General features: G+C 73.1%; 210 protein-coding genes, 3 tRNA genes, 1 pseudogene and 1 riboswitch (1 of these 215 running past the window's edge). Of the genes and pseudogenes, 56 read left to right on the plus strand and 158 right to left on the minus strand.

What is annotated here, in order from left to right:
* Positions 1-435 precede the first annotated feature (435 nt).
* The 8 genes from tyrS to J2W20_RS07555 all read right to left on the minus strand — a co-directional run bounded on the left by tyrS (position 436) and on the right by J2W20_RS07555 (position 9,767).
* Positions 436-1,773, minus strand: coding sequence for a tyrosine--tRNA ligase (gene tyrS, locus J2W20_RS07520; RefSeq protein WP_373457973.1), 1,338 nt, complete (start codon positions 1,771-1,773; stop codon positions 436-438).
* The gene (locus tag J2W20_RS07525; protein ID WP_307005863.1) at positions 1,760-4,021 is read right to left on the minus strand and encodes a HelD family protein; all 2,262 of its coding nucleotides are present in this window, start codon (positions 4,019-4,021) and stop codon (positions 1,760-1,762) included. The genes tyrS and J2W20_RS07525 overlap by 14 nt, the downstream gene beginning before the upstream one ends.
* A gap of 92 nt (positions 4,022-4,113) precedes the next feature.
* Positions 4,114-4,626: an adenine phosphoribosyltransferase gene (locus tag J2W20_RS07530; RefSeq protein WP_373457982.1), complete on the minus strand. Its 513-nt coding sequence runs from the start codon at positions 4,624-4,626 to the stop codon at positions 4,114-4,116.
* A gap of 204 nt (positions 4,627-4,830) precedes the next feature.
* Positions 4,831-5,469, minus strand: coding sequence for a DNA-3-methyladenine glycosylase (locus J2W20_RS07535; protein ID WP_307005864.1), 639 nt, complete (start codon positions 5,467-5,469; stop codon positions 4,831-4,833).
* A gap of 5 nt (positions 5,470-5,474) precedes the next feature.
* Entirely contained in the window at positions 5,475-6,221 is a 747-nt protein-coding gene (locus tag J2W20_RS07540; protein WP_307005865.1) for a maleylpyruvate isomerase family mycothiol-dependent enzyme, read from the minus strand.
* Between the two features lie 36 nt (positions 6,222-6,257).
* The gene (locus J2W20_RS07545; RefSeq protein ID WP_307005866.1) at positions 6,258-7,049 is read right to left on the minus strand and encodes a PIG-L deacetylase family protein; all 792 of its coding nucleotides are present in this window, start codon (positions 7,047-7,049) and stop codon (positions 6,258-6,260) included.
* A 66-nt stretch (positions 7,050-7,115) separates the two neighbouring features.
* Positions 7,116-8,555, minus strand: coding sequence for an argininosuccinate lyase (gene argH, locus J2W20_RS07550; RefSeq protein WP_307005867.1), 1,440 nt, complete (start codon positions 8,553-8,555; stop codon positions 7,116-7,118).
* Between the two features lie 6 nt (positions 8,556-8,561).
* Positions 8,562-9,767: an argininosuccinate synthase gene (locus tag J2W20_RS07555; RefSeq protein WP_307005869.1), complete on the minus strand. Its 1,206-nt coding sequence runs from the start codon at positions 9,765-9,767 to the stop codon at positions 8,562-8,564.
* 182 nt (positions 9,768-9,949) lie between these two features.
* Between J2W20_RS07555 and J2W20_RS07560 the strand changes: the two genes are divergently transcribed.
* From J2W20_RS07560 to J2W20_RS07570, 3 genes are read left to right on the plus strand one after another with little or no spacing between them, the layout of a single operon-like run.
* Positions 9,950-11,335 carry a M20/M25/M40 family metallo-hydrolase gene (locus J2W20_RS07560; RefSeq protein WP_307005870.1) on the plus strand — a complete coding sequence of 462 codons (1,386 nt, stop codon included), beginning with the start codon at positions 9,950-9,952 and terminating at the stop codon, positions 11,333-11,335.
* Positions 11,332-11,898, plus strand: coding sequence for a GNAT family N-acetyltransferase (locus J2W20_RS07565; protein WP_307005871.1), 567 nt, complete (start codon positions 11,332-11,334; stop codon positions 11,896-11,898). Before J2W20_RS07560 ends, J2W20_RS07565 begins: the two co-directional genes overlap by 4 nt.
* Positions 11,899-11,930: 32 nt before the next feature.
* Entirely contained in the window at positions 11,931-12,473 is a 543-nt protein-coding gene (locus tag J2W20_RS07570; protein WP_307005872.1) for a DapH/DapD/GlmU-related protein, read from the plus strand.
* A gap of 48 nt (positions 12,474-12,521) precedes the next feature.
* Here J2W20_RS07570 and J2W20_RS07575 read toward each other — a convergent pair whose 3' ends face one another.
* Entirely contained in the window at positions 12,522-13,127 is a 606-nt protein-coding gene (locus J2W20_RS07575) for a GNAT family N-acetyltransferase (RefSeq protein WP_307005873.1), read from the minus strand.
* A gap of 80 nt (positions 13,128-13,207) precedes the next feature.
* Positions 13,208-13,672 (minus strand): phage tail protein, encoded by a 465-nt coding sequence (locus tag J2W20_RS07580; RefSeq protein WP_307005874.1) that lies wholly within the window; start codon positions 13,670-13,672, stop codon positions 13,208-13,210.
* Between the two features lie 106 nt (positions 13,673-13,778).
* On the opposite strand from J2W20_RS07580, the gene J2W20_RS07585 reads away from it, so the two are divergent.
* Complete coding sequence (locus J2W20_RS07585; protein ID WP_307005875.1) at positions 13,779-14,381, plus strand: DinB family protein; 603 nt, start codon at positions 13,779-13,781, stop codon at positions 14,379-14,381.
* On the opposite strand, the gene J2W20_RS07590 is transcribed toward J2W20_RS07585, so the two are convergent.
* From J2W20_RS07590 to argC, 7 genes are read right to left on the minus strand one after another with little or no spacing between them, the layout of a single operon-like run.
* Entirely contained in the window at positions 14,382-14,822 is a 441-nt protein-coding gene (locus J2W20_RS07590; RefSeq protein ID WP_307005876.1) for a VOC family protein, read from the minus strand.
* 3 nt (positions 14,823-14,825) lie between these two features.
* Entirely contained in the window at positions 14,826-15,344 is a 519-nt protein-coding gene (locus J2W20_RS07595) for an arginine repressor (protein WP_307005877.1), read from the minus strand.
* A gap of 13 nt (positions 15,345-15,357) precedes the next feature.
* Positions 15,358-16,329, minus strand: coding sequence for an ornithine carbamoyltransferase (gene argF / locus J2W20_RS07600; protein ID WP_307005878.1), 972 nt, complete (start codon positions 16,327-16,329; stop codon positions 15,358-15,360).
* Positions 16,326-17,636, minus strand: a complete 1,311-nt coding sequence (locus J2W20_RS07605; RefSeq protein ID WP_307005879.1) for an acetylornithine transaminase — start codon at positions 17,634-17,636, stop codon at positions 16,326-16,328. Before J2W20_RS07605 ends, argF begins: the two co-directional genes overlap by 4 nt.
* The gene (argB, locus tag J2W20_RS07610; RefSeq protein ID WP_307005880.1) at positions 17,633-18,595 is read right to left on the minus strand and encodes an acetylglutamate kinase; all 963 of its coding nucleotides are present in this window, start codon (positions 18,593-18,595) and stop codon (positions 17,633-17,635) included. Before argB ends, J2W20_RS07605 begins: the two co-directional genes overlap by 4 nt.
* A 5-nt stretch (positions 18,596-18,600) precedes the next feature.
* Positions 18,601-19,767 carry a bifunctional glutamate N-acetyltransferase/amino-acid acetyltransferase ArgJ gene (argJ, locus tag J2W20_RS07615; RefSeq protein ID WP_307005882.1) on the minus strand — a complete coding sequence of 389 codons (1,167 nt, stop codon included), beginning with the start codon at positions 19,765-19,767 and terminating at the stop codon, positions 18,601-18,603.
* Complete coding sequence (gene argC, locus J2W20_RS07620) at positions 19,764-20,828, minus strand: N-acetyl-gamma-glutamyl-phosphate reductase (RefSeq protein ID WP_307005883.1); 1,065 nt, start codon at positions 20,826-20,828, stop codon at positions 19,764-19,766. The genes argJ and argC overlap by 4 nt, the downstream gene beginning before the upstream one ends.
* Positions 20,829-20,953: 125 nt before the next feature.
* Here argC and J2W20_RS07625 point away from each other — a divergent pair, with 125 nt between their 5' ends.
* Genes J2W20_RS07625 through J2W20_RS07635 form a run of 3 tightly spaced genes read left to right on the plus strand, consistent with a single transcriptional unit; the run spans position 20,954 to position 27,236 of the window.
* Positions 20,954-21,919, plus strand: a complete 966-nt coding sequence (locus J2W20_RS07625) for a quinone oxidoreductase family protein (protein WP_307005884.1) — start codon at positions 20,954-20,956, stop codon at positions 21,917-21,919.
* A gap of 32 nt (positions 21,920-21,951) precedes the next feature.
* Positions 21,952-25,869: a Pls/PosA family non-ribosomal peptide synthetase gene (locus J2W20_RS07630; protein WP_373457974.1), complete on the plus strand. Its 3,918-nt coding sequence runs from the start codon at positions 21,952-21,954 to the stop codon at positions 25,867-25,869.
* A complete protein-coding gene (locus J2W20_RS07635) occupies positions 25,866-27,236 on the plus strand; it encodes a M1 family metallopeptidase (RefSeq protein ID WP_307005885.1) in 1,371 nt (456 codons plus the stop codon). The genes J2W20_RS07630 and J2W20_RS07635 overlap by 4 nt, the downstream gene beginning before the upstream one ends.
* Before the next feature lie 22 nt (positions 27,237-27,258).
* Here J2W20_RS07635 and J2W20_RS07640 read toward each other — a convergent pair whose 3' ends face one another.
* The 3 genes from J2W20_RS07640 to pheS are packed head-to-tail and all read right to left on the minus strand — an operon-like array spanning position 27,259 to position 31,589.
* Positions 27,259-27,966: a 4'-phosphopantetheinyl transferase family protein gene (locus J2W20_RS07640; RefSeq protein WP_307005886.1), complete on the minus strand. Its 708-nt coding sequence runs from the start codon at positions 27,964-27,966 to the stop codon at positions 27,259-27,261.
* A 19-nt stretch (positions 27,967-27,985) separates the two neighbouring features.
* Positions 27,986-30,535 carry a phenylalanine--tRNA ligase subunit beta gene (pheT, locus tag J2W20_RS07645; protein WP_307005887.1) on the minus strand — a complete coding sequence of 850 codons (2,550 nt, stop codon included), beginning with the start codon at positions 30,533-30,535 and terminating at the stop codon, positions 27,986-27,988.
* A gap of 4 nt (positions 30,536-30,539) precedes the next feature.
* Entirely contained in the window at positions 30,540-31,589 is a 1,050-nt protein-coding gene (gene pheS, locus J2W20_RS07650) for a phenylalanine--tRNA ligase subunit alpha (RefSeq protein ID WP_307005888.1), read from the minus strand.
* A 120-nt stretch (positions 31,590-31,709) separates the two neighbouring features.
* On the opposite strand from pheS, the gene J2W20_RS07655 reads away from it, so the two are divergent.
* Positions 31,710-32,366, plus strand: a complete 657-nt coding sequence (locus J2W20_RS07655) for an SIMPL domain-containing protein (protein WP_307005889.1) — start codon at positions 31,710-31,712, stop codon at positions 32,364-32,366.
* Between the two features lie 59 nt (positions 32,367-32,425).
* On the plus strand, positions 32,426-33,502 hold the full coding sequence (locus J2W20_RS07660) for an Rv2578c family radical SAM protein (protein WP_307005890.1): 1,077 nt from the start codon (positions 32,426-32,428) through the stop codon (positions 33,500-33,502).
* A 61-nt stretch (positions 33,503-33,563) separates the two neighbouring features.
* Here the strand turns inward: J2W20_RS07660 and J2W20_RS07665 are convergent, their stop codons facing one another.
* Positions 33,564-34,013 (minus strand): (deoxy)nucleoside triphosphate pyrophosphohydrolase, encoded by a 450-nt coding sequence (locus J2W20_RS07665; protein ID WP_307005891.1) that lies wholly within the window; start codon positions 34,011-34,013, stop codon positions 33,564-33,566.
* A gap of 273 nt (positions 34,014-34,286) precedes the next feature.
* Here J2W20_RS07665 and J2W20_RS07670 point away from each other — a divergent pair, with 273 nt between their 5' ends.
* Positions 34,287-35,426 carry an MFS transporter gene (locus J2W20_RS07670; protein ID WP_307006122.1) on the plus strand — a complete coding sequence of 380 codons (1,140 nt, stop codon included), beginning with the start codon at positions 34,287-34,289 and terminating at the stop codon, positions 35,424-35,426.
* A 30-nt stretch (positions 35,427-35,456) separates the two neighbouring features.
* Here J2W20_RS07670 and J2W20_RS07675 read toward each other — a convergent pair whose 3' ends face one another.
* The 5 genes from J2W20_RS07675 to infC all read right to left on the minus strand — a co-directional run bounded on the left by J2W20_RS07675 (position 35,457) and on the right by infC (position 39,515).
* Complete coding sequence (locus tag J2W20_RS07675; protein ID WP_307005893.1) at positions 35,457-36,410, minus strand: cation diffusion facilitator family transporter; 954 nt, start codon at positions 36,408-36,410, stop codon at positions 35,457-35,459.
* Positions 36,411-36,523: 113 nt separating this feature from the next.
* Positions 36,524-37,387 carry a TrmH family RNA methyltransferase gene (locus tag J2W20_RS07680; RefSeq protein ID WP_307005894.1) on the minus strand — a complete coding sequence of 288 codons (864 nt, stop codon included), beginning with the start codon at positions 37,385-37,387 and terminating at the stop codon, positions 36,524-36,526.
* Positions 37,388-37,530: 143 nt separating this feature from the next.
* On the minus strand, positions 37,531-37,914 hold the full coding sequence (gene rplT, locus J2W20_RS07685) for a 50S ribosomal protein L20 (protein ID WP_066497295.1): 384 nt from the start codon (positions 37,912-37,914) through the stop codon (positions 37,531-37,533).
* Positions 37,915-38,006: 92 nt separating this feature from the next.
* Positions 38,007-38,201: a 50S ribosomal protein L35 gene (gene rpmI, locus J2W20_RS07690; protein WP_066497294.1), complete on the minus strand. Its 195-nt coding sequence runs from the start codon at positions 38,199-38,201 to the stop codon at positions 38,007-38,009.
* Between the two features lie 171 nt (positions 38,202-38,372).
* Positions 38,373-39,515, minus strand: coding sequence for a translation initiation factor IF-3 (gene infC, locus J2W20_RS07695; protein WP_307005895.1), 1,143 nt, complete (start codon positions 39,513-39,515; stop codon positions 38,373-38,375).
* Positions 39,516-39,837: 322 nt separating this feature from the next.
* Here infC and J2W20_RS07700 point away from each other — a divergent pair, with 322 nt between their 5' ends.
* Positions 39,838-40,254 carry a DUF1844 domain-containing protein gene (locus J2W20_RS07700; RefSeq protein WP_373457975.1) on the plus strand — a complete coding sequence of 139 codons (417 nt, stop codon included), beginning with the start codon at positions 39,838-39,840 and terminating at the stop codon, positions 40,252-40,254.
* A gap of 24 nt (positions 40,255-40,278) precedes the next feature.
* Here the strand turns inward: J2W20_RS07700 and J2W20_RS07705 are convergent, their stop codons facing one another.
* The 8 genes from J2W20_RS07705 to J2W20_RS07740 all read right to left on the minus strand — a co-directional run bounded on the left by J2W20_RS07705 (position 40,279) and on the right by J2W20_RS07740 (position 46,475).
* Entirely contained in the window at positions 40,279-41,589 is a 1,311-nt protein-coding gene (locus J2W20_RS07705; RefSeq protein WP_307005896.1) for an MFS transporter, read from the minus strand.
* Between the two features lie 45 nt (positions 41,590-41,634).
* A complete protein-coding gene (locus J2W20_RS07710) occupies positions 41,635-42,525 on the minus strand; it encodes an SseB family protein (RefSeq protein ID WP_307005897.1) in 891 nt (296 codons plus the stop codon).
* Positions 42,526-43,266 (minus strand): bifunctional 1-(5-phosphoribosyl)-5-((5-phosphoribosylamino)methylideneamino)imidazole-4-carboxamide isomerase/phosphoribosylanthranilate isomerase PriA, encoded by a 741-nt coding sequence (gene priA, locus J2W20_RS07715; protein WP_307005898.1) that lies wholly within the window; start codon positions 43,264-43,266, stop codon positions 42,526-42,528.
* Positions 43,267-43,296: 30 nt separating this feature from the next.
* Positions 43,297-43,446 carry a hypothetical protein gene (locus J2W20_RS07720; RefSeq protein WP_307006137.1) on the minus strand — a complete coding sequence of 50 codons (150 nt, stop codon included), beginning with the start codon at positions 43,444-43,446 and terminating at the stop codon, positions 43,297-43,299.
* Between the two features lie 12 nt (positions 43,447-43,458).
* Positions 43,459-44,130, minus strand: a complete 672-nt coding sequence (hisH, locus tag J2W20_RS07725) for an imidazole glycerol phosphate synthase subunit HisH (protein ID WP_307006124.1) — start codon at positions 44,128-44,130, stop codon at positions 43,459-43,461.
* Positions 44,131-44,213: 83 nt separating this feature from the next.
* Positions 44,214-44,846 carry an imidazoleglycerol-phosphate dehydratase HisB gene (hisB, locus tag J2W20_RS07730; RefSeq protein ID WP_307005899.1) on the minus strand — a complete coding sequence of 211 codons (633 nt, stop codon included), beginning with the start codon at positions 44,844-44,846 and terminating at the stop codon, positions 44,214-44,216.
* Positions 44,847-44,892: 46 nt separating this feature from the next.
* A complete protein-coding gene (locus J2W20_RS07735) occupies positions 44,893-46,014 on the minus strand; it encodes a histidinol-phosphate transaminase (RefSeq protein WP_307005900.1) in 1,122 nt (373 codons plus the stop codon).
* 89 nt (positions 46,015-46,103) lie between these two features.
* Positions 46,104-46,475, minus strand: coding sequence for a LysM peptidoglycan-binding domain-containing protein (locus tag J2W20_RS07740; RefSeq protein WP_307005901.1), 372 nt, complete (start codon positions 46,473-46,475; stop codon positions 46,104-46,106).
* Between the two features lie 359 nt (positions 46,476-46,834).
* Between J2W20_RS07740 and lexA the strand changes: the two genes are divergently transcribed.
* Positions 46,835-47,542, plus strand: coding sequence for a transcriptional repressor LexA (gene lexA / locus J2W20_RS07745; RefSeq protein ID WP_307005902.1), 708 nt, complete (start codon positions 46,835-46,837; stop codon positions 47,540-47,542).
* Positions 47,543-47,550: 8 nt separating this feature from the next.
* Here the strand turns inward: lexA and J2W20_RS07750 are convergent, their stop codons facing one another.
* A complete protein-coding gene (locus tag J2W20_RS07750) occupies positions 47,551-49,635 on the minus strand; it encodes an ATP-dependent DNA helicase (protein WP_307005903.1) in 2,085 nt (694 codons plus the stop codon).
* Positions 49,628-51,229 carry a GTPase HflX gene (gene hflX / locus J2W20_RS07755; protein ID WP_307005904.1) on the minus strand — a complete coding sequence of 534 codons (1,602 nt, stop codon included), beginning with the start codon at positions 51,227-51,229 and terminating at the stop codon, positions 49,628-49,630. The genes J2W20_RS07750 and hflX overlap by 8 nt, the downstream gene beginning before the upstream one ends.
* Before the next feature lie 330 nt (positions 51,230-51,559).
* On the opposite strand from hflX, the gene J2W20_RS07760 reads away from it, so the two are divergent.
* Both J2W20_RS07760 and J2W20_RS07765 read left to right on the plus strand, forming a co-directional pair.
* A complete protein-coding gene (locus J2W20_RS07760; protein ID WP_307005905.1) occupies positions 51,560-52,171 on the plus strand; it encodes a class I SAM-dependent methyltransferase in 612 nt (203 codons plus the stop codon).
* Between the two features lie 7 nt (positions 52,172-52,178).
* Positions 52,179-52,721 (plus strand): DUF488 domain-containing protein, encoded by a 543-nt coding sequence (locus tag J2W20_RS07765; protein WP_307005906.1) that lies wholly within the window; start codon positions 52,179-52,181, stop codon positions 52,719-52,721.
* Between the two features lie 38 nt (positions 52,722-52,759).
* Here J2W20_RS07765 and dapF read toward each other — a convergent pair whose 3' ends face one another.
* From dapF to J2W20_RS07800, 7 genes are all read right to left on the minus strand, one after another.
* Positions 52,760-53,701: a diaminopimelate epimerase gene (gene dapF, locus J2W20_RS07770; RefSeq protein ID WP_307005907.1), complete on the minus strand. Its 942-nt coding sequence runs from the start codon at positions 53,699-53,701 to the stop codon at positions 52,760-52,762.
* Between the two features lie 10 nt (positions 53,702-53,711).
* A complete protein-coding gene (gene miaA / locus J2W20_RS07775) occupies positions 53,712-54,671 on the minus strand; it encodes a tRNA (adenosine(37)-N6)-dimethylallyltransferase MiaA (RefSeq protein WP_307005908.1) in 960 nt (319 codons plus the stop codon).
* A gap of 125 nt (positions 54,672-54,796) precedes the next feature.
* Complete coding sequence (gene miaB, locus J2W20_RS07780; protein ID WP_307005909.1) at positions 54,797-56,329, minus strand: tRNA (N6-isopentenyl adenosine(37)-C2)-methylthiotransferase MiaB; 1,533 nt, start codon at positions 56,327-56,329, stop codon at positions 54,797-54,799.
* A gap of 73 nt (positions 56,330-56,402) precedes the next feature.
* On the minus strand, positions 56,403-57,755 hold the full coding sequence (locus tag J2W20_RS07785; RefSeq protein WP_307005910.1) for a lytic transglycosylase domain-containing protein: 1,353 nt from the start codon (positions 57,753-57,755) through the stop codon (positions 56,403-56,405).
* Between the two features lie 137 nt (positions 57,756-57,892).
* On the minus strand, positions 57,893-58,435 hold the full coding sequence (locus J2W20_RS07790; protein ID WP_307005912.1) for a regulatory protein RecX: 543 nt from the start codon (positions 58,433-58,435) through the stop codon (positions 57,893-57,895).
* A 4-nt stretch (positions 58,436-58,439) separates the two neighbouring features.
* A complete protein-coding gene (gene recA / locus J2W20_RS07795; protein WP_066497272.1) occupies positions 58,440-59,492 on the minus strand; it encodes a recombinase RecA in 1,053 nt (350 codons plus the stop codon).
* 215 nt (positions 59,493-59,707) lie between these two features.
* Complete coding sequence (locus J2W20_RS07800) at positions 59,708-59,929, minus strand: DUF3046 domain-containing protein (protein WP_307005913.1); 222 nt, start codon at positions 59,927-59,929, stop codon at positions 59,708-59,710.
* Positions 59,930-59,998: 69 nt separating this feature from the next.
* Here J2W20_RS07800 and J2W20_RS07805 point away from each other — a divergent pair, with 69 nt between their 5' ends.
* Positions 59,999-60,463, plus strand: a complete 465-nt coding sequence (locus J2W20_RS07805; RefSeq protein WP_307005915.1) for a MarR family winged helix-turn-helix transcriptional regulator — start codon at positions 59,999-60,001, stop codon at positions 60,461-60,463.
* 93 nt (positions 60,464-60,556) lie between these two features.
* Here J2W20_RS07805 and J2W20_RS07810 read toward each other — a convergent pair whose 3' ends face one another.
* From J2W20_RS07810 to J2W20_RS07840, 7 genes are all read right to left on the minus strand, one after another.
* Positions 60,557-60,982, minus strand: coding sequence for a helix-turn-helix domain-containing protein (locus tag J2W20_RS07810; protein WP_307005916.1), 426 nt, complete (start codon positions 60,980-60,982; stop codon positions 60,557-60,559).
* A gap of 148 nt (positions 60,983-61,130) precedes the next feature.
* Positions 61,131-61,658: a CinA family protein gene (locus J2W20_RS07815; RefSeq protein ID WP_307005917.1), complete on the minus strand. Its 528-nt coding sequence runs from the start codon at positions 61,656-61,658 to the stop codon at positions 61,131-61,133.
* 4 nt (positions 61,659-61,662) lie between these two features.
* Positions 61,663-62,256: a CDP-diacylglycerol--glycerol-3-phosphate 3-phosphatidyltransferase gene (gene pgsA, locus J2W20_RS07820; RefSeq protein WP_307005918.1), complete on the minus strand. Its 594-nt coding sequence runs from the start codon at positions 62,254-62,256 to the stop codon at positions 61,663-61,665.
* A gap of 9 nt (positions 62,257-62,265) precedes the next feature.
* A complete protein-coding gene (locus J2W20_RS07825; RefSeq protein ID WP_307005919.1) occupies positions 62,266-65,157 on the minus strand; it encodes an FtsK/SpoIIIE family DNA translocase in 2,892 nt (963 codons plus the stop codon).
* An 83-nt stretch (positions 65,158-65,240) separates the two neighbouring features.
* Positions 65,241-66,932, minus strand: coding sequence for a ribonuclease J (locus J2W20_RS07830; protein WP_307005920.1), 1,692 nt, complete (start codon positions 66,930-66,932; stop codon positions 65,241-65,243).
* Positions 66,933-66,944: 12 nt separating this feature from the next.
* Positions 66,945-67,853: a 4-hydroxy-tetrahydrodipicolinate synthase gene (dapA, locus tag J2W20_RS07835; protein ID WP_307005922.1), complete on the minus strand. Its 909-nt coding sequence runs from the start codon at positions 67,851-67,853 to the stop codon at positions 66,945-66,947.
* A 42-nt stretch (positions 67,854-67,895) separates the two neighbouring features.
* On the minus strand, positions 67,896-68,651 hold the full coding sequence (locus J2W20_RS07840) for a carbon-nitrogen hydrolase family protein (protein WP_307005924.1): 756 nt from the start codon (positions 68,649-68,651) through the stop codon (positions 67,896-67,898).
* Between the two features lie 104 nt (positions 68,652-68,755).
* Between J2W20_RS07840 and J2W20_RS07845 the strand changes: the two genes are divergently transcribed.
* Positions 68,756-70,015, plus strand: coding sequence for a heparan-alpha-glucosaminide N-acetyltransferase domain-containing protein (locus tag J2W20_RS07845; protein WP_307005925.1), 1,260 nt, complete (start codon positions 68,756-68,758; stop codon positions 70,013-70,015).
* A gap of 34 nt (positions 70,016-70,049) precedes the next feature.
* Here the strand turns inward: J2W20_RS07845 and J2W20_RS07850 are convergent, their stop codons facing one another.
* The 7 genes from J2W20_RS07850 to J2W20_RS07880 form a co-directional block, all read right to left on the minus strand.
* Positions 70,050-70,496, minus strand: a complete 447-nt coding sequence (locus J2W20_RS07850; protein WP_307005926.1) for a hypothetical protein — start codon at positions 70,494-70,496, stop codon at positions 70,050-70,052.
* Between the two features lie 89 nt (positions 70,497-70,585).
* On the minus strand, positions 70,586-71,344 hold the full coding sequence (dapB, locus tag J2W20_RS07855) for a 4-hydroxy-tetrahydrodipicolinate reductase (RefSeq protein ID WP_307005928.1): 759 nt from the start codon (positions 71,342-71,344) through the stop codon (positions 70,586-70,588).
* A gap of 57 nt (positions 71,345-71,401) precedes the next feature.
* Positions 71,402-71,881: a molybdenum cofactor biosynthesis protein MoaE gene (locus J2W20_RS07860; RefSeq protein WP_307005929.1), complete on the minus strand. Its 480-nt coding sequence runs from the start codon at positions 71,879-71,881 to the stop codon at positions 71,402-71,404.
* Positions 71,868-72,392, minus strand: a complete 525-nt coding sequence (locus tag J2W20_RS07865) for a MogA/MoaB family molybdenum cofactor biosynthesis protein (protein ID WP_307005931.1) — start codon at positions 72,390-72,392, stop codon at positions 71,868-71,870. Before J2W20_RS07865 ends, J2W20_RS07860 begins: the two co-directional genes overlap by 14 nt.
* The gene (gene moaC, locus J2W20_RS07870; RefSeq protein WP_373457976.1) at positions 72,389-72,910 is read right to left on the minus strand and encodes a cyclic pyranopterin monophosphate synthase MoaC; all 522 of its coding nucleotides are present in this window, start codon (positions 72,908-72,910) and stop codon (positions 72,389-72,391) included. The genes J2W20_RS07865 and moaC overlap by 4 nt, the downstream gene beginning before the upstream one ends.
* Entirely contained in the window at positions 72,898-74,250 is a 1,353-nt protein-coding gene (locus J2W20_RS07875; protein ID WP_307005934.1) for a molybdopterin molybdotransferase MoeA, read from the minus strand. The genes moaC and J2W20_RS07875 overlap by 13 nt, the downstream gene beginning before the upstream one ends.
* Positions 74,247-75,830: a molybdopterin-dependent oxidoreductase gene (locus J2W20_RS07880; protein WP_307005936.1), complete on the minus strand. Its 1,584-nt coding sequence runs from the start codon at positions 75,828-75,830 to the stop codon at positions 74,247-74,249. The genes J2W20_RS07875 and J2W20_RS07880 overlap by 4 nt, the downstream gene beginning before the upstream one ends.
* A 66-nt stretch (positions 75,831-75,896) precedes the next feature.
* Between J2W20_RS07880 and moaA the strand changes: the two genes are divergently transcribed.
* The 5 genes from moaA (at position 75,897) to J2W20_RS07905 (ending at position 80,386) form a co-directional block, all read left to right on the plus strand.
* A complete protein-coding gene (gene moaA, locus J2W20_RS07885; RefSeq protein ID WP_373457977.1) occupies positions 75,897-77,000 on the plus strand; it encodes a GTP 3',8-cyclase MoaA in 1,104 nt (367 codons plus the stop codon).
* Positions 77,001-77,038: 38 nt separating this feature from the next.
* Entirely contained in the window at positions 77,039-77,311 is a 273-nt protein-coding gene (locus J2W20_RS07890; protein ID WP_307006126.1) for a MoaD/ThiS family protein, read from the plus strand.
* A 90-nt stretch (positions 77,312-77,401) separates the two neighbouring features.
* On the plus strand, positions 77,402-78,472 hold the full coding sequence (locus tag J2W20_RS07895) for a LolA family protein (protein WP_307005937.1): 1,071 nt from the start codon (positions 77,402-77,404) through the stop codon (positions 78,470-78,472).
* Complete coding sequence (locus tag J2W20_RS07900) at positions 78,469-79,536, plus strand: ABC transporter ATP-binding protein (protein ID WP_307005938.1); 1,068 nt, start codon at positions 78,469-78,471, stop codon at positions 79,534-79,536. The genes J2W20_RS07895 and J2W20_RS07900 overlap by 4 nt, the downstream gene beginning before the upstream one ends.
* Positions 79,523-80,386 (plus strand): ABC transporter permease, encoded by an 864-nt coding sequence (locus J2W20_RS07905; RefSeq protein WP_307005939.1) that lies wholly within the window; start codon positions 79,523-79,525, stop codon positions 80,384-80,386. The genes J2W20_RS07900 and J2W20_RS07905 overlap by 14 nt, the downstream gene beginning before the upstream one ends.
* Positions 80,387-80,515: 129 nt before the next feature.
* Here the strand turns inward: J2W20_RS07905 and J2W20_RS07910 are convergent, their stop codons facing one another.
* The 12 genes from J2W20_RS07910 to rimP all read right to left on the minus strand — a co-directional run bounded on the left by J2W20_RS07910 (position 80,516) and on the right by rimP (position 93,534).
* Positions 80,516-81,877, minus strand: coding sequence for a M16 family metallopeptidase (locus tag J2W20_RS07910; RefSeq protein WP_307005940.1), 1,362 nt, complete (start codon positions 81,875-81,877; stop codon positions 80,516-80,518).
* Between the two features lie 4 nt (positions 81,878-81,881).
* The gene (locus J2W20_RS07915) at positions 81,882-84,122 is read right to left on the minus strand and encodes a polyribonucleotide nucleotidyltransferase (RefSeq protein ID WP_307005941.1); all 2,241 of its coding nucleotides are present in this window, start codon (positions 84,120-84,122) and stop codon (positions 81,882-81,884) included.
* Between the two features lie 231 nt (positions 84,123-84,353).
* Positions 84,354-84,623, minus strand: a complete 270-nt coding sequence (gene rpsO, locus J2W20_RS07920; protein WP_066497233.1) for a 30S ribosomal protein S15 — start codon at positions 84,621-84,623, stop codon at positions 84,354-84,356.
* A gap of 171 nt (positions 84,624-84,794) precedes the next feature.
* On the minus strand, positions 84,795-85,832 hold the full coding sequence (locus tag J2W20_RS07925) for a bifunctional riboflavin kinase/FAD synthetase (RefSeq protein ID WP_307005944.1): 1,038 nt from the start codon (positions 85,830-85,832) through the stop codon (positions 84,795-84,797).
* A 37-nt stretch (positions 85,833-85,869) separates the two neighbouring features.
* A complete protein-coding gene (locus J2W20_RS07930) occupies positions 85,870-86,349 on the minus strand; it encodes a hypothetical protein (RefSeq protein ID WP_307005945.1) in 480 nt (159 codons plus the stop codon).
* Positions 86,346-86,714 carry a hypothetical protein gene (locus J2W20_RS07935; RefSeq protein WP_307005946.1) on the minus strand — a complete coding sequence of 123 codons (369 nt, stop codon included), beginning with the start codon at positions 86,712-86,714 and terminating at the stop codon, positions 86,346-86,348. The genes J2W20_RS07930 and J2W20_RS07935 overlap by 4 nt, the downstream gene beginning before the upstream one ends.
* A 1-nt stretch (position 86,715) precedes the next feature.
* Positions 86,716-87,603 (minus strand): tRNA pseudouridine(55) synthase TruB, encoded by an 888-nt coding sequence (gene truB, locus J2W20_RS07940; RefSeq protein WP_307005947.1) that lies wholly within the window; start codon positions 87,601-87,603, stop codon positions 86,716-86,718.
* Positions 87,604-87,866: 263 nt separating this feature from the next.
* Positions 87,867-88,343 carry a 30S ribosome-binding factor RbfA gene (rbfA, locus tag J2W20_RS07945; RefSeq protein WP_307005949.1) on the minus strand — a complete coding sequence of 159 codons (477 nt, stop codon included), beginning with the start codon at positions 88,341-88,343 and terminating at the stop codon, positions 87,867-87,869.
* A gap of 120 nt (positions 88,344-88,463) precedes the next feature.
* Positions 88,464-91,322, minus strand: a complete 2,859-nt coding sequence (gene infB / locus J2W20_RS07950; protein WP_307005950.1) for a translation initiation factor IF-2 — start codon at positions 91,320-91,322, stop codon at positions 88,464-88,466.
* Positions 91,323-91,478: 156 nt separating this feature from the next.
* Positions 91,479-91,799 carry a YlxR family protein gene (locus J2W20_RS07955; RefSeq protein ID WP_307005951.1) on the minus strand — a complete coding sequence of 107 codons (321 nt, stop codon included), beginning with the start codon at positions 91,797-91,799 and terminating at the stop codon, positions 91,479-91,481.
* A 137-nt stretch (positions 91,800-91,936) separates the two neighbouring features.
* Positions 91,937-92,905, minus strand: coding sequence for a transcription termination factor NusA (gene nusA / locus J2W20_RS07960; RefSeq protein WP_307005952.1), 969 nt, complete (start codon positions 92,903-92,905; stop codon positions 91,937-91,939).
* Positions 92,905-93,534 (minus strand): ribosome maturation factor RimP, encoded by a 630-nt coding sequence (rimP, locus tag J2W20_RS07965; RefSeq protein WP_307005954.1) that lies wholly within the window; start codon positions 93,532-93,534, stop codon positions 92,905-92,907. Before rimP ends, nusA begins: the two co-directional genes overlap by 1 nt.
* Before the next feature lie 95 nt (positions 93,535-93,629).
* On the opposite strand from rimP, the gene J2W20_RS07970 reads away from it, so the two are divergent.
* From J2W20_RS07970 to J2W20_RS07980, 3 genes are read left to right on the plus strand one after another with little or no spacing between them, the layout of a single operon-like run.
* A complete protein-coding gene (locus J2W20_RS07970) occupies positions 93,630-94,913 on the plus strand; it encodes a DUF4439 domain-containing protein (RefSeq protein ID WP_307005955.1) in 1,284 nt (427 codons plus the stop codon).
* A gap of 52 nt (positions 94,914-94,965) precedes the next feature.
* A complete protein-coding gene (locus J2W20_RS07975; protein ID WP_307005957.1) occupies positions 94,966-95,685 on the plus strand; it encodes a VIT1/CCC1 transporter family protein in 720 nt (239 codons plus the stop codon).
* Positions 95,682-96,689 (plus strand): aminoglycoside phosphotransferase family protein, encoded by a 1,008-nt coding sequence (locus J2W20_RS07980; RefSeq protein ID WP_307005959.1) that lies wholly within the window; start codon positions 95,682-95,684, stop codon positions 96,687-96,689. Before J2W20_RS07975 ends, J2W20_RS07980 begins: the two co-directional genes overlap by 4 nt.
* Before the next feature lies 1 nt (position 96,690).
* Here J2W20_RS07980 and J2W20_RS07985 read toward each other — a convergent pair whose 3' ends face one another.
* The 6 genes from J2W20_RS07985 to J2W20_RS08010 all read right to left on the minus strand — a co-directional run bounded on the left by J2W20_RS07985 (position 96,691) and on the right by J2W20_RS08010 (position 105,633).
* The gene (locus tag J2W20_RS07985) at positions 96,691-98,088 is read right to left on the minus strand and encodes a pyridoxal phosphate-dependent decarboxylase family protein (RefSeq protein WP_307005960.1); all 1,398 of its coding nucleotides are present in this window, start codon (positions 98,086-98,088) and stop codon (positions 96,691-96,693) included.
* Between the two features lie 52 nt (positions 98,089-98,140).
* Positions 98,141-98,935, minus strand: coding sequence for a sulfite exporter TauE/SafE family protein (locus J2W20_RS07990; RefSeq protein WP_307005962.1), 795 nt, complete (start codon positions 98,933-98,935; stop codon positions 98,141-98,143).
* Between the two features lie 10 nt (positions 98,936-98,945).
* Complete coding sequence (locus tag J2W20_RS07995) at positions 98,946-100,748, minus strand: proline--tRNA ligase (RefSeq protein ID WP_307005963.1); 1,803 nt, start codon at positions 100,746-100,748, stop codon at positions 98,946-98,948.
* A 207-nt stretch (positions 100,749-100,955) separates the two neighbouring features.
* Positions 100,956-103,664: a multicopper oxidase domain-containing protein gene (locus tag J2W20_RS08000; RefSeq protein WP_307005964.1), complete on the minus strand. Its 2,709-nt coding sequence runs from the start codon at positions 103,662-103,664 to the stop codon at positions 100,956-100,958.
* The gene (locus J2W20_RS08005; RefSeq protein WP_307005965.1) at positions 103,661-104,926 is read right to left on the minus strand and encodes a hypothetical protein; all 1,266 of its coding nucleotides are present in this window, start codon (positions 104,924-104,926) and stop codon (positions 103,661-103,663) included. Before J2W20_RS08005 ends, J2W20_RS08000 begins: the two co-directional genes overlap by 4 nt.
* A complete protein-coding gene (locus J2W20_RS08010) occupies positions 104,923-105,633 on the minus strand; it encodes a helix-turn-helix transcriptional regulator (RefSeq protein WP_307005966.1) in 711 nt (236 codons plus the stop codon). Before J2W20_RS08010 ends, J2W20_RS08005 begins: the two co-directional genes overlap by 4 nt.
* Positions 105,634-105,686: 53 nt before the next feature.
* On the opposite strand from J2W20_RS08010, the gene J2W20_RS08015 reads away from it, so the two are divergent.
* From J2W20_RS08015 to J2W20_RS08030, 4 genes are all read left to right on the plus strand, one after another.
* A complete protein-coding gene (locus J2W20_RS08015) occupies positions 105,687-105,992 on the plus strand; it encodes a DUF2249 domain-containing protein (protein ID WP_307005968.1) in 306 nt (101 codons plus the stop codon).
* A gap of 86 nt (positions 105,993-106,078) precedes the next feature.
* Positions 106,079-106,867, plus strand: coding sequence for an ABC transporter ATP-binding protein (locus J2W20_RS08020; protein ID WP_307005969.1), 789 nt, complete (start codon positions 106,079-106,081; stop codon positions 106,865-106,867).
* A gap of 8 nt (positions 106,868-106,875) precedes the next feature.
* Positions 106,876-107,619: an ABC transporter permease gene (locus J2W20_RS08025; RefSeq protein WP_307006127.1), complete on the plus strand. Its 744-nt coding sequence runs from the start codon at positions 106,876-106,878 to the stop codon at positions 107,617-107,619.
* On the plus strand, positions 107,616-108,236 hold the full coding sequence (locus J2W20_RS08030; protein WP_307005970.1) for a TetR/AcrR family transcriptional regulator: 621 nt from the start codon (positions 107,616-107,618) through the stop codon (positions 108,234-108,236). The genes J2W20_RS08025 and J2W20_RS08030 overlap by 4 nt, the downstream gene beginning before the upstream one ends.
* Here J2W20_RS08030 and J2W20_RS08035 read toward each other — a convergent pair.
* Genes J2W20_RS08035 through dxr form a run of 6 tightly spaced genes read right to left on the minus strand, consistent with a single transcriptional unit; the run spans position 108,233 to position 114,004 of the window.
* Positions 108,233-108,988: a hypothetical protein gene (locus J2W20_RS08035; RefSeq protein WP_307005971.1), complete on the minus strand. Its 756-nt coding sequence runs from the start codon at positions 108,986-108,988 to the stop codon at positions 108,233-108,235. The two genes, J2W20_RS08030 and J2W20_RS08035, sit on opposite strands and share 4 nt — an antisense overlap.
* A 32-nt stretch (positions 108,989-109,020) precedes the next feature.
* The gene (locus J2W20_RS08040; RefSeq protein ID WP_307006128.1) at positions 109,021-109,899 is read right to left on the minus strand and encodes a GNAT family N-acetyltransferase; all 879 of its coding nucleotides are present in this window, start codon (positions 109,897-109,899) and stop codon (positions 109,021-109,023) included.
* Positions 109,862-111,028: a flavodoxin-dependent (E)-4-hydroxy-3-methylbut-2-enyl-diphosphate synthase gene (ispG, locus tag J2W20_RS08045; RefSeq protein ID WP_066497205.1), complete on the minus strand. Its 1,167-nt coding sequence runs from the start codon at positions 111,026-111,028 to the stop codon at positions 109,862-109,864. Before ispG ends, J2W20_RS08040 begins: the two co-directional genes overlap by 38 nt.
* A 56-nt stretch (positions 111,029-111,084) precedes the next feature.
* A complete protein-coding gene (locus tag J2W20_RS08050; protein WP_307005972.1) occupies positions 111,085-111,387 on the minus strand; it encodes a YciI family protein in 303 nt (100 codons plus the stop codon).
* 40 nt (positions 111,388-111,427) lie between these two features.
* Positions 111,428-112,762: a M50 family metallopeptidase gene (locus J2W20_RS08055; RefSeq protein ID WP_307005973.1), complete on the minus strand. Its 1,335-nt coding sequence runs from the start codon at positions 112,760-112,762 to the stop codon at positions 111,428-111,430.
* Positions 112,763-112,774: 12 nt separating this feature from the next.
* A complete protein-coding gene (gene dxr / locus J2W20_RS08060) occupies positions 112,775-114,004 on the minus strand; it encodes a 1-deoxy-D-xylulose-5-phosphate reductoisomerase (RefSeq protein WP_307005974.1) in 1,230 nt (409 codons plus the stop codon).
* Between the two features lie 130 nt (positions 114,005-114,134).
* Between dxr and J2W20_RS08065 the strand changes: the two genes are divergently transcribed.
* Entirely contained in the window at positions 114,135-114,593 is a 459-nt protein-coding gene (locus tag J2W20_RS08065; protein WP_307005975.1) for a GyrI-like domain-containing protein, read from the plus strand.
* A gap of 14 nt (positions 114,594-114,607) precedes the next feature.
* Here J2W20_RS08065 and J2W20_RS08070 read toward each other — a convergent pair whose 3' ends face one another.
* The 7 genes from J2W20_RS08070 to J2W20_RS08100 form a co-directional block, all read right to left on the minus strand.
* On the minus strand, positions 114,608-115,447 hold the full coding sequence (locus J2W20_RS08070) for an HpcH/HpaI aldolase/citrate lyase family protein (RefSeq protein ID WP_307006129.1): 840 nt from the start codon (positions 115,445-115,447) through the stop codon (positions 114,608-114,610).
* 5 nt (positions 115,448-115,452) lie between these two features.
* Positions 115,453-115,956 carry a MaoC family dehydratase gene (locus J2W20_RS08075; protein ID WP_307005976.1) on the minus strand — a complete coding sequence of 168 codons (504 nt, stop codon included), beginning with the start codon at positions 115,954-115,956 and terminating at the stop codon, positions 115,453-115,455.
* Positions 115,940-116,626, minus strand: coding sequence for a CoA transferase subunit B (locus J2W20_RS08080; RefSeq protein WP_307005977.1), 687 nt, complete (start codon positions 116,624-116,626; stop codon positions 115,940-115,942). Before J2W20_RS08080 ends, J2W20_RS08075 begins: the two co-directional genes overlap by 17 nt.
* A gap of 2 nt (positions 116,627-116,628) precedes the next feature.
* Positions 116,629-117,402 carry a CoA transferase subunit A gene (locus tag J2W20_RS08085; protein WP_307005978.1) on the minus strand — a complete coding sequence of 258 codons (774 nt, stop codon included), beginning with the start codon at positions 117,400-117,402 and terminating at the stop codon, positions 116,629-116,631.
* 76 nt (positions 117,403-117,478) lie between these two features.
* The gene (locus J2W20_RS08090; RefSeq protein ID WP_307005979.1) at positions 117,479-118,651 is read right to left on the minus strand and encodes an acyl-CoA dehydrogenase family protein; all 1,173 of its coding nucleotides are present in this window, start codon (positions 118,649-118,651) and stop codon (positions 117,479-117,481) included.
* Positions 118,652-118,655: 4 nt separating this feature from the next.
* On the minus strand, positions 118,656-120,773 hold the full coding sequence (locus J2W20_RS08095; protein ID WP_307005980.1) for an acetyl/propionyl/methylcrotonyl-CoA carboxylase subunit alpha: 2,118 nt from the start codon (positions 120,771-120,773) through the stop codon (positions 118,656-118,658).
* 5 nt (positions 120,774-120,778) lie between these two features.
* Positions 120,779-122,386, minus strand: coding sequence for a carboxyl transferase domain-containing protein (locus tag J2W20_RS08100; protein WP_307005982.1), 1,608 nt, complete (start codon positions 122,384-122,386; stop codon positions 120,779-120,781).
* Between the two features lie 121 nt (positions 122,387-122,507).
* Between J2W20_RS08100 and J2W20_RS08105 the strand changes: the two genes are divergently transcribed.
* Entirely contained in the window at positions 122,508-123,122 is a 615-nt protein-coding gene (locus tag J2W20_RS08105; protein ID WP_307005983.1) for a TetR/AcrR family transcriptional regulator, read from the plus strand.
* Between the two features lie 57 nt (positions 123,123-123,179).
* Here J2W20_RS08105 and J2W20_RS08110 read toward each other — a convergent pair whose 3' ends face one another.
* The 4 genes from J2W20_RS08110 to pdhA form a co-directional block, all read right to left on the minus strand.
* On the minus strand, positions 123,180-126,740 hold the full coding sequence (locus J2W20_RS08110; RefSeq protein ID WP_307005984.1) for a choice-of-anchor D domain-containing protein: 3,561 nt from the start codon (positions 126,738-126,740) through the stop codon (positions 123,180-123,182).
* A 289-nt stretch (positions 126,741-127,029) separates the two neighbouring features.
* On the minus strand, positions 127,030-128,487 hold the full coding sequence (locus tag J2W20_RS08115; RefSeq protein WP_307005985.1) for a dihydrolipoamide acetyltransferase family protein: 1,458 nt from the start codon (positions 128,485-128,487) through the stop codon (positions 127,030-127,032).
* Positions 128,484-129,503 (minus strand): alpha-ketoacid dehydrogenase subunit beta, encoded by a 1,020-nt coding sequence (locus J2W20_RS08120; protein WP_307005987.1) that lies wholly within the window; start codon positions 129,501-129,503, stop codon positions 128,484-128,486. The genes J2W20_RS08115 and J2W20_RS08120 overlap by 4 nt, the downstream gene beginning before the upstream one ends.
* Positions 129,503-130,627, minus strand: a complete 1,125-nt coding sequence (gene pdhA / locus J2W20_RS08125; RefSeq protein WP_307006130.1) for a pyruvate dehydrogenase (acetyl-transferring) E1 component subunit alpha — start codon at positions 130,625-130,627, stop codon at positions 129,503-129,505. The genes J2W20_RS08120 and pdhA overlap by 1 nt, the downstream gene beginning before the upstream one ends.
* Positions 130,628-130,792: 165 nt before the next feature.
* On the opposite strand from pdhA, the gene J2W20_RS08130 reads away from it, so the two are divergent.
* Together J2W20_RS08130 and J2W20_RS08135 are read left to right on the plus strand one after the other, a co-directional pair.
* Positions 130,793-131,269, plus strand: coding sequence for an Lrp/AsnC family transcriptional regulator (locus J2W20_RS08130; RefSeq protein WP_307005988.1), 477 nt, complete (start codon positions 130,793-130,795; stop codon positions 131,267-131,269).
* Positions 131,270-131,290: 21 nt separating this feature from the next.
* On the plus strand, positions 131,291-131,815 hold the full coding sequence (locus tag J2W20_RS08135; RefSeq protein ID WP_307005989.1) for a hypothetical protein: 525 nt from the start codon (positions 131,291-131,293) through the stop codon (positions 131,813-131,815).
* 97 nt (positions 131,816-131,912) lie between these two features.
* On the opposite strand, the gene J2W20_RS08140 is transcribed toward J2W20_RS08135, so the two are convergent.
* Both J2W20_RS08140 and J2W20_RS08145 read right to left on the minus strand, forming a co-directional pair.
* On the minus strand, positions 131,913-133,517 hold the full coding sequence (locus J2W20_RS08140; RefSeq protein ID WP_307005990.1) for a solute symporter family protein: 1,605 nt from the start codon (positions 133,515-133,517) through the stop codon (positions 131,913-131,915).
* Entirely contained in the window at positions 133,514-133,927 is a 414-nt protein-coding gene (locus tag J2W20_RS08145; protein ID WP_307005991.1) for a DUF485 domain-containing protein, read from the minus strand. Before J2W20_RS08145 ends, J2W20_RS08140 begins: the two co-directional genes overlap by 4 nt.
* 181 nt (positions 133,928-134,108) lie before the next feature.
* Here J2W20_RS08145 and J2W20_RS08150 point away from each other — a divergent pair, with 181 nt between their 5' ends.
* From J2W20_RS08150 to J2W20_RS08165, 4 genes are read left to right on the plus strand one after another with little or no spacing between them, the layout of a single operon-like run.
* The gene (locus tag J2W20_RS08150; RefSeq protein WP_307005993.1) at positions 134,109-135,329 is read left to right on the plus strand and encodes a histidine kinase; all 1,221 of its coding nucleotides are present in this window, start codon (positions 134,109-134,111) and stop codon (positions 135,327-135,329) included.
* A gap of 5 nt (positions 135,330-135,334) precedes the next feature.
* The gene (locus J2W20_RS08155) at positions 135,335-136,066 is read left to right on the plus strand and encodes a LytR/AlgR family response regulator transcription factor (protein WP_307005994.1); all 732 of its coding nucleotides are present in this window, start codon (positions 135,335-135,337) and stop codon (positions 136,064-136,066) included.
* Complete coding sequence (locus tag J2W20_RS08160; RefSeq protein WP_307005995.1) at positions 136,063-136,461, plus strand: hypothetical protein; 399 nt, start codon at positions 136,063-136,065, stop codon at positions 136,459-136,461. The genes J2W20_RS08155 and J2W20_RS08160 overlap by 4 nt, the downstream gene beginning before the upstream one ends.
* The gene (locus J2W20_RS08165; RefSeq protein ID WP_307005996.1) at positions 136,458-137,939 is read left to right on the plus strand and encodes a sodium/solute symporter; all 1,482 of its coding nucleotides are present in this window, start codon (positions 136,458-136,460) and stop codon (positions 137,937-137,939) included. The genes J2W20_RS08160 and J2W20_RS08165 overlap by 4 nt, the downstream gene beginning before the upstream one ends.
* Positions 137,940-137,980: 41 nt before the next feature.
* Here the strand turns inward: J2W20_RS08165 and J2W20_RS08170 are convergent, their stop codons facing one another.
* The 6 genes from J2W20_RS08170 to rpsB all read right to left on the minus strand — a co-directional run bounded on the left by J2W20_RS08170 (position 137,981) and on the right by rpsB (position 143,020).
* Positions 137,981-138,556 carry a DivIVA domain-containing protein gene (locus tag J2W20_RS08170; RefSeq protein ID WP_307005997.1) on the minus strand — a complete coding sequence of 192 codons (576 nt, stop codon included), beginning with the start codon at positions 138,554-138,556 and terminating at the stop codon, positions 137,981-137,983.
* Positions 138,557-138,608: 52 nt separating this feature from the next.
* Positions 138,609-139,571 (minus strand): phosphatidate cytidylyltransferase, encoded by a 963-nt coding sequence (locus tag J2W20_RS08175; protein ID WP_373457978.1) that lies wholly within the window; start codon positions 139,569-139,571, stop codon positions 138,609-138,611.
* Positions 139,571-140,128: a ribosome recycling factor gene (frr, locus tag J2W20_RS08180; RefSeq protein WP_066497164.1), complete on the minus strand. Its 558-nt coding sequence runs from the start codon at positions 140,126-140,128 to the stop codon at positions 139,571-139,573. Before frr ends, J2W20_RS08175 begins: the two co-directional genes overlap by 1 nt.
* 108 nt (positions 140,129-140,236) lie before the next feature.
* On the minus strand, positions 140,237-141,037 hold the full coding sequence (pyrH, locus tag J2W20_RS08185) for a UMP kinase (RefSeq protein WP_307006000.1): 801 nt from the start codon (positions 141,035-141,037) through the stop codon (positions 140,237-140,239).
* A gap of 132 nt (positions 141,038-141,169) precedes the next feature.
* A complete protein-coding gene (gene tsf, locus J2W20_RS08190) occupies positions 141,170-142,006 on the minus strand; it encodes a translation elongation factor Ts (RefSeq protein ID WP_307006001.1) in 837 nt (278 codons plus the stop codon).
* A gap of 123 nt (positions 142,007-142,129) precedes the next feature.
* On the minus strand, positions 142,130-143,020 hold the full coding sequence (gene rpsB, locus J2W20_RS08195; RefSeq protein ID WP_307006002.1) for a 30S ribosomal protein S2: 891 nt from the start codon (positions 143,018-143,020) through the stop codon (positions 142,130-142,132).
* A gap of 465 nt (positions 143,021-143,485) precedes the next feature.
* Between rpsB and J2W20_RS08200 the strand changes: the two genes are divergently transcribed.
* Complete coding sequence (locus tag J2W20_RS08200) at positions 143,486-144,037, plus strand: M23 family metallopeptidase (RefSeq protein ID WP_307006003.1); 552 nt, start codon at positions 143,486-143,488, stop codon at positions 144,035-144,037.
* Positions 144,038-144,065: 28 nt separating this feature from the next.
* Here J2W20_RS08200 and J2W20_RS08205 read toward each other — a convergent pair whose 3' ends face one another.
* The 13 genes from J2W20_RS08205 to J2W20_RS08265 form a co-directional block, all read right to left on the minus strand.
* On the minus strand, positions 144,066-145,253 hold the full coding sequence (locus J2W20_RS08205) for an acyl-CoA dehydrogenase family protein (RefSeq protein WP_307006004.1): 1,188 nt from the start codon (positions 145,251-145,253) through the stop codon (positions 144,066-144,068).
* Positions 145,254-145,393: 140 nt separating this feature from the next.
* A tRNA-Ile gene (locus tag J2W20_RS08210) sits at positions 145,394-145,467 on the minus strand.
* Positions 145,468-145,524: 57 nt separating this feature from the next.
* On the minus strand, positions 145,525-146,736 hold the full coding sequence (locus J2W20_RS08215; protein WP_307006005.1) for a glycosyltransferase: 1,212 nt from the start codon (positions 146,734-146,736) through the stop codon (positions 145,525-145,527).
* Positions 146,737-146,800: 64 nt separating this feature from the next.
* On the minus strand, positions 146,801-147,733 hold the full coding sequence (locus J2W20_RS08220; RefSeq protein WP_307006006.1) for a DMT family transporter: 933 nt from the start codon (positions 147,731-147,733) through the stop codon (positions 146,801-146,803).
* On the minus strand, positions 147,733-148,374 hold the full coding sequence (locus J2W20_RS08225) for a CDP-alcohol phosphatidyltransferase family protein (protein WP_307006007.1): 642 nt from the start codon (positions 148,372-148,374) through the stop codon (positions 147,733-147,735). The genes J2W20_RS08220 and J2W20_RS08225 overlap by 1 nt, the downstream gene beginning before the upstream one ends.
* Before the next feature lie 86 nt (positions 148,375-148,460).
* Positions 148,461-149,345 carry a phage holin family protein gene (locus tag J2W20_RS08230; protein ID WP_307006008.1) on the minus strand — a complete coding sequence of 295 codons (885 nt, stop codon included), beginning with the start codon at positions 149,343-149,345 and terminating at the stop codon, positions 148,461-148,463.
* Positions 149,346-149,447: 102 nt separating this feature from the next.
* Positions 149,448-149,876, minus strand: a complete 429-nt coding sequence (locus J2W20_RS08235; RefSeq protein WP_307006010.1) for a hypothetical protein — start codon at positions 149,874-149,876, stop codon at positions 149,448-149,450.
* Positions 149,877-149,940: 64 nt separating this feature from the next.
* Positions 149,941-150,013 (minus strand) — tRNA-Asn (locus J2W20_RS08240).
* Between the two features lie 11 nt (positions 150,014-150,024).
* Positions 150,025-150,100, minus strand: a tRNA-Asn gene (locus J2W20_RS08245).
* Between the two features lie 71 nt (positions 150,101-150,171).
* Positions 150,172-152,070, minus strand: a complete 1,899-nt coding sequence (gene dnaG, locus J2W20_RS08250) for a DNA primase (RefSeq protein ID WP_307006011.1) — start codon at positions 152,068-152,070, stop codon at positions 150,172-150,174.
* A 51-nt stretch (positions 152,071-152,121) separates the two neighbouring features.
* A complete protein-coding gene (locus tag J2W20_RS08255) occupies positions 152,122-153,405 on the minus strand; it encodes a deoxyguanosinetriphosphate triphosphohydrolase (RefSeq protein WP_307006013.1) in 1,284 nt (427 codons plus the stop codon).
* Entirely contained in the window at positions 153,398-154,606 is a 1,209-nt protein-coding gene (dusB, locus tag J2W20_RS08260; RefSeq protein WP_373457979.1) for a tRNA dihydrouridine synthase DusB, read from the minus strand. Before dusB ends, J2W20_RS08255 begins: the two co-directional genes overlap by 8 nt.
* 63 nt (positions 154,607-154,669) lie before the next feature.
* Positions 154,670-155,698, minus strand: a complete 1,029-nt coding sequence (locus tag J2W20_RS08265; protein ID WP_307006014.1) for a hypothetical protein — start codon at positions 155,696-155,698, stop codon at positions 154,670-154,672.
* Between the two features lie 160 nt (positions 155,699-155,858).
* On the opposite strand from J2W20_RS08265, the gene J2W20_RS08270 reads away from it, so the two are divergent.
* Entirely contained in the window at positions 155,859-156,707 is an 849-nt protein-coding gene (locus tag J2W20_RS08270) for a lysophospholipid acyltransferase family protein (protein WP_307006015.1), read from the plus strand.
* Positions 156,708-156,732: 25 nt separating this feature from the next.
* Here the strand turns inward: J2W20_RS08270 and J2W20_RS08275 are convergent, their stop codons facing one another.
* The 3 genes from J2W20_RS08275 to J2W20_RS08285 form a co-directional block, all read right to left on the minus strand.
* A complete protein-coding gene (locus J2W20_RS08275; RefSeq protein ID WP_307006016.1) occupies positions 156,733-157,770 on the minus strand; it encodes a GNAT family N-acetyltransferase in 1,038 nt (345 codons plus the stop codon).
* Positions 157,771-157,777: 7 nt separating this feature from the next.
* The gene (locus tag J2W20_RS08280; RefSeq protein ID WP_307006017.1) at positions 157,778-159,160 is read right to left on the minus strand and encodes a glycine--tRNA ligase; all 1,383 of its coding nucleotides are present in this window, start codon (positions 159,158-159,160) and stop codon (positions 157,778-157,780) included.
* Positions 159,161-159,222: 62 nt separating this feature from the next.
* On the minus strand, positions 159,223-160,197 hold the full coding sequence (locus tag J2W20_RS08285) for a DMT family transporter (RefSeq protein ID WP_307006018.1): 975 nt from the start codon (positions 160,195-160,197) through the stop codon (positions 159,223-159,225).
* Positions 160,198-160,219: 22 nt separating this feature from the next.
* Here J2W20_RS08285 and J2W20_RS08290 point away from each other — a divergent pair, with 22 nt between their 5' ends.
* On the plus strand, positions 160,220-160,495 hold the full coding sequence (locus J2W20_RS08290; protein ID WP_307006019.1) for an RNA-binding S4 domain-containing protein: 276 nt from the start codon (positions 160,220-160,222) through the stop codon (positions 160,493-160,495).
* A gap of 82 nt (positions 160,496-160,577) precedes the next feature.
* Here the strand turns inward: J2W20_RS08290 and J2W20_RS08295 are convergent, their stop codons facing one another.
* Entirely contained in the window at positions 160,578-161,282 is a 705-nt protein-coding gene (locus J2W20_RS08295; protein WP_307006020.1) for an alpha/beta hydrolase, read from the minus strand.
* A 122-nt stretch (positions 161,283-161,404) separates the two neighbouring features.
* Here J2W20_RS08295 and J2W20_RS08300 point away from each other — a divergent pair, with 122 nt between their 5' ends.
* Positions 161,405-162,256: an SGNH/GDSL hydrolase family protein gene (locus tag J2W20_RS08300; RefSeq protein WP_307006021.1), complete on the plus strand. Its 852-nt coding sequence runs from the start codon at positions 161,405-161,407 to the stop codon at positions 162,254-162,256.
* A 107-nt stretch (positions 162,257-162,363) separates the two neighbouring features.
* Positions 162,364-162,975, plus strand: a complete 612-nt coding sequence (locus tag J2W20_RS08305; protein WP_307006022.1) for a hypothetical protein — start codon at positions 162,364-162,366, stop codon at positions 162,973-162,975.
* Here the strand turns inward: J2W20_RS08305 and J2W20_RS08310 are convergent.
* From J2W20_RS08310 to J2W20_RS08350, 9 genes are all read right to left on the minus strand, one after another.
* Entirely contained in the window at positions 162,962-163,189 is a 228-nt protein-coding gene (locus J2W20_RS08310; protein ID WP_307006023.1) for a ferredoxin, read from the minus strand. The genes J2W20_RS08305 and J2W20_RS08310 overlap by 14 nt on opposite strands.
* On the minus strand, positions 163,186-164,403 hold the full coding sequence (locus tag J2W20_RS08315) for an NADH-ubiquinone oxidoreductase-F iron-sulfur binding region domain-containing protein (protein WP_307006024.1): 1,218 nt from the start codon (positions 164,401-164,403) through the stop codon (positions 163,186-163,188). Before J2W20_RS08315 ends, J2W20_RS08310 begins: the two co-directional genes overlap by 4 nt.
* 13 nt (positions 164,404-164,416) lie before the next feature.
* Complete coding sequence (locus tag J2W20_RS08320; protein ID WP_307006025.1) at positions 164,417-164,971, minus strand: ferric reductase-like transmembrane domain-containing protein; 555 nt, start codon at positions 164,969-164,971, stop codon at positions 164,417-164,419.
* Positions 164,968-165,867, minus strand: a complete 900-nt coding sequence (locus J2W20_RS08325; protein WP_307006027.1) for an FAD:protein FMN transferase — start codon at positions 165,865-165,867, stop codon at positions 164,968-164,970. The genes J2W20_RS08320 and J2W20_RS08325 overlap by 4 nt, the downstream gene beginning before the upstream one ends.
* Position 165,868: 1 nt before the next feature.
* Positions 165,869-166,192, minus strand: coding sequence for a hypothetical protein (locus J2W20_RS08330; RefSeq protein ID WP_307006029.1), 324 nt, complete (start codon positions 166,190-166,192; stop codon positions 165,869-165,871).
* Positions 166,193-166,321: 129 nt separating this feature from the next.
* The gene (gene metX / locus J2W20_RS08335; protein ID WP_307006132.1) at positions 166,322-167,461 is read right to left on the minus strand and encodes a homoserine O-acetyltransferase MetX; all 1,140 of its coding nucleotides are present in this window, start codon (positions 167,459-167,461) and stop codon (positions 166,322-166,324) included.
* A gap of 20 nt (positions 167,462-167,481) precedes the next feature.
* Positions 167,482-168,861 carry a bifunctional o-acetylhomoserine/o-acetylserine sulfhydrylase gene (locus J2W20_RS08340; RefSeq protein ID WP_307006030.1) on the minus strand — a complete coding sequence of 460 codons (1,380 nt, stop codon included), beginning with the start codon at positions 168,859-168,861 and terminating at the stop codon, positions 167,482-167,484.
* Between the two features lie 13 nt (positions 168,862-168,874).
* Positions 168,875-168,987, minus strand: a riboswitch (SAM riboswitch).
* A gap of 79 nt (positions 168,988-169,066) precedes the next feature.
* The gene (locus J2W20_RS08345) at positions 169,067-170,365 is read right to left on the minus strand and encodes a type II toxin-antitoxin system HipA family toxin (protein WP_307006031.1); all 1,299 of its coding nucleotides are present in this window, start codon (positions 170,363-170,365) and stop codon (positions 169,067-169,069) included.
* The gene (locus J2W20_RS08350; protein WP_307006032.1) at positions 170,362-170,580 is read right to left on the minus strand and encodes a type II toxin-antitoxin system Y4mF family antitoxin; all 219 of its coding nucleotides are present in this window, start codon (positions 170,578-170,580) and stop codon (positions 170,362-170,364) included. Before J2W20_RS08350 ends, J2W20_RS08345 begins: the two co-directional genes overlap by 4 nt.
* Before the next feature lie 223 nt (positions 170,581-170,803).
* Between J2W20_RS08350 and J2W20_RS08355 the strand changes: the two genes are divergently transcribed.
* From J2W20_RS08355 to J2W20_RS08375, 5 genes are all read left to right on the plus strand, one after another.
* Positions 170,804-171,547, plus strand: coding sequence for a phosphatase PAP2 family protein (locus J2W20_RS08355; RefSeq protein WP_307006033.1), 744 nt, complete (start codon positions 170,804-170,806; stop codon positions 171,545-171,547).
* A 7-nt stretch (positions 171,548-171,554) separates the two neighbouring features.
* The gene (locus J2W20_RS08360; protein ID WP_307006034.1) at positions 171,555-172,184 is read left to right on the plus strand and encodes a VTT domain-containing protein; all 630 of its coding nucleotides are present in this window, start codon (positions 171,555-171,557) and stop codon (positions 172,182-172,184) included.
* A gap of 56 nt (positions 172,185-172,240) precedes the next feature.
* On the plus strand, positions 172,241-172,909 hold the full coding sequence (locus J2W20_RS08365; RefSeq protein ID WP_307006035.1) for a response regulator transcription factor: 669 nt from the start codon (positions 172,241-172,243) through the stop codon (positions 172,907-172,909).
* On the plus strand, positions 172,906-173,949 hold the full coding sequence (locus J2W20_RS08370) for a sensor histidine kinase (protein ID WP_307006036.1): 1,044 nt from the start codon (positions 172,906-172,908) through the stop codon (positions 173,947-173,949). Before J2W20_RS08365 ends, J2W20_RS08370 begins: the two co-directional genes overlap by 4 nt.
* Positions 173,950-174,028: 79 nt before the next feature.
* The gene (locus J2W20_RS08375) at positions 174,029-174,667 is read left to right on the plus strand and encodes a VOC family protein (RefSeq protein ID WP_307006133.1); all 639 of its coding nucleotides are present in this window, start codon (positions 174,029-174,031) and stop codon (positions 174,665-174,667) included.
* Positions 174,668-174,762: 95 nt separating this feature from the next.
* Here the strand turns inward: J2W20_RS08375 and J2W20_RS08380 are convergent, their stop codons facing one another.
* From J2W20_RS08380 to tdh, 6 genes are all read right to left on the minus strand, one after another.
* Entirely contained in the window at positions 174,763-175,563 is an 801-nt protein-coding gene (locus J2W20_RS08380) for a CPBP family intramembrane glutamic endopeptidase (protein WP_307006037.1), read from the minus strand.
* 29 nt (positions 175,564-175,592) lie between these two features.
* Positions 175,593-176,837 carry an amidohydrolase family protein gene (locus J2W20_RS08385; RefSeq protein WP_307006038.1) on the minus strand — a complete coding sequence of 415 codons (1,245 nt, stop codon included), beginning with the start codon at positions 176,835-176,837 and terminating at the stop codon, positions 175,593-175,595.
* A gap of 10 nt (positions 176,838-176,847) precedes the next feature.
* On the minus strand, positions 176,848-177,975 hold the full coding sequence (locus J2W20_RS08390; protein WP_307006039.1) for an NAD(P)/FAD-dependent oxidoreductase: 1,128 nt from the start codon (positions 177,973-177,975) through the stop codon (positions 176,848-176,850).
* A gap of 124 nt (positions 177,976-178,099) precedes the next feature.
* Positions 178,100-179,086 (minus strand): MIP/aquaporin family protein, encoded by a 987-nt coding sequence (locus J2W20_RS08395; RefSeq protein ID WP_307006040.1) that lies wholly within the window; start codon positions 179,084-179,086, stop codon positions 178,100-178,102.
* Positions 179,087-179,247: 161 nt separating this feature from the next.
* Complete coding sequence (locus tag J2W20_RS08400; RefSeq protein WP_307006134.1) at positions 179,248-180,468, minus strand: glycine C-acetyltransferase; 1,221 nt, start codon at positions 180,466-180,468, stop codon at positions 179,248-179,250.
* Positions 180,469-180,509: 41 nt separating this feature from the next.
* Positions 180,510-181,556 (minus strand): L-threonine 3-dehydrogenase, encoded by a 1,047-nt coding sequence (tdh, locus tag J2W20_RS08405; RefSeq protein WP_307006041.1) that lies wholly within the window; start codon positions 181,554-181,556, stop codon positions 180,510-180,512.
* A 71-nt stretch (positions 181,557-181,627) separates the two neighbouring features.
* Here tdh and J2W20_RS08410 point away from each other — a divergent pair, with 71 nt between their 5' ends.
* Entirely contained in the window at positions 181,628-182,593 is a 966-nt protein-coding gene (locus J2W20_RS08410; protein WP_307006042.1) for a LysR family transcriptional regulator, read from the plus strand.
* Here the strand turns inward: J2W20_RS08410 and J2W20_RS08415 are convergent.
* From J2W20_RS08415 to J2W20_RS08530, 25 genes and pseudogenes are all read right to left on the minus strand, one after another.
* Entirely contained in the window at positions 182,535-183,062 is a 528-nt protein-coding gene (locus J2W20_RS08415; protein ID WP_307006043.1) for a hypothetical protein, read from the minus strand. The two genes, J2W20_RS08410 and J2W20_RS08415, sit on opposite strands and share 59 nt — an antisense overlap.
* 87 nt (positions 183,063-183,149) lie before the next feature.
* On the minus strand, positions 183,150-183,779 hold the full coding sequence (locus tag J2W20_RS08420; protein WP_307006044.1) for a hypothetical protein: 630 nt from the start codon (positions 183,777-183,779) through the stop codon (positions 183,150-183,152).
* Positions 183,780-183,874: 95 nt separating this feature from the next.
* Positions 183,875-184,246, minus strand: coding sequence for a VOC family protein (locus tag J2W20_RS08425; protein WP_307006045.1), 372 nt, complete (start codon positions 184,244-184,246; stop codon positions 183,875-183,877).
* A 9-nt stretch (positions 184,247-184,255) separates the two neighbouring features.
* Positions 184,256-184,606, minus strand: coding sequence for a VOC family protein (locus J2W20_RS08430; RefSeq protein WP_307006046.1), 351 nt, complete (start codon positions 184,604-184,606; stop codon positions 184,256-184,258).
* 142 nt (positions 184,607-184,748) lie between these two features.
* Positions 184,749-186,260 carry an Asp-tRNA(Asn)/Glu-tRNA(Gln) amidotransferase subunit GatB gene (gene gatB, locus J2W20_RS08435; RefSeq protein ID WP_307006048.1) on the minus strand — a complete coding sequence of 504 codons (1,512 nt, stop codon included), beginning with the start codon at positions 186,258-186,260 and terminating at the stop codon, positions 184,749-184,751.
* Between the two features lie 2 nt (positions 186,261-186,262).
* Positions 186,263-187,864 (minus strand): Asp-tRNA(Asn)/Glu-tRNA(Gln) amidotransferase subunit GatA, encoded by a 1,602-nt coding sequence (gene gatA, locus J2W20_RS08440; protein ID WP_307006049.1) that lies wholly within the window; start codon positions 187,862-187,864, stop codon positions 186,263-186,265.
* A gap of 4 nt (positions 187,865-187,868) precedes the next feature.
* Positions 187,869-188,165: an Asp-tRNA(Asn)/Glu-tRNA(Gln) amidotransferase subunit GatC gene (gatC, locus tag J2W20_RS08445; RefSeq protein WP_307006050.1), complete on the minus strand. Its 297-nt coding sequence runs from the start codon at positions 188,163-188,165 to the stop codon at positions 187,869-187,871.
* 77 nt (positions 188,166-188,242) lie between these two features.
* On the minus strand, positions 188,243-188,740 hold the full coding sequence (locus tag J2W20_RS08450) for a GNAT family N-acetyltransferase (RefSeq protein WP_307006051.1): 498 nt from the start codon (positions 188,738-188,740) through the stop codon (positions 188,243-188,245).
* Positions 188,737-189,627 carry an inositol monophosphatase family protein gene (locus J2W20_RS08455; RefSeq protein ID WP_307006052.1) on the minus strand — a complete coding sequence of 297 codons (891 nt, stop codon included), beginning with the start codon at positions 189,625-189,627 and terminating at the stop codon, positions 188,737-188,739. The genes J2W20_RS08450 and J2W20_RS08455 overlap by 4 nt, the downstream gene beginning before the upstream one ends.
* Positions 189,624-191,936: an NAD-dependent DNA ligase LigA gene (gene ligA, locus J2W20_RS08460; RefSeq protein ID WP_373457984.1), complete on the minus strand. Its 2,313-nt coding sequence runs from the start codon at positions 191,934-191,936 to the stop codon at positions 189,624-189,626. Before ligA ends, J2W20_RS08455 begins: the two co-directional genes overlap by 4 nt.
* Before the next feature lie 222 nt (positions 191,937-192,158).
* Complete coding sequence (locus J2W20_RS08465) at positions 192,159-192,443, minus strand: WXG100 family type VII secretion target (RefSeq protein WP_307006054.1); 285 nt, start codon at positions 192,441-192,443, stop codon at positions 192,159-192,161.
* A 97-nt stretch (positions 192,444-192,540) separates the two neighbouring features.
* Positions 192,541-197,082 (minus strand): FtsK/SpoIIIE domain-containing protein, encoded by a 4,542-nt coding sequence (locus tag J2W20_RS08470; RefSeq protein WP_307006055.1) that lies wholly within the window; start codon positions 197,080-197,082, stop codon positions 192,541-192,543.
* Positions 197,083-197,853, minus strand: coding sequence for a hypothetical protein (locus J2W20_RS08475; protein WP_307006056.1), 771 nt, complete (start codon positions 197,851-197,853; stop codon positions 197,083-197,085).
* A gap of 71 nt (positions 197,854-197,924) precedes the next feature.
* Positions 197,925-199,682: a serine/threonine-protein kinase gene (locus tag J2W20_RS08480; RefSeq protein ID WP_307006057.1), complete on the minus strand. Its 1,758-nt coding sequence runs from the start codon at positions 199,680-199,682 to the stop codon at positions 197,925-197,927.
* The gene (locus tag J2W20_RS08485; RefSeq protein ID WP_307006058.1) at positions 199,679-201,559 is read right to left on the minus strand and encodes an FHA domain-containing protein; all 1,881 of its coding nucleotides are present in this window, start codon (positions 201,557-201,559) and stop codon (positions 199,679-199,681) included. Before J2W20_RS08485 ends, J2W20_RS08480 begins: the two co-directional genes overlap by 4 nt.
* On the minus strand, positions 201,546-202,517 hold the full coding sequence (locus J2W20_RS08490; protein WP_307006059.1) for a PP2C family protein-serine/threonine phosphatase: 972 nt from the start codon (positions 202,515-202,517) through the stop codon (positions 201,546-201,548). The genes J2W20_RS08485 and J2W20_RS08490 overlap by 14 nt, the downstream gene beginning before the upstream one ends.
* Positions 202,514-203,611: an RDD family protein gene (locus J2W20_RS08495; RefSeq protein ID WP_307006060.1), complete on the minus strand. Its 1,098-nt coding sequence runs from the start codon at positions 203,609-203,611 to the stop codon at positions 202,514-202,516. The genes J2W20_RS08490 and J2W20_RS08495 overlap by 4 nt, the downstream gene beginning before the upstream one ends.
* A gap of 84 nt (positions 203,612-203,695) precedes the next feature.
* Positions 203,696-203,797: pseudogene (locus J2W20_RS19205) on the minus strand (zinc-ribbon domain-containing protein); the annotation flags it as partial.
* Complete coding sequence (locus J2W20_RS08500; protein ID WP_307006061.1) at positions 203,794-206,355, minus strand: transglutaminase family protein; 2,562 nt, start codon at positions 206,353-206,355, stop codon at positions 203,794-203,796. The pseudogene J2W20_RS19205 and the gene J2W20_RS08500, both read right to left, overlap by 4 nt.
* Positions 206,352-207,743: a DUF58 domain-containing protein gene (locus tag J2W20_RS08505; protein WP_307006062.1), complete on the minus strand. Its 1,392-nt coding sequence runs from the start codon at positions 207,741-207,743 to the stop codon at positions 206,352-206,354. The genes J2W20_RS08500 and J2W20_RS08505 overlap by 4 nt, the downstream gene beginning before the upstream one ends.
* Positions 207,744-207,751: 8 nt before the next feature.
* Positions 207,752-208,723, minus strand: coding sequence for an AAA family ATPase (locus J2W20_RS08510; protein ID WP_307006063.1), 972 nt, complete (start codon positions 208,721-208,723; stop codon positions 207,752-207,754).
* 150 nt (positions 208,724-208,873) lie between these two features.
* Positions 208,874-210,121 (minus strand): adenylate/guanylate cyclase domain-containing protein, encoded by a 1,248-nt coding sequence (locus tag J2W20_RS08515; protein WP_307006064.1) that lies wholly within the window; start codon positions 210,119-210,121, stop codon positions 208,874-208,876.
* A complete protein-coding gene (locus tag J2W20_RS08520) occupies positions 210,121-210,711 on the minus strand; it encodes a PH domain-containing protein (RefSeq protein ID WP_307006066.1) in 591 nt (196 codons plus the stop codon). Before J2W20_RS08520 ends, J2W20_RS08515 begins: the two co-directional genes overlap by 1 nt.
* Positions 210,704-211,594, minus strand: coding sequence for a biotin--[acetyl-CoA-carboxylase] ligase (locus J2W20_RS08525; protein WP_307006067.1), 891 nt, complete (start codon positions 211,592-211,594; stop codon positions 210,704-210,706). Before J2W20_RS08525 ends, J2W20_RS08520 begins: the two co-directional genes overlap by 8 nt.
* 39 nt (positions 211,595-211,633) lie before the next feature.
* Positions 211,634-212,494, minus strand: a complete 861-nt coding sequence (locus tag J2W20_RS08530) for an SDR family oxidoreductase (RefSeq protein WP_307006068.1) — start codon at positions 212,492-212,494, stop codon at positions 211,634-211,636.
* Between the two features lie 205 nt (positions 212,495-212,699).
* On the opposite strand from J2W20_RS08530, the gene J2W20_RS08535 reads away from it, so the two are divergent.
* The 8 genes from J2W20_RS08535 to J2W20_RS08570 all read left to right on the plus strand — a co-directional run bounded on the left by J2W20_RS08535 (position 212,700) and on the right by J2W20_RS08570 (position 224,040).
* Positions 212,700-214,283, plus strand: a complete 1,584-nt coding sequence (locus tag J2W20_RS08535) for an acyl-CoA carboxylase subunit beta (RefSeq protein WP_307006069.1) — start codon at positions 212,700-212,702, stop codon at positions 214,281-214,283.
* Positions 214,280-214,534, plus strand: a complete 255-nt coding sequence (locus tag J2W20_RS08540; RefSeq protein WP_307006070.1) for an acyl-CoA carboxylase subunit epsilon — start codon at positions 214,280-214,282, stop codon at positions 214,532-214,534. The genes J2W20_RS08535 and J2W20_RS08540 overlap by 4 nt, the downstream gene beginning before the upstream one ends.
* Positions 214,535-214,624: 90 nt before the next feature.
* The gene (locus J2W20_RS08545; protein WP_307006071.1) at positions 214,625-216,349 is read left to right on the plus strand and encodes a DUF885 domain-containing protein; all 1,725 of its coding nucleotides are present in this window, start codon (positions 214,625-214,627) and stop codon (positions 216,347-216,349) included.
* Positions 216,350-216,521: 172 nt separating this feature from the next.
* Positions 216,522-217,922, plus strand: coding sequence for a dicarboxylate/amino acid:cation symporter (locus tag J2W20_RS08550; protein WP_307006072.1), 1,401 nt, complete (start codon positions 216,522-216,524; stop codon positions 217,920-217,922).
* A gap of 182 nt (positions 217,923-218,104) precedes the next feature.
* Positions 218,105-218,719 (plus strand): TetR/AcrR family transcriptional regulator, encoded by a 615-nt coding sequence (locus J2W20_RS08555; RefSeq protein WP_307006074.1) that lies wholly within the window; start codon positions 218,105-218,107, stop codon positions 218,717-218,719.
* Positions 218,720-218,782: 63 nt separating this feature from the next.
* Complete coding sequence (locus J2W20_RS08560) at positions 218,783-221,401, plus strand: MMPL family transporter (protein WP_307006076.1); 2,619 nt, start codon at positions 218,783-218,785, stop codon at positions 221,399-221,401.
* Between the two features lie 24 nt (positions 221,402-221,425).
* Entirely contained in the window at positions 221,426-222,139 is a 714-nt protein-coding gene (locus J2W20_RS08565; protein ID WP_307006077.1) for a Maf family protein, read from the plus strand.
* 113 nt (positions 222,140-222,252) lie between these two features.
* Entirely contained in the window at positions 222,253-224,040 is a 1,788-nt protein-coding gene (locus J2W20_RS08570) for an acetyl/propionyl/methylcrotonyl-CoA carboxylase subunit alpha (protein ID WP_307006078.1), read from the plus strand.
* 123 nt (positions 224,041-224,163) lie between these two features.
* Here the strand turns inward: J2W20_RS08570 and J2W20_RS08575 are convergent, their stop codons facing one another.
* On the minus strand, positions 224,164-225,570 hold the full coding sequence (locus J2W20_RS08575; protein WP_307006079.1) for an MFS transporter: 1,407 nt from the start codon (positions 225,568-225,570) through the stop codon (positions 224,164-224,166).
* A gap of 291 nt (positions 225,571-225,861) precedes the next feature.
* Here J2W20_RS08575 and J2W20_RS08580 point away from each other — a divergent pair, with 291 nt between their 5' ends.
* Positions 225,862-227,027, plus strand: partial view of an MFS transporter gene (locus tag J2W20_RS08580; RefSeq protein WP_307006080.1) — the 5' portion only. 292 nt of this gene lie beyond the right edge of the window; the window shows 1,166 of its 1,458 coding nt (coding positions 1-1,166); the start codon lies at positions 225,862-225,864; its stop codon lies beyond the right edge, outside the window.

Genomic DNA, 227,027 nt, shown 5'->3' on the forward strand with positions numbered 1-227,027 from the left:
CATGCACAGGGGCGCACAGCAGCAGGCACATTTGACAACCATAAAAAATGGCATCAACAAACTTGGCACACTATTGAGTTCTCAAACAACACGCCCCCGCAGGTACTCCGACCAGCCAACCGGCCGGCCACATCCCCGCGGCAACAAGATTCAATCCTACCCGATTCGGACCGCCGTTTTCAAATCGGCTTTCCGTTTTTCCATTCGAGGCGCTGCAGGCCGCCCTGGCCTCAAAAGGCCAGCACTCCGAGCATTTCCCGAAGGGAAGATCGAGGTTTTCCGCCTCCGCTCTGCGTTGGCGACTCGGAATACATTACCCGCGGCCCCGTCCGCGCGCAACTCGTGGAAGGCGCCCGGGCGTGTCGCCTTGACCACACGAGAAGGGCCCCCACGGCGGCTGCCGTGGGGGCCCTTCTCGGCGTCCGAGCCCGTGCCTCAGCCTTCGAGGACGGCCGTGGCCAGGTGCTTCTTGCCCCGCCGCACGAGGAAGTAGCGCCCGTGCAGGGCGTCCTCTACGGCCACTGCGGCGTCGGGATCGGTGATCTTGGTGTTGTTCACGTAGGCGCCGCCCTCCCCGACCGTGCGCCGCGCCGCCGACTTGCTCTCGGCCAGTCCCGTGGCGACCAGCAGCTCGACGACACCGAGCTGCTCGGCCGTCACCGCCGCCGTCGTCAGCTCCGCGGTGGCCGCGGAGAGGGTGCCCTCGTCGAGGACGCCGAGGTCGCCGTTGCCGAAGAGCGCCGCGGAGGCTGCGATGACCTTCTCCGTCGCATCGACGCCGTGCACGAGGGAGGTCACCTCGAAGGCGAGGCGCCGCTGGGCCTCCCGGGCGAACGGCCGCTCGGCGAGCGCCTCCTCGAGCTCCCCGATCTCGGCGCGGGTGAGGAAGGTGAACACCTTGAGGCGGTCGACCACGTCCGCATCCGAGGTGTTGAGCCAGAACTGGTAGAACGTGTACGGCGAGCACATGGCCGGATCGAGCCAGATGGCGTTGCCCTCGCTCTTGCCGAACTTGGTGCCGTCCGCGTTCGTGATCAGCGGCGTGCCGAGCGCATGGACGGTCTTGCCCTCGACCTTGCGGATCAGCTCGGTCCCGCTCGTGAGGTTGCCCCACTGGTCGGAGCCGCCCGTCTCGAGCACGCACCCGTACTGGCGGTACAGCTCGAGGTAGTCCATGCCCTGCAGGATCTGGTAGCTGAACTCGGTGTAGGAGATGCCCTCGTCCGAGCTCAGGCGCGAGGCCACCGCGTCCTTCCGCAGCATCGTGCCGACGCGGAAGTGCTTGCCGATCTCACGGAGGAAGTCGATGGCCGAGAGGGGCGCGGTCCAGTCGAGGTTGTTCACGATCCGTGCGGCGTTCGCCCCCTCGAAGGACAGGAAGCGGCTCACCTGCGCCTTGAGGTAGCCGACCCACTCGGCGACGGTGTCCTTGGTGTTGAGCGTGCGCTCGGCGGTGGGCCGGGGGTCGCCGATCAGGCCCGTGGACCCCCCGACGAGGCCCAGCGGCTTGTGGCCGGCCAGCTGCAGACGGCGCAGGACGAGCAGCTGGACGAGGTTGCCCAGGTGGAGGCTCGGGGCGGTGGGGTCGAACCCGCAGTAGTACGTAATCGGCTCCCCGGAGAGGAGCTCTTCGAGCTCGCCCTCGTCGGTCGAGACGTGGATGAGGCCACGCCACACGAGCTCCTGCCAGATGTTCGGGAAGCTCGGATCGTTCTTCTGGGAGTCGAGGATTGCTGTCTGCGGCACGGCCTCTACGGTATCAGCCACGCCCATCCTTCCCCTGTTCGATGCCGGCCGGCAGCGGCCCCTCCGAGATGAGCCGGAGCCGCTGCGTCGGGCGCGTCATGGCCACGTAGAGGTCGCCCACCTTGCCGTACTCGTGGTCGAGCAGGGCCGAGGGCTCCAGGACCACGACGGCGTCGAACTCGAGGCCCTTGGCCTCCCGCGGATCGAGCACCACGATGTCCTGCTCGAAGCTGCCCGCTCCCCCGCCGACCCGGGCTCCGTACACCCGGCGCAGGGCGTCCCGCGCGGCCCCGAGCAGCGGCGCCTCGGCGATGACGGCGACCAGACCGCCGTCGGCCGCCTCGAGCTCCTCGGGGAGCACCTCGAGGAGGCGGGGCACGACGGCGCCGGCCCCCACCCGCTCGACGATCGGGTCCCAGCGTCCTTCCCGCACGGCCTTGGGCGCCGAGACCACGAGCCCCGCGGCCGCGGCCATGCGCGCCGCCGCCTCCGCGATCTGGGCCGGGGTGCGGTAGTTGACCGTGAGCTCCTCGAGCGTCCAGCGGTCGCCGAAGAACGGGCGCAGGGCGCGGCCCCAGGACGACGCGCCGGCCGCCGACGAGGTCTGGGCGATGTCCCCGACGATCGTGAACGACTTGAGCGGGCAGCGGCGCACCAGCAGGCGCCACTGCATGTACGAGAGCTCCTGCGCCTCGTCGACGATGATGTGCCCGTAGGCCCACGTGCGGTCGCCGACCGCGCGCTCGGCCGCGGTGAGGCGCACCTCGGGCTCCTGCTGGAAGGCCACGAGGTCCTCGGCCTCGACCACGCCGTCGATCCCCTGCTCGCGCAGGGCGGCGTCGATGTTCTTCAGGGTCTGCTGGGCGTTCTCGAGGTCGCGGCGGCGCTCGGCCTCGCGGCGCGCCGCCTCGTGCCCCGTGGCCGCGTCGAGCTCGCCGAGCAGCTCCCACGCCTCGTCCAGCAGGGGCACGTCCGCCTCGGTCCAGGGCGTGTCCTCGGGGCGGTGCAGCAGGTCGCGCTCCTCCTCGGTGAACTCGTGGGCGACCGCGTCGAGGATGCTCCGGCGCCCCAGGAGCTCGGCGACGAGCTTCTCCGCGGTCATGGGCATCCAGCACAGGTTCACGGCCACCCGCACGTCGCGGGACTGCCGCACGTCCTCGGCGAGGTACGAGCGGTCCGTCGTGTTGCCCGAGCCGCTCGCCTCGACCTTGGACTGCAGCTGCTCGGTGAGCTCGCGCAGGAGGATCTTCACGAACGTGTTCCGGGCCTCGTTGTACGGCTTGCCGGTGGCACGGGCCTTGTCCCGCGCGCGGCGGACCTGGCGCGGGGTGAGCAGCAGCCGGTAGCCCTCGACCTCGAGCACCCGGTCCGCGGAGGGGACCCGCTGCCGGTTCGCGACGGCGGCCGCGATGAGCGGGACCATGCGCTGGCTCCCCTTGAGCGCGGCGATACGGGGGTCCTTCTCCGGCACGGCCGTGATGCCGGGCATGAGCCGGCCGACGCTGGACATCACGACGCCGGTCTCGCCGAGCGAGGGCAGGACGCGTTCGATGTACTTCATGAAGGACGACGACGGGCCCACGAGCAGCACCCCGGCGCTCTTGAGGCGGTCGCGGTGCGAGTAGAGCAGGTATGCCGCCCGGTGCAGGGCCACGGCGGTCTTGCCGGTGCCGGGGCCGCCCTGGACGACGAGGGCGCCGGCCATGGGTGCGCGGATGATGCGGTCCTGCTCGGCCTGGATGGTGCTGACGATGTCCGCCATGCGGCCCGTGCGCTTCGAGTTCAGCGCAGCGAGCAGCGCGCCCTCGCCCTGGTGGTGCGCGGTGCCCTCGGTGAGCATGTCGGAGTCGAGGACGTCGTCCTCGATCGCGACGACCTCGCGGCCCTGCAGGATGAGGTGGCGGCGCCGGCGCACTCCCTGCCGGTCGAACGCCGTGGCCTGATAGAAGTGGCTCGCCTCCGGGGCGCGCCAGTCGACCATCAGGCGGCGCAGGTCGTCAGTGCTCAGGCCGATGCGGCCGATGTACTGGGACTCACCGCCGTCGAGGTCGAGCCTGCCGAACACGAGGCGGTTCTCCACGGCGTCCAGCTGGGCCAGGCGGTCCTCGTACATCGCGGCGAAGGCGTCGCGTTCCGACACATTCTGGATCGAGCCGATGGCACCGGCCTTGCGGACCGCCGCCAGCTGGCCGCGCTTCTCCTCGCGCAGCTCATCGAGTCGCGTGTACAGACCCCTGACGTAGTCCCGTTCATGGGCGAGATCGGCGTCGAGCATCCTTGCCTTCCCCTAACAAGAAAAGTTTGACCGTCCATTCTACTGCGATTCCGGTGAACGTAGCGTGCACCGACGCGGCGGGGACGGGCTGGTCAGTCGCCGAGGCGCTGGAGCGAGTGCACGCGATGCCCCGCGAGGGCCTCGCGGCCGCCCAGCCCTTCGAGCTCGAGCACGACTCCCACGCCCACCACGTCGCCGCCGCACCGGCCCACGAGGCGCACCGCGGCACCGACCGTGCCGCCGGTGGCGAGGACGTCGTCGAGCACGAGGACGCGGGCGCCGGGGGCGATGTCCGTGGTGTGCACCTCGAGCGCGGCCGTGCCGTACTCGAGGGCGTACTCCTCCAGGAAGGTCTCCCGCGGGAGCTTCCCCGCCTTGCGGACCGTGAGCACTCCCGTGCCGGTCGCATAGGCCGCGGCTGCCGCCAGCAGGAACCCGCGAGCCTCGATGCCGGCGACGAGGTCGAACTGGCCGATGAAGGGCGCGACGATCGCGTCGACGATGGCGCGCAGGCCCTGCGGGTCGGCGAACGCCGGGGTGAGGTCCTTGAAGATGATCCCGGGCTTCGGATAGTCCGGCACCGTCGCGCAGAGGCGGTCGAGCAGCTCCCCCACCGAGGCGCCGGGCGGGGCTGCCGCGGCGGGGTCCTGGGAGTTCGGGGTCGTCTCTGGGCTGGGTTCGTTCACGGCTCAACGTTACCGAATGTCGGTCGTCAGGCCGCCGCCAGGTCCGGGGACCCGCGGGAGGTGACCTTCAGGAAGTGACTCTCAGAAGGTGACCTTCAGGACGTGACCCCCAGGAGGTGGCCTTCAGAGGGGGCTGGGCGGGCGGGCCTTGGCGGGGCGGTACGGCGAGACGCTCGGCTCCCCCGGGAGCCAGAACCGCCAGGGGTAGTCGGCCGAGCCCCCCGGCCCCGCCACGCCCACGCGGGGCCCCGAGAGCACCCCGGCGGCGCGGTGGGGCGGGGGTTCGAGCCGGAACCGGCCGCCGTCGAGCGCCTCCCCGTTGTCCCCGCGGCCGATGGCGAGCGCCTGGGTGAGGCGAGCCGGGCCCCGGGCGAGGTCCGCGTCCCGCTTGGCGGCCGGGCGCCGCAACTGTGCCAGCTCGAGGCCCTCGACCACCTCTCCGCCCCTGAGCAGGCAGCCGGAGGAGCTGCCCGCCGGCCCGCACACGATGTTCGCGCAGAAGTGCATCCCGTAGGTGAAGTAGACGTACAGGCGCCCCGGCGGGCCCCACATCGCCTCATTGCGCGGGGTGCGGCCGTTGTAGGAGTGCGATCCGGGGTCGGGGTGGTCGGAGTCGCGGTGCCCGCGGTAGGCCTCCACCTCCGTCAGGCGCACGGCGACGGTCCCCTCCGGCGTGGTGTGCGAGAGGACGGCGCCGAGCAGGTCGGGGGCGACGGAGACCGGGTCGCGCAGGAGCCAGTGGACCAGGGAGTCGAAGTCCACGGGCGCTACGCCGCGGGGAGCGCCGACGGCCACGGCCCGAGCTCGGGCAGCGGGACCGCTTGGCCCTCGCGCTCGGCGCGGACGGCGCCGTGGGAGACCGGGCGGCCGGCGAGCCAGGCCGCGAGGTCCTGCAGGCGTCCGGCGAGCACGACGGCGTCGCTGCCGCCGCCGACGCGGATCTGCTCGCCGCCGGCCGGGCGCAGGACGAAGACCTGGCCCTCGGGGACGCGCGGGGCCAGGAAGTCCACCAGGTGGCGGCAGAACGCGGCGGTCCACTCCTGCTGGGTGCACCCTGTCCCGAGGTCGCTGCGGTGGACCACCAGCTCGCGCCAGAGGGCGAGCCCGGCGTCCCGCACCACGCCGTCGCGGAAGCGGACCGGGAGGTCCCATTCGGCCGGCCCGAGCGCGGCGAACGCCGCGACGGCGCGGTCGACGGCCGCCCCGGTGCGCCGCCGGTGCACCTCGGCCGAGGCCCGTGCGCCGGTGTCGATGGCGCGGTCGCGGGCAGCCTTGCCGCCGTCGTAGAGGTCGGCCTGCTCGTTCCGGCGGGCGAGCTCTGCCTGCCGGGCCAGCGCCGCGGAGATCCCCTCCAGGTGGGCCAGGACGTGCCCACGGGTCCATCCGGGCAGCTCGGACGGGGCAGCGACGGAGTCCTCTCCGAGACCCCCGATCTCGTGGTGGATCCCCTCTGCCGCGGCGCGGAGGGCGGCGAGGAGCTCGGTGTCGGTCGGGGCAGCGGCGTCGGTTCCCATGCTCTCCAGCCTAGCCAGTCGGGGCCCGGGCGGGGCCTAGCCGAGGCCCTCGAAGATGTCCGTCAGGAGCGGACGGGGCCGCTCGCGCGGGGGCCAGACCTGGACGAAGTGCTCGTGGGAGGCGGCCGAGAGCCAGGCGGCGCGCGCGAGGGGGTGCTCGAACAGGGACAGCCGCTGGCTGCGGTGCTCGGCGAGCCCGGCGACGACCCGCTCGGCGACGCTGCGGGTGTCCACCCGTATGTCGACGAGCGCATCGGAGATGCCGCGGAAGTGGTAGACCTGCGCGGGGTCCCAGGGCGGCAGCCCGCTCGAGGTGCGGGCCGCGTTGATGCGCAGCCAGGTCGATTCCTTCAGGGCCCAGTGCAGGAGCCGCTTCAGCCCGGGGCCCCCGCTGCCGGCGAGCGCGAGGAAGGCGGCGTCCGTGGCCCGGCCGATCGTGATGTGGTCCGGGTGCCCCGTCACGCCGTCCGGTCCGAAGGTGGCCACCACGTCCGGGCGCTCTTCCTCCAGCAGTGCCCGGATGCGGGCTGTGAGCCCGCCGAAGTCGGCGTCGCAGAGGCATCCGTCCTCGTAGCCGAGCCATTCGTGGCGATCGGGTCCGCGCCCGTGGGCGGACCACGCCCGTTCGTCCTCCGCGCGGCGGTACCGCCCGAGGTCGGCGCGCGTCGTCGCGGTCCCCGGCGCGATCATTCCCGCGGCCCCGTCCGTTGCATGGACGAGGGCGAACCGGAACCCCGGCTCGGCGGCGTGGAGGGCGATCGAGCCGGCGATGCCGATGGCGTCGTCGTCAGGGTGCGCCACGACGAGCATGAGGGTGCGCGGGGGCACGCACTGATGATGCGCCGAGGCGGCCGCCCCGGGAAGGGCCGGCCGCCTCGGAGTTGCGCGCGGTGGTCAGGCGGCGAAGGCCCGGGCGTCGGCGAGCTGCGCCCTGAGGGCGTCCAGCTGCCGGGCGACCGCCGACGGCGCCGTGCCGCCCTGGGCGCTCCGGCTCGCCAGGGACCCCTCCGTGGAGAGCACGGAGCGGACCTCGGGGGTCAGCGCGGGGCTGATCGCCGCGAACTCCTCGTCCGTGAGGTCCCACAGCTCGACCCCCCGCGACTCCGCCTGCTTGACGGCGGCCCCGGAGAGCTCGTGGGCCTCGCGGAAAGGCACCCCCTGGCGCACCAGCCACTCGGCGATGTCGGTCGCGAGGGCGAACCCCTGCGGGGCCAGGGAGGCCATGCGCTCCGTGTTGAAGACGAGCGTGGCGACCATGCCGGACACGGCCGGGAGCAGGAGCTCGAGGGTGTCCGCGGCGTCGAAGACCGGCTCCTTGTCCTCCTGCAGGTCGCGGTTGTACGCGAGCGGGAGGCCCTTGAGCGTCGCGAGCAGGCCCGTGAGGTCGCCGATGAGGCGGCCGGCCTTGCCGCGCGCGAGCTCGGCCACGTCCGGGTTCTTCTTCTGCGGCATGATGCTCGACCCGGTCGAGTACGCATCGTCCAGCGTCACGAAGGAGAACTCCTTCGTGGCCCAGAGGATGACCTCCTCGGAGATGCGGGAGAGGTCCACGCCGATCATCGCCGCGACCCACGCGAACTCGGCGAAGACATCGCGCGAGGCGGTGCCGTCGATCGAGTTGTGCACCGCGGAGTCGAAGCCGAGGTCGGCGGCCACGGCCTCGGGGTCGAGGCCGAGGGACGAGCCCGCGAGCGCGCCGGAGCCGTAGGGGGAGACGGCCGCGCGGCGGTCCCAGTCCTGCAGGCGCTGCACGTCGCGCAGCAGCGCCCAGGCATGGGCGAGGAGGTGGTGGCTGAGCAGGACGGGCTGGGCATGCTGGAGGTGCGTCCGGCCGGGCATCGCGGCCTCGGGATGCGCCTCGGCCTGGGCCACGAGGGCGTCGACCGTCGCCAGGACGCCGCGGACGATGACCCGCGCGTGGTCGCGCAGGAACATCCGCCCGAGGGTTGCCACCTGGTCGTTGCGCGAGCGCCCGGCCCGCAGCTTGCCGCCCAGGTGGGCCCCCGCACGCTCGATGAGGCCGCGCTCGAGCGAGCCGTGCACGTCCTCGTCCGACTCGGCCGGGACGTAGGCTCCGGACGCCACATCGGCGTCCAACCGGTCCAGCGCATCCAGCATGCCGGCGAGCTCGGCATCGTCCAGCAGCCCCGCGCGGTGCAGGACCCGGGCGTGGGCCCGGGAGCCGGCGATGTCGTAGCGGGCCAGCCGCCAGTCGAAGTGCGTGGACTTGCTCAGCGCGGCGAGCGCGTCCGCCGGTCCCCCGGCGAAGCGGCCGCCCCAGAGCGCGCCCTCGTTCGTCCCGTGCTGCTGCGGCGCTCCGCTCTCCTCAGCCACCCTCGCTCACTCCCCCGCGGCGCGCTGGTCGCGGGTCGAGGCCACCTTGGAGGACATGCCCCAGATGTCGATGAAGCCCTTCGCGTTGGACTGGTCGAACGTGTCGCCGGTGTCGTAGGTGGCGAGGTTGAAGTCGTACAGCGAGGTGTCTGAGCGGCGGCCGTTGACCACAGCGGTGCCGCCGTGCAGGACCATGCGGATGTCGCCGGAGACGTACTGCTGCGAGTCGTCGATGAAGACATCGAGGGCGCGCTTGAGCGGGGAGAACCACTGACCGTCGTAGACGAGCTCGCTCCAGCGGCGGTCCACCCCGGCCTTGAAGCGCGCGTGCTCACGCTCGATCGTGATGTCCTCGAGGTGCTTGTGCGCGGTGATGAGGGCCATCGCGCCCGGGGCCTCGTAGATCTCGCGGGACTTGATCCCCACGAGCCGGTCCTCGACCACGTCGATGCGGCCCACACCCTGGGCGCCGGCGCGGCGGTTGAGCTCCTGGATGATCTGCAGCGGGGTCATCGCCACGCCGTCGAGCGCGGTCGGCACGCCCTGGACGAAGGTGATCGTCAGCTCGTCGGGGGCCGGGGGGAACTCCGGCGTGGCCGTGTAGTCGTAGATGTCCTTGGTGGGGGCATTCCAAATGTCCTCGAGGTAGCCCGTCTCCACGGCGCGGCCCCACACGTTCTGGTCGATCGAGTAGGGGTTCTTCTTCGTGGTCACGATCGGGAGGTGCTTCTCCTCCGCGTAGGCGATCGCCTTGTCGCGGGTGAGGGCCAGGTCGCGGACCGGGGCGATGCACTTCAGGTCGGGGCCGAGGGTCTGGATGCCGACCTCGAAGCGGACCTGGTCGTTGCCCTTGCCCGTGCAGCCGTGTGCCACCGTGGTGGCACCGAACTCGCGGGCGGCCTTGACGAGGTGCTTGACGATCACCGGGCGGGAGATCGCGGAGACGAGCGGGTAGTGGCCCTGGTAGAGGCCGTTCGCCTTGAGGGTAGGCATGCAGTACTCGTCCGCGAACTCGTCGCGCGCGTCGGCGACGTAGGCCTCGACGGCGCCGCAGCCCAGGGCGCGCTGGCGGACGGTCTCCATGTTCTCGCCGCCCTGGCCGACGTCGACCGCGACGGCGACGACCTCGGCGCCGGTCGCGTCGGCGATCCAGCCGATCGCGACGGAGGTGTCCAGACCGCCCGAGTAGGCGAGGACGATGCGATCCTTCACGGTGTTCTCCTTCAGCACGGGGATGCATGGCGGCATGGCCAGCACGAATTGTTATGCATCAGTCTACATAGATATGCATAGACCGCAATCTGGGGCCGAGAGGCACTGGAGGCATTCTCCGCCGTCCGCCGCCCCGGCGTACAGCGCTTGGCGGGAGCCGGGCCGGATGGAAGGGTGGACCCATGGCGGACTACACCGAGCTCCTGCGGGCGCACGCCCGGGCGGGAGCGGAGGAGGCCGTCCATGCTCTGCGCAGCCTCGTCTCCATCCCGGGCTCCGCGTGGGCCGGGGCCGATCCGCAGCACCTCGAGCACAGCGCCGCCCTCGTGGCCCAGCTGTTCGGGGACGCCGGGTTCCCGGAGGTCGACGTCGTGCGGGCGGAGAAGCCCGACGGGATGCCCGGCGCCCCCGCAGTCCTCGCGCGCCGGCCCGCGGCACCCGGGTCCCCCAGCGTGCTCCTCTACGCCCACCACGACGTCCAGCCGACGGGCGACCTCGGGGCCTGGCACAGCCCGCCCTTCGAGGCCGTCGAGCGGCGCGGACGCCTGTTCGGGCGCGGAGTCGCCGACAACAAGGGCGGCGTGGTCCTCCACCTGGCCGCGTGCCGTGCCCTGGCCCGGACGCTCGGCGTCGAGGCAGGCGTGGGCGTGACGGTGCTCGTCGACGGCGAGGAGGAGGTCGGCTCGCCGTCGCTGCCCCGCCTGCTGGATGCCCAGGGCACGCTCCTGCGCCCGGACGTGGTGATCGTGGCGGACTCGGGCAACTGGCGGGTGGGCGTGCCGGCGCTCACGACCAGCCTGCGGGGCTTCGCCTCGGCGACCCTCGAGGTCCGGGTCCTCGAGCACTCGCTGCACACCGGCACCTTCGGCGGCGCGGTCCTCGATGCCCTCGCCGCGCTGTCCCACCTCGTCGCGAGCCTCTACGCCGCCGACGGCAGCGTCGCCGTTCCGGGCCTCGTGGGCTGGGACGACGGCCGGTGGGAGCTGAGCGAGGAGGACTACCGGCTCGATGCCGGAGTGCTGCCCGGGGTGCAGCTTGCCGGTTCCGGCAGCATCGCGTCACGGCTGTGGACCAAGCCGGCCCTGTCCATCATCGGCATCGATGCCCCGCCCGTGGCGCTGTCCGCGGACGCGATCGTCCCTTCTGCCCGGGCGAGGTTCAGCCTCAGGCTCGCCCCCGGGGACGACCCGGCGCGGGCGCTGGCAGCGGTGCGCGCGCACCTCGAGGCGAACGCTCCCCTCGGCGCCCGGATCACGGTGACGCCCGGGGCCTCGACGGAGGCCTTCGCCGGAGACGCCGCCTCGGGCCCCGCCCGGAGCATGCTGGCGGCGATGAAGGAGGTCTGGGGCGTGGACCCGGTGCTCATGGGCGTGGGCGGCTCGATTCCCGCCGCGGCCGAGCTCGCCGCCCGGTTCCCGTCGGCGCAGGTGCTCATCACGGGGGTGGAGGACCCGGACTCCCGCGCGCACGGCGCGGACGAGTCCATCGACCTGGCTGACTTCCACAGGGCCGTCCTCGCAGAGGCGCTCCTGCTGGCCTCGCTCGGCCACGGCGGGAGGGCAGCGTGAGGTGGGGACCCGCCGTCGTCCGTCCCGAGCGTCCCGGGGACTTCCCCGCCGTCCGCGCCGTGACTGCGGCGGCGTTCGCCAGCGCCGCCCACTCCGCGCCGCCCGTGGACGAGACCGGGGATCCGGGCGAGGCGGCGCTCGTCGAGTGGCTCCGCGCCGATGCCGGGTACCTGCCGTGGCTGGCCCTCGTCGCCGAGGAGGGGGGCGCTGTCGTCGGCCACGCCATCACGACCCGCGGGTGGATCGACGCAGCCGGCCGCGACCCGGTGCCGGCGCTGGGGCTCGGGCCGATCTCCGTGCGGCCGGACCGGCAGGGCCGGGGCATCGGCGCGGCGCTGCTCGAGGCGACCGTCCGCGCCGCCGAGGACCGGAGGGAGCGGCTCATCGCGCTCCTCGGCGACCCCGCCTACTACGGCGCCCACGGCTGGGAGCCTGCCTCGCGGCACGGCATCGCCGCTCCTGACCCGGCGTGGGGCGGGCTGTTCCAGGTCCGGCTGCTCCCCGCGCACGACGGCGCCCGGGGCACCTTCCGCTACGTCGCACCGTTCGCGCGGCTCGGGTAGCCGCCCCCATGCCCGCAGGAGAGGATGGGGGGATGTCCCGCGAGAGGTTCATGCGCATCCACAGCCCCGAGTTCCAGGCGATGAGCGAGCGCGTGCTGCAGGTGACCGCCCTGACCTCCCGGCTCAACGTCCTGCCCTTCGACGACGAGGAGGGCAAGGCCGCGCTCTTCGAGCAGATCCTGGGCCGCCCGCTGCCGCCGCGGGTGACGGTCTACCCGCCCTTCTACACCGACCACGGCCTCGGGCTCGACTTCGCCGAGCGGGTGTTCATCAACCAGAACTGCACGTTCCTGGACTATGCCGGGATCCGGCTGGCCGAACGCGTGATGGTCGGGCCCGGGGCCACGTTCATCACGAACGGCCACCCGGTCGATCCCGCCGAGCGGCGGCTGTGGCTGACGGGGGCGCCCATCGATGTGGCGGAGAACGTGTGGATCGGCGCCGGCGCCATGATCCTTCCCGGCGTCAGCATCGGGCGGGACGCCGTGATCGCAGCGGGCGCCGTGGTGGCCGACGACGTCCCGCCGGCGACCCTGGTCATGGGCCCGAAGGGCACGGTGCGCCGGCAGTGGTGATCCGCGGCGGCCGGCCTCCCCTGGCGCGCGTCGTGGCAGAGCCGCGGTTCAGGCGGGCGCCACGACCGTGCGCATGACGCAGTTCTTGCTGCCCTTGGGGCGGACGTACTCGAACCCCGTGGCCTCGAAGAGCCGTCGCGTGCCGTTGTAGAGCACCGCCTGGCGTGCGCCCCCGGTGTCGTGCGGATAGCCCTCGACCATGCCGCCGCCCGCGTCCGCGATCAGCCGCAGCGCGCCCCGGACGGCGACTGCAGAGAGGCCGTGGTGGCGATGGCGCCGGTCCACGAAGATGCACGTGAGCCGGTAGTCCGGCAGCACGTCGAGCTCGGCCTCGTACTGTTTGCGGTGGTAGATGTTCGGCAGTTCCGCCGGCGTGCCGTACTCGCACCATGCGACGGCCTCCCCGTCCTGCAGGACGAGCGCCGCGTGCGCCCGGCCCTCGTCGACGAGGCGGCGCTTCTGGGTGCGGTTGTCCTCCTCGGCGCGCCGCTTCTCGGCGTAGAAGGTCTGGAACCACATGCACCAGCACCCGCCGAAGACGCCGTTGTTGCGCTCGGCCAGGTCCGCGAAGGCATCCCAGGTCGCTGGGCCGAGGGCGACGACGGTGAGGGCGCCGGGCTCCACGCCTGCCGTGACGGTGCCGGGGGTGTCCACCGCCTCAGGCTAGGACGCGCGCCGGGCCCTGTACATGCCCCACCGCGGCGGTACTGCCACGGCCGCGGCCGCGGGTCAGGTCAGTACTCGCCCTTGATCACGAAGTACGAGCCTCGGATCTCGCCGGCGAGCTTGGACTTCTGGCGGGCGAACTTGAAGGTGCCCGCGAGCTCCTCCGGGACCTCCATCCCCTGGGAGAGCTTGAAGCCGACCGCGCGTTTGCCGCCGTCCTCGACGGAGTACATGACGTTGATCGAGAGGCCAGACTCGTAGAACACATAGGCCATCCGGAGGCCGTCCACCTCGAAGGAGGTGACCTCCAGTGGGCGGGAGGCGATGGTGAGGCTGCGCTCCTCCGCGAGGATCCGCTGGATCCATTCCAGGGTTTCGGGTGCCTCGCTGGCCGGCGTGACGGTGAAGTCGTGGTCGTACTTGTTCTTGAAGTAGCGGGACTCGTTGGCCCTCAGCCCGGCCAGGGCGTCCGCGACGGGGGACGATTCGAGTCCCACGGTGGACACGTCCTTGAAATCTACGGTGTACGGCATCTGTCGCTCCTCGAAGTGGTCCTTGCACTGCCCACACTACGGCCGGACCCGCGTGGCCCCTTCTCGATTCCTGATCGATCGGATGCCGCTGTAGCAGAATGCAGGCATGACGGACCTCACCGACGCCAAGGACGCGCTCAGGTACTACCTCCAGGAGGCCCGGGAGGCGCTCCTGTGGAAACTCGACGGGCTCGGCGAGCGGGAGCTGAGGATGCCGCGCACGCCCACCGGCACGAACCTGCTGGGCATCGTCAAGCATGCGGCGAACGTGGAGATCGGGTACTTCGGCGACACGTTCGGCCGTCCGTGGCCCACACCCCGGGAGCGGGTCTCGGACGCCGAGGTCGACGCTGACCCGCAGGCCGACTGGTACGCGACGGAGCACGAGAGCGCGGCCGGCATCGTCGACCTCTACCGTCGCGTCTGGGCCTTCGCCGACGCCACCATCGATGCCCTGCCCCTCGAGGCCACCGGCAGGGTGCCCTGGTGGCCCCGCGAGAAGAGCGAGGTGACCCTCGGCCGCGTCCTCGTGCACGTCCTCACAGACCTCGCCCGGCACGCGGGCCACGCCGACATCCTCCGCGAATCGGTCGACGGCGCGGCGGGCCTCGTCCCGGGCAGCAGCAACCTCCCGGACCAGGACTGGTCCGCGTACGTGCAGAAGCTCACCGCGCTCGCCGAGGGCTCCGAGCGGCCGACGTCGGGGTGACTAGCCGGTCCGCTGGGCCAGGGCGACGATGATCCCCTCCGGGCCGCGCACGTACACCATGCGCCAGACGTTCTCGTACTCGCCCACCCCGCCGACCAGGCTGTAGCCGTCCGCGGCCAGCCGCTCGACGGCGGCCGGGAGGTCGTCGACCTCGAAGGCCACATTGCGCAGCCCCAGTTCGGTGGACATCGCGCCGGGCGAGCCCGGCTCGTGGGCGGGCCGGACGAAGCTGGAGAGCTCCACCCCGGCGCCGCCATCGGGCGGCCGGAGCATGACGATCTCGCTGCGCGAGCCGGGGATGCCGATCACCGTGTCCACGAACTCGCCCTCCATCACCATCCGGCCCTCGACCTCGAGGCCCAGGCCGACGAAGAATGCCGTGGCCGCGGCGAGGTCCGCCACGGTGATGCCCACGTGGTCGAGGCGCCGCACCCGCCCCACGGCTCAGGCCCCCTGGGAGGCCAGCTCGAGGAAGCGCGCGGCGACGGCCTCTCCGCCGGACGGGTCGCGAGTGACGATCATGACCGTGTCGTCCCCGGCGATGGTGCCCAGGATCGAGGGGATCACCGAATGGTCGATCGCGAGCGCCAGGAAGTTCGCCGCGCCGGGCGGGGTGCGCAGCACCACGATGTTGGCACTCGACTCGGCGGTCACGAGCAGGTCGGCGCACAGCTTCGCGAGCCGCGCGTCGAGGACCTCGGGCGCCTGCCCCAGGCGGGGGCTGCGGTCCCCTCCCTCGCCCCGCACCGCGTACACGAGGCCGCCGTCGGCGCCGCGGACCCGGACGGCCCCGATCTCCACGAGGTCGCGGGAGAGGGTCGCCTGGGTGACCTGCACGCCGTCGTCCGCGAGGAGCGCGGCGAGCTCGGCCTGCGAGCGCACCGGCTGCCCCGCCAGGAGCGCGCGGATGCGCGCCTGGCGGGCGGCCTTCGTCTGCGGGGCGGCGCCCGGAACCGCTGTCATGGTCAACGTCTCGTCAGAGGGCCGGGAGGCCCTCGACGACGGCCTGGCCCGAGTAGTGCAGGACCCACGCGAGGAGGGCCTTCTGGGCGTGCAGGCGGTTCTCTGCCTCGTCCCACACGACCGACTGCGGGCCGTCGATGACCTCTGCGGCGACCTCGTAGCCGCGGTATGCCGGGAGGCAGTGGAGGAACACGGCGTCGGGGGCGGCCTTGGCCATCGCCGCGGCGTCGACCGAGTAGTCGCGGAAGAGGGACAGGCGCGCCTCCTTCTCCGCCTCCTGGCCCATCGAGACCCAGGTGTCCGTGGTGACCACGTCGGCGCCGTCGAGGGCGGCGACGGGGTCAACGGTGACGAGGACCGATCCGCCGGTCTGGGCGGCGACGGCCTCGGCCTCGGCGACGACCTCGGCGGCGGGGAGGTAGCCCTCGGGCCCGGCGATGCGCACGTGCATGCCCGCCGTGACGCCGGCGAGGAGGTAGGAATTGGCCATGTTGTTCGCCGCGTCGCCGAGGTAGGCCATCGACAGGCCCGCGAGCTCGCCCTTGTGCTCCTTGACCGTGAGCAGGTCCGCGAGGAGCTGGCACGGGTGGTAGTCGTCGCACAGCGCGTTGACCACGGGCACGCGGGAGTTCGCGGCCATGTCGACCAGGCCCTGGTGGGCCCCGGTGCGCCACACGATCGCCGCGACCATGCGCTCGAGGACCCTGGCGGTGTCCTCGACCGACTCCTTGTGCCCGATCTGGCTCTCGCCCGGGTTGATGATGAGCGGCGTCCCGCCCATGTCGGAGACACCGGTGGAGAAGGAGACGCGGGTGCGGGTGGAGGTCTTGTCGAAGATGACCGCGACCGTCTTGCGGCCGGCGCCCTCGGCGGCGAGCGGCTGCACCGAGTACGGCGCGGCCTTCATCCGCACGGCGAGGTCGAGGACCTCGGCCTGCTCGGCGGGGCTGAGGTCGGTGTCCTTGAGGAAGTGCCGGGTGGTCACTTCGCCTCCTTCAGGGTGGTGGCGGCTGCTGCGACGAGCGCGGGCAGCGCGGCGGCGAACGTATCGGCCTGCTCGGCCGTGAGGATGAGGGGCGGGGCCAGGCGGATGGTGCGCGGGCCCGGCGCGTTGACGATGAAGCCCGCGTCGAGGGCGGCGTTGACGACGGCGCCGGCCAGGTTCGCGCCGTCGGGCACCCCCGCGGGGCTCGCCAGGTCGACGCCGATGAGCAGGCCGCGGCCGCGGACCTCGGCGACCTCCGGCAGGTCCGCGAGCGCGGCGCGCAGTCGCTCTCCCACGGCACGGACGTTGGCGAGGACTCCCTGCGTCTCGATCGCGTGCAGGGTGGCCAGCGCGGCCGCCGTCGCCACGGGGTTCCCGCCGAACGTGGTGCCGTGCTGGCCGGCGGTGAGGCGGGCGCTGTTCTCCTCCCCGAACGTCACGAGGGCGCCGATCGGGAAGCCGCCGCCGAGGCCCTTGGCGAGGGTGACGGCGTCGGGCACGATCCCGGCGCCCTCGATCGCGAGCCACGTGCCGGTGCGGCCCATGCCGGTCTGGACCTCGTCGACGATCAGGAGGGCACCGGCGTCGCGGGTGATCTTCCGGGCGGCGGCGAGGTAGCCGGGTGGGAGCGGCACGACGCCGGCCTCGCCCTGGATCGGCTCGAGGAAGACGGCCTGCGTGGTCGCGTCCACGGCGGCCGCGAGGGCGTCGACGTCGCCGAACGGGACGTGGACCACGCCGCCGGGAAGGGGTTCGAACGGCTCGCGGTAGGCCTTCTTCGCCGTGAGGGCGAGGGCTCCCATGGTGCGGCCGTGGAAGGCGCCCTCGAGGGCGACGACCTTGGTCCGGGGCTGCTCGGCGGTGCCGGCGTTGCGGCGGGCCAGCTTGAACGCGGCCTCGTTGGCCTCGGTCCCGGAGTTCGCGAAGAACACCTTCGACCCGGCCGGGGCGCCGGTGACCTCGAGGAGCTTCTCGGCCAGGGCCACCTGGGTGGGGCTCGTGAAGAAGTTCGAGACGTGCCCGAGCGTGGCCAGCTGCGAGGAGATCACGGACGTGACGAACGGGTGGGCGTGGCCGAGGGCGTTGACGGCGATGCCGCCGAGGAGGTCGAGGTACTGCTTCCCGTCGGCGTCCCACACGTAGCAGCCCTGGCCGCGGACGAGGACGCGCTGCGGCGTCCCGAACACGCCCATGAGCGAGTCCGAGTAGCGGGAGAGCCACTCGCTCCCGCTCGAGGTCCCCGCCAGCTCGGACGCGGGGCGGACCTCCGGACGGCTCTCGGTGGTGTTCGTGCTGTCCTGGCTCATGCGCGCGTTCCTTCCCCGTCGGGGACCACCTGGGTCCCGACGCCGGCGTTCGTGAAGATCTCGAGGAGCATGGTGTGCGGGCTGCGGCCGTCCACGATCGCGGCGCGGTCGACCCCCTCGGTGACGGCCTTGAGGCACGCGGCCATCTTCGGGATCATGCCCGAGGCGAGGCCCGGCAGCATCTCGCGCAGCTCGGAGGCGGAGATCTGGGAGACGAGCGAGTCCCGGTCGGGCCAGTTGCGGTAGAGGCCCTCGACGTCGGTGAGGATCACGAGGCGCGAGGCGCCCAGCGCCACGGCGACCGCCGCGGCGGCCGTGTCCGCGTTGACGTTGAGGACCTGGCCGGTGGGCTGGTAGAGGGCGCCGTCGGCCGCCTCCGCGTCCTCGACCTCGGGCGCGACGCCGGAGATCACGGGGATGCGGCCCGCCTCGAGGATGTCCAGGACGGCGCCCGGCTCGACGCCGACCACCTCGCCGACGAGGCCGAGGTCCACCTCCTCGCCGTCCACGACCGCGCCGGTGCGGACGGCGCGGAGCAGGCCGGCGTCCTCGCCCGAGAGGCCCACGGCGTAGGGGCCGTGGGAGTTGATCAGGCCCACGAGCTCGCGGCCCACCTGGCCGGTGAGGACCATGCGGACGATGTCCATGGCCTCGGGGGTCGTGACGCGCAGCCCTCCCTTGAACTCGCTCTCGATGCCCACCCGGCCCAGCATCGCGCTGATCTGGGGGCCGCCGCCGTGGACCACCACGGGGCGGATGCCGACGTGGTGGAGGAACACGATGTCCTCGGCGAACGCGCGGCGGAGCTCGTCGTTGGCCATCGCGTTGCCGCCGTACTTGACCACCATGGTGGTGCCGGCGAACTTCTGGATCCAGGGCAGGGCCTCGATGAGGGTCTCGGCCTTGTCCATGGCGAGGCGGAGGTTGGGGCTCTGGGGGGCGGTGGGGGCGTCAGTCATGGGTCTCAGCTCGAGTAGGCGGAGTTCTCGTGCACGTAGTCGTGCGTGAGGTCGTTGGTCCAGATGGTCGCCTCGGCGTCCCCGGCGGCGAGGTCGATCTCGACGAGCACCTCGCGCGGCTCGAGGTCGACGAGCGAGCGGTCCTTGCCGATCCCGCCGTTCTGGCAGATCTCGACGCCGTTGATGGACACGTTCAGGGAGTCGGGCTCGAACGCCGCGTCGGTGGTGCCGACGGCGGAGAGCACGCGCCCCCAGTTGGGGTCCTTGCCGAAGATCGCGGTCTTGAAGAGGTTCGACCGCGCCACGGCACGGGAGACGGTCTCGGCGTCCCGCTCGGTGGCGGCGTTGAAGGTGCGCACGGCGATGTCGTGCGCGGCGCCCTCGGCGTCGCCGATGAGCTTGCGGGCCAGCTCGGCGCAGACCTGGGTGAGGCCGGCGGCGAACGCGTCGGCGTCCGGGACCGCCCCGGAGGCGCCGGAGGAGAGCAGCACGACGGTGTCGTTCGTGGACATGCAGCCGTCGGAGTCGGCCCGGTCGAAGGTCACGCGGGTCGCGTCCCGGAGGGCGGCGTCGAGCATCTCGGCAGCGGCGGCGGCATCGGTGGTGAGGACCACGAGCATCGTCGCGAGGCCCGGGGCGAGCATGCCGGCGCCCTTGGCGATGCCGCCGATGGTGTACTCGATCCCGGCCGCGTCGGTGCCGGTGAACACGGACTCCTTCGGCACAGTGTCGGTGGTCATGATCGCGAGCGCGGCGTCGTGGCCGCCGTCGTCGGCGAGGGCCGCCGCGAGCTCGTCCACGCCGTGGACGATCTTGTCCATGGGCAGCTGCTCGCCGATCAGCCCGGTCGAGCAGACCACGACGTCGCCGGCCGAGATGCCGAGGACGTCGGCGGCCTTCTCGGCCGTCGTGTGGGTGTTCTGGAACCCCTGCGGACCGGTGCAGGCGTTCGCCCCGCCGGAGTTGAGCACGACGGCGTCGACGCGCCCGTCCGTGACGACCTGCTTCGACCAACGCACGGGGGCGGCCATGACCCTGTTGGTGGTGAAGACGGCGGCGGCGTGGCGGTCGGGGCCGTCGTTGACGATGAGCGCCATGTCCGGCTTGCCGGAGGCCTTGAGGCCGGCGGTGACGCCGGCGGCCCGGAAGCCCTTGGGTGCGGTGACGGTCACGGTGCGACTCCCAGCTGTGCGAGGCCGGTGCCCTCGTTCAGGCCCAGCGCGATGTTCATGGACTGCACCGCGCCGCCGGCGGTGCCCTTGGTGAGGTTGTCGATGGCCGAGCTGACGATCACGCGCCCGGCGTGCTCGTCGAAGGCCAGCTGGAGGACCGCATTGTTGGACCCGAGGACCATCTGGGTGGCGGGCCACTGGCCGGAGGGCAGGAGGTGGACGAACTGCTCGTCCCCGTAGGCGGACTCCCAGGCGGCGCGCAGCGACGCGGGCCCGACGCCGTCCTTGACGCGGGCCGTGGCGGTGGTGAGGATGCCCCGGCTCATGGGCGCGAGGGTCGGGGTGAAGGAGACGGTGACGGGCTCTCCGGCCGCGTTGGAGAGGCCCTGTTCGATCTCGGGCGTGTGCCGGTGGCCGCCGCCCACGCCGTACGGGCTCATGGATCCCATGACCTCGGAGCCGAGCAGGTGCGGCTTGACGCTCTTGCCGGCCCCGGAGGTCCCGGACGCCGAGACGACGACGACGTCCTCGGGCTCGAGGAGGCCGGCGGCGAAGCCCGGGGTGAGGGCGAGCAGGACGGAGGTCGGGTAGCAGCCGGGGACGGCGATCCGCCGCGCGCCCCGCAGCTTCTCGCGCTGCTTCTGGCCGCTGCCCGTGCCCGCGCCCGGACCGACTGGGAGCTCGGGCAGCCCGTAGGGCCAGGTGCCGGCGTGCTCGGAGCGGTAGAACCGGAACCAGGCCTCGGGGTCCTCGAGGCGGTGGTCCGCGCCGGCGTCGATCACGAGGGTGTCCTCGGGCAGGGCGGCGGCCACCTCGGCGGACGCCCCGTGCGGGAGCGCGAGGAACACGACGTCGTGGCCAGCGAGGTTCTCCACGGTGGTCTCGACGACGACGCGGTCTGCGAGCGGGAGCAGGTGCGGCTGGAGCTCCCCCAGCCGGCTGCCCGCGCTCGAGTGGGCGGTGATGGCCCCGATCTCGACCTCGGGGTGGTTGGCCAGCAGGCGGAGGACCTCTCCCCCGGCGTAGCCGCTGGCTCCGGAGACGGCTGCAGTAATGGTCACCGCTCCACTCTAGGCAAGTTTATGCATTGCAGTCAATATTTATGCATCGGGTTCTTCCCGGTCAGCTTCCCTAGGATGGTGGTGCGAACCGAACGACACTGGACTTCGAGACACGCAGGAGAACCATGATCAACGCCATCGTCGCCACAGCCCCCGGGGGCCCTGAAGTCCTCAAGCCCACCGAGATCGCCAGGCCCGAGCCCGGCCCGGGGCAGATCCTGGTGCGCGTCGCCGCGACCGGCATCAACTTCATCGAGACCTACCAGCGCCAGGGCCTCTACACGATGTCCTTCCCGTTCACGCCCGGCGCGGAGGCCTCGGGGGTCGTGGCCGCCGTGGGCGAGGGCGTCGCCGACTTCGCCGAGGGCGACCGGGTGGCGACCGCCGAGGGCGCGGCGACCTACGCGGAGTACGCCCTGATCGACTCGGACAAGGCCCTCCCCATCCCGGAGGGCGTGGACCTGCTCACCGCCGCCGCGCTCCCCCTGCAGGGGATGACTGCCCACTACCTCATCAACTCGACCTTCCGGGTGGAGCCCGGACAGACGGTGCTGCTCCACGCTGGCGCGGGCGGGGTGGGCCTGCTCATGATCCAGATGCTCAAGGCCAAGGGCGCGCGCGTCATCACCACGGTCTCGAACGACGCCAAGGCCGACCTCGCCTCGGGCGCCGGCGCGGACCACGTGATCCGCTACGACGGCTTCCCCGAGCAGGTCCGGGAGCTCACCGGCGGGGCCGGCGTCGACGTGGTGTACGACGGCGTGGGGCGGGACACGTTCGACGGCTCCCTGACGAGCCTGCGCATCCGCGGGATGCTCGTGCTGTTCGGCGCGGCGTCCGGCCCGGTGCCCCCGGTGGACCCGCAGCGGCTCAACGCCGGCGGCTCGCTCTTCCTGACCCGTCCCACGCTCGCCCACCACCTGCTCAATGCCGCCGAGCGGCGCTGGCGCTCCTCCGAGGTCTTCGGCGCGGTGGCCGACGGCTCGCTCAACGTCCGCATCGGGGCGCAGTTCCCCCTGTGGGAGGCCGCCGCGGCGCACACCGCGCTCGAGGGCCGTGCCACCACCGGCAAGGTCCTCCTCGTCCCGTAGCCGCCCACCCCACGAGCGAAGAAGGCACGGCAGTGACCGAGACGCACGAGCCCCTGCCCCGCGCCGGGGCCGCGGCCCAGCTGAGGAGTGCGGACCGGGCGCCGGCGCCCCGCACCCTCATCGACATCCTCACCGCGAGCGCCGAGGCCTTCCCCGATGCCCCCGCGCTCGACGACGGCTCGGCCGCCCTCTCCTACGCGGAGCTGCTCGAGGAGGTCCGGGCCATGGGACGCAGGCTCCACGCGGCGGGCCTGGGCGCCGGGGACCGGGTGGGCATCCGCATCCCCTCGGGCACCGCCGAGCTGTACGTGGCGATCCTCGCCACGCTGCTGGTCGGCGCCGCCTACGTGCCGGTCGACGCCGATGACCCGGACGAGCGGGCGAAGCTCGTCTTCAGCGAGGCGAAGGTCGCCGGAATCCTGCGCGGCGGAGGCTCCATGGTGGTCGCGAAGGGCCGGCCCAAGCCCTTTCCGGCGCCCCGGCTGCCCGGAGCGCAGGACGACTGCTGGATCATCTTCACCTCCGGCTCGACCGGCACGCCCAAGGGGGTCGCGGTCAGCCACCGCTCGGCCGCGGCCTTCGTCGACGCCGAGGCCCGGCTCTTCCTGCATGGTGAGCCGATCGGCCCCGACGACCGTGTGCTGGCCGGGCTCTCCGTGGCCTTCGACGCCTCGTGCGAGGAAATGTGGCTCGCGTGGCGGCACGGCGCGTGCCTCGTGCCCGCTCCCCGGGCGCTCGTGCGCACCGGCATGGACCTCGGCCCGTGGCTCGTGCAGCGGGGGATCACCGTCGTCTCGACCGTCCCGACCCTCGCCGCCCTGTGGCCCGCCGAGGCCCTCGAGAACGTGCGCCTCCTCATCTTCGGTGGCGAGGCGTGCCCCCCGGAGCTCGCCGCGCGGCTCGCCGTGGAGGGCCGCGAGGTGTGGAACACGTACGGGCCCACCGAGGCGACGGTCGTCGCGTGCGCGGCGCTGATGGGCGGCTCGGGGCCGGTGCGGATCGGGCTCCCCCTCGACGGCTGGGACCTCGCGGTCGTCGATGCGGCCGGTGCGCCCGTGGCCGCCGGGGAGGTGGGCGAGCTCATCATCGGCGGCGTGGGCCTGGCCCGCTACCTCGACCCGGTGAAGGACGCCGAGAAGTACGCCCCCGTCCCCACGCTGGGGTGGGACCGGGCCTACCGCTCGGGCGACCTCGTGCGGTTCGAGCCCGACGGCCTCTCCTTCCAAGGCCGGGCGGACGAGCAGGTCAAGCTCGGCGGCCGCCGGATCGAGCTCGGCGAGGTCGACGCGGCGCTGCAGGCGCTCCCGGGCATCGCCGGCGCGGCCGCCGCGGTGCGCACGACGGCGGCCGGGAACCAGGTCCTCGTCGGGTACCTCGCGCCGGCCCGCGGCACCGCGCCGGACCTCGCCGCGTGCCGGGCGCGGCTCGCGCGGGAGCTGCCGGCCGCGCTCGTGCCGGTGCTCGCCGTCGTGGACTCCCTCCCGACCACGACGAGCGGGAAGGTGGACCGCAAGTCGCTGCCCTGGCCGCTGCCGGGGCAGGACAACGAGGAGGGCCCCGACCTCGAGCTCCCCGAGGACGCCGCGTGGATCGTCGAGCAGTGGGGCGCCGTCCTCGGCACCGCCGCCCCGGGGCTCGATGCCGACTTCTTCGCCCACGGAGGCGGGTCCCTCGCGGCCGCCCAGCTCGTCTCCGCGCTGCGCCGGCGCTACCCCACCGTCACCGTCGCCGACGTCTACGCGCACCCCAGGGTCGGCGCCCTCGTCGACGCCGTGGTCGGCACCGGCTCCGCCCAGCCCGCCCCGGCCCGCGCCGTGCGCCCCACGCCCGCGCGGACCCAATGGCTCCAGACGCTCATGGGCCTCCCGCTCTTCATCCTCGTGGGCATGCGGTGGCTGACCTACCTCGCCGCCGCGAACAACGTCCTCGCCGCCGGCGCGGGGTTCTCGGCCGCGCCGACGGTCTCCTGGTGGTGGGTCGCGGCGTCCTGGCTGGTGTTCGTCAGCCCCTGGGGACGGATGGCCATCTCGGTGGCAGCGGCCCGGCTCCTCCTGCGCGGGGTCTCCCCCGGCCGCTATCCGCGGGCGGGCTCCGTGCACCTGCGGCTCTGGCTGGCCGAGCAGATCGCCGACCTCGCCCAGGCCGTGAGCCTCGCGAGCGCGCCTTGGGTCCCGTACTACGCGCGCGCGCTCGGGGCGAAGATCGGCCGGGATGCCGTGCTGCACTCCGTCCCCCCGGTCACCGGCATGCTCTCCGTCGGGCCGGGCGCCTCGGTCGAGCCCGAAGTCGACCTCTCGGGCTGGTGGATCGACGGCGACTGGGTCCACCTCGGCGGGATCAGCATCGGCGCCGGTGCCGCCATCGGGGCGCGCAGCACGCTCCTGCCGGGTGCCCGCATCGGCGCGGGCGCCGTCGTCGACCCCGGTTCCGCCGTCTCTGGCAAGGTCAAGGCGGGCCTGCGGGTGGCAGGATCGCCCGCGAGCCGGGTGGGCAAGGCCAAGCCCGGATGGCCGGAGGCTGCGGCGCGGCGCTCCCGGGCGGCCGAGGCCCTGTGGATCGGCGCCTTCGCGGCGGGCTCCGCGCTGCTCGCGCTCATCCCGTTCGCCTCGGCCGCGGCGGCCGGCGTCCTGCTCGCCTGGGCGGCGCGCGGGCACGCCTCGCTCCATGCCGCGCTGGTGCCGCTGCTCGCGGCGACGCCCCTCGCGGCGGCCGCGTGGTTCGTCCTCAACCTCCTGCTCATCGCCGGCACCACCCGTCTGCTCGGCCTCGGGCTCACTGCCGGGTACCACCGCGTACGCTCGCGGACCGGCTGGCAGGTCTGGGCCACCGAGCGGGTCCTCGACCTGGCCCGGGAGGTCCTGTTCCCGGTCTACGCGAGCCTCGCCACGCCCGTCTGGCTGCGGATCCTCGGGGCGAAGGTCGGCAAGGACGTCGAGGCGTCCACCGTGCTGCTGCTGCCGTCGATGACCACCGTCGCCGACGGGGCCTTCCTGGCCGATGACACGATGGTGGCCAGCTACGAGCTCGGCGGAGGCTGGATGAAGATCGCGCCCGCGAAGGTCGGGAAGCGCGCCTTCCTCGGCAACTCCGGGATGACGGCCGCGGGCCGGTCCGTGCCGAAGGACGGGCTCGTCGCCGTCCTCTCCGCCGCACCGAAGAAGGCGAAGTCCGGCTCGTCCTGGCTCGGGAGCCCTCCCGTGCGCCTCCGCCGCACGGCGATCTCGACGGACGCCGAGCGGACCTTCCGGCCGGCGCGGCGCCTGAAGGTCGCCCGCGCCCTGTGGGAGCTGTGCCGCGCGGTTCCGGTGGTGCTCACCGTGGCCATCACCGTCGCCGTGCTCGCGGCCCTCGACTGGCTCGCCGCCGCATGGGGGTACCTGGCCGCGGCGCTGCTGTGCGGGGCGGTCATGCTCGCAGCCGGGGCGGTCGCGGCGGCATCCGCGACCGCCGCGAAGTGGCTCTTCGTCGGTCGGATCCACGCCGGCGAGCACCCCCTGTGGAGCTCGTTCGTGTGGCGCAACGAGGTCCAGGACACGTTCGTCGAGATGGTCGCGGCCCCCTGGTTCGCGCGGGCAGCGGCCGGCACCCCGGCGCTCGTGTGGTGGCTGCGGTCCCTCGGGGCGAAGATCGGCTCCGGCGCCTGGTGCGAGAGCTACTGGCTGCCTGAGGCGGACCTCGTCTCGCTCGGGCGCAGCTCGACCGTGAACCGCGGCTGCGTCGTGCAGACGCACCTGTTCCACGACCGCATCATGGCGATCGACACCGCCGCGCTCGGCGAGGGGGCGACGCTCGGGCCGCACGGCGTCGTCCTCCCCGGCGCGAGGATCGACGACGGCGCGACGGTCGGGCCGGCGTCGCTCGTCATGCGGGGCGAGCACGTGCCCGCGGGAACATACTGGCGCGGCAACCCCGTGGTGCCGTGGAAGGAACCGGAGGCACCCACCAGGTGAGACAGGACCGCCACGTCACCCCGGCCCCGCCCCCCGGCAGCGGCGGCCTCCCCGACCCCTACACGCCCGGGCACGGAAGCCCCGACTACACCGTCGCGCACTACGACCTCGACCTCGAGGTCAAGCTCGCGAGCAACCGGCTCGCGGGCAGGGCGCGGCTGCGCGCCACGGCGAACCGGCGCCTCGAGACGATCACCCTCAGCCTCGCCGGACTCCGTGTGCTCAAGGCACAGGTCGAGGGTGCGAGGGCCAAGGCCGTCCAGCGCGGGGACGAGCTGCGCATCACGCCCGCCACCCCCGTGCCCGAGGGCAGGGACTTCTCGCTCGAGGTCCGGTACGAGGGCAGCCCGGGCCCCACGGACGGCGAGTGGGGCGATGTGGGCTGGGAAGAGCTCGAGGACGGCATCCTCGTCGCGGGACAGCCCGTCGGCGCGCCCACGTGGTTCCCCTGCAACGACCACCCCAGCCAGAAGGCCACCTTCCGCATCTCCGCCTCGGCCGACGCCGGGTACCGCGTCGTGTCGAACGGCCTCGTGGTGGGGCACCGGCGCAAGGCCAGCCGGGAGACCTGGATCTACGAGGTCCACGAGCCGATGGCGCCCTACCTGGCCACCCTGCTGATCGGCCGGTTCCAGCTGCTCGAGCTCGGGCGCCTGCCCCGCCGGGAGTACCCCGCGGTCGGGGTGTTCGCGGCCGTCCCGCCGGCCCTGCGCCAGGACGCGCTCACGGGGCTGCGCGACCAGCAGGCCATGCTCGCGCTGTTCACCGACCTCTTCGGGCCCTACCCCTTCCGTGACTACACCGTGGTGGTGACCGAGGACGAGCTCGAGATCCCGCTCGAGGCGCAGACGCTCTCCATCGTGGGCCGCAACCACATCACCCGCAGCTGGGAGTCGCAGCGGCTCCTCGCGCACGAGCTCGCGCACCAGTGGTTCGGCAATTCCGTCACCGCCAGGACGTGGGAGGACATCTGGCTCCACGAGGGCTTCGCGTGCTACGCGGAGTGGCTCTGGAGCGAGCACGCGGGCCAGGGTTCCGTGGCCTCGCGGGCCGAGGCAGCGTGGACGCTCGTGGCGGCGCAGCGGCAGGACCTCGCGGTCGGCGCTCCCGGGGCGGCGATGATGTTCGACGACCGCGTGTACAAGCGCGGGGCCCTCGCCCTGCACGCCGTGCGGCGCGTGCTCGGGGACGACAGGTTCTTCCGTGCCCTGCGGGCCTTCTGCGAGGAGAACCGGCACGCGAACGCGTCCACGGCAGACTTCCTCGAGCTCCTCGACCGCGTGGGCGCCGGGGCGCCCGGCTTCGAGGCGCACGCGGTCCTGCGCCCGTGGCTGTTCGAGGGTCCGCTGCCGCCGCTGCCGGCGTAGTCCCTCCCCCACAGGCCCGGGATCAGGTCCGGGCGACGGCGGCGACGAAGCCCTCCGGGAGGCCGAGCTCCACCGCATCCAGGTCGCGCACACGCGGGTCGCCGCTGGTGCTGACCGCTGCGGGATCGGTGCGGAGGCCCGTCCCCATGGCCTTGAGCAGGGCCTCCTTGCGCACCCACAGCCGCGCCGCCTCGACCGGCGGATCCTGTGCCGACCAGACGCGGCGGCCCTCGTCCGCCGTGAAGGCCGCGTCCGGCAGCGTCCCGCGGAAGTCCGCAACGTGGGCCAGATCGACGCCGATCCGCGCCGGGGCGGCCCCGACCTCGCGCCCCCAAGGGGCGGCCTCGCGCTCCCCCGGGGCGGCCTCGGCGGCCAGGAGGGCCCACCCGCCGGCCCGGGACATGCTCGCGGCGACGTCCAGCGGGAGCCGCACCCCGTCGTCGTGCGTGGTGTCCGCGCCGGCGCACGGAGCTTCTCGGACGAGGGCGAAGCCCGGCGCGCCGTGCTCCCCCGGCCCGCACGCGGGGCAGCGGTAGGCGGGGACGACGAGCCGCGGATCCGTGCCGGCGAGCTCGGCGACGAGGCACCGCAGCGCGAGCCGTCCCGCGACGAACTCGCGGCTGCGGATCGGGTCGAGGAGCGCCGAGGCCCGCTCGAGCTCGCCCGGAGTGCAGACGCCGGCGGGCAGCCCCGACCCGGGATGACCGAGCGGAACTGCCCGCAGGCGCATCGCGGCGGCGGAGCGGCGTCTAGCCGCGCTGCACCGCGCCGAACCGCTCGGCGGCACGTGCCACGGCAGCGGCGCGCGCCTCGGACGCCTCGTCGGCGGTCAGCGTGCGGTCGTCGGCGCGGAACCGCAGGCCGAATGCGAGGGACTTCTTGCCCTCGTCGATGCCCTTGCCGGTGTACACGTCGAACAGGTGGACGTCCTCGAGGAGGTCGCCGGCACCTTCGCGGAGGGCGCCGAGCACGGCGTCGGCCGGGAGCGCCGCGTCGACGATCAGCGCGACGTCCTGCGTCGCCACGGGGAACGTCGAGAGGTGGCGGGCCACGACGACGTCCGCGGCGGCCTCGAAGAGGGCGTCGGCGTCGAGCTCGAAGGCCACGGACCGGGCGGGGAGGTCGAGGCCGGCCAGGAGCTTCGGGTGCAGTTCTCCGGCGTAGCCCACCGTCTCGCCGGAGCGCAGGCTCAGCTGGGCCGCCCGGCCGGGATGGAACGCCTGGTGCGAGCCCTGCGAGACCACGAGCTCCACGCCGAGGACCTCGCCGGCCATGCGGGCGTAGTCCAGCGCGTCGGCCCAGTCCCAGGCCCGCGGCGCGCTGCCAGGGGCCTCGGGCATGTCCTTGCCGGTGAACACGCCCGCGACGTGGAGCGGCTGGTCCGGCAGCCCGTTGTAGAGGGAGTCGAGGACCTCGTCCGCGGGGCGCACCCCCAGGGGCGGGATGACGGCGGTGCCGAGCGGCCCGTCCCCAGGGAGGAAGACGAGGCCGGCCTCGTAGAGGGCCAGGTCGCGGAAGCCGCGCCCGTGGTTGCGCCGGGCGGTCTCCAGGAGCCCCGGCAGCAGGGAGGTGCGCAGCCAGCCGCGCTCCTCGCTGAGCGGGTTGGCGAGCTTGACCGCGGGCCGCGGGGCGCCCTCCTCCGGCACACCGAAGGTCTCGTTCTCGGCCTTGGTGGCGAAGGGGTACGCGAGCACCTCGGTCAGGCCCGCGTCGGCCAGGGCCTGGACGAGCCGGCGGCGCTGCTGCTGGCTGCGGGTGAACCCGCGGCCCGGGGGCGCGGTCGGCAGGGTCGCCGGGATCTTGTCGTAGCCGACGAGCCGGGCGATCTCCTCGGACAGGTCTTCCTTGGTCTCGAGGTCGTTGCGCCAGCTCGGCGGGGTGACCACGAAGTCCTCGCCGGCACGCTCCACGTCGGCACCGAGGTCGCCGAGGGCTCGGGTGATGAGCTCCTCGCTGAACTCCATGCCGATCCGCGAGGACGCGAACCCCGCGGGCAGCTCGATCCGCACGGGGGTGGGCGCGGTCCCGACGTCAGTTCCCGCCTCGTCGGCGACCCCGCCGCCGTACTGGACCAGGAGGTCGACGACGCGCTGCGCGGCGACCCCGGCGACGTTCCAGTCGACGCCCCGCTCGAAGCGCTTGGACGCCTCCGAGGGCAGCTTGTGGCGGCGGCGCGAGCGGGCGATGCTCACGGTGTCGAAGTGGGCGGCCTCGATGAGGACGTTCACGGTCGCATCCGAGCACTCGGTCGCGGCGCCGCCCATGACGCCGGCGATGCCGATCGGGCCGGACTCGTCCGTGATGAGCAGGTCCTCGGGGTCGAGGGTCCGGACCCTGTCGTCGAGCGTGGTGATCTTCTCCCCCGGCGCGGCGCGGCGGACCGTGATGGGCCCGGTGAGCGTGTCGAGGTCGTAGCAGTGCGTGGGCTGGCCGAGCTCGAACATGACGTAGTTCGAGATGTCCACGGGCAGGGAGATCGACCGCACGCCGGCGAGGCGCAGCCGCGAGACCATCCACTGGGGGGTGGGCCGGGTCGGGTCGATGCCGCGGACGGTGCGCGCCACGAGGCGGTCGCAGCCGGGCACGCCGTAGATCGGCGCCCGGTCGTCGAGCACCACGTCGTAGCCGCCCGCGAGCGTCTGGGGCGCCTCCACGAGCTCGGCCGGGTCGGTGAACTCGGTGCCGGTGGCGTGCGAGTACTCGCGGGCGATCCCCCGGATGGAGAAGCAGTAGGCGCGGTCCGGGGTGACGTTGATCTCGGCGGCCTCGTCGGTGAGCCCGAGGAGCTCGAGGGCGTCCGTCCCGACCTCCGGGTCGAGCCCGATGCGGGAGAGGACGAGAATGCCGTCGTGGTCGTCGCCGATCCCGAGCTCGCGCACGGAGGCGATCATCCCGGCCGAGACGTGGCCGTAGGTCTTGCGGGCGGCGATGTGGAAGTCGCCGGGAAGCGTGGCCCCGGGCAGGGTCACGACGACCTTGTCCCCCGGGGCGAAGTTGTGCGCGCCGCACACGATCCCCTGGACGCCCGACGGCTCGATGCCCTTGCCCGTGAGGGTCTGCTCCTGGCCCTCGGGGACCACGCGCACCTGGCACCAGTTGATGGTCTTGCCGTTGCTCTGCGGCTCCTTGACCGCGCTGAGCACCTGGCCGACCACGATGGGCCCGCGGATCGAGTCGGCGGGCCGGTGGACGGCCTCCTCCTCGAGGCCGACCTTGACGAGGTCGGCCATGAGGTCCTCGGCGGTCGCGTCCGCGGGGAGCTGCGTGTACTCGCGCAGCCACGAAAGGGGGATTCGCATTGGACTAGATCTCCATCCCGAAGTGCTGGCTGAAGCGGACGTCGCCCTCGATCATGTCGTGCATGTCGGCGACCTCGTTGCGGAACATGAGGGTGCGCTCGATGCCCATCCCGAACGCGAACCCCGAGTACTGCTCGGGGTCGATGCCCGCCGCCCGCAGGACGTTCGGGTTGACCATCCCGCACCCGCCCCACTCGATCCAGGCGGGCCCGCCCTTCGCGCCGGGGTGCCAGATGTCCAGCTCGGCGCTCGGCTCGGTGAACGGGAAGTAGTTGGGACGCAGGCGGATCTGGGCCTCTGCCCCGAACATCTGCCGCGCGAAGTGCTCGAGCGTCCCGCGCAGGTCCGCCATGGACAGGCCCTCGTCGATCGCGAGGCCCTCGAACTGGTGGAACACCGGGGTGTGGGTCGCGTCGAGCTCGTCCGTGCGGAACACCTTGCCGGGGCAGAGCACGTAGAGGGGGACCTCGCGCTCGAGCATCGAGCGGACCTGCACCGGCGACGTGTGCGTGCGCAGGAGCAGGTGCGCCTCGGGCGGGTCGACGAAGAACGTGTCCTGCATCTCGCGCGCGGGGTGGTCGGGCTTGAAGTTGAGGGCGTCGAAGTTGAACCACTCGGACTCGAGCTCGGGCCCCTCGGCGATCTCCCAGCCCATGCCCACGAAGATGTCGCTGACCCGGTCCTGCAGGGTCGACAGCGGGTGCCGGGCGCCGGCGCGCCTGCGCCGGGGTGCCGCCGTGACGTCGACGGTCTCCTCGACGAGGATCCGGGCCGCATCCTCGGCCTCGAGCACGGACTGCCGCTCGGCGATGGCCTTGTTGACCCTCCCCCGGGCCCCGCCGACCAGCTTGCCGGCCGCGGCCTTGGACTCCTTGGGGAGGGAGCCGATCGCGCGGTTGGCGAGGGCGAGGGGGGACTTCTCCCCGGTGTGGGCGATGCGCGCCGACTTGAGCGCATCGAGGTCGGCGGCACCCGCGACGGCCTCGAGGGCCCTCTCGACGGCGGCGGCGACGGCGGCCTCGTCCACGGGGTCGGGGACGCTCGTCTCGCTCACGGGAACCTCTGTCTCGGCGGATGGGGGCGTAGTCTCGGGCACCCGTCAAGTCTAGTTCACGGCTACGATGCCCCTGTGCGCGCCGGGGCGCGCCGCCGCCGGCGGAAGGACCTGATAGCCATGAGCAGTCCGCACTCCATCACCGTCACCGGCACCGGATCGGTGACCGTGGTTCCCGACATCGCCGTGCTCCGCGTGGGGGCGGAGGTCCGCTCCCCCCGCCTGGGCGAGGCGTACGACGGCGCCTCCCGGGCTTCCGAGTCGATCGTCGCCGCGGCGCTGCGTTCCGGGGTGACGCGCTCCGATATAGTCTCCTCCTCGCTCTCGGTGGCGCCGGAGCTGACCTGGGAGGAGGGCCGCGGCCAGCAGCTCGTGGGCTACGTCGCGAGCCGGGGCCTGACGATCGGGGCCCGGGACCTGGCCCGCACCGGCGAGCTCCTCGACGCGGTCGTCGCGGCCGGCGGCGGCGCGGTGCGCATCCACGGCATCTCCCTCGGCGTCTCGGACCCCTCGGCGGCGGAGGCCTCGGCGCAGGCCGCCGCCTTCCACGAGGCCGAGGGGGCGGCCCGGCGGCTCGCCGCCCTGGCCGGGCGGGCACTGGGCGCCGCAGTCCGCATCGATGCCGGCGGCCCGCCGGCCGCCGCGCCACCGGGGGCACCCGTGCCGCTGAGGCGGGCCTCCTTCACAGCACCCGAGCCGAGCGCACCGCTCGAGGCCGGCGAGACCGAGGTGCGGGCGAGCGTGACGGTGACCTGGTCCCTGGTCGAGGAGGCGTAGCGGAGGCCCCGCCCCAGCGCCCCTTGACACTGATTCGAAGATGTATTCGAATGAGTGTCATGCGATGGAACACGCAGTCGGTCGCCGAGCCGCTCTCCGGGTCGGACGACGGCACCCCGGCCCAGCCGCCCCTCCTGTCCCTTGCGGGCGCGCTGCGCACGGTGAGGACGCCGGAGTTCCAGGGAATCACCTTCCACGAGGTCGCCGCGAAATCGGCGCTCAACAAGGTCCCGCCGGCGTCCTCCATGCCGTTCCACTGGACCGTCAATCCCTACCGCGGGTGCAGCCATGCCTGCGTCTACTGCTTCGCGCGCAAGACCCACACGTACCTCGACCTCGATTCCGGCCTCGACTTCGACCGACAGCTCGTGGTCAAGGTCAACGTCGGCGAGGTGCTGCGGGCCGAGGTCTCGAGGCGCTCCTGGGCGCGGGAGCACGTGGCGCTCGGGACCAACACCGATCCCTACCAGCGTGCCGAGGGCCGCTACGCCCTGATGCCCGGGATCATCCGCGCCCTCGCGGACTCCGGAACCCCGTTCTCCATCCTGACCAAGGGAACGCTGCTCGCCCGTGACATCCCGCTCCTGAAGGCAGCTGCGGCCCAGGTGCCGATCGGCGCCGGGATCTCCCTCGCCGTCCTCGACCCCGAGCTCCAGTCCGCCCTCGAGCCCGGGACCCCCTCCCCCGCCGCCCGGCTGCACCTGGTGTCGAGGCTGCGCGACGCGGGCCTGCCGTGCGGGGTCATGGCGATGCCCATCCTCCCCTGGCTCACCGACTCCGAGGAGCACCTCGACGCGCTCATGGGCAGGCTCGCCGAGGCCGGTGCGACCGGGGTCACAGCCGGAGCGCTGCACCTGCGCCCAGGGACCCGCGAGTGGTTCATGGGATGGCTCGCGAAGACGCACCCGCGGCTGGTCGGCCGCTACCGCAGGCTCTACGCGAAGGGCTCCTACGCCCCGTCCGAGTACCGCGCGTGGCTGGGCCGGCGCGTCGCGGCCGCCAAGGCCCGCCATGGCTTCGGCCGGGGCTTCGAGCGCGATGAGGCCTTCGGCCACCGCGACGGCGATGTCCTCGCCGCCGGGGGTCTGGCGGCGCAAGAGCCCGCCCGCGCCCCGCGGCAGGATGCCCTCTTCTGATCCCGGGCAGGAGCGCTGCGGCCCAGAGTGTCAGCGGATGGCGTGACTGCGGCCGGGAGTGTCAGCGGACGGCGTGGCGGCGGACCGCGTCCACGATCGGGAAGTCCGCGGGGATCCAGTCCAGCTCCGTCAGGGCATCCCCCTCGAGTCCGACCCACCGCAGCTCGTCATGGTCCTGCAGGGGCTCGGGCACGCCCGCGCGCACCTCGGCGAGCCACACCCGCATCGCCGCCCGGTCGCTGAGGGGCCACCCCTGAGGCAGCGGGCCGGGCACCTCGGGCCCGAGGGCCACGGCCACGCCGAGCTCCTCGTCCAGCTCGCGGCGCAGGCCTTCCTCGGCCGACTCTCCGTCCTCGACCTTTCCCCCCGGGAACTCCCAGAGGCCCGCAAAGGCCGGCGGCGCCGTCCTGCGCGCCGCCAGGAGCATGGTGGGGCGCTCGAGCGAATCGACGATCGCTCCCCCGACCACTTGGACGAACTGGGGGCCGGCTCCGTCGGTCTGCGTCTGCACCGGCCCAGTCTAGGGCCCAGCCCAGGAGCCGGACGGAATGGGAGCACCTCCCGTACTGTTGGCAGGAGACGAGGGCCGACGGCGATCCTCCCCAGACCCCATCAGGCCCCCGACACCAGGAATGCCACCGTGCCCACGCCCGAACCGCCCGCCCTCCCGCATGCCCCCACGGCGCCCGCCGAGAGGTTCCCCCCTGTCAGACCCGCCGGACGCCCCGGGACGGTCGCCGGGCATCGTTCCACGCTGCTCGCCCCCAAGCCCCTCTTCTGGGCCATGCTGGCCCTCGGCCTCGGCGGCTTCGCGATCGGGACCGTCGAGTTCGCGACCATGGGGCTGCTCAAGGAGATCGAGCGCGGGCTCGCCATCAGCACCCCGCAGGCCGGCCAGCTCATCTCCGCGTACGCCCTCGGCGTCGTGGTGGGGGCACCGCTGCTGGCCGCGGTCGGCGCCCGGCTCCCGCGCAAGGCCCTGGTCCTCGGCCTCATGGCGTTCTACGCGCTCGCGAACCTGTCCTCGTTCGTGGCCCCCGGCTACGGCGCGATGCTCCTCTCGCGCTTCGCCGCGGGCCTTCCGCATGGGGCCTACTTCGGCACGGCCGCGGTCATCGCGGCCTCGCTCGTGGCGCCCACGAAGAGGGGATGGGCCATCGCCACGGTCATGTCCGGCCTGACGATCGCCAACGTCCTCGGGGTGCCCGCGGCCACCTGGCTCGGGCAGTCGCTGGGCTGGCGCCTGCTGTTCGTCGTGACCGCGGTGATCGCCCTCGCCTGCGTGGCGATGGTCGCCCGATTCGTCCCGTACGAGCCGCCGCATCCGGAGGCGAGCATCCGCAGGGAGCTCTCGGCGCTCCGCCGGGGGCAGCTGTGGCTCGCCCTCGCCGTCGGCGTCGTGGGCTTCGGCGGCTTCTTCGCCACCTACACGTACATTGCCCACACGATGACGTCCGTCGCCGGGCTCCCCGAGGCGCTGATGCCGGTGGTCGTGGCGCTGTACGGGCTCGGGATGGTCGCGGGCAACATGGCCGGCGGCCGCCTCGCCGACCGCTCGGTGATGGGCACGATCTACTGGGCGCTCGCCGCCGTGGCAGGGGTGATGGTGCTCTACGGCCTCGCCGCGCCCGTCTGGCCGCTCGCCCTGCTCATGGTGTTCGTGGTGGGCGGCTCCGGCTCGGTCCTCATCCCCGCGCTCCAGGCGCGGCTGCTGGACTCCGCCCCTGGCGCCGCGACCCTCGCCACCTCGCTGAGCCACTCGGCCCTCAACGTGGCCAACGCCCTCGGCGCGTTCCTCGGAGGAGCGGTCATCGCGGCGGGCTGGGGCTTCGTCGCGCCGGCGTACGTCGGGGCGGTCCTCGCAGTGCTGGGCCTCGGGATCGCGCTGCTGAGCGGCGCCCTCGAGCGGCGCAAGGCCCGCTGAGGGCGCCGGGCACGCTGAGCGCACCGGGCGCTATCCGGCGGACGGTTCCGTGACGGCCGGGGGCCGCGCGTCCCCGTCCCGGTGGATGTCCGGCTCGAGGTAGATGACCCGTGCGCTCGGGACCGAGGCCCTGATCCGGGCCTCGGCCTCGTCGATCGTCCGGGCGATCTCCGCGCCGCTCGCCCCGCGGGCCACGCTGATCTTGGCGCCGACCAGCAGTTCCTCGGGGCCCAGGTGCATGGTGCGCAGGTGGATGATCCGGGTCCCGTCGGCGGTGATCGCCGCCTCGATGCGCCGCACGTCGGAGCGGGTGGCCGATTCGCCGAGCAGGAGCGAGCTGGTCTCGAGGGCGAGCACGGCGGCGATCACCACGAGGAGCAGTCCGATCATGGCTGTCCCCGCGGCGTCCCAGAGGCCGTTGCCCGTGACGAGCGTGAGGGAGACGCCGACGAGGGCGAACAGGAGGCCGAGGAGCGCGCCGAAGTCCTCGAGGAGGATCACGGGCAGCTCGGGCTGCTTCGCGTTGCGGACGAAGGCCACCCAGGACTGGCCGCCGCGGAGGTGGTGCGCCTCCCGGACCGCGGTGCGGAAGGAGAGGCCCTCCGCTGTCGCGGCGCCCACGAGGATGACGAGGGGCACCCACCACCAGGGTCCCTCGATGCCGTGGGGGTCCTTGAACTTCTCCCAGGCTTCGAAGAGGGCGAACAGGCCGCCGACGCTGAACAGCACGATCGAGACGATGAACGCGTAGATGTACCGCTCTCGCCCGTAGCCGAACGGGTGCTCCGGGTTCGCCTGCTTGCGGGAGCGCTTCCCGCCGACGAGGAGGAGCAGCTGGTTGCCTGAGTCGGCCACCGAGTGGATCGCCTCGGCGAGCATCGACGAGGATGCCGTGAGCGCGAAGGCGAGGAACTTCATCACCGCGATCGACAGGTTCGCCGTCAGCGCCGCCACGACGGCCTTGGTCCCACCACCGGACGACATGGTCCCCTCCTTCACGGTCCCCACCGAGGTGCTGGACCCAGACTGATGTGCTTGCCGATCCCCTGAGGTGCGCACGGGCGGCTCGGTCCTACCCTACGGGCACCTGCCCCCGCTCAGCGCCGCTGGCTCCTGGCGCTCGCGTACAGGCAGACCGTCGCGGCGGTGCCGACGTTGAGGCTCTCGGCCCGTCCGTACAGGGGGACCGCGACCCGGTGGTCGGCGAGGTCCTTCTCCGCGTCGCTGAGGCCCTGCGCCTCGTTGCCGAAGAGCCACGCGGTCGGGTCCTCGAGGCGGTACTCCCCCGCGTCCCCGTCTCCGCCGGCCCTGCGGCCGGCCGCGGCGTCCTGGAGGCCGTCGAGGTCGAGCGGGCCGCCGCCGTCGGCCGCGAGGATGCCGAGGCCCGCGGCGCGGGCCGCGGCAGCGAAGTCCGCAGGATCGACGCCGAGCACCACCGGCACGTGGAAGATCGAGCCCGCGGTGCTGCGGACGGCCTTGGGGTTGTAGATGTCGACGCTCCCGGCGGTGAGGACCACGGCGGCGGCCCCGGCGGAGTCGGCGGCGCGCAGGATCGTGCCCGCATTCCCCGGGTCCTGCACCCGGCACATGACGGCGAGCAGACGGGGCCGCGGTGCGAGGACGGAGGCGAGCGGGACGTCGAGCATGGTGCACACGGCCACGATGCCCTGGGGGTTCACGGTGTCCGCCATGGCGGCGAGGACCTCGTCGTCCGCGAGCCGCAGCCTGCCGGTGGCCTCGGCGAGGTGGGCGATCTCGGGATGGCGGGAGAGGCAGGGCTCGCTCGCGTAGAGCTCGACGACGACCGGTTCGGCCCCCACGGCGCGGCGCTCGGCGTCCATCCGGAGCGCCTCGCGCACGGCCTGGGGGCCCTCGGCGAGGAACTGCCGCCGGCGGTTCCGAGCGGCCCGGGTGGCCAGCTTGGCGACATCGCGGACGCGGTCGGCGCGAGGATTGGTCATGGTCGGACTCGGTATCACGCCCCAACTCTAGCGAGCCGTGCCCGGCCGCGGACGCGGCAGCGCCCGCGCAGCCTGGGGCTGCGCGGGCGCTGGACGGAGGGCGCTTCCGCCGGGGCATCCCCGGCAGCGCTGCCCTGCAGGTGCTACTTGGCGACCGGGGCGTTGACGTCGGCCGGGAGGGCCTTCTTCGCAACCTCGACGAGGGCCGCGAACGCGGCGGCGTCGGAGACGGCCAGCTCGGCGAGCATGCGGCGGTCCACCTCGACCTCAGCGGCCTTGAGGCCCTGGATGAGGCGGTTGTAGGTCAGGCCGTTGGCGCGGGAGGCAGCGTTGATGCGCTGGATCCACAGGCGGCGGAAGTCGCCCTTCCGCTTGTGGCGGTCCTGGTAGCTGTACACGAACGAGTGCAGCAGCTGTTCCTTGGCCTTGCGGTACAGGCGCGAGCGCTGACCACGGTAGCCGGACGCCCGATCGAGGACGGTACGGCGCTTCTTCAGGGCGTTGACTGCCCGCTTCACACGTGCCACGTGCGTACTCCTTTTGAATCTCTCCCAGACACCCGGGCTCTGCCCGGCCGGGATGGCTCGTGGCCCCTCTCAGGGCCGGTGGGTGGAAGAAATCAGATGCCGAGCATGCGCTTGATGACCTTGGCGTCGCCGCCCGAGACGATCTTGTCCGCGGCGAGGCGGCGCGTGAGCGTCGTCGGCTTGTGCTCGAGGTAGTGGCGGCGGTTGGCCTGCTGGCGCTTGAGCTTGCCGGAACCGGTCAGCTTGAAGCGCTTCTTGGCGCCGCTGTGCGTCTTCATCTTCGGCATGGGAACCGATCTCCTTTTGCTTCCCGCGGCACGGGGCCGCGGATTTCGTTGGCGGCCTGCTCGCGCAGGCCGACTCGTTGCGTGCCGCCCGCGGGCGCTGGGCCCGCGGCGGCGGACTCGGCGGGCAGCCCGCTCGCCAGAGGCGAGCGGCCCGGCCCGGCCGGGTCTGGTCTAGTTGCCTCGGCGGCCGGACGGCCGGGGCGCCGTCGGCTTCGGGGCAGACGGCTTGGGCGCCGCCGACGACGGGCGGGGCGCACCCGGCTTCGGGACCGACGGCTTGGGTGCTGCCACCGGCTTGGGCGCCGCCGCCGGCCGCGGTGCGGACTGGGCCGGCTTCGGGGCGGCCTCAGCTGCCGGCTTCGGGGCGGCCTCAGCTGCCGGCTTCGGCGCGGCCGGCTGCTTGGGGGCAGCGGCCTTCGGAGCCTCAGCCTGGGGCGCAGCGGCCTTCGGAGCCTCAGCCTCGGGGGCAGCGGCCTTCGGAGCCTGCACCTTGGGCGCCTCCTCGGCCACCGGAGCCTCAGCCTTGGGAGCCTCCTCGGCCTCCGGCGCCTCGGTGGGCTCGGCTGCCGGGACGACGGATTCCTCCGGGGCCTCGGCCGTGGCCGCCTCCGGCTCGGCGTTCTCGCGGGCCTGGGCGGCCTGGAGGAACTCGGCCGGAATGGCATCGCCCAGCGACTGGGTCAGCGGCGCCTGCCCGGCCGTGACCGATGCGGACTTCGCCTCCTCTGCCTTGGCCTTGTCGGCGGCGCGCTGCGCCGCACGGCGGGCCTCCGCCTTCGCCTCCGCCTTGTTCTTCAGGGGGCCGATCACCATGACCATGTTGCGGCCATCGATGCGCGGCGTCGACTCGATCGAACCGACCTCGGCGACGTCCTCCGCGAACCGCTGGAGCAGACGGATGCCCATCTCGGGGCGCTGCTGCTCACGGCCACGGAACTGGATCATGGCCTTGACCTTGTCGCCGGCGCCGAGGAAGCGGAGCGCGTGGCCCTTCTTCGTCTCGTAGTCGTGCTTGTCGATCTTGAGGCGGAACCGGATCTCCTTCAGAACGGTGTTCGTCTGGTTCTTCCGCGCCTCGCGTGCCTTGACCGCGGCCTCGTACTTGTACTTGCCGAAGTCCATCAGCTTGCATACCGGTGGCTTGGCCTGGGGCGCCACCTCGACGAGGTCGAGGTCTGACTCCGTAGCCAGTCGCAGCGCATCTTCGATGCGTACGATGCCCACCTGCTCGCCCGCAGGGCCTACGAGGCGAACCTCGGGAACGCGGATTCGCTCATTGATGCGTGGATCGCTAATGTTCAAGCTCCTGTACATGTGACGGAAGTGCCCCGGCAACAAGGAAGGCCCCCGATTGCCGGTGCAATCGGAGGCCTCGGATGGCGCCCTCCCCGTCGGGGCGAGCCTTCTCGGCCCGGCGTGATGCCGGACCGGCCAACCTGGTACCCGGCAGCTTTCCGGCCGTGAGGCCCGGACGCCGACAGGTGGGAGGTGATCTCCGCTTGCAAACTGTCAGTCAAGTATACAGGGTAGGCGCACAAAAACCCTCACCAGCGCCCCACGGAGGGGTCTGGCCGGGTTTCCGAGCGGCTCGCGCGTGAATAACGACATCCAGTCGGTCTGTGCCAAGCTTATCAGCATGAGCAGCACCAGCCCCAACGCCCCCATGCCCTCCGACGGCGCCCACCGCCACAGCTTCGACACGGCCCCCTCCGGCACCCCGGACGTCGACGCCCAGGTTCGCGACATCGCCGAGGTCGCGGCTGTGGAGGTCATCACGACCACGGCGGTCCACCTCATGAGCGCTGCCGCGGTCAAGTGCGGACTGGCCGACGGCGCAGACGCCGCGGAGCTCAAGGACCTCGACGAGGCCCGCAAGGTCATCACGGCGCTCGCCGGCCTCGTGACCGCCGCCGCCCCCGAGATCGGCTCGCAGCACGCCGGGCCGTTGCGGGACGGCCTCCGATCCCTCCAGCTCGCCTTCCGCGAGGCGTCCGTGATCCAGGACGAGCCCGGCAAGGGCCCGGGCGAGAAGTACACCGGCCCCGTCAACTGACCGCGGCGCGCCCGTCCGGGTGATTCAGCCGACCGACTGCGGCGAGCGGCGTCGTCGTGCATTCTGCGCGACGATGCCGCCCACGCACAGGAGCGTGCCGGCGACCCCGATGCCCACGAACCCGGACCACGGCCCGACGGCGTCGATCAGGGTGCCGGTCAGGGGCGAGCCCAGCGCCGTCCCCGCCGTGAGCGCGGAGCCGTACCAGCCCATCGCCTCCCCACGGCGGCGCTCCGGGACGAGCTCGGCGACGCGCTCCGACGCTGCGGACAGGGTGGGCGCGCACAGGAGTCCGGGCAGCACCGAGAGCAGGCTCAGGGTCACGGTGTCGTGCGCGAGGCCCATCGGGATGGTCAGCACGCTCATGGCCGTGAGCAGGACCAGCGGGGAGACCGGGCGGTGCATCGCGCCGTAGAGCAGTCCGCCCACGAGCGAGGCGAAGCACCAGAAGAAGAACACCACGCCGAGCTCGCCCCCCTGGCCGTGCTCGCGCAGGATCGCCACGATGCCCACGTCGGTGCCGGAGAGGACCATGCCGGCGCCGGCGGCGACGGCCATGACGACGATGACAGCGACACCGGCCCAGGCCGGGCCGCCCCGGGCGCGCCCGAGGAGGCGCCGGAGGCCGGAGGCGCCGTCCGCCTGCCCGGCGGCGACCTCGGTCGGGGCCGGCGACTCCGCCGACTCCGGTCCGGAGGCCACCTCGACGAGCTCGGGATCGTCGGCTCCGGCGCCGGGCACCGCTCCGGGCTGCCCCGTGCGCGTGGGCGGGTTGAACCACAGCAGGGACAGGCCTGCCAGCGCGGCCGAGGCCCCGACCCCCGTGAGCCCCCAGACGGTGGAGACGTTGACGGCGACGAAGGCGGCCAGCGCGGGGCCGACCATGAAGGTGACCTCGGTGCAGATCGAGTCCAGGGCGAAGGCAGTGCGGCGCTGCCCCGCGTGGGTCATGACGCCGAGGGACTGGCGCACCACAGAGAAGATGGGGAGGGCGAAGAGCCCGCCGACGAGGGCGGCGACGAGCAGCCCCGGGTAGTCCAGGTGGGGGGCGACGCCCCAGACGACGGCCTCGGCGACGATCGAGGGGACGAGCGCGGTCCGCAGCCCGGCTGTGTCGACCCGACGGCCCCGCCAGGGTGCGCCGAGGGCAATCCCGATGGTCAGCACCGCGGCGACGGCGCCCGCGGCCGCATAGCCGAGGCCGAGGGTCTGGACGACGTGGAGGGTCAGGAGCACGCCGGCCGCCGAGTGCGGCAGCCGGGCGACCATCGCCACGAGCAGCAGGCGCCGGACCTCTTTCCGGCGCCACAGGTGCCCGTACTGGGCGAAGTCCATGGGTTCCTCTTCCGTGCGCACCGCCCGGCGGTGGCAGGGCGGAACTCAGCCGTCCGCAGCGCGGAGCTTGACCTCGATGGAGTCGACGGCTTCCGCGAAGCGCGCGCTGGCGGCGAGCCTGCCGTTCAGCTCTGACACCGTCTCACGCACCGCCTCCGCTGGCAAACCCGGGGCGAGGGAGACGGTAAGGCGGAGCTCGGGGCCGGGTCCGCCGCCCGCCACGACGCGCCCCGCCGCGTCCCGCGACGCCACCCCTGCGCCCGGGGAGATCGCGATCCCCCGCACCGGGGTGAGCCCTTCGGCGGCCTTCCCGACCTCGTCCACGAGGTCCGGGTCGGCGTAGGAGGGGGTCCACTCCTTCTGCTGCGCGAGCGCCCAGACCGCGGGGCGCCGCAGCACGAGGGTGAAGTCCGCGCCCGGGTCGAGGACCAGCAGCTCGGCCCCCTCCGAGACTGCGGAGAGCGCCGCACGGGGCGCGAAGACGGCGACCGGGCGCGCGTCCCGGTGCCACGCCTCGAGGCGTTCGACCGAGGTGAAGACCGGCAGCGCCTTGCGGCCGTCGGGGGCGGCGACGGTCACGAGGGCCATGTCCGCCTCCTTGTCCTCGGCGAAGCCGTGCTCCCCGAGCCCTCCCTCGGCGAGGCTCGCCACGACGGCGACGAACACGCGCGCCGAGGCGAGGGCGCGATGGACGCCGTCCTCGCCGCCGGTGCCTGCAACGAGGTCGGCGACCGCGGCGGCCACGGCGGGGTCGGGCCGGCCGTCGTCGGTGTCGAACCGGTGGAGGGGGTTGCCGTCGCCGCTCAGGTCACGCCCTTCCCAGGGCTGGCCGGCGGAGTCGGCTCCGCTTCCCGCGCGGGCCAGGGCCGCGGCGATGTGGCCGGGTAGGTGACGTCCCGGCGCCGGCGACCGGCCGTCGTCGTGCGTCCGGGCCATTCAGCGCCGCCCGGCGACGTCGAGCGCCTCCGGCAGCGTGAACTGGCCGGAATACAGCGCCTTGCCCACGATCGCACCCTCGACGCCGAGGGGCACGAGGCCGCGCAGGGCGCGCAGGTCGTCCAGGCTGGAGATGCCGCCGGAGGCGACGACGGGCTTGTCCGTGCGGGCGCACATCTGCTGCAGGAGCTGCACGTTCGGTCCGCGGAGCGTGCCGTCTTTGGTGACGTCGGTGACCACGTAGCGGGCGCAGCCGGCGTCCTCGAGCTGCGCGAGCACCTCCCAGAGGTCCCCGCCCTCCTTGGTCCAGCCGCGGCCGGCGAGGGTCGTGCCGCGCACATCGAGGCCGACGGCGATCCGCTCGCCGTGGCGGGCGATCGCCTTGGCGGTCCACTCGGGGTCCTCGATCGCCGCCGTGCCCAGGTTCACCCGGGCCACCCCCAGCTCCAGGGCCGCCTCGAGGGAGGCGTCGTCGCGCAGGCCGCCCGAGAGTTCGACCTTGAGCGAGAGGCCGCGCACGACCTCCGCGATGAGCGCGCGGTTGTCGCCGCGGCCGAAGGCGGCGTCGAGGTCCACGAGGTGGACCCATTCGGCGCCGGCGTCCTGCCACGCGTGGGCCGCGTCCAGCGGCGAGCCGTAGCCGGTCTCGCTGCCGGCCTCGCCCTGGACGAGCCGGACGGCCTGGCCGTCGACGATGTCGACGGCGGGCAGCAGTTCGAGGATGGGGGCCTCGTCGGTCATGGTGTCTCCCTCAGTGTCGTCTCGGCCGGCTCACGAGGCCGGCAGGGTCAGCAGGTACGCCGCCACGAGGGCGGCCGCGGCGAGCGCCCCGAAGGCGATCCAGGTCCAGTTCGGCAGGCCCTGGCGGCGGAACGAGACGGCGCCGCCCACGAGCAGCCCCGCGAGGCCGAACAGCAGCACGGACCACATGCGTCAGGACGCTCCGGCGGCAGGCTTGGCGAGCGACTCGACCCAGTTGCGCAGGAGCCGGGCCCCGGCATCGCCCGACTTCTCGGGGTGGAACTGGGTGGCGCACAGTGGGCCGTTCTCGACGGCGGCGATGAACGGCGCGCCGTGCTCGCTCCAGGTCACGAGAGGGGGCGCCATGCGCGGCTGGGCGACCTCGAAGTCCCACTTCTGCACCCCGTAGGAGTGCACGAAGTAGAAGCGCTCGTCCTCGACCCCCGCGAACAGCGTGGAGCCCTCGGGGACCTTGACGGTGTTCCAGCCCATGTGCGGCACCACCTCGGCGGGCAGCAGCTCGACGGTGCCGGGCCATTCGCCGAGGCCCTCGGCCTCGACGCCGTGCTCGATGCCGCGCTCGAACATGATCTGCAGGCCGACGCAGATGGCCAGGACGGGCCGTCCCCCGGCGACGCGGCGGCCGATGATGCGCAGGCCGTCGACCGCGGCGAGCTCCTTCATGACGGTGGCGAAGGCCCCGACCCCGGGCACGACGAGGCCGTCCGCGGCGAGCGCGTCCTCGGCCTTGGCGCTCAGCGTCACGGCGGCACCGGCGCGCTCCAGGGCGCGGACCGCCGAGCGCACGTTCCCGGACCCGTAGTCGAGCACGACGACGGTGGGGCGCCCCTGCGGGTCCGGCACCTTCTCCGCCGCGTGCCGCGGATCGACGACGACAGCGCCCGGGGTGCCCTCGGGGGCCGGGGGCAGCGCGTCGGGCGCGGCGGTCACAGGGCCCCCTTCGTGGACGGGATGGCGTCGCCGATGCGCGGGTCAGGCTCGACCGCCGCGCGCAGCGCACGGGCGAAGGCCTTGAACTGGGCCTCGACGATGTGGTGCGGGTCTCGGCCCGCGAGGACGTTCATGTGCAGGCAGATGCCGGCGTGCAGCGTGATGGCCTCGAACACGTGCCGCGTGAGCGAGCCGGTGAAGTGGCCGCCGATGAGGTGGTACTCCTGCCCAGCAGGCTCGCCGCCGTGGACGAGGTAGGGCCGTCCCGAGACGTCGACGACAGCGTGCGCGAGCGCTTCGTCGAGCGGCACCGAGGCCTCGCCGAAGCGGCGGATGCCGGCCTTGTTCCCGAGCGCCTGCTTGAGGACCTCGCCGAACGTGATCGCGATGTCCTCGACCGTGTGGTGCACGTCGATGTGGGTGTCCCCGGTCGCCTTCACGGTCAGGTCGATCAGCGAGTGCTTCGACAGCGCCGTGAGCATGTGGTCGTAGAACGGGACGCTGCTGGAGATCTCGGAGCGGCCGGTGCCGTCGAGGTTGACCTCGACGAGGACCGAGGACTCGCTCGTCGTGCGCTCCATCCGCGCGGTCCGCTGGGTCACGGGCGCGGTCTGCAGCTCGGTACTCATGGGTGTGTGTCCTTCGATCAGGCGTCTGCGGGGGTGCTTCTCTATTCTAGGCGGCGGGCAGGCGCCCGTCCGCGGCGAGGAGCTCCTCGAGGCGGGTGAGGAACGCAGTCGTCTCCCGCTCGGTGCCCGCGGTGACCCGGAGGCTGCCGGGGATCCCGACGTCGCGCACGATCACGCCGGCCTCGAGCAGCCCGTGCCAGATCTTCTGCGGGTCGTCGAGCCCGGTGAAGAAGACGAAGTTCGAGTCCGAGGACGCTGGGGTGAGACCCATCCGCTCGAGCTCCTTCACGATGCGGTCCCGCTGGTGCTTGATCTCCTCGACCTCTGCCATGAGGGAGGCGCGGTGCTCGAGCGCAGCGAGCGCCGTGGCCTGGGTGACGGCCGAGAGGTGGTACGGCAGCCGGACGAGGCGCAGGGCGTCGATGACCTCGGGCGCCGCGGCGAGGTAGCCGAGCCGGGCTCCGGCGAGGGCGAAGGCCTTGCTCATGGTGCGGGTGACGATCAGGCGGGGGCAGCCCGGCAGGAGCGCGAGCGCGCTGTCCGTGCCGAGCTGCGCGAACTCGGCGTATGCCTCGTCGACGATCACGATCGCCTGGCTCGCCTCGCCGGCCTCGTACACGGCCTCGACGACGTCGAGCCCGAGCGCCGTCCCGGTCGGATTGTTCGGCGAGCACAGGAAGACCACGTTGGGCGCGAGGTCGCGCACCTGGCGGGCTGCCGAGGCCGCCGTGAGCTCGAAGTCGTCCTCGCGGGTGCCCTTCAGATACGCGGTGCCCGTGCCGGCGGCGAGCAGCGGGTACATCGAGTAGGTGGGAGGGAAGCCGAGCGCCGAACGTCCCGGGCCGCCGAAGGCCTGGAGGATCTGCTGCAGCACCTCGTTCGAGCCGTTGGCGGCCCAGAGCTGCTCCGGGGCGAGGCCGTGGCCGAGGTACTCGGCGAGCGACTCGCGCAGCCGGGTGAACTCACGGTCGGGGTACCGGTTCAGGCCCCCTACGACCCCCCGGACGGCCTCGACGATGGCCTCCTGGACATCCTGCGGAACCCCGTGGGTGTTCTCGTTGACGTTGAGCTGGATGGGGACGTCGATCTGCGGCGCGCCGTACGGATGCTGTCCGCGGAGATCGTCGCGGAGGGGGAGCCGGTTGAGTCGTTGAAGCTGGTCGTCCACCGCTCCAGCCTACGCCAGCGCCCTAGGCCGGCCCCATTCGGGGGCGGCCCGACGGGGCGTCCGTGACGCTCCCGTCGGAGCGGGCGCGGCTACCGCAGGACCGGAACCAGGATCTGCTCGCCGGGGAGCACCCGGACGCCCGTCAGCCCGTTGAGGTCCTGGATCTGGCTGATGGTGACGCGGGGGTCCTGGTTCGGCACGCGCCGCGCCGCAATAGTCCACAGGGACTCCCCCGGCTGCACCGTCACCGTCACGGCACCACCGGGGCCGGTGAGGGGCTGGGCGGAGGCCTGGGCGGGCGCCGTGAGCGCCGCCCACGCGACGAGCACCGCCAGGGTCGCGAGGAAGAGCGGGATGACGACGAGGACGAGGCGCCCCCGCCGCGTCAGGCGCAGTGCCGGACGAGGGGCCCGCGCTGCGCGGGGCGCCGGGAGCGTGCCGAGGTGGATCGCGTGTGCCATGGTCTGCCTTCCCCTGCACGATCCGGGCCCCGCCAGCGCGTGGCCTCCGAACCATGTTCTTCGAAGCTCCGACGCAGGGCCAGAGTCCGGATGTGCAGCTTTTTCGAATGCATCTTCGAACTGTTGTGATCCTTCTTAGCACCTGTCGGCGAAGCATGTCCAGACTCGCTCGAACATGTGTTTGAAAGGTGCCCTGAACTGTCCTACGGTGGGAGAAGCACGGGGCACGGGCCCGAACATCGGTCCGGCTGCTCCCTCCGAAGGCCATGGATCCATGGTGCGGAGGGGGTCCGACAGTTCTGGTCCCGAGCCGGCACAGGCCGCGGAATCCCGCGGGCGGGCGAAGGGACAGGGACGGCATGGCATCACGGACGAAGGCGGCGAAGGGGCTGACCGCGCGCCAGAAGAGGATCCTCGAGACGATCCAGCGCTCCGTACAGCTCAAGGGGTATCCGCCCTCGATGCGCGAGATCGGCGACACGGTCGGGCTCGCGAGCCTCTCGAGCGTCACCCACCAGCTGTCCCAGCTCGAGAAGCTCGGGTACCTGCGGCGCGACCCCAAGCGGCCGCGCGCCATGGAGGTGCTGATGCCGCTCACGCTCGACGAGGGCGAGCTCAGCGTCAGCGGCGAGGGCGCCGCGGCGCTGCTCGGCGCCGGCGGGGCCACGCTGGAGACGATGGCGTCCGCAGCCGACACGGCCATGGTCCCGCTCGTCGGCCGCATCGCCGCCGGCGGCCCGATCCTGGCGGACCAGGCGGTCGAGGACGTCATGCCGCTCCCCCGCCAGCTCGTGGGCTACGGGGAGCTGTTCATGCTCCGCGTCAAGGGCGACTCGATGATCGACGCGGCGATCTGCGACGGCGACTGGGTCGTGGTCCGGCGGCAGAACAGCGCCGAGAACGGCGACATCGTCGCCGCCCTTCTCGATGACGAGGCCACGGTCAAGACGTTCCGGCAGCGGGACGGGCACACATGGCTCCTGCCGCAGAACACCCGCTACGAGCCCATCCTGGGCGACGAGGCGACCGTCATGGGCAAGGTCGTCTCGGTGCTGCGCTCCGTCTGAGCCCGGCGTCAGCCCGCCTGCGCGAGCCTTCCGAGCGCCTCCAGCACGACCCGCCGGTCGGTGGTCCCCCACAGCGGCGGCAGCGCCCCGCGCAGGAAGGCGCCGTAGCGCTCCGTGGCGAGACGCGAGTCGAGCACGGCGACAACGCCGCGGTCCGCCGTCGTGCGGATGAGCCGACCGGCGCCCTGGGCGAGGCGGACCGCGGCGTGCGTCGCGGAGACGCTCATGAAGCCGTTCCCCCCCGCCTGCGCGACCGCCCGCGAGCGGGCAGACATGAGCGGGTCGTCAGGACGGGGGAACGGGATCCGGTCGATCACGACGAGCCGGCACGACTGGCCGGGGACGTCGACCCCCTGCCACAGGGACATGGTCCCGAACAGGCAGGTGTCCGGCTCGGCCGCGAACTGTTTCACGAGCGCGCTCATGGACGACTCGCCCTGGCACAGGATCGTGGTCTCGAGCCGAGTGCGCAGCTCGTCGGCGGCCTCCTCGGCCGCGCGCCGCGAGGAGAAGAGGCACAGTGCCCCGCCGTGCGAGGCCGCGAGGAGCGCCTCGAGCTCGTCCAGCGCCTCGGGTGAGACGCCGCGGCCGGGCTTGGGGAGGTGCCGGGCGACGTACAGCATGCCCTGCTTCGGGTAGTTGAACGGCGAGCCCACGTCCACGCCGGTCCAGGAGGGCGCCCCCGGGCCGAGGAGGCCGAGGGCGCCCGCCGTGGGCTCGAAGGCGGAGCCGATGGCGAGCGTCGCGCTCGTGAGCACCACGGTGTGCCCGTCGAACAGCCCGTCGCGGAGTCTGCCCCCGATGCTCAGCGGGGCGATGTGGAGCATCGCCGGCGCCTCGTCGTCGGGCGCGGAGTAGCCCGTGACCGGGTCCGGGGCGCCCATGCGGGTGACCCAGACGACCTCGCGGTTGGCCTCGGCATCCAGGAGCCGCTCGCAGACCTCGAGCACCGCCATGAGCCGCGAACGGGCAACCTGGCGGGCTCCGTCAGCGGACTGGGAGTCGCCGGGCTTCGACTCGGAGAGGGCCACCCGGCAGGCGTCCCGGACGAGGGCGACGTTCTGGGACTGCTCCTCGTTCAGGCCTCGCGGGAGGAGGCCGGTGGGCGCCGAGGTCAGGGAGAGCTCGAGCGCGGCCGCAGCGCCCTGGAGCGCCTCGACCGAGATCGCGCAGTGCCGGCGCGCGCTCGAGGCCGCGGCCTGGATCATCTGCCCCGACAGCTGGGCGCTCACGGCGCCGGTGACGCGGTCGGCGAGCTCATGGGCCTCGTCCACGACCACCACGTCGTACTCGGGCAGGACGTTGAGGCCCTCGAAGGCGTTGATGGCGAGCATCGCATGGTTGGTCACCACGAGGTCGGCCTCGGACCCGCGCTGGCGGGCGAGCTCGCTGAAGCACTCGGCGGCGAAGGGGCACTTCTGGGCGCCGAGGCACTCGAGCGCGGTGACGGACACCTGCCGCCACGCGCGGTCGGTAACGCCCGGGACGAGGTCGTCGCGGTCTCCCGTGCCGGTCTCCCCCGCCCACTCGCGCAGCCGCTGCACCTCGCGGCCGAGCTGGGTCGCCGGCCCGGCACCGGGGTGGGCGACCGCGTCCTCGCCGAGGGAGAAGAGCTGGCCCTCGGCCGGCTCGTCGGTCGGGAACCCGCCCTCGAGCTTGTGCCGACAGAGGTAGTTCGAGCGGCCCTTGACGAGGGCGACGTCGACCGGCCGGTCCAGCTGGGGCGTGACCGCCTCGAGGAGCCGTGGCAGGTCGCGGCCCACGATCTGGGCCTGGAGGGCGAGCGTCGCGGTCGCCACGACGGCCGGCCGCTCGCTGGCCTGGGCATGGGCGATCAGCGGCACGAGGTACGCGAGCGACTTGCCGGTGCCGGTGCCGGCCTGGACGAGGAGGTGCTGGCCGTCGGCGATCGCCCGGGCGACCTGGCGGGCCATCTCGTGCTGGCCGTCGCGCTGCTGGCCGCCCATCGCGGCGACCGCGGCGTCCAGCAGGCCGAGGGCCTCGCGTTCCCCTTCCGAGGCGGCGGACGGCGGACTCACGACGGCGGGCGCGCCCCCGCCGTCGTGGGCTGCGGTGTGGACGGGATCAGTCATGGACGACGAACGGCTCGAGCTCGGCCGCGAACTCCTTCCGCACCACGACCTCCACCCGCGTGCCCGCCTCGACGTGCTCGAGCGAGCGGATCTCCGAGCTCGAGGTGTGCAGCCGGTTGAGGATGTCTCCGCGGCTGTAGGGCACCAGGATCGTCAGGGCCACGTCGGGGCGCGGGATCGCGTCGCTGATGGCCTCCTTGAGCTCGGCGATGCCCTGCCCGGTCCGGGCCGAGACGACGACGTGGCGCGGCTCGCGCTGGCGGAGCCGCTCGAGGACGAACGGGTCCGCGGCATCGGCCTTGTTCAGGACGATGATCTCGGGGACCTTCCGGGCATCGACGTCCGCCAGGACCGCACGCACCGCGGCAATCTGCCCCTCGGGATCAGGGTGCGACGCGTCCACGACATGGAGGATCAGGTCGGCGTCCGCGACCTCCTCGAGAGTCGAGCGGAAGGCCTCCACGAGCTGCGTGGGCAGCGAGCGGACGAACCCGACCGTGTCGGCAAGCGTGTACGGCAGGCCGTCCGGCGTCTCGGCCCGGCGCACGGTGGGGTCGAGGGTCGCGAACAGGGCGTTCTGCACGAGCACGCCCGCGTCGGTGAGGCGGTTGAGCAGCGAGGACTTGCCGGCGTTCGTGTAGCCGGCGATCGCCACCGACGGGACCTCGTTGCGCTTGCGGTTGGCCCTCTTGGTCTCGCGGGCGGGCTTCATGCCCGCGATCTCTCGGCGCAGCTTGGCCATGCGTGTGCGGATGCGCCGCCGGTCGAGCTCGATCTTGGTCTCGCCCGGTCCGCGGGAGCCGATGCCGCCGCCCGCGGCGCCGACGCGGCCGCCGGCCTGCCGGGACATCGATTCACCCCAGCCGCGCAGGCGCGGGAGCAGGTATTCGAGCTGGGCCAGCTCGACTTGGGCCTTGCCCTCGCGGCTCTTCGCGTGCTGCGCGAAGATGTCGAGGATGAGCGCGGTCCGGTCGATGACCTTGACCTTGACGATGTCCTCCAGCCCGCGGCGCTGGGACGGGGAGAGTTCCGAGTCCACGACCACCGTGTCGGCGCCCGTCGCTGCGACGATGTCGCGCAGCTCGAGCGCCTTGCCCGAGCCGAGGAACGTCCCCGCATCGGGCTTCTGGCGGCGCTGGACCACGCCGTCGAGCACCTCGGAGCCCGCCGTCTCGGCGAGCGCGGCCAGCTCGCGGAGGGAGTTCTCGGCGTCCTCGAGGGTGCCCTCGGACCAGAGCCCGGCGAGCACGACGCGCTCGAGTCGCAGCTGGCGGTACTCGACCTCGGTGATGTCCTCGAGTTCGGTCGACAGGCCGGCCACGCGCCGCAGGGCGCGCCGCTCGGCGAGGTCCTGCTGGTCGCCGTCGTAGTCGCCGTGCTCGGTCTCGACGTCCGAGATCGCCAGCGCCCGGCCGTCGCCGAGGGCGCCCCGCGATCGCTCGGGGCGCTGCTCGGCGCCCTTGGCCGTCGCGGCCTCCTCCTTCGCGAGGATCCTGTCGATCACCGCCTGGATGTCGGCGGGGCTGAGGTCCTGGGGCGCGTCGCTGCCCCCTGCTGCACGGGAGGAACCCGTGGTGTGCTGTTCGTCGGTCATGGTCTCCTTCGAGGATGCAGTTCCAGAATAGTGCGGGCGCGCGGAGGCGCCACTGCGAGGCGTGGCGGGCTGTGGAGAAGCGCCCTGAGGGTGCTCGGGTAGCACGGTGCTCCTTGGATGTCTCTGTTCGTGGGTCCGGCCGGAAGGTCCATCGGCTCGGGGATTACCCGGAATCCCCCGCTGCGCAGCCCTTCGGGGGCAGCAGGAGGCGTCATCGGGTCACTTGAACAGGCGCATGGATCAAGTATACCGGATGCCGTGGAGCGGCCGTGCTGGGCCGCCCTGGGCGCGGCTCACGCACCCGAGGGATTCGCACTAGGCTCGATTCCCATGGACCAGGCTCACTACTTCAACGCCGACCCGGACACCCCGGACGTGCGCCGGCCGCTCGCCGTCGTCCTGGACGGTCGCGAGGTGACGCTGCAGACCTCGGCGGGCATCTTCAGTCCGGACGGGATCGACAAGGGCACCGCGGTGCTCCTGACCGAGGCACCCGACCCGGCCCGCGAAGGCCACCTGCTCGACATCGGCTGCGGCTGGGGCCCGATCGCCCTCACCATGGCCCTGCGCTCCCCCGCGGCGCGCGTCCACGCGGTGGACGTCAACACCCGCAGCCTGTCCCTCACCGCCGAGAACGCCGGCCTGCTCGGGCTCGCGAATGTGGCGGCCGAGCTCCCGGGCGAGGTCGACCCGGGCATCCGCTTCGCCACCATCTGGTCCAACCCGCCCATCCGCATCGGCAAGGCCGCCCTGCACGAGCTGCTGGGCACGTGGCTTCCCCGGCTCGAGGTGGGCGGCGAGGCGTGGCTCGTGGTGCAGAAGAACCTCGGGGCGGACTCGCTCGCCCGCTGGCTCGCGGAGGAGCTCGGTGACGCGTTCGACGTCGAGCGGCCGGCGACGTCGAAGGGCTTCCGCGTGCTGCGCCTCACCCGCCGCCGCTAGGGGCACCATGACAGAGGTCTTCACGATCGGCCACTCGAGCCGCCAGCTCTCCGAGCTCGTGGCCATGCTGCGCCCGCACAGGGTGACGGAGCTGGTGGACGTGCGCTCGTTCCCGGCCTCGAGGAAGCATCCGCAGTGGAACCAGGAGGCGGTCCGCGAGAGCCTCCCCGCGGGGCTCGGCTACCGGTGGCTGCCGGCCCTGGGCGGCCGCCGGCACACTCCGGCCGGCACCCCCACCCCGAACGGCGGGTGGCGGGTCAAGGGCTTCCGCGACTACGCCGACTACATGGCCGGCAGCGAGTTCCACGAGGGCCTCGCGGAACTCCTCGGGCTGGCCGAGGAGGGCCTCCCGGCGATCATGTGCAGCGAGGCGGTCCCGTGGCGCTGCCACCGCAGGCTCATCACCGACGCGCTGCTCGTGGCCGGCGTCGAGGTGGTGCACCTGATCTCGCCCACGTCCCACGAGCGGGCTCAGCTCACCCCGTTTGCCAGGGTCGACGCGGACGGGCGCATCACCTACCCTCCCCCGGACGGGACTGGCTCAGGCTGAGCCCCTGCCCGACGCCCAGCCCGTGGCCGGGCGAGGCCTCAGGCGAGCGTCCCCCGCGCCACGATGACGGCCGGTCCGGAGAGCTCGACGTGCTCTCTGCCGTCGGTGCCGGGCACGAACGCGACCCCGACCGTGCCGCCCGGGACGGCCACCGCCCAGCGGTCGGGGGCCCCGGCGCCGGCCCAATGCCGGATCGCGACCGCGGCCGCGCAGGCGCCGGTCCCGCAGGACTGGGTCTCGCCGACTCCGCGCTCGTGCACGCGCATGGTGATGCTCCCTACGCCGGACGCCACGAGCGGGTCCGAGGGCACGACGAACTCGACATTGGTCCCGTGCGGCGGCATGGGATCGACGAGCGGGGCCGTGTGGAGGCCGAGCCCGGCCAGCTCGCCCGGTTCGGCGAGGGCCACCACGGTGTGGGGATTGCCCATGCTCACGCTCAGGCCGGGACGGGCCACGTCGAGGCCCACGGCCGTCACGGTGGCATCGCTGGCCTCCGCGGCGGCCTGCTCGGCGTGGATGAACGTCCACGGGCCCATGTCGACCGCGAAGCCGTCCTCCCGCCGCTCCACGCGCTTCACTCCGGCCCGCGTCCCGATCGGGAGGATCTCGCCGGGGGCGAGTTCGACGAGGCCGGCGTCGAGCAGGAACGCGACGAAGACGCGCACCCCGTTGCCGCACATCTCCGAGAGGGACCCGTCCGCGTTGCGGTAGTCCATGAACCATTCGGCCGCCGGCTCCTGGGCGAGCACCGCCTCGCCCTCGGGGAGGCGGCGCGAGCGGATGGCGCGGATCAGGCCGTCGGCACCGAGGCCCTGGTGCCGGTCGCACAGGGCCGCGGCCTCGGCCTCGCCGAGCTGCAGCGCGCCGTCGGGGTCGGCGACGAGCACGAAGTCGTTGCCGGTGCCGTGCCCCTTGACGAAGGGCAGACCCTTAAGGGATGCGAGGACGTGGGGGGCCGAGGTCGCCGGAACGGTCATGCGCCCAAGCCTACCGGGCCGCGCCGGGGGCCCCGGGCCGGGAGGAGGCGGACGCCGGGCGGGCGGCATCCGCCTCGCGGACGACGGCGAGCGCCTGGTCCAGGAGGTCCGGGGCCTGCGCGTCGAGCCAGTGCACCCGGGGGTCCGCGCGGAACCAGGTCAGCTGCCGGCGTGCGAACTGCCGCGTCGCCACGATGGTCTCCTCCGCGGCCTGCTCGTCGGTCGCGGTCCCGTCGAGGACCGCGAGGAACTGGCCGTAGCCCAGCGCGCGCGAGGCGGTACGGCCCTCCCGGAGCCCCGCGGCGGCGAGCCGGGCGACCTCGGCCGGCAGGCCGGCGTCGACCATGCGGTGGACGCGGGCAGCGAGCCGCCGGTGCAGCTCCGCCCGGTCGAGGTCGAGGCCGATCTGGACGGCCGGGGCGGCGTACTGGCGCTCGGGCATGAACGAGCTGAACGGCCGCCCCGTGAGCTCATGCACCTCGAGGGCGCGGATGACCCGCCGCGCGTCGCCCAGCCGCCCCGCCGAGACGGCGTCGACGCGGCGCAGCCTTTCGCGCAGCGGCTCCAGTCCGCGTTCCTGCGCCTCGGTCTCGAGGCGCGCGCGGACCGCTGGGTCGGTGCCGGGGAACTCGAGGACGTCAAGCGCGGCGCGGACGTAGAGGCCGGATCCGCCGGCGAGGATCGCGCGTCGGCCGCGGGCGTGGATGTCGGCGATCGCGTTCCGCGCCCAGCCCTGGAAGCGCGAGACCGAGGCCTCCTCGGTCACCTCGAGCACGTCGAGGAGGTGGTGCGGGACACCGCGGCGCTCCCGCAGGGTGGCCTTGGCCGTGCCGATGTCCATGCCGCGGTAGAACTGCAGCGCGTCGGCGTTGACCACCTCGCCGTCCAGGGCGAGCGCGAGGCCCACGGCGAGGTCCGACTTGCCCGAGCCGGTCGGCCCGACGACCGCAATGACCGGCGGGGCCGTCACGGGCGCACCGCCGGCCGGCGCCTCGGGTGAAGGCACAACGGCGGGCGGGGACACGAGGGCAGGTGGGCGGCCGGCGTCGTCCGCTCGACCTCCCGGCTCGCTCGGCGCGGCCTGTCCCGCTGGGGTCATGCGCCGCGGACGGGCAGCGCGGGCATCCCGAGGCTGACGCCGCGGCCCGGGGCACCGGCTCCCGGCGCCGGCCCCCCGCAGGAGTCGGCCTGCGCCCGGTCCCACGCGTCGCCAGCGCGCGAGCGGCGCAGCGAGTAGTCGGCGGGGCCGGCGGGGTCCGCGATCAGGTGGAATGCGGCCGCCTCGGTCACCGTGACAGTGACGAGGTCGCCCGGCCGGGGCGCCTGGGCGCCCTCGGGCACGGAGAAGTGCACGAGGCGGTTGTCCCTCGCCCGCCCGGAGAGGCGGTGGGTCTCCCCCGCCTTGCGGCCGGCCTGCGCTGTGGCCATGACCTCGAGGGTGCGGCCCACCTGCGCGGCGTTCTCCTCCGCGGCGATCCGGTCCTGGAGGGCGGTGAGGCGCTCGTAGCGCTCCTGGACCACGGCCTTGGGCAGCTGGTCCGCCAGGGTCGCCGCCGGGGTGCCGGGGCGCTGGGAGTACTGGAACGTGAAGGCGCTCGAGAAGCGGGAGCGCTCGACGACGTCGAGGGTCGCCTGGAAGTCCTCCTCGGTCTCCCCCGGGAAGCCGACGATGATGTCGGTGGTGATGGCCGCGTGCGGGATCCGCTCGCGGACCTTGTCCAGGATGCCGAGGAACTTCGCGCTGCGGTAGGAACGGCGCATCTCACGCAGGATCCGGTCGGAGCCCGACTGGAGCGGCATGTGCAGCTGGGGCATGACGTTGGGCGTCTCGGCCATGGCCTCGATGACGTCGTCCGTGAAGGCGGCCGGGTGCGGGCTCGTGAACCTCACCCGCTCAAGGCCTTCGATGTCGCCGCAGGCGCGCAGGAGCTTGCCGAAGGCGAGCCGGTCGCCGAATTCGACGCCGTAGGAGTTGACGTTCTGGCCCAGGAGCGTGACCTCGATGGCGCCGTCGTCCACGAGGGCCTGGACCTCCGCGAGGATCTCGCCGGGGCGGCGGTCGCGCTCCTTGCCGCGCAGGCTGGGCACGATGCAGAACGTGCAGGTGTTGTTGCAGCCGACCGAGATGGAGACCCAGCCGCTGTACGCGGAGTCCCGCTTGGTCGGCAGGGTCGAGGGGAACACCTCGAGCGACTCGAGGATCTCGAGCTGGGCCGCGTCGTTGTGGCGCGCCCGCTCGAGCAGCGCGGGGAGCGCGCCGACGTTGTGGGTGCCGAAGACGGCGTCGACCCACGGCGCCTTCGCGAGGATCGTGTCGCGGTCCTTCTGGGCGAGGCAGCCGCCGACGGCGATCTGCATGCCCGGGTGCCGCTCCTTGACCGGGCGCAGCTGCCCGAGGTGCCCGTAGAGCCGGTTGTCCGCGTTCTCTCGGACCGCGCAGGTGTTGAACACGACCACGTCAGGCTCGGCGCCCTCGGTGGCCCGCACGTAGCCGGCCGCCTCGAGGAGGCCGGACATCCGCTCGGAATCGTGGACATTCATCTGGCAGCCGAAGGTGCGCACCTCATAGGAGCGCGGTGTGGCCGTGCCGGCGGGCTCGGCGGTCGGGGCGGGCAGCGTGGAACTCACCCATCAAGGGTACCGGCAGCGGGCCGGCGCCTCCGCATGGCGCCCGGCCCGTGCCGGGTGCAGGGCGGAGGCGTCAGTACCAGTTGTTGGCGACTTCGTGGGCCCAGGCGCCGCAGGGTGAGCCGTAGCGGTCCCTGATGTAGCCGAGGCCCCACGTGATCTGGGTCTGGTAGCTCGTGAGCCAGTCGCTGCCCGCGGTGGAGTACTTGGACGGCGGAAGGGCCTGGGCGATCCCGTAGGCGCCGCTCGAGGGATTGGTCGCGTCCGTCATCCAGCTGGACTCCTTGTTCCAGAGGTTGACGAGGCAGCCGTACTCGCCGCCGCCCCAGCCATACCCGCCGAGCTGGCCGGACGCGTAGGCCTGGGCGCCCGCGGGGTCGTCCGTGACGCCGACCCCGGGGCTGACGACAGGCGGGGGCGGGGGCGGAATGACCACCGGCGCGGGGACGGAGGCAGCCTGCTGGGCCGCCGCGGCGGCGTTCTGCTGCTGGATGGCCTGCTGCTGGGGTGCCTGCTGGGCCTGCTGCTGGGCTCGCTGGGCGGCGGCCTGCGCGGCGGCCTCCGCAGCGGCTCGGCGCTGGGCCTCGAGGGCAGCCTGCTCGGCGGCGCGGCGCTTGGCCTCCTGGGCGGCCTCGTACGCGGCCTGCGCGGCCTGGCCCTCCCGGTAGCCGCGTTCCACGTTCGCCGAGGTCCCCTTCAAGTCCGCGAGCTGCGCGAGCAGCGTGTTCTCGTGCTGCTGGGTCTGGGAGACGGCGTCCTGGGCCTGCTTCTGGGCGTCCTGGGCGGCGCTGAGCTGCTGGGCAGCGGTCGCCGCGAGGTCGGCGAGGGCGTCCTTGGCCGCCCGCGACTTCTCCTCGGCGGCCGTCGCCGCGTTGGCCGCCACCCGGTAGTCGGTGACGGCCTGCGCTGCCTGGTCGCCGAGCACCTGCAGCGTCTGGAGCCGGCCGATGCCGTCCTGCTGCCCGAGCACGGAGAGGGTCTCGATGGGGTCGCTGGGCGAGCCGCCCATGTACGAGTCGGCTGCGAACTGGCCCGCGTTCCGCTGGGCGGCGTCCCGCTCCGCAGCCCGCTTGGCCGACTCCTGCTCGAGGGCGGCGACCACCTGTTGCTGGTCCTTGACGGCCTGGGCGGCCTTGGCGTAGGCGGCCCCCGCCGACACGGCCTTGGCCGAGGCATCGGCGGCGCTGGACTCGACGGTGGTCAGCAGAGACGCGATCCGGTCGCTCTCGGCCTTCGCAGAGTCCACGTTGGCCTTGGCAGCCTGGACGTCCGCCCACGTCGGGTAGCCCGAGGGCGGCGTGTTGTCATCGGCCGTCGCACTCGGGGCCGCGGCCGGGACGACAGAGGCCAGGCAGAGGGCGAGGACGAGCGCCGCACGCGCGGCGCCGACCCGGCCGCCTGCAAGGGCACCTCGTTCAGATCGCACGCGTCAGACGATACCGCAGGAATCCCGTTTGTCACTCTAGTCACAGGATTCCCAGCATTCACACAGACACGCCGCGGGCGGTCCGCATGCTGCAGCAGGCTGTGGTGCGGGCCTCCGCGGCGGCCATGGGTGCGTCGTCAGCCCTCCTCCTGCTCGACTCCGTCGAGGACCTCGGCGGCGATCCGGAAGGCGATGCCGGGAGCGTGCCCCTTGCGGGCGAGCATCGCCACCAGCCGCCTCAGTTCCTTGTCCCGCGCGGCTGGATCGTCGCGGTCGAAAGGCCGGACCCGGCGGCTCAGCAGCCGGCGCGCCGCCCCCTCCTCGGCCTCGGACGAGAGCTCTCCGAGTGCCTCCTCGGCGGCATCACCCGTGATCCCCTTCTCACCGAGCTCGCGCCGGAGTGCCGCCCTGCCGAGGGACTTCGTCTCGCCGCGGCTGCGCACCCAGAGGCGGGCGAACTCCGCGTCGTCGACGAGGCCCACTTCCTCGAAGCGGTCCAAGAGCCTCTCCGCGAGGCCCTCCGGGACGTTGCGCTCGCGCAGCTTCCGCTCAAGCTGCAGCCTGCTGCGCGGGCCGAGGGTCAGCTGGCGGAGCAGGATGGCCCGGGCCACCGACTCCGGGTCGGGCTCCGGATCCTGCTCCGCCCGGGGCGGCACCGGCCGTCCACTGCGGGCCGCCATGGGGCTACTCCCCGTCGACAGCCTTCAGGCGCGGCTGCTCCTCACCCGATTCGGGCTTGACGCCCACGCCGAGCTTCTCCTTGATGAGCCGCTCGAGCTCCGCGGCGAGCTCCGGGTTGTCGCGCAGGAACCGGCGGGAGTTCTCCATGCCCTGGCCGAGCTGGTCGCCGTCGTAGGTGAACCAGGAACCGGACTTCTTGATGATGCCGTGCTCCACGCCCATGTCGATGATGCCGCCCTCACGGGAGATGCCCTGGCCGTAGATGATGTCGAACTCGGCCTGCTTGAAGGGCGGGGCCATCTTGTTCTTGACGATCTTGGCCTTGGTGCGGTTGCCGACGGAGTCGGCGCCCTCCTTCAGCGTCTGGATCCGGCGGACATCGATGCGGACGGACGCGTAGAACTTGAGCGCCTTGCCACCGGTGGTCGTCTCCGGGGATCCGAAGAACACTCCGATCTTCTCGCGGAGCTGGTTGATGAAGATCGCCGTGGTCTTGGTCTGATTGAGGCGCCCGGTGACCTTCCGCAGCGCCTGGCTCATGAGCCGGGCCTGGAGGCCGACGTGGCTGTCGCCCATCTCGCCCTCGATTTCCGCGCGCGGCACGAGGGCGGCGACGGAGTCGATGACGATGATGTCGAGCGAACCCGACCCGACGAGCATGTCCATGATCTCGAGCGCCTGCTCGCCGGTGTCCGGCTGCGAGACGAGCAGGGCGTCGGTGTCGACGCCGAGCTTGGCCGCGTACTCCGGGTCGAGTGCATGCTCGGCGTCGATGAAGGCAGCGATGCCGCCGTTCCGCTGGGCGTTGGCGACGGCGTGGAGCGCGACCGTGGTCTTGCCGGAGGACTCCGGGCCGTAGATCTCGACGACGCGTCCGCGCGGAAGGCCGCCGATTCCGAGGGCCACGTCGAGCGCGATCGACCCCGTCGGGATGACCTCGATCGGGGCGCGCGTGTCGTCCCCGAGGCGCATGATCGACCCCTTGCCGAACTGCTTGTCGATCTGCGCGAGCGCTGCCTCGAGTGCCTTCTGGCGCTCTGGCGTTCCTGCTGCCATGTCTACCTCCGGGTCTGGTCGTTCGCGGCGGTGCCCTGTCCTGCCCGCCGCTCCTCCATGCCGCTCACGCTACCGATGCCCACCGACAGTCGAACGTCTCGACCCCGCTATGTGCACATCTCGGGCGCTGCCGCGCATGGAATCCTCTGTGCAGGAGATTACCCCTCTCCCGAACACATCTTCGAATCCTGCCCGGCGTGTCGTAGGGTCTGCCGTCAGTCTTTCAGCGGTCGGTCCTTCCCGAGCCGGCGCTCCGCGGGCACATCCTGCAGCTCGCACACGGCGAGCCATACAGTGCGGGGGTGGACGCCTGCCTTGAGCGCCTCGTCCGCCGTGCGGCCCCCGACGGCGGCGAGCACGGCGGACGAGGCGAGGACGTGGGCGTACCCGCTGCCGAATTCGTCCTCCATGAGCCGCCAGAAATCGCTATTCCTCACCCGTCCATTCTCCTTCACACCGCAGTGCGGGCCGCACGTCGCCGGCACCGCCGCACCTAAGATGGTGGCATGCCTTCTCCGCCTGCCCCCGCCGGGTTCGACGCGGCCCTGGTCGACGTCGAGCAGCAGCTCGGCCTGTTCTGGCGCCGCGGGCGCGCCGCGTCCCTCGGCCTGTCGAAGGACCTGCACCCCGAGCTCGATCCGGCCGCCTACGGGCTGCTGACGATCCTGCACGGCGAGGGGCCCCGGCGGGTGACGGACCTCGCCGCGACGGTCGGAGTCGGCAAGCCCACCGTCAGCCGCCAGATCGCGCTCCTCGAGGAGATCGGGCTCGTGGCCAAGGAGGCCGACCCCCACGATCGTCGCGCCCAGCACGTGGCGCTGACCCCGGCCGGGCGCAGCCATGTCGAAGATCTGCGAGCCCGCAGGCACGAGTACTTCGCCGCGCGCCTCGCGTCGTGGGACACGGGCGAGCTGGCCGAGCTTGCCCGCTATCTGCACCGGCTCAACGAGGACCTGGCGCCCCGCCCCTGAGCCGGGCGGGCAAGGCCGCGCGGACGCGGCAGCAGCGCCGGGACACGACGAAGGGCCGGGCGCTCCGCGCCCGGCCCTTCCCTGCTGGCGACGTCAGCTGACCTGGGTCAGCTCGGCGTCGAAATCCGTGTTCAGGTCGCGCCCGTACCGCTGGGCGAACTCCTGCGGCACCGTGTCCGGAATGGTGATGCCCTCTGCGACGGCGACCCGGTCGCTGACCTCGCGCAGCATGACCGAGAGCGGGACGTCCAGTGCGGAGCAGATCGACGACAGCAGCTCGGAGGACGCTTCCTTCTGGCCGCGCTCCACCTCGCTCAGGTACCCGAGCGATACACGCGCGTTGTGCGAGACTTCACGGAGCGTGCGGCCCTGGCGCTGGCGGACGTCCCGCAGGACGTCCCCAATCTCATGACGCAGAACAACCATCTTGCGCTCCTTCTGTTCCTGCTTACCGATGTCGGCCAATCCCACATCACGCCAGCGCACTACGCCGTTGACGGATACGGGCTGCTTAACCATGTGTATCGATGCGCTCCTTGGCTCGGGCTCCCCGACCTCTCGGGGCTCCGTGTGACTCATCCTAGTGGCGCCGCCTTCGGTTGACGACACTATCCACAACTCCGCGGACAGCTGTATTGTTCCCCGTCGGGCTCCGCGCCGAACCAATTCACAGCTCGCTCCCAGTTTCCGCGCCCGTCCCAGGGGAGGCGTCCCGGAGTGCATCGAGCAGGGCGGCGAGTGCCGCCTCGGTGGCGGCGCGGCGGATCGCGGCCCGGTCGCCGTCGAACGCGTAGGCGTGCACGGCCGACCCGGCCGGGCCCGAGACGGCGACGAACACGGTCCCGACCGGCTTGCCGTCGTGCGCCTCGGGGCCGGCGGCGCCGGTGGTCGCGACGCCGTAGTCAGCCCCGCAGACCCGTCGGGCGCCGTCGGCCATCTGGCGGGCCACGTCGGCGTCGACCGAGCCGGCCCGCGCGAGCAGTTCCCGCGAGACCCCGAGCACCGCAGCCTTTACCGCGCTCGCATAGCTCACGACGCCCCCGCGGAGCATCCTGGATGCGCCGGGGACGTCCGCGAGTGCGGCCGCGACGAGCCCTGCGGTGAGCGATTCGGCGGTGGCCGCGGTGGCCCCGCGGGCGACGAAGGCTTCCACGACCTCGTGCGCTGTCACGGTCGGCACCCGGTCCTCGGACATCGGCTCAGTCCGCCTTCCGGGCGGACGCACGGAGCCGCGCGGCCTTGAGCACGTAGTCGGCCCCGGTGACCACGGTCACGGCAAGGGCCAGCAGCATCACCCAGAAGGCGACGGCGGAGAGCACGGCCAGACCGGGGGTGAGGGGGAAGAGGTACAGCAGGATCGCGACCGTCTGGAGCACGGTCTTGAGCTTGCCGCCGCGCGAGGCGGGCATGACGCCGTAGCGGATGACGACGAAGCGCAGCGCCGTGATGCCCCACTCGCGCACGAGGATGAGCACCGTGATCCACCAGGGCAGCTCGGCCAGCACCGAGAGCAGCACGAGCGCGGCCCCGGTCAGGAGCTTGTCCGCGATCGGGTCGGCGATCTTGCCGAAGTCGGTGATGAGGTTGCGCCGGCGGGCGATCGAGCCGTCCAGCTGGTCGGTGTAGATCGCGACGGCGAACAGGGCGAAGGCGACCCAGCGCAAGGGCCCGTGCGCCGTGCCGTCGGCCAGCAGCGACCAGATGAAGAAGGGCACGAGGACGATCCGCGCCATCGTGAGGATGTTCGGGAGGTTCCACAGCTGGGAGGGGGACGCCGACGGCGGGGTGGTCACCGTCTCAGCCTAGCGTCCGGTCAGCGACCATGCGTCTTCGCCGCCCTCGTCGTCGCCGTCGTGGTAGTCGACCGCCTGCGGACGCCCCTCCAGGTCCTTGGCGACGAGGTCCTCCGCGTACGGCGAGTCGTTCTCGTACTGCCCTAGGTGGTGGTTGGCGCTGGCGTTGTCGGCGAGGGCCTCGTCCGCGGCTGCCGTCCCGGAGGACGGCGAGTCCTGCCCGCGGAGCGCAGCGAGGACGGCCGGCAGGTCGTCCGGCTTGACGAGCACGTCGCGGGCCTTGGACCCCTCGGAGGGGCCGACCACCCCGCGGCTCTCGAGCAGGTCCATGAGCCGGCCGGCCTTCGCGAAGCCGACCCGCAGCTTCCGCTGGAGCATGGACGTGGACCCGAACTGGGTCGTGACCACCAGCTCCGTGGCCTGCAGGAGCACCTCGAGGTCGTCCCCGATCTCCTCGTCGATCTGCTTCTTCTCGGGCTCCGCCGCGACGTCGTTGCGGTAGGTGACCTGGAGCTGGCCCTTCACATGCTCGACGACCTTGTGGATCTCCGACTCGGAGACCCAGGCGCCCTGGACGCGCATGGGCTTCGACGCGCCCATCGGCAGGAACAGCGCATCGCCCTGGCCGATCAGCTTCTCGGCGCCGGGCTGGTCGAGGACCACGCGGGAGTCGGTGACCGACGAGGTCGCGAACGCCATGCGGGAAGGCACGTTGGCCTTGATGAGGCCGGTGACGACGTCGACCGAGGGCCGCTGGGTCGCGAGGACGAGGTGGATGCCCGCGGCACGTGCGAGCTGGGTGATGCGCACGATCGAGTCCTCGACGTCCCGCGGCGCGACCATCATGAGGTCGGCCAGCTCGTCGACGATGACGAGGAGGTACGGGTAGGCGCGGATCTTCCGCTCGGATCCCGCCGGCGGGACGACCTTGCCCGCCCGGACCGCCTTGTTGAAGTCGTCGATGTGCTTGAACCCGTAGTTGGCCAGGTCGTCGTAGCGGGCGTCCATCTCGCGGACCACCCACTGGAGGGCCTCGGCGGCCTTCTTGGGGTTCGTGATGATCGGGGTGATGAGGTGCGGGACCCCCTCGTAGGCCGTGAGCTCCACGCGTTTCGGGTCGACCATGACCATGCGCACCTCGTCGGGGGTCGAGCGCATGAGGATCGAGGTGATCATCGAGTTCACGAACGAGGACTTGCCTGCGCCGGTCGCTCCCGCGACGAGCAGGTGCGGCATCTTGGCCAGGTTCGCGACCACGAACCCGCCCTCGACGTCCTTGCCCACGCCCATGACCATCGGGTGGTCGGTGCGGCGCGCGTTCTGGCTCCGCAGGACGTCGCCGAGCGAGACCGTCTCGCGGTCGGTGTTCGGGATCTCGATGCCGATGGCGCTCTTGCCGGGGATCGGGCTCAGGATCCGCACGTCCGAGCTCGCCACCGCGTAGGCGATGTTCTTCGACAGGGCCGTGACCTTCTCGACCTTGGTCCCCGGGGCGAGCTCGATCTCGTAGCGGGTCACCGTAGGGCCGCGGGAGAAGCCAGTGACCTCGGCGTCCACGTTGAACTGGGTGAGCGTGCTGGTCAGCGCTGCGACGACCGCGTCGTTGGCCTCCGTCCGCTCCTTGGGAGCGGAGCCCTGGACGAGGAAGTCCGAGGACGGCAGCGTGTAGGCCACGTCGCCCGAGAGCTGGAGCTGCTCGGTGCGCTGGGGAATGGGCGTGGGCGGCGGCGCGGGCGCCACCGGGGTGGAGGGGACGTGGACGGCCGGGGCCGCGGCGGGGGCAGGAAGCCCGACCGTCGGGATGGCCTCGGTGGCTCCCTCCACGGGCTTGGCGTCGGCGCCCTGCTCGCTCCCCCGGCCCTGGGCGGCGCGGATCTTCTGGATCGCCGCCTCCGCCTGGGACCGGCCGGGCGCCGGTGCGGCCATGGCCGCCGTCGCCTCGGGGTCGTCCACGACCGCGCGCTCGTAGGGCTCGTCTCCGGCAAAGCCGTCTCCGGGCTCGGGGGCCTCCTCGGCATCCTTGCCGAACAGGCGCCGCTTCTTGGTCCGGCGCTGGCGTGCCGCCTCCTGGGCGCGCCGCTCCGAGTCGTACAGGTAGCTGCGGTCGTGGGCCTCCTGCTCCTCGGGGGTCAGGTCGAGGCCCATGAGGTGCTCCCAGCCGGCACGGATCCGGCGCGGGATGGCGGCGAACGGCGTGGCCGTGACGATGAGGACGGAGATGAACGCGAGCGCGGAGTAGACGATGACCGGGATCGCCGGGTGGACCGCTGCAAGCAGGGAGGCGGCGAGGAAGCCGAGCATGCCCCCGGCGGCACGGAGCCCGTCGAAGCCCGCCGCGGCGGAGGGCAGCCCCCCGAGGACATCGGCGAGCCCGGTCGCGGCGAACGTCATGACGAGGAAGCCGATGCCCACCCGGTTGTTGCCGCGGTGGTCCGCGGGCTTGCGGAAGAGGCGGAACGCGCAGACGCCGAGCATGAGGGGCAGCAGGAGCGAGACCCAGCCGAACGTGCCGTTGACGACCGCGTAGACGGCGTCCGGGAACCAGCCCTTCCAGCCCCACCAGGCGAAGGTCGCGATGAAGACGGCCAGGACCAGGTTGAACAGCGCGGCGCCGTCGCGGCGCTCCTCGGGGTCGATGCCGCTGACGTCGGTGCCGACGCGGCGGACCCCTCCGCCGACGGTGTGGGCGAGGGCGCCCCAGGTACCGCCGATGAGGCGCGCGGGCCACGGCTGGCCGGCGTCGGTCGCGGTCACGCCCCGTGGCGACGTGGTCCCCTTGCCGGACGCCTTGGCCCGGGACGCGCCCGCGCCCGACCGGCCCCGGGCCGCGGGCGCGGAGGTCCGGGTGGGTCTGGTCTTGGACGTGCCGGCCTTTGGCGTGGAAGAGGTACGAGTCGCCATATCCGCCACGGTACCGCGAAAGGCCGCCGCCCCCGCGGATTTCCACGGGAGCGGCGGCCTTGGGCGGCGGAAGGGCCGGGGCGTCAGGCCTCCAGGACCACCGGGATGATCATGGGCTTGCGCCGGAGCTTGCGGCTAACCCAGGTGCCGATGACCCGCCGGATCACCTGCTGGAGCTGGTGTGCCGTGTGGTCCGGCTTGGCGAGGATCGCCTCCTCGAGGGCGGCATTGATCTTGGGGATGATGTCGTCGAACACGGCGTCGTCCTCGGCGACGCCGCGGGCGTGGATCTCCGGGCCGGTCACGACCTTGCCGGTCGAGCGGTTCACCACGGTGATGACCGAGATGAAGCCCTCCTCGCCGAGGATCCTGCGGTCCTTGAGGTCGACGTCCGTGATCTCCCCGACGCTGCTGCCGTCGACGTAGACGAAGCCGACCTCGACCTGCCCGACGATCTTCGCCACGCCGCCCTTGAGGTCGACCACGGTTCCGTTGTCGCCGAGGATGACGCTGTCCGGCTCCATGCCGGTCTCGAGGGCCAGGTTGCCGTTGGCGATGAGGTGGCGGGTCTCCCCGTGCACCGGCATCGCGTTGAGCGGCTCGACGATGTTGTAGCAGTAGAGGAGCTCGCCGGCGGCCGCGTGGCCGGAGACGTGGACCTTCGCCATGCCCTTGTGGATCACGTTCGCGCCGAGCTTGAGCAGGCCGTTGATGACGCGGAAGACGGCGTTCTCGTTGCCCGGGATGAGGGAGGACGCGAGGATCACCGTGTCGCCGTCGCCGACCTGCACCCGGTGGTCGCCGTTCGCCATGCGCGAGAGCGCGGCCATGGGCTCGCCCTGGGATCCGGTGGACATCAGCACGAGGCGGTGGTCCGGGATGTCGTCGATGGCCTTCATGTCCACGAGGATGCCCGGCGGCACGTCGAGGTAGCCCAGTTTGGCCGCGATCCCCATGTTGCGCACCATGGAACGGCCCACGAAGGCGACCTTGCGGCCGTGCTGGTGGGCGGCGTCGAGCACCTGCTGGACGCGGTGGACGTGCGAGGAGAAGCTGGCCACGATGATCCGCTTGCGCGCCTGGCCGAAGAGCCGGTCCAGCGTGGGGCCGATCTCCTTCTCCGCGGTGGTGAACCCGGGGACGTCCGCGTTGGTGGAGTCGGCCATGAACAGGTCCACGCCCTCCTCGCCCAGCCGGGCGAAGTGGCGGAGGTCGGTGATGCGGCCGTCGAGCGGGAGCTGGTCCATCTTGAAGTCGCCCGTATGGAGGACCGTGCCCCCGGCGGTGCGGATGAAGACGGCCAGGGCGTCCGGAATCGAGTGGTTGACGGCCACGAACTCGGTCTGGAACGGACCGAAGTCCAGCACCTGGCCCTCCTCCACGACCCGCAGCACCGGGGTGATGCGGTGCTCGGCGAGCTTGGCCTCCACGAGGGCCAGCGTGAGCTGCGATCCCACGAGGGGGATGTCCCGGCGGTGGCGGAGGAGGTACGGGACGGCGCCGATGTGGTCCTCGTGGCCGTGCGTGAGCACGACGGCGAGGATGTCCTGGATGCGGCCTTCGAGGTAGGAGAAGTCGGGCAGGATCAGGTCCACGCCCGGCTGGGTCTCTTCGGGGAAGAGGACGCCGCAGTCGACGACGAGGAGCTTGCCCTCGATCTCGAAGACGGCCATGTTCCGTCCGACCTCGCCGAGCCCGCCGAGCGGGACGATCCGCAGGGTCCCCGTCGGGAGCGGGGGCGGAGTGGTGAGGACGGACAGGGCTCGTTGGGTCATGCTGGGCTGCTCCTAGGCGCCGAAGTCCATTCCGGCTTCGGCGAGATCGTTGCGGATGAGGGCGAGCTCCGCGTCGCCGGGCTCCACAAGCGGGAGCCGGACCACGGAGTTGGGCAGGACACCCTGCCACTTGAGAACCTGCTTGGCGGCGACCGCGCCCTGGACCCGGGTCATGATCCCGCGGATCACCGGGTCGAGGTCGAAATGGACCTGGCGGGCAGCCGCGAAGTCGCCCGCGAGCGCCGCGTCGACGAGTGTGCGGAACTGCTTCGTCGCGACGTGCGCGGTGACGGAGACGACGCCGAGCGCTCCCGCGGCCATCCACGGCAGGGTCAGGCCGTCGTCGCCCGAGTAGACGGCGAGGTCGGTCTTGGCGAGCACCCGCGTCACCGAGGCGAAGTCGGCCTTGGCGTCCTTGAGGCCGAGGATCCGGGGGTGCTCGGCCAGCCTGAGGATCGTCTCGGGGGCGATCGGGATGCCCGACCGGCCCGGGATGTCGTAGAGCATGACGGGCAGCTCGGTGGCCGAGGCGACCGTCTCGAAGTGGGCCTGGACGCCGGCCTGGCTGGGCTTGTTGTAGTAGGGCGTGACGAGGAGGAGGCCGTCCACGCCGAGGGCCTCGGCCCGGCGCGAGAGGCCCACCGAGTGGCGGGTGTCGTTCGTGCCCGTCCCGGCGATGACCTTGGCGCGGCCGCCGACCGCCTCGAGGACGGCCTTGAACATGCCGAGGTTCTCCTCGTCCGTCAGGGTGGACGTCTCCCCCGTGGTGCCGGTGACGACGAGCCCGTCGCAGCCGTCGTCGACGAGCTTGGCCGCGAGGGACGCCGCCGCATCGTAGTCGACGTCGCCGTCGGCGGTGAACGGGGTCACCATTGCCGTGAGGAGCGTGCCGAAAGTGCGCGTGCGGTTCTCGTCTGCCATATACAGAACGTTACCGTGGACGCCGCCCCTTTGGGCAACGCGTCAGGACGGGCGGGCGTAGCGTTCGAGCGCCGAACGGAACAGGACCGCCGTGACGACCTCGGTCCCGGTCCCGGCCGCGGACGCCATCCGGTGCCCGTCCGGCCCCCACACCCCGCTCTGGCCGCACGAGTCGCCCAGTGCGCTAGTTCCGCCGGCGTTGGCGAGCAGGGCGAAGAACCGGCTGTCCATGGCGCGGGCCCCGAAGTGGAGGTCCAGCCGGCGCTCCTCCCCCGCCACATAGACGGCCGGCGCCGCGTACAGGTCGGTTCCGGCGGCCGCGGCCTCCGCGGCGTGGCCGGGCTGCGCGACGTCGAAGCAGACGGCGAGGGCCACCTTCCAGCCGTCGACGTCGACGACGGTGAGTCGGGACCCGGGCTCGAAGATCTCCCGCTCCCTGCCGTGCAGGTGCATCTTGGGCGCGATCACGGCCGGCGCCCCGGGGCGCACGAGGACGGAGGCGAGGTGCGGCGTGCGGTCCGGCTCGCGGACGGCCGCCCCCACGACGGCGGAGATGCCCATGTCCTCGCAGGCCGCCTGGAGCTCGGAGAGCTGCGCCGAGGGACGGGTGAGCCACGCGGACTCGTCGGAGAAGAGGTCGAGGTCGTAGCCCGTGAGCGAGAGCTCGGGGAAGACCGCGAGCCTGGCTCCATGGGCGTCCGCGTCCTCGAGGAGGCGCACGTGCTCGTCGATGTTCGCGGCCAGCCCGCCCGGGAGCGCCACGGACTGCACGGCAGAGACGGTCAGCTCGGCGGACATAGGCCCATCCTAGGGCACCCGGATGCGCGGCCCCGGCGCCTGGCACCTCCCGCCGCAGGCCCGGCCGCGGGGCGCGGGCATCCCGCCGTGAGAGCATCGGGAGCATGGGCGGACAATCGGGGGTGGCCGGCACCCGGGGCTTGTCGGCGGGCCGGGCGCGCGGGGGCGGGCCGGCCAGGCTCGCGGGGCTCGACATGGCGCGCGGGGCGGCGCTGCTGGCCATGATGGCCACGCACATCCTGCCGACGGTGGCGCAGGATCCGGACACGGGTGCCTTCGCCGCCACGTGGGTCGGATCGGTGCTCTCGGGCCGGGCGGCGGCCCTGTTCGCCGTGCTCGCCGGCGTCTCGCTCACCCTGGGACGGGTCCCAGCGGAGCGGAACCGGCTCGGGCTCGCGCTGCGCGCGGCGGTGATCGCCGCCGTCGGGCTCACCCTCGGCCTCGCGCGCGTGGGCGTCGCGGTGATCCTCGTGGACTACGCGGTGCTGTTCTGGTGCGCGCTCGGCGTGCTCAGGCTCCGCCGCCAGACCCTCGGGCTGCTGGCCGTCGTCTGGATCCTCCTCGCCCCCGTCGCGGCGTACCTGCTCCGGCCGCTCCTGCTCGCGTCCGTGCCCCCGCTCCGGCTGGGCCACAGCCCGTCCTGGCCGGACCTTGCCGATCCGGTGCGCCTCGTCGCGGACCTCGCCGTCACCGGCTACTACCCGGCCCTCCAGTGGTTCGCCTACCTCCTGGTCGGCCTGTGGATCGGCCGCGCGGACCTCACCCGGACCGCGACGCAGGTGTGGCTCGTCCTTGCGGGTGCCGCGGCGGCCGTGCTCGCGAAGGCCTGCGCCTGGGCCTTCCTCGGCCCGCTCGGGGGCCTCAACGTCCTCCTGGCCACCCCTCAGGCGAAGGTGTGGCCGCTGCGCGCCATGCTCGAGGGGAACCTCACGGGGGTCGACCAGACCGGCACGTGGTGGTGGCTGACTTCTGCCGCCCCGCACGCCGGCACGCCGCTCGATCTCCTGCACACGGCCGGGACCTCGGCCGCCGCGATCGGAGCCTTCCTCCTCCTCGCCCGGATCGCGCCGCTGGCGCGGACGGGGCTGCTCGCACCGCTCGCGGGCGCCGGGGCGATGACGCTGACCCTCTACTCGGCCCACGTCGCGGCGCTCACGCTCCCGCTCGCGGACTGGGCGCATCTCACCCGTGAGGCGCTGTTGGCCGTCCACGTCGTTGCCGCCCTCGCGCTCGGCCTCTTCGTCCGGGCCAACGGCTGGCGGGGGCCGCTGGAGGCCGTGGCACATGCTGCGGCCCAGCTCGGCCTCGCCGGCAGGACCGCCGCCCGCGGCCCGGCACGCCGCAGCGCGTCCTCGCACCGGTAGGGCTGCCGTCGGCAGCCCGGCCGGCTGGCCTGTTTCAGCGGGCGCGGTGGAGGGCGATCGCCTGCCGCATGGCGGAGCGTGCCTGCTTGCGGTCGCCCGCGGCGTCGTAGGCGAGCCCGAGGCGGTACCAGGACCGCCAGTCCTCGGGCGCCGCCTCCGCCTCGTGGCGGTACTGAGCGAACTCGGCGTCGGCGGCCGACCGGACGATCCTTCCGCCGGCCGTGCGCGGGAGCGTGTCCTCCGGCAGGCCGCCCTCGGCCTCGAGTTCCCTGCCCATGCGCTCGAGCCGCGTGCCGAAGGCGAGCTCGCGCAGGAGCGCCCACACCCCCACGACCGGGAGCAGGAGGTAGCCGGCGCCGATTGCCTTGGCGACCGGCGCCGGGTCGAGCAGGAGGATCCGGGCGCGGTCGAAGGTGAGGATGAGGTAGAACACCAGCAGCACGGTGATGGCGACGACGCCGATCTTGGTCTTGTTCGCCACCACCCATGCCCACGCGCCGCCCGACCGCGGCGGGCGCTGTGGGTCCTGGGAGCTGTTCCGGTTCTGGCGATCCGCGGGGTCCATGGCGCTCACAGCCCGAGGTCCAGATAGCCGTCGAGGCCGACGGTGAGGCCCGGGTGCGCGGCGACCTCGCGCAGCCCCACGAGCACCCCGGGCATGAAGGACGCGCGGTCGAACGAGTCGTGGCGGAGGGTCAGCTGCTCCCCCGGTCCGCCCAGGAGGACCTCCTGGTGGGCGACGAGGCCGCGGAGGCGCACGGCATGGACGCGGACGCCGTCGACGTCGGCGCCCCGTGCGCCGTCGAGCTGCTTGGTGGTCGCGTCCGGGGACGGGCCGAGCCCGGCCTCGCTGCGGGCGGCGGAGATGAGCTGGGCCGTCCGGACGGCCGTGCCGGAGGGGGCGTCGACCTTGTCGGGATGGTGCAGCTCGACGATCTCGACCGATTCGAAGTAGCGGGCGGCCTTGGCTGCGAAGGCCGAGGCGAGCACGGACCCGAGGGCGAAGTTCGGCGCGATGAGGACGCCGGTCCCGGGATGGGCGGCGAGCAGGTCGCGCAGCGACCCGAGCCGCTCCTCGTTCCACCCGGTGGTCCCCACGACGGAGTGGAGGCCGTGTTCGACGGCGAACCGGACGTTGGCCTCGGTGGCGTCGGGGACGGTGAGGTCGACGACGTACCGGGCGCCGGCGTCGAGGAGGCCCTCGAGGGAGTCGCCCCGGCCGAGCGCTGCGACGAGGTCCATGTCCTCGGCCGCGCCGACTGCCCTGACGGCCTCGGAACCCATGCGCCCGTTCGCGCCCAGCACTGCCACGGGAAGTCGTTCTGCCATGCGGCCCAGCCTACTGGCGCGGGCAGCGGTGGTCAGAATCGTGGCGCGGGAGGCCGCTCAGCCCAGCGCCGCGACCCACTCGCTCCCGCCGTCGGCGAAGAACTGCTCCTTCCAGATGGGTACCTCGCCCTTGACCCGGTCCACGAGCTCGGAGCACAGCCGGAAGGCCTCGCCCCGGTGGGCCGCGGAGACCGCGCAGACGAACGCCGCGTCGCCGACCGCGAGCTCGCCGACGCGGTGCGCGATCCACACCCGCAGGGGACGTTCCGGCGCGCCGGCCGTCCCGCCGTCGGCCGCCGCCAGCACGTCGCCGATGGTCGCCTCGACGACGGAGCGCAGGGTCGCCTCGGCGCTCGGATGCGCGCTGTAGGAGAGGCGGGCGACGCCGCGGCCGTCGTCGTGGTCGCGGACCACGCCGGAGAAGAGCACGACGGCGCCCGCGTCCGGGGCGTCGACGGCGGCCCGGGCGGCGGCCTCGTCGAGCGGGGCGGTGGTCACGGCGGCGTGCAGGACCTCGACGGGCTCAGTGGTGGTCATGGCTGGATCCTCCCCGGCCGGCGGCCTGGTCGCAGATGTGGCCGATGATCGGGTCGAGGACGGCGAGGCCATCCATGACGCCGGACGGCGAGCCGGGCAGGTTGACGATGAAGGTCCGCCCAGAGAGGCCGGCATGCCCCCGCGAGAGCGCCGCGAGGGGGGTCTTGGCGGCGCCGGCCGCGCGCAGGGCCTCCATGATGCCGGGCACGTCGCGGTCGAGCAGGGGGCGCGTCTCCTCGGGGGTCACATCGTCGGGGCTCAGGCCGGTGCCGCCGCTCGTGATGATCGCGGCCGGCCCGAGCGCGAGGAGGGCGCGCAGGGCAGCCCCGACGCTGGGGCCGTCCGGGACCACCGCCGGCGGGATGACCTCGAAGCCGTGGTCGGAGAGCCAGTCGGCGACCACGGGGCCCGTGCGGTCCTCGTACACCCCGGTGGCCGCGCGCGTGGAGGCGATCACGATGCCCGCCCGGCGCCCCCCGTCGGGGGCGTGCGCAGCGTCATGCCCGCTCATGCCGCGCCTCCAGTGCGGGCATCCCAGTCCCCGCTCTTGCCGCCGGACTTGGCGAGCACCCTGACGTCGGTGATGACGGCGTGCTTGTCCACGGCCTTGACCATGTCGTACACGCCCAGGGCGGCCACGGACGCCGCGGTGAGGGCCTCCATCTCCACCCCCGTCACGCCGCGGGTCTTCACGGTGGCGAACACGGTGACGGCCGCGGGGCCGAGCTCGAAGTCGACCGTGACCTTGGCGATGGGGAGCGGGTGGCACAGCGGGATGAGCTCAGGGGTCTTCTTCGCGGCCATGATGCCGGCCACCCGGGCCACGGCGAGCGCGTCGCCCTTGGGCAGGCCGCCTTCCGCCAGGAGGGCGATGACCTCCCGGGTGGTGTTCAGGACCGCCTGGGCCGTCGCCTCCCGGGTGGACTCGGGCTTGGCGCTCACGTCGACCATGTGCGCGCTGCCGTCGGCGCGGACGTGGGTCAGGCCCGGGCCGGGTGCGGGGTGGGGGGTCTCAGTCACGTGAGCCATACTTCCACGTCGGCCCCGGCGGCGAGCGCGGTGACGTCCTCGGGCACCATGACGAGGGCGTCCGAGGCTGCGAGGGCGCCGAGGAGGTGGGAGCCGGGGCCGCCCGCGAGTCCGACCGCGCCGTCGGGCCGCAGCCGGGCGCGGCGGACCTGGAGGGTGCCGGCGGGCGATTCGAGCGGTTCGGCGAGGGGGGCGCGGACGCGGCGGCGGGCGCGGGGCGCACCGAGGAGCGCCGAGAGCACGGGCCGGAGGAGGACCTCCCAGGAGATCCAGCAGCTGACGGGGTTGCCGGGGAACGCGATGAGCGGCAGCCCCGCGAACGTGCCCAGTCCCTGGGGTCCGCCGGGCTGCAGCGCGAGGTGGGCGAATTCGACGTCGTGCCCGTCCAGGGCGAGCTTGGTCGCCTCGAAGGCGCCCTTCGAGACGCCGCCGGTGGTGATGAGGAGGTCGGGCCGCTCGGGTCCGCGGGCGAGCCGTTCGAGGGTGCCGCGCAGCTCGGCCGGCTCGTCGCTTCGCACCGCGACCGCGCGCGCCTCCACCCCGCCCTCCCGCAGCGCGGCGCGCAGGAGCGCCCCGTTCGCGTCGTGGATCTGGCCGGGTCCCAGCGGCCGCCCGGGGGCCGCGAGCTCGGCGCCGGTGCTCACGAGCACGGCGCGCAGCGGCGGCCGCACCCGCAGCAGGGCCAGTCCGAGCCCGGCGGCGAGCCCGAGCTGGGCCGGGCCGAGAGCTGTGCCGGCGGGGAGCACGACGGCGCCCGCCGCCACGTCGCTCCCGGCCCGCCGCACGTAGGTCCCGGCCTCGACCGCGGGAAGGTCCACGGTGCCGCCCTCGGGCGGGTAGCCGGACGGGACGGCCAGCTCGACCCGCACGACGGCGTCGGCGCCGGCGGGGAGCATGGCCCCGGTCATGATCGGCGCCGCGTGGCCGGGGCGCAGCGGCGGCGCGGGGGCGCCCGCCGGGATCGGCGCTGCCACCGTGAACCGGCGCAGGGCCGGCCCCGCCCCGTCCCCGGCCCCGGCGTCCGAGCCGGGGTCCGACGAGCACACCGCGAAGCCGTCCATCTGGGAGTTGTCGAACGGCGGGAGGCTGCCCGGGGCCACGAGGTCGGCGGCGAGGGCGGCGCCGAGGGCAGCATCGAGCGAGCGGTCCTGGGCGGCCCTGTCGGCGAGCGGGGCGAGGAGCCGGGCCATCAGCTCCCGGTGCTCCTCGACGCTGCGGTGCCGGTGGCTGTGGGCCGGCCGGTGCCCGCGGCTGTGATCGTGCCCCGGGCCGTGCGCGCCGTCGTGCGGGCGGGCCTCGGCCGGCGCCGCAGGCGCTGCGCCGGAGTCGGAATGCGTCATGTGGCCTCCACCTCGATGATGTCGTACCCCGTGGCCCCGTCGGGCGCGGGCGGGGCGACCGCTGCTGTCTGGACCTGGCCGTCGCCGTCGGTCGCGCGGACCGCGATGCGGTGCCGTCCCGCGGCCAGGCGCACCGGCGCGGCCCACTGGTACCAGGTGTCGCGCGAGATGCCGGTGCCGAGCCGCGCCTGCTGCCACGCGCCGTCGTCCACCCTGACCTCCACGCGCGAGATTCCGCGGTGCTGGGCCCACGCGACGCCCGCCACCACGACCTGCCCTGCGGCGACCCGGCTGCCGCGGCGGGGCACGTCGATCCGCGAGGCGGTCTTGATCGGGCCCTTCTCGCTCCAGCCGCGGGTGCTCCAGTAGGCCTGGTCGGCGGCGAACGTGGTGACCTTGAGCTCGGTGACCCACTTGGTCGCGGAGACGTAGCCGTACAGGCCCGGGACCACGAGCCGCACGGGGAACCCGTGCTCGGGCGGGAGGGGCGCCCCGTTCATGCCGATCGCGAGGAGGGCGTCCCGGCCGGGATCAGTGAGGGCCTCGAGCGGAGTGCCGGCGGTGAACCCGTCGACGCTGCGTGAGAGGACCATGTCCGCCCCGGCTGCGGGGCGCGCGCGGGCGAGCAGCTCCCGCACGGGCCAGCCGAGCCAGCGGGCATTGCCCACGAGGTCTCCGCCCACCTCGTTGGAGACGCAGGTGAGGGTGATGTACCGCTCCACGAGGGGCTGGGCGAGGAGGTCGGCCCAGGTCAGAGTCACCGGCTGGCCGACGAGTCCGGTGACCGCGAGGCGCCAGCTGCCGGGGTCGACGGAGGGGACGACGAACGCGGTGTCGATCCGGTAGAACTCCGTGCTCGGAGTGACGAGGGCGCTCACGCCCGCAACGCCGACCTCGGCCGCGGCGGGGAGGGGCGGGGCCGGCTGGGCGGGGGTGGGGAGCCGGAGGGCGGCGCGGGCCGCGTCCGCCGCGAGCGAGGCGCTGCGCACGACGCCGGTCAGCACCCCGCCGAGGGCAACCGCGGCCGCCGTGCCGGTCAGGGCCCGCAGGAAGCCCCGGCGGGGCAGCCCCGCCGGCAGCCGGCCCGGCGCGCCGGCCTCCCGCCGGAGTCGGCCCACGAGCCAGCGGACCAGGGATACGGCCACCGCGCCGGCAAGGAGCGCGCAGGTCCACGCGGCCGGCGCGCCGAGCGAGCGGGTGGCCACGGCCGCGAGCCCCGCGAGGCCCACGGCGCCGGCGAGCGCGGCCCCGGCCCCGGGCCGGCGGAGTTCGAGGAGGCCGGCGGCGGCGCCGAGGAGCGCGAGGACGACGCCGATGGCGGTGACGAGGAACGCCTTGTCCCCGGTGCCGAAGGTCTGGATGGCCCAGTCCTTCGCCGCGGGCGGGGCGAGGTCGGTGACGGCGCCGCCCACCGCGGAGACCGGGCTCAGGGACGGGCTGAGCAGGCCGGCGGCGAGTTCCCCGGAGAGCACCCCTGCCGCGGCCGCGACCACGCCTGCCCCGGCGGCGGCCGCGCCCCGGACCCGGCTGGCGCGCCGCTGCCCCGGCGGCGCGGTGAGGGGCTCGGGTCCTGCGCTCATGGCACCAGAATAGGTCCCCTGCGCCCGGCCGGCCCGTGGCGGGCACCACTCGCGTACTGTAGATGCATGGGTGTTGAGCTCGGGATGCCGCAGGTGCGCGCGTCGGAGCCCTCGGTGGGGGCGCTGGCGGCGGACCGGCCCGCGGGGCTGCCGGGGCTCCAGGACCGGTACGGCCGGGTCGCGACGGACATGCGCCTCTCGCTCACCGACAAGTGCAACCTGCGCTGCTCCTACTGCATGCCGGCCGAGGGCCTGCCGTGGCTGGCGAAGGACGCGCTCCTGTCCGCCGCGGAGGTCGTCCGGGTCGTGGGGATCGGCGTCCGCGTGCTCGGCGTGCGGGAGCTGCGGCTCACGGGCGGCGAGCCGCTCGTGCGGGCGGACCTGGTGGACATCGTCGCGGCGCTGCGCGCGGCGCACCCGGACCTGCCGATCGCCCTCACGACCAACGCCGTGGGCCTGGATGCCAAGGCCGCCGCACTCAAGGCCGCCGGACTGACGCGCATCAACGTCTCGCTCGACACCCTGCACCCGGAGACGTTCGCCCAGCTGGCCCGCCGCCCGTTCTTCGACCGGGTCCTGGCCGGGATCGAGGCCGCGGACGCGGCCGGGCTCGGCCCGATCAAGATCAACTCCGTGCTCATGCGCGGGATCAACGACGCCGACGGTCCCGACCTGCTCGCATGGTGCCTCGAGCGCGGCTACGAGCTGCGGTTCATCGAGCAGATGCCCCTCGACGCCGACCACGGGTGGACCCGCGACGGCATGGTCACCGCCGGGGAGGTCCGCGGGCTGCTCTCGGAGCGCTTCCGCCTCTCCCCCGATCCCCGGGACCGCGACGGTGCGCCCGCCGAGCGGTTCGAGGTGCGGGGCAAGGACGACGGCGCGCTGCTCGGCACCGTCGGGATCATCGCCTCGGTGACCGAGCCGTTCTGCGCGGACTGCAAGCGCACCCGCATCACGGCCGAGGGGAAGGTCATGAGCTGCCTCTTCTCCCACGAGGAGGTGGACCTGCGCGGGCTCCTGCGCTCGGGGGCGTCCGATGAGCAGGTGGCGCTGCGGTGGCAGGAGGCGATGTGGCTCAAGCCGCGCGCCCACGGCATGGACCACACGGGCCTCGGCGCGGACGGCTTCGTGCAGCCGGACCGCTCGATGTCCGCCATCGGCGGCTGACCCGCAGCCTCCGAGCGACCCTAGGAGAGCCCTTGCAGATCACGCTGCGGTACTACGCCGCGGCCCAGGCCGCCGCCGGCAGGGCCGAGGAGTCGCTGTCGGCGCCCGACGGCGCGAGCCTGGCCGAGGCGCTCGAGGCCGCCCTCGCCGTCGTCCGCGTCCCCGCCTCCTCCGGCACGGGCGCCCCGCCGTTGGCCGAGGTGCTGCGCCGGTGCTCGTTCCTGGTGAACGAGGTTGCCGTGCGGGACCGTGCGCGCGTGCTCGCGGACGGCGATGTGGTGGATGTGCTGCCCCCGTTCGCGGGCGGCTGAGCCCCCGCACCGGGATCCGTCCCAGGGATGACGACAGGTGGCCGGGACCGGCGTAGCGTTGAGGCAAAGGTTCCTTCCCCGGAGGTCTCGATGAACGCCGACACCCAGCGCCGCTGGCTCCGCTGGATCCCCGCCGCGGCGGTCCCGGCCGTCGTGGCCGTGGGCCTGTTCGCCTCCGGGGCGACGGCCGGATCCCCGCCCCCGCCCGCGACCCCCGAGCAGGTCCTCGCCCTCGCGGCCGGCCACAGTGCCCGGCAGTTCTCCGGCACGGTCGAGCAGAGCTCCGACCTCGGGCTGCCCTCGATCCCGGGCCAGGCGCTTGGCGCCGCGAAGGGCAGCACCTCCTTCGGCTCCGAGGCGGCGATGCTGGAGCTGCTCACGAGCGCGCACACCGCGAAGGTCTACGCCGACGGTCCCACGCGCGAGCGGGTGCAGGTCCTCGACCAGCTCGCCGAGCGCGACGCCGTCCGCAACGGCAGCGACCTGTGGACCTACGATTCCTCGGCCCACGCGGTCACCCACGCCGCCCTGCCCTCGGCGGCTGCGGCCGCCGTGCCCAGCGCGGCCGCCGTGTCCCCGGACCAGCTCGCGCAGCGGCTCCTGGCCGCCGCCGGGCCGAGCACCGCCGTCTCCCTCGCCCAGCCCGCCACGGTCGCCGGCCACAGCGCCTACACGCTCGTGCTGACCCCGAAGGCCGCCGGCACCCTCGTCGCCTCCGTGCGGATCGCGGTCGAGGCACAGACCGGGCTGCCGCTCGCCGTGGACGTGTACGCGAAGGGGCAGGACGCCGCCGCCTTCCACGCCGCCTTCACCCAGCTGACCCTGGCGGCACCGGATGCCTCCGTCTTCGCCTTCACCCCGCCCGCCGGCGCGAAGGTGACCCAGCAGCAGCTCCCCGCCCCCGCGCAGCACCGGCAGGCCAAGGCCCAGCACGCCCCGGCCGCGGCCGCGCCACGGGGCTGGGATGCCATCACCGTCATCCCCGCGGACAAGGTGCCTGCGGGCCTGAAGGACCAGCCGCTCATGAAGCAGCTCGCCGCGCCGGCCGCGGGCGGCCGGGTGATCAGCACCTCGCTGTTCACCGTCCTGCTCCTGGACGACGGCCGCGTGCTGGCGGGGGCCGTCCCCGCGACGGCCCTCGAGGCAGCGGCCGCCAGGTGACGGCGGGGCCCGACGCTGCGCGGACCCGCCCCGGCGCCGGGGATGCCGCCCTCCGCACCCACGCCCTCACGAAGCGCTTCGGCGCCCACACCGCCGTCGACTCCCTCGCGCTCGAGGTGCCGCGCGGCGCCGTGTTCGGGTTCCTCGGCCCCAACGGATCGGGGAAGACGACCACCATCCGGATGCTGCTGGGGCTCGTGGCCCCCACGTCGGGGCATGCCGAGGTGCTCGGCGAGCCGATGCCGCGGGCGGCGCGCAGCGTGCTGCCGCGGGTCGGGGCCCTCGTGGAGGGGCCCGCGTTCTACCCCTTCCTCACCGGGGCCGCCAATCTGTCGCGGTTCGACGCCGCCGATCCCCTCACTGCCCGGGCCACCCGTCGCGCGCGCGTGGGGGCGGCACTCGAGCGGGTGGGGCTCTCGCACGCCGCGGGCAAGAAGGTGCACGCCTACTCGCTGGGCATGAAGCAGCGTCTCGGGCTGGCCGCGGCCCTGCTCGCCCCGCGCGACCTCCTCGTCCTCGACGAGCCCACCAACGGCCTCGACCCGCAGGGCACGCGCGAGGTCCGGGGCCTGATCCGATCGCTCGCCGAGGACGGCACCACGGTCTTCGTCTCGAGCCACCTGCTGGCAGAGGTCGAGCAGATCTGCACGCACGCCGCCGTGCTGCGCACCGGGCGCCTCGTGGCCCAGGGGACCCTCGACGCGCTGCGCGCGGGGGCGAGTCCGCGGATCGAGGTCCGCACTCCCGACGCCGTCGCGGCGGCCGACGTCCTGCGGCGCCTCGGCCTGCACGTCGAGCCTGCCGGGCCGGGCACGGTCGTTGCCGCCGCGGCCGCCGCCTCGGCCGCCGACGACGGGGCCGGCCCTGCGCACGACGCCGGGGACCCGCCGCCCGCAGGCCGCGCGCCTGCGGCTGCTGCCGGGGCGGGTGCACCGCCGCCGGAGGACCTGGTGGCGGCGCTCGTGGCGGCCGGTGTGCGCGTGCGCGGGTTCAGTGCCGAGGCCGCCACGCTCGAGGAGCGCTTCGTGGAGCTGACCGGGGAGGGCTTCGATGTCGCAGGCTGAAGTGTCCCGCGCGGTGGACGCCCACGGGGGCAGCCACACGGCCAAGCTCCTCGCCTCCGAGCTGCGGGTCCTGTTCGGGCGGTGGCGGACCTGGGCCATGCTCGCGGCCCTCGCGGCGGTGCCCGTGCTCATCGGGCTCGCCGTGAAGTTCTCCCCCGGGCGCCCGCCGAGCGGCCGCGGGCCCGCCTTCCTCGACCAGATCACCGACAACGGGCTCTTCGCCGGGGTCGTGGGGCTCGTGGTCTGCACCCCGCTGTTCCTGCCGCTGACCATCAGCGTCGTGGCCGGGGATGCGATTGCGGGCGAGGCGAGCCTGGGGACGCTGCGCTACCTGCTCCTCGCCCCCGCGGGGCGCGTGCGGCTGCTCGCGGTGAAGTACCTCAGCTCTGCCGTCTTCTGCGCGGCGGCGGGGATCGCCGTCGTCCTCGGGGGAACGGCGGTGGGGCTGGCCCTGTTCCCGCTCGGCCACGCGACGCTCCTGTCCGGCACGCAGATCGGGCCGGCGGAGTCCTTCGGGCGGCTGCTGCTCATGGCCGCGTACGCGACGGTGTCGCTGCTCGGGCTCGCCGCGATCGGGCTGTTCGCCTCGACCCTGACCGGGGTGCCGGTCGGGGCGATGGCCGCGACGGCGGTGCTCGCCGTCGTCTCCCAGATCCTCGACGCGCTCGACCAGCTCGACTGGCTGCACCCGTGGCTCTTCACGGACCACTGGCTGGGCCTCGCGGACTTCCTGCGCGACCCGGTCTCGTGGGACTCGTTCGCCGCGAATGCGTGGCTGCAGGCCGGGTACATCGCGCTCTTCGGCGCCCTCGCCTACGGCCGCTTCACCACCAAGGACATCCTCGCCTGAGCCCGGGACATGACCCCTCAAGGTAGGGACATGACCCCACAAGGTAGGGACATGACCTCACAACATAGGGACATGACCCCTCACCGAGGGCTCTCGATGAGGGGTCATGTCCCTGTGGTCTGCTCGGCCTCAGGTGAGGCCGAAGGTCTCGCTCTCCTCGAACGGGCCCACCACCGTGGTGGTGCGCGGGGCGGTCGCGAGCACGCGGGCGAGGTCCTGGACCTCCGCCGCGGTGACCGCGCCGATCTGCGCGAGGGTCTCCTCGATGTCCTGGAACTCTCCCGAGACGAGCTCGGCGCGGCCCAGCCGGGACATGCGCGAGCCGGTGTCCTCGAGCGCGAGGACGATCCCGCCCGAGAGCTGGCCCACGGCCTTGCGCAGCTCCTCGTCCGTGATGCCGTGCTCGGCGAGCTTCTCGAGCTCGGCCGCCATGAGCGCCAGGACCTGCGGGACCTTGGCCGGCGCGCAGCCGCCGTAGATGCCGAAGTACCCGGCGTCCGCGTAGGCGGAGGCGAACGAGTACGTCGAGTAGACGAGCCCGCGCTTCTCGCGGATCTCCTGGAACAGGCGCGAGGACATGCCCCCGCCGAGGACCGCGTTGAGCACGCTCATGACGTACCGGCGCGGGTCCGTGGCGGTGATCGAGGGGCAGCCCATGATGACGTTGGCCTGCTCGACCTGCCGCTTGACCACGGACAGGCCCGGCTGGCCCGTGATGGCCGCGGGCGCCGCCGAGCGGCGGGCCACCGGGGCGGCCTCCGACCCGAGGTCCCAGCCGGCGCCCTGGAGCGCGTCGAGCACGAGCGAGCACACGGCGTCGTGCTCGAGGCCGCCCGCCGCGGTGATCACGAGCTCCTCGGGACGGTAGTAGCGGCGGTAGTGCTCCCACACCGAGTCCCGCGGCACCGCCCGGATGGCCTCCGGGGTGCCGCCGATCGGACGGCCGAGCGGGTGGCCGCCCAGCACGGCCGCGACGAAGTGCTCGTGCGCCACGTCCGTCGGGTCGTCGCCGTCCATGGCGATCTCCTCGAGGATGACGTCCCGCTCCTGCTCGAGCTCGTCGGGGTCGAGCACCGCCGAGGTGATCATGTCCGCGATGACGTCGATGGCCATGGGGAGGTCGGTGTCGAGCACCCGCGCGTAGTAGCACGTGCTCTCCTTGGCCGTCGCGGCGTTGGACTCGCCGCCCACCTCGTCGAACGCCGAGGCGATCTCGAGGGCGGTGCGGCGCTGGGTGCCCTTGAACAGCAGGTGCTCGAGGAAGTGGGTGGCCCCGTGCTGGCCCGAAGCCTCGTCACGGGAGCCCACGCCCACCCAGAAGCCGATCGACGCCGACCTCTGGCCCGGCATCGCCTCCGTGAGGACACGTACGCCCCCGGGAAGGATGGACCGGCGCACGACGGCGCCGCCATCCTTCCCGAAGATCGTGGTCGACGCCGGAGCGCCGTCCACGAGCTGGCCCGAGGTCAGCGGCAGTTCGACTGTTGCCATGCGGCTACGCTTCGACCTCCGCCGAGGCCTCGCCCTGGTCCGCGGCGTCGGCGTCGGCCACGACGGGCGCGAGCGAGAGCTTGCCGCGGTCATCGATCTTGGTGATCTCGACCTGGACCTTCTGGCCCACGGAGACGACGTCCTCGACGTTGTCCACGCGCTTGCCGCCGGCGAGCTTGCGCAGCTCGGAGATGTGCAGCAGGCCGTCCTTGCCCGGCGTGAGCGAGACGAACGCGCCGAACGTGGTCGTCTTGACGACGGTGCCGAGGTAGCGCTCGCCGACCTCGGGCATCTGCGGGTTCGCGATCGCGTTCACCGCGGCGCGGGCGGCCTCGGCCGAGGAGCCGTCGGTCGCGCCGATGAGCACGGTGCCGTCGTCCTCGATCGAGATGTCGGCGCCCGTGTCCTCCTGGATCTGGTTGATCATCTTGCCCTTGGGGCCGATGACCTCGCCGATCTTGTCCACGGGGATCTTGATCGCGATGATCCGCGGCGCGAACTCGGAGAGCTCGTCCGGGCGGTCGATCGCGGCGTTGATCACCGAGAGGATGTGCAGGCGCGCCTCGCGGGCCTGCTTGAGGGCGGCGGCCAGGACCGAGGCGGGGATGCCGTCGAGCTTGGTGTCGAGCTGGATCGCCGTGACGAACTCGGAGGTGCCGGCGACCTTGAAGTCCATGTCGCCGAAGGCGTCCTCGGCACCGAGGATGTCGGTGAGGGCGGCGTAGCGGGTCTGGCCGTCGACCTCGTCGGAGACGAGGCCCATGGCGATGCCCGCGACCGGGGCCTTGAGCGGCACGCCGGCGTTGAGCAGCGACAGGGTCGAGGCGCACACGGAGCCCATCGACGTCGAGCCGTTGGAGCCGAGGGCCTCGGACACCTGGCGGATCGCGTACGGGAACTCCTCGCGCGAGGGCAGCACGGGCACGAGCGCACGCTCGGCCAGGGCGCCGTGGCCGATCTCGCGGCGCTTCGGGGAGCCGACGCGGCCGGTCTCGCCCGTGGAGTACGGCGGGAAGTTGTAGTTGTGCATGTACCGCTTGTGCGTCTCGGGCGAGAGCGAGTCGATCTGCTGCTCCATCTTGAGCATGTTCAGCGTCGTGACGCCCATGATCTGGGTCTCGCCGCGCTCGAAGATCGCCGAGCCGTGGACCCGCGGGAGCACCTCGACCTCGGCCGTGAGCTGGCGGATGTCCGTCAGGCCGCGGCCGTCGATGCGGACCTGCTCGGTGAGGATGCGCTGGCGGACGACCTTCTTGGTCACCGAGCGGAACGCCGCGGAGAGCTCCTTCTCGCGGCCCTCGAACTGGCCCGCGAGCTGGGCGAGCACCTCGGCCTTGAGCGCGTCGGACGCGGCCTCGCGCTCCTGCTTGTCGGCGATCTGGAAGACCTCGGCGAGCTTGGCAGCGGCGGCGGCCTCGACGGCGTCGTACGCGTCGGCCTCGTAGTCGAGGAAGACGGGGAACTCGGCGGTGGGCTTGGCGGCACGGTCGGCCAGGTCCTGCTGGGCCTCGCAGAGCGCGCGGATGAACGGCTTGGCGGCCTCGAGGCCCTCGGCGACGACCTCCTCGGTGGGGGCCGTGGCGCCCTCGTCCTTGATGAGGCTCCAGGAGTGGTCGGTGGCCTCGGCCTCGACCATCATGATCGCCACGTCGTCGCCGGCGATGCGCCCGGCGACGACCATGTCGAAGGTCGCCTTCTGCAGCTGCGAGTGCTTCGGGAACGCGACCCACTGGGCGCCCTGCTCGTCGTGGACGAGGGCCACGCGCACGCCGCCGATGGGGCCGGAGAAGGGCAGGCCGGCGAGCTGGGTGGACATCGAGGCGGCGTTGATCGCGACGACGTCGTAGAGCTCGTCCGGGTTGATCGCCAGGACCGTCACCACGACCTGGACCTCGTTGCGCAGGCCCTTGACGAAGGCCGGGCGCAGCGGGCGGTCCATGAGGCGGCACGCGAGGATGGCGTCCGTCGAGGGGCGGCCCTCGCGGCGGAAGAACGAGCCGGGGATGCGGCCCGCGGCGTACATGCGCTCCTCGACGTCGACCGTGAGCGGGAAGAAGTCGAAGCCCTCGCGAGGGGTCTTGCCCGCCGTGGTGGCGGAAAGCAGGGCGGTGTCATCGTCGATGTAGGCCATCGCCGCGCCGGCGGCCTGCTTGGCGAGGCGGCCGGTCTCGAAGCGGACGACGCGCTGGCCGTGGCGGCCGTTGTCGATGACGGCCTCAGAGAACTGGATCTCGGGACCCTCCATAGGAGAGCACCTCCGTTTCCTTGTGTGGCGGAGGCTGTCCGGAACCCGGTCTTCGATCGAGGCCCTTGGCGCGTCCGTGTCCCGGACGCCCTCAAGAGCCACTACCGAGGACCGCAGGCAGCCGGTGCCTCCTGATGGTGGTTCAGTTGTCGTGCCCCGCCGACGGCGGGGCGATGGGGGAAGCTGGCCGCCCGCCCGCGCCTGGACGCGGACGGGCGGACTGCTCCCAGACTACCGGCGCAGGCCGAGACGCTCGATGAGCGAGCGGTAGCGCGCGATGTCGGTGTCGTGCAGGTAGGCGAGCATGCGCTTGCGGCGACCCACGAGCGCGAGCAGGCCGCGCTGGGTGTGGAAGTCGTGCTTGTGCTGCTTCATGTGCTCAGTCAAGTCCTTGATGCGCTTGGTCAGGACGGCGATCTGGACCTCGGGAGACCCGGTGTCGCCTTCCTTCGTCGCGTATTCCTTGATGATCTCCTGCTTGACGGCGGGATCCAAAGCCATTGGAGCTCCTCGTTTCGTGCCGTGCGGCCCGCTGGACGCTGCGTCCCCGGGGAACACCGGCAGGGTGTCCCGCGGTGACGGGGCCGGTGCGGCCCAGGCCGCCACGGACTGCAGCGAGGGCCACCGAGGATTCTATCGGTTCAGGCCTCACCGTGTCGAAACGCGGCTGCTTCAGCGGGGGGAGGCACCGCCCTGTCCGGAGGCGGCGAGCACGTCCCGCGCGGCATCGACGTCGAGCTTCATCTGCTCCACGAGCGCCGCGGGCCCGCGGTAGGCGACCATGCCGCGCAGCCGGTCGACGAACTCGACGACGACGTTCTGGCCGTAGAGGTCGAAGTCCTCGGGGGCCTCGTCCGGCCGGTCGATGACGTGGGCCTCGACCTGGCGGGCCACGCCCTCGAACGTCGGGTTCGAGCCCACGGAGATCGCCGCCGGCCAGCGGGTCCCGGCCTGGTCGAGGAGCCAGCCGGCGTAGATCCCGTCGGCGGGGACGTGGCCGGCGGCGTCATGGGAGAGGTTCGCGGTCGGGAACCCGAGGGCCCGCCCGCGGGAGGCGCCGTGGACCACGGTGCCGTGCATCGCGTGGGGCCGGCCGAGGATCTCGGCCGCGGTCCGCACGTCGCCCGACTCCAGAGCCTCCCGCACCCACGTCGAGGAGCAGCGGCGCTCGTCGGCGTCGTCCTCGGCCGCGGCGGCGGGCTGCGGCTCTGCGGCGCGGTGCCGGGGGGCGTGCTCGGTGAACTCGTCGACGACCACGACGCCGAAGCCGAACCGCTCCCCCAGGTGCTGCATCGCGGCGAGGTCGCCGGCGTTCCCGCGCCCGAAGCGGACGTCGTGGCCCACGACCACGTGCGAGGCGCGGAGGGCGTCGACGAAGATGCCGCGGACGAAGTCCTCGGCGCTCTGCTGCGCGAATTCCAGGGTGTAGTGCAGGACCAGGATCGCGTCGAGCCCGTAGCCGGACAGCGCGGCGAGCCGGTCCTCGATCCCCATGATGAGGTGCGGAGCGGTGTCGGGCCGGTGGACCTGGGCCGGGTGCGGGTCGAACGTCACGGCGACGGCGCGGCTGCCGCTGTCCCTCGCCGTGGCCAGCAGGCGCGCGAGCACCTGCTGGTGGCCGCGGTGGACGCCGTCGAAGTTGCCGATGGTGACGGCCGTCGGGCCGAAATCCCCGGGAATCTCGTCCACTCCGTGCCAGATCAAGACCATCGTCCTCGCCTCGTCGCCCTGTGTGTGCCTGACAAGACTACCGGCCGCCATCCGCATCCACGGCAGCGGCCGTCCGGGGGCGGTGGTAGAGGAGCCACGCGAGGCCGAGGAAGGGCAGCACGAGCGGGACGTACCCATAGCCCCGCCCGAACCCGCTCCAGACGGTGTCGTGGGGGAACGCCGAGGCGTCCACCACGCTGGCCGTCCCGACCGCCAGGATGCCGACGAGCTCGAGCAGGATGGCCCCGAGGGTCACGTACCAGCTCGTGACGCCGCGGCGGGCGAGCGAGACGGTCGCGACGATGTAGACGACGGCCGCGACGGCGCTGAGCAGGTAGGCCAGCGGCGCCTCGGAGAACTTGGTGGCGATCTGGTACCCGGCGCGGGCCGTCGCCGACAGCGCGAAGACGCCGTACACGGCCACGAGGATGCGGCCCAGGCCCACGTTGCGGGTCCGGGGAGAGTGCTCGGGCCCGGTCGGGCCCCCAGGGGTGGGGGACGGCTCGGCAGAGGTCATGAGAAGGGTGCTCCGTTCCAGATCTGCTCCATGCGGAACAGCATCACAAAGATCGTCACCGGCACGGCGGCCAGCACTGCGTTGCTCCACCGGGTGCGGTCAGCGATCGCCCACCAGAACGCGGCGATCGGCACGATCAGCGCCGTCGCGAGGTAGCCCCAGAACTCCCATGGCTCCCCCCGCACGGCCTCTCCCCCGGCCTGCCGGATCCCTGCGCCGATGCCGAAGACGACGAGGAAGAGCTCGACGACGGCCACGGACACGATCGCCGCGTCCCCCGGATAGGTCTTGGTGACCACGGCGGCCACGCACAGGATCAGCGAGAGCGCGCACAGGACCGCGCCGACGACGAAGAACGGGTCCACCTCAGGCGCCCTCGCCGTGGGCGGCGAACACGAGTTCGGGCTTGGCCTGCCCGCCCACGTCCTTCAGGAGGGCGACCAGCTCGCCGTCGGGCGCGAACGCCGCGGTGAGCTCCGCCGATCCCGTCGCGGGGATGCGGCGCCCGTAGGAGAGCTCGACGGTCTCGCCGTCGCTGAGCTCGCGGACCGGCAGGAGCGTCCGTGCGGCGTCCGCGAGCGGCAGGACGGCGAGCGAGCCGGCCAGCTCCTCGAGCGTGTGCGCCTGCTCGATCCGGTAGGGGCCCACCTGGGTGCGGCGGAGCGCCGTGAGGTGCCCGCCCACGCCGAGGTCGGCGCCGAGGTCGCGGGCGAGGGCCCGGATGTACGTGCCGGAGGAGCAGCGCACCGTGACGTCGACGTCCTGGAGCCTGCCCCCGCGCTCCCGGCGGACGCCGTGGATGTCGAAGGAGTGGATCGTCACGGGCCGGGCCTCGAGCTCGACCTCCTTGCCGGCGCGGACGCGGGCGTACGACCGCTCGCCGGCGACCTTGATGGCGCTGACGCTGCTGGGGACCTGCAGGATGTCCCCGGTGAGCTTCGCTGCCGCATCACGGATCTGCTGCTCGGTGACGGCCGCGGCGATGCGCTCCTCGAGGACCTCGCCCTCGGCGTCGTCCGTCACCGTGCGCTGGCCGAGCCGGATGGTGGCGCTGTAGGTCTTCTCGGTGCCGACGATGTGGGAGAGCAGGCGGGTCGCCTTGTTGATCCCGACGACGAGCACGCCCGTGGCCATGGGATCGAGGGTCCCCGCATGCCCCACCTTGCGGGTCCCTGCGAGCCGGCGGACCTTGCCCACCACGTCATGGCTCGTCCACCCGCGTGGCTTGTCCACGATCACCAGTCCAGAAAGCACGCCTCCCAGTATATGGAGCGCCGGGGGCGCTCCCGCCCGCAGGCGCCGACGGGGCGGGGGCGCCCCCCGGGGGGGGCGCCCCCCCCCCCCCCCCCCCCCGCCCGGAAACTGACAACCCGCCCGGCGCCCAACACCCCCCCGCCGCCCCCCGCCCCCCCCCCCCCCCCCCCCCCCCCCCCGCGGGGGGGGGGGGCGCCCCCCCCCCGGGCCCCCCCCCCCCCCCCGCCCCCCACGGCTGCCTGAAGCGTCAGTCCTGGCGAGCGTCAGTCCTCGCGCGGCTCGACGTCGTCGAACCCGTCGTCGTACGAGTCGTCGCCGGCCTCGTCCGCCTTGCGGTACGGATCGGCGTCCCCGGCGGGGCGCGCCCCCTCGGCGAGGCGTGCCACCTCGGCGTCGCGCTCGCGGGCCTGCCGGAGCAGGTCCTCGACGTGCGAGGCGTTCACGGGGACCTCGTCCGCCACGAATTCGAGGGTCGGCGTGAGGCGGATGGTGAGGTTGCGCCCCACTTCGCGCCGGAGCACGCCCTTCTTGGTCTCGAGGATCTCGCGCGCGCCTGCCGTGGCTGCGGCGTCGCCGAGGACCGTGTAGTACACCGTGGCGTGCTGGAGGTCGTTCGTGACGCGGGCGTCGGTGATCGTGATCGCCTCGGCGCGCTCGTCCTTCACGGCCCTGCGCAGGGCCTCTGCCACGACCACCTTGATGCGCTGCGCGAGCCGCGCGGCGCGGGCCGGATCGGCCATGGTCCCTCCTATCGTCTGGGGTGCTTGTTCGTCTCGGCAGGCAGCGGCCCGCGGGGGAACCACTGCCTGCCGACGTGCGAACGGGGCCCCGGCAACCCGGGGCCCCGCCCATCAGGCGCGTCAGACGCGCGGCTTCTCGCGCATCTCGAAGGTCTCGATGACGTCCTCGAGCTGGAGGTCGTTGAACGACCCGAGCCCGATACCGCACTCGTAGCCCTCGCGGACCTCGGTCGCGTCGTCCTTGAACCGCTTGAGCGACTCGATGCTGAGGCGGTCGCCCACCACGACGCCCTTGCGGAGCACGCGGGCCTTCGCGTTGCGGCGGATGATGCCGCTGCGGACGATCGAGCCGGCGATGTTGCCGAACTTGGAGGACTTGAAGATCTCCCGGACCTCGGCGGTGCCGAGCTGGACCTCCTCGTACTCCGGCTTGAGCATGCCCTTGAGCGCGAGCTCGATGTCCTCGATCGCCGCGTAGATGACCGAGTAGAAGCGCATGTCCACGCCCTCCCGGTCCGCGAGCTCGGCAACGCGCTCAGCCGGCTTGACGTTGAAGCCGATGATGATCGCGTTGTCGACCGTGGCGAGGTTGACATCGTTCTGGGTGATCGCGCCGACGCCGCGGTGGATGACGCGGAGCTGGACTTCCTCGCCCACATCGATCTTGAGCAGCGAGTCCTCGAGCGCCTCGACGGCACCGGACACGTCGCCCTTGAGGATGAGGTTGAGGGTGTCGATCTTGCCCTCGGCCACAGCCTGGTCGAAGTCCTCGAGGCTGATCCGCTTGCGGCGCTTGGCCAGCTGGGCGTTGCGATCGGCGGCCTCGCGCTTCTCGGCGATCTGCCGCGCGGTGCGCTCGTCCTCGGTCACGAGGAACGTGTCGCCGGCGCGCGGCACCGAGGACAGGCCCAGCACCTGGACCGGCCGGGACGGCAGCGCGGCCTCGACCGCCTCGCCGTCCTCGTCGAACATGGCCCGGACGCGGCCGTGGGCCGTGCCCGCAACGATGGTGTCGCCGACGTGGAGCGTTCCGGACTGCACGAGGACGGTCGCGACGGCGCCGCGGCCCTTGTCGAGGTTGGCCTCGATGGCCACGCCGCGGGCATCCTTGTTCGGGTTGGCCCGCAGGTCCAGCGCAGCGTCCGCCGTGAGCAGGACCGCCGAGAGCAGGTCGTCGATGTTCAGGTTCTGGCGCGCCGAGACGTCCACGAACATGGTGTCGCCGCCGTACTCCTCGGGGACGAGACCGTACTCGGTGAGCTGGCCGCGGATCTTCTCCGGGTTGGCGCCCTCCTTGTCGATCTTGTTCACCGCGACCACGATCGGCACACCGGCCGCCTGGGCGTGGTTGAGCGCCTCGACGGTCTGCGGCATCACGCCGTCGTCCGCGGCCACGACGAGCACCGCGATGTCGGTGACCTGGGCACCACGGGCACGCATGGCGGTGAACGCCTCGTGGCCCGGGGTGTCGATGAAGGTCAGCTTGCGCTCGCGCCCATCGTGTTCGAAGGCGATCTGGTAGGCACCGATGTGCTGCGTGATCCCGCCGTGCTCGCCCTCCACCACGTTGGTGTTGCGGATGGCGTCGAGGAGGCGGGTCTTGCCGTGGTCGACGTGGCCCATGACGGTCACGACGGCCGGGCGGGCCTCGAGCTCCTCGTCGGTCTCCGCCTCGAGCTCTGCCTCGAGGTCGATGTCGAAGGACTCGAGCAGCTCGCGCTCCTCGTCCTCCGGCGAGACGACCTGGATCTTGTAGCCGAGCTCCTCGCCGAGGACGGAGAAGGTCTCCTCATCCAGGGACTGGGTGGCGGTGGCCATCTCACCGAGGTGGAACAGCACCGTGACGAGCGAGGCGGGGTTCGCATCGATCTTCTCGGCGAAGTCCGTGATGGACGCGCCGCGGCGCAGGCGCACGATCGTGCTGCCGTCGCCACGGGGCACCGAGACGCCGCCGAGCGACGGTGCGCTCATCTGCTCCAGTTCCTGGCGCTTGGCACGCTTCGACTTGCGCTGCTTGCCGCGTCCGGCGCCGCCCTTGCCGAAGGCGCCCTGGGTGCCGCCGCGACCGCGGCCGCCCTTGCCGAAGCCGCCGCCGGCAGGACCGCCGCCGCCGGGACGGCCAGGGCCGCCCGGACCGCGACCGCCGGTGCCCGCAGGCCGGGCACCCGGCTGGGGGCGCTCGGTGCGCGGGGGCATCATGCCGGGGTTCGGGCGGGGTCCGCCGGTGCCGCCGGGACGCGGGGCACCACCGGGACGGGGCGCACCGGGACGCGGGGCACCACCCGGACGGGGCGCACCCGGACGGGGCGCACCGGGACGCGGGATGCCGGAGGTGCCGCCGGGGCGCGGCGCCGACGGACGCGGGCCGCCGGGGCGGTCACCGTCGCGGCCACCGCCGGGACGGGGCATGCCCTGGGAGGACGCGAACGGGTTGTTGCCCGGACGGGGCGCGCGGTCGCCGTCACGCCCGGGACGCTGCATGCCCTGGGAGGACGAGAACGGGTTGTTGCCCGGGCGCGGGCCGCTGGGACGCGGGCCCGGGGTCGCTCCGCGGCCGCCGGCCGCGGGACGGGGCGCCGGACGGGCGCCGGGACGCGGGGCTTCGGCGGCGGGACGGGGGGCCTCCGCAGCGGGACGCTCGGCCTCGGGGGCCGGGCGCTGGCTCGCCGCGGGTGCCTCGGCCTTGGGTGCAGGGGCGGGCGACGGCGCAGCGGCCGGGCGCGGGGACGGCGCCGGACGCGACGGTCCCGGCGTCGGGGCACCGGCGGACGGACGGGCGGCGGGACGGGCCGGCCTGTCGCTGGCCTTCGCCTTCGCGCCGTCGGCGGGGTAGGCGTCGCGAAGCTTCTTCACGACGGGCGCCTCGATCGTCGAGGACGCGGAACGCACGAACTCGCCCAGCTCTGCGAGCTTGGCAACGGCGTCCTTAGAGGTGATACCGAGCTCCTTGGCGAGCTCGTGTACGCGGACCTTGGCCACATTTCTCCTGTCTCGGTCCGCGCCGAGCCAGGCACGGACCGTCTACTGCTTGCTGCAGGCTCCCTCTGCACCGGTGTGCATCAGGAAGCCCTCGGCGGTGCGCAACGAGAAGTTCATTGCTACGCACTCATCGGTCGGGGACTCATCGGGTGTCCATCAGATTTCTGACCCGCTTTCAGCTTGGACGGTGTCCGGCCCGGCGGCAGCCGAGACGGAGGACCTGAAGAAGTCGTCGACGCCGCTGATGTCCACCGGGCCCCGGAAGGCTCGGTGGAACGCGCGCCGCCTGACGGCTTGCTTCAGGCATGCCTGGTCGGGATGCAGCCACGCGCCGCGACCGGGCAGCCGGCGGCGGGGGTCCGCGACGACGCGCTGGGCGTCTCCACGGTCCATCACCAGCCGGAGCAGTTCCGACCGGGCTGCCGTCCGGCGGCAGCCGATGCAGGTGCGCAGAGGCTGGGCGGTTGTCCGTTCCATCCTTGCTCTCCCACATCGAAGGGGCCGAGCTCCCGAGCTGCCTGCCCGGTGCCCTGCCCTGCCGCCGGGCACAGGCCCGGACCTATCTATTCTAGACCCTTCGGACCCGGATCCCGGAATGCCTCGGCCCCGACGCCTCAGGCCTGGGCGTCCGAGCCGATGTCGATCCGCCAGCCGGTCAGCTTCGCGGCGAGGCGGGCGTTCTGGCCCTCCTTGCCGATCGCGAGCGAGAGCTGGTAGTCAGGGACGAGGACCCGCGCCGAGCGCGTGGCGTCGTCGACGATCGACACGCTCGTGACCTTCGAGGGCGAGAGGGCGTTCGCGATGAACGTCGCCGGGTCGTCGCTGTAGTCGACGATGTCGATCTTCTCGTCGTTCAGCTCCGTCATGACGGCGCGCACCCGCGACCCCATCTCGCCGATGCAGGCGCCCTTGGCGTTGACGCCGGGGACGAGCGCGCGCACGGCGATCTTGGTGCGGTGACCGGCCTCGCGGGCGATCGCCACGATCTCGACGCTGCGGTCGGCGATCTCGGGAACCTCCAGCTCGAACAGCTTCTTGACCAGACCGGGGTGGGAGCGCGAGAGCGTGATCGAGGGACCCTTGAGGCCGCGATGCACGTCCACGACGTAGGCGCGGATGCGGGCCCCGTGCAGGTACTTCTCCCCCGGCACCTGCTCGGGGGGAGGCAGGACGGCCTCGATGGTGCCGAGGCTGACCTGGACCATGTTCGGGTTGTGGCCCTGCTGGATGAGGCCCGCGATGAGCTCGCCCTCGCGGCCCTTGAACTCGCCCAGGACGTTGTCGTCCTCCACGTCGCGCAGCCGCTGGAGGATCACCTGGCGGGCCGTCGTGGCGGCGATGCGGCCGAAGCCCTCCGGGGTGTCGTCGAACTCGCCGACGGCGTTGCCCTCGTCGTCGAGCTCGGTGGCCCAGATGGTCACGTGGCCGCTCCGGCGGTCCACCTCCGCCCGGGCCGTCTCGATCGCGCCCGGCGACTTGTGGTAGGCGAGCAGGAGGGCCTGCTCGATCGTCGGGATGAGCTTCTCCACGGGGATGTCCCGCTCACGCTCCAGCAGGCGGAGCGCGCTCATGTCGATGTCCACTAGGCCTCCTCGGTCTCGTCGGTGTCGTCGTTCTCGGGCCCGTCCGCGGCGGGGCCCAGGTCGGCATCCTCGAGGTGCGAGAACTCGACCTCGACCTTGCCGCTGCGGATGGCGTCAAAGGCCAGCTCGAGCGGGGCACCCGGCTTCGGCTTGACGCCCTTCTTGGCGGGGAGGTCCGGGACGAGGACGATGCCGTCCTCGGTCACCTCGCGCAGGCGGCCCGTGACGTTCTCCTCGCCGATGACGTTGACCCTGACGAGCCGGCCGACGGCCCGGCGCCAGTGGCGCAGCTGGGTGAGGGGACGCGAGACGCCCGGGGAGGAGACCTCGAGGTCGTACGGCCGGGTGTCCGCTGCGGGGTCCGCGTCGAGGGCGTCGGAGAGCTCGCGGGAGAGCTCGGCGATGACGTCGAGGCCCACCCCGCCGGTCTGGTCGTCCTGCAGGTCGACGACCACGCCCACCGTCCGGTGGTTCCCGGCGGCCTTGACGGAGACGCCCTCGAGGACCAGCTGGCGTGCCTGCACGATGGGCTCGAGCAGCGCGTGGAGACGGGCTTCCTCCCCACCCGCCTGCGGATCCTGCCCTGCCGGCGTCGGGGCGCCCCGCGAGGGCAGATCGGGCTCGGACATGGGGGTCCGCCTCCTTTTGCTCAGTTGTCCTCCTAGCCTATCTGCTCGGCGCCCCGCCGCGTGACCGGGCCCGGACGCGTGGCATCATCGAGACCGTGAAATCCACCACTGCGCCCCAGGGCCCGTCCGCGCGCCGACGGGGAAGCAGGAGCCGCCGGACGGTGCCGCCATGGGCCTGGGCCGCCGTCCTGGTCCTCGCCCTCGCCGTCGGAGCGGGCGGCGCCCTGCTGGCCGCGCCGGGGCCGCCGGCAAGGGTGCCCTCCGCCAACGAGGCTGCGCTGGTGCGGGCGCACGACGGCGCCGCGCGCCTCGCTGCTGCAGCCCGTCGGGTCGCGTCCGGGGGGCAGGACGGCACCCCGTCGGCGGCCGCCGCCCCCACCCCGCCCGCCGCGGCCCCCGCTCCCGTCCGGCAGGCCGCCGGGGGAATCGCAGAGGTGCTCGATCTCCAGGCCCGGGTCCTGGGCGCGTCGGCGCCGGAGGCAGCGGGGACATCGGGTGCAACGGCAGCGGCAACGCCGACCGCGACGGCCCCGGGCTCCGCCGTGGTCTCCCCTGCGGCCCTCACCGCGCAGCTCTCGGGAAGCGCCGCCGCGCTGCGCGGGGACCTTGCCGGGGTCGACGGGCCGACGGCGTCGCTCCTGGCCGCGGTTGCGGCCGGCCAGCAGCTCCAGTCCGAGCGCCTCGGCGCGGCCACCGGCGTCCCATCCCCTGACGCGGCCGCAGCACCGTCCTCCTCGGCGTCCCCGGCGGCGAGCACGTGCCCGCCGGCGTCCGGCCCCTCCGGCGCCGGCACAGCGGGAGGTGCGCCCACGCCGTCGTCCACGGCGGCGTCCAGCGGTTCCCGGTCCCCCGCTGCGACGGCGCCGGCGGCGCGCGGACCGGCCGCGGGGCTTGCTGCCGTCCAGTCCGCGGAGGAGGCTGCGGTCTGGACCTATACGGTCCTCGCGGCGCGCGCCGGCGCCGCGGAGCGGCCGGGCCTCCTCGCGGCCGTCGGAGTGCACCGCGCGCAGCTCGACGCGCTCGAAGAGGCCGCCGGGGCAGCGTGCGTGGCCCTCCCGGCGGCGCAGGCCGGCTTCGCGCTCCCCGCGGATGCCGGCAGCCCGGCTCAGGTGGCCGCCCTGGAAACCTCGGCGACCTCCGCATGGTCGGACCTCGTCGGCGTCGTGGCGGTCCGGACCCGGTCGGCGGCCGCCGATGGCCTCGAACGGGCGGCCCGGCGCGCCGCCGCGGCCGGGGCGCTCGGCTCCCCTGCCGCCTCCGCCTTCCCGGGCCACCGCGCCGCCCAGTCTGCCGCCCAGTCTGCTGCGGCCTCCCCCGCCGCGGCGTCCCCGGCGTCCCCCACCGCCGCCTCCGGGCCCCGGGTGGGCGACGCGCCGTAAGGAAAGCCTTCTCTCGCTGGAAGGCCGGGGCCGCCGGTGTCACAGTGGTGCCATGAGCAGCGACACCCAACTCCACCCCGAGCCCCAGGGCACTGACCTCGCGGCGAAGCTCAACTGGCTCCGCGCCGGCGTGCTCGGCGCGAACGACGGCATCGTCTCCGTCGCCGCCGTCGTCGTCGGCGTTGCCGGCGTCACCACGGAGAACGGCCCGATCCTCGCAGCCGGCATGGCCGCCGTGGTCGGCGGGGCCATCTCGATGGCGCTCGGCGAGTACGTCTCGGTCAGCAGCCAGAGCGACAGCCAGAAGTCCCTCATCGCCAAGGAGACCGCCGAGCTGAGGGACCAGCCGGAGGAGGAGTTCGCCGAACTCGTCTCCCTCTACCGGCACAAGGGCCTCTCCGAACAGACGGCCACGACGGTGGCCAGGGAGCTCACGGCCAAGGACGCCCTCCGCGCCCACCTCGACATCGAGCTCGGCATCGACCCGGATGAGATCGTCAGCCCCTGGCACGCCGCCCTGGCCTCGGCCATCGCCTTCCTCGCCGGCGCCGTGCTGCCCATGCTGACCATCCTGCTGGCGCCTCCTGCGCTGCGCGTGCCGCTGACGTTCGTGGTCGTCTTGGTCGCCCTCGCGGTCACGGGCTGGGTCGGCGCGTGGATCGGCGGCGGCTCGCGCTCGCGCGCGTCCACCCGGGTGGTGATCGGCGGGGCGATCGCCCTCGCTGCCACTTTCGGGCTCGGCAGTCTGCTGGGAACCACCGGCATCGCATGACGCCCTCCGGAATCATTCCGGAGGCGCTGCTCGCACGCTGCCGGCGCAGCGCCGGAGGCCGGGCATGGCTTGAGGCCGTGCCCGGCCTCCTTGCTGCCCGGCTCGCGGCATGGAATCTGACCCTCGACCTGCCCCCGGGAGGCGCCGCGCACGCCGGGATGTGGGCCATCGTGGTCCCCGTCCGTCGCGGCGGCGAACGGCTTGCCCTCAAGCTCTCCCGGCCGTTCCCCGAGACCGCATCGGAGGCACCCGCCCTGCGGCTCTGGGACGGGCGCGGCGCGGTGCGCCTGCTCGAGGACGACCCTGCCTCCTCCGCGCTCCTGCTCGAGCGGCTCGACGCGGGCCGGCGCCTGCAGGACGCGCCGTTCCCCGAGGCCGCGAGGGTGTGGGGCGCCCTCGTGCGCGAGCTCTCGATCGCCCCGGACGAGCGGCCCGGCTGGGGCCGGTTCGAGCGCATCGACGCCGTGGCCGAGCGCTGGAGCGACGAGCTGCCCGAACGCTGGGAGCGTCTGGGCCGCCCGTTCCCGCGATGGCTGCTGGAAGCCGGCCTCGACGTGGCGGCCACCCGCGGCGCGGTGGGCCGGCGGGGCGGCCGGGACGTCCTCGTGCACACCGACCTGCACGGCATGAACGTGCTCGCGGCGCCCGGGGCCGTGGCGCACGACGGCGGTCCCTCCTTCCGCGCGATCGATCCGCAGGCGTCGGTCGGCGAGGCCGAGTTCGCGGTGGCCCCGATGCTCTGGAACCGCCTCCCCGAGCTGGCCGGGCCGGACGCTCCCGCCGCCCTCCTCGAGCGCTGCGCGCTGCTGGCCCGCGAGGGCAGGCTGGACGCGGAGGCCGCCCGGGCGTGGGCGGTGCTGCGCGAGGTCGAGAACGCGCTCTGGTACGCGGAGCGGCCCCGGCACGAGGGCGAGCTTGCGCGCTCCCTCTGGGTCGCGAGTTCGCTGTGCTCGCGGCCGCTGCCCGGGCTCCCGGCGGTCGAGGACCTCGAGCGCCTCGACTGATTCAGAGGCCCTCGGTGGCCGCGAGCGCGTCGCGGACGGCGCCCACGGAGGCCTCGACGTCCTCGGGGCCGGAGGACCAGTTCGCCACGGAGATGCGCAGCACCGACCGGCCACGCCAGCGCGAGCCGCTCATCCAGGCCCGCCCGTCCTCCGCCAGGAAGGCCGCGACGGCCTCCGTCCGCGCGTCGGAACCGAACGCCAGGCATACCTGGCTGAACACCACGTCGTTGAGCACCTCGGCGTCAGGGAGCTGCCCGATGCGCCGCGCGAGCTGCTGGGCATGGTCCACGAGGCCCTCGATGAGGGATTCCACGCCGCTGCGGCCGAGCGAGCGGAGCACTGCCCACACCGGCATCCCGCGGGCCCGGCGGGAGAGCTCCGGGACCTTCTCGAGGGGGTCGCCGGGCCCGTGGTCGCCGTGCGGATCGTGGACGAGGTAGTCGGCATGCATGCCGAGGGCCGTGCGCAGGGCCGGGACGTCGCGGCAGACGACGATCCCGCAGTCGTACGGAACGTTGAGGTTCTTGTGCGCATCCGTGCCCCACGAGTCCGCGGCGTCCATGCCGCGCACGAGCGGACGGGTCGCACCGGCCGCGGCAGCCCACAGCCCGAAGGCCCCGTCGACGTGGACCCACGCCCCGTGCTCCCGGGCGGCGGTTATGGCCTCGGCGAAGGGGTCGAACGCGCCGGAGTGGATGTTGCCCGCCTGCAGCACCACGATGGCCGGGCCCGTCCCGGCCTCGAGCGCACGGCCGAGGGCTTCTGGACGCATCCTGCCCTGGCTGTCCGCCGCCACGGCCTCTGGGGCGCCGAGGCCCAGCAGCCGCAGCGCCATGTCCACCGTGTCGTGGCGCTCGGCGCCGACGAGCACGCGCACGCGCGGTGCGCCGGAGAGGCCCCGCTGGTTGACGTCCCAGCCGGCGCGTTCGAGCACCCGCCAGCGCGCCGCGGCGAGCCCGGAGAAGTTGGCCATGCTCGCGCCGGTGGCGAAGCCGACGTCCGCGCCTGCGGGCAGCCCGAGCAGGTCGATGATCCAGCGGCCGGCGGCCTCCTCGGCCGCGGCCGCCGCGGGCGTGGCGAACCTCAGGCCGGCGTTCTGGTCCCACGCCGACACGAGCCAATCGGCGGCGAGGCCGGCGGGCAGGGTGCCCCCGATCACCCACCCGTAGAAGCGCCCGGAGCCCATCGCCATGAGCCCGGGCTCGGCCAGCCCGGCCAGCAGGTCCACCGTCTCGGCGGCATCGAGGCCGGTCTCGGGCAGGGCGCCGCCGAACGCCTCGGCGGCCTCATCCGCGCTCGCCCGCGGGCCGACGTCCCGGGAGGGGACACTGCCCAGCCAGCGCCGGGCATGGTGGTCGGCGCGGGCGAGCGCCTCGGAGTAGTCCTCGGGGCGGAGCATGGCGTGATGCTACGCCGCGCGGCGGCGGCCCGACAGGTGCGGCCCGGTGGCCTCAGGCGAAGTTCTCGTTCCACACGTCGATGCCGAGCTTGACCGCGAGGGCCGCGACGACGGCCAGGAACACCCACCGGATGAACCCGTTGCCCCGGGAGACGGCCATGCGGGCCCCGGTGTACCCGCCGAGCATGTTGGCGGCACCGAGAACGAGCCCGAGCCCCCACAGCAGGACGCCGGAGGGGGCGAAGAGCAGCAGGGCGCCGATGTTCGTGGCCATGTTGACGATCTTGGCCTTCGCACTCGCCTCCAGGAAGGCGTACCCCATCCCGGAGACGAGCGCGATCACGAGGAACGAGCCCGTGCCGGGGCCGATGAGGCCGTCGTAGAACCCGATCACGGCGCCGAGGCCGCAGGCCGCCGCGAGGTGACGGCCGCCCTTGAGCCGGAGCTGGGTGTACTGGCCCATCTGCGGGCGGAGCACCGTGAAGAGGGCGACGGCGATGATCGCAGCGAGGATGATCGGCTTGAAGACCCGTGCGGGCAGGGCGGTGGCCAGGGCCGCGCCGCCGAACGCCCCGCCGAGCGCCACGAGCGCCATGGGGACGGCGGTACGCAAGTCGGGCCGCACGCGCCGCGCATAGGTGACGGCGCTCGTCGTCGTGCCGAAGACCGAGCCCATCTTGTTCGTCGCGAGCGCCTGGACCGGGGTGATGCCGGGGACGGCGAGGAGGGCCGGGAGCTGGATGAGGCCGCCGCCGCCCACGACGGCGTCGACCCAGCCCGCGCAGAACCCCGCCACGACCACGAGGGCCACGGTCAGGGGGTCGACGGCCTCGAAGCCGCTCAGCACGCCGGCGCGCTCAGGCGCCGCGGACGGCGGCGACGACGCGGTCGACGACCTCGCCCACCGGCACGTCTTCGGCGGTCCCCGAGCGGCGGTCCTTGACCTCGAGCACGCCGGAGGCGAGGCCCTTGCCGACGGCCACGATGGTCGGAACGCCGATGAGCTCCGCGTCGCCGAACTTCACGCCCGGCGAGACCTTGGGCCGGTCGTCCAGCATGACGGTCAGGCCGCGGGCCTCGAGCTCGGCCGTGATCCGCTCGGCCTCGGCGAAGATCTCCTCGCCGCGGCCGACGGCCACGACATGGACGTCCGCCGGCGCCACGGCGCGCGGCCAGATGAGGCCGCGGTCGTCGTGGTTGGACTCGGCGAGGGCGGCGACCGCGCGGGTGACGCCCACGCCGTACGAGCCCATCGTGACGGTGACCTGCTTGCCGTTCGCGTCGAGGACCTTGAGCCCGAGTGCCTCGGCGTACTTGCGGCCCAGCTGGAAGATGTGGCCCATCTCGATCCCGCGCGCCGTCTCGAGCGGGCCCGAGCCATCGGGGGCGGGGTCGCCGGCGCGCACCTCGGTGCACTCGATGACGCCGTCCCAGCCGAAGTCACGCCCGGCCACGAGGCCGTAGACGTGCTTGCCGAGCTCGTTCGCGCCCGTGATCCAGCGCGTGCCTGCCACGACGCGCGGGTCGACGAGGTAGAGCACCTTGGCCGCTCCCTCGAGGCCCAGCACCGGCTTGTCCAGCGCGAGGCCCGGGCCGATGTAGCCCTTGACGAGGGCGGTGTTCGCGCGGAGCTCCTCGTCGCTCGCCGGGTCCAGGCCGATCTCGCCGGCGACCGGCAGGAAGGCGCCGATGTTGGCCTCGACGCGCTTGAGGTCCACGGCGCGGTCTCCGGGCACGCCGATGGCCACGAGCTGCTTCTCGCCCGTGGGGAGCGTGACGGTGAGGACCACGTTCTTCAGGGTGTCCGCGGCGGTCCAGGGACGCTCGGGGTTGGGGAAGATCGTCTGGGACGCCGCGACGAGCGTCTCGATGGTCGGGGTGTCCGGGGTGTCGAGCACCTGCGCCGCGGGCGCGCCGCTGTAGTCGGCCGCCTCGGGCACCACGGTCGCGACGGCCTCGACGTTGGCCGCATAGCCGCCCGGCGAGCGGACGAACGTGTCCTCGCCGATCTCGGTCGGGTGCAGGAACTCCTCGCTCCGGGAGCCCCCCATGGCTCCGGCGGTCGCCCTGACCGGGACCACCTCGAGGCCGAGGCGGGCGAAGATCTTCAGGTACGCCTCGCGGTGCCGCGCATAGCTCGCGTCGAGGCCCGCGTCGTCGACGTCGAACGAGTAGGAGTCCTTCATGATGAACTCGCGCCCACGCAGCAGGCCGGCGCGCGGGCGGGCCTCGTCGCGGTACTTGTTCTGGATCTGGTACAGCGAGAGCGGCAGGTCCTTGTACGAGGAGTACAGGTCCTTCACCAGGAGGGTGAACATCTCCTCGTGCGTGGGGGCGAGGAGGTAGTCGGCGTCCTTGCGGTCCTTGAGCCGGAAGATCCCCTCGCCGTACTCGGTCCAGCGGTTCGTGGCCTCGTAGGGCTCCTTGGGCAGCAGCGCGGGGAAGTGCACTTCCTGCGCGCCGATCGCGGCCATCTCCTCGCGGATGACCTGCTCGACCTTCCGCAGGACCGCCAGCCCGAGCGGGAGCCAGGTGTAGATGCCCGGCGCGGCGCGGCGGATGTAGCCGGCGCGGACCAGGAGCCGGTGGCTCGCGACCTCGGCGTCGGCGGGATCCTCGCGCAGGGTGCGCAGGAACAGGGTGGAGAGTCGCAGGACCACGCGGGCATCCGTTCTCGTATCTGGGCCCGTCGGGCAGGCGGCCGGGACGGGCGAAGAGGGCTGGAAAGTCAGCTACCAATGTATCCCAGCGGCGCAGCCCGCACGCCCCCTCCCCCATGTCCGGGACCTGACCTTCAGGAGGTGACTCCCAGGAGGTGAGTCCCAGGAGGTGAGTCCCAGGAGGTGAGTCCCAGGAGGAGCGGCGGCTCACTTCGCGGCAGCGACGTCGAACACTCCGTGCGCGCCGCGCTCCGCGTCCACCGTGTAGTGGCTCACGAACGGATAGTGCCCCGCTTCGGGGAACGTGAGGTCCACGAAGCCGCCCTGGGCGGGTAAGAGGTCGAGGGCCTGGGACGCGCCCGCCTGTGTTCCGCCCGGCCCCGGGGCAAGCCGGTACGCGCCCTCCGCCCAGACCGCGCCGAACTGGGCCCCCACCACATGGAACGACGTCGCGCGGCCGGGGCCGGCGTCGAGCACCCACACGCGCACCCGCTCGCCCGCGCGCACGGCGAGCGGCGCGGCGTCGTACTGGTTCGGGTACCCGTTGAACACCACTGCGTCCGGGGTGCCCGCGGTGATCTTCGCCGAGTCGGCGATCCCCGGCGCGCCGTTGGACGCCGCGCCGCGGTACTGCTCGCTCTGGACGAGCACGAACTCGTGGTCCACCGGAGGCGCATCCGGCGGGTCGACCACCATCGCGCCGAACATCCCGTTCGCGATGTGCAGGGACATCGGCATGGTGGAACAGTGGTACATCCAGATCCCCGCCTCCGTGGCCCTGAACGTGTACGTGAGCCGCTGGCCGGGGTCAATGGTCCGCATCGGCCCGTCGGGGGCGAGCGCGCCGGCGTGGAAGTCGATCGAGTGGCCGGCGGAGGCGTCGTTGACGAGCGTCACCTCGAACGTGTCCCCCACCCTGCCGTGCAGCACGGGCCCGGGCGCCGTGCCGTTGTAGGTCCACAGGGTCTGGGTGACGCCGGGGGCGACCTCGGCGACTGTGTCGCGCACCGTCAGCGTCACGCGGTGCACCGTGCCCGGGGGCACCGCGGGGAGGTCCGCCGGGTAGGGGGTGTGCGCGGCCGCCGGGGCGCCGGAGGAGGCGGGCTGCATGCCCGGCATGTCCATGCTCCCCGGCGCGGGGGCGGCCGCCGCGGAGGGCTGCGGGGCGCCGGTCACGCTGACCCGGAACACCATACCCATCTGCCGGTGGCCCACCACGGAGCACCAGCCGTCCACGGACTGCGCCATGACACCGGCGTCGAGCTCTCCGCTCCTGCCGGGGTAGATCCGGGAGGAGTCCTGGCCGGTGGCGAGGACCAGGTCGTGGGCGGTCTGGTCCTTGTTCGCCAGGCGGATGACGAGGCGGTCTCCGGCCGGGACGCTGACCGTGCCGGGCACGAAGCGCATCCCGGACATCGCGACGTCCACCGTCGTGGTGTGCCCGGTGGGCGCGACCGCGGACCCTCCGGCGGCGGCCGCGGGGCTCCCGCCGCCGGCGACGGGGAGGACGGAGGGGTCGGCGGCCACGCCGGCGACCACCGCCGCGAGCAGCACCGCGAGTCCCACCGCACCCGAGCCGAGGCGGCTGCGCACGGAGGCGCCCGCCTCGACCGGCCCGGAGCCGCCGGGGCGGCGCTCCCGCTCCCCCCGGGCGCCGGGGTCGCGCCCGGGGCGGCCCAGGAAGGCGCGCCCGGCGAGCCACACGAATCCCACGAGGGCCGCAAGGCCCGCCACCGCGGCCGCGACGCGGACAGCGCTGGGCACGGGCAGGAGGTAGAGGGCGAGTGCGCCGTTGGCGAGGGCCACGCGGAGCCAGGCGCCGGCGTCGAGCGTCTCGGTGCGCCGACGGACCGCCGCGGGGCCGCCGCCGAGCACCACGGGCAGCAGGTAGGACAGGGCGCCCGCGAGCACCTGGGCGGCGAACCCGGCCGCGAGCGCCGGCGTGAGGCCTCCGAGGGCCACGTGGAGCGCGTCCCAGTCGGGAGCCGCCAGGCACAGCCACGCGAGGCGGGCCAGGGCGCCCACGAGCCAGACGAGCGAGGCGACGGCCGACAGCGGGGCGAACGCCACCGGCGCCTTGCGCCGCACCGCCCGGGCGAGCGGGACCGCGGAGACGAGCACCCCGGCGAGGAAGAGCACGACGCCGGCCCCGGCCGCCGCGCGGACCCCCGCGAGGGCGCCTCCCGCGGCGAGGCCGACGCCCGCGAGGAGGACCCAGAGCGCCCGGCGGGCGATGGGCTCGGCGGAGTCGTCGGCCCGCGTGCGCAGCATCGTCGGAAGGAGGGTCACGAGCGTGCCGAGGACGCTCAGGCCAACCCACCCGAGGAGGTTGAGGGACTCGTGCGCGAGCAGGAGCCGGGCGTGCAGGTCCCCGCCGTCGTCAGTCCCCGGGAGCGCGAGCAGTGCCCCCGCCGCGGCGCCGAACGGCAGGATCGCGCACGCAGCGAGGTAGTAGCGCAGGGTGGACCGGAAGCGCGAGGCCAGGGCCCGGCGGAGCCTGACCAGCAGCGCGGCCCCGTGCCATCCCGCCGCCGCGCCCACGGCGGCGGCGCCGGACACCGCCAGCGGCCACACCCCGGCCACGACTCCCGCCATCGCGGCGGCAGCACCCACGTTGAGGAGCACGAGCCGCGCCGCGAGCGCCCGTCGCGACGGCACCGGCAGCCGCAGCAGCGCCTCGGCGAAGTGCCACGAGTAGACGAGGATCGCGTTCGTCGCCGCGCCCAGGAGCGCGAGGTGCACCAGCAGCCACCCCGAGGCCGGGATGCCTCGGTGGATGCCCGAGAGGACCGCGATGGCGAGCAGCCACACGAGCGTGGGCGCGTTGGCCCAGCGGTGCCACTGCGCCCGCCCGGTGCGCGCCTGGCGGCCGGGAGCCGCGGGATCGGCGGCTGCGGGAGGGACGGTGGGCATCATGGCCGGGGCTCCCCTGCGGTCCTGGGCCCGCTGGCCGTTCGCGGCTCGGTGGAGGTTCGGGGCCCTTCGGTGCTTCTGGGCCCGTCGATGCTCCTGGGTTGGCCCGGGCGGGCCGCCGACCAGGCCGCGAGCAGCACGAATGCCAGGACGGCGAGGACGTTCCCGGCCCCGCCCCACTGCCAGGCCACCGTGTCTCCCCGCGCGTCGCCGAGGCCGAGCCGCAGCAGCAGCGTCGCGTGCAGGAGCACCGCCGGGAGCCACATCGCCGGTCGGTACGGGAGCGGGCGGCGCAGCACGGCGGGGAGGATGACGGGCGCGTGGGCCATGACCATGGACATGACGAACCCGAGGAAGACCGCGTGCAGGAACGCGTCGTACGCCGCTCCCGAGGGACTGCCCGGGACGAGGAGGCATACGCCGGCGGCCACCGCGAGCCACGCGTAGCCCGCGAGGAGGCACGCGGCGACGTACCGCGGCAGGCCGGACGAACGGACCGTGGCGCGGGCGACGTCGTACCGCACGAGCCACGCGGCGAGCGCGAGCACGGCGAGGCCGAAGAGCGGATACCCGGCGGCCGGCCACAGCGTCGCTGCGGGGCACAGGGCCACGAGCGCGGCGTTCGCCGCGACGAGGAGCGGTTCGGCCCAACGGCCGCGGATCCGCAGGCGGGCCAGCTCGAGCCGCTCCCCGGCGATGGTGGCGAGGAGGAACGCGGCGAGCCAGGGCACGACGGCCGGAACCGCCACCCCGGCGGCCAGGAGCCCGGCGGCTCCGGCGGCCGCCACGGCCCCGAGCGCCTGGACGAGCACCGCCGGGTCCCGCTGCCGGCGCCACAGCGGCACGTATACGAGGGCGAAGGCGATCGCGCCCGCCAGCAGCGCGAGGCGTGCGGGCCACGCCGGACCCCAGGGCGCGAGCTGGGCGAGGGCCCCGCCTCCGAGGAGGGCGGGGGCCGCATAGCCCCAGGCCCGGCGGAGCGCGACCGCCCGTTCGAGCGCGATGAGCGTGCCCACGAAGCCGAGCACCATGAGGGTCCCATGGTCTGCCGGCAGCAGGGGCGCCGTGTGGCCGCCCACCGGGGCCGGGAACTCGAGCAGCACCAGGGCCGCGTCGAGTCCCGCGACGAGCGAGGCGCCACCCACCGCGAGGAGCAGCGCCCGGTGCCAGACCACCGTTCCGGGGCGAGGGCTGCGCGCGGCGGCCGGGACGCGGGGACCGGCCTTGCGCGATCCGGCGTCCCGGGCACCGGCATCCCGGCTCATGCCGGGCCGATCGTGAGCAGGCACGCGCCCGGCTCGGCGAAGGGCTCGAGCCGGGCCCGCAGGCCGGGCTGGCCGAGCAGCAGCAGGGACTCGTCGACGAGCCCCGCGTGGACCGAGCAGACGACCCGTGGTTCGTCCCTCGCGGCGGCCAGGAGCGGGCACGCGACGAGCCGGACCCGCTCCCCGGAGTCAGCGGCATCTGCCGGGGCTCCAGGTGCGGGTGCCGGGGCGATCGCGAAGCCGAGCTCGTCGAGCTCGGTGAGGACGCGGCGTCGGGCGTCCTTCGCCGAGACCGGGCCCGCGGCCGGCGCGAGGGCACGCCGTGCCCAGCTCCGGCCCGCCTCGGCACCGGCCGCCGCAGGGTCGGGGGCGAGCCGTGCCACCTCCGCGGCGAGCACCCCGGCGAGGGCGGCGTAGCCCGGGGCCTGGGGAGCCAGCTCGGCGGGACGGTACCGCTTCGCCGGCCGCCCCCGGCGGCCCTGTCCTGCGGGGGCACCCGCGGCGGCCTCGAGGAGCCCCACTGCCACGAGGGCCTCGAGGTGCTCGCGGACGGTGTTGGGGTGCTGCCCCGTCTCGCCGGCGAGTTCCTCGACGGTGCACGGGCTGCGCCGTGCCCTGACGAGGTCGAGCACTGCCGCGCGGGCGCCCGAGAGCGGCAGGGCGGGACCGGGGGCGGCGGGCTGGGGACCGAGCGGACTATTTTCCACGGGATTTATTGTAGTAAAGTTTCGGCCAGCAGAACCGATCGGAAGGACGTGCCGTGGAATACACCGCAGAGAACCCCCTCACCCTGACCCAGAAGTCCTCGTGCGCCTGCGGGGAGCACGACGGCGAGGGGTTCCCCGAGCTCGACGTGCGGGTCATCCCCCACGCGATCCGCCACGCGACGATCTTCGGCGCCCTGGACTCCCTCGCCGTGGGCGCCGGTCTCGTGATCGTCGCCAACCACGCGCCGCTGCCGCTCCTGGCCCAGGTTGACCAGCGCTACCGCGAGGGCGCCTTCGACGTCTCCTACCTCTCCGAGGGTCCCGAGGAATGGAAGGTCCAGTTCCGCCGGGAGGCGTGAGCACGTCCTCTTGACGGCACGCCGGGGCGGGCCTAGCCTCCGATTCACCACGTGATGAATTGGCATCCCAGCCCTGGAGCAATCCCATGCCGCACACCCCAGCCCATGCCGCCGCGACCGCCCCGGCGATCGAGGCGGACGCCCTGTCCGTCCGCATCCGGCGCAGGCCCATCCTCCACGAGCTGGGCTTCACGGTCCCGGCCGGCCGGGTCACTGGGCTGCTCGGCCCATCGGGAAGCGGCAAGAGCACGCTCATGCGTTCCATCGTGGGAGTCCAGAAGCTCTGGAGGGGATCCCTGACCGTCCTCGGCAGGCCGGCCGGCTCGGCGCCCCTGCGCCACGTGATCGGCTACATGACGCAGGAGCCCAGCGTCTACCGGGACCTCACCGTGCTCGACAACGTCAAGTACTTCGGGGCCCTCCACGGCAAGTCCGCCGCGGAGGCCCGCGCGGCAGTCGCCGCCGTCGGCCTCGCAGACCTCGCCCGGAGGCGCGCCGCGGACCTCTCCGGCGGCCAGTTCAGCAGGGTCTCGCTCGCCTGCGCCCTCGTCGGGGAGCCCCAGCTCCTCGTCCTCGACGAGCCCACAGTGGGACTCGACCCCGTGCTGCGTGTGGACCTGTGGGACCGGTTCAGGGCGCTCGCCGACAGCGGCGCGACCCTGCTGGTCTCCAGCCACGTCATGGAGGAGGCGGCGCGCTGCGACTCGCTCCTCCTGCTGCGGGAAGGGCGCCTCCTCGGCCAGCTCACCCCGGACGCCCTCCGCGGGCGCGGTGGGAGCAGCGACCTCGAGCAGGCGTTCCTCGGCATCATCCGGGCCGACCTCGACCGGCAGGCGGCGGGCCTGCCGGTCCCGGCCAGGGAGCATGCGGCGTGAACCCGCGGATGCTGTGGGCCACCACCGCGCGCGTGCTCAGGCAGCTCGGGCACGACCACCGCAGCCTCGCCATGATCGTCGTCGTCCCCTCGGCACTGCTCGCGATCGTGTACTGGCTCTACGAGAACGAGGCCCTCCCGCCCGGCGCGCCCCGCACATTCGACCGCGTGGGACTGATCATGCTCGCGATCTTCCCGTTCATCGTGATGTTCCTCATCACCTCCATCACGATGCTGCGGGAGCGCACCACCGGCACGCTCGAGCGGCTCATGACCACGCCGATCCACACGGGCGACCTCCTCTTCGGCTACGGGATCGCGTTCTCGCTCATGGCCGCCCTCCAGTCCGCGATCGCCACGGGGGTGGCCTACTGGGTGTTCCACCTGGACATCAGGGGCAACGGCGGCTTCGTGGTGCTCGTCGCCGTGGTCAACGCCGTCCTCGGGGTGGCCCTCGGCCTGTTCTGCAGCGCCTTCGCCCGCACGGAGTTCCAGGCCGTCCAGTTCATGCCCGTCGTGGTGATCCCCCAGATCCTCCTGTGCGGGCTCTTCGTGCCGCGCGACCGCATGAACGACGTGTTCGAGGCCGTCTCCGACTGGATGCCGCTGACCTACTCGGTCAATGCGCTCCAGGAGATCGCCAAGAACACCGACCCCACCGGCACCATGTGGCGCGACTTCGGCATCATGGCCGCCATCGTGGTGGGACTGCTCGTCCTGGCCTCGTTCACGCTGCCCCGGAAGAGCTCGTGAGCACCCAGCGCCGCGGCCGGCCGGACGACGGCGGCGACCGCCGCACGCGGATCGTCGCCGCGGCCGGACGGCTCTTCGCCGAGCAGGGGTTCGATGCCGTGAGCCTGCGCCAGATCGCGCGGGAGGCCAACGTCGACCCCGCGCTCGTGCACCACTACTTCGACGGGAAGGAGGCGCTCTTCTCGGCCGCGGTGGCGCTGCCGGCAGACCCCGGAGACCTCCTCGCCGGGCTGTCCGCCTCCACGTCCGAGGGGCGCGGTCGGTACGTGGCGCACGCCGTCCTGACCCTCTGGGAAGGCCCGCAGCGCCGCGTGCTCGCGGCGTTCTTCCGCGCGACGATCGGCTCGGCCGCGCGGACACGGCTGCTCCGCGAGGTCGTGCGCCGCAGGATCCTCGTCCGGGTGGCCGAGGGCCTGCCGTATGACGAGGCCGAGCGGTCGCTGCGCGCGTCGCTGGCCGCGACCCAGGTGGTCGGGTTCCTCCTCGCCCGGTACATCGTCGAGCTCGAGCCGATCGCCTCACTGCCGGCCGAGCGTGCAGAGGAACTCCTCGCCCCGGCGCTCGAGCGCCACCTCACCGGCCCGCTGCCCGCGCCCAGGGGCGCGGCCTCGGCCTAGAGCGGTAGCCGGGCCAGCGCCATGTCGATGTAGCCGCGGACCGTGGCCCCGGCGTCGTCCGCCTGCGCGTCGACGAGGAGGACCTCCACCACCACGGTCCCCTTGGCCGCGAGCGCCCGGACGACCCTGCGCTCCTGGGGCGTGCCGCCGCCGCTGTCCGGGACCTGCGCCGTGGAGGTGACCATGACCGCGTCCTGGGCGTCGGCGCCCGGGTCCGCCGCGGCCGCCGCGACGGGCACCCGCCGGCCCCCCAGCGACGCCTGGAAGCGCCCGCACGCTGCGGCGGCCTTCTTCAGGGCGGCGACTTCTGCCACGGCATCCTCGGGCGTCGCCCGGCTCTTCAGCCCCACTGCGGTGTGCTGGGCGTGGCTGTCCGAGGGGGCGACCACGAGCGCGGCGGCGGCGCGGTCGAGGCCCGCGGGCGTGGACGGAGCGGTGAGGGCTGCGCACGCAGCCGGGGCAGCGTCCGCGAGCAGCCCGGGGACGGCGGCCTCCTTCTGGGCCGTGAGCTGCGGGGCGTCCAGGACCGAGCCGCCGAGCCTGAGCGCCGTCTTGGCCGCCGCGGCCGTCCCGACGAGTTCCTCCCCGGTGAAGCTGCGTTGCTCGCCGGAGGCGTTGAGCCCGGGGCCGCCCTGGCCCGAGGAGGGCGGGACCTGCACGCCGGCGCGGCAGGCCGCCAGGGCGCCGACGGCGAGGGCCGCGGAGACTGCCGCGAGCGCGCTGCGCCGCCACGGCGCTGACAGTGGACGCACGTCTTCCCCCAATGTCCGTTGCAGTGCGTGGTCTAGAACAGGACGGTCGCGAACGTGCCGACCTGCTCGAAGCCGACCCGGCGGTAGCTGGCCCGGGCGCGGTGGTTGTAGTCGTTGACGTAGAGGCTCACAATCGGGGCGGCGCGCCGGGCATGCTCGACGACGGCGGCCATGCCCCCGGGGCTGAGTCCCTCGCCGCGGTGCGCGGGCGCGACCCAGACTCCCTGGACCTGCGAGGCCGCCGGCGAGACGGAGCCGAGCTCGGCCTTGAACACGACCTCTCCGTCCGCCCCGAAGCGGGCGAACGAGTGGCCCTCCGCGATGAGCTGGCGCACCCGGCGGTAGTAGTTGTCGCTGCCGCCGGCCACCGGCGAGTAGCCCACCTCCTCCTCGAACATGGACACGCAGGCGGGCGCGAGGGCGTCGAAGTCCTCGAGGGTCGTGACCCGCACGAGCGGGTCGGCCGGGACGGCGGGCGCGCCGTCGATGGCCAGGAGGGGCTGGGCCCGGCGCACGTCCCGCGCCGGAGGCCCGGACAGCTCGGCGAAGATGGCAAGGGTGGCCTCGGCGGGGCCGAAGATGGAGGCGAACCGGCGGCGGGAGTGCCGGATCACGTCGGCGTAGCCCCTGGCATGCTCGGCCGGGACCTGGACGGGGACGATGTTGGCGCCGAGCCAGCACGCGCTGGCAAGCCGCCCGTCACCGTCGAACGTCCCGACGATCTCCGCGCCGGTGCCCGTCTCGGCGGCGGTGCCGTACGCCTCGACGTGCGCGGCGACGAACACGTTCGCGACCGGGTCCACGGCCGCGAGCGCGGCGAGGGCCGGCGTGTCCTCGTCCGTGAGCCGGCGCACCGCCCTCGCGGCGGGGCGGCTACGAGACGGTGACCACGGGGCCGCCTTCGACAGCATCTTCGCCACCGGCCTCCCCCATCTCCTCGGCGATCTTCATCGCCTCTTCGATCAGAGTCTCCACGATCTGGCTCTCCGGGACGGTCTTGATGACCTCGCCCTTGACGAAGATCTGGCCCTTGCCGTTCCCGGAGGCGACCCCGAGGTCCGCCTCGCGCGCCTCACCGGGCCCGTTCACCACGCAGCCCATGACGGCGACGCGGAGCGGGACCTCCATGCCCTCCAGCCCGGCGGTGACCTCCTCGGCGAGCGTGTACACGTCCACCTGGGCGCGGCCGCACGAGGGGCAGGAGACGATCTCGAGCTTGCGGGGCCGCAGGTTCAGCGACTGCAGGATCTGGATCCCGACCTTGACCTCCTCCACGGGCGGGGCCGAGAGGGAGACGCGGATCGTGTCCCCGATGCCCTGGGAGAGCAGGGCCCCGAACGCGGTGGCGGACTTGATGGTGCCCTGGAACGCCGGGCCGGCCTCAGTCACGCCGAGGTGCAGCGGCCAGTCGCCCCGCTCGGCGAGCAGCTCGTAGGCGCGGACCATGACCACGGGGTCGTTGTGCTTGACGGAGATCTTGAAGTCGTGGAAGTCGTGCTCCTCGAAGAGGCTGGCCTCCCACAGGGCGCTCTCCACGAGGGCCTCCGGGGTGGCCTTGCCGTACTTCTGCAGCAGGCGGGGATCCAGCGAACCGGCGTTGACGCCGATCCGGAGCGAGGTGCCGTGGTCCTTGGCGGCCTGGGCGATCTCCTTGACCTGGTCGTCGAACTTGCGGATGTTGCCGGGGTTCACGCGGACGGCGGCGCACCCGGCCTCGATGGCGGCGAAGACGTACTTGGGCTGGAAGTGGATGTCCGCAATCACGGGGATCTGGGACTTCTTCGCGATGATCGGCAGGGCCTCGGCATCGTCCGCGGACGGGCACGCAACGCGGACGATGTCGCAGCCGGCGGCCGTGAGCTCCGCGATCTGCTGGAGCGTGGCATTGATGTCCGTGGTCGGAGTGGTGGTCATCGACTGGACGCTGATCGGCGAGTCGGAGCCGACGCCGACCGAGCCCACCCTGATCTGCCGGGTCTTGCGCCGGGGCGCGAGGACTGGCGGCGGGGCTGCTGGCATTCCGAGGCTGACCGAGGTCACTGGTGCTCCTTTGGGTACTGCTGGGTGGTTTCAGGGCCGGCGGGGCCGGCGGCCGGTCAGACCGTTGCGGCGTCGGCGAGGCGGCCGATGATCGGGTTCCACGGCGTGGCGACCGTTTCCGCGATGAGGGACGCGTGGGCGAACGGATCGTCGGCGAGCACGGCGTCCAAGGCGGCGCGGTCCTCGGCCCGGAAGATGAGCAGGGCCTTCGCGCCGCCCTCGTAGGGGCCGCTCGCGAGGAGGTCGCCGGACTCGGCCCGCTCGCGCAGCCACGCGCGGTGGTCGGGGCGCACCTCGTCGAGGCGGGCGGCCCCCTCCGGCGCGGACACGTAGCGGTATTCGACGGCGAAGACAGTCATGGGTCCAGACTATCTCCCTCGCGGCCGGTGCCGCTGAACGTCATCCGAAGAGGTTGACGGGCTTGACGATGTCCGCATAGATCAGCAGCGCGCTCATGACGAGCAGGACGCTGGCCACCACATAGGTCAGGGGCAGGAGCTTGGCGATGTCGAACGGGCCGGGGTCCGGGCGCCGGCGCCAGGCCGCCACGCGGCGCCGGACGCCCTCGTAGAGCGCGCCCGCCACGTGCCCGCCGTCGAGCGGCAGGAGCGGGACGAGGTTGAAGACGGCGAGGGCGAGGTTGACGCCGGCGAGGATGCCCACGAGCGTCGCGATCCGCGCCTGGAGCGGGACGTCCTCCATCGAGGCTACCTCGCCGGCGACCCGGCCGACGCCGACGACGCTGATGGGGCCGTTCGGGTCGCGGGGGGCGCTGCTGAACGCCGCCTGCCCCACCGCGACGACCCGGGCGGGCAGGTTGACGACGACGCCGGTCACCTGGGCGATGTTCTCGCCCACCGCGGGGAGGACGCTCGAGGCGGGCTGGGGCACGAGGCCCTGGCGCGGCCCGATGCCGAGGAAGCCTGCCTGGGTGGTCTGGTAGGTGCCGTCCGCGTTCTTCACCGGCTGGCCGTCGGCGCCGAGGACCGGCCGCTGGCTCAGCACCGGGGTGACCTTCGTGGTGACCTCGGCGTCGCCGCGCCTGACCGTCACCTGGACCTCGTGTCCGGCGGAGGCGCGGATCCAGGCGGTGAGCTGGTCCCAGCCGGTCACGGGCCTGCCGTCGAACGCCACGATGGTGTCCCCCGGCTGGAACCCGGCCGCCGCGGCCGGCGTCTTGGTGCACGTCGCCGGATCCGTGTTCTGGCTCCCGCTGCCCGGGGTGACCATGCACGCGGAGACGCTGGCGATCTGGGTGGTGGGCTGCGGCGTCCCGAACCCCATGAGCAGGATCGCGGTGCAGAGGATCCCGAGGATGATGTTCATCGCGGGGCCGCCGAGCATGATCACGGCCTTCTTCCAGACGGGCAGCTGGTAGAACAGCCGCCCATGGTCCTCGGGCCGGACCTCCTCGTGCGCCTGGTCGCGGGCCGCCTCGGCGAGGCTCTGGAACATGCCGGTGCTCGACTGCCGCACCGAGCCGTCCGTCGCGTTGGGCGGGTACATCCCCACCATCGCGACGTAGCCGCCGAGCGGGAGTGCCTTGACGCCGTACTCGGTCTCGCCGCGCCGGAACGAGAACAGGGTGGGCCCGAAGCCGATCATGTACCGGGTGACCCGGACCTTGAACAGCTTGGCCGGCAGGAGGTGGCCCACCTCGTGCAGGGCGATGGATACGGCGATGCCGACGGCGACGAAGACGACGCCGAGGACGAACAGGACAGTGGGGTTCACGCTGGAGATCTCCTAAGGCTTCTGCGTTCCCAAACGCTCACCGGCCCGCGCACGTGCCCACTCCTCGGCGGCGAGCACGGAATCCACAGAGAGTTCCGAGGAACCGGCATGCTCCGCGAGCACTGCCTCTACCGTGTCGACGATGTCCAGGAACCCGATCCTGCCGGCATGGAAGGCCTCGACGGCCTCCTCGTTCGCGGCGTTGAACACGGCCGGGAAGGTCGTGCCCTGCTTCGCGGCGTCGCGGGCGATCTCCACGGCCGGGAAGGCACGGACGTCGAGCGGCTCGAACGTCCACGCCGCCGCCTGGGTGAAGTCGCAGGGGCGTGCCGCCCGCGGGACGCGGTCGGGCCAGCCGAGGCCCAGGGCGATCGGCAGCCGCATGTCCGGCGGGCTCGCCTGGGCGATGACCGAGCCGTCGGTGAACTGGACCATGGAGTGCACCACGGACTGGGGATGGACCACGACGTCGATCGCCTCGAGCGGGACGTCGAAGAGCAGGTGCGCCTCGATGAGCTCGAGGCCCTTGTTCACGAGCGTGGCGGAGTTGGTGGTGACTACCTTGCCCATGTCCCACGTGGGGTGGTTGAGCGCCTCGGCAGGGGTGACGCCCGCAAGCGAGGCCCGGTCCCGCCCGCGGAACGGGCCGCCGGAGGCGGTGAGGATGAGCTTCTCGACCTCGTTGGCGCGGCCGGCCCGCAGGCACTGGGCGATCGCGGAGTGCTCCGAGTCCACCGGGACGATCTGGCCGGGCCGGGCCGCGCCTGTCACGAGGGAGCCGCCCACGATCAGGCTCTCCTTGTTCGCGAGCGCGAGCGTGGCGCCGGAGGCGAGGGCGGCGAGGGTCGGCGCGAGTCCGATGCTCCCCGTGATGCCGTTGAGCACCACATCGGCGGGGCCGCCGGCCCCGCTCCACGCCGCGATGCGGGCCGAAGCGTCGGGGCCGGCGAGGAGCTCCGGCTCGTAGCCGGCCACGCCCTCGGCGGCCGCGGCCGAGCTGATCAGGGACCGCAGCTCGTCGACGCTCCCGGAGGCGATGCCCACGGCCTCGGCGCGGGTGCGCACGGCCTGGCGGGCGAGGAGGCCGAGGTTGCCTCCGCCGGCGCTGAGGGCCAGGACGCGGAAGCGGTGGGGGGCGCCGTCGACCACCTCCAGCGCCTGGGTGCCGATGCTGCCGGTCGATCCGAGGATGACGACGGAGCGCTGGGCCTGCGGGTCCCTCTCGGTGCCGGAAGTGTGCATGCCCTCCAGTATTCCCTACGGCGCAGCCTCCCCTCTGCGGAAGGAGCAGGGCTCCGGCGCGGGCGAGGGGCGCAGGACCGGGGGCTCCCGGCACTCGCGCCGGCGGGGGCCGATGGGCGAGCATGGGACCATGACTGAGATCAGCGTCAGCGACCTGCCCGAGCAGCCGACCGCCGTGGTGCGCGCCACCGTGAAGATGGACGAGCTGCGGAGCTTCTTCGACGGAGTGTTCGGCACGGTGGTCGCGGCCGTCCAGGACCAGGGCGGCCGCGTCGCCGGACCGCCGTTCGCGATGTACCACGGCATGCCGGGCGAGACCATCGACGTCGAGGCGGGCTTCCCGGTGGCGGGGACGTTCTCCGGCACCGGCGAGGTCACGGCCAGCGTCCTGCCGGGCGGGCGGACGGTGCACGCCCTGCACGTGGGCCCCTACGAGTCCCTGCCGGAGACGTACCAGCAGGTGACCGGGTGGATGCGGGAGCAGGGCCTCGCCCCGGGGGCGAGCATGTGGGAGGTCTACATGAGCGACCCGAACGCCGAGCCGGACCCGGCGACGTGGCGGACCGAGCTGTTCTGGCCCGCAAGCTAGGGTTTCGGCTCCGCTCAGGCGAGCCCGGCCCGGCGCAGCACCGCCTCGGCGTGGCGCAGGATCGGGCCGTCGATCATCTTGCCCTCGTACTGGAACACGCCCGTGCCGGCGGCCTCCGCCGCGGCGAGGAGAGCCTGGGCGGCGGCGACCGCCTCGGCTGACGGCGCGTACGCGGAACGCACGGCGGCGACCTGGCCCGGATGGATGCAGGCCTTCGCCGCGAACCCGGAGGCGACGGCGTCCGCGGCCTCGGCGGAGAGCCCGTCGAGATCCGGGATGTCGGTGTAGACGGCGTCGACCGCCGCCTTCCCGTGGGCGCCGGCGGCGAGGAGCACGCTGGAGCGGGCGTGGAGGGCGACGGCCCGGTACGCGCCGTCTGCGGCACGGCTCGACGTCCCGCCGAGGGAGGCCACGAGGTCCTCGGCCCCCCACATGAGGCCCACGGTGTTCGGCTCGGCGGCGATCGACGGCGCCGCGAGGATGCCCGCGGCGGTCTCGCAGAGGGCGATGACCCGGTAGGCGCGCAAGAGCGCGAGCTGCTCGGGCGCCTCGGCCTTGGCGAGCATGACGGTGCGGTACGGCGTGGCCTCGAGCGCCTCGAGGTCCGCGTCGAAGTGGACCGAGCCGGCGGAGTTGACGCGCACGATGGTCCGCTCCGGGTCCAGCGGTGTCTCGGCGAGGTTCCTGCGGGCCTCCGCCTTCGCGTCCGGCGCCACCGCGTCCTCGAGGTCGAGGATCACGGCGTCGGACCGCTCGGCGGCCTTGGCGAAGCGCTCGGGACGGTCGGCGGGGCAGAAGAGCAGCGCTGGCCCCATGGCGAAGGGCGCTCCGTGGGCGTGGGGCTGGGCGGTCATCTCGGTCACCGGGTATGCGCTTCCTTGGTCCACATGAGGCACGAGCGGCGGGCCCGGGCCACGACGGTGCCGTCCTGGTTGCGCCCGGTGTGCTCGAAGGTCACGATCCCCTGTCCGGGACGCGAGGCCGAGAGGCGCTTCTCCACGACGACGGTTTCGGTGTAGAGCGTATCGCCGTGGAAGAGCGGGTGGGGGAAGGCCACGTCGGTGAGGCCCAGCTGCGCGACGATCGTCCCCTGCGTCAGCTGGGCCACGGACTGCCCCACCATCGTGGAGAGCGTGAACATCGAGTTCATGAGCCGCTGCCCGAAGGGCTGGCCCGCGCTCCACGCCGCGTCGAGGTGGAGCGCCTGGGTGTTCATGGTGAGCGTGGTGAACAGGACGTTGTCCGCCTCGGTCACGGTGCGCCCGGGGCGGTGGGCGTAGGCCACGCCCTCCTCGAGCTCGTCGAAGTAGAGGCCGCGCTGCTCGATCACGCGGAGCGGGGCCGGCTCAGGGCTCGTTGTCATGGATCTCCACCTCGAGCTCGGCCGCGGTCGCGGCGACGACCTGCTCCTCGGTGACCCCCGGCGCGAGCTCCCTCAGCACGAGCACCGGCCCCGGTCCCGGTTCCATCCCGGCGCCCACCCCGCTGCGCTGCACGTCGATCACGCCCAGGTCCGTGATGATCCGGTCGACGCACGCCCGGCCCGTGAGCGGCAGCGTGCACTCGGGCAGGATCTTGGGGTTCCCGTTCCGGTCCGTGTGCTCCATCATGACGATGAGCCGCTTGGCGCCGAAGACGAGGTCCATGGCGCCCCCCATGCCCTTGACCATCTTCCCGGGGATCATCCAGTTGGCGAGGTCGCCGTGGGCGGAGACCTCCATGGCCCCGAGCACGGCGACGTCCACGTGGCCGCCCCGGACCATGCCGAACGAGGTCGCCGAGTCGAAGAACGCCGCGCCGCGGTTGACGGTCACGGTCTCCTTGCCGGCGTTGATGAGGTCCGGGTCGACTTCGTCCTCGCGCGGGTACCGGCCCGTGCCGAGGATGCCGTTCTCGGAGTGGAGGACCACCTCGACCCCGTCCGGGATGTAGTTGGGGATCAGGGTGGGCATGCCGATGCCCAGATTGACGTACTGTCCGTTCTCGAGCTCCCGGGCCACTCGCGCGGCGAGCTCATTGCGGGTCCACGGCATCTTCAGGCCCCCTCGGTGGTCGACACGGTCCGCTTCTCGATGCGCTTCTCGGCGTGCGGGCTGCCCGGCGGGACGTGGACGACGCGCTGGACGAAGATGCCGGGCAGGTCGATGTTCTCGGGGTCGAGCTCCCCCGGCTCGACGAGCTCCTCGACCTCGGCGATCGTGACCCGGCCGGCCATCGCGCACAGCGGGTTGAAGTTCATGGCCGTCGCGTGGAACACCAGGTTCCCGTGGCGGTCCGCCTTCTGGGCGTGCACGAGCGCGAAGTCCGGGGTGAGGGACTCCTCGAGCACGTACTCGGCGCCGTTGAAGGTGCGCACCTCCTTCGGCGAGGACGCGAGCACCACGTTCCCGTCGGCGTCGTACTTCTGCGGCAGGCCGCCCTCGGCGACGAGGGTCCCCACCCCGGCCGCCGTGTAGAAGGCGGGGATGCCGGCCCCGCCGGCGCGGAGCTTCTCGGCGAGGGTGCCCTGCGGGGTCAGGACCACCTCGAGCTCGCCCGCGAGGAACTGCCGCGCGAACTCCTTGTTCTCGCCCACATAGGAGCTGATGGTGCGGGTGATCCGGCCGTCCGCGAGGAGGATCCCGAGGCCCCAGTCGTCCACCCCGCAGTTGTTGCTGATGGTGGTCAGGCCGCCAGTGCCCTGGGCGTGCAGGGCGTCGATGAGCGCCACGGGGATGCCGCACAGCCCGAACCCGCCGACGGCGAGCGATGCACCGTCCCCGATGTCCGCGACCGCCTCCTCGGCGCTCGCCACCACTTTGTCGATCACGTGCCCCTCCTCGTTGCGTTGCTGCCGGGCCTGCCCTCATCCAACGTCAGGGCCGGCCCCTTTGGCTAGAGCCGGGTCACAGCCCCAGTTCGCGGGCGATGAGCATGAGCTGGACCTCCGTGGTGCCCTCGCCGATCTCGAGGATCTTCGAGTCGCGGTAGTGCCGGGCCACGGTCGACTCGTTGATGAACCCGTAGCCGCCGAACACCTGCGTGGCGTCGCGGGCGTTGTCCATCGCGGCCTCCCCCGCCACCATCTTGGCGATCGCGGCCTCGGTCTTGAAGGGCTTGCCGGCGAGCATGCGCGCGGCCGCGTCGTAGTAGGCGAGCCTGGCGGTGTGGGCGCGGGCCTGCATGCGGGCGATCTTGAACTGGATGGCCTGGTACTTGCCGATGTTCGTCCCGAACGCGGTGCGCTCCTTGGCGTACTTCACAGACAGGTCGACGCAGCCCTGGGCTGCGCCCGTGGCGAGGGCGGCGATCGCGATGCGGCCCTCGTCGAGGATGGAGAGGAAGTTGGCGTAGCCGCGGCCGCGCACGCCGAGGAGGTTCTCCTCGGGGACGCGCGCGTCCTTGAAGGAGAGCGGGTGGGTGTCCGAGGCGTTCCAGCCCACCTTGTTGTAGGGCTTCTCGGCGCGGAACCCCGGAGTGCCCGAGGGCACGATGATCGTGGAGATCTCCTTGCGGGCGGTCCCGTCGGCCCGCTCTTCCGTGCCGGTCACCGCCGTGACGGTCACGAAGCTCGTGATGTCCGTGCCGGAGTTCGTGATGAACTCCTTCGACCCGCTGATGACCCACTCGCGCCCGTCGGCCCCGTCCTCGAGCCGCGCGGTCGTCTTGGTCCCCCCTGCGTCCGACCCGGCTCCGGGCTCCGTCAGGCCGAAGCCGGCGAGCGCCCGGCCCGCGGCGAGGTCCGGCAGGAGCGCCTCCTTCTGCTTCTCGGTGCCGAAGCGGTGGATCGGCATGGCCCCCAGCGAGACGCCGGCCTCGAGCGTGATCGCGACCGACTGGTCGACGCGGCCGAGCTGCTCGAGCGAGAGGGCGAGCGCGAAGTAGTCCCCGCCCATCCCGCCGTACTCCTCCGGGAAGGGCAGGCCGAACAGGCCCATCTCGCCCATCTGGGCGATGACCTCGTAGGGGAAGCTGTGCTCCTCGTCGTGCCGGGCGGACACGGGCGCGACGACCTCGTCGGCGAACTCGCGCACCGTGTCGGACAGCTCCTGGTACTCGTCGCTGAGCTGGAAGTCCATGGATTCAGGCTCCTTCGTGCGCGTCGCGCTGTGGGGCTTCGTGGTGGGGGGTGACGGTGGCGACGACCTGGTCGGCCTTGACGAGGGCGCCGGGGGTGACGTGCAGCGCCACGGTCCCGGCGAAGGCGGCGACGAGCTGGTGCTCCATCTTCATGGCCTCGACCGAGACGAGGGGCTGGCCGGCCTCGACGGCCTGGCCGTGGTCGACGGCGACGGAGACGACGGTGCCAGGCATGGGCGTGCGGACCTCGGGCGCCGCCTCGCCCTCGTGGCGGTGGACGGCGGCGCGGAGCCGCTCGAGCCGCTCCGCGCGGCCGAGGACGGGGAGGGCGGTGGACCAGCCCGCCTCGCCGAGGTGCACGGTGCTCTCCCCCGCCGGGCCCTCCGCGAGCGCCCAGGAGTAGCGGTGCTCCTCGCCGTCGAGGGTGAGGACGACGCCGGCCTGCCCCACCCGCTCGAGGCCCGCCCCGCGTGGGGCTCCCCGCTCGGAGCCGACGTCCACGCGGACCGTCCCGGCGCCGTCGGCCGCGCCGGCCGGGGGCGCGTGCACGGCGACGGTCACGACGCCGCCGTCCGGGCCGCCGAGGCTCATGCGGCGGGCGGCGGGGGCTCCGAGGCGCCAGCCGTCCGCGGCCCACGGCCCTGTGGCGGCCGCGTCGACTGCATCGGCTGCGGTCCCGGCGGCGAGGAGCGCCGCCGCCGCGTAGTCGGCCTCTCCGGGCGTCCGGAAGGCGAGGCCGTCGAGCCGGCGCTCGATCAGGGTGGTGTCGAGGTGTCCGGCGCGCACGTCCGGGTCGGCGAGCAGGAGCCTGAGGTACTCGATGTTGGTCTCGACGCCGAGCACGGTGTACCGGGAGAGCGCGGCGTCCAGCGTCTCGAGGGCCTCGCCCCGGGTGGGGCCCCACGCGATGCACTTGGCGAGCATCGGGTCGTAGTCCGAGCCGATGGCCAGGCCCGGCTCGAGGGAGCTGTCCACGCGCACGCGATCCCCGGCTGGCTCGTCGAGGACCTCGATCCGGCCGGTGGCGGGGAGGAAGCCCCGGGCGGGGACCTCGGCGTAGACGCGGGCCTCGATGGCGTGGCCGTCGAGGCGGAGGTCCTCCTGGCGCAGGGCCAGGGGCTCGCCGGCCGCGACCCGGAGCTGCTGCTCGACGAGGTCGATGCCCGTGACCATCTCCGTCACCGGGTGCTCGACCTGGAGGCGGGTGTTCATCTCCATGAAGAAGAAGTCGTCCGGCGCCTCGTCGGAGACGAGGAACTCGACCGTGCCGGCGCCGACGTAGCCGACGGAGCGCGCGGCCTCGCACGCGGCTGCGCCGATGCGGGCGCGGGTGTCCGGGCCCTGCTCGGTGTCGAACAGCGGCGAGGGGGCCTCCTCGATGACCTTCTGGTGCCGTCGCTGGAGGGAGCACTCGCGCTCGCCGAGGTGGATGGTGGTGCCGCGGGTGTCCGCGAGGACCTGGACCTCGATGTGCCGGGGGGCGCGGACGAGCCGCTCGAGGAGCAGCGTCCCGTCGCCGAAGGCGGCGGTCGCGACCCTGCGGGCTGTCGCGAGGGCGCCCGGCAGGTCTGCCGCGGACTCGACGACGGTCATGCCCTTGCCGCCGCCGCCGGCCGAGGGCTTGATGAGCAGCGGATAGCCCACGCCCTCGGCGCGCCCGATGAGCTCGGCGTCCGTGAGGCCCGGCTCGGGGACGCCCGGGATGACCGGGACGCCGTGGCCCGCGACGTGGTTCTTGGCCCGGATCTTGTCCCCCATGACCGCGAGGGCCTCGGGCCCGGGGCCCACGAACACGATGCCGGCGTCGGCGAGGGAGCGGGCGAGTGCGGCGTTCTCGCTCAGGAAGCCGTAGCCCGGGTGGACGGCCTCCGCCCCGGTGGCGCGGGCCGCCTCGACGATCGCGGGGATGCTCAGGTAGCTCTGCGCTGCAGGGGCGGGGCCGATGCGGACGGCCTCGTCGGCCTCGTGGACGTGGCGCGCCCCGGCGTCGGCGTCGCTGTACACCGCGACGGAGGCGACGCCGAGCCGGCGAAGGGTCCGGATCACGCGGCACGCGATCTCGCCGCGGTTGGCCACGAGGACCTTGGCGAAGGGCCGGGCGGAAGCAGTGGTGGCGGTCATGCGGCTCACATCCTGAAGATGCCGAAGGACGTCTCCGGCAGGGGGGACTGGGCAACGACGGCGAGGGCCATTCCGAGCACCCGGCGCGTGTCGGCCGGGTCGATGACGCCGTCGTCCCAGAGCCTCGCGGTCGAGTAGTAGGGGCTCCCCTGGGCCTCGTACTGCGCGCGGATCGGGGCCTTGAAGGCGTCCTCCTCGGCCGCGGCCCACTCCTCGCCGCGGGCCTCGAACTGGTCGCGCTTGACGGTCGCGAGCACCGACGCGGCCTGGTTGCCGCCCATCACCGAGATGCGGCTCGCCGGCCACATCCACAGGAACCGCGGCGAGTAGGCACGCCCGCACATCGAGTAGTTGCCGGCGCCGAAGGACCCGCCGATCACCACCGTGAGCTTGGGGACCCGGGTCGTGGCGACGGCGGTGACCATCTTCGCGCCGTGCTTGGCGATCCCGCCGTGCTCGTAGTCGCGGCCCACCATGAAGCCGGAGATGTTCTGCAGGAACACGAGCGGGATGCCGCGCTGGTCGCACAGCTCGATGAAGTGCGCGCCCTTCATCGCCGACTCGGAGAACAGCACCCCGTTGTTCGCCACGATCCCGACCGGATGCCCGTCCAGGTGCGCGAAGCCCGTGACGAGCGTGGGGCCGTAGTCCTTCTTGAACTCGTGGAACTCGCTGCCGTCCACGAGCCGGGCGATGACCTCGTGGACGTCGTACTGGGCGTTGACGTCGACGGGCACCACGCCGTACAGCTCGGACGGGTCGGCCTGGGGCTCGACGGGGGTGCGCACCGCCCAGGGCGCCGCGGCCGGGGACGGGAGGGTCTCGACGATGCTGCGGACGATCTCGAGGGCGTGCTCGTCGTTGTCGGCGAGGTGGTCCGCCACGCCGGAGACCTTGGCGTGGACCTCTCCCCCGCCCAGCTCCTCCGCGGTGACCACCTCGCCGATCGCGGCCTTCACGAGCGGCGGGCCGCCGAGGAAGATCGTGCCCTGGTTCCGCACGATCACCGTCTCGTCACTCATCGCCGGCACATAGGCGCCGCCGGCGGTGCACGAGCCGAGGACCGCGGCGATCTGGGGGATCTTGGCTGCGGAGAGGCGGGCCTGGTTGTAGAAGATCCGGCCGAAGTGGTCGCGGTCGGGGAACACCTCGTCCTGCTTGGGCAGGAACGCCCCGCCCGAGTCGACGAGGTAGATGCAGGGAAGCCGGTTCTCGAGCGCGATCTCCTGGGCGCGCAGGTGCTTCTTGACCGTCATGGGGTAGTAGGTGCCGCCCTTGACCGTCGCGTCGTTGGACACGACCATGACGTGGCGGCCGTGGACCAGGCCGATGCCGGCGATCACGCCCGCGGCCGGGCACTCGCCGTCGTACATGCCGTCCGCGGCGAGCGGGGAGACCTCCAGGAACGGCGAGCCCTCGTCCAGCAGGACGTCGATGCGCTCGCGCGGCAGCAGCTTGCCGCGGGCCACGTGGCGCTCGCGGGAGCGCTCGGGGCCGCCGAGGGCCGCCGCGGCGAGGCGCGCCCGCAGCCCGTCGGCGAGGGCGCGCTGGGCAGCGCGGTTCTCGGCGAAGGCGGGGCCTGCCGGGTCGATCCGGCTGGTCAGGGTCTCCATCGGTCCTCCGGGACGGGCGGGGCCCGCATCAACTCGGTTAGTGACGGCTAACTGGAATCTAAGTTAATGTGGATTAACTGTGATGTCCAGCACAGGGGTTTCCGCCGGACCGGGGAGGGACATGGGCGAGAGCACGAGCCCGCGCGTGCAGGCCAAGGCCGAGCGGCGGCGGGCCATCCTCGACGCGGCTGCAGGGCTGTTCGCGGCGCAGGGCTATGCGGGGGCCTCGCTCGAGGACCTCGGCGCGGCCGCGGGCGTGAGCGGGCCTGCGATCTACCGCCACTTCCCCGGCAAGCAGGCGGTGCTCGGGGCGCTGCTGGTCGGCGTCAGCGAGGATCTGCTCGAGGGCGGGCGCCGGGTGGCGCAGGAGGCGGCATTCGGCGCGGACGACGACGGCGCTCCCGTCCGCGCGCTCGTTGCCTTCCACGTGGACTTCGCCCTGGCCCAGCCGGACGTGATCCGGGTCCAGGACCGCGACTTCGGCTCCCTCGCGGAGGCGGACCGCCGGCGGGTGCGTTCGCTGCAGCTCGCCTATGTCGACGTGTGGTGCGATGCCCTGCGGCCGGTGCATCCCGCGGCGAGCGCGGCGGAGCTGCGGATGCGGGCGCAGGCCGTGTTCGGCCTCATCAACTCCACGCCGCACTCGGTGCGCAGGCCGGGCGGGCGGGTGAGGGCCTCGTCGGCCAGGGCGACGCTCGCCCTCATGGCGGAAGCGGCGCTCACGGCCAGGCCGTGAGCGCCGCTCCCCCGGCGGGCCAGCAGACGGGACAGGTCGCTGGCCCAGGTCCTCACCTCACCCCGCGTTCACCATCCCGGTGGAGGCGCTCCACGTCAGGGTGCCGTTCTCGAAGTCCTCGGCCCGGCCTACGGTGACCGAGTACTCGTCGGAGGTCGGGTAGCCGAGCCAGCTGCGCTCCCAGCCCATCGAGGCCCACGTGGCCCGGATCGCGCCGAGCACCGAGTGCGCGCCGGTCCACGGGGTCCAGTAGATCGAGGCCGCCTTGGAGAAGTGGTTGTACCGGCCGGAGCCGTCCGGCGTCCCCTTCTCGTCGGTCGTGGGGTAGCCCAGGGGCCCCTTCTCCCAGCCGCTCGCAGCCCACTCCGCCCGGATCGCGCCGCGGATCGAGTGTGCGCCGGTGGTCGGGGACCAGTAGATCGAGGAGCCGCTCGAGCCGTTGAAGTGGTTGTACCGGCCGATGCCGTCCGGGGTGCCCAGCTCATCGGTGGTCGGGTAGCCCAGCGGGCCGCGCTCCCAGCCCGAGGCTGCCCAGTTGGCCCGGATCGCGCCGCGCACCGAGTGGGCGCCGGTCTTCGACGTCCAGTAGATCGACGCGCCGCCGGAGCCGTTGAAGTGGTTGTACCGGCCGAGGCCGTCCGGGGTGCCCAGCTCGTCCGTGGTCGGGTAGCCCAGCGGTCCGCGCTCCCACCCGGATGCCGCCCAATTGGACCGGATGGCTCCCTGGACCGAGTGCGCCCCCGTAGTGGACGTCCAGTAGATCGAGGCGCCGCCGGAGCCGGAGAAGTGGTTGTAGGCGCCGATGCCGTCCGGGGTCTTGGTCTCGTCCGTGGTCGGGAACCCGAGGAAGCCCCTTGGACCGCCGGCCGCCGCGTAGCGCGAATAGATGGACCCGTGGACCTCGTGCACCCCGGTGGTCGGGGACCAGCAGATGATGCCAGAGGTGTAGTCCTGGCACGTGCCGGTGCCCACGGCGTACTCAGTGGAGAGGGCCTGGCCGAGCGGGGACGCCCACGTTCCTGCACCGATCTTCTGTGCGTAGGCGGCGACCGGATCGTTGACTCCGTACCCGGTGAGCATGACCTCCTGGGCGCTGGAGCCGTCGTCGGCCGTGATCAGGTAGTACGTGTCCGCGGTGCCGGCCTGCCCGACCGCCGTCGGGGCGAACGTCACGCTCTGGAACACGGAGTCCCCGGGCGGGATGCTCAGGCCCTCGGAGACCGGGGTCGTGGTGCTGAAGACGCCCTGCGGGGCCTTCGCCTTGGTGATCGTCATCGGGATGTTGCCGGTGTTCTGGATCTGGAATGAGCGGGTCGAGGACGCCCCCACCGCGACGTTGCCGAAGTCGAGCGATGCGGGCACCTGCAGGTGCGAGGCGCCGGAGATGGAGGTGGCGCTGATCGGAACCGTCACTCCCCCGAGGTTGCTCGTCACGGTCAGCGAGTCGCTGACGGTGGCCGCGGCCGTCGGGCTGAACGCGATCGACACGGGCACGGAGGCGAGGGGCTGGATGGTCGCCCCCACGGCAGGCACGGTGGCGGGGTCCGCGACGAGGCTCGCGGTGGCGGGCAGGGTCACCCCGGTCACGGAGACCGCCGTCGTGCCGGTGTTGACGATGTTGACGGTCTGGCGGCTGATCGTCCCGGTCGGGACGTTGGCGAAGGCGAGCGACGTCGGGGTGGCGCCGAGGCCGTCCTTCGTGCCGATCCCGTGGACGCCCAGCAGGTCCGTCTCACCGTCGGAGGTCTTCACCGTCAGCGAGCCGTCCGATTCCCCGGTCGCCGTGGGGGCGAAGGTCACGGGGAGGGAGAGGCTCGCGCCGGAGGCCAGGGCCTTCGGGAGTGCCACCGACCCGATCCCGAACGGAGCGGCCGTGGTGATCGAGCTGATCGTCACCGCACGCGTCGCCGTCATGGTCACCGTGGCGGTCCCGCTCGCGCCGACGGCCACCTGGCCCAGGTCGCCGCCGGTCGAGCCCACCGCGGCCGACGTCGGGATGCCGAACGCGAGCACGTTGCCGTCGCGGGTGCCCACGTACACCTTGCCGCCGTTGGTGGCGACCGAGGTGAACTTCGCCGCCGTCCCGATCGGGGCGCTGAAGACCTGGGCGAGCTTGCCCGTGCTGTCCGGGATGGCCCGGTAGGCGCGCAGCTGCCCGTTGGTGCCCGTCCCGTTGTCGGTGTAGACGACCCACACGAGCGCCGTGGACGGGTCGGTGCCGGAGGAGGTCACCACCGGGGACCCGGACGAGAACCCGAAGGTCCCGCTGGACGTCCCGACCGAGGCGAGCTGGACCCCGCCGGTGCTCGTGGGCACGAGCTTCGAGGCGCGCAGGTAGCCGCTGTTCTCGACCTGGTAGACGTAGCCGCCCTGGGTGGTGCCGAGGAACGCGGACCTCCCCCAGACCCCGTTGTACGGGCCGGCCGTGTTCACCACGGCGTCCGTGCCGCCGGCGCCCTGGGCCATGCCGCCCAGATTGTCCCGGTCGAGGAGGTAGATGTGGCCGTCCTTGCCCGTCTGCACCATCAGGTGCGGGTGCGCCGAGGTGCCGTACCCGTCGGGGACCGCCATGGGGCTGCCGGAGCCGAGGTCGGCGTCGTTCTGGTTCAGCTTGACGTTGGCGGCGGGGCTGAAGAAGTCCTTCGCCGTCAGGTTCCCGTCGGTGCCGACCTGCAGCCGGACCACGGACTCGGCCAGGGTCGAGGGCGGGGAGGACCCCGCAGACGCCTGCGGGGCGATGCCGTTGCCGGTCGTGAACAGGATCCGTCCCGGGCCGTCGGAGACGAGGCCGCCGCCGGACTGCCAGATGCCGCCCTCGGCGTTGCTGACCCCGGTCTCGGTGGCCCACATGGTGGTCTGCTTCCCCGCCGTGGAGACCCCGACCACGTAGCCCACGAACGGGTTGTAGTCGCAGTGGCTCGCGAACCCGGCGTAGACGACCCCGCCCATCAGCAGCAGGCCCGGCCGCTGCATGGCGGTGAGCGCGTTGAACGGATGGGTCGGGTCGTTGGTCGGGGCCCCGTCGATCAGCACCGGGAACCCGGCCCGCTCGGTGCCGGTCGCTACGTCGATCGAGTGCATGTACCAGTGCGGGAGCTGGGCGTTCGCGCCGTCGTTCGTCTTCGCGGTGAGGAAGACGCTGTTGGTCGCCGCGTCGTAGACCGGGGTGGAGGTGATGCCGATGTTGGGGACGAGGTCCCCGCAGCTCACCGTGGAGGCGGGCCATGCGGGACCGACCGAGCGGGTCCACTTCACCGCGCCCGTCGTGGCGTCCAGGCCGTAGACCGCGTTGTTCTCCGTGGCCGCGATGACGGTCTGGCCCACCACGAGCGGCTGCGCGTACACCTGCCCGTTCAGAGCGGTGGAGAACAGCTTGCCGAAGTTGGTGGACCCGACGGCCGCCGGGGAGAGGGCGCTCTCGCTGCTGTCCCACCCGGTGCGCATGCTGTCCTGGTCCACGGTGCCGACGTCCGCGGAGGCCGTCGTCGTCCCGGCGAGCAGCGCCGCACCCGCGAGCACTCCTGCCAGCAGGGCGGCGACGGCCCGGCGGGGCGCGTGGACCGTGCCGCGCCGGGCACGGTGCCGGCCGCGGATCCGTGGGTTTCCGATGGGCTCCATGAGCAGGCTCCCCCTACCCTCGCCGCCGCTGGCGGGGTGCCCGCGGCGTGATAGAAGGAGCGTAAAAATTGGGGCCCATGGGGCGCCCGAGTAATCCGTACCCGTCTTTTCGGGTACTCCGCGGGCCCCTACTCGGGGGATTTCGGACCGGGTACGCAGGGTCCGGCGAGGGGGCCACTGGCGGGGTACTCGGCCGCGGTGGTCGGCACTACGGGTGCCGGTGGGGTCTCCGCAGAGGAAAAGCCCGGCCGGCCCGCGATTCCGGGGGCCGGCCGGGCTTCCGGGGCGGTCACACCATGGTGAGTACCATGCCCGGATCGGCGAGGACGGCGCCGACGTCGGCGAGGAACCGGGAGGCCTGCTCGCCGTCGACGAGGCGGTGGTCGAAGGAGAGCGAGAGCGTCATGACCTGGCGCAGCGCGACCTCTCCGCCATGCTCCCAGGGGAGCCTGCGGACCTGGCCCATGGCGAGGATGGCGGCCTCGCCGGGGTTCAGGATGGGCGTGCCGGCATCGATCCCGAAGACCCCGATGTTGGTGATCGAGATGGTCCCCCCGGACAGGTCCGCCGGCGCGGTGCGGCCCTCCCGCGCCGTCGCAGCGAGGTCAGAGATCGCCCCGGCGAGCTCCGCGAGCGAGAGCTCCTGCGCGTCCTTGATGTTCGGCACCATGAGCCCCCGGGGCGTGGCGGCCGCGATGCCGAGGTTCACGTAGTGGTACTGCACGATCTCCTGCGCCCCCTCGTCCCAGCGCGTGTTGAGCGAGGGGCTCCGGCGCAGCGCGATGAGCACTGCCTTGGCGACGAGCGTGAGCGGGGTGACCTTCTGGCCCGTGAACGCGCGGTTCTCGCGCAGCCGCCCGATGAGCTCCATCGCCGGGGTGACATCCACGGTGAGGAACTCGCTCGCGTGGGGGGCGGTGAACGCGCTCGCGACCATCGCGGCCGCCGTCTGCCTGCGCACGCCCCTGATCGCGGTCCGGGATTCGCGGACGACGCCGGCGGCCGGCGATGCGGCCGGCGCGCCTGCCGCCGGGGCCGGGGCCGGGGCGGCCGAGAGGCTGCTGTCCGGGGCCGTGCCGGCCGCACCCGTGCCGATCGAGGCGAGCACGTCGTCGCGCGTGATGAGGCCGCGCGGGCCGGTGCCCTCGAGGCCTCCGAGGTCCACCCCGAGGTCCTTGGCCAGCTTGCGGACGGGAGGGGTGGAACGGGGTCGCTCCGCGGGGGCGGGCCTCGGCTCCGCTGCTGCGTCCCCACCGAGCGCTGCGTGACCGGTGCGCTCCGCTGCGCTCGGCGGCCGCCCCGCAGCCGTCGGCCCCTCCCCCACCACGGTCAGGCGCGCGCGGCGCGCCGGCCGCGCCCCGGTCTCCGGCATGGCGCCGTAGCCGACGAGCGTCGCCTGGCGCCGGGGGGCCTCCCCCGCCGCGTCCGAGGACGTCGGCGTACCGGCAGCGGCGGGCGCGCGGCCGGCGTCGGCCGCCACCTCGAACTCGGCGATCGGCGCGCCGACGGCCACGACGTCCCCCGGCTCGGCGAGCAGCGCGGTGACGGTGCCGGTGTACGGGCTCGGGAGCTCGACGACGGCCTTGGCCGTCTCGACCTCGCCGATGACCTGGTTGAGGCGCACGGAGTCGCCCACGGCGACGCGCCAGGACACGATCTCGGACTCGGTGAGGCCCTCGCCCAGGTCCGGGAGGAGGAAGGGCCGCGTCACGGGGGCCGCCCCCTGGTCGGCCGTGGCCGCGCTCATGCGTCCTCCTCCATGCCGCTGAGGGAGTTGGGCCTGTCCAGGGCGCGGTCCACGCCGTCGAGGATGCGGTCCAGGTCGGGCAGGTGGTGGAACTCGAGCTTGGACGGCGGGTAGGGCACGTCGAAGCCGGTTACCCGCACGGGGGCATGCTCGAGGTGGTAGAAGCACCGCTCCGTGAGCACGGCGGACAGCTCGGCGCCGAGGCCGAGGGTCTGCGAGGCCTCGTGGGCGATGACGAGCCGACCCGTCTTCCGCACGGACGCCTCGAGCGGGCCGTAGTCCACCGGCGAGAGGGACCTCAGGTCGATCACCTCGATGGAGACCCCCTCGTCCGAGGCGGCCACCGCGGCGTCGAGGCACGTCTTCACCATCGGTCCATAGGCGACGAGGGTGACGTCGGAGCCCTCCGCCGCGACCCGGGCGGAGCCCATGCCGAGCCCCCCAGCGCCCGGTTCGAGCGCCTCATCGACCTCGCCCTTGTCGTGGTACCGGCGCTTGGGCTCGAGGAACACCACCGGGTCGTCGCAGGCGATGGCCTCCTGCATCATCGTGTACGCGTCCTGGGGCGTGGAGGGGGAGACGACCCGCAGGCCGGCGGTGTGCGCGAAGTACGCCTCGGGCGACTCCGAGTGGTGCTCGGGGGAGCCGATGCCTCCGCCGTAGGGCAGGCGCAGGGTGATCGGCATGGCCACCGCGCCGCGGGTGCGGTAGTGCATCTTCGCGACCTGGGAGACGATCTGGTCGAAGGCCGGGTACACGAAGCCGTCGAACTGGATCTCCACCACCGGGCGGTAGCCGCGGTAGGCCATGCCGATCGCGGTGCCCATGATGCCGGATTCCGCGAGCGGCGTGTCGACGACCCGGTGCGCGCCGAAGTCCTTCTGCAGGCCGTCGGTGATGCGGAACACCCCGCCGAGGCGGCCGATGTCCTCGCCCATCAGCACGACCTTCGGGTCACGTTCCATGGCCTTGCGCAGGCCTGCGTTGAGCGCCTTGGCGAACGTCATCCCGGGCATCAGCGGACCCCCTCCGTGTGTGCGCCGGCGGCGTGCCCGGCATGGTCGTCGAACCCGGCGTGGAACCGCTCGAACTGCTCCCGCTGCCGGTCCAGGGCCGCGTGCGGACCCGCGTAGACATGCTCGAAGAGCTCCGCCGGGGCGGGATCGGGCATGTGGATGGTGGCCTCGCGCAGGGCGGCCGCGACGTCGTCGGCCGTCGCTGCGACCCGCGCCCGGAGGCCGTCGTCGAGCACTCCCTCGGCCTGCAGGTACGCCTCGAGCCGTGAGATCGGGTCGCGCCCGCGCCAGTCCTCGAGCTCGTTCGCGTCGCGGTACCGCGTGGGATCGTCCGCGGTGGTGTGGGCTCCCATCCGGTAGGTGACCGCCTCGATGTACGAGGGGCCGTTGCCCGAGCGGGCCCGGCCGAGGGCCTCGCGGGTCGCGGCGAGGCAGGCCAGGACGTCGTTGCCGTCGACCCGCACGCTCGGGATGCCGAAGCCCGGAGCGCGCAGCCCGATCGGCACGTGGGCCTGCACGCCCACCGGCTCCGAGATCGCCCAGTGGTTGTTCTGGCAGAAGAACACGACGGGGGCCTGGAAGCTCGCCGCGAAGACCATCGACTCGTTCACGTCGCCCTGGCTCGTGGCACCGTCCCCGAAGTAGGTGATGACGGCGGTCTCCGCGCCGTCGAACTGCACGCCCATGGCGTACCCGACGGCGTGCAGGGACTGGGCGCCGATCACCACCTGCGTCGGTGCCATGTTGTGCCGGAACGGGTCCCAGCCTGCGTTCGCGGCGCCGCGCCACTGCCGCATGAGGGCCGGCAGCGGGATCCCGCGGGCATAGGCGACGGCGATCTCGCGGTAGCTGGCGAAGATGAAGTCGTCGGGTGCGACGGCGTGGGCCGAGCCGATCTGCGCGGCCTCCTGGCCGAGGAACGGCGGCCACAGGCCGAGCTGGCCCTGGCGCTGGAGGGCCGTTCCCTCGGCGTCGATGCGCCGGGCGACCACCATGTCCTCGTAGAGTGAGGCGAGCGCCTCGGGGCCGAGGTCGGCGAGGAGGCCGTCGTACCGTTCGTGGGGCCGGCGCTCGCCGTGGGGGGAGAGAAGCTGGATCGGCGAGCCGTCGTCGCCGGTCGACATCTGGTAGCTGGACACTGGGTACGCATCCCTCTCTGATCTCGGGAGGCCTGTGGGCCGCCGGGTTAATGTGACCATACTCACAACTATCAGGGGGTACAACCAATCGTGGCCGCACTGGGCACGATGCCCAGATCGGCAGGTCTCCAGCGTGCTAGCCTGCGCACCATGCACGTCGTCGACGCCACCGATGCCCGCATCCTGCGGGCGCTGTCCGAGGATCCCCGCCGCACGGTCGTGGCGCTCGCCCAGGACCTGGGGCTCTCGCGGAACACGGTGCAGGCGAGGCTCGCGCGCCTCGAGGCGGGCCACGTGTTCCTCGGGTTCGACCGGCGCATCAATCCGGCGTCGCTCGGCTATCCCCTGCTGGCGTTCATCACCGTCCACGTCCAGCAGCGCAAGCTCGCGGAGATCACCGAGCACATCGCCGGCATCCCCGAGGTCCTCGAGGGGCACGGCCTCACCGGCACGGCCGACCTCCTGCTCCGGGTCGTGGCCCTCGACGCCGAGGACCTGTTCAGGATCAACGGCAAGATCCTCGCGGTGGACGGCGTCGAGCGGACCGATACCGCCCTCGCGATGGGCGACCTCATACCATTCAGGATGGACCCGCTCCTCGCGAGGGGCCCCCGACCGCCCGCCTAGCGCCGAGGACTGAGCCGCCCAATGACGTTCCCCCAGCTGCCCAACCAGAGCCAGGCCCGCATGGAGCGGCCCCGCGAGCCCACCCCGCAGGAGCTGTGGGCCGGCCCGGGCGGGGCGCGGCAGAAGCGGAGCCCGTGGCTGTGGATCGGGCTGGGCGTGGGCGGCGCCGCGGTCCTCCTCGCCGCGGCCGCGGCCGTGGTCCTGGCCCTGACCGTGTTCAGCCCCGGGGCGGGCATCAAGCGGGCCTCGGAGCAGATGAGCTCCGACCTCGCCTCGGGCAACCTCACGCGCGCCTACGGCGAGTTCACCCCCGCCCTCAGGGAGCACCTGAGCGAGACCGAGCTCACGAGCCGGCTCACCGAGCTGCAGATCGACTCGGCGTGCGCCGCGGACATCCAGCGCGCCGACTCGCTCTCCCGCGCCGGCCAGCGCCCGCGCGGCGAGGCCCAGGGGGTCCTCGTCTGCGGCAGCCGCGCTTTCGACCTCTCCTACCGGTGGGAGGGCGACCCGCTCCTGTTGGACGGGATCCGCATCCAGCCCCGCTGACGCACGACGGCGCACGCTCGGCTCGCGCTGCCCGGAACCGCAGCGGGCGGCGGCCCCCTGTTGGGAGCCGCCGCCCGTCGTCGTGCGAGGTGGTGGGCTAGTGCGAGACCGCCTTCTCGGCGCCCACGCCGGTGAGCGACCGGACCTCCATCTCGGCCTGCTTGGCCGGATCCTCCCGCCGCTTGTCGAGGACGGTCCCGAGCCAGCCGAGGGCGAAGGCGAGCGGGATCGAGACGATGCCCGGGTTGCTCAGCGGGAACCACGCGAAGTGCGCGCCGGGGATCATCGACGTCTTCGACCCGGAGACGACCGGCGAGAAGGCGATGAGCAGGACCGCCGAGGCCAGGCCGCCGTAGATGCTCCACAGCGCCCCCTGCGTGGTGAACCTCTTCCAGAAGAGCGAGTAGAGGATCGTGGGCAGGTTGGCCGAGGCCGCCACCGCGAACGCGAGGGCCACGAGGAAGGCGACGTTCTGGCCGTTGGCGAAGATGCCCCCGACGATCGCGAAGAGGCCGATCACCACCACGGTGCGGCGGGCCACCTTGACCTCGGAGGCCGGGGTGGTCCTGCCCTTGGCGAGGACGTTGGCGTAGATGTCGTGGGCGAACGAGGCCGCCGCGGTGATGGTCAGGCCGGCCACGACCGCGAGGATCGTGGCGAACGCGACCGCCGAGATGAAGCCCAGCAGGAGCGGTCCGCCGAGCTGGAACGCGAGCAGCGGGGCCGCCGAATTGACCCCACCGGGGGCCTTCTTGATCGTGTCCGCGCCGATGAGCGCCGCCGCGCCGTACCCGAGCACGAGGGTGAAGAGGTAGAAGGCGCCGATGATCCAGATCGCCCACACGACCGACTTGCGGGCCTCCTTCGCGGTCGGCACGGTGTAGAAGCGCATGAGAACGTGGGGCAGCGCCGCGGTGCCGAGGACCAGCGCGAGGCCGAGCGAGACGAAGTCGAGCTTGGAGGTGCCGTCCTTGCCGTAGGCCAAGCCCGGGTTGAGCAGCTTCTCGCCGCCCGCGCCGGCGGTGTGGACCGCGCTGTCCAGCAGGGTGGAGAGGTTGAAGCCGTTGATCGCCAGCACCATGATCGTCATGACGAAGGCGCCCGCGATGAGCAGGATGGCCTTGATGATCTGCACCCAGGTGGTGCCCTTCATGCCGCCGAGGAGCACGTACATGATCATGAGCGCGCCGACCACGGTGATGACGACGGCCTGGCCGCCCCAGTCTGAGATGCCCAGGAGCAGCGCGATCAGGCCCCCGGCCCCCGCCATCTGGGCCAGGAGGTAGAAGAAGCACACCGCGAGGGTCGAGATCGCGGCCGCGATGCGCACGGGGCGCTCGCGGAGGCGGAACGCCAGGACGTCGGCCATGGTGAACTTGCCGGTGTTCCGCAGGAGCTCGGCGACGAGCAGGAGCGCGACGAGCCACGCCACGAGGAAGCCGATCGAGTAGAGGAACCCGTCGTAGCCGTTGACGGCGATCGCGCCGGTGATGCCCAGGAACGAGGCGGCGGAGAGGTAGTCGCCCGAGATGGCGGTGCCGTTCTGGCCGCCGGTGAAGGACCGGCCGCCGGCGTAGTAGTCGGCAGCGGTCTTGTTGTTCCTGCCGGCCCGGATCACGATCACGATCGTGACCGCGACGAACAGGGCGAAGATCGACATGTTGAGCCAGGTGCTGCTCTGCAGGCTTGCGGCGACGTTCATCGGGTGCTCTCCTCCTCGCGGCCCGCGGCGTGGGCCCCCGGCGACGCCTCGCCCGGCTCGAGCTCGCCGCGTTCGATCTCGCCGCGGATGGCCTCCGCTGCCGGATCGAGCTTCTTGTTGGCGTGGTGGACGTACCAGGCGGTGATGCCGAACGTGGTCACGAACTGCGCCAGGCCGAGCACGAGGCCGACCGTGATGCTGCCGGCCAGCCTGATCGACATGAAGTCGTGCGCGTAGTCCGCCAGCAGGACGTACAGGAAGTACCAGAGCAGGAACGCTCCGGCGATCGGGAACACGAAGCTGCGGTGGCTCGCGCGCAGCGCGCGGAACTCGTCGCTGGCCTGGACCAGCTGGAAGTCCGGGTGCGGGGCCGTGCCGGCCCTCGCGTCCCGGGGGGCGTCGTTGCCCATGGGTCCTCCTGACGTTGGCCGGCGCGGGTGCCCGGCGGATGCGTGATGCACATCACTTTTGCGCCCCTCGGGACCCCCCAGCCAGAGCCCCGCGGCGGGCAAGCGCCGAGCGGCCTCCTGCCTGCGCCGAACGGCGCCGCGCCCACGCCGAGCGGCTGCCGCGGGCGGCTAGCCTTGCATCATGTCTCCCGACACCCTCACGCTCGCCGTGCTGGCCCTCGTGCTGGCCGCGGGCGTGGCGGTGGGCGCAGTCGCATGGCGGACGCGGGGAGCGCGCCGGGAGTTCGGCAGCGACGCCGAGCGGGCCAGCTACACGATCCTGCACTCGGCCGCCCAGGCAGGCCGGTCCCTGCGCGGGGGTCTCGGCCCCGAGGGCGCAGCGAAGGCCGCGCACCACCTGCGCTCCATGCTCGGCGCCCCCGCGCTGGCCCTGACCGACGATTCCCGCCTGCTGGCCTGGGACGGCGAGAGCCCGGCGCATGCGGGGGCGGTGATGGCCTTGGCCGCGAAGACGCTCGCCCACGGACGCGCCCGAGTGGCGGACGCCGACGAGCTCGACTGCTCGGCGGTGGGCTGCGCCGAGGCGGACTGCCGGCTGCGCGGAGCCGTCGTCGCGCCCGTCCGCGCCGGAACCCGCGTGATCGGCACCGTCGTGGCCTTCTCCCCCTCCGCGGGCGCCGGACTCGTGCGGGCCACGCGCGAGGTGGCGGACTGGGTGGCCACGCAGGCCGAGCTCGCCGAGCTGGACAGGTCCCGGACGCTGCTCATGGAGGCCGAGGTGCGCGCGCTGCGGGCGCAGATCAGCCCGCACTTCATCTACAACGCACTCACCGCGATCGCCTCGTACATCCTCACCGATCCGGCACGGGCGCGGGAGCTCGTCGTCGAGTTCGCCGACTTCACCCGGTACTCGTTCCGCCGGCACGGCGACTTCACGACGCTCGCCGAGGAGCTGAAGAGCATCGACCAGTACCTCCTGCTCGAGCGGGCCCGCTTCGGCGAGCGGCTCCAGGTGAGCCTGCGCATCGCTCCGGAGGTCCTCGGCGTGCCCATCCCCTTCCTGAGCCTCCAGCCGCTGGTCGAGAACGCGGTGCGCCACGGCCTCGAGGCCCGGGAGGGAACGGGCCACATCAGCATCACCGCCGAGGACTCCCCGCACGAGGCGCTCGTGCAGATCGAGGACGACGGCGCGGGCATGGACCCGGAGCGGCTCCGCGAGGTCCTCGCGGGCCGCGCCGGCGGGATCCACGTGGGCCTGCGGAACGTGGACGCCCGGCTGCGGCAGGTGTACGGGGACGACCACGGCCTCGTCATCGAGACCGCCCCCGGACACGGCACGCTCGTGACCCTGCGCGTCCCCAAGTCGCAGCCGGAGCACGTGGTGCGGCCGCCGATAGACTGAGCCGCATGATCAGTGCCCTCGTCGTGGACGACGAGCTGCCGGCGGTGCAGGAGCTGACGTACCTGCTGGGCCGCGACGACCGCGTCGGCGCCATCCACTCGGCGACCTCCGGGACCGAGGCCCTCAAGGTCCTCGAGCGCGAGGAGGTCGATGCCCTCTTCCTCGACATCCACATGCCCGGCCTGAGCGGGCTCGAGCTGGCCGGGGTGATCGCCCGCTTCGCCGCGCCGCCCGCCGTCGTCTTCGTCACCGCCGACGACGACCATGCCCTCGAGGCATTCGACCTCGCCGCCGTCGACTACCTCCTCAAGCCCGTCCGGCCCGAGCGGCTCGAGCGGTGCGTGGGGCGCATCGTCGAAGCGCGCGAGGGCGCGCGGGGCGCCCAGGCGGACGCACCCGAGATCATCACGGTCGAGCAGGGCGGGGTCACCCGGATGATCCGCCGGGACGATGTGGCCTTCGTGCAGGCCCAGGGCGACTATGCGCGCCTGCACACGCCCGAGGGCACCTACCTCGTGCGGGTCCCGCTGACGGACCTGGAGCGGCAGTGGGGCGGCGCCGGCTTCGTGCGGATCCACCGTTCCTACCTCGTGGCCATGGACGCGGTGCAGCAGCTGCGGCTCGGCGGCCCGCAGCCGACCGTTCTGGCCGGCGGCTCGGAGCTCCCCGTGAGCCGGCGCTGCCTGCCCGGGCTGCGTGAGCGGCTCGCCGCGGGCCGGATCCGGCCGCGGCCGTGACGGCTCCCGGGGCCGGGGACCGGCGGATCGACCGCTCGCGGCGGGTGCGCGTGACCGCGCCCGCCTCGAGTGCCGCGAGCGCGCCCCGCACGCCGCCGCTCTCGCGGGAGGTGGCAGAGCAGTCGGAGCTCGGCGGCGTGGTGCTGCGCTCGCTCCTGCGCTCCCAGTTCCGCCTGGCGGCACTCGTGGCGGGGGCCTTCCTCACCGCGGTGGCCGCGCTCTGGATCATCTCGGATGCCGCCGGGGACCTGCCCTGGCTGCCGGGGGTCCCCCTCGTGTGGCTGCTGATCGGGGCGCTGCCCTACCCGGCCGCCCTCGTCGCGGCGGTGGCCTACTACCGGGCCGCGAACCGCACGGAGCAGCGCTACGCCGAACTCCTCGAGGACCACCCGTGACGCCGGCCATCGGCCTCGCGGCCCTCGGCGCCGTGGCGGCCGCGACCGTCCTCGTGGGCTTCTACGGACTGCGGATCTCCCGCACGACCAGCGACTTCTACGTCGCCTCCCGCACGGTGCGCCCCTGGTGGAACGCGTCCGCCATCGGCGGGGAGTACCTCTCGGCGGCGAGCTTCCTGGGCGTGGCGGGGCTCATCATGGTCAGCGGATCGCAGGCCCTGTGGTACCCGGTGGGCTACACCGCCGGCTTCCTCATGCTCCTGCTGTTCGTCGCCGCGCCCCTGCGCCGCTCCGGGGCGTACACGATCCCCGACTTCACCGCAGCCAGGCTCGGCTCGCTCGCGGCCCGGCGCACCACGAGCGTCCTGGTGGTCCTGATCGGCTGGCTCTACATCATCCCGCAGCTGCAGGGGGCGGCGCTCGCGGTGCGGATCACCACGGGGCTGCCCGGCTGGGCTGGCTCGGCGGCCGTGGTCGCCGTCGTCGTCCTCGCGGTCATGCTCGGCGGCATGCGCTCGATCACGTTCGTGCAGGCGTTCCAGTTCTGGCTCAAGCTCGCGTGCCTCGCCGTCCCTGCGGTGTTCCTGGCGCTGCTGGTCGCCGGCCGCGGGCTGCCGGGCGCCGGCTCCGAAGCGCTCGCGGCCCTCTCTGCCGCGCCGGGGACGTCCGACGGCGGCTACCGCACCTTCTCGCTGCTGCTCGCCCTGCTCTTCGGGACGCTGGGACTCCCCCACGTCCTCGTCCGCTTCTACACCAACCCGGACGGGGTCACGGCCCGGAGGACCACCGTGATCGTGCTCGGGCTGCTGACGGTGTTCTACATCTTCCCCACCGCCGTGGGCCTCATCGGCCGGATCGCGGCGCCCGACCTCGCCTCGCAGGGGGACGCCCTGGCGATCCTCCTGCCCGAGCGGCTGCTCGCCGGCCCACTCGGGACCGCGCTCTCGGCGCTCGTGCTCGCCGGCGCGATGGCCGCCTTCCTGTCCACGACCTCGGGGCTGCTCGTCTCGGTGGCGGGGGTCATCAGCCAGGAGCTGTTCGGAGGCAGCGTGCGCGGCTTCAGGACGGCCGCGGCGTTCTCGGCCCTCGTTCCGCTCCTCCTGGCGCTCGGCATGGGGGGCCAGGGCCTCGCGGGGAGCGTCGGGCTCGTGTTCGCCTTCACGGCCTCGACCATCTGCCCCCTGCTCGTGCTGGGCATCTGGTGGCGGCGCCTGACCCCGGCGGGCGCCATCGCCGGGATGACCGTCGGGGCCGTCGCGTGCGGCGGGGCGCTCGTGGCCTCCGCCGCCCTCGGCGCGGGCATCTGGGGGGACGCTGCGCGTGCCTCCGCCGTGGCCGTCGCGTGCGCCCAGCCGGCGGCCTGGACGGTGCCGCTCGCGTTCGCGGTGATGATCGTCGTCTCGCGCGCGAGCAGGCGCAGCGTCCCGCGGGGCGCGGACCGCTTCCTCGTGCGGCTCCACTCCCCCGAGCCGCGCTGAGGCGACCGGGCAGCGTGCGGCGGCCGGCCGGCGTCGTGCGTCTAGTCGATGGCGGCGATGAGCTCGACGGCGCGGTCGAGGAAGGCATCCACCTGCGTCTCCTCGTAGCCCTCCTGGCCCGTGACGGTGCGGAACACGGCCGTGCGCACCTCGTCCGCCGTCATCGGCGAGCCGTGCTCGAGGTAGTCGAGGAGCCGCACGCACAGGCTGTCGACGTCCTCGACGTGGTAGCTGGGGGCCTTCGGGCTCGACGGGCGGCGGAACCGCTCGCCGTCGGCGCGCACGAGCCTGCCGCGGAGGACCCCGGCGAGCTGTCCGATCTCGCGCAGCCAGACGTCCTCGCCCGAATGCTGGATCAGCTCGTCCCGCTCCCGCCGGGCGAAGGCGTCCTCGAGGCGGTCCAGGGCGGCGTCGACCTCGGTGGCGTCGTAGCCGCCGCGGACGGCGTCGAACGAGACCGTCCGGACGTCGTGGCTCGTCACCGCCGGCGCGGACGGGTCCTCGAGGAAGTCCCGCGCCGCCGACATGAACTTCTCAACCTGCTTGGGGCTGTAGCCCAGGTCGCCGCGGCCGACCCGATCGAACCCTGCCGCCGCGCTGTCCTCGGTGTGCGCCACGTGTGTGCGTCCTCTCTGGAGTGCTCGAAAGACCATCATGGGAACCTGCCGGCTAGGAGCTCGGCAGGAGACTGAAGACGAGGAACGCCGCCGGGGTGGCGAAGAGGATCGAATCGAGGCGATCCATCATGCCGCCGTGGCCTGGCAGGATGCTGCTCATGTCCTTGATCCCCAGCTCGCGCTTGACCATGGACTCGGCGAGGTCGCCGGCGGTCGCGGCGCCGACCATGACGACCGCGAGGACGAGGCCCTCCCACCAGGGCCGGCCCAGCAGGAGGACAGCCCCGAGCACGCCGACGGCCATCGCCCCGCCCACCGAGCCCGCGAAGCCCTCCCAGGACTTCTTCGGGCTGATCTTGGGGGCCATCGGGTGGCGGCCGAGGCTCGCGCCCACGATGTAGCCGAACGTGTCATTGGCCACGACGAGAAGGAGGGTCAGTGCGAGCTCGAGGGTGGCGGGGGGCACCGCGCCGCTCAGCCACAGGCCGAGCCCAGGCGGCGGCGTGGTGGCGTGCAGCGGGAGCACCGCGTACCCGAGGAGGAAGGGGATCCACAGGACCACGAAGACCCCCGCGAAGACGCCCCGCGCTGCCCCTGCGGGGTGCTCGAGGCTCTGCCACAGGAGCACGGCCGCGCAGCTGGCGAGGAGCGCGAACAGCTGTGCCTCCTGGCCGCCGAAGTAGGCCGTGGCGGGGATCGCCACCGCCGCCGCCAGCACCGGCACGACCGGGATCCGGGTCCCGTGCGTCTCGAGCGCCCGGTACACCTCCCAGACACCCAGCAGGGCCGCTGAGACGGCGATCAGCACGAAGCCCAGAGGCCACAGGAACAGGCCCGCGAGCAGGATGATGAGCAGGGCGAGGCCCACCGAGATGGCGGCGGGCAGGTTCCGGCCGGCCCGCGAGAGCGGCTTGGGCTTGCGGTCGCGGCGCAGTCCGGGGAGCCCGCCCCCCGGCACGTGTCCGTCTGAGGAGGGGGGCCCCGGGCTCGGTGCGTCGGGCTGGGGCGCGCTCATCAGACTTCGAGCAGCTCGGCTTCCTTGCGCTTGACGAGGTCTTCGACCGCATCGACGTGCTTCTTGGTGAGCGAGTCGAGCTCCTTCTCACCGCGCACGCCGTCGTCCTCGCCGACCTCGCCGTCCTTGACGAGCTTGTCGAGGGACTCCTTGGCCTTGCGGCGGATGCTGCGGATCGAGACCTTGGCGTCCTCGCCCTTGCCCTTGACGATCTTCACGTACTCCTTGCGGCGCTCCTGGGTGAGCTCGGGCAGGACCACGCGGATCACGTTGCCGTCGTTGGACGGGTTGGCGCCGACCTCGGAGTCGCTGAGCGCCTTCTCGACGTCGCGCAGGGCGCTCTTGTCGTACGGGGTGATGAGGATCGTGCGGGCGTCCGAGACCTGGAAGGAGGCCAGCTGCTGCAGCGGCGTGGGCGTGCCGTAGTAGTCCACCATGACCTTCGCGTACAGCGCGGGGTTGGCGCGGCCCGTCCGGATCGACGCGAAGTCCTCCTTGGCCACCTCGACCGCCTTCTCCATCTTCTCGGTGGCTTCGAGCAGGGTCTCTTCGATCACGTCGCACTCCTTGTGGACTTCGTTTGCAGCGTACGGCGGGGGCCGGGCGCGCGGCGCCGGCCCCCGCCGTCGGGGACTAGGAACATCCTAGCCGCATGTCGGCGGCGCTCAGACGGTCACGCGGGTGCCGAGGTGCTCGCCGCGGATCGCCTTGGTGACGTTGCCCTCGCCCTCCATGCCGAAGACGACCATGTCGAGCCGGTTGTCCTTGCACATGGTCATGGCCGTCTGGTCCATGACCCGGATGTCCCGGCGCAGGGCCTCGTCGTAGGTGAGGTGCTCGAGCTTGACCGCCGAGGGGTCCTTCTTGGGGTCCGCGGTGTACACGCCGTCGACCCCGCTCTTGGCCATGAGCACCTCGTCGGCGTGGACCTCGAGGGCCCGCTGCGCGGCAACGGTGTCGGTCGAGAAGTAGGGCAGGCCTGCCCCGGCGCCGAAGATCACGACGCGCCCCTTCTCCATGTGCCGGATGGCACGGCGCGGGATGTAGGCCTCGGCGACCTGCCCCATGGTGATGGCGCTCTGCACGCGGGTCTCGACCCCGGCCTGCTCGAGGAAGTCCTGGAGCGCCAGGCAGTTCATGACGGTGCCGAGCATGCCCATGTAGTCCGCCCGCGAGCGGTCCATGCCGGAGAGGGAGAGCTCGGCGCCGCGGAAGAAGTTGCCGCCGCCCACGACGATGGCGATCTCCACCTCGTCGACTGCCGCGGCGATCTGCTCGGCCACGCCGCGCACGGTCCCGGGGTCGACGCCGAGCTTGCCGCCGCCGAACACCTCCCCGGAGAGCTTGAGCAGGACGCGGCGTCGGCGCGGCTGCGGGTCGTCGACGAGCGCGGCGGCCGCGGCCGCGTCGGGCAGGGAGTCGTCAGTGGAGGGGATAGCGGGGTCGGCGGTCGTTACGGATTCCATGGATGTGTCCCCTCGTGTGGAGCGTCTGGGCTGGAGCCTGCGTCTAGAGTAGCGGCACTTGCGTAAGGGCTGCGCGGCGGCGGCCACAGCAAAGGGGCGGCCACCGAAGTGGCCGCCCCTCTGGTGCGCGTGCTAGGCGCCGACGCGGTAGCGGGCGAACGCGGTCGCCTCGACACCGGCCTCGGACAGGACCTGTCCGACGGACTTCTTGGCGTCCTTGGCGAACGCCTGGTCGACGAGGACCTCGCCCTTGTAGAAGCCGGTCACGCGGCCTTCCACGATCTTCGGCAGGGCAGCCTCGGGCTTGCCCTCGGCCTTGGCGGTCTCCTCGGCGATGCGGCGCTCCGACTCGACGAGGTCGGCCGGGACGTCCTCGCGGCGGAGGTAGTTCGGGGCCATCGCGGCCACGTGCACGGCGACGTCGTGCGCGGCAGCATCGGCGGCCTCGCCCTCGCCGTTGACGGCGAGCAGGACGCCGACCTGGGCCGGGAGGTCCTTCGACGTCTTGTGGAGGTAGGCGTCGACCGTGGCGCCCTCGACGCGGGCGATGCGGCGGACGGCGACCTTCTCGCCGAGGACCGCGCCCTCTTCGACGACGTAGTCGCCCAGCGGCTTGCCGTCGACATCGGCGGCCAGGAGGGCCTCGAGGTCGGCAGCGCCCGAGGCGACAGCGGTGGCGAGCACCTTGTCGGCGAGCTCGATGAACTTGGCGGACTTGGCCACGAAGTCGGTCTCGCAGTTGACCTCGACCATGACGCCGACGCCGTTCTCGACCTTGGCGGCCACGAGGCCCTCGGCGGTGGAGCGGCCCTCGCGCTTGGTGGCGCCCTTGAGGCCCTTGATGCGGATGATCTCGACGGCCTTCTCGGCGTCGCCGTTGGCCTCGTCAAGAGCCTTCTTGACGTCCATCATGCCGGCGCCGGTGCGCTCGCGCAGGGCCTTGATGTCAGCGGCGGTGTAGTTCGCCATATGAACCCCTCGTCTCGTATGTTCTGCAGGTCTTTCCGCCAGCAGGATGGCTGCCCGCGGGGGCGGCCATCCTGCCGGCGGCCTCCGGGTTCCCTCGGGAGCCCGGAGAGGGTCTTGCTCGAGCTAGTTCGTGCCCTCGGCAGACTGCTCGGCAGCGGCGGGAGCCTCGGCCGGCGCCTCGGCGGCGGCCGGAGCCTCAGCAGCCGAAGCCTCAGCGGGGGCCTCGGCGGCAGCCGGGGCCTCGGCCTTCTCGCCCTCGAGGAGCTCGCGCTCCCACTCGGCGAGCGGCTCGGCCTGCGTGCCCTCGGACCCGGAGCCGCGGTTCTGGCGGGCGATGAGGCCCTCGGCCACGGCGTCGGCCACGACGCGCGTGAGGAGGTTCACGGAGCGGATCGCGTCGTCGTTGCCCGGGATCGGGAAGTCGACCTCGTCGGGATCGCAGTTCGTGTCGAGGATGGCCACGACCGGGATGCCGAGCTTCTTGGCCTCGTCGACCGCGAGGTGCTCCTTCTTCGTGTCCACGATCCAGAGGAGGGACGGAGTGCGGGAGAGGTTGCGGATGCCGCCGAGGGTCTTCTCGAGCTTGTCCTTCTCGCGCTGGAGGATGAGGAGCTCCTTCTTGGTGTGGCCAGAACCGGCCACGTCCTCGAAGTCGATCTCCTCGAGCTCCTTGAGGCGCTGGATGCGCTTGGCAACCGTGGAGAAGTTGGTGAGCATGCCGCCCAGCCAGCGCTGGTTGACGTACGGCTGGCCGACGCGGGTCGCCTGCTCGGCAATGGCCTCCTGAGCCTGCTTCTTGGTGCCGACGAAGAGCACGGTGCCGCCGTGGGCAACCGTGGCCTTGACGAACTCGAAGGCGCGGTCGATGAACGACAGCGACTGCTGGAGGTCGATGATGTAGATGCCGTTGCGCTCGGTGAGGATGAAGCGCTTCATCTTCGGGTTCCAGCGGCGGGTCTGGTGGCCGAAGTGGACACCGCTGTCGAGCAGCTGGCGCATGGTAACGACGGGCATGCCGACGCTCCTTCCGGCAGGTCTTTCTCCGAGGGCGACCTCTGGGTACGCCCTTGCCCCTGCCATAGTTGACGGTTACTGACGACGACGGCCGGGTGGCCGTCCGTCCCTGGCATCCCCTGCCTGCCCTACCGCAGTCGCGGACCGATGGGCGGGCAGTGCCCCTCCCCCGGCATGCACCGGCCGGGCCGGAGCTTGAGGGAGACGGGCGCTGGATGCGCGGAGTCGGCCTCCTCCCCCGCAGCCGGCCCGGTCGTGGCAGAGCACTCAATCCGGCACAGCAAAGCGGGCTCGAAAGCCGCGGTTTCCAGTGTACTACAGCGCGACACGCCCGGAGGCGGCGGCCGGCGCCCGGCACTGCCGCCCCGTGGCGGAAGCACCTCCCCAGCTCCGGTCCCCCTGGGGTCGTCCACATAGGCATCCTGGCCCCTGCCCGGGCCGGGCCGCCTCCGACATCCTGAGGTCATGGATACCTCCCACCGGGCAGCCCGTGCACTGGTGCCCGTGCGCCTGGCGGCGACCGTGGCCCTCGTGGGAGCGCTGCTGGCACCGCTGGGCCCGGCGGCGTCCGGGGCGGACCCGGCCCCGGAGACGGGCTGGACCTGGCCGCTCACCCCGCGGCCCGCCGTCTCACGCCCCTTCGACCCTCCGCCCCGCCCGTGGCTGTCCGGCCACCGCGGCGTCGACCTGACCGCGGCACCCGGGACGGCGGTCCGGGCGCCGCAGGCCGGAACGGTGGCCTTCAGCGGCTGGGTCGTGGACCGCCCGGTCGTGACCCTGGACCACGGCGGCGGTCTGCGCAGCAGCTTCGAGCCCGCCGAGGCCACGGTCCCGGTCGGCTCCGCCGTGGCGCGGGGCCAGCAGTTCGGTGTGGTACCGGGCTCGGGGGCAGCGCACTGCGCCGACGGCCCCTGCCTGCACTGGGGAGTCCGCCGCGGGGACGACTACGTGGACCCGCTCGCATTCATCGAGGACCGCCGCCCCTCGGTGCTCCTCCCGTGGGCAGGCCCCCCGTGAGTCCCGCCGGCGCGAGGGCTCGTCCCGGTCAGACGATCGCGGAGATGCCCGTGATCGCGCGTCCCGTGACGAGGGTGTTGATCTCGTGGGTGCCCTCGTAGGAGTAGATGGCCTCGGCGTCGGCGAACACCTTGGCCATGCCGAAGTCGCTCACGATCCCATTGCCGCCGAGGAGGCTGCGGCCGATCGCCACGCTCTCGCGCATCCGCGCCGTGGTGAACGCCTTCGCGAGGGCGGACTGCTCGTCCCGGGCCTGCCCCGCATCCTCGAGCTGGGCAAGCCTGACCATCATGCCCAGCGAGCTCACCACGTTGCCGAGGATGGTCACGAGCTGGTCCTGGACGAGCTGGAACGAGGCGATGGGCCGGCCGAACTGCTCGCGCTCGACCGCGTAGCGCCGCGCCACGTCGAAGGCCGCGAGCTGCTGGCCCACGGCCTGCCAGGCGACCGCGAGCCGGGTGACCTTGAGGACCTTGTTCGTGTCCCGGAAGCTGTTGGCGTGGGCGAGCTTGAACTCGGACGGAACGCGGACGTCCTCGAGGGTGATGTCCGCGTTCTGCACGGTGCGCAGCGCTATCTTGTTCTCGATCTTGGTGGCGCGGTAGCCGGGCAGCGTGGTGTCCACCAGGAAGCCCTTGACCTGGTCGTCCGCGATGTCGCGGGCGAAGACGACGACCCAGTCCGAGAAGGTCGCGTTGCCGATCCACCGCTTGGCCCCGTTGAGCACCCACGCGTCGCCCTCCCGGCGCGCCGTGGTGCGGGTGCCGCCGGCCACGTCGGAGCCGCCGAGGGGCTCGGTGAGCGCGAAGGCCCCGATCTTCTCGAGCGTGTAGGCCTCGGGGAGCCACTTCGCCTTCTGCTCCTCGGAGGCGAGGAGCTCGAGCGAGCCCGTGAAGAGGCCGTCGTGGACCCCCATGAACGTGGCGATCGAGGCGTCGGCCCGCGTGAACTCGGCGTGCAGGAGGCCGGCGAGGAGGCTTGAGTGCCCCTGCCTGCGGATGGGGCTCATCACGTCGAGCTCGGCCAGGCGGGGGACGAGCTCGTGCGGGAACTCGGCACGGTTCCAGCAGTCGACCGCGATCGGGGCGACCTCGCGGCCCAGCCACTCGCGGACCTCGTGGAGGCGGTCGCGCTCCTTGTCGGCCAGCAGGGCCTCGAAGGAGTAGAAGTCGCCGTCGGCGTAGGGAAGGTCGGCCGCGCTGCGGTGCTGGGGCATGGGGTCTCCCGGTCATGATGCTACTGGTAGGTAACTACTGATCAGTAACATACGCTGCCGGTCCGGTTCCCACAACACCCTCGGCGCCCCCGCAGGACGGCGAAGGCCCGGAACCATGGCTGGTTCCGGGCCTCCTGGGGTAGGGCGTGTGGGACTTGAACCCACGACCAAGGGATTATGAGTCCCCTGCTCTGACCGGCTGAGCTAACGCCCCCCGTCCCGCGCGGGCGGGACCATCTCATCCTACTGGCAGACCAGGCTGGGCCCCGGCTCAGGCCAGGTCGCCGCCCAGATCCGTCCCGCGGTAGAGGGCCTCGAAGGTGTCGAGCGTGGCCTTGAGCCCGTGCTTCTGCACCATGCGGTGGCTCTCCGCGCCCATGCGGGCCAGCTCCTGCTCCGGCTGGCCCAGCACGGCGGTGATCTTCGAGGCGAGGTCGTCGGCATCGTTGGGCCGGAAGAGGTAGCCGTTCTCGCCGTCGGCCACGAGGTGCGGCAGGGCCATCGCGTCGGCCAGGACCACGGGGGTCGAGGCGCTCATCGCCTCGAGCGTGACGAGGGACTGGAGCTCGGCCGTGCCTGGCATGCAGAAGAGGTCCGCCCGCAGGTAGGCGAGCCGGAGCTCGTCATCGGGGGCGAGCCCGAGGAAGCGCACACGGTCGCGCACGCCGAGGCTGTCCACGAGCTTCTCGAGGGAGGGGCGCACCTCTCCCCCGCCGACGATCTCAAGGTGCACGTCGAGCTCGGCGGGCGTCTTCGCGATGGCCCTGATCAGCACGTCCACGTGCTTCTCCTCGGCCAGCCGGCCGGCGAACAGCACCGTCGGGTACGGGTTCTTCTGGACGGTCTCGTCCGGCCGCGGCTCGTAGGCCGCGATGTCGATGCCGTTGGAGAGGGGGAGGACCTCGGTGAGGAACGCATGGTCGTGCATCGCCTTCGCCGCGAGCGGCGTGGGGGTCGTGACGACGTCGGCCTGGCCCATGACCTTGCCCATGTCCTTCCACGACTGCCGGCCGACGATGTCGATGAACCACTGCGGGAAGGGCAGGAAGGGATTGAGGTTCTCCGGCATGAAGTGGTTCGTCGCCACCACGCGGATGCCGCGCCGGACCGCCTCGTACAGGACGTGCTCGCCGATCATGTAGTGGCTCTGGATGTGCACGACATCCGGCTGGACGTGGTCGAAGAGGAGCGCGATCTCCTTCTTGACCTCCCAGGGGAACACGATGCGCCAGTACTCGTGGGTGGGCACCGAGTGGGAGCGGAGGCGGTGGACGACGGCCTCCGGGCGCACTTCGGTGAAGCTCTTGCCCTTGTCAGAACGGACGGCCGCGACGTGCACGTGGTGCCCGCGGGCCGTCATGCCCTTGGCGAGCCGGTAGCCGAACTGCGCGGCGCCGTTGACGTGCGGCGGGTAGGTGTCGGCGCCGATGAGGATCGTCAGCGGCTTGCTGGTCAGGTCCGTGTCGGGGTCAGGCAGTGTCACGAGGGCTCTCCTGGTCGGGCGGGCCGGCGGTTCCGGCCCGCGGTGCCGGCGGCGGGCGGGTGCATCAGCCGGCGTGGGAACGTGCGTCGGGCCCGGATCCTCCCCGGAGCTCGCGGGCGGCGTCCTTCCTCCGCTTCGCGACCTCGGGGTGGTGCCGGGACAGGGCAATGACCCCCACGATAGCAACGACGGCGGCCACGACCATGGACAGTGCGAGCACGGGCGGCACATCGGGACGCAGCTCACCCAGGATGGTGATGCCGATCGCGATGCCCACGATCGGGTCGATGACCGTCAGCCCCGCGATCACCAGGTCGGGAGGACCGGAGGAATAGGCATTCTGGACGAACCACGAGCCCAGTCCGCCGGCCGCCGCGATGGCGACGACCGAGTACCACTGGACGTTGAGCAGGAACTGGCCGTTGGCGGCGAGGAGGTCGCGGCCGATGATCCGGGTCAGGACCGCGACGAAGCCGAACAGCACGCCCGCCCCGAGGATGTAGACGAACGCCCCGAGCCGATGGCGGAACATGGCCGCCAGCGAGCCGAAGACCCCGACCGCGAGGGCGAGCAGCAGCACAATCGTGAGCTCGGCGTCCGGACCGACATGGTGGTTCTCGACGGTCGCGTTGACGGCCAGGAGGACGAAGAGGGCCGAGCCGGTGACGCAGGCGCTGATGGCGACGACGGTGGGCCGGTTGATCGTGATGCCCTGGTCCTTCGAGTTCACCACCGTCGTGACGACGAGCGCGATGGCGCCGATCGGTTGGATGACGGTCAGCGGCGCCGAGACGAGGGCGACCATGTTGCACAGCATCCCCGCCCCGAGCAGGGCCAGCCCCAGGATCCAGCGGGGGTTCCGCACCAGGCGCACGAACCCCCGGGAGCTGAGGGCTAGGCCGCCCATGTCGGCCTTGACGGCGCTGCCCTGGCGCTGGGCCCCGATCGCGAGGAAGAAGGCGCCCAGCACCGCGAGGACCACGGCGAACCAGACCATCAGCGTTCCGCCTCCCTGCCGCCGTCCCCGAGCCGGCCCTTCCGGACCGGCCGTCCCTTGGCGACGATGGCGCGGAAGTAGTTCACCGCGGCGACCCAGTGGCCGAGCAGCCCGAGGACGAGGAGGGCCCATGCCGCCACCGAGTACACGGAGGCGCCGGGCACGGCGAGTCGGGAGAGGACGAGGAGCGGGGTCCCCACGAGGAGGAGGGCGGTGCGGACCTTGCCGACCTTGGACACCGGAAGATCGGGGTGGCTGTGGAAGTAGAAGAGCGAGGCGAGGCCCAGGGCTACGTCGGGCACCAGGAGCGCGGCGAGGTACCACCACTGCACGACCCCCGCGAGCACGAGGGTGAGGGCGACGGCGAGGAGTGCGAGCCGGTCCGCGGCGGGGTCGAGGACCCGTCCGAGAGTTGAGGTCTGCCCGAGCCGGCGCGCGACGTAGCCGTCGACCCAGTCAGTGCTGCCCATGACGGCGAGCACCACGACCGCCCACCCGTACTCCCGTGGCCCGAGCACGAGCCACATGAACAGCGGCACGCCGAGGAAGCGCAGGATCGTGATGACGTTCGGGAGCGTCAGGACCGCATCCGTCTCGGTCTGGCCGCGCCCGGGGTGCGCACCGGCGTCGAACAGCCTCACGACGGCTCCGCCCGCTCATGGCCCCGCATCGCTCCCGTTCCCCCCACGGCCGACGTGCTGCCGTGCACTCGGTGTCCCCCTGCCGATCAGCTCTTGACCAGCTTGCGCAGGAAGACGACGAAGGCGGTCGCGGAGACGGTGAAGACCGTCAGGGGCGCCCAGCGCTCGCGGATCATCTCGGCCGCCTCGGCGCCCCGGCGCGCGGACTCGTCATTGGACGGGACGGCGGCGCCGGGGACGGCCGCGGTGCCCTTGGCGAAGGGGCGGCGGCCCGACGCGCCGGCCAGGGCCGAGCGCACGTCGTCGGCGAGGTAGCCGGCCTGGCGCTTGACGTCCATCTCGGCGACGAGCCCTTCGCGGACGTCGAGGAGGTGCTCGCGGCGCTTGTCGAGGCGCTCGCGCAGCTCGGCCTCGGACGGGGTCGGCAGCTTGACCTTGCCGTGGGCCCGGTCCTGCGCTTCCTTCTCCAGCTGCTGCCGCGCCTTCTCGGCCTCCTTGGTGGCCTGGGCGCGCTTGTACTGGATCGTGGAGGGGTCGAGCAGGCGGGGGTCGAAGTCGCGGCCCTCGGTCACAATGCCCAGGTCATACCGCAGGCCGCGGATGGCATCGGCGGGGACGAGCGGCATGGCCCGCTTCACCCAGCGGAGTCCGACGAGCGCGGCGATCGCCAGGATGACGAGGAAGGCCGCACTCACCAGGAGGGCCGCGAGCCAGCCCGGCATCACCGTGGCGAGGCCCAGGATCGCCGCCACCACGAGCGCGATCACGAGGAGCCCGAGGAACACGAGCGCCACACCGAACAGGCCGGCACCGATGCCGGCCTGCTTCCCCCTCTGCTTCATTTCGATCTTCGCGAGCGTCAGCTCATCGTTCAGCTGGCGTGGTGCGAGCCGTGCGGCCTGGCCTGCGAGGTCCGGCAGAGCCGCCAGTTTCGGCCGCCGATCGTCCGGCATGCTGTGGCGTCCACTCATCGTCGTCGGGTTCCTTCCAGTCGGTCCGGAACGCGCGAGGCGCAATCCGTGACCAAACTACCACCCGGGGGCGCACGGGGGCCCGAGGCCGCGCAGCCGGCCTCAGCCGGGCGTGCTCCCCGTCCCGAGCGCCCCGAAGGCCGCCTCGACCTGCAGGAACTGCTCGGCGGCCTGGACCGCGGCGTCGAAGGCGTCGGCGTCCGTGGCCGAGCCGCGGGGGCCACGAGGGAGCCACTCGTGGCGTTCGGTCCGGATGGTCTCGAATCCCTCGCGCGGCGGCGCGTAGTAGATGGCGAAGCGCTGGACGGGCCAGCCGGCCGGGGTCTCGGGCGCGACGAGGACGGCGGACCGGAGCGCGAAGTTGACCCACTGGGCGATGGGCCTGCGGTGGTCCCGCATCAGGATCCCGTCGTTGAAGCCGGCGGCAGACCCTTCGCCGAACACACTCTCGAACCGCGCACGCCACACGGTCAGGAGCGGACCCTCGTAGCGGGTCCACCCTGCGGGGAGGGAAGCCGACGGCTCGGGCATACGTTCATGATAGAGGCCGCGGGCGGCGCTGCACCGGCCTTTCGGCCGGCGGCGCGCACCAGGGCTCCCCCGACTGGACTCGAACCAGTAACCCTTCGATTAACAGTCGAATGCTCTGCCAATTGAGCTACGGGGGAATGACTGCAAGTGGCTCCCCCGACTGGACTCGAACCAGTAACCCTTCGATTAACAGTCGAATGCTCTGCCAATTGAGCTACGGGGGATTGCAGCGGGTTCTACCCTATCAGGGCGCGGCCTGCGCGCGAAATCGGCGCCGGGCCGCCGCGGGGGCCGCTCAGTCGGCCGACCGGAGGGCCCTGCGGCGGAGCTCGAGCTCCAGCAGGGCCCGGTTGAGCCGCTGGTACTCCTCCGGGGGGCTGTCCGGGCCGAGCCGCTGCAGCTGGCCCATCATCTCGGCCTTCTGGGCGGTGATCTGGAGCTCGGCGAGCCCGGCGAGGATGTCCCGGCAGTACCTTTCGAGCGACTCCTCGGTCGTGGCAGGCAGCGGGGTCACCGCCAGCTCGGCCATGAGGGGCCGCAGGGCCTCCGGCAGCTCGTGGCGCACCCGCTCGATCCAGCCGGCGGCCGCCTCCTGGGGGGCGGGGCGGCCCGCTGCGGCGATCGCCGAGTGGAGGGCGGCGTGGGCCGGGGCCGCGAACCGTGCCGCAGCGAACTCGGTCCAGGCCGAGTCGGTGAGCATCTGGGGCTGCTGGAGCACCACCTCGAGCGCCTGGCGCTCCATCACCGCGACCGGGTCGCGCGGGTCCGGCCGCCACGCGGCGGGTGAGAAGGGGGCGGGGGCCGCCCGGTCGCCGTCGTGGGCGGGGCCCTCCTGCTGATGGCCCTGGCGCGGCGCGGGCGACGGCGTGCCCCGCCGCGCTGCCGACTGCACCGCGCGCGAGACGTCCTCGAGGGGCACGCCGAGCCACTTCGCGAGCTCGCGGGTGTAGGCGGGACGGATCGCGGGGTCGCGGATCTGGGCGACGACGGGCGCCGCCTCGCGCAGGGCTGAGACCCGGCCCTCCACCGAGTCGAGGTTGTGCTTGCGGAGGGTTGCCTGGATGGCGAACTCGAAGAGCGGGCGCCTGGTCCCGATGAGCTGGACCACGGCCGCGTCGCCGCGGTGCTGGCGCAGCTCGCACGGGTCCATCCCGCTCGGCTCGACCGCCACGTACGTCTGGGCCACGAAGCGCTGGTCCTCCTCGAAGGCCTTCAGCGCCGCCTTCTGGCCGGCGGCGTCGCCGTCGAACGTGAAGACGACCTCTCCCCCGGTCCCGTCGTCGGAGAGGAGGCGGCGCGCGATCTTGATGTGCTCCCCGCCGAACGCCGTCCCGCAGCTGGCGACCGCCGTGTCCACGCCGGCGAGGTGGCAGGCCATGACGTCCGTGTAGCCCTCGACGACGACCAGCTGGCGCTTCTTGGCGATGCTGCGCTTGGCGAGGTCGATCCCGTAGAGGACCTGCGACTTCTTGTAGAGCGTCGTCTCAGGGGTGTTGAGGTACTTGGGGCCCTGGTCGTCGTCGAAGAGGCGGCGGGCGCCGAATCCGATCACATCCCCCGAAATGTCGCGGATGGGCCAGATGAGCCGCCCACGGAAGCGGTCGTAGAGGCCTCGGTTGCCCTCCGAGAACATGCCCGTCAGCTTGAGCTCGTCGTCCCGGAAGCCCTTGGACCGCAGATGCTTCAGGAGGGAGTCCCAGCCCTGGGGGGCGAACCCGACGCCGAACTGCTCGGCGACGTTGCGCTCGAAGCCGCGCTCGAACAGGAACTGCCGCCCAGCCGCCGCGGCCGGGGCCAGCAGCTGCGCCTGGAAGAACTCGGCGGCGATCTTGTGGGCGTCCAGGAGCCGCTGCCGCCGCCCGACCTCCTCGCGCCGGGGGCCCGCGCCCTCCTCGTAGTGCAGCTCGTAGCCGATGCGCGCCGCGAGCTTCTCGACGGTCTCGGCGAACGCGGTGTGGTCCATCTTCATCACGAAGCTGATCACGTCCCCGCTCTCGCCGCAGCCGAAGCAGTGGTAGGTGCCCACCTGGGGGCGGACGTGGAACGAGGGGCTCCGCTCGTCGTGGAAGGGGCACAGGCCCTTCCACGAGCCGATGCCGGCGCCCTTGAGCGTCACGTAGCCGTCGACGATCTCCCTGATGTCCGTGCGGGCGCGGACTTCCGCGATGTCCTCGGGTTTGATCAGGCCAGCCACGGATCTACCTTAGCCACTGTCGCCGACAGTCCCGGCCCCGTGCCCTCCGGCTCACCACAGGCTGGGAAGGCTCCCGACGAGCCGCTCGTACCAGGCCAGGGCCGAACCGTCCGTGAGGGAGGCGACCTGGTCCACGACCACCCGCAGCCGGCCGGCATCGTCCTTGGCCGCCCGCCAGTCCGCCGCGAACATCGGTTCGAGATGCCGCTCACCCGTGGCGCTCAGGGCAGTGACGAGGGCATGCAGGACTTCGCGCTGGCGCTCGTAGATGGGCTGGCGGTGGTCCGTGGTCATCACGAAGGTGGTCGCGAGGCCCTTCATGACCGCGATCTCCAGGACCGTCTCCTCGGGGACCATGACCTCCCCGCTGTACCGGGTGAGCGGCGCCGCCCCGTAGGCGGCCCTGGTCAGCGCGAGGGCGCTGTCGCAGAAGCGTCCGATCAGCTGGCTCGTCATGTTCTTCAGCGCGGCCATGGACCTGCGCGAGCCGTCCGCCTCGCGCACCCAGACCGGGGTCGCCTCGAGGCGGGCGAGCGCCGCGTCGATGGCGGCGGCGTCGCTGTGCGGCAGGTACCACTGCTGTGTGTAGCCGATGACCCGGGCGCGGTGGTCCGGGTTCTCCATCCAGCGCAGCTGGAACTTGCCCGCCACGATCGCGTCCTCGACGTCGTGGACCGAGTACGCGATGTCGTCCGAGAGGTCCATGACCTGGGCCTCGATGCACGACCGGCCGGTGGGGGCGCCGTCCCTGATCCAGGAGAAGATCGGGAGGTCGTCCTCGTAGGCGCCGAACTTGCTGGTGCGGTGGCCGTGGACCAGTGGCGCCTCGACCGCGGTCCACGGGTACTTGCACGCCGCGTCCAGGCTCGCGCGCGTCAGGTTCAGGCCAGCGGGCCGCCCCCCGGCGTCGAGGACCTTGGGCTCCAGGCGCGTCAGCAGGCGCAGGGTCTGGGCGTTGCCCTCGAAGCCGCCGATCGCGTGGGCGATGTCGTTCAGGGCGCTCTCACCGTTGTGGCCGAAGGGCGGGTGGCCGAGGTCGTGGCTGAGGCAGGCCGCGTCGACGACATCCGGATCGCAGCCCAGGACCCGCCCCAGCTCGCGGCCCACCTGCGCCACCTCGAGCGAGTGGGTCAGCCTGGTGCGGACGAAGTCATCGGTGTCCGGTGCCACGACCTGCGTCTTGGCCCCGAGCCGCCGGAGGGCGGACGAGTGCAGGACGCGGGCCCGGTCCCGCTCGAAGTCGCTGCGGTAGGACTTCTTGGGCGGCTCCTCGACCCAGCGCTGCGTGTCCTGCGCCGCATAGCCGCGGGTCCCCTCGGCGACCGCCTCAGCCACCGGACACGTCCAGCTCGGCGGCGGCGATGTCACGGGTCTGGTCGCTGTCCATGGTCCGGCTCTCGAGCCAGCGGTCCGGGAGGGCGGGGCGCTTGGGGGACCCGGCCCGCCCGCGCGGGCCCTCGGCGTCGGTGCCGGGGTAGGGCGCGTCCGCGTCGAGGGTGCCCAGCAGGCCGCGGAGCTCCTCGAGCGTGTTGACCTGTGCGAGGCGGGCCCGCAGCTCCCCTCCCACCGCGTAGCCCTTGAAGTACCAGGCGACGTGCTTGCGGATGTCCCGCAGGGCCTTGCCCTCGTCCTCGAAGTACTCGACGAGCAGCTGGGCGTGCCGGAAGAACGCCTCGCCCACCTCGGCGAGGCCGGGGCGGATGCGGTCGGGGCAGCCCTCGAAGGCCGCCTGCAGGTCGCCGAAGAGCCACGGCCGGCCCTGGCAGCCGCGTCCGACGACGACACCGTCGACTCCGGTCTCGCGCACCATGCGCACCGCGTCCTCCGCGCTCCAGATGTCGCCGTTGCCGAGCACCGGGACGTCCGGCAGGGCCTCGCGCAGCCGGGCGATGGCGCTCCAGTCCGCGGTGCCCGAGTAGAACTGGGCCGCCGTGCGCCCGTGCAGCGCCACCGCGGCGACGCCGGCGTCGCGCGCGATCCGCCCGGCCTCGAGGTAGGTCAGGTGGTCGTCGTCGATGCCCTTGCGCATCTTCACGGTCAGCGGGAGTCCGCCCCGGTCAGCCTCCCGGACGGCCGCGGTCACGATCTGGGTGAACAGGTCCGTCTTCCACGGCAGGGCCGACCCCCCGCCGCGCTTGGTGACCTTGGGGACCGGGCAGCCGAAGTTGAGGTCGATGTGGTCCGCCAGGTCCTCCTCGACGAGCATGCGCACCGCCTGGCCCACGGTGACGGGGTCCACACCGTAGAGCTGCACGGAGCGGACCGTCTCGTCGTCGTCGTGCCTGATCATGCGCAAGGACTCCGGATGACGCTCGACGAGCGCACGCGAGGTGACCATCTCGGCGACGTACAGCCCACCGCCGAACTCCCGGCACAGGCGCCGGAAGGCCGTGTTCGTGATGCCCGCCATCGGCGCGAGCACCACGGGTGTGTCGACGGTGAGGCGCCCCAGGTGCAGAGGCGGCAGCTCGAGGCGCACCGGTTCGGCTGGGGCGCCCGCGGGGGCTTCGGGGAGGACGGTTGGCACGGCAGTCACCCCTCCATTGTGTCAAAGCAATGCAAAACGCCGGTGGTTCCCTGCGGGCGGAGGGATCAGGGCTCATGCGGCGGCCCTGCCGTCCGGTCCGCCGAGGAGCTCGGCGAGTTCCTCGGGCAGGGCCACTTCGACGCGGCCGTCCCGCCACGCCGTGGCCTGCCGCAGGCCGGCGCCCGGACGCCACCAGTAGACGTGCGGGCTCAGGGGCGCCACCTCGTCCTGGGCGAGGACGGCATTGAGCCCGAGCATCGAGCGGACGCCCTCGTGCGAGACGCTGTCCTCGGTCGCGCTGACGGCGATCATCCTCAGCGCCGGGACGCCGAAGAGGACTCCGAGCGGGCCGGGCTCTCTGCCGAGGTGGGCCATGAGCCGGTCCGGGAAGGCCATCCACGATGCCTGGCGCGGATGGTCGGACTCGAGCAGGAGCACCGCAGTCCGATCGCGGACGAAGCCCTCTGCCCTGCCGGGGCCGGCGGCGAAGAGGTTGGACTCTGCGGCCGCCCACGCCGCCTCGGGGCCGCCGGCCTTCGCGAGGTGGTCGTCGGCGACGTAGATGGAGGTCTGGTCGTGGCGGATGGCCAGAATCAGGGGAAGCCCTCCCACCTCACGGGCGTAGGAGTGGGCCTCGGCGAGCTGCCCCGGCGGCATCCGCTCCGGTGCGACGAAGCGGGGGAAGAGCCGTTCGCGCAGCGCCGGCCCCGCATAGCCGAGGCTCCCGTGGGTCCCGCAGCCCTGGACGGCGGCGCCCAGGATCTGGGCGACGACGGCGTCCACCAGAGCGGCCCAGTCCGCCTCGGGCGTCCGCTGCGCCTCGCGGGCGATGGTCGAGAACCCGAGCTGGGCACCCGGACCGGTGAAGGGGCCTCCCGTCACGGTCAGGTGTGTCCCGCGGTCCCTGGCCCGGTAACCGCGGCTGCGGACGGCCTGGGCGGCATGGGCCCTGAGGGCATCGGCCTGGCGCCTGCTGAACTCGGGCAGGTGCGGGTCCCGCGGCCCGTCGTCGCTGCCCGCGGCGCAGTGCTCCCACGCCCAGCCCGCGCCGGCGGCCGGCACTCCGCCGTGGCCTGCCCGATTGCGCTGTCCCTTGCCCATGCCTGTGCCCCGTTCGACGGATTCCGGCGCTCCTCCGGCGCCTTGGGCACGACGCTAGGGAGTGCCGGCACGGGAAGGGAGCCCGGGCCCGTCCTATGTGGACAATCCGAGCTCCGCGGGGGACCAGGTGGGGCCGCGGCGCGGCTGTAGTCTGGGCGCCATGGCAACGCCCCACGATGCCTGCCGGCCCCGGCCCCCGCATGGGGGCTTGCCCCTGCGTCCGGGGAGCCTGTGGCTGTACGACGTGGCGCGCCGCGTGTTCACCGGCATCCGTGACCTCGCCCGGGTGCGGGTGGTCGCCACGGGCCTCGACGACGTTCCTCCGGGCCAGGTGGTGCTCGCGGTCACCCACTTCGGGTACCTCGACTTCGTCTTCGTCGCCCTGCTGTGGTGGGAGCAGCGGAGGGACCGTCTGAGGTTCCTGGTGGGACCGCGCCCCTACCGCAGCCGCCTGCTCGGTGCCGCGATCTCGGCCTGCGGGGGCCTCGCCGTGGTGGGGAAGCCCGGCCACGCGAGCCTCAAGGCGTCGCTGAGCACCCTGGACGCGGGCTGGAGCATCGCGCTGTTCCCCGAGGCCGGCGTCAGCCGGAGCTTCTCCGTGCGCACGTGCCACACCGGAGCGGTGCGGATGGCCCTGCAGACCGGCGTGCCGCTCGTCCCGGTGGGCGTCTGGGGCGGGCACCGGATCATGACGCGGGGACACGGGGCGACGACGAGGCGGGGCGCGGGCTCGCTCCGGGCCCTCTGGAAGGCGCCGATCCGGATCCACTTCGGCGCCCCCGTGGACCTCTCCGGGGCCACCGGCCCCGAGGACGCCGGGCGCCGCCTGCAGGCGGCCCTCCAGTCCGCAGTCGACGTCGCGGTGCTCGACTTCCCGCTGGGGCACCCCGCGGGAGCGTGGTGGGTTCCGGCGGCGTTCGGCGGCGGCGCCCCGACCGAGGCCGAGCGGGACATCTGGGACGCCCGCGATGTGATGCGAGGGCTGCGGCCGGACCGCGACAAGATGTAGCCGGCCGGGCCGACCCAGCCGGCCGTCAGTCGCCGACGGTGAGGGTGTCCGGTCCCACCTGCTCTGCTGCGCCCGTCTCGAGCAGGGGGTCGACGGCGGCCCGCACGGCCGCCATGGAGTCGTCGACCTCGAGCCGCACGGGGTGCTGGTAGGCGACGAGCGCGAGGAGACCGCGCACGGCGTCCTGCGCGTCGGCCGGATCGAGGTGGACCTCGTGGCCGAGCAGCACCTCGCTCGGCTGCTCGGCGGCGGCGCTGGCCGGGCCGGCGTAGCTCACCGCGAAGGCCCGCAGCCGGCCCTTCTTCGACGGCGCCACCCCGGTGCCGAACGCGCTCGTGGCCGGGGCGCGCAGCACCACGGCGCCGTGGGCGCCCGCTGCGTCGGAGAGGAACAGCTGCTGGGCACGGCCCACGCTGAGCGGGGCAGGCGGGTCCCAGTCGTGCACCGCGGTGTAGTAGCGGCCGACGGCGTCGCTCAGCTCGACCGAACCGGTCGCCAGGTCCTCGACGAGCGGGGACGTGTCGTCGCCCAGTCCGCCGTCGGCTGCCGGCCCGTCCCCGAAGACGGGGAGCTTGAGCGCCCCGGGCCGCACGACGACCTCGCGGGAGCGCTGGAGCACCCCGAACCCGCGCGCGTCGGCGAACGCCGCTCCCGCGCTTCCGGCCTCGACCTTGGAGCGCAGGCGCGGGGCTCCTCCCCCGGCGGAGGCAGCGCGGGCGGGCGCCTCGGCGGCTGCCGCGCGCAGGCGCCGCAGGAGCTCTGTGCCGACGCCGGCGCGCCGGTGGTCCCGGGCCACCTCGACGTACGTCCACAGCCGGGCCGGGTGCAGCGCTGCCTCGTAGACCACGCCGGCCGCCACGGGAATGCCCTCGTCCTCGGCCACGATGCAGCGGCGCCACGCGATGGCGGGCGACGGCGCGGCGCCGTCCGGGCCCGCACCGTCGGAGTCCGGCGCGAACGCGCCGCGGAACTGCGCCGGCGAGGCGCCCTCGGCGTCGCCCCACAGCTGCAGGAGGGTGCGGTCGTCGCCCTCGCGCCAGGGCCGGTAGGTCAGCTGTGCCACGCCCGGGTCACTTCCCGAGCCGCTCGAACAGGTAGCCGGTCACCTTGTCGAGGGAGACCCGCTCCTGGGCCATCGAGTCGCGCTCGCGGATGGTCACGGCATGGTCCTCGAGCGTGTCGAAGTCCACGGTGATGCAGTACGGGGTGCCGATCTCGTCCTGGCGGCGGTAGCGCCTGCCGATCGCGCCGGCGTCGTCGAACTCGATGTTCCAGTGCCGCCGCAGCTCGGCGCCGAGGGCGCGGGCCTTGGGCGAGAGGTCCTCGTTGCGCGAGAGCGGGAGGACTGCGGCCTTGACGGGGGCCAGGCGCGGATCGAGGCGCAGGACGGTGCGCTTGTCCACGCCGCCCTTCGTGTTGGGGGCCTCGTCCTCGGTGTAGGCGTCGACGAGGAACGCCATCATGGAGCGGGTCAGGCCGAAGGAGGGCTCGATCACGTAGGGGGTGTAGCGCTCGTTGGTGGCCTGGTTGAAGTAGGCGAGATCGTGGCCGGACGCCTTCGAGTGGCTCGAGAGGTCGAAGTCGGTGCGGTTGGCGACGCCCATGAGCTCGCCCCACTCGTTGCCCTGGAAGCCGAAGCGGTACTCGATGTCGATGGTGCCCGCGGAGTAGTGGGCGCGCTCGTCCTCGGGGACGTCGAACTTGCGCATGTTCTCGGCGCTGATGCCGAGGTCGATGAACCAGTCCCAGCACGCGTCGACCCAGTGCTTGAACCACGTGTCGGCGTCGGCAGGCGCCGTGAAGTACTCGATCTCCATCTGCTCGAACTCGCGGGTGCGGAAGATGAAGTTGCCGGGGGTGATCTCGTTGCGGAACGCCTTGCCGATCTGGCCGATGCCGAACGGGGGCTTTTTCCGGGAGGTGGTGACGACGTTGTTGAAGTTGACGAAGATGCCCTGCGCGGTCTCGGGGCGCATGTAGTGCAGGCCCTCGGCGTTGTCCACCGGGCCGAGGAAGGTCTTCATGAGGCCCGAGAACATCTGCGGCTCGGTCCACTTCCCGGAGGTCCCGCAGTTCGGGCACGTGATCGAGGCCATGCCCTCCTCAGGGGCGCGGCCCTTCTTGGCCTCGTACGCCTCGATGAGGTGGTCCTGGCGGAAGCGGTGGTGGCACTGGAGGCACTCGACGAGGGGGTCGGTGAACGTCGCGACGTGGCCCGAGGCCTCCCAGACCTGCTTGGGCAGGATCACCGAGGAGTCGAGCCCGACCATGTCCTCGCGGCCGCGGACGAAGGTCTGCCACCACTGCTCCTTGATGTTCTCCTTGAGCTCGACGCCGAGCGGACCGTAGTCCCACGCCGAGCGGGAACCTCCGTAGATCTCACCCGCCTGGTAGACGAATCCGCGGCGCTTGGCCAGGGAGACAATCGAGTCCAGTGCGGTCTTGGGTGCCAAGGGGAATCCTCCGAGAGTGTTCAGGCCGCTGGGTGCGGTCCGCCGGGTGTGTGCCTCCAAGCCTACCGGCGGAACTGCCGACGGTCCCACGGCAGGGTCGCCACCACCATCGCCCCGAGCGTGGCCAGGGTCCCGAGCACGGTCGGGAGGGCGATGACGCTGCCGGGCACGGGCGCGGCGGCGTCGAGGGCGAGGGAACCGAGGAGCTGCCCCGCGATCATGCCGAGTCCGGTCAGGAGCACACCGAGGTGCCGGACGAGCACGGCGGCCGCGCCGATGAACACGACGCCGAGCGCGCCTCCCGAGTAGTACCACCAGTCGCCGGGGAAGTCCGCGGGCAGCGGCCGGCCGGAGCCCCCGGCGGCGAGCCTGATGCCCCAGGCGAGCGCCAGGCCGGCGATGCCCGAGACGAAGTTCATGAGCGTGGCGGCCAGCGGGCTGCCGTACGCGCGGGCGCTGGCGCCGTTCATGGCGGACTGGAAGCTCTGCCCGAAGCCGGCCGCCGCCGGGAGGACGATGACCGCGAGGAGCGCCGCCGGGTCGGAGACGGCGAGCTTGGGGGCCACGGCGTACGCGACGGACGCGAGCGTGAGGACGGTGGCCAGGAGCCGCAGCCCTGTCAGCGGCCTCCTGCGCCCCTGCGCGAATCCCGCCCGGTCCACCAGGAGCCCGCTGATGGTCTGGCCGGTGACGGCAGCGATGGTGAACACGGCGATGCCGAGGACACCGACCGTGAACGTCTGCGCGACCACGAACAGGGCCCCACTCAGGCCGGCACCGAGGTACCACCAGGGGACGCGGCGCTCCCGCACCGCGGGCACGATCTCGCGGAGCCCGGCCCGGCCGGACGGCAGCAGCAGGGCGACGGCGACGAGGAGCACGAGTCCCGTGGCGAAGCTGGTCACCGCCGCCTCCAGGCCGTCCCCGACCCGGAGGCCGAGCGCGCCGTTCACTCGGCCCTGGGCGGGGATGGCAACGCCTGCGGCGATCGCCCCCGCGAGCCATACGGGCAGGGGGACGCGGGGGGCTGCAGTCACGCGGCTAGCCTAGAGTTGCAGCATGACGCGCCGCGAATCCTCCCGTGCCACTGGCCAGCCCTCGCCCCGGGACGGCGGCGCAGAGGAGACTGTCGAGATCCGCGAGGGAACGATCCGGCTCGGCCAGCTCCTCAAGCTCGCCTCGCTCGTCGACGACGGCGTCGAGGCGGCCGAGCTCATCCGCCACGGCCTGGTGAAGGTCAACGGGGAGATCGAGGAGCGCCGCGGCCGCCAGCTCGGCGCCGGCGACTCGGTGGAGGTCAACGGCCGGCGCGTGCGCCTCGCGACGCACCCCTGAGACGCAGCCCCGCAGCGCCCGACCCGAGCCCGGGGCCGGCCCGCCGCCCGAGGCGGGCAGCCGCCGTCGTGCTTGGCGGAGCTCAGCCCTTGAGGACGGAGAGTTCAAGGAATTCCTTGACGTGGGCGATCTCGGGGGCGCTGACGCTGTGCCCGATCCCCGGGTAGGTGACCTTGGTGAGCTGCACGTGGCTGCGGACCCAGCCCATCGTGTACTCGACCTTGTCCTGGGTGATGACGGGATCGGCCTGGTCGCGGCCCCAGAACATGGGGAGTGTGCCGGTGAGCTCGCCGTCGAGGAAGTATCCGTACTTGCCGGCGGAGGCGTCCGCGGCCGAGGGATCGATGGCGAAACCGGAGAGGCCCACCACGGCGGCGAAGTCGTGCGGGCGGCGGCGCACGAGCGAGGTGGCCATCGCCATGCCCATCGAGAAGCCGAGCACGGTCACGGAGCTGTGCTGGCCGCGGACCCCATCGAGCCAGGCCAGGACGTACTCGGTGGCGGCCTCGACGGCGTCCATGGCGAAGTCCTGCGCGGCCATCAGCGGGAACCACTGGTAGGCCCCGGGGGCCAGCTCCTGCGGGGCGCGGAGGGAGGCGACGGTGAACTGCTCGGGGACGTAGGGGGCGAGGCCCATGAGGTCCGCCTCGTTGGAGCCGTAGCCGTGGAGCAGCACGAGGAGCGGGGTGCCCTCCCGCTCGTCCTCGGGGCGGTTCCAGAGGGCGACGTGCTCGGGGTAGTGGGCGGGGAAGAGGGCACGCCGGGCGTCGGCGGGGGCGTCAGTCATGCTCACCATTGTGGCACATAGTTGAAAGCTCAACTATGTGCGGGGCGCCTCTCGTTGCCCTCGCTGATCCCGGCGGCCACCCTGAAAGACCGTTCATGTTACCTGCGCGGCATAATGCAGGCATGACCGTCGAACGCGAGGCCCCAGCAGACATCGGTCTCCCGGAAGGGCGCAGGCACCCGTGGCACCGGTACGTGGCGCTCGGGGACTCGTTCACCGAGGGGATCGGCGATCCCGATCCGGACAACCCGGGCCGCCACCGTGGCTGGGCGGACCGGCTGGCGGAGGAGCTCTCGCACGGCACGGAGGACTTCGCCTACGCGAACCTCGCCATCCGGGGGCGCCTCCTCGGCCGCATCCTTGACGAGCAGCTCGAGCCGGCGCTCGAGCTCCAGCCGGACCTCGTGTCGATCTCCGCGGGCGGCAACGACCTGCTGCGGCCCGGAAGCGACCCCGACGCCCTCGCGCTCCGGCTCGACGCGGCCGTCGGACGGCTCGCCGATGCCGGCGCCACGGTGCTGCTCTTCAACGGCCCGGACATCGGTTCGACCCCAGTGCTCTCCGCGATCCGCGGCAAGGTCGCCATCTACAACGAGAACCTCCGTGTGGTGGCGGCGCGCCACGATGCCGTGGTTGCCGACATGTGGGGCCTGCGCCAGCTCTCCGATCCGCGCATGTGGGACACCGACCGGCTGCACTTCTCCCCGCTCGGCCACCACACGATCGCGATCATGGCGCTCGAGGCGCTCAATGTCCGGCACGGCCTCGAGCCGATGGAGCCGAGCCCGGTGCCTGCGCGGACGTGGCGGGCGGCGCGCACCGAGGACCTGGTCTGGGCGCGCGAGTACTTCGTCCCGTGGGTGATCCGCCGGCTCCGGCACAAGTCGAGCGGGGACGGCATCCTCGCGAAGCGGCCGACGGCGGAGCCCGTCTTCGGCGCGGGGGCTCCCCTCGGCTCGGGGGAGCCCAGCTGACCTGTGGCCGGCTGACCTCGTGGCCTGCTGACCTTGTGGCCTGGGTGCCCCGGCGTCTGCCCAGACGGCGCCCAGCCGGCCCACAGGCTGCGGCGTAGGCTGGTGGCATGAACGGGAACTGGATCTTCTGGGTCGTCATCTTCTGGTGGGTGATCCCGATGGTGATGCGGAAGATGCGACAGTCCGGGCCCGGCCGGCCGCCCTACCCGCAGGACCGCGAGAACCAGTACGGGCAGGACCGGTACAGCCAGGGCCAATACGGCCACGGCCAGTACAGCCAGAGCCAGTACAACCAGGGCCAGTACAACCAGGGCCAGTACCCGGGATACCCGCAGACGCAGACGCCCCCGCCTCCGCCCTCTCCGCAGGGCCAGCACCCGGAGGGCCAGCTCCCGGAGGGGCACCGCACGGCGGCGCCGGGCCAGCCGGACGTGCCCTGGTGGCAGCAGCCCCTGCCGCCCGGGTTCCCGGGGCAGCCGGCGCCCCAGTCCCAGCCACGGCCACAGGCCCAGCCCGCACCCCAAGCCGGGCCGGCACAGCAGCCGCGGGCGGTGCCGCAGGCCCCGCGGATTCCGGAGCCAGCCGAGACGAGTGCGCCGGATGACGCCCCGCAGGGCTACCGCGCCAAGAAGCTCGCCGAACTCGACAGGCAGTTCTCCGACCAGAAGATCTCGCTCGAGGAGTACATGAAGGCGCGCAGCGAGGTCATGCGCGGGTGACGCGCCGCAGCAGGAGCGCCTGCACGGGGCACAGGTCCACCGCGTCCTGGGCGGCCGCGGCGAGTCCGCCCGGCACGGGCACGTCGCGCCCGCCGCGGCCCACGGGGTAGCCCCAGTCGTCGCGGACGAGGAGCTCGGGGAGGAGCTCCGCGCAGAGGCCCCTCCCCTCGCAGCGGGTGAAGTCGACGTGCAGCTCCAGCTGGGTGCGGCTCATCGCTGCCACCCCTGGGCGCAGGAGCCGCCGAGGTGCGCCTGGACCTCGTCGCGGAACACGGACAGGGTGCTCCGGACGAAGCCCGCGGCCCCGTCCGGGTGGCGGCACGCGCCCCGTCCGGTGACGAGGCCGGCAAGCCGCTCGGCCTCCGACGCGAGCCACGGGGTGCGCTCTCCCCCGGCGATGCGTTCCAGGACCGCTGCCATGGCGGGCAGGCCGAACATGCAGGGGCCGCACTGCTGCGCGGAGCTGTCGGCGAGGTAGCGGGCGATCGGCGCGGCGGCCGCCAGACCGCAGCGGCCCTTCGCGAGCACGAGGAGCACCCCCGCGCCGGGACGGCCGCCGTAGCGGGCGAGGCCCGCCGTCGTCATGGGTTTGTCGAACCCGCCGCTGGGGACCCATGCACCGTGGAAGCCGCCCACGAGGACGGCGGCAGTGGACGCCGGGTCCGCTCCCCCGGCCTGGAGGATCTCGCGGACGGTCACGCCGCCGGGGACTTCGAGTACCGCCTCGGCAGGGACGTCCCCGGACAGGCTCACGAGCCGGGTCCCGGGGTCTTCCCTGCTGCCCGTGCTGCGGAACCAAGCGGCCCCGTACCGGGCCACGAGGGCGAGGTGGGCGAGCGTCTCGATGTTGTGCAGGAGCGTGGGCTGCCCGCGGTACCCGCTGCTGCTCAGCCGCACGGTCGTGTCCCTCGGGAGGGCCGGGCCGCCCTCGAGGGCGGAGACCACCGCCGTGGCCTCCCCCGAGATGAACGTCCGCGGTGCCTCGACGAGCCGCACGCGGCGGGCGTCCCGTCGGTCCGCGACGGCGCCGCGGACGGCCGCGAGCGAGTCAGCCGGGGCGTAGAGGAACAGCTGGGAGGCTCCCAGCGCCTCTCCGGCGTCGAGGAGGCCGTCGAGCACGAGGTGTGGGGCCCGGCGCAGGAGTGCGGCGTCCTTGCGGCTCACGGGCTCGCCTTCGGCGCCGTTGGCGATGACCACCGGCCGCCGCCCGCTGATGGAGGAGAGCTTGCGCCACGCGGGGAAGCCGGCTCCGCCGCGGCCGGCCAGTCCCGCGGCCTCGAGTTCGGTGAGCAGGGTCCCGCGGGTCCAGTCGTCCCGGCGCGGGCCGTAGGCGGCTTCGTGCGCGACCCTGCCGGGGCCGGCGGCGGCGAAGAGCCGGCCGGTCCCGAGGGCCGGGAGCCGGACGTCCGTCTCGGTGGTCGCTTCCATGGTCCCGTTCCTCTCAGACTCGCCCGAGGCGGGCCGCGGACGTCTCGGCGAACCCGGCGCTCAGGCGCCAGATCACGGCGCAGGCCACGGCGCCGGCGCAGCCCCAGGCGTACGCCTGGAACCAGAGGTCCACGGCGTTGGTCCCGGTGCCGAGAGCGTGGGCCAGGCCGATGGGCCACATGCCGTAGGCGGCCCAGTGGACCGCCCTGAACACCCGCTGGCCGATGCGCTGTCGCAGCAGGCCCGTCACCACGAGGGCGAGGACGAGGTCCAGCGCCACGGTCCCGAGTCCCACCCAGAAGGGATTCCAGGCGGCGATGAACGGCACCACGACGTCGGGGAGCGCCAGCTTGGCGTGGGGGTCGAGCATGAGGGTGCCCACGTGCAGGGCCAGGAAGACTACGGCGGTCAGGGCGGTGCTGCGGTGGACGAGCGCCACGGAGAAGCGGGGCAGGCCGAGCAGGGTGCGTCCGGAGCGGCTCACGATCCCGAGAACGAGGACGAGGGTGAACAGCCCCAGTGAGACGATGCCTCCGGCCCGTCCGATGGCCCACATGATCTCGTTCATCCGCGCACCCCCGCCACGGGCACGGCGTCGATGTCGCGGCGCGGCGCGGGCCAGCCGCCCAGCTCGATCACCCCGCCGTCGTGCCTCACGAGGCGCGCAGGGAGGCCCAGCTCACGCAGCCGCGCCACCGCGCCGGTTCCGCGCACGATGGCCGCCGTGCTGGCCATGTTGGCGCTCAGGCAGTCGGGGGCGGCGACGGTGACGCTGCGCCACGCGGCGGGGGCCGGGAGCGCCGTCCAGGGATCGAGGATGTGGTGCACCCCGGCGCCGCGGCGGCGCTTCTGGGTGCTCGAGGTCGCCATGGCCCACCCTCCGCCCAGGCTGACCTGGGTCGCGGGGTCGCCGGGGAGGTCCTGCACGAGGACCTCCCAGGCCGCGCGGCCGGCCGTGGCGATGTCCCCGCCGAGCGAGACGAGGACCGAGGTGCCGAGTTCGTCGTGCACCTGGTGTGCTGCCAGGTCGGCGGCTGCCGCCTTCGCTGTCGCACCGAGGTCGAGGACGACGCCGCGCGGCACGCTCAGCTCGTTCCCCTCCAGGGTGATCTCCCGCCAGCTCTCGGCCGGCCGGGGCCCTGCCGCGGGGAGCGCCCCTGGGTCCAGCGTGCCGAACCCGAGCGTGGCGAGTTCGCGTCCGAGGGTGGGGACGACGTCGCCCCCGCTGCGTTCGGCCACGTCGAGGGCGGCGCGCACGAGGTGCGCGAGCAGGGGGCTCGCGGTGCCGCCGCCGGCCCGCTGGAGGAGGGCGAGCTCGGAGTCGGCGCGGAAGCTGCTCGCCGCCTCGTCGACGCGGCGCAGGAGTGCCTGGACGCCGGCGAGGGCGGCGGGGAGCGCCGAGGGCTCGGCGACGGCCACGCGGCAGGCGCAGGTGAATGCCTCGAAGTCGGCGTGCGCCGCCATGTCAGGAGCCCGACGACTGGCCCATGGGGCCGCCGCCTTGGGACGGCGCGAGGCCGCCCTGCTGGCCGGACTGGTACTGCTGGTAGCGGCTGTGGCGGCTGCCGCCGTTGTCCAGGGGGCTGTTCGTGGTCCCGCCGTCGTCCTGCCCGGTGACGCCGTTCTGGCCGGAATCGTCGGAGCCGCCAGTGTTGGTGACGTTCTGGACCACCGCCGGGACGTAGACGGCGGCGGCGATCGCGCCGACGCCGAACACGCCGCTGGCGCCGACGGCCATAGCGGCCAGGCGCGCCCGGCGCCGGCCCGCCTCACGGATGCTCTCGCCCATCAGATCCTCCTCTGGTCTCCTTCCAGCATGGGGGATGCAGTTGTGGCTCGGGCGGGAGAAAGCTGTGTGATTGCTGTGGCTCAGCCGACGGGCGCGCTCCGGCGCGGGGCGGGCCCCGCGCCGGAACGCTCAGAGCGTGAAGACCCTTCGGCGCAGCTGGGCGCCGAGCTGCCCGATCTCTGTCAGGAAGCCGTCGTGGCCGATCTTGGCGTCGATCGAGTGCACCGGGACCTCGCCGGGAAGGGCCCGGGCGAGCTCGTCGCTCTGCTCCGGGAAGTAGAGCCGGTCCGAGTTCACCGAGGCGAGGAAGAACTCCGCCTTGGCTCCGGCGAGCGCCCGCTGCACGCCGCCGCGGCCGCGGCCCACGTCGTGGCTCATGAGCGCCTCGGTGAGCGCCACGTAGCTGTTGGCGTCGAAGCGTCCGGCGAGCTTCTCCGCCTGGTGGTCGAGGTAGCTCTCCACCTGGTAGCGGCCCCGCTCGGCGGCGCCACCGGGCGCCTCGAGCGGATTCTCGGCGCCCTGGCCGCGTCGGCCGAACCGGAAGTTCAGCTCGGCCTCGGAACGGTAGGAGATGTGGGCGATGCGCCGGGCCAGGCCGAGGCCCGCCACCGGCGCGGGACCGCCGTAGTAGTCGCCGCCGCGGTACGCCGGGTCCTGGCGGATGGCGAGGAGCTGCGCCTGCGCGAGGGCGATCTGCTCTGCGGTCGAGTACGCGCCGATGGCCACGACCACGCAGTGGCGCACCCGGTCCGGGTACATCGCTGCCCATTCGAGGGCCCGGGCGCCGCCCATGGACCCTCCCACCACGGCGTGCCAGCGCCGGATCCCCAGCCGGTCCGCGAGCCGGGCCTCGGCGCGGACCGAGTCGCGGATCGTCACGAACGGGAACCGGGAGCCCCACGGGACGCCCTCGGGGTCGAGGCTGCTGGGCCCGGTGCTGCCGTAGCAGCCCCCGAGCATGTTGGCCGCGACGACGAAGTACTTCTCGGTGTCCACGGGCTTGCCCGGCCCGACGAGCGCGTCCCACCAGCCGGGCTCCTCGCCGTGGCCCTTGGCTACGTGCGTGTCGCCGGTGAGGGCGTGCTGGATCAGGACGGCGTTGGAGGAGTCCGCGTCGAGCGTGCCCCACGTCTCGTAGGAGAGCTCGACCTCGGGCAGTGCGCCGCCGGCTTCGAGCTGGAGGGCGCCGACGCCGGCGGTGAGCACGACGCCGTCCTGCCGCGGCGCCGTCGTCCGCTCGCTGCCGGGCGCGGTGGCTGCGCCGGGCATGCCCGGGCGGTCGAGGAGCGTCACGCGACGGGCTCCCCCAGCCGGGCCCCGTCCTGGGACTGCCCGACGGCGGCTGCCGCGGCGAAGCCGGCCTCGAGGTCGGCCAGGATGTCGTCGATGCTCTCGAGCCCGACGGCGAGGCGCACGAGCCCGGGGGTCACGCCCGCGGCGCGCTGCTGCTCCGCGGTGAGCTGGGCGTGGGTGGTGGAGGCCGGGTGGATCACGAGCGAGCGGACGTCGCCGATGTTGGCCACGTGGGAGTGCAGCGACAGGGCGTCCACGAAGGCCGCCCCCGCCGCGGCGGGGTCCACGCCCTCGGCCGCCGCGAGCTCGAAGGACACGATCGCGCCGGTGCCCTTCGGGGCGTACTTGCGGCCGAGCTCGTGCCAGGGGCTCGAGGGCAGGCCGGCGTAGGCGACGGCCTCGACGTCGGCCCTCGCCTCGAGCCAGCGCGCGACCTTCTGGGCGTTCTCGACATGGCGCTCGACGCGCAGGGAGAGCGTCTCGATGCCCTGGGCGATGAGGAACGCGTTGAACGGCGAGACCGCGGAGCCGAGGTCGCGGAGCAGCTGGACCCGGGCCTTGAGGATGTAGGCGAGGTTGGCCCCGAGGGCGCCGCCGACGCCGAGGTCGCGGGCGAACACGAGCCCGTTGTAGCTCTCGTCCGGGGTGTTGAAGCCCGGGAAGCGGGCGGGGTCCTGGGCGTAGTCGAAGCTGCCGCCGTCCACGATCACCCCGGCGATCGCCGAGCCGTGGCCGCCGAGGTACTTCGTGGCCGAGTGGACCACGACGTCGGCGCCGTGCTCGAGCGGGCGCACGAGGTACGGGGTGGCGACGGTGTTGTCGATGATGAGCGGGACCCCGGCCGCGTGCGCGGCGTCGGCGACGGCCTCGATGTCGAGGACGTTCTGGCGCGGGTTGGAGATCGACTCGGCGAAGAACGCCTTGGTGGTGGGCCGGACGGCGGCCTTCCACTCGTCCAGGCTGTCCGGGTCCTCGACGAAGGTGACCTCGATGCCGAACTTGGCGAAGGTGTGCTTGAGCAGGTTGTAGGTGCCGCCGTACAGGCTCGCGCTCGCGACCACGTGGTCGCCGGACTCGGCGACGTTGAGGAGCGAGTAGGTCGTCGCGGCCTGGCCCGAGGAGAGCAGGAGCGCGGCGACGCCGCCCTCGAGGCTCGCGATGCGCTGCTCGACCGCGTCCTGGGTCGGGTTCCCGATGCGCGTGTAGATGGGGGCGAGCTCCGCGAGCGCGAAGCGCTTCGCGGCGCTCTGGGCGCTCGGGAATACGAACGAGGTGGTCTGGTAGATCGGCAGGGCCCGGGCACCGGTCTCGGCATCCGGGGTCTGGCCGACGTGGATCTGGCGGGTCTCGAAGGACCACTGGGGGTTGCCGGACATAGCAAGCTCCTCTGCGCTGCGCTTGACCGGCGGCTCTCGCCGGCCCAGGTCTTCACCCGGGGCACCCCACCGCGGCGGGGGGGTTGCCGGCCAGCGAACCGGGGTTTGGCGCTGGCGCTCATGACCTATGGCACGAGTGTAGGGGCGGCCGCGAGGGGCCCCGAAGACTGTGACCGTCTGTGACTTGGCACCCTCGGGCGCCCCTTCAGCCCTCCATGAGGCGGCGCCGGTGCCTCAGCTCCCTCACCCAGGCCCGGGTGGCGGCCGGCGCGAAGGGCGAGGGGCCGCCGTCGGCCGCCTCGAGGTCCGGCAGGAGCGGCCCCGCGGCCCGCAGCGCCGCCGCGAGGACCCCCTCCGCTGCCCTGGCGGGGAGCCCGAGCTCGCCCGCCCACGCGAGGAAGTGCCGCCGGGAGATCCCGGTGCGCTTGCCTCCCAGCGGCAGGGCCAGCGACTTGTCGCCGTACGGGACGGTCGAGGGGATGTCGTAGACCGGCGCGACCGCCCACTCCCCCGGCACAGCGAGCCCGCGGACCACCGAGACATTCTTGGCGTGCAGGTCGCCGTTGCCGGTGAGCCATGCGAAGGCCCCCTGCAGCGCCAGGCTCCGCAGGGCCGGCAGGGGCGCCGCGCAGTGGGCGGCGACACCCCGGCACAGCTCCTCGTAGCTCACGTTGTACTTGTCCGCGGGGTACAGGCCGAGCAGCTGCGAGCCGTCCTCGACGGCCAGGCGGAGGACGGCGGTCTCCCGGGCGGCTGTCCCGCCGGTGCCGGGCGTTCGGGCGGGCCGGTCGAAGCGCTCGACGAGCAGCCCGGCGCGCCCCGCGACGTCGTGCACGAGCCTGACCGGGCTCACCGGGATCCGCAGCCTGGCCGCGTACCGGTACATGAGGTGCTCGTTCTCGACCACATGCGGGAATTCCGGGGCGTTGAGCTTGAGGATGTAGCTCCGGCCGGACTGGGCCGCGGGCACGGAGATCATCCCGGCGCTCACCTTGTCCTGCACCCCGGCGAGCGCCTTCGGGTCCACGAGGTTCGGATCGTCCAGGAGCCTGGCGAAGTCCGGGGTGCGGCGGGGATCCAGGACTACCGCCTGCTCCTCCGGGGCGCCCCGGGCGCCGTCCCGCACCCCTGTCCCGCCGCCGGGCTCCCCTGCCGCGCCCGCGCCGGGGAGCGGCTCGCCGTGGGGGACGATCTGCACGTCGCCCACGGGGTCCGAGCCGGCGGCCATGAGGAGCCCGAGCTCGTCGTCGGCGCTGGTCTTGACGGCCCGGCGGAGCGAGGCGAGCCGCCGGCCCTCCGGCAGGAGGCCGGTGAAGAACGGCGGGACGGCCCCCGCTCCGGTCACGACCGGGCGGCCCGTGAGCGGGAGGGTGCTGGCGACGGGCTCGCCGCCGGAGGAGACGTAGGCGGGCAGGTAGGCGAAGCGGGTCCCCCCGTCGAACCGCTCGAGGCGGGCGGCGAGGACCCCGGCCTTGTACACGTCGGCGATCCGGTGCCGGGTCATGGGGACTCCCCCCTGCCGGCCAGGCGCAGCTCGAGCCCGAGCGCGTCGAGGAGCGCTTCGAGGGCGTCGAGCTGGACGCTCGCCTTGGCCTGCTCGACGAACCGGACGAACCGCTCGCTCACCCCGGCGAGCTCGGCGAGGTCCTGCTGTGTCAGTCCGAGCGCCCGACGGCGGGCCCGAACCTCGTCGGCGACCGCCCTGCTGAGCCTGCCCACACGCCTCCCCCGCTTCCCCGCCGCGGACCGCGGGTCCGGCGCCGGCATCCCGGACGCAGCACCTCACCGGCACGAACGTTCCGCTCACCAGCTTGCGCGGCCGGATCGTGTGAGTCAAGCCACAGTGCGGTCGCCAAACCGGCACGATCGTGCCGCTGGCGGTCCGCGGAGGTGCCGATGGTTCTTAGAGCGGTCTTAGACGGCCGGCCGGATGATGGGGTCCATGACGACCTCCCACGACGCGTCGCCCCGGCCTCGGGCCTGGGCCGACCTCCCCGCGCGCAGCCGGCTCCTCCACCTGCCCACGCTCAAGCACTGGATCCTCGTCCCCGTGCTGATGAGCGTCGTGGTGCTGGCCCTCGGCTTCGCCGCGACCACGAGCGCGTACACGAACGCCGAGTTCAACGTGGACGCGTGGATGAGCCTGCACCACGTGTCGTGGATGAACACCGTCGCGCTGGCACTCGAGCAGATCCTCGGCCCCAAGGGCGCGATCGTGATCCTCGTCGTGGTGCTCGCGGTCCTGTGGTTCGTGCGGCGCACCCCGGTGGACGCGATCGCTGTCGTCGGCATCACCGGCTTCGGCTGGGTCTACAGCCTGATCTTCAAGTACGCCGTCCACCGCCAGCGTCCCGACCAGGGCCTGCTCGCGCACCCCATCTCCGACGCCATGGACCCCAACAGCTTCCCGAGCGGCCACGTCTGCTTCGCGGTCTCGCTCACGATCGCGCTGTACTTCCTGCTCCGCCACACGCGCTGGGGCGTCTGGGTCCTGGCCATCGGCTTCGCGGCCTCGGTCTTCGTTGCGTGGACCCGTGTGTACGTGGGTATGCACTACCCGATGGACGTCCTCGTCTCCTTCCCCGCCTCGATCGCCGGGATCTTCCTCTTCGCGGGCCTGTGGAACCGCCTCGTGCCGCCGGTGCTGGCCAGGCTGCCCTTCGTCACCCGACCCGAAAGCCGCTGATACCGCCATGCTCGATCCCACTGCACTCCTGACCGCAGCCGGCCCCTGGGTGCTCGGCGTCATCGCCCTCATGGTCTTCATCGAGTCCGGGCTCCTCTTCCCCTTCCTACCCGGGGACTCCCTGCTGTTCACCGTGGGCCTGCTGCACGTCCAGCTCGGGCTGAGCCTCCCGCTGCTCATCCTCGTGGTGGCGGCCGCGGCCGTCGCGGGCGACCAGGCCGGCTACCTGCTCGGCCGGTTCGTGGGCAAGCGCTGGTTCCGCGCCGACGCGCGCGTGCTCAAGCTCTCCTACCTCGACAGCGCCGAGGAGTTCTTCGGCCGGTACGGCGGCCGCGCCCTCGTGCTCGCCCGGTTCGTGCCGATCGTGCGCACCTACGTCCCGCTCGCGGCAGGCATGGCCCATTACCCCTACCGCCGCTTCATCGGCTGGAACGTGCTCGGCGGCGTCGCCTGGTCGGTGGCGATCACGCTGCTGGGCGTGTGGCTCGGCCACGTCGAGTTCATTGCGAAGAACATCGACATCCTCTCCGTGCTGATCGTCGCCGCCTCGGTCATCCCCATAGGCCTCGAGATCTGGCGCCGCCGCCGCAAGGCCGCCCAGCCCGAGCCGGAGCCCGTGGGCGTCGAGCAGGACTGAGCCCGGGCCTGCGCGCACCCAGGCGTCCGGAGGCCGCGCTTGGCACAATGTCAGCCATGACTGCCACGCCCCGCGTCCTGCTCGTCGAGGACGACCCCCAGCTCGGCCCGCTCATGGCGGAGCTGCTCGGTGACGACTTCGAGGTGGTCCTCGCCCCGGACGGGCGGGAGGGCCTCCGGCTGGCGCTCGGAGGCGACTGGGATGCCCTCGTGGTGGACCGCGGCCTCCCCCTGGTGGACGGCGTCTCGCTCGTGAAGTCGATCCGCGCCCGGGGGCTCGCCGTGCCGGTCCTCATCCTGACGGCCCTCGGCAGCGTCCCGGACAGGGTCGAGGGCCTCGACGCCGGCGCCAACGACTATCTGGTCAAGCCCTTCGACTCCGACGAGCTGGCCGCGAGGCTCCGCGCGCTCACGAGGACCTACGGCCCGCCCGCCCCGGCGCTGCTGCCCGTCGGGTCCTGGGACCTCGACCCGGCGGCGCGCGTGCTGACCTCGCCGTACGGGCACCGCGTCGAGCTCTCGGCCGCCGAGTCGTCGCTGCTGGCGCGGCTTGCGGCGGAGCCTGACCGGGTGCACTCGCGGGCCGAGCTCCTCGCGTCCGTGTTCGACGCCGGCGACACGCCCGGCGTCGTCGACACCTACGTCCACTACCTCAGGAAGAAGACGGACAGGACCGTGATCAGGACCGTGCACGGCGTCGGCTACCAGCTCGGCGGCCTCGAATGACCGCGCGGCCCGGGCGCGGGCGCCCGAGCTTCCCGCGGCGCCGCCCCGCCAACTCGGACGAGGCCGCCCTGCGGAGGGCCGCGCTGAAGGTGGGGCTGCAGATCGCGGCCGCCGTCGCCGTCGTCGTCGTGCTCCTCCTCGCCGCTGCCGCCGTCTTCATCTGGGTCAAGTCCCAGCCCTCGGAGATCGCCGCGCATGCCGCGCGCCGCGGGCAGCAGATCCTCCTGGACACGGTGGACGTCTTCGGCGCGCTGGTCGCGGGCGGCGTGTTCGGGATTGTGCTCGCCGGCGTGGTCGGCGCGCTCGTGGCGCGGCAGGCGGTCAGGCCGCTGGGCGAGTCGCTCGCCCTCCAGCGCAGCTTCGTCCAGGACGCGAGCCACGAGCTGCGTACGCCGCTGACGGTCCTGAACACCCGCATCCAGCTCGCGCAGCGGCGCCTGGGACCGGACAGCGAGGCGGCCGGAGTCCTCGCCGAGCTGCGCACCGACTCCGCCAAGCTCGCCGCCGTCATCGAGGACCTCCTCCACAGCGTCTCCGGCGGACCGGACATCCCGGAGACGCCGACGGACCTCGCCGGGCTCGCCCGGGATGTCGTGGCGGACGTCGCGGTGCTCGCCGGCGAGCGGGGCATTGCCGTCGCCGCGGACACGCCCGGCGGCGCGGTCCCGGTCGCCGTCGCCCCGGCCCCGCTGCGGCGCGTGATCGTGGCGCTCGCGGACAACGCGGTCAAGTACACGCCCGACGGCGGCCGGGTCACCGTCGGCGTGCGGGTCTCCGACGGCGGCCGGCCCCCGGGCCAGGGCACCGCGGCGCTGCTCACCGTCGCGGACACGGGGCCGGGGATCGCCGGGCCGGCGCCCGAGCGGGTCTTCGACCGCTATGCGGGCGGCGGGACCGCGTCACCGGCCGGCCGGCGGAGCTTCGGGATCGGCCTGGCCCTCGTCCGGGACATCGCCGTGCGCAACGGCGGATCGGTCCGGATCGCGCAGACGGGCGCGGCCGGGACGACCATGGAGGTCTCGCTGCCGCTGGCGCGCTGACGGCGCTGCCTCCGCGTCCCGTCTCAACTAAGGCAACCCTAAGCTGAGGCGCCCATCACAAAGTGGCACCATGACTTCCATGCGTATGGACCACGTATCTTATGCCTGCGAAGCCGACGGCCTTCTGGCCACGACGGAGCGAATCGCCAACGCGCTCGGGGTCGAGGCAGTCAAGGGCGGGGTCCACCCGCGCTTCGGAACCCGCAACATGATCATCCCGCTCACGGACCACCACTACCTCGAGGTCGTCGAGGTCCTGGACCACCCGGCCTCGGGCAAGGCGCCCTTCGGCCAGGCGGTCCGCGCCCGCAGCGCCGCGGGCGGCGGGTGGATGGGTTGGTGCGTCGAGGTCGACGACCTCGCCCCCTTCGAGCAGCGCCTCGGCCGCCAGGCCGTCCCCGGCAACCGCAAGTTCCCGGACGGCCGGGAGCTCGTCTGGAAGCAGATCGGCATCCTCGGGCTCATCGCCGACCCGCAGGTGCCGTACATGCTCAAGTGGGAGGGGGACCCCTCGCTGCACCCGTCGAACGCCTACCCCGGGACCGTGCGGATGAGCCGGCTCACGATCGCCGGCTCGGCCGAGCGCGTCACGGAGTGGCTCGGCGAGCCCGTCGAGCGGCCGCTCGAGGACGTCGCGGTCGAATGGGTCTCGCCGAAGGGCACCCCCGGCATCATGTCCGTGACGTTCGAGACGGCCGACGGCGCCGTCACGATCTGACACGACCGCGCCGTCGACCGCCAGGGACCCCGCAACATGCCGCCAGAGACCCCGCAACGCTGTGGGGTCTCTGGCGCGCTGTTGCGGGGTCCCTCCTAGCCCAGGCCCATGGCCTTCCCGACGAGGCTGAAGCCGACGAACGCCGTGATGTCGAGCAGGGCGTGGGCGATCACGAGCGGCATGACCCGCCCGTACCTGCGGTAGACGAGGGCGAACACGACCCCCATCACGGCGTTGCCGAAGAACGGCCCGATCCCCTGGTACAGGTGGTAGCTGCCCCGCAGCAGCGAGCTCGCGGCGATCGCCGCTGGAGCCCGCCACCCGAGCCGGCGCAGCCAGCCGAGCATGAACCCGACCACGATGACCTCCTCGAGCACCGCGTGGCGCATCGCGGAGAGGACCAGCACGGGCACGGTCCACCAGTGCGCGTCGAGGCCGCTGGGGATGATGGCCGTCGTGACCCCGAGCGCGCGTCCGGCCCAGTAGAGCCCGAGCGAGGGGATCCCGATCGCGAGGAACAGGCCCAGGCCCCACAGCCAGTCGCGGCCGGGGCGGCCGAGATCGAACCCGAGGCGGCGGAACGGAGCGCTCCACGGCAGCGCCGCGGGGCCGCGCCGGGCCGCGGCGTCCCACACGAAGTACAGCACGAGCGCGACCGGGACGAGCGAGAACACGATGTCCAGCAGCTGGTAGGCGAGGTCGAAGTACTCCCGCGAGCTGAGCGAGCGGTTGAGGGTGCTCGTGCCCTGCGACAGCGGCGCCCGGGTGGCCTTGTCGAGCAGCTGGACCACGGAGTAGACCGCTGACTGCCCGAGGGAGAGCCCGAGGACGATCGCCAGCTGGGCGCGCCAGCGGGCGCGGGAGGCAGGACGGACGACGGCGCGTGCTTGCGGCATGGACCTATCTTGCCCGCTCGCGGGCCGGCTCAGCGCATCCGCTGCCCCGCCCGCCAGACGGCATGGGTGAGCGGCATCCCCGGCCGGTACGCGAGGTGGGTGGCGCTGGGCGCGTCGAGGAGGTGGAGGTCGGCGCGGTGGCCGACGGCGATCGAACCCACCGCGCGCTGCCCGTCGGTGTCGGCCCCGATGTGCCGGCGCAGCGCGAGCGCGCCGCCGAAGGTCGCGGCGCGCACGGCCTCCTGGACCGTCAGGCCCATCTGCAGCACGGCGGTCGTGACGCAGAAGGAGACCGAGCTCGTGTAGCTCGTGCCGGGATTGCAGTTGGAGGCGATCGCGACCTGCACGCCGGCATCGAGCAGGCGGCGGGCCGGTGCGAGGGGGGCGCGGGTCGAGAGGTCGCACGCAGGCAGGACGGTCGCGACCGTCCCCGCGGGGTCGCCGGCCGCGCCGCCGTCGGCCCAGCCGGCCCAGCTGCCCGCGAGCGCGGCGACGTCCGCCTCGTCGAGGAAGTTCACGTGGTCCACGCTGGCGGCCCCGAACTCGACCGCGAGCCGGACGCCGGGGCCGGGGCCGAGCTGGTTGCCGTGCACGCGCAGGCCGAGCCCGGCGTCCCGGCAGGCCGTGAGGACGCGGCGGGACTGCTCCTCGGTGAACGCGCCCGTCTCGCAGAACACGTCGGCCCACCGCACGTGCGGGCGCACGGCCTCAAGCATGGCCCCGCACACGAGGTCGGTGTACGCCTCGGGGTCGGCACCGGCAGGCACGAGGTGGGCGCCGAGGTACGTGACCTCGTCGGCGGCCTCGGCGGCGAGGGCGGCGCTGCGCGCCTCGTGCCCGACCTCGAGGCCGTAGCCGGTCTTCGTCTCCAGATAGGTGGTCCCCCCGGCCACCGCCTCGGCGACGCGGCCCGCGAGGAGGCGGCGGAGCTCGCCGTCGGACGCGGCGCGCGTGGCGGCGGTCGTCACGCCGATGCCGCCGGCGGCGTATGCCTGCCCGGCCATGCGCGCCTCGAACTCGGCGGTGCGGTCGCCGGCGAACACCAGGTGCGAGTGGGAGTCCACCCAACCGGGCAGGACGGCGCGGCCCTGCGCGTCGTAGCGCTCGTCCGCGGCCGGGGCGTCCGCCGAGCGGCCCACCCAGGCGATCCGCTCGCCCTCGAGGACGACGGCGGCGTCCCGCAGCACGCCGGCCCCCTCGCCGGAGGCGGGGCTCGCCTCGCCGGTGAGGTGCTGGGTGGACAGCTCGCCGATGGCGTCGATGAGGAGACTCATGCCTCCATCTTCAGCTGCGCACGGACAGGCGGTGCGGATCCAGGGCCCGCTGTGTCTCGGATACCGGACTCGCGCCCGCGCGGAGGGCGTCGGGACCGGCCAGGAGCTGGGCGGCGGCGGCCTCCGCCAGTGCCGTCGACGTCTGGAAGCCGTAGCCGCCCTGCCCGGCCAGCCAGAAGAAGCCCGGGCCCTCGGGGTCGAAGCCCAGGACGGGCAAGCCGTCCCGAGGCGAGGTCCGCAGGCCCGTCCAGGCCCGCACGATCCCGGTGACCTCGAGGTCGGCGACCGTGCGGATGAGGGCCACGGTGGCCTCGATGTCCCCGGGCCGCGGGACGGCGTCCTCGGCGCGCGAGGGCTCGGACTCCGAGGGCGAGACGAGGGCGCCGGCCGGGTCCGGCCTGAAGTACCAGGTGTCGTCCGCCGCGGCGACCATGGGGGTCTCGGGTCCCAGCGGGGCGGCGAGGGAGACGAGGGCCGCGGTGCGGCGGTAGGGCTGCAGGCCGAGCCGTTCGACGCCGAACAGGATCGCCACGTCGTCAGCCCACGCGCCGGCGGCGTTGACCACGTTGGCAGCGTGGAAGCCCTCGGCGCCGGCGCCCACGAGCCACCCCTCGCCCACGCGCTGCGCGCTGTGGACCGGGGCGCCGACGTGGAGCCCGACGCCGCCGTCCCGGGCCCGCTCCTCGTGGAAGGCGAGCAGGGCCGCGGCGTCGACGCGGACGGAGTCGGTGTCGAGGGCGGCGGCCTCGAAGGCCCCCGGCCGCAGCGCGGGGACGAGCCGCGTGGCCTCCTCGTGGCTGAGCGCCCGCATCCCCTCGTGCGCTTCGGACTCCACGTCCGCGCGGCTTCCCACGAGCATGAAGCTGCTCGGCCACACGAGCCGGCGGCCCGCGCCGTCGGCGGCGTCGGCGAGCACCTCGAGCGTGCGGCGGGTCAGCTCCTGCACGGGCGGGGGGCCGTAGCTGGGGATGAGCTGCTGCGCGGACCGGGAGGAGGTGTGGTAGGCGAGCGAGGGCTCGGCCTCGACCAGGGCCACCCGGCACCTGCCGGCGAGCTCCGAGGCGAGCGAGAGGCCGGCGATCCCGCCCCCCACGATGAGGACGTCGACATCCTGGGCGCTGTTGGTGGTGGCCGTCATGGCCTCACTGTAGCCCGCGACCGCCACGGCCCACAGGGGGCCGAAGGGCCCGGGGCACCGCGTCGGATGCCCCGGCCGGGCCGCCTCTCGGCGGCCCGGCCGGTGCGCCCGGCGGCGTCCCGGCTCAGCCGGCGGCCTCGCTTCCGGCGCGCCCGGGCTCGGGCTGTCCGGGTTCCCGCGTGCGCCCCGGCTCGGGCGCGGGCTTGGCGAGCCGGTCGCGGGCGTGCAGCACATCGCCGATGAACCAGTCGTAGACGAGCACCCCGATCACGCCGCCGATCAGCGGACCCACGATCGGCACCCAGAAGTACCAGCTGAAGGCCCCGTCCACGGTTCCCGGCATCGCGACCTGCCCCCACCCTCCGAGCCACGCCAGCAGGCGCGGGCCGAGGTCACGGGCGGGGTTGATGGCGTACCCGGCGTTGGCGCCGAAGGACATGCCGATGGCCGCCACCGCGAAGCCGACCATGAGCGGGCCGAGGTTGGCCTGCACGGCGGTGTTCCGCAGGTCGATGATCGCCACCACGAGCATGACGAGGAACATGGTGCCGATGATCTGGTCGACCAGCGGGCCGATCGGATTGCCGTTGTAGAAGGGCGCGGGGAAGGTCGCGAAGATCGAGAACGTCGCATTGCTCTTGGGGTCCCCGCGCCCCACCCCGACGGCCTTGTTGTAGGCGTCGATCGCCGGGAAGTAGTTCAGCAGCACGAGGGCCGCGCCGACGAAGGCGCCCGCCACCTGCGCGACCATGTACGGCCCGACCTTGGACCACGGGAACTTCCGGCGCACGGCGAACGCGAGCGTCACGGCCGGGTTGATGTGCGCGCCGCTGACGCCGCCCGCCACGTACACGGCCATGGTGACCGCGAGCGCCCATCCCCACGTGATGAGCAGCCAGTCGCCGCTCGCGAGGAAGATCGTCGTGGGGGTCTGCGCGCGGCCCGATCCCGGGAGCGCCGCGACGGCCATCGCGACGACGCCGTCGCCGAACGCGATGAGCACGAAGGTCCCGAGGAATTCTGCGAGGAGCTCGCCCCAGAGCCCGCCCACATTCTTGAGGCCCGAGCCTCCCGTGCGCACGCTGCTCCTGATGGGCGTCACATCGCTCATGACATGCCTCCTGGTTGCCCGGCGGCCACGGACCTGGCCGCCGCGCGGCGCGGAGGGCGGCAGGGTCGTCGCTCGCCGTGCCGCGCACATTCCACGGTAGGAGCGCTCCCGAGGCGCCGGACAGGGCCGAGCGTCCCTCCGACTGTGTGATATGCATCACACTAGGGGCGGCCGCCGACCGCCTCTCGCGCGGCGACGAACGCGCGGACGGCGGTCTCGACGTCCTCCGCGGTATGGGCCGCCGAGAGCTGCACCCGGATGCGGGCGAGCCCCTTCGGAACCACCGGATACGAGAAGGCCGTGACGTACACCCCGTGGGCGAGCATCTCCGCCGCGATCCGGCCGGCGAGGGCCGCGTCGCCGAACATGACCGGCACGATCGCGTGCTCGCCGTCCAGCAGCTCGAAGCCCTCCTCCCCCATGCGGCGGCGGAACAGGGCGGCATTGTCGAAGAGCTGCCCGCGCAGTCCATCGGAGCCGGCCACGAGGTCCAGCGCCGTGAGCGTGGCGGCCACGATCATGGGCGCCACGGAATTGGAGAACAGGTAGGGCCGGGCCTTCTGCCGAAGGGTCGCGACGATCTCGGCCCGGCCGGAGACGTACCCGCCGGAGGCGCCGCCGAGGGCCTTGCCGAACGTGCCGGTGTAGATGTCCACGCGGTCGGAGACGCCCGCGTGCTCGGGGGTGCCCGCGCCGGTGGCGCCCATGAAGCCGACGGCGTGCGAGTCGTCCACCATGACCATCGCGCCGTACTCCTCGGCAAGGTCGCAGATCTCGCGCAGCGGCGCGAGGTAGCCGTCCATCGAGAAGACGCCGTCGGTGACGATGAGCACCCGCCGCGCCCCGCCGCCGTCGTTCATCGCCTTCGCCTCCTGCAGGCGCGCCTCGAGCTCGCCCATGTCCCGGTTGGCGTACCGGAGGCGGGCCGCCTTGCACAGGCGGATGCCGTCGATGATCGAGGCGTGGTTGAGGGCGTCCGAGATGACGGCGTCCTCGGCCCCGAGGAGAGCCTCGAACACGCCGCCGTTGGCGTCGAAGCAGCTGGAGAAGAGGATCGTGTCCTCGGTGCCGAGGAACTCGGAGACGCGCCGCTCGAGCGCCAGGTGCGCGTCCTGGGTGCCGCAGATGAAGCGCACGGAGGCCATGCCGAACCCGCGCTCGTCGAGGGCCCTCTTGGCGGCGTCGATGAGGTCGGGGTGGTCGGCCAGGCCGAGGTAGTTGTTGGCGCAGAAGTTGAGCACCTCCCCCGCCGGCCTGTCCAGCGGGCCGGCGAGGATGTGCGCCGACTGCGGGGAGTCGATGTGCCGCTCCTCCTTGAACGTCCCGGCCGCCCGGATCTCCTCGAGCTCCGCGGCGAGCTGGTCCCTGACACCTGTGAACATCGTCTTCCTCTCCTCGTCCTGCTTCATCGGGCCCGGGCCCCTCAGACGCCCTGCCAGTCCAGCACCACTTTTCCGCCGCTGCCAGACCGGGCGACGGCGAACCCCTCCTCCCAGCGCTCGGCCGGCAGGACGTCGGTCACCACGGCGGCGACGTTCTTCCGGAGCACGGGGTTGGAGGAGAGCATCGCGCTCATCGCGTACCAGGTCTCGAACATCTCGCGGCCGTAGATGCCCTTGAGCGTGAGCATGTGGGTGACCACCTTGGTCCAGTCGAGCTCGGCGGCCTCGGAGGGCAGGCCGAGGAGGGCGATACGGCCGCCGTGGTTCATGTTCTCGATCATCCCGGCCAGGGCGGCGGGGCGCCCGGACATCTCGAAGCCGACGTCGAAGCCCTCGAGCATGCCGAGCTCGCGCTGGGCCTCGCGCACGCTCATGGTCGAGACGTCGATCGCCAGATCGGCGCCCATCTGCCGGGCGAGCTCGAGGCGGCGGGGGGACACGTCCGTGATCGCGATCTTCCGGGCGCCGGCATGCCGGGCCACCGAGATGGCCATGAGTCCGATCGGCCCGGCGCCGGTGATGAGCACGTCCTCGCCGACCACGGGGAAGCTCAGGGCGGTGTGGACGGCGTTGCCGAACGGATCGAAGATCGCGCCGAGCTCGGGGGTGACGGAGGGGTCGTGGTGGACCCAGACGTTCGCCTCGGGGATGACCACGTACTCGGCGAACGCCCCGTCGCGCTGGACGCCGACGCTCACGACGTTGATGCACATCTGCCGACGGCCGGCGCGGCAGTTGCGGCACATGCCGCACACGATGTGGCCCTCGCCGGAGACACGGTCGCCGACCCTGACGACCTGGACGTCCTCGCCGACCTCCACGACCTCGCCGTAGAACTCGTGCCCGGGCACGAGCGGGGCGGTGATCATGGACTGCGCGCTCGCGTCCCACGACTCGATGTGCAGGTCGGTGCCGCAGATCCCGGTGGCGTGGACGCGGATCTTGACGTCCGCCGGGCCTGCCTGCGGCTCGGGGCGCTCGGTGAACTCGAGGCCGGCGCGCGGGCCGGGCTTGTAGAGGGCCTTCATGAGCCCATTCAAGGGCAGCGAACAGCTTAGAACAACAGCAGGTTTCTCAACGGACGGTTTAGGATCGTCTTATGGATGTCCGGCAGCTGCAGATCCTCCGCGAACTCGGGGAGCTCGGGAGCGTCAAGGCAGTGGCCGAGGAGCTCCTGGTCACGCCCTCGGCCGTGTCGCAGCAGCTGGCCCTGCTCACGCGGAGCGCCGGCACCCAGCTGACCCGCAAGGAGGGGCGGAACCTCGTCCTCACCGACGCGGGGAGGGTGCTCGCGGAGGCGGGCGGCGCGGTCGTGCGCGCCATGGCCGAGGCCCGCGCCGCGATCGGCGCGTACCGCGAGGACCCGGCGGGGACGGTGAGCGTGTGCGCGTTCCACTCGGCCGCGCAGGCCCTGTTCGGGCGGCTCACGGCCCGGCTCGCGTCCCGCCCCGAGACGCACGACGGCGCGTCCCCGGCCGCCGCCGTCGGCGCACCGGTGCCGCGGCTGCGGCTCGCAGACGAGGACGTGCCCCAGCACGGGTTCCCCGCCCTGACCGCGCGGTACGACATCGTGCTCGCGCACCGGCTCGCGCACACCGAGTCGTGGCCCGACGACAGGCTCGTGGTCGTCCCGCTCGTGCTGGAGCCGTTCGACGTGGCCCTGCCGGCGGGGCACCCGCTCGCGGCGCGCGAGGAGCTCTCGCCGGAGGACGTGGCCGGCGAGCGGTGGGTCTCGAGCCGGATCGGCTACTCCCCCGCGGACGTGCTCGCTGCCATCGGCGCGGTGGCCAGCGTCTCCCCCGAGGTCGCGCACCGCATCAACGACTACTCGACGGTCGCGGCCGTCGTGGCCGGCGGCGGGGGGCTCGGGCTGCTGCCGCGGTACACCGCCACGATCGGGCTGCCCGCCGGGGTGGTGCTGCGCCCGCTGGCCGGCATCGGCACGCAGCGCAGCATCGACCTCCTGATCCGGCCCGAGAACGCCGGGCGGCGTTCCGTGCAGCGGGTCACGGACGCACTGCGCGCCCTGATGCTCGATCTCGTGGACGAGGCTGCGGCGCGATGAGGACGAGGGCCGGGTAGGTGATGAGCGCGAGGGCGAAGTGCATCAGCACGAGCACGCCGACGCCCGCCGCCGGCTGGCCCTTGAGCAGGATCCAGGCGTCCGGGGCCAGCCCGACCACGGTGACGGCGAGGGCCAGCCACAGGAACGGCTTCCAGGCCCTGGACGAGACCCAGGCCATCGCGGGCCAGGCGAGGCACGCGAGGACCACACCGATGACGGTCAGCTTCGTGTACTCCATGAACTGGAAGTGCTCGTAGCCCGCGAGGTCCGGCATGGCGGAGATCGCCGCCGCCGCGAGCGCGGCGCAGGCGAGCACGGATCCGACGACCGCGACAACGCTGGCGGCGATGAAGCGGCCCACGGCCGGCTGCCTGCTGCCCCGCGGGAAGTCGAGGTCGAGGGCGCGGGCTGCGCGCTGGAGCGCGGGGCTCCGGACGTCGGGGGTTCTGGGGCGCGGCGGCACGGACACGGTGGTTCCTCCTGGTGCGTTCTCGGACGGCACCAGCGTAGGGCGGCGCCTCTAAGGGCGCTCTAAGAACCCCTCGGCCCCGGCCGCTCAGGACTGGGAGACGGACCGGCTCGCCGACGGGCTCGAGGACGGGCTGGGCGACGGCGACTGGCCGCCCTGCGTGCCCGAGTGCCGGTGCAGCCTGCCACCGTGGCCCTGGTTCCCCTGGTTCCCCTGGGCTTGGCCGGTGCGGACGGCGAAGGGACCCTTCACCACGGCGCTGGCCGTGTCGTCGCTGCCACTGCGCTGGGCGCGCACGGCGACCTCGTCGCCGACCTTGAGGTCGCTGGCCTTGAGGGCCCCGCCCTTGGGGTCGGATGCGGAGCGGAACTTCGTGCTGCCATCCAGCACGTAGGAGTGCGTATAGCCGTCCTCGCTCTTGACCGTCAGCCGTGTGTCCGTCGCCTCGGTCACCGTGCCGCGCTGGCCCACGAGGGTCACGAAGGTGCCGTCGGCGCGCTTGACGGTGACCTCGCCGTGGAGGCCGCCGCGGGCCATGAGGCCCTGCCCGTGGCCGCCCCGGTGCGGCGTGGACTGCGGGCCTTGGGACGGGGCCGACGGGGAGGGCGAGGGCGTGGACGCGGCCCAGACCGCGGCGCCGCCGCCGCCCACGAGGGCGACGCCGAGGGCGCCGATGACGAGGGCGCGACGTGTGCGGTGTGAAGCGGTGGAGCTCATGCCTCCATCATGCCGCCCGCCGCGGGCTCCCGTGCGGGACTTGGGACAACTGGGGGCCAACCGGAAGGTGGCTCACAGGAAGGCGTGGCGGCGCCCTAGTTCTCGAAGAGGCAGAAGGGGTGCCCGTCCGGGTCGACGAACACGATGACGTCCTCTTGGGGCTGGTGGGCCGCGCGCTGGGCCCCGCACTCGGCGGCTCGCTCCGCGGCCTCCGCCAGGTCTGTGACGAGCAGGTCGAGGTGCATCATCATCTGCTGCTCGCCGGGCCTCTCCGGCCAGACCGGCCGCTCGAAGTCCTCCTCGAGCTGGAAGGAGAGCTGGGCCCCGCCCGCGGGGTCGAGGATCGTCGCCCACTCGCGCTCGTCGTCGCCGAGCTCCCAGCCGAGCAGGTTGGCGTAGAAGCGGGCCGCGGCCTGGGGGTCCGGGCTTCCGAGGACCGTCGCGTGGTACTGGATCAGAGGCGCCATGCGCCCACCCTATGCACCGCTGGGGAGGGGCCGCCAGATCCCGAAGCGGTTCCCCTGCGGGTCGAGGACATGCGCGAACTCGATGGCTCCGTTGTTCGTCAGCGGGATGGCAACGCTCGCGCCGAGCCGCTGCGCTTCCGCGAGCGAGGCCGCGACGTCGTCCACCTGGACGTAGAACACCGCCCAGTGGCCCCCGCCCGCGGCCGCGGTGTCCCACAGGCCGCCGGCGTCGGTCTCGACCATCCTGTACCCGACGGGGGACGGCTGCCCGAAGCCCCAGCCGAAGAGGCCGCCGTAGAAGGACTGGGAGCCCTCGGGGTCCTCGGTGCCGATCTCGAAGTAGTTCACGTTCGCTGTCATCGCATCCTCCGCGGGGCGGGGCCGGTTCCTCCGGCGCCGCCTCCCATGGTGCTGCCGCGCGCCGGCACGGCAAAAGGGGCGGGCCCTCCCTTTTTCAAAGGAGGGCCCGCCCCGGTGATGCAGCCGGCTGGGTGCCGTGCGGCTAGCCCTGGACGCCCAGCCGCTCGAGGATGAGCTCCTTGACCCGGCCGGCATCGGCCTGGCCGCGCGTGGCCTTCATGACCGCGCCGACGATCGCGCCGGCCGCCTGGACCTTGCCGCCCCGGATCTTGTCCGCGACGCCGGGCTGCGCGGCGAGGGCGGCGTCGATCGCCTCGAGCAGGGGCCCGTCGTCGGAGACGAGCACGAGGCCCCGGGCCTCCATGACCTCGGTCGGGGTGCCTTCCCCGGCGATGACGCCGTCGAGCACCTGCCCGGCCATCTTGTTGTTGAGCTTGCCGCCCTCGACGAGGCCGTTGAGCTCGATGATCGCGGCCGGGGTCACGCCGAGGTCCGCCGGGTCCACGTCGGCGGCCTTCGCGCGGCCCACGATCTCGCCCATCCACCACTTGCGGGCCGCCTGCGGGGTCGCGCCCGCGGCGATGGTCTCCTCGATCGAGTCCATCACGCCGGCGTTGACCACGTCGCGGAACTCGGCGTCGGCGTAGCCCCAGGCCTCCTTGAGCCGCTTGCGCCGCTCGGCGGGGGGCTCGGGCAGGGAGGCCCGCAGTTCCTCGACCCACTCGCGGCTCGGGACCACGGGTACGAGGTCCGGCTCGGGGAAGTAGCGGTAGTCGTCGGCGTCGCTCTTGGGGCGCCCCGACGTCGTGGTCCGCGTGTCCTCGTGCCAGTGGCGCGTCTCCTGGATGACCTTCTCCCCGGCCGAGAGCACCGCGGCGTGGCGCTGGATCTCGAACCGGACCGCGTGCTCGACCGAACGCAGCGAGTTGACGTTCTTGGTCTCCGAACGCGTGCCGAACTGGGTCGCACCCTTGGGCATGAGCGAGACGTTCGCATCGCAGCGGACGTTGCCGCGCTCCATGCGCGCGTCCGAGACGCCGAGGTTCTTCACGATCTCGCGGATCGCGGCCACGTAGGCCCGGGCCAGCTCGGGGGCACGGCTGCCGGCGCCGACGATCGGCTTCGTGACGATCTCGACCAGCGGCACGCCGGCGCGGTTGTAGTCCACGAGGGAGTACTCGGCGCCGTGGATGCGTCCGGTCGCGCCGCCCATGTGGGTGAGCTTGCCGGCGTCCTCCTCCATGTGCGCGCGCTCGATCTCCACGCGGAACACGGTGCCGTCCTCGAGCTCGATGTCGATCCAGCCGTCGTGCGCGATCGGCTCGTCGTACTGGGACGTCTGGAAGTTCTTGGGGGTGTCCGGGTAGAAGTAGTTCTTCCGCGCGAAGCGGCAGGACTCGGCGATCTCGCAGTTCAGCGCGAGGCCGATCTTGATGCTCGACTCCACCGCGGCCCGGTTCACGACCGGCAGCACGCCGGGCATGCCGAGGTCCACCTCGTTGACGTCCGAGTTGGGCTCGTCGCCGAAGACGTTCGGGGCCGAGGAGAACATCTTGGTCTTCGTGTTGAGCTCGACGTGGACCTCGAAGCCGAGGACCGGGTCGAACTTCTCCATGGCCGTCTCGAAGGACAGGACGGTCTGCGTGGCTGCCATCTCTACTTCACTCCTGCGTTGGTCTCGGCGGACTGCCCGACGTTCGCACGGGCGCCCAGCGCCGGCGCCTTCGCGAGCAGCGGGCCGCCCCACTGCGCCTCGAGCAGCGACTCGAGGGCCGCGCCGACCTGGTACAGGCGGGCGTCCTCGCGGGCCGGGGCGAGGATCTGGAGGCCGGCGGGAAGGCCGTCCTCGTCGGCGAGGCCGCTCGGGATGGACAGGCCCGGGACCCCGGCCAGGTTGGCGGGGATGGTCGCGACGTCGTTGAGGTACATCGCCAGCGGGTCGTCCAGCTTCTCCCCCAGCGGGAACGCCGTGGTCGGCGCCGTCGGGGAGATGAGCACGTCCGCCTGGGCGAACGCGGCGTCGAAGTCGCGCTGGATGAGCGTGCGGACCTTCTGCGCCGAGCCGTAGTACGCGTCGTAGTAGCCCGCCGAGAGCGCGTAGGTGCCCAGGATGATGCGGCGCTTCGCCTCGTCGCCGAAACCGGCGGCGCGGGTCGCGGCCATCACGCGCTCGATCGTCATGGGGCCGTCCTGGGGCAGGACGCGCAGTCCGTACCGGACGCCGTCGAACTTCGCGAGGTTGCTCGAGACCTCGCTCGGCATGATCAGGTAGTAGGCGCCGAGGGCGTACTTGAAGTTGGGGCAGGAGACCTCGACGATCTGCGCGCCGGCCCCCCTGAGCAGTTCGAGGGAGTCGCGGAAGCGGGCTTCCACGCCGGCCTGGTAGCCCTCCCCGCCGAGCTCCTTCACGACGCCGATGCGCAGCCCCTTCAGGGAGCCCTCGGCGGAACCTGCCCGCGCCGCGGCGACGAGGGTGTCGAAGGAGTCGGTGAGCGACGTCGAGTCGAACGGGTCGTGGCCCCCGATGAGCTCTTGGAGCAGGGCGGCGTCGAGGACCGTGCGGGAGACCGGGCCGATCTGGTCCAGGCTCGAGGCCATGGCGATGGCCCCGTACCGGGACACCGCACCGTAGGTGGGCTTGACGCCGACCGTGCCGGTCACGGCGCCGGGCTGGCGGATCGAGCCGCCCGTGTCCGTGCCGAGGGCCAGCGGGGCCTCGAATGCCGCGACGGCCGCCGCGGAGCCGCCGCCCGAGCCGCCGGGGATGCGGTCCAGGTCCCACGGGTTGCGGGTGGGGCCGAACGCGGAGTGCTCGGTGGAGGAGCCCATGGCGAACTCGTCGAGGTTGGTCTTGCCGAGGATCGGGAGCTTCGCGGCCCGGATCTTCTTGATGACGGTCGCGTCGTAGGGGCTCATCCAGCCCTCGAGGATGCGGGAGCCCGCCGTCGTGGGCTGGCCCTTCGTGACGATGAGGTCCTTGATCGCGATCGGAACGCCCGCGAGCGGGTGGAGGGCGGCGGCGTCGTCCCCTCCGGAGGCGCGGATCGCGTCGACCTCGCGGGCGACGCCGAGCGCCTCCTCCGTGTTGACGTGCAGGAAGGCGTGGACTCCGCGCTCCCCGCCGTCGACCTCGGCGATGCGGTCGAGGTGCGCCCGCGTGACCTCCTCGGAGGAGACCTCCTTGGCCGCGAGCTTCCCGGCGAGGGCCGAGGCGCTGGACGTGATGAGCTCGTTGAGCTGGCTGTCGTTGGTGCCCATGGGCTTACTCCTCGTCCAGGATGGCCGGGACCTTGAAGCGGTCCAGGTCTGAATCGGGGGCGCCGGAGAGCGCCTCGGCCGGGGTGAGGACGTGGCCCACGACGTCCTCGCGGAAGACGTTCTGCAGCGGGATCGGGTGGCTCGTGGCCGGGACGTCGGGGCCCGCGGCCTCGCTCACGCTCTTGACGGCGTCCACGATGTGGGCCAGTTCGCCCGCCATCTTGTCCAGCTCCGCCTCGCTCATCTCGATCCGCGCGAGCTGCGCGAGGTGCGCAACGTCGTCGCGAGTGATCTCAGCCATGGATCTCCCTGTGAAAGGTGGTTAGAAGGTTCGCGATCCAGTCTAGTCGCGCGGCAGACGGGCCCGCCCCGGCGCGGTCAGAGGCGCTTGACGTACACCGGGAGCATGATGTCGGTCCCGGCGACGGGCCAGTCCCGCTCGGGCGCGCGCTCATAGCCCAGCCGCGGGTAGAGCGCGTTCGGCGCCTCCCAGCCCTCCCCCGTGGTGAGCACGACGGCGGTCGCGGCCGCGCGCCGGGCCCTCGCCTCGACCTCCCGCACGAGGGCCGTCCCGGCCCCGGACCGCTGGACAGCGGGGTCCACGACGAGGAGGCGGAACTCGAACTCTCCCGGGCGTGCGATCTGGTCGAAGCCGTCGCCGTGCGCCATGACGGTCACGGATCCGACGACCCGCCCGTCCCGGACGGCGACGAGGACCGTGCCCCGCGCCGCCCGGAAGGCCACATCCGCGATGTGCTGCATGTACGGGTGGTCGGCGCTCTCGAAGTAGCCCGGGCCGAGGTAGGCGGCCTCGGCGATCCGGGCGATCTCCGGGTAGTCGGCGGGGGTGGCCTCGCGGACGGTGAGGCCCGTCATCCGATCGGGAAGCGGCCGGAGAACTCGATGGCCCCGGCGCAGGTCCAGGCGGCGAGCCGCTCGTCGTCGTCCGGGCCCCCGAGCAGGGGGCTCGTCAGGACGGGACGGCGCACCCAGCAGCCGGCCTCCTCGGCGATGAGTGCACCGGCGGCGAAGTCGTGCTCGTTGAGGCCGAGCTCCCCGTACGCGTCATGGGTCCCGTCCGCGACGAGGCAGAGGTCCAGCGCGGCCGAGCCGAGGCGGCGCATGTCGCCGAACCCTTCCATCAGGCCGCCCAGGGCCGCGGCCTGCTCGGCGCGGATCCCGGGCTCGTAGGAGAAGCCGGTGGCGAGGATCGCCGAGCCGTCCTCGGCGCGTCCCGGGGCGGGTCCCTCGAGGCGGCGGGGCCACGGTTCGCGGTCCCCCTCGTCGCCGGTGCGCCCGTGCGCGGCGTCGAGGCGCCAGGCGCCCCCGCCCCGCACGGCCCAGTACTCGCGCCCGAGGGCCGGGGCGTTGACGACCCCGGCGAGCCACTGGCCGTCCTCGTCGGCCACCGCCACGCTCGTGGCGTAGTAGACGATGTCCCGGATGAAGTTCGTGGTGCCGTCGAGCGGATCGATCGACCAGCGGAAGCCGCTCGGGTCTGCGACCCGGCTGGTGCCCTGCTCCTCGCCGGTGACGATGTCGTCAGGACGTTCGGCGGCGAGCACCGAGCGCACGGCCTTCTCCGCCGCGAGGTCGAATTCGGTGACCCAGTCGCTGCCCGAGCTCTTCGTCTCGGCAGCGCCGTCGGCGGACGAGAGCACGCCGCCCGCGCGTCCGGCGAGGACGGAGGCGCCGGCCGCGGCCGCGCGCCGGGCAACGCTCAGGAGGTGGTCGAGGAACTCGGGGTCATGGGCGCGCGTCACTCGTCGTCCTCCTCGGCCCGCAGGATCTGTTCCGGTGCGGCCTCGTCCGCGCCGCTCCCTGCCTCGGTCCGCGCCGGGGCGCCGAGGCCTCCCGGGCCCTCGGCGAGGAGGGTGCGGAAGCCGTCCTCGTCGAGGACCGGCACGCCGAGCTGCTCGGCCTTGTCGAGCTTCGTCCCGGCGCTCTCGCCGGCCACCACGTAGTCGGTCTTCTTGGAGACGCTGCCGGCGGCCTTCCCGCCGCGGACGATGATGGCCTCCTTGGCCTCGTCCCGGCTGAACCCCTCGAGGCTGCCGGTCACGACGACGGTCAGCCCCTCGAGCGTCCGCCCCACGGAGGCGTCCTGCTCGTCCTCCATCTTCACCCCGGCGGCGGCCCAGCGGTCCACGATCTCGCGGTGCCAGTCCTCGGCGAACCACTCGATGAGCGCGTCCGCGATGATCGGGCCCACGCCGTCCACGTCGGCGAGCTGCTCGCGCGCGTCGTCCTGGGCGAGGACGGCGCGCAGGGCCGCCATGGACCCGTACCGGGTGGCGAGCGCGCGGGAGGCCGTGGGCCCGACGTGCCGGATCGAGAGCGCCACGAGGACGCGCCACAGCGGCTGGGCCTTGGCCTTCTCGAGCTCGCGGAACAGCTTCTCGGTGGTGGCCGTGGGCTTCGAGGGGGTCTTCGCCGTCGGCTTCGTGTAGAAGTACGGGACGAGTTCCCACTCCCCCGTGCCCGCGCCCTTGGACCGCTTCTCCCGGCGGATCCTGACGTCGCGGAGGTCCTCGGCCGTGAGCTCGAAGATGCCGGCCTCGTTCTCGAGCGGGGGCACCTCCGGCTCGGCCGGCTGGGTGAGGGCGATCGCCGCCTCCCAGCCGAGGGCCTCGATGTCGAACGCGCCGCGGCCGGCGAGGTGGAAGACGCGCTCGCGGAGCTGGGAGGGGCACGAGCGGGCGTTGGGGCAGCGGATGTCGACGTCGCCCTCCTTGCCCGGCGCCAGCGGCGTGCCGCACGAGGGGCACGTGGTGGGCATGACGAAGTCGCGCACCTCAGCCTCGTCCCGCAGGGCCAACACTGGCCCGACGATTTCCGGGATCACGTCGCCGGCCTTGCGCAGCACCACGGTGTCGCCGATCTTGACGCCCTTGGCCCGGACCACGTCCTGGTTGTGCAGGGTCGCCATCGAGACCGTGGAGCCGGCGACCTTGACGGGCTCCATCACGCCGTAGGGGGTCACGCGGCCCGTGCGGCCCACGTTCACCTGGATGTCGAGGAGCTTGGTGTGGACCTCCTCGGGCGGGTACTTGAACGCCACGGCCCAGCGCGGCACGCGCGAGGTGTGGCCGAGGGCCCGCTGGGTTGCGAAGTCGTCGACCTTGACCACGATGCCGTCGATCTCGTGGATGAGGCTGTGCCGCTTCTCGCCGAACCGCTCGATGTAGGCCAAGACCTCCTCGTAGGTGTCCAGGACCTCGTAGTACGGGCTCGTGGGCAGGCCCCAGGCCTTGAGGAGGTCGTAGGTCTCGGACTGGCTCGCCGTGCTGAGCCCCGCGCGGGCCCCGATCCCGTGGACGAACATGCTCAGGGGGCGCTTGGCGGTCTCGGCGGGGTCCTTCTGCCGCAGCGACCCTGCGGCCGCGTTCCGCGGGTTGGCGAGCGGGGCCCTGCCCTCGGCGATGAGGGCGTCGTTGAACTCGTTGAAGGCCTTCGTGGGGATATAGACCTCGCCGCGGATCTCGACTTCCTCGGGATGCCCCTCGCCCGCTAGCCGGGTGGGGATGTCCTTGATGGTCAGGACGTTGTGCGTGACGTCCTCGCCCGTGCGGCCGTCGCCGCGGGTCGCGGCCCGGACCAGCTCGCCGTTGCGGTAGAGCAGGTTGACGGCGAGGCCGTCGATCTTGAGCTCGGTGAGCCACTTCGCCGCGGGGAACCCTGCCGCCGCGACGCTGGCCTCGGCGCGCCGGACCCAGGCCTCGAGCTCGTCGATGGAGAAGACGTCCTCGAGGCTGTACATGCGGGCGAGGTGCTCGACCGGGGCGAAGGCCGCTGTGACCTCGCCGCCGACCTCCTGGGTGGGCGAGTCGTTCGCGATCAGCTCCGGGTGGAGGGCCTCGAACTCCTCGAGCCGGCGGTAGAGCGCGTCGTACTCGGCGTCCGAGATCTCCGGCGCGTCCTGGTTGTAGTAGAGGGCGCGGTGGTGCCGGACCTCGTCCGCGAGGGCGTCGTACTCCTCGCGCAGCGACTCGGACGGGACAACCGCTTCGCCGACCGCTTCTTCGGTGCTCGCTGCCTGGGTGCTCGCTGCTTCTGGGCTCACGCTGTCTATCTTGCCCCATGGCCCCGGCCCGCCCCCGGTTTCGGGTACGCCCCCGTCCTCTCCACCCTCCGTTTCGGGTACGCATCTCGACGGCGATATGGCCTTTCGGGTACGAGCGCGCGTACCCGGAACGCCAAAAGGGCGACGAGATGCGTACCCGAAACCATCACCGGGGGAGATGCGCTAGAGGCCCCGCAGCGTGTGCTGCGGGGCCTCTCATGCTGGAGGCCGCTAGTGCAGGCTGCTGGAGGTCTGCTCCTGCGCCGTGGCGTTGGTGTTCATGGTGCGCGAGGCGTCGCGCAGCTGCTCGACGAGCTTGGCCAGGGACTTCATGCCCGTGGACTGCCACTCGCCCTTGAACTGCTCGGCGTCGCGGCCGGCCCAGTTCGCCGGGATGTTGTTGTTGATCAGCGCATTGAGGTTGTTCTTGATCTGGTCCACCTCGTTGGCCTTCGCGTCGAACTGCTTCGCGACACCGCGGAGCTCGGCAACGTTGGCGCCCTGCTGAATAGCCATGGTCTTCCCTTCCGTCCTGCCCCTCGGGCTTCCCCCGTGGACTTGGCTCCACGCTATACGCCGCCCCGCACCCGGCGCGATGGGGACTCCTCCCCACTCAGCCGGCCGAGAGGTCCTCGAACGCCGCCTGCACCTTGTACGCCCGTCCCCGCGCCACGTAGAAGCCGCGTCCGGGGACGTACCGGGGATTCCGGATGCGCCCCAGGGACGTGTTCAGCAGCGAGTCGCCGTCCATCTCGGCGGGGTTGAGCAGCAGGCCCCGGCGTCCGTTCTTGAACGGCTGGGACAGGCTCCAGGCCGAGCCCCAGCCGGCGGTCTCGGACTCCCCGACGACCCACAGGCCCTCGCGGTCCATGGCCGTGATGAGCGCCGAGAGCCCGCTCTCGGCCAGCGTGGAGTCGAACTCGGGCAGGCCCTCGATGAAGAGCGCGAACTCGCGCACCCCCACGTCGAGCTGGAGCTCGTCCACGGCGGCGGACACGGCGTCCTCCCCGGTGAAGCTCGCGTCCCACAGGGGCAGGTTCGCCAGGGCAGACCTCCGGGCCCCCAGGTAGACCCTGCGGACGCCGGGCCGAGCCCGCCGCAGGCCGGCCGCGAGGGCCGCGAGCGCCGTCGTGCGCCCCGACCCGGGCGGCCCGGTGAGCATGAAGGCCCCCGAGGGATCGACGTAGAGCGGCTCGAGCAGCGAGTCCTCGAGGCCGAGCGCCACCCGTCCCGAGTCGGTCGGCAGCGCCGAGCCCGCGACGAGGTCCGGCAGCGTCCGCACGGGCGGCGCCTCGGGGACGCCCTGGCGGCGCATGGCCTCGGCGAGGCGGGTGATCTCGCGGGCCTGCAGCGCCACGTTGGCGTTCCCGCCGAGCACCCCCAGCTGGACCTCGAGGCCGTCGACCACGCCGCGGCCGGGAGGCGACTGCGGCGTGACCACGTCCTTGGGCTGGCCGAACATCAGGTAGTCGTCCTCGCCGGTCATGCGCAGGATGATCCGCTTCTGCACGCTCGAGGCGATCGAGGCCGGGATCGAATTGGTCCGGTCGCCGGTCATGACGAGGTGCACGCCGACGGCGCGCCCGTCGGAGGCGAGCTGCGTGAGCAGGTCGAACACCGGGCTGTCCGAGCTGTACTCGTACTGCTCGCGGAACGCCCCCATGCCGTCGATGAGGACGATGATGCGGGGCTCGTCGGGCCGGTCGGCGAGGCGCCGGTACTCGCCGATGCTCCCGGCCCTGGCGGCGGCGTACCGCTCGGACCGCTCGTCGACGAGCCCGGAGAGGCGGCGCATGAGCCGGCCGACCCGCTCGGCGTCGTCCCCGTCGATCACGGCGCCCACATGCGGGAGCGCCTCGAGCATGTGCAGGCCGCGCGAGCCGGCGTCGATGCCGCAGACCTGCACGGGGCCGCCGCGCATGGTGATCGCCGCGGCGACCGCGACGGTGCGCAGGGCCGCCGACTTCCCGGAGCCGCCCGTGCCGTAGACGGCCATGTTCCCGTCCCGGTCCGGCTCGTAGGAGAACGTCGGCTGGCTCTGGTGCGCGGGGTCGTCGACGACTCCGAGCAGGAGCCGCTCGTCCGTGCGCGGATTGGGCAGGCGCGCCACATCGTAGGTCTGCGGCAGCTCGGCGAGCCACGGCTTGCGCGGCATCTCGAGCCCGATCCGGTCGGCCGCCGTCGAGATGGTGCGCACCATGCGCGCGATGTCGTTGGGCCCCTCGGCCTCGGGCTCGGCGTCCACGAGGTCCGCCGGCCGCTCCCACGCCGCGCCGGTGCCGAAGTCCATCTCGGCGATGTCGATGCGGGGCAGCGCGGGCCGCTCCGTGGTCCAGCCGGAGGCGTACCCGGTCTGGAAGCCCTGGATGCGGCCGGGGCCGGTCTTGGCGGCGCCGCGGCCGGGGATGCCCGGGTCGAAGTACGCCGCGGTCTTCTCCCCCAGGATGTCCTCGGAGTCGGCCTCGTCCGCCATCCGCAGGGCGATGCGCAGGTTCGTGTTGGCGCGCAGGCTGTCCCTGATGACGCCGGCGGGCCGCTGCGTGGCGAGGATGAGGTGCAGGCCGAGGGACCGGCCGCGGGCGGCGACGTCCACGACCCCCTCGACGAACTCGGGGACCTCGGTGGCGAGGGCGGCGAACTCGTCCACCACGATGACGAGGTACGGCGGGGTGTCCGGGTCCGCGGCCCGCTCCATCGCGAGCAGGTCCTTGGCCTTCTTCCGGTTGAACAGGTGCTCGCGGTAGTGCAGCTCGGCACGAAGCGACGTGAGCGCGCGCCGCACGAGGTGCGGCGAGAGGTCCGTCACGAGCCCCACCGTGTGCGGGAGGCTCACGCAGTCGGCGAACGCGGCGCCGCCCTTGTAGTCCACGAACAGGAACGTGACCCGGTCGGGGCTGTAGGCGCTGGCCATGCCGAGCACCCACGACTGCAGGAACTCGGACTTGCCCGCGCCGGTCGTGCCGCCCACGAGGGCGTGCGGGCCCTCGTTCTTCAGGTCGAGGAAGAACTGCTCCACGCCCTTCGAGCCCACGAGCGCGCGCAGGGTGCCCTTCGCCTTCGGGTTGGCCACGGCGGAGGCGCGCACCGAGTTGGACTGCTGCCAGCGCTCGGCGACCGTGCCGGCGTCGTCCGCGATCTCCGCGCCGGCGAGCGTCACGTAGGAGACGCTGCGCGGGAGGTCGGAGTCGTCGTCGACCGGCTTGCCCACGTCGACGATGGGGGTGAGCATCCGGCCGAGCTGGACGGCGAGCGCCTCGTCGACGCTCTCACAGCTGACCGGGTAGGTGTGCCGCCCGAGGCGGACCTGGCCGCTCGTGGCGCCGTGCTCGCCGTCGACCACGATGAAGTCGCGGCAGCACTGCGGCAGCTGCTCGGCGCCGGCCGCGACCCACACGACGTGGAGGCCCACGTCCGGGCCGAGTTCGGCGATGCGGGTGAGCCGCCCCCGGTCCACCGGGGCATCGTCCTCGACGAGGACGACGACGGTCGGCACGATCGGCTCGGACGTCCCGTCCTGCTCCTCCCGCACTGCCCCGCGCCGTCCCGCAGCGCCGCCCGCGGGGCCGCCCTGCCCGTCCGGACCGGCGGTGCGGACGGCGAGCAGGTCCTCGAGCCGGGTGAGCAGGAGCATCCCGGCCGCAGACCCGGCGGCGAGGTGGTCGCCGGTGAGGGGCGAGTGGGAGGAGCCCACGTGCGGGAGCCACTGGAGCCACTCCCAGCGTTCCTTGGACCCGTGCGATGCCAGCCCGGCGATCACGACCTCTGCGGGCGAGTGGAGTCCTGCGATCTGCAGCAGGATGCCGCGGGCCACGTTCTCGACGAGGCCGCGCGGGCCGGCGACCCCGAGGCCGCCGCCCTGCCGCAGGCTCGCCGTGACCGGCACGGCGTCGAGCACCGCGAAGCGGCCCTGCGCCTCGTGGAGGCGGCGCGTGAACTCGGGCAGCGTCCGGCCCTCGGGCGGGACCGTGACGCTGACCCGGCTGGGCACGGTGCCCAGCCCCAGCCGCACCGTGAGGAACTCGCGGTGCTCGGGGGCGTGGGTCCACAGCAGCGGCCCGAGCCGGTAGATGGACTCCACGGTCTCCGCGACCGAGGGCGCCTCCTGGAGCCGCACGGCCCGCTCGACCGTCTGCAGCTCGGTGATCTGGCGCCCGAATTCCGCGAGCCGCTCCTCGAAGAGCCTGGTCTCCTCGCGGAGCTCGCGCCTGGCGTGGCGGCGGTACTCGAACCACATGCCCACCGCGAACAGGGGCATCATCGCCATGAACACGATGGAGACGACGCTCTGCAGGACCATGAACATCACGGCGCCCATGAGGACCGGCACGAAGAGCATGACGATCGGGAACGGCTGCGTGGTGGGCCGCTGCGGCCCCTCCGGCAGCTCGCGCGCCTGCGGGGGGAACCTCGGCACCACCCGCGGGGAGCGGTTGAACGGCACGAGCGGGGAGGTCTGGGTGCGCCCGGCGCTGTGGCCCAGGCCGACCACGGACACGGTGGAGTCCCCGAGGGTCACCGCGTCCGAGGAGGACAGCACGGCCTTGGAGACGGTGAGCCCGTCCATGACGAGCCCGTTGGACGAGTTCAGGTCCGCGATCTCGATGGTCTCGCCCACCGTGATCCGCGCGTGCCGCTTGGAGACGAGCGGGTCGCCGAGGGCCACGTCGGCGCCGGCGCCGCGGCCGATCAGGCTCGCCCCGACCGGAAGGGAGAACTCCTTGCCGGCGTCCGGGCCGGAGACCACGCGCAGGGTCGCCGCTGCCGGTCCGCGGTCGACGGCGGTCACCCGCCCGCCGCTGTCCGGGCCGGGCGCGCCGTGGCCGGCCGCCCGGTCCGATGCCCCGCGCACGGCGACCCGCGAGAGCGAGACGGTCGAGCCCTGCCGGAGGCCCGATTCGAGGAAGGTCCCCTCGGGGTCGAGGACGCGGCCGGTCATGCCGCCCGCGAGGACGGACTCCTCGACGCGGAGGGTCAGGCCGGCCAGAGCGCCGGCCTCGGCCCCTGCACGCCCGGCCCCCTGGTGCTCGGCGGCCCGCGCCGGGTCGGCGAGCCACAGCTCGCGGGCCACGTCGCCCACCGAGGCGAGGCCGTCCACGGTCACGGCCAGGTCCACCGCGGGCTCCGGATCCCGCCGCAGCGTCAGTCTGATCCGCACCTAGTCCCCCTCCGGCCCGTTCTGGCCGGGCGCCGCCGGGCCCGGGAGCGTCTCGGCCTGGGTCTTGAGGAGCACGAGGTCCTCGGCGGTGACGAGGTGCGAGCTCACCGCGTGCTCGACGAGGCGGGCCCGGCGGTTGGTCGCCAGCTTCCCGCCGCCGGCCCGGAGGCCGACCACGCCCACGCGGTCGAGCTTGTCGCACACGTTGTCCAGCTTCCGGTTGAACTTGGTCAGCGCCCAGCCGAGCCGCCGCGCGGCGGCCGCGGAGGTGGGGATCGAGCTCAGGCCCGTCCCGTCGCGGCGCAGCATCGGCTCGGCGAGCGCGACGATCACCGCCTTCTGCGACTCGGTGAAGGTGATGGGGCCGATCGTCGTCTCCCCCGCGCCGCCCCCGTCCTCCTCGGGGTTCGCCTGCTGCCGGAACGCGGGGGTGCGCACGTGCACGGCGAACTCGTAGGTCGTGGACCCCGCGGTGAAGATGACGTTCGTGTGGCCGAATACGAGCGGGATCCGCGCGCCGGGGACCACCCAGGCCTGGAGGCCGCCGCTGACGTCCGCGACGGTGGCCGAGAGCAGCGACCCGACGTTGGAGAGCCACCAGATGCCGTCCACATGGGAGATCTCGAGGAACCGCCGGTGCAGGTAGGGGTTGTCGTCGACCTCGAGGTCGCCCTCCCTGCCGATCCCGAACACGCCGCCCGGGTCCGGGCGGTAGAGCTCGCCGCAGAAGTCCACGACGAGGTCGCCGGCCCCTGGTGTTCCTTGGTCCATTCGTGTGCGCTCCGTCTCCCCAGTTCGGACAATCACATGGTTCCCGTGCCGCGTGGCGGCGCCGGGCAGTCTCACTTGGTGCTCACGCACGCGCTCGGCGCGGAGTCGTCCATCGGCCCCGCCGCGCCGTCGCTGCGCCGCACCACGACGCGCACGCAGGTCTGCCCGGAGGCCTCCTTGGGCACGGTGGCCCTTGCGGCGGTGACCGTGGTGGGCGGCTGCTGCCCCGTCAGGCGCAGGACCGTGACCAGGTACGCGTCGCCGGGACGGGGCTGCGGGTTCTTCCAGGTGAACGTCACGCCCGAGGCGTCCGCCGCGCCCTTCAGCTCGGTGACGTTGGGCACCGCGCCGGTGTCCACCGCGTCGACCGGCGGCGCGCTGTACGTGGTCTGGTTCGGTGCGGGGCGGCCGGCGAGGCCCGGCGCGAGCACGATCGCCGCCCCGACCGCGGCGACGAGGACCACGCCCGCCGCCGAGGAGGCCAGCAGCGTCCGACGCCGGCGCGCGGCGGCGGCGCGCTCCTCGCCCTCGGCGTCCCCGCGACTGCCGTCCTCGGGCCCCTCCCCCGGGCCGGTCTGCCCCGGGCCGGTGTGCCGGCTCCGCAGGATGGTCCGGTCGCCGCGCAGCACGGTCGAGTCGGCCTCGGGCTCGGCGGCTTCCCCGGGGTCGCGGAGGGCCTCCGGGGAGCCCGGTGCCGTGCCGGCCCGGCCGCGCAGGACGGTGTCCTCCCGTCCGGTGTCGCCGCGGGCGGCCGTGTCGCCCCAGGCCGCCGTGTCCCGTGCCGCCGTGGTGTCGCCCGGCACCGCGGCCGGCCCCGGTGCCCCGGCGGGGGCTGCCCCGGCGGGGGCCGCGCCGGGACGGGCTGTCGCCGTGCGGGGACCGTGGGGGTTGATCGCCACGACGCCCCGCACCCGGGTCTCCTCGTAGGAGGAGTCGGGGTCGTCGTCGTCCGAGGGCTCCTCGAGCACCTCGAAGGGCGTCACGGAGAGGCTGAGCTCGTTCTGGATCCGCTGCAGCGCGAGGGCGAACGTGTGGGCCGAGGCGTAGCGGCTCTCGGGGGCCTTGGACATGGCGGTGGCGAGCACGAGCTCGAGCGACTCCGGCACGTCGGCGCGGCCCAGCGGCGGGACCGGAGAGGAGTGGATGCGCTGCACGAGGGCCCGCTGCGAGTTGTCCCCGCCCGGGATGACGAACGGCGACCGGCCCGCGAGGAGCGTGTACAGGGTCGCGCCGAGGGCCCACACGTCCAGGGCGACGCCGTCGGCCACGCTCCCTCGGAACGACTCCGGGGGCGACCACGGGATCGACATCCCCATGTCGGCCTCCCCGCCGCCCTCGACGGTGCCCGAGATCCCGAAGTCCGTCAGGGCCGGCCGGTTGTAGTCGGTGACGAGGATGTTGGCCGGCTTGATGTCCCGGTGCGCGATCCCGGCCCGGTGGGCCGTCTCGACCGCGGAGGCGACCTGGATCCCGACGGCGAGGACCTCGTCGACGCTGAGCCGCTCGCGCCGGTAGCGGATGTCCAGGCTCGGGCGCGAGCAGTACTCCATGGCGAGGTAGGAGTGGCCGCCGTCGGTGATCTCCGCCTGGTAGATCGTCACGATGTAGGGGTGCGAGGAGAGCTGGGCCATGAGGTTGGCCTCGGTCTCGAACTGCCGGCGCGCGCTCTCCGTGCGGAGGTCGGACAGGAGCACCTTGACGGCGACCTTGCGCCGAGGCCTGTCCTGCTCGTACAGGTAGACGTCGGAGAACCCGCCGGAGCCGAGCAGGCTCAGGTACCTGAAGCCCTTGAGCTCGGGGGGCGGGGCCGGGGGCCGCTTCGAGCTCACGGCACCGCCTCGAAGCGCAGGCTGACGCCGTCGCCGAGGTCCGCGACGTCGCCGTCGAGGACGATCGTCATCTCACCCTGGGCGAGCCTGCGCGGCGCCTGGCCGGGGCGCTCGAGCACCGTGCCGTTGGTCGCCTTGAGGTCGCGCAGCATGACGTGCCAGCCCTCGAGACGGACCTCGAGGTGGTTGCGCGAGATGTCCCCGGACGGGCTCGTGACCGAGACGAGGCGGGGCATCCCGCCGCTGGCCACGCGCGCCACCGAGGGCTGGCGGCCCACCACGAGCGGCTGCACGAGGTCGATCACCTCGCCGGTGGAGAAGACGACGCGGCCCAGGGCCGGGCGCGGGACCTGGACGGGGTCGCCCTGGAGGTGCTCGCCGCAGACCGCGCACTGGGGGTACGAGGGCGGGCTCGCGTGTCCCTGCGGGCACCGGCGCCCGAGCACGAGGGGGCCCGTCGCAGCCGCGCGGGCGCCGGCGGACGCGGCCGGCGGCGCCGCGCCGTCCTGGCCGGGCTCCGCTGCGAGCGATGCGGGCTCGAGCTCGCTGCGCATGACCGTCTCGCCGTCGTGGTCGCCGTACAGCTCGGAGGTGATCGAGCGCCCCTGCGCCGCGCTGTCCGGCGCGGCGCCGTCCCGCAGCGGCTCGGGATAGCGCATCTCGCTCTGCGCCCGCGGGCGCGGACGCTGCTGGGGCTGGGCTCCCGGCGCGGGCTCCGGCCGCGCCGGGAGGGGCTTCCCCCACGGCACCGCGTCGATGAGGAGGCTCGGCGGGCTCCAGGCGGCCGGCGCGCCGGCCTTCTCGGCTTCGGCGTCCGACGGCGCGTGGTCGCGCTCGGCGGCTGGCTCCTCGCCGCCGGGTGGGGACTGCGGGTCCGCGTGCGCCGGGCTGAGCGCCTCGGGACCCGGGGCGCCGGCGTCGTCGGGCTGGCTGGCGGCCGGCTCGCTGGCGGCCGGCTCCTCGTCGTCGCCCTCGATCCTCACCGCCGCGTCCTCGACGGAACGGAGCACCGTGGTGCCCCAAAGGTGGTCGTAGTCGCTCGTCGAGGAGGTGGCCTCAGGCGCCTCCTCAGCGGCAGTGGGTGCTGCCCCGGCCCGCGTCTCATCGGGCTGGTTCTCGTCGGCTCGCGTCTCGCCGGGCTGCGCTGCCGGGCCGTCAGAGTCGGCGGATGCGGAAGGGGCGGCCGCGGAAGGGGTGGCCGCCGAGGGGGCTGGCGCAGTGCCGGCCAGCGTTGAGCCCGCGACGGTCGACTCCGGGAGCAGGGTCTCCTCGCTCGCGGCCGGCGCATCGGCGGTCACAGCCGGCGCGGCGCCGGCCGGGGTCGGCCGGTCGCCTGCGGCCCCGGTCCGGGCCACAGCGCCCGGCGCGGCGGCTGCCTCAGCCGGCCCGGCGCCGTCGTCCGACGACCGAGGGTGCGCCCCTCGGTCCGCGGTGACGAGCACCGTGTCCGCGGGGACCACGCCGCCGATCAGCGGGAGCGCCCCGCGGGGCGCCCCGGACACCACGGCACCGGCGGGCGCCCCGGAGACCTCGACCGCGTCCCACGCCTCGAACGCGCGCTCGAGCCAGGTGCCGACGTCGCTGCCGCTGAACGCCTCCTCCCCCGAGGGCGTCGTCACGGTGGCCCGCACCGCCCCGCGGACGAGGAGGCTCAGCCGCTCGCCGTGCTCCGCGACGGCGAACGCGGGCATCCGGGCCAGGCCGAAGGCCGCGGCGAAGACGTCGAGCACGGCGTAGAGGTCGGCAGCGTCGGCCCCGAGCGCATCCCAGAGGCGCCCGAGGAGGTCTTCAGGCTGCGCGGCGGGGACGAGGACAGTCAGGTCGCCACGGGTCAGCAGGGTCCAGCCGTCTCCGGGCCGGTACTCACGCCTCGCCACGGGCATCCTCTGGCTCGGCCGCGGGGTCCCGGTCGGCTGCACGCTCGGCGTGCTGGTCCGCGGCCTGCTGTTCGTCGTCGTGCCGGTCCTCGTCGTGCTGGTCCGCCGCCTGCTGGTCCTCGGCGCGGGTGCCCTCGCGGTCCAGGGTGTCCTCCTCGGGCGCGAGCCGGGGTGCGGTCTCACGGAAGCCGAGCTCGTCCGCGGCGTCCTGCGCATCGACCACGATGACGGTGACGTTGTCGCGTCCGCCCGCGTGGATGGCCGCGTCGATGAGCGCTTCCACGGCGTCCTGGGGATGGGCGCGGCTCGCGAGCAGGCTGAGGATCTCGTCGTCGCGCAGCTCGGAGGTGAGCCCGTCGGAGCAGACGAGCAGCCGGTCCCCGTCCTCGACGGGCAGGAGCCAGAAGTCCGCCTCGGCGTCCTCCCCCGTGCCGAGGGCCCGCGTGACCACGTGGCGGCGCGGATGCGTGAGCGCCTCCTCGGCGGTGATCTGGCCCGCGTCCACGAGCTCGCGGACCTCGGAGTGGTCCACGCTGATCTGGGTGAACCTGCCGCCCTGGGAGAGCCGGTACGTGCGCGAATCGCCCACGTTGGCCACGAGCCAGTAGGGCACCGACGAGATCTCGATGAGCACCGCTCCGGAGAGGGTGGTCCCCGCGCGGGCGCCCGTGGCGTCGCGGATGCGCCAGTCGGCGTCCTCGATCACCTGCTGGATGTCCTGGGCGGTGGCCGCGTGGTTCCCCGGGGCCAGCATCGTGGCCTCGCGCAGCGTCTGCACGCACAGCTGGCTGGCGACCTCGCCCGCTTCGTGGCCGCCCATGCCGTCCGCGACCATGAACACCGGGTCCTGGGCGAGGAACGAGTCCTCGTTGAGTTCGCGGCGCAGGCCGCGGTCCGTGCCGAAGCCGACCGTCAGCCGCAGGCGCGGCTCCAGTTCGGGCGCGTGTGTGTCGGTCACGCGTGTCCCCTTCCGATCGAGAAGAAGCAGTCGCCGAAGCGGACCACGTCGCCCGCGTCGACGAGGACTGGCTGGCCGGCGGGGGCCTCCGCGGTGGCGCCGTCGGCGCGCACCACGCGGGTGCCGTTGGTCGACTTGCGGTCCTGGACCCACACGCCGCTCTGGTCGTTCCACACCGCCAGATGAGTCTTGGAGACGCTCTTGCCCGGGTCGTCGACCGCCAGCAGCTCCTGCACGGTCTCGTCGTCGTAGCCCGCGGGGTTGCGGCCGATGAGGACGGGGCCGCGCAGCGCGACCCGGCGGCCGTCGTTGAAGGTCAGCACCACGTCCGACGCCGAGGGGGCGCCGCCCGCTGCCGCCGCACCGCCCTGCCGGGCCGGGGCGAACCGGGTGGCCCCGAGATCGGCGTCCGGGTCCTTCGCCAGGACCGGTGCGGCGGCGGGGACGGAAACAGCGGGGTCGGCTGGCACGGCGGCCGGACGCACCGGAGCCTTGGGCCTTGCCGCCGGGGCGGCCACCGGCGAGGCGACCTGCTGGAGAGCAGGGAGGTCCGCCCGGGGCGCGAATGAGGCAGGCCCGTTGATCCCTCCGGTGGTGAGCGGGTCCCGCCCGGCGCGCACGTCGAAGACGAACGTCCTGGCCGCCTTGTCGTGCCAGCCCTGACGCCTGCTGTTGGGATCGAACATGTTCGAGATGAGGGCGAGCACGACCCCGGCGACCGGGATCAGGCAGATGAGCCCGAAGACGAAGTTCCGCACGAACACCGCGCCCCAGCCGGGGGCGAGTCCCTCGGGGCCGCTCGTGCGCAGGCCCAGCAGAGCCTGCCCGGGCGTCTTCCCGGTGCGGGCCTCCCAGGCCCAGCAGAAGATCCAGAGGGCGATCCCGAGCACCGTGCCGACGATCCACCAGACGGCGGCGGCCAGCAGGGCCTGCTCGTCCGAGCTCGTGGGGTAGGCGCTCCCGGACAGGCCCGCGAGGGAGGCGAGGGCGAGCGTGTAGGGCAGGAGCTGGAGGACCCACGCGATCCCGAGGTCGATGAGCTTGGCGCCGGCACGCTTGCCCGTGGAGGCATTGACCAGCTCGAGATTGACCATGGTCCCCGTGTTCCCCTCGTATCCCCCGCTGCGGCCCGCAGGCGCGCGGCCCGAAGGCCCCCGCCCACCCGTGTGGGCCGCCGGCGCCCCGCAGACGGGGCAGAACAGCGCACCTTGCCGGACCATACTGCCACACGCAGGACACACCGATTCGGGCCCCGCGCCGGGCGGCGCCGACGCGGTCACGGGGCACCTCCCGGGGTCCTGTGCTCCGCCGCGGCCCCTCGCCTGCCCCGCAGGCGCCGGAGCACCGGAGCCGGGCCCGTCGCGGGTGCGGGGTCCGCGCCCGGCGCGGCCGAGCTGCGGGCGGCCAGTGCCGCCCGGGCCTCGAGCAGGAGAGAGCGCGGCGAGAACCTGGCCCGCTGCCGTCGCCAGAAGCCGAGCGAGCCGCGCACGGCCGCGATGGAGCTGTCGACGTCGGCCCAGTAGGCCTCGACCTCGGTGTCGCTGGGGCGACCCGCCCCGAAGACGGCGGCGTCGGCGCGGCGGGCGAGCATCGTCGTCGTTCCCGCGGTGTCCGGGAAGGCCTCACCGAGCGCCGCGGCGGTCTCGCGGCGGGTCGAACGGGCATCGAGGCTCGCGCCGAGGTCGGTCGCGAAGTTCGTGTACTCGCGCCAGCCGCCGCTCACCCGCTCCGCCGGGTGTTCCGCGGCCAGGCGGCGCCGGCGACGGCGCAGCTTCAGCCACGCGACCAGCGCGAGGGGCAGCGCGAGGACCGCGACCGGGATGAGCCCGATGCCCACCGCGGCGAGGATGGGCCCGAGGATGAGCCAGAAGTTCTCCTTCTTCTGCTCCTGGTCCAGCACATCGGGACGGGAGTCCGGAGGCAGCTCGACCGGCGCCTGGGGCGGCGGCGGGGGCTGGAGCACCTGCGGGCGCGGCTTCGACTGGGCCTGCGGGTCCGGCGGGATCGGGACGTTGTTCTTCGGCGGCGTCGGGTCGAACGGGACCCAGCCGTAGCCCTCGAACGCGACCTCGACCCACGCGTGCACGTCCTTGCCCCTGATGTCGATCTTGGTCCCGGCGGGCTGGGGCTTCTCGGGGTAGAACCCCATGACCACGCGGGCGGGGATGCCGAGCTGGCGGGCCATGAGCGCCATCGTCACCGAGTACTGCTCGTCGTCTCCGACCATCTGCTTGGCGGTCAGCATGGCCCGCAGCCGCCCCGCGCCGTGGCCGGAGAGGCTGGGGACCTGGCCCTCGGCGATGAGGCCGTTGCTGAACGCGCCGAACTTCTGGAAGTAGGATTCGAGGGTGCGTACCCGCTCGAGCGGCGTCTGGCTGTCTCCCAGGATGTCCCCGGCCTTGGCCTGGAGCACCTGCGGGACGCCGTCGACGGCGGGCAGGCTCACCGGGGCGAACTGGGCCTGGGCCAGCTGGGCGTCGTCGGGTCGCTTGGGCTCGAGGACGCGGACCGCGTACTGGTCGCCCGAGGACAGTCCGGCCGTGGAGATGGCCGTGTCCGTGAGCGGGTTGAAGTAGAGGCCCTCCGCCGCCGGGCTGTTCTTGTTGCCGAAGGCGATGCCCGTCGTCGTCCGTCCGCCGGGGAGGAAGTAGCCGCGGTAGTCGCGCACGGTGACATCGAGGGTGTACGGCGTGCTGGCCCGGGACGGCTCGTCGGCGGCCGCGATCGAGGCCGCGTCGCCGACCTTGGCGAACGAGCCTGAGCCGGACTGGTCGACGTTGGCCACGGTGCCGTCATAGGCGTCGAGGGCAGCGAGCCGGACCCGGCCGCCCTGGGGCAGGCCGGAGACGGTGAACAGCACCGAGTCCCGCTGGTCCTTGACGAAGCTGCGGAAGCCCGAGAGCGGGCTCACGTAGTTGTGCGGGTCGAAGGGCGGCACCACGCGGTCCCGGAGGACATCGCGCTGCGCGCCCGCCGTGACCGCCGGCGCGAGGGCCAGCGTCGCCGACGCTGCGACGGCCACGACGGCGGCGCCGAGGCCCACCCGGCGCAGCCGGGCCGCGCGCGCCGAGCCGGGATCGGCCACGGTCGTCTCGCCCGACACCACGCGCGCGGTCTCGACGCGCGCGGCCGAGCGCCGGAACGAGGACCACACGACGCCGATCACCGCGAACGCGACACCGCGCGGGAGGGCCAGGAACGCCTCGTGGGTGCCGAAGGCGATCCCGACCACGAACAGCACCGTGACCGGCATGAGCGGCCAGTACGGCCGGCGCAGCCGACACGCGAGGAGGCCCGCCGCGAGGCAGCACACGAACGCGCTGAGGTAGGGCACCACGAGCATCCCCGAGCCCGTGCCCAGCGGGGCGGCGACGGTCAGGTTGTCCTTCCACGACACGACGATGCCGAGCAGGAGGGTGCGCAGCGAGGCGAGGGTGGGGATGAAGCCGCCCGCGGAATCGTCCGGGGTGGCAACGAGTCCGCCTACCAGGAGGTAGGCGAGGAACGCCCCCGCCGTGCCCACGAGCCAGCCGGGGCGCAGCGCGGAGACGCCGAAGGCCGCCGCGAGGCCGAGCGCCGCCCCGGTCAGGCCCGCGAGGACGTAGTGCGGGTCGCCGCCGTACGCGAGGTGGAAGCCGGCGATGCCGAGCGCCGCGAGCACGAGGATGGCTGCGGCGTCGACCGCGTGGAGCCAGGGGTTCCGGCCGGCCCAGAAGCCCGGCCGCGGCGCGCCGCCGGCCCGGCCGCCGGTCCGCGGACTGCCCAGGCCCGCTCGCGCGGCGGCCCCCGCCCCGTCTCCGGCGGGGCGGCGCGGCCGCATGCGGGTGGTCTCGCTCATGCCGCCGCCTTCCGCAGCACCGGGCCGAGGTCCTCGAGGGTGCCGACTGTGAGGACGGCGAGGTCAGCGATGCTGGCCCGTCCGGGGGCGGCGCCGGCCTCGCAGCGCACCGCGAAGGTGCGGATGCCGGGCGGGATGGAGGCGGCCGCGGCGCGCAGCTGGGTCGGGGTGACGGCCGTGCCCACCACGAGGAACACGACCGAGGCGTTCGGCACGGTGTCCGCGGTGGAGCGGGCGGCGTCGACGGCGGTGGGGCGCATCGGGGCGCCCTGCAGGCGCGTCAGGTCGTCGAGGTAGTGGCGCGGGCTCTCGGTGCGCAGGGGCCCGCGCTGGGTGAGGGCGCTCAGCTCGCGCTGCTCGGCGAGGGCCTGACGGCCGATCGAGCCCGCTACCGAGACGGCGAGCTCGAAGTCGTCCTCGGTGCCGTACTCGGCGAGGTTCGCGGACAGGCACACCGCGAGGTGGGCCCGTCGCGTCTCCTCGAACTGGCGCACCATGAGGGTGCCCGTGCGGGCCGTGGTCTTCCAGTGGATGTGGCGCCGGTCGTCGCCGGGGATGTACTCGCGCAGCGCGTGGAAGGACACGTCCGAGGTGGCGAGCTCGTTGGTGGGCATTCCCTCGAGGTCACGGATGAAGCCGGCGGCCGAGGTCCCGAGCACGGCAGTGCGGGGATGCACATACAGGTCCTGCGGCTCGGTCCAGACGACCTGGCGGCGCAGGAGGCCGATCGGGTCGGCCCGGACCGAGCGGACCGGTCCCACCACGATCACGGCGCGCCGCTCGGTGGGGATCGTGAAGAGGTCCTCGTGCGGGACGCCGGGACGCATGCGCGGCAGGTGGAACACGGCCGTGGCGGCGCCGACGGGCAGCTCGAGGAGCGACGGCGCCACGGGGCGCGGGGACGTGGTGACCACCTCGATGCCGCCCACGGCGCTTTCGCCCACGGCGACCCGGGTTCGCGCGAGGTCGAGGTCCACCGCGTAGGAGGAGCGGCCCAGCACGAACACGACCGAGAGGACGAAGAGGCTCGCGGCGAGCAGCGCCGCGGCGGTCGCCTCCTGCCATCCCCAGGCCGCGCCGGCGACGGCCAGCAGCACGGCGGCGAGCCCGACCGCCCAGCCGAGCGGGCTCACCACCGAGAGGGTCGGGTGCAGGCGCGCCCGGTACAGTGCGCCGGCGCGGACCAGCGTCGGCGCCGCGTACGAGCGCCCCAGGCCCGCCGCCTCCCGCCAGAGCGAGGCGGGGTGCAGGCGCGGCCGCGGCGAGGAATCGGGCTTCGGCGCGGCGCCGGCCGGACGGGTTCCGGGGGGTCCGCTGGTTCCGCTGCGTGCGGGCAGGCGACGGGCGACGGCGTCCCGCGCCGCCGCGAACGGGTTGCGGGTGGGCATCGCCGGGCTCACACGCCGGCGCGGGACTGCGGAGCGGCGACCTCACCCAGGACGCGGTCGAGGACCCGGTCGGCGGTGACCCCCGCGAACTCGGCCTCGGGATCCATGACGAACCGGTGGGTCCAGACGACCGCCGCGAGCTCCTTGACGTCATCCGGGAGGACGAAGTTGCGCCCCTGCGCCGCGGCCCAGACCTTGGCGGCCCGGACCATCGCGATCGCGCCGCGCACGCTCACGCCCAGACGGGTCTCCGGGGCGTTGCGCGTCGCCTCGCACAGCCGCGAGATGTACTCGAGCACGGCGGGGTCCACGTGGTTCTGCGCCACGAGCTCGGCCATCTCGGCGACCGCGTTCGTGGTGATGATCGGGGAGAGCTCGCGCGAGCGGTCCTTCACGGACGCGCCGCCGAGGAGCCGCACGGTCGAGGCGTGGTCGGGGTAGCCGATCGAGGTCTTGATGAGGAACCGGTCGAGCTGGGCCTCGGGGAGCCGGTAGGTGCCTGCCTGCTCTATCGGGTTCTGGGTGGCCATCACCATGAAGGGCCGCCCCGCCTCGTAGGTCACGCCGTCCACGGTCACCCGGGACTCCTCCATGACCTCCAGCAGCGCCGACTGGGTCTTGGGCGAGGCCCGGTTGATCTCGTCGGCGAGGACGATGTTGGCGAAGATCGGGCCCTTGTGGAACTCGAACTGCTGCGTCTTCTGGTCGTAGATCGTCACGCCGGTGACGTCGGAGGGCAGCAGGTCAGGGGTGAACTGGATGCGCGAATTGGTGCCCTGCACCGTGGCGGCCAGCGCCCGCGCGAGCGAGGTCTTGCCCGTCCCGGGGGCGTCCTCGAGGAGGATGTGGCCCTCGGCGAGCATCGCGGTGAGCGCGAGCCGGACCACATGGTCCTTGCCGAGTACCGCCTGGCCCACGTTGCCCGCGAGCCGCTCGAAGGTCTCGGCGAACCATGTGGCCTGTTCTGTCGTCAGCGTCATCCGCTCCCCCTGGAATGTGTGTGCTCTCTCCACCGGCCCGGGCCCCGAGCCCCGGCGATGTCCCCGGCACAGCCTAGTGCCTCGCCGTCCGGGCCCGCGATGGGGAGGACTCCCCCGGCGTCCGGACGCGTGCCGCGGGCGCGCGGCCGGTCAGTCGAGGACGATGCCGGGCCCGGTGCCGTGGCGCAGGGACACCGGATGGATCTCGCCGAAGCCGCGGACCATCTCGGGCTCTCGGTGCTCGAGGACGAACCGCTCGTCGCCCGTGAGGGCCTTCGCGGTGACGTCGTCCACGAGGACCTGGCCCGGCTCGGCGATCGCGGTGAGGCGGGCGGCGAGATTCACGGTCGGGCCGTAGATGTCCCCGAGCCGGCTCAGCACGCGCCCCCAGACCATGGCGACGCGGCACTGCGGGAGGATCTCGTCCTCGGCGAACTCCTTGGACAGGGCCAGCGCGATCTGGGCCCCGGCCGCCGGCGTCTCGGCGATGTAGAGGACCTCGTCCCCGATCGTCTTGACGAGGCGGCCGCCGCCCACGGCGATGATCTCGGAGCAGCGGTTCTCGAACCGCTGGACCAGCTGCGCGAGGGTGCGCTCATTCATCCGGCGCGAGAGCGACGTGTAGGAGACGAGGTCGGCGAAGCCGACGGCGCGCGCCAACGGCAGCGGGGCGTCGTCCTCCGTGCCGTCGCGCCCCTCCTCGCTCGAGTCGAGCCCCGCCTGGGCCCGGACCACGAGGCGCTGGACGCCCGCGGCGAGCTGGCGGTGCCACGAGTAGACGAGCACCTCCTCGAGCGGGCCGACCAGGTCCGGCAGCCGCTCGAGGAGGGCCACACGCGCCTCCGAGTCGCTCATCCCCTGGCTCGAGATCATGTCCTCCACGAGGGCCTCGACCTGCCACACGACCATGCGGTCGGTCATCTGTCCGATCGCCCGGGCCACCGAGATCGCGGCCTCCTCGGTGAGCTTGCCCTCGCGGACCAGGCGCGGCATGACCTTGAGCGGCTCGAGCTCGGCCTGCGTGAAGGCGAGGTCGTCGTCCGTGAAGTTCGGCATGCCCAAGGCCCGCCAGAGCTTGCGGGCCGAGTACAGGGAGACCCCGGCCGCGGCCGCCACCTCGCGGCGCTTGAGTGTGCGCTCGCCGCCGAGCAGGAGGACCTCGATGTCCTTGGACGTCATCCGCCGGGCCTGCCGGGGGCCCTGGCCGGGAGCCCCGGCGCCGGGGTCCCCGGCTGCGGGACGCCCGGCCGGGCCCTCCTCGTCCAGGGGCTCGTCCTCGACGGGCAGGCCCTCCTCGTCCAGCGGCTCCAGGAAGGCATCGTCGAGGGAAGAGGCCTCGAGGGCGGCACCCCGCTCCTCGGAGTCCTCCCGGGGCACCCCGCCGTTCGGCTCGTCCATCAGTCCTCCCTCAGTTCCCACGGAAGCGACGCATCGCTGAAGTCAGTGATCTCGTCGCCAGGATCCGGCTGACGCTCCTGGAGCGGGAGCTCCTCGATGGCGTCGAGGATGAACTGGCTGAAACGGCGCACTTCCGGCACGTCGGTCAGCGTGAGCTGCGCCGACTGGCCCGAGGTCAAGGTTATCGTCCCGGACCTGAGCATCCCCTGCATGAACCCCTGACTCACGTGGACATCGCGCACGAGCGAGAGCGGCATTCCGCGGTCGCTGCGGGTGAGGCCGCGCTCGCGGCGGAGCACGCGGCGGCTCGTGAGCACGTAGCTGACGGAGCGCCACGCGAGCAGCTCGCGCAGGCAGTACCCGACGAGGACCCAGACCGCGGCCGCGGCGGGGACGAGCGGCGACCAGGAGTAGGTCCCGGCGGGGAGCCAGGGGACGATCGCCTCGAGGCGGCCGCGCGAGAGCCAGCCGGCGGCGAAGGCGGCCGCCCCGCTGACGAGGATGAGGACGAGGGCGGGCAGCACGAGCATGCGGCCCTGGCGCCGCGTCCTGACGATGAGCTGCTCCCCCGGGTCGAGGAGCCTACGCATAGCCGCCGTCGGCCGGGCGGAGGTGGACCACGTCGCCCGCCGCGACCGAGTGGCGGGTACCGTCCTCTTCGACCACACGCAGGGCGCCGTGCGCGTCGAGGCCCGTCGCGCGGCCCACGAGGGTCTGCCCCCCGGGCAGCTCGACGCGGACGCGCTTGCCGAGGGTGATGGTGGCGTCCTCGACCTGGCCCCAGAGCCCGCGGCCGGCCGCGAGGGGCGCGTCGGGGTCGCCGTCGACCGCGCAGAACTGCCGGTATCGGCGGGCGAACGCGGTCAGGTAGGCGGCGAGGATGCCCTCCCGGCGGTGTTCGCGCCCGGTGGCGATGGCCAGGCTCGTCGCGGTCGGGACCGGAAGCTCGCCCTCCGCCTGCCCGACGTTGATGCCGGTGCCGAGCACGACGGCGGGTGGGGCGCCGTGCGCTCCCGGGGCGAGCTGGGCGAGGATTCCGGAGATCTTGAGCCCGTCCACCACAACATCGTTGGGCCATTTGACGCTCGCCTCGACCCCTGCCGTCTCGGCGAGGGCCTCGCGGAGCGCGAGCGCGGCGAGCGGGGAGAACCACGAGTAGCTCTGCGTGGGCAGCGGCCGGCCCGCGGCGTTGTGGGGGCGCAGCACCACCGACACGGCCACGGCGACCCCGACGGGGGACTCCCAGTGCCGGTGGAGGCGTCCCCGGCCCGCGGTCTGGTGGTCCGCGACGAGGACGGAAAGGTCTCCCCATCCGTCGGGGTCCGCCTCCGCACGGCGCAGGAGTTCGGCGTTGGTCGAGTCGATCTCGCCCACGACCTCGAGCCGGGACAGCCCGGCCGCGCGCGCGAGCCCGGGACCCAGGAGCGTTGCGTCGAGGGGTCCGCGGGACTCTGGCTGCGCGTGGTCGTCCATGCCTGAATCCTATCGAGGGGCGCCGGGGCGCCCCGGATCTCAGAGGAAGATGTCCTTCACGAGGCGGTCCTCGGGGGCGCCGAGGCTGTAGGGGGCCAAGTCGGTCACCCCGGCGGCGGCGAGGGCCTCCTCGTCGGTGAAGAACCCGCCGGTGGTGGTGCGGGGGTCGCTCGTGAGCAGCACGTGCGCGGCGTCGGCCACGATCTCCGGACGGCGTCCGGCGGTGGCGAGGGCGTCCCCGCCGGGCATGTTGCGGATCGCGGCCGTGTCGATGAGGGTGGCCGGCCAGAGGGAGTTGACGCCGATCCCGGCGGGACGGAGCTCCTCCGCGAGGCCGAGGGTCGTCAGGCTCATGCCGTACTTGGCCATCGTGTAGGCCAGGTGCCGGCCGGCCCATGCCGGGTCGAGGTTGATGGGCGGCGACAGGGTGAGGATGTGGGCGTCGGCGCCGGAGGCCGCCGAGGCACGCAGCGCGGGCAGGGCGAGCTTGGAGAGCAGGAACGTGCCGCGGACGTTGATGTCCGCCATGAGGTCGTAGCGCTTCATGTCCACCGCGTCGGTCGTGGAGAGGTCGATCGCGGAGGCGTTGTTGACCACCGCGTCGATCCCGCCGAACCGCTCGCGGGTCGCGTCGACGGCCCGCGCCACGTCCTCGTCGCTGCGGACGTCCCCGACGATCGCGAGGGCCGATCCGCCCGCCGCCTCGATCTCCTCCGCGGCCGTGTACACGGTGCCCGCCAGCTTGGCGTGCGGCTCGGCGGTCTTGGCCAGGAGGGCCACGTTGGCCCCGTCCGCCGCGGCCCGCTTCGCGATGGCCAGCCCGATGCCGCGGCTGCCGCCGCTCATGAGGATGGTGCGGCCCGCCAGCGAGCTGGCGGCGCCCGGTGTGATGCTCGTCATGGTCCCAGTGTACGGGATCTTGTTACTGGCCAGTAACAAGATCTTCGCGCCGGGCGGGACCCACGCCGGCCGGCGCGTCGAATTTGTAGGGTTCCTACACAGGCCTCGCCTCAGGGCCTCATTAGACTGAGGGGACGTCTCCGCCCTTTGTGCGGACCCTACAGAGCCACCGTGCGTGCGCTACGGACCGAGAGCTGGAGTGAGTGTGACCCACGACCTGACCACCACCGCAGGCAAGATCGCGGACTTCCGCGACCGGCGGGCGGCCTCGCTCGCACCCTCGGGCCAGGAGGCGATCGAGAAGCAGCATGCGCGCGGGAAGAACACGGCACGCGAGCGCATCGACATGCTGCTCGACCCGGAGAGCTTCGTCGAGTTCGACACCCTCCGGGTGCACCGTTCCACCGCGTTCGGGATGGAGAAGAAGACTCCGCTCGGCGACGGCGTCGTTTCCGGGTACGGCACGGTCGACGGGCGGCTCGTGGCGGTCTACAGCCAGGACTTCTCGGTCTACGGCGGATCGCTGAGCCAGGTCAACGGCGAGAAGATCGTCAAGGTCCAGGAGTTCGCCCTCCGCAACGGCTGCCCCGTGGTGGGCATCAACGACGGCGGCGGCGCGCGCATCCAGGAGGGCGTGGCCTCCCTGGCCATGTTCGCGGACATCTTCCGGAACAACGTGGCCGCCTCGGGCGTGGTCCCGCAGATCTCGCTCATCATGGGCCCGTGCGCGGGCGGCGCGGCGTACTCCCCGGCGCTCACGGACTACGTGGTGATGGTGGACAAGACGAGCCACATGTTCATCACCGGCCCCGACGTCATCAAGACCGTCACAGGCGAGGAAGTGGACATGGAGACGCTCGGCGGCGCCCGCCAGCACAACGCCACGACCGGCACCGCGACCTACCTCGCCTCCGACGAGGCCGACGCGATCGACTTCGTCCGCGAGCTCCTCGACGTGCTGCCCTCGAACAACCTCGTCGAGGCCCCCGTCCTCGACTCCGAGCAGGAGCTCGAGCAGACGGACGAGGACCTCGCCCTCGATGCGCTCGTCCCGGACTCGCCGACGCAGGGCTACGACATGCGCGCTGTGATCGAGGGGATCCTCGACGACGGCAACTTCCTCGAGATGCAGGCGCTCTACGCGCCGAACGTCATCATCGGCTACGGCCGCATGGAAGGCCACACGGTCGGGATCGTCGCGAACCAGCCCATCCAGTTCGCCGGCACGCTGGACATCGCGGCCTCCGAGAAGGCCGCCCGGTTCGTGCGCCACTGCGACGCCTTCAACATCCCGATCATCACCCTCGTGGACGTCCCGGGCTTCCTCCCCGGCAAGGACCAGGAGTTCCAGGGGATCATCCGCCGCGGCGCGAAGCTGCTCTATGCGTACGCCGAGGCGACCGTGCCGAAGCTGACCGTGATCTGCCGCAAGGCCTACGGCGGCGCCTACATCGTCATGGGCTCCAAGAAGCTCGGGGCGGACCTGAACCTCGCGTGGCCCACCGCGCAGATCGGCGTCATGGGCGCCCAGGGCGCGGTCAACATCCTGTACCGCCGCGAGCTCGCCGCCGTCTCGGCGGAGGGCGGGGATGTGGAGGCCAAGCGCGCCGAGCTCATCCAGCACTATGAGGAGGAGCTCCTCAACCCGTACCAGGCGGCCGAGCTCGGGTACATCGACGCGGTCATCGCCCCGTCGGAGACCCGCGTGCAGCTCCTGCGCGGCCTGCGCGCCCTCCGCGACAAGCACGCGTCGATGCCCGCCAAGAAGCACGGGAACATCCCCCTGTGAGCGCGCTCCCGCAGACGCCCCAGACGCACGACGGCGGGGACTCGCCCGCCGTCGTCGCCGCGCCGGTTCTCTTCTCGGTCACCCGCGGGGACCCGACGCCCGAGGAGATCGCGGCGCTCACGGCCGTGCTCGCCACGCTCGGCGGCCCCGCCCCCGAGGCCGCACCGGCGGCGCCGACGCGCCGCGAGCGGATCCGCCGGGCGACGCTGCGACCGCGGCACATGATCGCCCAGCGCCGCGGCCGCGCCTGACGCCCCCGGACCCGGGCCGCGGCCCTCGGACCCGCGAGATATGTGCACGGGTTCTTTCACGTGTCGGTGCGCCGCGCTAGGCTCGTGGGCGTGACGCAGAACACTGACCAGAACCAGCACAGCTCCGCCGGCACGCGCGCGCCCAGCGCCCTCGATGCCATCGCCGACGAGTTCACCCGCAAGCTGCTCGACCTCGACCCGGCCCTCGCGACCGAGCTGGGCTACCCGGGCCACGAGACGGAGTACCCCGACTACTCCCCTGCCGGCCTCGCCGAGCACAGCGCCCTCGTGCAGCGCACCCTCAGCGCCCTCGACGCCGCGGCCCCCGCGGACGAGATCGACGAGGTCACCCTCGACGCGATGCGGGAGCGGCTCGGCCTCGACGCCGAGCGGTACGCCAGCGGCTGGGTCGCGGCGACGCTGAACAACATCGAGTCGCCGGCGCAGTCGATCCGCGCCGTCTTCGACCTCATGCCCACGGGCACCGCCGAGCAGTGGGGCCACATCGCGGGCCGCGCCGCCAACGTCCCCGCCGCGGTCGAGGGCTACATCGCCTCGCTCCGGGCGGCCGCGGCGGACGGCAAGGTCTCGGCGGCGCGCCAGGTGCGCGTCGTCGTCGGCCAGTGCCGCAAGTACGGCGCCGAGGGCACCGGCTTCTTCGCCCGGCTCGCCGCGGACGCGGCGCTCGACGGCGGCGCCCGCTTGCCGGAGGACGTCGCCTCCGCCCTCGCCGACGGCTGCGCGGCCGCCGCCGCGGCCTACCGCGGGCTCGCCGACTTCCTCGAGGGCGAGCTCCTCCCCCAGGCGCCCGAGGAGGACGCCGTGGGCCGCGAGCGGTACGCGCTCGAGTCCCGCAGATTCCTCGGCGCCGCGGTCGACCTCGAGGAGACGTACGCCTGGGGCGTGGCCGAGCTCGACCGCATCATCGCGGAGCAGGAGGCCGTTGCGGAGCAGATCAGGCCCGGCGCCGGCATCGCCGAGGCCAAGGCCGCCCTCAATGCGGACCCCGCCCGGCAGCTCAAGGGCACCGACGCGCTGCGGGCCTGGATGCAGGAGCTCTCCGACCGGGCCGTGGCGAACCTTGCCGGGACCCACTTCGAGATCGTCGGCCCGATGCACCAGCTCGAGTGCATGATCGCCCCGACGCAGGATGGCGGGATCTACTACACGGCGCCGTCGGACGACTTCTCCCGGCCCGGCCGCATGTGGTGGTCCGTCCCGGAGGGCGAGGACACGTTCACCACGTGGGCGGAGACGAGCACCGTCTACCACGAGGGCGTCCCGGGACACCACCTCCAGTGCGCCACGGCGGTGTACCGCCGCGAGCTGCTCAACGACTGGCGCCGGAACATCTGCTGGGTCTCCGGGCACGGCGAGGGCTGGGCGCTCTACGCGGAGCGGCTCATGGACGAGCTCGGCTACCTCGCCGACCCGGGCGACCGCATGGGCATGCTCGACGGCCAGCGCATGCGCGCCGCGCGCGTGGTCTTCGACATCGGCGTCCACCTCGGGCTCGAGGTCCCGGAGCGCTGGGGCACGGGGACGTGGACGGCGGAGAAGGGCTACGAGTTCCTCAAGCAGAATCTGGACGTCTCCGAGGGCCAGCTCGACTTCGAGTTCAACCGCTACCTCGGCTGGCCCGGGCAGGCGCCGTCCTACAAGGTGGGACAGCGGCTGTGGGAGCAGGTCCGCGCCGAGCTCGAGGCGGAGGTCGCCGCCGCGGGCCGCGAGTTCGACCTCAAGGAGTTCCACACGCGCGCCCTGAACCTCGGATCCGTCGGTCTGGACACCCTCCGCCGCGCCCTGACCTCCTGAGGCGCCGGGCGAGGCACGTGACATATCCCACCCAGGCCAGGGGAATAGCGTAACAAAACAGCGTGACGGCGCGGCATTGAGGGGATCCTTCCCCGGCCGCGCCGTCACACTGCGCGTCACATGAGGAAACACAAGCTTCGTATGGTACAAATCTCCGCCCTAGCGTAGACGGGTGAGCATCTCAACCAGCACCGCGCGCACCGCGCGCCGCCTCCCCGCGTGGGCCACGGCGTTCGGCCCGCAGATCATCGCCGCACTCGTCGTCGGCCTCGCCCTGGGCCTCCTCGCGAAGTACACGGGCAGCACCAAGGCCAGCCCGAACGCGCTCGGCGCGACCCTCGCGACCATCGGCAGCAGCTACGTGAGCCTGCTCCAGACCGCTGTGGTCCCCCTCATCTTCACCGCAGTGGTGAGCTCGATTGCGAACCTGCGTCAGGTCTCCAACGCGGCCAAGCTCGCCTGGAACACCCTGCTGTGGTTCGCGATCACCGCCTTCATCGCGGTCATGATCGGCATCACCCTGGGCGTCGTCTTCCAGCCGGGCGCCGGCACCGGCATCACCCAGCAGGCGAAGTACACCGGCAAGAGCGGTGACTGGTGGGCCTTCCTCACCGGCCTGTTCCCGCACAACTTCCTCGGCCTCGGCGCCACCTCGACCGCGGGCGACGGCGGCGCCGTCACCACAACCGTGTCCTTCAACGTCCTGCAGATCCTCGTCATCGCGATCGCCGTGGGCATCGCGGCACTCAAGGTCGGCGCGAAGGCCGAGCCGTTCCTGAACCTCACCCGCTCGGCCCTCGAGATCATCCAGAAGGTGCTCTGGTGGATCATCCGCCTCGCCCCGCTCGGGACGATCGGCCTCATCGGCAACGCCGTCGCCGTCTATGGCTGGGACACCATCGGCGCCCTGGGCAAGTTCGCCGTCGCGATCTACGCGGGCCTCGTGCTCGTGCTGTTCGTGGTCTACCCGATCCTTGTGAAGTCGCACGGGCTCTCCGTCAAGCAGTACTTCTCCGGCGTGTGGCCGGCCGTCCAGCTCGGGTTCGTCTCCCGCTCCTCGATCGGCACGCTCCCGCTCACCCAGCGCGTCGCCGAGCGCAACCTCGGGGTCCCGCAGGGCTACGCGTCCTTCGCCGTGCCGCTGGGCGCGACGACGAAGATGGACGGCTGCGCCGCGATCTACCCGGCCGTCGCCGCGATCTTCGTGGCCCAGTTCTTCGGCATCAACCTGGACTTCAGCCAGTACCTGCTGATCGTCCTCGTCTCGGTCCTCGGCTCGGCCGCGACCGCCGGCACCACCGGCGCCGTCGTGATGCTGACGCTGACGCTCTCGACGCTGGGCCTGCCGCTGGCCGGCGTGGGCCTGCTCCTGGCCATCGACCCGATCCTGGACATGGGCCGCACGGCGGTCAACGTCGCGGGCCAGGCGCTCGTGCCGACCATCGTCGCCAAGCGCCAGGGCATCCTCGACGTGGAGCTCTACAACGCCCCGCGCCACGGAGACCCGTTCAACGACGAGTCCGAGTCCGCCGCCGAGCAGACGCACGACGGCGAGCTGGCCGCCGCGCGCTGACCCCCCGGCCGGGCACGCACGCCCCGCCCACCCCCAACGCCGCATCAGGACATGCCGCAATCCCCACCGGATTCGGGCATGTCCTGATGCGGCGTTGCCGTCTCCGTGTCAAAGCACCTGTCCCGAGCCGATCTCGACTCGACAACTTGCACGCAGTGCAAACTTGCACGTAGTGTCATGGGGTGACCCCTGAAACCGCGTCGCGCCGCGAGCTGAACAAGGCCGCGACCCGCGAATCCATCATCGCCGCCGGACTCTCCCTCGCCTTGTCGCGCGGACTCGGCGGCTTCACGGCCGAGGAGCTGGCCGATGCCGCTGGCGTCTCCCGGCGGACGTTCTTCAACTACTTCGGAAGCGTCGAGGAGGCCATCGCCGCCCCGACGTTCGGCTTCCTCGACCGCGCCCTCGACCAGCTCCGCGAGCGGCCGGCGGACGAGCCCCTCCTCGAATCCGCGCTCCACGTCCTCACCGGCCTCGCGGACAACGACCTCATCGAGCCGATGGCCCAGTCGTTCCTCGTGGCCGCCGGCCACGACCCCCTCACGCGCTTCCAGCTGCAGGCCTTCGACGACTGCGCCGACAAGATCGGCGCGGCCATCAGGGAACGCCACCCCCACCTCGGCAACGACCTCTACGTGGCCGCCCTGGCTGGCAGCGTCATCTCCTGCGGCAAGGCGGCCCTCGAGACCTGGATGGCCGAATCGGGGGGCGACCTCTCGCCGTCGTCCCTCACCCGGCTCCGCAGCCTCCTCTCCTCCGCCATCACCTACCTCAAGACCGGCTTCGCCGCGCCGTGAGGCCCTTCCACTGCCACGTCCGCACCACCGCCCCGTCCGCTCCGTCCTGAATAGGTAAGGCCCATGGCTTCGCTCCTCTACCGCCTCGGCAGGTTCGCCTACGACCGCCGCTGGCTCGTCCTCGCCGCGTGGCTCGTCATCGTCGCGGCCGTGGGCGGCTCGGCCGCCGCGTTCCACGGCAGCATGACCAACAACTTCCAGATCCCGGGCACCGAGACCCAGCGCATGCTGGACAAGCTCAAAGCGGAACTGCCCTCCGCGGCCGGCGGGAGCGCGACCGTGGTCTTCACGTCCCCGGACGCGGCGTTCACCGAGGCCCAGAAGAAGGACCTCAGCGCCGCCCTGGCCAGGATCAAGGGCCTCGACGGCGTCCAGAACGTGACGGACCCCTTCACCACACAGGCCCAGCTAGACGGCGCGGCCGCGAAGATCGCGGACGGGAAGGCCCAGATCTCGGCGAACGAGGCCAAGCTCGCGGCCGGGGCCCCCCAGCTCGAGTCCGCCAAGGCCACGCTGGATGCCACCAGGGCCCAGCTCGATGCCGGGCAGGCCCAGCTCGACGCGCAGAAGAAGGCCCTCGCGGCCCAGGGCCTGCCGGGGGCGGCGATCGCGCAGGCCACGGCCTCGGCGCAGGCCCAGCTCGAGGCCGGGCGCCAGCAGCTCGCCGCGGGCCAGGCGCGGTACGACGCCGGGAAGAAGCAGGCCGACGAGGGCGCCGCCAAGCTCGCGGACGCCAAGGCCCAGCTCGCGCTCGCCCAGCGGCAGGCCACCGCAGCCGAGGGCCTGCGCTTCGTCTCCGGCGACGGCAAGGCGGCCATCGCGTCGATCCAGTTCACCAAGTCGACCGATGGCCTCTCCCCTGCCCTGCGGCAGGAGGTCCAGTCCATCGCCTCGAGCGTGCCCGGGGTCAACGCCTACCCGAGCAAGGAGCTCACGCAGGACATCTCGCAGATCTTCGGCACGTCGGAGGGGATCGGCGTGGCCGTCGCGGCGGTCGTGCTGTTCGTCATGCTCGGAACGTTCGTGGCCGCGGGGCTGCCGCTCCTCATGGCCCTCATCGGCGTCGCGGTCGGCGTGGGCGGCACGTTCGCCCTCACCAGCGTGGTCTCGATGAGCTCGGTGACGCCGATGCTGGGCCTCATGCTCGGCCTGGCTGTGGGCATCGACTACTCCCTGTTCATCGTCAACCGGCACCGCACCCAGCTGCTCGCCGGCATGGACCCGCGCGAGTCGGTGGCGCTCTCGATCGGCACTTCCGGCAACGCCGTCGTGTTCGCAGGCCTCACCGTGGTGATCGCCCTCGCGGCGCTCGTGGTGCCCGGGCTGCCCTTCCTCGCGGTCATGGGCCTCGCCGCGGCCGCCACCGTGGCCGTGGCCGTGCTGGTTGCCGTCACGCTCCTGCCCGCGGTCCTCGGATTCGCCGGCCGGCGGATCGTCTCCCGGCGCCGCTGGGCCAAGGCCCAGGCGGAGAACGCGAAGTCCGGCCACGCCGAGGAGGAGGCCCGCACGGACCTCGCCAAGGCCAACCGCGGCTGGGGCGCCTGGGTGACCAGGCACCCCTGGATCTCCGTGCTGGGCGCCGTCGTGCTGCTCGCCGTGCTCACGGTCCCCGCGGCGCAGCTGCGGCTCGCGCTCCCGGACGGAGGCTCGGAGCCGGCCGACTCGACCGCGTTCAAGGCCTACGACGCCACCCGGACGTACTTCGGCGAGGGCATGACCGGCCCCATCATCGTGGTCGGCGACCTCCCCGCGGGCCTCGACGCTGCCTCCGCCCAGGCCAAGGAGTACGACGTCGCGGACCAGCTCCGCTCGGTGCCCGGAGTGGTCGCGGCCGTCCCCGGCACGGTCAGCCCCGACCGCAGGATCGCGGTGTTCCAGGTGATCCCGAAGGAGGGCCCGGCCAGCGCGAGCACCGTGCAGGTGGTGCACGACCTGCGGGCCAAGGGCGCCGACATCCAGCAGAGCACCGGCGTGGCGATCGGCCTGACCGGGCAGACGGCCGCGAACGTGGACGTCTCCTCCAAGCTCGCCGACGCGCTCCCGCCCTACCTGACAATTGTCGTGGGCCTGTCCTTCCTCCTGCTCCTGCTCGTGTTCCGTTCGCTCCTCGTGCCGCTGCTGGCCACCGGCGGGTTCCTGCTCTCGCTCGGCGCCGCGTTCGGCGCGGTCGTCGCCGTGTACCAGTGGGGCTGGCTCGGCCCGGTCTTCGACGTCACCCACCCGGGGGCCATCCTGAGCTTCATGCCGATCCTGCTCATCGGCATCCTGTTCGGCCTCGCGATGGACTACCAGGTCTTCATCACCTCGGGCATCCGAGAGTCGTACGCGCACGGCGTCGAGGCGCACCTGGCCGTCCGGACGGGCTTCCACCACGCCGCCCGGGTGATCACTGCCGCCGCGATCATCATGGTCAGCGTCTTCGCGGGCTTCATCTTCAGCCACCTGACGATGGTCCGGCCCCTCGGCTTCGGGCTGGCCCTCGGCGTGCTGCTGGATGCCTTCGCGGTGCGCATGACCCTCGTGCCCGCCGTCATGCGCCTGCTCGGCAACGCGGCGTGGTGGCTGCCGCGCTGGCTCGCGCGGATCCTGCCGGACCTGGACATCGAGGGCGCCCGGCTCGAGCGCGCGGCGGCCTCGCCCGAGCGCAGCGACGAGGGCGAGCCGGAACCCGTGGCCCGCTGAGCGGGCGGGGATAGGCTGGGCCGCGTGAGAGTCCCCGCCGCGCCGCGCGCCCACCACCTCCAGCCGCACCCGCCCACGCTCATCCTCGCCTCGAAGTCCCCCGCCCGGACCAAGCTCCTCGAGGAGGCCGGGATCCCGCACCGGATCCTCGTCTCCGACGTGGACGAGGAGGCGGTCGCGGCCGGCCACCCCGACGCGACCCCCGCCGAGACCGCGCTGCTCCTGGCCCGTGCGAAGGCCGAGGCCGTCGCGGCCCTGCCCGCGGCCACGGGCGCCCTGGTCCTGGGCTGCGACTCGGTCTTCGAGCTCGACGGCCAGGCACTGGGCAAGCCCTACACCGCCGAGGTCGCCCGCGAGCGGCTCGCGGCCATGAGCGGGCGCGCGGGCATCCTGCACACCGGCCACTGGCTCATCGACGTCCGCGGCCGGCTGGAACCCGGCCAGCGGGCAGAGGGGACGCACGACGCCGGCGCCGCGCCGGGGCACGGGCAGCTCGCCTCGGCGGGGGTCGAGTTCAGCGAGATGCAGCCCGCGGAGATCGAGGCCTACGTCGCCACCGGCGAGCCGCTGCACTGCGCCGGCTCGTTCACGATCGACGGGCTCGGCGGCGCGTTCCTGGCCCGCGTCGACGGCGACCCCCACGCCGTGGTGGGCCTGTCCGTGTCCACCCTGCGCGCCCTCCTGGCCGCCGCGGGGGTGCGCCTCACGGATTGGTGGGCGGCCGCCGTCGACCGCTGACATTTTGTAGGTCCCCTACAAAGGATCGGCCCGCTACGCACGGAATCCGCCACCAATATGGGCGATTCCACCAAGTCGGCGCTAGGCTTCCCGCAGTACAGAACGGAGTTGCCTTGTCCCTCAGCGCTGCCACCAAGCCCATCACGAAGGTGCTCGTCGCCAACCGCGGCGAGATCGCCGTCCGCGTCATCCGCGCGGCCCGCGACGAGGGCATCGCCTCGGTCGCCGTCTACGCCGACCCCGACCGGGACGCCCTGCACGTGCGCCTCGCGGACGAGGCCTTCGCGCTCGGCGGCACCACCGCGGCCGAGTCGTACCTCGTGATGGACAAGATCCTCGACGCGGCCGCCGCCTCCGGCGCCGACGCCGTCCATCCGGGCTACGGCTTCCTGTCCGAGAACGCCCACTTCGCCCAGCGCGTCATCGACGCCGGCCTGACCTGGATCGGCCCCTCCCCCGACGCCATCGCCGCCCTCGGCGACAAGGTGCGCGCGCGCCACATCGCCGAGAAGGTCGGCGCCCCGCTGGTCCCCGGCACGGCGGACCCAGTCGAGTCCGCGGACGAGGTCCTCGCGTTCGCCCAGGAGTTCGGGCTGCCCGTGGCCATCAAGGCCGCGTACGGCGGCGGCGGCCGCGGCATCAAGGTTGCCCGCACCCTCGAGGAGATCCCCGAGCTGTTCGACTCCGCCGTGCGTGAGGCGACCGCGGCGTTCGGCCGGGGCGAGTGCTTCATCGAGCGCTTCCTGGACGCCCCGCGCCATGTGGAGACCCAGTGCCTCGCGGACTCCACGGGCCACGTCGTCGTCGTCTCGACCCGCGACTGCTCGCTCCAGCGCCGCAACCAGAAGCTCGTCGAGGAGGCCCCCGCGCCCTTCCTGACCGAGGAGCAGACCAAGCGCCTGTACGAGTCCTCGAAGGCCATCCTCAAGGAGGCCGGCTACCTCGGCGCGGGGACCTGCGAGTTCCTCGTGGGCCAGGACGGGACCATCAGCTTCCTCGAGGTCAACACCCGCCTCCAGGTCGAGCACTGCGTCTCCGAGGAGGTCACGGGCCTGGACCTCGTGCGCGAGCAGTTCCGCCTCGCCCGCGGCGAGGAGCTCGGCTACGACGACCCCGAGATCCGCGGGCACTCCTTCGAGTTCCGCATCAATGGCGAGGACCCGGGACGCGGCTTCATGCCCGCCCCCGGCACCGTCGAGACGCTGCGCTACCCGACGGGCCCCGGTGTGCGCGTCGACTCGGGCGTCGAGGCCGGCGAGGTCGTCTCCGGCAACTTCGACTCGATGCTCGCCAAGCTCATCGTCTCCGGCTCGAGCCGCACCCAGGCGCTCCAGCGGGCGCGCCGGGCCCTCGACGAGCTGGTCATCACCGGAATGCCCACGGTCGTGCCGTTCCATGCCGCCGTGGTTCGCGATCCCGCGTTCGCGCCCGAGGAGGGCCCGTTCTCCATCCACACCCGCTGGATCGAGACGGAGTTCGACAACACGATTGCACCGTACGCCGGCGGCCCGGCCGCTGCCGAGGGCGCGGACGACGACGGGGCGCGGCAGAGCGTGGTCGTCGAGGTGGGCGGCAAGCGGCTCGAGGTCACGATCCCGGCCGCGCTGTCCCTCGGCACCGCGCGGGCGGCCAAGCCCAAGAAGAAGGCCCGCACGGCCCGCGGCTCCGCGGCCACCGCGGCCGGCGGCGACGCGCTCACCGCCCCGATGCAGGGCACGATCGTCAAGGTGGCCGTCGCGGACGGCGACGTGGTCGCGGAAGGCGATCTCGTCGTCGTGCTCGAGGCCATGAAGATGGAGCAGCCGCTCACCGCCCACAAGGCCGGCACGGTCCGCGGGCTCGGCGCGGAGCCCGGGCAGACCGTCGGCGCGGGCGCGGTCATCGCGACCATCGAGGACTGAGTCCCTCCTCCGGGAAGCCGACCCCGCATCCGGGCGCCAGAGACCCCGCAAGAAGACGCCAGAGACCCCTCAACCGATCCTTCCGGTTGAGGGGTCTCTGGCGGACCTTTGCGGGGTCTTCGGCTAGGCCGAGATGTTCTCCTCGAACTTGGCGTCGCGGGTCTCCTTGGTCAGCAGCAGCGCGACGAACGTGAGCACCGCCGCGGCCGCCAGGTACACGCCGACCCACACCGTGCTGCCCTTGCCGAACTGCCACAGGGCGATCGCGACGAACGAGGCCGGCGCGGCGCCGAGCACGGACGAGAGGTTGTAGGCGATCGCCGAGCCCGTGTAGCGGACGTTCGCCGGGAACAGCTCAGGCAGGATCGCGGCCATCGGCCCGAACGTCGCACCCATGAGCGTGAAGCCCACGATCAGGCCGACCATCGCGGCGCCGGTGCCGGGCCCGAACATGAGGCCCCAGGCGAGGCCGAAGGCGAAGATGAGGCCGGTGACCCAGAGCAGGAACCGGCGGCGTCCGTACTTCTCCGCGAGCGGCCCGGAGACCACGGTGAAGATGCCGAAGAACACGACGCCGATGATGAGCATCCACAGGAACAGGCCGCGGTCGATCCCCAGGCCGGGGACGAACGTGGACGCGTCGAACGGCTTGCCGGCCTTCTGGGCGGCGGCGCGGGCGACCTCGACCTTGTTCGTCGCGGTGCCGTAGGTGAGCGTGAAGCTCGTGGTGAGGTAGAAGAGCACGTAGGTCGCGAGCATGATGAACGTGCCGGCGATGACCGCGCGCCAGTGGTGCCGGAACGTCGCCGCGAGCGGGACCTTGGCGACCTTCTCCTCCTCGATGACCTTCTTGAACGAGGTGCTCTCGACCAGCTTGAGGCGCACGTACAGGCCGATCGCGACCATGATGATGCTGAACAGGAAGGGGATGCGCCAGCCGAAGTCCTCGAACTGCTTCGTGGTGAGGAAGCTGTTCATGACCACGTACATGACGTTGGCGATGATGAAGCCGATCGGCGCCCCGAGCTGCGGGAACGTGCCCCACACGGCGCGCTTGTTGGCGGGGGCGTTCTCGGTGGCCAGCAGCGCCGCCCCTGACCATTCGCCGCCGAGGGCGAGGCCCTGGAGGAAGCGGAACACCACGAGCAGCAGCGGGGCCAGCACCACCCAGCCCGGCGTCGTCGCCGGCGGGAGCAGGCCGATGAGGAAGGTCGCGAGCCCCATCGTGACCAGCGAGGCGACGAGGGTGCCCTTGCGTCCAAGCTTGTCGCCGAAGTGGCCGAAGACGACCGAGCCGACCGGGCGCGCGACGAACGCGACGCCGAAGATCGCGAACGAGGACAGGATGGCGTTGATGTCCGTGGCGTTCGGGAAGAAGAGCTTCGGGAACACCAGCACGGACGCCGTCGCGTACGCGTAGAAGTCGAAGAACTCGATGGTCGTGCCGATGAGGCTCGAGAAGATGACTCGGCCCTTCGTATTGGCCGACTGTGCGGCCGAGGGCTCCGTCACCGCAGATGTGGTGGACATGGCATCGCTTTCACATGCTGGACCGAGGATTGACTTCCGGTCCGGGATTTGAGTACACGCCATCCTATGCCCGCCCCGTCCAGCCAACGGACAATCGGTTCACATGATGAGACGAAACTGAGTCTGCGGTTCCGGATGCCGGCGGGCACCCCGCCGGGCTCACGCGGGGCGCGCCGCCGGTGAGAGGGAGATGTCACGGCCTGTTAACGGCTCTGGCTGCTGGCCGAAACGCCCTGTTCCTAGCGTGGGAGTCAGCCCAGAGAAGCCCACTCCCCCGCCCCAGGAGGACCCATGAGCACCGAATCGACCACCACGCCCGCCCCGGCGCCAGGAGTCCAGAGCCCGGCAGCCCAGAGCCTGCGGCTCGACGTCCGCCGCGGGCGCTGGATCGAGCACTGGAACCCCGAGGACAGCGCCCAGTGGGAGGCCGAGGGCCGGGCCGTGGCCCGCAGGAACCTGCGCTGGTCCATCTTCGCCGAGTTCCTCGGCTTCGTCGTCTGGCAGCTGTGGTCCATCGTGGTGGTCTCGCTGCCCGCGGCGGGGTTCCGCTTCGACACCTCCCAGACGTTCTGGCTGATCTCGATGCCGAGCCTGGTCGGCGCCACCCTCCGCATCCCCTACACGTTCACGGTCTCCCGCTTCGGCGGCCGCAACTGGACGGTCGTCTCGGCGCTCCTGCTCCTCATCCCCACGCTCGGCCTCGCGGCGTGCGTCGCCACCCCCTCGACGCCGTTCTGGCTCATGCTCGCCGTGGCCGGCCTGGCCGGGTTCGGCGGCGGCAACTTCGCGAGCTCGATGGCGAACATCACCTTCTTCTTCCCCGCCCGGGAGAAGGGCTGGGCGCTCGGCCTGAACGCGGCCGGCGGCAACCTCGGCGCGGCGGTCGCCCAGCTCGCCGTCCCGCTCGCGGTGAGCCTGGCCGCGTTCGTGGCCAGCGGGGCCGCCGCCGCGGGCAAGGCCGGCTCCACGCTCGCCGTCGCGGGGCTCATGTGGGTGCCGCTCATCCTCGTCGCCGCGTTCGGGGCGCTCCGGCGGATGGACAACCTCGCCCACGCCAAGGGCGACCTCGCCGGATCACTCGCCGCGCTGAGGGAACCGCACCTGTGGGTCGTGTCCCTCCTCTACATCGGCACGTTCGGCTCGTTCATCGGCTTCGGCGGCGTCTTCCCGAAGCTCATCCACGACATCTTCCCCGCGTACTCGGTCTTCACCGTGAGCGCCGCGGGCGTGCCGGCGGCGCTCTCCCTCGCCTTCCTGGGCCCCCTCGTCGGCTCCCTGGCCCGCCCCTACGGCGGCAGGCTCGCGGACCGCTTCGGCGGGGCGCGCATCACGGTCGCCTCGTTCGCGGTCATGGCCGCGGCGACGATCGCCCTCGTCGCGACGCTCCCGCTCAAGGGCTTCTGGCTCTTCCTCGGCCTGTTCCTCGTGCTGTTCGCCGCGAGCGGCGTGGGCAACGG

It is taken from the genome of Sinomonas atrocyanea, from assembly GCF_030812675.1.
GTDB classification, from domain to species: Bacteria; Actinomycetota; Actinomycetes; order Actinomycetales; family Micrococcaceae; genus Sinomonas; species Sinomonas atrocyanea_B.

Coding starts and splice junctions, on each gene's coding strand:
- J2W20_RS08205 (WP_307006004.1), bottom strand. CDS start 145,253: ATGCCCCAGCACCGCAGCGCGGCCGACCTTCCCTACGCCGACGGCGAC.
- J2W20_RS08265 (WP_307006014.1), bottom strand. CDS start 155,698: ATGGGCAAGGGACAGCGCAATCGGGCAGGCCACGGCGGAGTGCCGGCC.
- J2W20_RS08330 (WP_307006029.1), bottom strand. CDS start 166,192: ATGGGCGAGAGCATCCGTGAGGCGGGCCGGCGCCGGGCGCGCCTGGCC.
- J2W20_RS08145 (WP_307005991.1), bottom strand. CDS start 133,927: ATGGGCAACGACGCCCCCCGGGACGCGAGGGCCGGCACGGCCCCGCAC.
- J2W20_RS08295 (WP_307006020.1), bottom strand. CDS start 161,282: ATGACTGACGCCCCCGCCGACGCCCGGCGTGCCCTCTTCCCCGCCCAC.
- J2W20_RS08450 (WP_307006051.1), bottom strand. CDS start 188,740: ATGACGGGCCTCACCGTCCGCGAGGCCACCCCCGCCGACTACCCGGAG.
- J2W20_RS07930 (WP_307005945.1), bottom strand. CDS start 86,349: ATGACCTCTGCCGAGCCGTCCCCCACCCCTGGGGGCCCGACCGGGCCC.
- J2W20_RS08150 (WP_307005993.1), top strand. CDS start 134,109: ATGTCTCCCGACACCCTCACGCTCGCCGTGCTGGCCCTCGTGCTGGCC.
- tyrS (WP_373457973.1), bottom strand. CDS start 1,773: ATGGGCGTGGCTGATACCGTAGAGGCCGTGCCGCAGACAGCAATCCTC.
- J2W20_RS08355 (WP_307006033.1), top strand. CDS start 170,804: ATGACGACCTCCCACGACGCGTCGCCCCGGCCTCGGGCCTGGGCCGAC.
- J2W20_RS07980 (WP_307005959.1), top strand. CDS start 95,682: ATGACGCCCTCCGGAATCATTCCGGAGGCGCTGCTCGCACGCTGCCGG.
- J2W20_RS08120 (WP_307005987.1), bottom strand. CDS start 129,503: ATGCCCGGGATGACGTTCGCCAAGGCGCTCAACGCAGGCCTGCGCAAG.
- J2W20_RS07655 (WP_307005889.1), top strand. CDS start 31,710: ATGAGCAGTCCGCACTCCATCACCGTCACCGGCACCGGATCGGTGACC.
- J2W20_RS07845 (WP_307005925.1), top strand. CDS start 68,756: ATGGGCGGACAATCGGGGGTGGCCGGCACCCGGGGCTTGTCGGCGGGC.
- gatC (WP_307006050.1), bottom strand. CDS start 188,165: ATGGCTGAGATCACTCGCGACGACGTTGCGCACCTCGCGCAGCTCGCG.
- dapA (WP_307005922.1), bottom strand. CDS start 67,853: ATGGCAGACGAGAACCGCACGCGCACTTTCGGCACGCTCCTCACGGCA.
- J2W20_RS08140 (WP_307005990.1), bottom strand. CDS start 133,517: ATGAACGTCGCCGCAAGCCTGCAGAGCAGCACCTGGCTCAACATGTCG.
- J2W20_RS08375 (WP_307006133.1), top strand. CDS start 174,029: ATGCGTATGGACCACGTATCTTATGCCTGCGAAGCCGACGGCCTTCTG.
- J2W20_RS08325 (WP_307006027.1), bottom strand. CDS start 165,867: ATGGCGGCGCACGCCGACTTCGAGGCATTCACCTGCGCCTGCCGCGTG.
- moaC (WP_373457976.1), bottom strand. CDS start 72,910: ATGGCTCACGTGACTGAGACCCCCCACCCCGCACCCGGCCCGGGCCTG.
- J2W20_RS08070 (WP_307006129.1), bottom strand. CDS start 115,447: ATGACCGCCCAGCCCCACGCCCACGGAGCGCCCTTCGCCATGGGGCCA.
- J2W20_RS08515 (WP_307006064.1), bottom strand. CDS start 210,121: ATGGACGAGCCGAACGGCGGGGTGCCCCGGGAGGACTCCGAGGAGCGG.
- J2W20_RS08575 (WP_307006079.1), bottom strand. CDS start 225,570: ATGTCCACCACATCTGCGGTGACGGAGCCCTCGGCCGCACAGTCGGCC.
- J2W20_RS08410 (WP_307006042.1), top strand. CDS start 181,628: ATGGATGTCCGGCAGCTGCAGATCCTCCGCGAACTCGGGGAGCTCGGG.
- J2W20_RS07985 (WP_307005960.1), bottom strand. CDS start 98,088: ATGCTCCGCCCCGAGGACTACTCCGAGGCGCTCGCCCGCGCCGACCAC.
- J2W20_RS08050 (WP_307005972.1), bottom strand. CDS start 111,387: ATGACTGTCTTCGCCGTCGAATACCGCTACGTGTCCGCGCCGGAGGGG.
- J2W20_RS08005 (WP_307005965.1), bottom strand. CDS start 104,926: ATGAGCCGGGATGCCGGTGCCCGGGACGCCGGATCGCGCAAGGCCGGT.
- J2W20_RS07815 (WP_307005917.1), bottom strand. CDS start 61,658: ATGTCCGAGGACCGGGTGCCGACCGTGACAGCGCACGAGGTCGTGGAA.
- J2W20_RS07710 (WP_307005897.1), bottom strand. CDS start 42,525: ATGGCCCGGACGCACGACGACGGCCGGTCGCCGGCGCCGGGACGTCAC.
- J2W20_RS08345 (WP_307006031.1), bottom strand. CDS start 170,365: ATGACCCGGCACCGGATCGCCGACGTGTACAAGGCCGGGGTCCTCGCC.
- J2W20_RS07830 (WP_307005920.1), bottom strand. CDS start 66,932: ATGACCCAACGAGCCCTGTCCGTCCTCACCACTCCGCCCCCGCTCCCG.
- dapB (WP_307005928.1), bottom strand. CDS start 71,344: ATGGCAGAACGACTTCCCGTGGCAGTGCTGGGCGCGAACGGGCGCATG.
- J2W20_RS07585 (WP_307005875.1), top strand. CDS start 13,779: ATGACGGACCTCACCGACGCCAAGGACGCGCTCAGGTACTACCTCCAG.
- J2W20_RS07740 (WP_307005901.1), bottom strand. CDS start 46,475: ATGGCACACGCGATCCACCTCGGCACGCTCCCGGCGCCCCGCGCAGCG.
- priA (WP_307005898.1), bottom strand. CDS start 43,266: ATGACCGACGAGGCCCCCATCCTCGAACTGCTGCCCGCCGTCGACATC.
- J2W20_RS07810 (WP_307005916.1), bottom strand. CDS start 60,982: ATGGTTAAGCAGCCCGTATCCGTCAACGGCGTAGTGCGCTGGCGTGAT.
- J2W20_RS07765 (WP_307005906.1), top strand. CDS start 52,179: ATGACAGAGGTCTTCACGATCGGCCACTCGAGCCGCCAGCTCTCCGAG.
- J2W20_RS07705 (WP_307005896.1), bottom strand. CDS start 41,589: ATGGACTTCGCCCAGTACGGGCACCTGTGGCGCCGGAAAGAGGTCCGG.
- tsf (WP_307006001.1), bottom strand. CDS start 142,006: ATGGCGAACTACACCGCCGCTGACATCAAGGCCCTGCGCGAGCGCACC.
- J2W20_RS07660 (WP_307005890.1), top strand. CDS start 32,426: ATGCGATGGAACACGCAGTCGGTCGCCGAGCCGCTCTCCGGGTCGGAC.
- J2W20_RS07595 (WP_307005877.1), bottom strand. CDS start 15,344: ATGACAGCGGTTCCGGGCGCCGCCCCGCAGACGAAGGCCGCCCGCCAG.
- J2W20_RS07860 (WP_307005929.1), bottom strand. CDS start 71,881: ATGACCACCACTGAGCCCGTCGAGGTCCTGCACGCCGCCGTGACCACC.
- tdh (WP_307006041.1), bottom strand. CDS start 181,556: ATGAAGGCCCTCTACAAGCCCGGCCCGCGCGCCGGCCTCGAGTTCACC.
- J2W20_RS08365 (WP_307006035.1), top strand. CDS start 172,241: ATGACTGCCACGCCCCGCGTCCTGCTCGTCGAGGACGACCCCCAGCTC.
- J2W20_RS08370 (WP_307006036.1), top strand. CDS start 172,906: ATGACCGCGCGGCCCGGGCGCGGGCGCCCGAGCTTCCCGCGGCGCCGC.
- J2W20_RS08360 (WP_307006034.1), top strand. CDS start 171,555: ATGCTCGATCCCACTGCACTCCTGACCGCAGCCGGCCCCTGGGTGCTC.
- rbfA (WP_307005949.1), bottom strand. CDS start 88,343: ATGGCCGATCCGGCCCGCGCCGCGCGGCTCGCGCAGCGCATCAAGGTG.
- J2W20_RS07540 (WP_307005865.1), bottom strand. CDS start 6,221: ATGGGAACCGACGCCGCTGCCCCGACCGACACCGAGCTCCTCGCCGCC.
- J2W20_RS08175 (WP_373457978.1), bottom strand. CDS start 139,571: ATGAGCGCGCCCCAGCCCGACGCACCGAGCCCGGGGCCCCCCTCCTCA.
- J2W20_RS08380 (WP_307006037.1), bottom strand. CDS start 175,563: ATGCCGCAAGCACGCGCCGTCGTCCGTCCTGCCTCCCGCGCCCGCTGG.
- J2W20_RS08290 (WP_307006019.1), top strand. CDS start 160,220: ATGACGCGCCGCGAATCCTCCCGTGCCACTGGCCAGCCCTCGCCCCGG.
- J2W20_RS07625 (WP_307005884.1), top strand. CDS start 20,954: ATGATCAACGCCATCGTCGCCACAGCCCCCGGGGGCCCTGAAGTCCTC.
- J2W20_RS08500 (WP_307006061.1), bottom strand. CDS start 206,355: ATGAGCGAGACCACCCGCATGCGGCCGCGCCGCCCCGCCGGAGACGGG.
- J2W20_RS08090 (WP_307005979.1), bottom strand. CDS start 118,651: ATGGACTTCCAGCTCAGCGACGAGTACCAGGAGCTGTCCGACACGGTG.
- J2W20_RS08520 (WP_307006066.1), bottom strand. CDS start 210,711: ATGCGTAGGCTCCTCGACCCGGGGGAGCAGCTCATCGTCAGGACGCGG.
- J2W20_RS08100 (WP_307005982.1), bottom strand. CDS start 122,386: ATGGAGACCCTGACCAGCCGGATCGACCCGGCAGGCCCCGCCTTCGCC.
- rpmI (WP_066497294.1), bottom strand. CDS start 38,201: ATGCCGAAGATGAAGACGCACAGCGGCGCCAAGAAGCGCTTCAAGCTG.
- J2W20_RS08305 (WP_307006022.1), top strand. CDS start 162,364: ATGAACGGGAACTGGATCTTCTGGGTCGTCATCTTCTGGTGGGTGATC.
- J2W20_RS07975 (WP_307005957.1), top strand. CDS start 94,966: ATGAGCAGCGACACCCAACTCCACCCCGAGCCCCAGGGCACTGACCTC.
- J2W20_RS08425 (WP_307006045.1), bottom strand. CDS start 184,246: ATGGCGCCTCTGATCCAGTACCACGCGACGGTCCTCGGAAGCCCGGAC.
- J2W20_RS08505 (WP_307006062.1), bottom strand. CDS start 207,743: ATGCCCACCCGCAACCCGTTCGCGGCGGCGCGGGACGCCGTCGCCCGT.
- J2W20_RS08040 (WP_307006128.1), bottom strand. CDS start 109,899: ATGCTGTCGAAGGCGGCCCCGTGGTCACCGTCTCGTAGCCGCCCCGCC.
- J2W20_RS08095 (WP_307005980.1), bottom strand. CDS start 120,773: ATGACCGCCACCACTGCTTCCGCCCGGCCCTTCGCCAAGGTCCTCGTG.
- J2W20_RS08510 (WP_307006063.1), bottom strand. CDS start 208,723: ATGACGCTGACGACAGAACAGGCCACATGGTTCGCCGAGACCTTCGAG.
- hflX (WP_307005904.1), bottom strand. CDS start 51,229: ATGACCGACGAACAGCACACCACGGGTTCCTCCCGTGCAGCAGGGGGC.
- gatA (WP_307006049.1), bottom strand. CDS start 187,864: ATGGGCACCAACGACAGCCAGCTCAACGAGCTCATCACGTCCAGCGCC.
- J2W20_RS07905 (WP_307005939.1), top strand. CDS start 79,523: ATGTCGCAGGCTGAAGTGTCCCGCGCGGTGGACGCCCACGGGGGCAGC.
- J2W20_RS08000 (WP_307005964.1), bottom strand. CDS start 103,664: ATGATGCCCACCGTCCCTCCCGCAGCCGCCGATCCCGCGGCTCCCGGC.
- J2W20_RS07805 (WP_307005915.1), top strand. CDS start 59,999: ATGCCTTCTCCGCCTGCCCCCGCCGGGTTCGACGCGGCCCTGGTCGAC.
- J2W20_RS08530 (WP_307006068.1), bottom strand. CDS start 212,494: ATGACGAGCATCACACCGGGCGCCGCCAGCTCGCTGGCGGGCCGCACC.
- J2W20_RS08025 (WP_307006127.1), top strand. CDS start 106,876: ATGCTGTGGGCCACCACCGCGCGCGTGCTCAGGCAGCTCGGGCACGAC.
- J2W20_RS07925 (WP_307005944.1), bottom strand. CDS start 85,832: ATGGTCTTGATCTGGCACGGAGTGGACGAGATTCCCGGGGATTTCGGC.
- J2W20_RS07955 (WP_307005951.1), bottom strand. CDS start 91,799: ATGGAACGGACAACCGCCCAGCCTCTGCGCACCTGCATCGGCTGCCGC.
- dapF (WP_307005907.1), bottom strand. CDS start 53,701: ATGACCGTTCCGGCGACCTCGGCCCCCCACGTCCTCGCATCCCTTAAG.
- J2W20_RS07670 (WP_307006122.1), top strand. CDS start 34,287: ATGCTGGCCCTCGGCCTCGGCGGCTTCGCGATCGGGACCGTCGAGTTC.
- J2W20_RS07570 (WP_307005872.1), top strand. CDS start 11,931: ATGTCCCGCGAGAGGTTCATGCGCATCCACAGCCCCGAGTTCCAGGCG.
- J2W20_RS07675 (WP_307005893.1), bottom strand. CDS start 36,410: ATGTCGTCCGGTGGTGGGACCAAGGCCGTCGTGGCGGCGCTGACGGCG.
- J2W20_RS07580 (WP_307005874.1), bottom strand. CDS start 13,672: ATGCCGTACACCGTAGATTTCAAGGACGTGTCCACCGTGGGACTCGAA.
- J2W20_RS07525 (WP_307005863.1), bottom strand. CDS start 4,021: ATGCTCGACGCCGATCTCGCCCATGAACGGGACTACGTCAGGGGTCTG.
- J2W20_RS08320 (WP_307006025.1), bottom strand. CDS start 164,971: ATGAACGAGATCATGTGGGCCATCGGACGGGCCGGAGGCATCGTCTCA.
- J2W20_RS07680 (WP_307005894.1), bottom strand. CDS start 37,387: ATGACCAATCCTCGCGCCGACCGCGTCCGCGATGTCGCCAAGCTGGCC.
- J2W20_RS07760 (WP_307005905.1), top strand. CDS start 51,560: ATGGACCAGGCTCACTACTTCAACGCCGACCCGGACACCCCGGACGTG.
- J2W20_RS08075 (WP_307005976.1), bottom strand. CDS start 115,956: ATGACAACGAGCCCTGAGCCGGCCCCGCTCCGCGTGATCGAGCAGCGC.
- J2W20_RS07840 (WP_307005924.1), bottom strand. CDS start 68,651: ATGTCCGCCGAGCTGACCGTCTCTGCCGTGCAGTCCGTGGCGCTCCCG.
- J2W20_RS08020 (WP_307005969.1), top strand. CDS start 106,079: ATGCCGCACACCCCAGCCCATGCCGCCGCGACCGCCCCGGCGATCGAG.
- J2W20_RS07790 (WP_307005912.1), bottom strand. CDS start 58,435: ATGGCGGCCCGCAGTGGACGGCCGGTGCCGCCCCGGGCGGAGCAGGAT.
- J2W20_RS07825 (WP_307005919.1), bottom strand. CDS start 65,157: ATGGCGACTCGTACCTCTTCCACGCCAAAGGCCGGCACGTCCAAGACC.
- J2W20_RS08115 (WP_307005985.1), bottom strand. CDS start 128,487: ATGAGCGCGGCCACGGCCGACCAGGGGGCGGCCCCCGTGACGCGGCCC.
- moaA (WP_373457977.1), top strand. CDS start 75,897: ATGGGTGTTGAGCTCGGGATGCCGCAGGTGCGCGCGTCGGAGCCCTCG.
- pheT (WP_307005887.1), bottom strand. CDS start 30,535: ATGCGAATCCCCCTTTCGTGGCTGCGCGAGTACACGCAGCTCCCCGCG.
- pdhA (WP_307006130.1), bottom strand. CDS start 130,627: ATGTCGACCGGCGACGACGGCTCGCCGATCCAGCTTCTCTCCCCCCAC.
- J2W20_RS08475 (WP_307006056.1), bottom strand. CDS start 197,853: ATGGACCAAGGAACACCAGGGGCCGGCGACCTCGTCGTGGACTTCTGC.
- J2W20_RS08300 (WP_307006021.1), top strand. CDS start 161,405: ATGACCGTCGAACGCGAGGCCCCAGCAGACATCGGTCTCCCGGAAGGG.
- J2W20_RS08230 (WP_307006008.1), bottom strand. CDS start 149,345: ATGAGTGGACGCCACAGCATGCCGGACGATCGGCGGCCGAAACTGGCG.
- J2W20_RS07640 (WP_307005886.1), bottom strand. CDS start 27,966: ATGCGCCTGCGGGCAGTTCCGCTCGGTCATCCCGGGTCGGGGCTGCCC.
- J2W20_RS08065 (WP_307005975.1), top strand. CDS start 114,135: ATGACTGAGATCAGCGTCAGCGACCTGCCCGAGCAGCCGACCGCCGTG.
- J2W20_RS08130 (WP_307005988.1), top strand. CDS start 130,793: ATGCACGTCGTCGACGCCACCGATGCCCGCATCCTGCGGGCGCTGTCC.
- gatB (WP_307006048.1), bottom strand. CDS start 186,260: ATGGCAGCCACGCAGACCGTCCTGTCCTTCGAGACGGCCATGGAGAAG.
- J2W20_RS07865 (WP_307005931.1), bottom strand. CDS start 72,392: ATGAGCGGGCATGACGCTGCGCACGCCCCCGACGGGGGGCGCCGGGCG.
- J2W20_RS07700 (WP_373457975.1), top strand. CDS start 39,838: ATGAGCAGCACCAGCCCCAACGCCCCCATGCCCTCCGACGGCGCCCAC.
- hisB (WP_307005899.1), bottom strand. CDS start 44,846: ATGAGTACCGAGCTGCAGACCGCGCCCGTGACCCAGCGGACCGCGCGG.
- J2W20_RS08430 (WP_307006046.1), bottom strand. CDS start 184,606: ATGACAGCGAACGTGAACTACTTCGAGATCGGCACCGAGGACCCCGAG.
- J2W20_RS08110 (WP_307005984.1), bottom strand. CDS start 126,740: ATGGAGCCCATCGGAAACCCACGGATCCGCGGCCGGCACCGTGCCCGG.
- J2W20_RS08495 (WP_307006060.1), bottom strand. CDS start 203,611: ATGGTCAATCTCGAGCTGGTCAATGCCTCCACGGGCAAGCGTGCCGGC.
- recA (WP_066497272.1), bottom strand. CDS start 59,492: ATGGCAGCAGGAACGCCAGAGCGCCAGAAGGCACTCGAGGCAGCGCTC.
- infC (WP_307005895.1), bottom strand. CDS start 39,515: ATGTACAGGAGCTTGAACATTAGCGATCCACGCATCAATGAGCGAATC.
- rpsO (WP_066497233.1), bottom strand. CDS start 84,623: ATGGCTTTGGATCCCGCCGTCAAGCAGGAGATCATCAAGGAATACGCG.
- J2W20_RS08525 (WP_307006067.1), bottom strand. CDS start 211,594: ATGGACGACCACGCGCAGCCAGAGTCCCGCGGACCCCTCGACGCAACG.
- J2W20_RS08315 (WP_307006024.1), bottom strand. CDS start 164,403: ATGGAAGCGACCACCGAGACGGACGTCCGGCTCCCGGCCCTCGGGACC.
- J2W20_RS07875 (WP_307005934.1), bottom strand. CDS start 74,250: ATGACGCATTCCGACTCCGGCGCAGCGCCTGCGGCGCCGGCCGAGGCC.
- J2W20_RS08340 (WP_307006030.1), bottom strand. CDS start 168,861: ATGTCCGGCAACCCCCAGTGGTCCTTCGAGACCCGCCAGATCCACGTC.
- J2W20_RS08200 (WP_307006003.1), top strand. CDS start 143,486: ATGGATACCTCCCACCGGGCAGCCCGTGCACTGGTGCCCGTGCGCCTG.
- J2W20_RS08270 (WP_307006015.1), top strand. CDS start 155,859: ATGGCAACGCCCCACGATGCCTGCCGGCCCCGGCCCCCGCATGGGGGC.
- J2W20_RS08420 (WP_307006044.1), bottom strand. CDS start 183,779: ATGAGCTCCACCGCTTCACACCGCACACGTCGCGCCCTCGTCATCGGC.
- J2W20_RS08310 (WP_307006023.1), bottom strand. CDS start 163,189: ATGAGCCGCACCCAGCTGGAGCTGCACGTCGACTTCACCCGCTGCGAG.
- J2W20_RS07880 (WP_307005936.1), bottom strand. CDS start 75,830: ATGAGCGCAGGACCCGAGCCCCTCACCGCGCCGCCGGGGCAGCGGCGC.
- rimP (WP_307005954.1), bottom strand. CDS start 93,534: ATGTCCGAGCCCGATCTGCCCTCGCGGGGCGCCCCGACGCCGGCAGGG.
- J2W20_RS08135 (WP_307005989.1), top strand. CDS start 131,291: ATGACGTTCCCCCAGCTGCCCAACCAGAGCCAGGCCCGCATGGAGCGG.
- J2W20_RS07605 (WP_307005879.1), bottom strand. CDS start 17,636: ATGAGCCAGGACAGCACGAACACCACCGAGAGCCGTCCGGAGGTCCGC.
- pyrH (WP_307006000.1), bottom strand. CDS start 141,037: ATGGAATCCGTAACGACCGCCGACCCCGCTATCCCCTCCACTGACGAC.
- J2W20_RS08220 (WP_307006006.1), bottom strand. CDS start 147,733: ATGGTCTGGTTCGCCGTGGTCCTCGCGGTGCTGGGCGCCTTCTTCCTC.
- J2W20_RS07915 (WP_307005941.1), bottom strand. CDS start 84,122: ATGGAGGGTCCCGAGATCCAGTTCTCTGAGGCCGTCATCGACAACGGC.
- J2W20_RS08235 (WP_307006010.1), bottom strand. CDS start 149,876: ATGCCCGAGCCGTCGGCTTCCCTCCCCGCAGGGTGGACCCGCTACGAG.
- J2W20_RS07910 (WP_307005940.1), bottom strand. CDS start 81,877: ATGGCAACAGTCGAACTGCCGCTGACCTCGGGCCAGCTCGTGGACGGC.
- rpsB (WP_307006002.1), bottom strand. CDS start 143,020: ATGCCCGTCGTTACCATGCGCCAGCTGCTCGACAGCGGTGTCCACTTC.
- dxr (WP_307005974.1), bottom strand. CDS start 114,004: ATGCACACTTCCGGCACCGAGAGGGACCCGCAGGCCCAGCGCTCCGTC.
- J2W20_RS08105 (WP_307005983.1), top strand. CDS start 122,508: ATGGGCGAGAGCACGAGCCCGCGCGTGCAGGCCAAGGCCGAGCGGCGG.
- J2W20_RS08560 (WP_307006076.1), top strand. CDS start 218,783: ATGGCTTCGCTCCTCTACCGCCTCGGCAGGTTCGCCTACGACCGCCGC.
- J2W20_RS08385 (WP_307006038.1), bottom strand. CDS start 176,837: ATGAGTCTCCTCATCGACGCCATCGGCGAGCTGTCCACCCAGCACCTC.
- J2W20_RS08155 (WP_307005994.1), top strand. CDS start 135,335: ATGATCAGTGCCCTCGTCGTGGACGACGAGCTGCCGGCGGTGCAGGAG.
- J2W20_RS08395 (WP_307006040.1), bottom strand. CDS start 179,086: ATGAGCGATGTGACGCCCATCAGGAGCAGCGTGCGCACGGGAGGCTCG.
- J2W20_RS08400 (WP_307006134.1), bottom strand. CDS start 180,468: ATGTTCACAGGTGTCAGGGACCAGCTCGCCGCGGAGCTCGAGGAGATC.
- J2W20_RS07895 (WP_307005937.1), top strand. CDS start 77,402: ATGAACGCCGACACCCAGCGCCGCTGGCTCCGCTGGATCCCCGCCGCG.
- lexA (WP_307005902.1), top strand. CDS start 46,835: ATGGCATCACGGACGAAGGCGGCGAAGGGGCTGACCGCGCGCCAGAAG.
- argB (WP_307005880.1), bottom strand. CDS start 18,595: ATGACTGACGCCCCCACCGCCCCCCAGAGCCCCAACCTCCGCCTCGCC.
- J2W20_RS07560 (WP_307005870.1), top strand. CDS start 9,950: ATGGCGGACTACACCGAGCTCCTGCGGGCGCACGCCCGGGCGGGAGCG.
- J2W20_RS08080 (WP_307005977.1), bottom strand. CDS start 116,626: ATGCCGTGGACCCGCAATGAGCTCGCCGCGCGAGTGGCCCGGGAGCTC.
- J2W20_RS08465 (WP_307006054.1), bottom strand. CDS start 192,443: ATGGCTATTCAGCAGGGCGCCAACGTTGCCGAGCTCCGCGGTGTCGCG.
- J2W20_RS07750 (WP_307005903.1), bottom strand. CDS start 49,635: ATGACTGATCCCGTCCACACCGCAGCCCACGACGGCGGGGGCGCGCCC.
- J2W20_RS08390 (WP_307006039.1), bottom strand. CDS start 177,975: ATGACGGCCACCACCAACAGCGCCCAGGATGTCGACGTCCTCATCGTG.
- metX (WP_307006132.1), bottom strand. CDS start 167,461: ATGCCCGGCGCAGCCACCGCGCCCGGCAGCGAGCGGACGACGGCGCCG.